The 230,686-nt window shown below is 71.4% G+C and carries 199 protein-coding genes, 2 tRNA genes, 3 rRNA genes, 6 pseudogenes and 1 riboswitch (2 of these 211 running past the window's edge); of the genes and pseudogenes, 95 read left to right on the forward strand and 115 right to left on the reverse strand.

The genetic code is table 11. The features are described from left to right. Window positions 1-743, forward strand: partial view of a cation:proton antiporter gene (locus tag ACN27G_RS21780; RefSeq protein ID WP_421494622.1) — the end only. The gene continues 745 nt to the left of window position 1, outside the view; 743 of the gene's 1,488 nt are visible here — the last part of the coding sequence; its start codon lies off the left edge, out of view; the stop codon is at window positions 741-743. 27 nt (window positions 744-770) lie between these two features. Here the strand turns inward: ACN27G_RS21780 and ACN27G_RS21785 are convergent, their stop codons facing one another. The 3 genes from ACN27G_RS21785 to ACN27G_RS21795 form a co-directional block, all read right to left on the reverse strand. Continuing rightward, complete coding sequence (locus ACN27G_RS21785) at window positions 771-2,378, reverse strand: MFS transporter (protein WP_421494623.1); 1,608 nt, start codon at window positions 2,376-2,378, stop codon at window positions 771-773. A 9-nt stretch (window positions 2,379-2,387) separates the two neighbouring features. Continuing rightward, window positions 2,388-3,083 (reverse strand): SDR family NAD(P)-dependent oxidoreductase, encoded by a 696-nt coding sequence (locus ACN27G_RS21790; RefSeq protein ID WP_421494624.1) that lies wholly within the window; start codon window positions 3,081-3,083, stop codon window positions 2,388-2,390. Between the two features lie 197 nt (window positions 3,084-3,280). Continuing rightward, complete coding sequence (locus tag ACN27G_RS21795) at window positions 3,281-4,063, reverse strand: transposase family protein (protein ID WP_421494625.1); 783 nt, start codon at window positions 4,061-4,063, stop codon at window positions 3,281-3,283. 82 nt (window positions 4,064-4,145) lie between these two features. Between ACN27G_RS21795 and ACN27G_RS21800 the strand changes: the two are divergent. Continuing rightward, window positions 4,146-4,556: pseudogene (locus ACN27G_RS21800) on the forward strand (transposase family protein); the annotation flags it as partial. Between the two features lie 8 nt (window positions 4,557-4,564). Here the strand turns inward: ACN27G_RS21800 and ACN27G_RS21805 are convergent. The 5 genes and pseudogenes from ACN27G_RS21805 to ACN27G_RS21825 form a co-directional block, all read right to left on the reverse strand. Then, window positions 4,565-4,984 (reverse strand): annotated as a pseudogene (locus ACN27G_RS21805) (transposase family protein); the annotation flags it as partial. 327 nt (window positions 4,985-5,311) lie between these two features. After that, window positions 5,312-5,554, reverse strand: a complete 243-nt coding sequence (locus ACN27G_RS21810; RefSeq protein ID WP_421494626.1) for a type II toxin-antitoxin system RelE family toxin — start codon at window positions 5,552-5,554, stop codon at window positions 5,312-5,314. Then, window positions 5,551-5,850, reverse strand: a complete 300-nt coding sequence (locus ACN27G_RS21815; protein WP_421494627.1) for a type II toxin-antitoxin system Phd/YefM family antitoxin — start codon at window positions 5,848-5,850, stop codon at window positions 5,551-5,553. The genes ACN27G_RS21810 and ACN27G_RS21815 overlap by 4 nt, the downstream gene beginning before the upstream one ends. A gap of 508 nt (window positions 5,851-6,358) precedes the next feature. After that, on the reverse strand, window positions 6,359-6,787 hold the full coding sequence (locus ACN27G_RS21820; RefSeq protein ID WP_421494628.1) for a hypothetical protein: 429 nt from the start codon (window positions 6,785-6,787) through the stop codon (window positions 6,359-6,361). Next, window positions 6,787-7,134, reverse strand: coding sequence for a hypothetical protein (locus ACN27G_RS21825; RefSeq protein ID WP_421494629.1), 348 nt, complete (start codon window positions 7,132-7,134; stop codon window positions 6,787-6,789). Before ACN27G_RS21825 ends, ACN27G_RS21820 begins: the two co-directional genes overlap by 1 nt. Window positions 7,135-7,802: 668 nt before the next feature. On the opposite strand from ACN27G_RS21825, the gene ACN27G_RS21830 reads away from it, so the two are divergent. Beyond that, window positions 7,803-8,318: a hypothetical protein gene (locus ACN27G_RS21830; protein WP_421494630.1), complete on the forward strand. Its 516-nt coding sequence runs from the start codon at window positions 7,803-7,805 to the stop codon at window positions 8,316-8,318. 31 nt (window positions 8,319-8,349) lie between these two features. After that, window positions 8,350-8,553: a hypothetical protein gene (locus ACN27G_RS21835; protein ID WP_421494631.1), complete on the forward strand. Its 204-nt coding sequence runs from the start codon at window positions 8,350-8,352 to the stop codon at window positions 8,551-8,553. Between the two features lie 610 nt (window positions 8,554-9,163). Here the strand turns inward: ACN27G_RS21835 and ACN27G_RS21840 are convergent. Continuing rightward, window positions 9,164-10,519: an IS4 family transposase gene (locus ACN27G_RS21840; RefSeq protein WP_421494632.1), complete on the reverse strand. Its 1,356-nt coding sequence runs from the start codon at window positions 10,517-10,519 to the stop codon at window positions 9,164-9,166. Between the two features lie 120 nt (window positions 10,520-10,639). Between ACN27G_RS21840 and ACN27G_RS21845 the strand changes: the two genes are divergently transcribed. Then, window positions 10,640-10,813, forward strand: coding sequence for a hypothetical protein (locus ACN27G_RS21845; protein ID WP_421494633.1), 174 nt, complete (start codon window positions 10,640-10,642; stop codon window positions 10,811-10,813). A 190-nt stretch (window positions 10,814-11,003) separates the two neighbouring features. Here the strand turns inward: ACN27G_RS21845 and ACN27G_RS21850 are convergent, their stop codons facing one another. From ACN27G_RS21850 to ACN27G_RS21865, 4 genes are all read right to left on the reverse strand, one after another. Further along, window positions 11,004-11,567: a hypothetical protein gene (locus ACN27G_RS21850; RefSeq protein ID WP_421494634.1), complete on the reverse strand. Its 564-nt coding sequence runs from the start codon at window positions 11,565-11,567 to the stop codon at window positions 11,004-11,006. Next, window positions 11,568-12,362 (reverse strand): hypothetical protein, encoded by a 795-nt coding sequence (locus ACN27G_RS21855; protein WP_421494635.1) that lies wholly within the window; start codon window positions 12,360-12,362, stop codon window positions 11,568-11,570. It abuts the gene before it with no gap. Window positions 12,363-13,074: 712 nt separating this feature from the next. After that, window positions 13,075-13,812 carry a barstar family protein gene (locus ACN27G_RS21860; protein ID WP_421494636.1) on the reverse strand — a complete coding sequence of 246 codons (738 nt, stop codon included), beginning with the start codon at window positions 13,810-13,812 and terminating at the stop codon, window positions 13,075-13,077. 32 nt (window positions 13,813-13,844) lie between these two features. Continuing rightward, a complete protein-coding gene (locus tag ACN27G_RS21865; protein ID WP_421497415.1) occupies window positions 13,845-20,087 on the reverse strand; it encodes an RHS repeat domain-containing protein in 6,243 nt (2,080 codons plus the stop codon). A gap of 376 nt (window positions 20,088-20,463) precedes the next feature. Here ACN27G_RS21865 and ACN27G_RS21870 point away from each other — a divergent pair, with 376 nt between their 5' ends. Then, window positions 20,464-21,990 carry an alkaline phosphatase D family protein gene (locus ACN27G_RS21870; RefSeq protein ID WP_421494637.1) on the forward strand — a complete coding sequence of 509 codons (1,527 nt, stop codon included), beginning with the start codon at window positions 20,464-20,466 and terminating at the stop codon, window positions 21,988-21,990. A gap of 14 nt (window positions 21,991-22,004) precedes the next feature. Then, window positions 22,005-23,273, forward strand: coding sequence for a hypothetical protein (locus ACN27G_RS21875; protein WP_421494638.1), 1,269 nt, complete (start codon window positions 22,005-22,007; stop codon window positions 23,271-23,273). Window positions 23,274-23,327: 54 nt separating this feature from the next. Here the strand turns inward: ACN27G_RS21875 and ACN27G_RS21880 are convergent, their stop codons facing one another. Together ACN27G_RS21880 and ACN27G_RS21885 are read right to left on the reverse strand one after the other, a co-directional pair. Continuing rightward, entirely contained in the window at window positions 23,328-24,560 is a 1,233-nt protein-coding gene (locus ACN27G_RS21880; RefSeq protein WP_421494639.1) for a deoxyguanosinetriphosphate triphosphohydrolase, read from the reverse strand. Between the two features lie 69 nt (window positions 24,561-24,629). After that, window positions 24,630-24,983: a VOC family protein gene (locus ACN27G_RS21885; protein ID WP_421494640.1), complete on the reverse strand. Its 354-nt coding sequence runs from the start codon at window positions 24,981-24,983 to the stop codon at window positions 24,630-24,632. Between the two features lie 248 nt (window positions 24,984-25,231). Here ACN27G_RS21885 and ACN27G_RS21890 point away from each other — a divergent pair, with 248 nt between their 5' ends. Continuing rightward, window positions 25,232-25,738, forward strand: coding sequence for a roadblock/LC7 domain-containing protein (locus ACN27G_RS21890; protein ID WP_421494641.1), 507 nt, complete (start codon window positions 25,232-25,234; stop codon window positions 25,736-25,738). 78 nt (window positions 25,739-25,816) lie between these two features. On the opposite strand, the gene ppdK is transcribed toward ACN27G_RS21890, so the two are convergent. After that, window positions 25,817-28,543 (reverse strand): pyruvate, phosphate dikinase, encoded by a 2,727-nt coding sequence (ppdK, locus tag ACN27G_RS21895; RefSeq protein WP_421494642.1) that lies wholly within the window; start codon window positions 28,541-28,543, stop codon window positions 25,817-25,819. Window positions 28,544-28,840: 297 nt separating this feature from the next. Between ppdK and ACN27G_RS21900 the strand changes: the two genes are divergently transcribed. Next, window positions 28,841-30,655: a beta-N-acetylhexosaminidase gene (locus ACN27G_RS21900; protein ID WP_421494643.1), complete on the forward strand. Its 1,815-nt coding sequence runs from the start codon at window positions 28,841-28,843 to the stop codon at window positions 30,653-30,655. Window positions 30,656-30,869: 214 nt separating this feature from the next. Here the strand turns inward: ACN27G_RS21900 and dusB are convergent, their stop codons facing one another. Then, entirely contained in the window at window positions 30,870-32,000 is a 1,131-nt protein-coding gene (gene dusB / locus ACN27G_RS21905) for a tRNA dihydrouridine synthase DusB (RefSeq protein ID WP_421494644.1), read from the reverse strand. 172 nt (window positions 32,001-32,172) lie between these two features. On the opposite strand from dusB, the gene ACN27G_RS21910 reads away from it, so the two are divergent. Continuing rightward, entirely contained in the window at window positions 32,173-33,222 is a 1,050-nt protein-coding gene (locus ACN27G_RS21910; RefSeq protein WP_421494645.1) for a type IV toxin-antitoxin system AbiEi family antitoxin domain-containing protein, read from the forward strand. Here ACN27G_RS21910 and ACN27G_RS21915 read toward each other — a convergent pair. The 3 genes from ACN27G_RS21915 to ACN27G_RS21925 form a co-directional block, all read right to left on the reverse strand. Continuing rightward, on the reverse strand, window positions 33,192-34,571 hold the full coding sequence (locus ACN27G_RS21915) for a glycine--tRNA ligase (protein ID WP_421494646.1): 1,380 nt from the start codon (window positions 34,569-34,571) through the stop codon (window positions 33,192-33,194). The genes ACN27G_RS21910 and ACN27G_RS21915 overlap by 31 nt on opposite strands. A gap of 319 nt (window positions 34,572-34,890) precedes the next feature. Next, window positions 34,891-35,475 carry a hypothetical protein gene (locus ACN27G_RS21920; RefSeq protein ID WP_421497416.1) on the reverse strand — a complete coding sequence of 195 codons (585 nt, stop codon included), beginning with the start codon at window positions 35,473-35,475 and terminating at the stop codon, window positions 34,891-34,893. A 348-nt stretch (window positions 35,476-35,823) separates the two neighbouring features. Then, window positions 35,824-36,165, reverse strand: coding sequence for an antibiotic biosynthesis monooxygenase (locus ACN27G_RS21925; RefSeq protein ID WP_421494647.1), 342 nt, complete (start codon window positions 36,163-36,165; stop codon window positions 35,824-35,826). On the opposite strand from ACN27G_RS21925, the gene ACN27G_RS21930 reads away from it, so the two are divergent. The 6 genes and pseudogenes from ACN27G_RS21930 (at window position 36,100) to ACN27G_RS21955 (ending at window position 40,181) form a co-directional block, all read left to right on the forward strand. Then, window positions 36,100-36,519: a DUF6703 family protein gene (locus ACN27G_RS21930; protein ID WP_421494648.1), complete on the forward strand. Its 420-nt coding sequence runs from the start codon at window positions 36,100-36,102 to the stop codon at window positions 36,517-36,519. The genes ACN27G_RS21925 and ACN27G_RS21930 overlap by 66 nt on opposite strands. Before the next feature lie 94 nt (window positions 36,520-36,613). Continuing rightward, window positions 36,614-37,654: a metal ABC transporter substrate-binding protein gene (locus tag ACN27G_RS21935; protein ID WP_421494649.1), complete on the forward strand. Its 1,041-nt coding sequence runs from the start codon at window positions 36,614-36,616 to the stop codon at window positions 37,652-37,654. Beyond that, on the forward strand, window positions 37,651-38,427 hold the full coding sequence (locus ACN27G_RS21940; RefSeq protein ID WP_421494650.1) for a metal ABC transporter ATP-binding protein: 777 nt from the start codon (window positions 37,651-37,653) through the stop codon (window positions 38,425-38,427). The genes ACN27G_RS21935 and ACN27G_RS21940 overlap by 4 nt, the downstream gene beginning before the upstream one ends. Next, window positions 38,424-39,290, forward strand: a pseudogene (locus ACN27G_RS21945) (metal ABC transporter permease); the annotation flags it as partial. The gene ACN27G_RS21940 and the pseudogene ACN27G_RS21945, both read left to right, overlap by 4 nt. Before the next feature lie 139 nt (window positions 39,291-39,429). Continuing rightward, window positions 39,430-39,729 (forward strand): ArsR/SmtB family transcription factor, encoded by a 300-nt coding sequence (locus ACN27G_RS21950; RefSeq protein WP_421494651.1) that lies wholly within the window; start codon window positions 39,430-39,432, stop codon window positions 39,727-39,729. Window positions 39,730-39,773: 44 nt separating this feature from the next. Then, window positions 39,774-40,181, forward strand: coding sequence for a Fur family transcriptional regulator (locus ACN27G_RS21955; protein ID WP_421494652.1), 408 nt, complete (start codon window positions 39,774-39,776; stop codon window positions 40,179-40,181). 107 nt (window positions 40,182-40,288) lie between these two features. Here the strand turns inward: ACN27G_RS21955 and ACN27G_RS21960 are convergent, their stop codons facing one another. Then, window positions 40,289-42,937 carry a CHAT domain-containing protein gene (locus ACN27G_RS21960; RefSeq protein ID WP_421494653.1) on the reverse strand — a complete coding sequence of 883 codons (2,649 nt, stop codon included), beginning with the start codon at window positions 42,935-42,937 and terminating at the stop codon, window positions 40,289-40,291. Window positions 42,938-43,193: 256 nt separating this feature from the next. Here ACN27G_RS21960 and ACN27G_RS21965 point away from each other — a divergent pair, with 256 nt between their 5' ends. From ACN27G_RS21965 to ACN27G_RS21990, 6 genes are all read left to right on the forward strand, one after another. Continuing rightward, complete coding sequence (locus tag ACN27G_RS21965) at window positions 43,194-44,483, forward strand: S8 family peptidase (protein WP_421494654.1); 1,290 nt, start codon at window positions 43,194-43,196, stop codon at window positions 44,481-44,483. After that, window positions 44,476-45,174, forward strand: coding sequence for an RNA polymerase sigma factor (locus ACN27G_RS21970; RefSeq protein ID WP_421494655.1), 699 nt, complete (start codon window positions 44,476-44,478; stop codon window positions 45,172-45,174). The genes ACN27G_RS21965 and ACN27G_RS21970 overlap by 8 nt, the downstream gene beginning before the upstream one ends. Next, window positions 45,149-45,658, forward strand: a complete 510-nt coding sequence (locus ACN27G_RS21975) for a hypothetical protein (RefSeq protein ID WP_421494656.1) — start codon at window positions 45,149-45,151, stop codon at window positions 45,656-45,658. Before ACN27G_RS21970 ends, ACN27G_RS21975 begins: the two co-directional genes overlap by 26 nt. Before the next feature lie 296 nt (window positions 45,659-45,954). Next, window positions 45,955-46,992: a hypothetical protein gene (locus ACN27G_RS21980; protein ID WP_421494657.1), complete on the forward strand. Its 1,038-nt coding sequence runs from the start codon at window positions 45,955-45,957 to the stop codon at window positions 46,990-46,992. 94 nt (window positions 46,993-47,086) lie between these two features. Further along, window positions 47,087-47,701: a hypothetical protein gene (locus ACN27G_RS21985; protein ID WP_421494658.1), complete on the forward strand. Its 615-nt coding sequence runs from the start codon at window positions 47,087-47,089 to the stop codon at window positions 47,699-47,701. 109 nt (window positions 47,702-47,810) lie between these two features. Next, window positions 47,811-48,779: an aldo/keto reductase gene (locus ACN27G_RS21990; RefSeq protein WP_421494659.1), complete on the forward strand. Its 969-nt coding sequence runs from the start codon at window positions 47,811-47,813 to the stop codon at window positions 48,777-48,779. Window positions 48,780-48,819: 40 nt separating this feature from the next. On the opposite strand, the gene ACN27G_RS21995 is transcribed toward ACN27G_RS21990, so the two are convergent. Continuing rightward, entirely contained in the window at window positions 48,820-50,805 is a 1,986-nt protein-coding gene (locus tag ACN27G_RS21995) for an acyl-CoA dehydrogenase family protein (RefSeq protein ID WP_421494660.1), read from the reverse strand. 756 nt (window positions 50,806-51,561) lie between these two features. On the opposite strand from ACN27G_RS21995, the gene ACN27G_RS22000 reads away from it, so the two are divergent. Then, window positions 51,562-52,101: a hypothetical protein gene (locus ACN27G_RS22000; protein ID WP_421494661.1), complete on the forward strand. Its 540-nt coding sequence runs from the start codon at window positions 51,562-51,564 to the stop codon at window positions 52,099-52,101. A gap of 4 nt (window positions 52,102-52,105) precedes the next feature. On the opposite strand, the gene ACN27G_RS22005 is transcribed toward ACN27G_RS22000, so the two are convergent. The 6 genes from ACN27G_RS22005 to ACN27G_RS22030 form a co-directional block, all read right to left on the reverse strand. Next, complete coding sequence (locus ACN27G_RS22005; protein WP_421494662.1) at window positions 52,106-53,029, reverse strand: serine hydrolase; 924 nt, start codon at window positions 53,027-53,029, stop codon at window positions 52,106-52,108. Further along, window positions 53,022-53,660 carry a hypothetical protein gene (locus tag ACN27G_RS22010; protein WP_421494663.1) on the reverse strand — a complete coding sequence of 213 codons (639 nt, stop codon included), beginning with the start codon at window positions 53,658-53,660 and terminating at the stop codon, window positions 53,022-53,024. The genes ACN27G_RS22005 and ACN27G_RS22010 overlap by 8 nt, the downstream gene beginning before the upstream one ends. A gap of 297 nt (window positions 53,661-53,957) precedes the next feature. After that, the gene (locus ACN27G_RS22015; protein ID WP_421494664.1) at window positions 53,958-55,961 is read right to left on the reverse strand and encodes a sensor domain-containing phosphodiesterase; all 2,004 of its coding nucleotides are present in this window, start codon (window positions 55,959-55,961) and stop codon (window positions 53,958-53,960) included. After that, the gene (locus ACN27G_RS22020; RefSeq protein WP_421494665.1) at window positions 55,958-56,539 is read right to left on the reverse strand and encodes an RNA polymerase sigma factor; all 582 of its coding nucleotides are present in this window, start codon (window positions 56,537-56,539) and stop codon (window positions 55,958-55,960) included. Before ACN27G_RS22020 ends, ACN27G_RS22015 begins: the two co-directional genes overlap by 4 nt. A 399-nt stretch (window positions 56,540-56,938) precedes the next feature. Then, window positions 56,939-57,469: a DUF6328 family protein gene (locus ACN27G_RS22025; RefSeq protein ID WP_421494666.1), complete on the reverse strand. Its 531-nt coding sequence runs from the start codon at window positions 57,467-57,469 to the stop codon at window positions 56,939-56,941. Between the two features lie 95 nt (window positions 57,470-57,564). After that, window positions 57,565-58,314 carry a sugar isomerase domain-containing protein gene (locus tag ACN27G_RS22030; protein ID WP_421494667.1) on the reverse strand — a complete coding sequence of 250 codons (750 nt, stop codon included), beginning with the start codon at window positions 58,312-58,314 and terminating at the stop codon, window positions 57,565-57,567. Between the two features lie 151 nt (window positions 58,315-58,465). After that, a riboswitch (TPP riboswitch) is annotated at window positions 58,466-58,573 on the forward strand. A 77-nt stretch (window positions 58,574-58,650) separates the two neighbouring features. Here ACN27G_RS22030 and ACN27G_RS22035 point away from each other — a divergent pair. The 5 genes from ACN27G_RS22035 to ACN27G_RS22055 all read left to right on the forward strand — a co-directional run bounded on the left by ACN27G_RS22035 (window position 58,651) and on the right by ACN27G_RS22055 (window position 64,058). After that, window positions 58,651-59,244, forward strand: a complete 594-nt coding sequence (locus ACN27G_RS22035; protein WP_421494668.1) for an ECF transporter S component — start codon at window positions 58,651-58,653, stop codon at window positions 59,242-59,244. Between the two features lie 14 nt (window positions 59,245-59,258). Next, the gene (locus tag ACN27G_RS22040) at window positions 59,259-60,707 is read left to right on the forward strand and encodes an ABC transporter ATP-binding protein (RefSeq protein WP_421494669.1); all 1,449 of its coding nucleotides are present in this window, start codon (window positions 59,259-59,261) and stop codon (window positions 60,705-60,707) included. Then, window positions 60,704-61,504 carry an energy-coupling factor transporter transmembrane component T family protein gene (locus ACN27G_RS22045; protein WP_421494670.1) on the forward strand — a complete coding sequence of 267 codons (801 nt, stop codon included), beginning with the start codon at window positions 60,704-60,706 and terminating at the stop codon, window positions 61,502-61,504. The genes ACN27G_RS22040 and ACN27G_RS22045 overlap by 4 nt, the downstream gene beginning before the upstream one ends. Window positions 61,505-61,737: 233 nt before the next feature. Next, complete coding sequence (locus tag ACN27G_RS22050; RefSeq protein WP_421494671.1) at window positions 61,738-63,486, forward strand: PHP domain-containing protein; 1,749 nt, start codon at window positions 61,738-61,740, stop codon at window positions 63,484-63,486. Next, window positions 63,483-64,058 carry a hypothetical protein gene (locus tag ACN27G_RS22055; protein ID WP_421494672.1) on the forward strand — a complete coding sequence of 192 codons (576 nt, stop codon included), beginning with the start codon at window positions 63,483-63,485 and terminating at the stop codon, window positions 64,056-64,058. Before ACN27G_RS22050 ends, ACN27G_RS22055 begins: the two co-directional genes overlap by 4 nt. 73 nt (window positions 64,059-64,131) lie before the next feature. On the opposite strand, the gene ACN27G_RS22060 is transcribed toward ACN27G_RS22055, so the two are convergent. Further along, on the reverse strand, window positions 64,132-64,944 hold the full coding sequence (locus ACN27G_RS22060; protein ID WP_421497417.1) for an isoprenyl transferase: 813 nt from the start codon (window positions 64,942-64,944) through the stop codon (window positions 64,132-64,134). A gap of 8 nt (window positions 64,945-64,952) precedes the next feature. Continuing rightward, window positions 64,953-65,822 carry a DNA repair protein RecO gene (recO, locus tag ACN27G_RS22065; protein ID WP_421494673.1) on the reverse strand — a complete coding sequence of 290 codons (870 nt, stop codon included), beginning with the start codon at window positions 65,820-65,822 and terminating at the stop codon, window positions 64,953-64,955. A 191-nt stretch (window positions 65,823-66,013) separates the two neighbouring features. Here recO and ACN27G_RS22070 point away from each other — a divergent pair, with 191 nt between their 5' ends. Further along, a complete protein-coding gene (locus ACN27G_RS22070) occupies window positions 66,014-66,811 on the forward strand; it encodes a DUF4097 family beta strand repeat-containing protein (RefSeq protein ID WP_421494674.1) in 798 nt (265 codons plus the stop codon). On the opposite strand, the gene ACN27G_RS22075 is transcribed toward ACN27G_RS22070, so the two are convergent. The 10 genes from ACN27G_RS22075 to ACN27G_RS22120 form a co-directional block, all read right to left on the reverse strand. Continuing rightward, entirely contained in the window at window positions 66,792-67,979 is a 1,188-nt protein-coding gene (locus ACN27G_RS22075) for an acyltransferase family protein (protein ID WP_421494675.1), read from the reverse strand. The genes ACN27G_RS22070 and ACN27G_RS22075 overlap by 20 nt on opposite strands. A 148-nt stretch (window positions 67,980-68,127) precedes the next feature. Then, complete coding sequence (locus ACN27G_RS22080; RefSeq protein ID WP_421494676.1) at window positions 68,128-68,784, reverse strand: MOSC domain-containing protein; 657 nt, start codon at window positions 68,782-68,784, stop codon at window positions 68,128-68,130. Between the two features lie 73 nt (window positions 68,785-68,857). Then, on the reverse strand, window positions 68,858-69,697 hold the full coding sequence (locus tag ACN27G_RS22085) for an NAD-dependent epimerase/dehydratase family protein (RefSeq protein WP_421494677.1): 840 nt from the start codon (window positions 69,695-69,697) through the stop codon (window positions 68,858-68,860). Between the two features lie 26 nt (window positions 69,698-69,723). Beyond that, a complete protein-coding gene (gene era / locus ACN27G_RS22090; RefSeq protein ID WP_421494678.1) occupies window positions 69,724-70,761 on the reverse strand; it encodes a GTPase Era in 1,038 nt (345 codons plus the stop codon). After that, on the reverse strand, window positions 70,758-71,156 hold the full coding sequence (locus tag ACN27G_RS22095; protein ID WP_421494679.1) for a cytidine deaminase: 399 nt from the start codon (window positions 71,154-71,156) through the stop codon (window positions 70,758-70,760). Before ACN27G_RS22095 ends, era begins: the two co-directional genes overlap by 4 nt. Beyond that, window positions 71,149-72,585, reverse strand: coding sequence for a hemolysin family protein (locus ACN27G_RS22100; protein WP_421494680.1), 1,437 nt, complete (start codon window positions 72,583-72,585; stop codon window positions 71,149-71,151). Before ACN27G_RS22100 ends, ACN27G_RS22095 begins: the two co-directional genes overlap by 8 nt. Further along, window positions 72,585-73,052, reverse strand: coding sequence for an rRNA maturation RNase YbeY (gene ybeY / locus ACN27G_RS22105; protein WP_421494681.1), 468 nt, complete (start codon window positions 73,050-73,052; stop codon window positions 72,585-72,587). Before ybeY ends, ACN27G_RS22100 begins: the two co-directional genes overlap by 1 nt. Window positions 73,053-73,097: 45 nt before the next feature. Next, window positions 73,098-74,159 carry a PhoH family protein gene (locus ACN27G_RS22110; RefSeq protein WP_421494682.1) on the reverse strand — a complete coding sequence of 354 codons (1,062 nt, stop codon included), beginning with the start codon at window positions 74,157-74,159 and terminating at the stop codon, window positions 73,098-73,100. A gap of 241 nt (window positions 74,160-74,400) precedes the next feature. Then, the gene (locus ACN27G_RS22115) at window positions 74,401-75,864 is read right to left on the reverse strand and encodes a serine hydrolase domain-containing protein (RefSeq protein ID WP_421494683.1); all 1,464 of its coding nucleotides are present in this window, start codon (window positions 75,862-75,864) and stop codon (window positions 74,401-74,403) included. Continuing rightward, window positions 75,861-76,217 (reverse strand): histidine triad nucleotide-binding protein, encoded by a 357-nt coding sequence (locus ACN27G_RS22120; protein ID WP_421494684.1) that lies wholly within the window; start codon window positions 76,215-76,217, stop codon window positions 75,861-75,863. Before ACN27G_RS22120 ends, ACN27G_RS22115 begins: the two co-directional genes overlap by 4 nt. A gap of 51 nt (window positions 76,218-76,268) precedes the next feature. On the opposite strand from ACN27G_RS22120, the gene ACN27G_RS22125 reads away from it, so the two are divergent. Together ACN27G_RS22125 and ACN27G_RS22130 are read left to right on the forward strand one after the other, a co-directional pair. Continuing rightward, window positions 76,269-77,030: an SDR family NAD(P)-dependent oxidoreductase gene (locus ACN27G_RS22125; protein WP_421494685.1), complete on the forward strand. Its 762-nt coding sequence runs from the start codon at window positions 76,269-76,271 to the stop codon at window positions 77,028-77,030. A 117-nt stretch (window positions 77,031-77,147) separates the two neighbouring features. Next, a complete protein-coding gene (locus tag ACN27G_RS22130; RefSeq protein WP_421494686.1) occupies window positions 77,148-79,841 on the forward strand; it encodes a glycoside hydrolase family 3 C-terminal domain-containing protein in 2,694 nt (897 codons plus the stop codon). A gap of 63 nt (window positions 79,842-79,904) precedes the next feature. On the opposite strand, the gene ACN27G_RS22135 is transcribed toward ACN27G_RS22130, so the two are convergent. The 3 genes from ACN27G_RS22135 to hrcA form a co-directional block, all read right to left on the reverse strand. Next, entirely contained in the window at window positions 79,905-80,648 is a 744-nt protein-coding gene (locus ACN27G_RS22135) for a 16S rRNA (uracil(1498)-N(3))-methyltransferase (RefSeq protein ID WP_421494687.1), read from the reverse strand. A gap of 58 nt (window positions 80,649-80,706) precedes the next feature. Continuing rightward, the gene (dnaJ, locus tag ACN27G_RS22140; protein WP_421497418.1) at window positions 80,707-81,843 is read right to left on the reverse strand and encodes a molecular chaperone DnaJ; all 1,137 of its coding nucleotides are present in this window, start codon (window positions 81,841-81,843) and stop codon (window positions 80,707-80,709) included. An 89-nt stretch (window positions 81,844-81,932) separates the two neighbouring features. Beyond that, on the reverse strand, window positions 81,933-82,952 hold the full coding sequence (gene hrcA, locus ACN27G_RS22145) for a heat-inducible transcriptional repressor HrcA (RefSeq protein ID WP_421494688.1): 1,020 nt from the start codon (window positions 82,950-82,952) through the stop codon (window positions 81,933-81,935). A gap of 280 nt (window positions 82,953-83,232) precedes the next feature. Here hrcA and ACN27G_RS22150 point away from each other — a divergent pair, with 280 nt between their 5' ends. Beyond that, complete coding sequence (locus ACN27G_RS22150; RefSeq protein WP_421494689.1) at window positions 83,233-83,964, forward strand: DUF4870 domain-containing protein; 732 nt, start codon at window positions 83,233-83,235, stop codon at window positions 83,962-83,964. 55 nt (window positions 83,965-84,019) lie between these two features. On the opposite strand, the gene hemW is transcribed toward ACN27G_RS22150, so the two are convergent. Further along, window positions 84,020-85,243, reverse strand: coding sequence for a radical SAM family heme chaperone HemW (hemW, locus tag ACN27G_RS22155; RefSeq protein WP_421494690.1), 1,224 nt, complete (start codon window positions 85,241-85,243; stop codon window positions 84,020-84,022). Window positions 85,244-85,260: 17 nt separating this feature from the next. Between hemW and ACN27G_RS22160 the strand changes: the two genes are divergently transcribed. From ACN27G_RS22160 to ACN27G_RS22170, 3 genes are all read left to right on the forward strand, one after another. Beyond that, window positions 85,261-86,070 carry an enoyl-CoA hydratase-related protein gene (locus ACN27G_RS22160; RefSeq protein ID WP_421494691.1) on the forward strand — a complete coding sequence of 270 codons (810 nt, stop codon included), beginning with the start codon at window positions 85,261-85,263 and terminating at the stop codon, window positions 86,068-86,070. 168 nt (window positions 86,071-86,238) lie between these two features. Further along, window positions 86,239-87,099, forward strand: coding sequence for a hypothetical protein (locus tag ACN27G_RS22165; protein WP_421494692.1), 861 nt, complete (start codon window positions 86,239-86,241; stop codon window positions 87,097-87,099). A gap of 357 nt (window positions 87,100-87,456) precedes the next feature. Further along, window positions 87,457-88,359 (forward strand): phytanoyl-CoA dioxygenase family protein, encoded by a 903-nt coding sequence (locus ACN27G_RS22170; protein WP_421494693.1) that lies wholly within the window; start codon window positions 87,457-87,459, stop codon window positions 88,357-88,359. Window positions 88,360-88,732: 373 nt separating this feature from the next. On the opposite strand, the gene ACN27G_RS22175 is transcribed toward ACN27G_RS22170, so the two are convergent. From ACN27G_RS22175 to lepA, 4 genes are all read right to left on the reverse strand, one after another. After that, a complete protein-coding gene (locus ACN27G_RS22175) occupies window positions 88,733-89,599 on the reverse strand; it encodes a hypothetical protein (protein WP_421494694.1) in 867 nt (288 codons plus the stop codon). Window positions 89,600-89,872: 273 nt separating this feature from the next. Further along, on the reverse strand, window positions 89,873-90,160 hold the full coding sequence (locus ACN27G_RS22180; protein ID WP_421494695.1) for a GlsB/YeaQ/YmgE family stress response membrane protein: 288 nt from the start codon (window positions 90,158-90,160) through the stop codon (window positions 89,873-89,875). A gap of 77 nt (window positions 90,161-90,237) precedes the next feature. Beyond that, the gene (locus tag ACN27G_RS22185; RefSeq protein WP_421494696.1) at window positions 90,238-90,861 is read right to left on the reverse strand and encodes an NUDIX domain-containing protein; all 624 of its coding nucleotides are present in this window, start codon (window positions 90,859-90,861) and stop codon (window positions 90,238-90,240) included. After that, the gene (gene lepA, locus ACN27G_RS22190; protein ID WP_421494697.1) at window positions 90,858-92,744 is read right to left on the reverse strand and encodes a translation elongation factor 4; all 1,887 of its coding nucleotides are present in this window, start codon (window positions 92,742-92,744) and stop codon (window positions 90,858-90,860) included. The genes ACN27G_RS22185 and lepA overlap by 4 nt, the downstream gene beginning before the upstream one ends. A gap of 302 nt (window positions 92,745-93,046) precedes the next feature. Here lepA and ACN27G_RS22195 point away from each other — a divergent pair, with 302 nt between their 5' ends. After that, window positions 93,047-94,030: a phosphotransferase family protein gene (locus ACN27G_RS22195; protein ID WP_421494698.1), complete on the forward strand. Its 984-nt coding sequence runs from the start codon at window positions 93,047-93,049 to the stop codon at window positions 94,028-94,030. 157 nt (window positions 94,031-94,187) lie between these two features. Then, a complete protein-coding gene (gene rpsT, locus ACN27G_RS22200; RefSeq protein WP_421494699.1) occupies window positions 94,188-94,454 on the forward strand; it encodes a 30S ribosomal protein S20 in 267 nt (88 codons plus the stop codon). Between the two features lie 132 nt (window positions 94,455-94,586). Here rpsT and ACN27G_RS22205 read toward each other — a convergent pair whose 3' ends face one another. The 10 genes from ACN27G_RS22205 to pepN all read right to left on the reverse strand — a co-directional run bounded on the left by ACN27G_RS22205 (window position 94,587) and on the right by pepN (window position 106,867). Further along, on the reverse strand, window positions 94,587-95,453 hold the full coding sequence (locus ACN27G_RS22205) for a hypothetical protein (RefSeq protein ID WP_421494700.1): 867 nt from the start codon (window positions 95,451-95,453) through the stop codon (window positions 94,587-94,589). Next, window positions 95,450-96,424 carry a DNA polymerase III subunit delta gene (holA, locus tag ACN27G_RS22210; RefSeq protein WP_421494701.1) on the reverse strand — a complete coding sequence of 325 codons (975 nt, stop codon included), beginning with the start codon at window positions 96,422-96,424 and terminating at the stop codon, window positions 95,450-95,452. Before holA ends, ACN27G_RS22205 begins: the two co-directional genes overlap by 4 nt. A 251-nt stretch (window positions 96,425-96,675) precedes the next feature. Then, window positions 96,676-99,120: a ComEC/Rec2 family competence protein gene (locus tag ACN27G_RS22215; protein ID WP_421494702.1), complete on the reverse strand. Its 2,445-nt coding sequence runs from the start codon at window positions 99,118-99,120 to the stop codon at window positions 96,676-96,678. Next, window positions 99,117-99,944 (reverse strand): helix-hairpin-helix domain-containing protein, encoded by an 828-nt coding sequence (locus ACN27G_RS22220; RefSeq protein WP_421494703.1) that lies wholly within the window; start codon window positions 99,942-99,944, stop codon window positions 99,117-99,119. The genes ACN27G_RS22215 and ACN27G_RS22220 overlap by 4 nt, the downstream gene beginning before the upstream one ends. Before the next feature lie 175 nt (window positions 99,945-100,119). Then, entirely contained in the window at window positions 100,120-101,358 is a 1,239-nt protein-coding gene (locus tag ACN27G_RS22225) for an alginate lyase family protein (RefSeq protein WP_421494704.1), read from the reverse strand. A gap of 287 nt (window positions 101,359-101,645) precedes the next feature. After that, window positions 101,646-102,491, reverse strand: a complete 846-nt coding sequence (locus ACN27G_RS22230; protein ID WP_421494705.1) for a DegV family protein — start codon at window positions 102,489-102,491, stop codon at window positions 101,646-101,648. A 30-nt stretch (window positions 102,492-102,521) separates the two neighbouring features. Further along, entirely contained in the window at window positions 102,522-103,151 is a 630-nt protein-coding gene (locus ACN27G_RS22235) for a histidine phosphatase family protein (RefSeq protein ID WP_421494706.1), read from the reverse strand. Next, the gene (gene rsfS / locus ACN27G_RS22240; RefSeq protein WP_421494707.1) at window positions 103,148-103,546 is read right to left on the reverse strand and encodes a ribosome silencing factor; all 399 of its coding nucleotides are present in this window, start codon (window positions 103,544-103,546) and stop codon (window positions 103,148-103,150) included. The genes ACN27G_RS22235 and rsfS overlap by 4 nt, the downstream gene beginning before the upstream one ends. A gap of 99 nt (window positions 103,547-103,645) precedes the next feature. Beyond that, window positions 103,646-104,242 (reverse strand): nicotinate-nucleotide adenylyltransferase, encoded by a 597-nt coding sequence (gene nadD / locus ACN27G_RS22245; protein ID WP_421494708.1) that lies wholly within the window; start codon window positions 104,240-104,242, stop codon window positions 103,646-103,648. A gap of 66 nt (window positions 104,243-104,308) precedes the next feature. Beyond that, window positions 104,309-106,867 (reverse strand): aminopeptidase N, encoded by a 2,559-nt coding sequence (pepN, locus tag ACN27G_RS22250; RefSeq protein WP_421494709.1) that lies wholly within the window; start codon window positions 106,865-106,867, stop codon window positions 104,309-104,311. A gap of 69 nt (window positions 106,868-106,936) precedes the next feature. On the opposite strand from pepN, the gene ACN27G_RS22255 reads away from it, so the two are divergent. From ACN27G_RS22255 to trpS, 3 genes are all read left to right on the forward strand, one after another. Then, a complete protein-coding gene (locus ACN27G_RS22255) occupies window positions 106,937-107,155 on the forward strand; it encodes a DUF397 domain-containing protein (RefSeq protein WP_101371446.1) in 219 nt (72 codons plus the stop codon). 327 nt (window positions 107,156-107,482) lie between these two features. Continuing rightward, window positions 107,483-110,206: a PQQ-dependent sugar dehydrogenase gene (locus ACN27G_RS22260; protein ID WP_421494710.1), complete on the forward strand. Its 2,724-nt coding sequence runs from the start codon at window positions 107,483-107,485 to the stop codon at window positions 110,204-110,206. 221 nt (window positions 110,207-110,427) lie between these two features. Further along, window positions 110,428-111,507: a tryptophan--tRNA ligase gene (gene trpS / locus ACN27G_RS22265; RefSeq protein ID WP_421494711.1), complete on the forward strand. Its 1,080-nt coding sequence runs from the start codon at window positions 110,428-110,430 to the stop codon at window positions 111,505-111,507. 132 nt (window positions 111,508-111,639) lie between these two features. Here trpS and ACN27G_RS22270 read toward each other — a convergent pair whose 3' ends face one another. From ACN27G_RS22270 to ACN27G_RS22305, 8 genes are all read right to left on the reverse strand, one after another. Continuing rightward, window positions 111,640-112,089 (reverse strand): GNAT family N-acetyltransferase, encoded by a 450-nt coding sequence (locus ACN27G_RS22270; protein WP_421494712.1) that lies wholly within the window; start codon window positions 112,087-112,089, stop codon window positions 111,640-111,642. A 169-nt stretch (window positions 112,090-112,258) separates the two neighbouring features. Next, window positions 112,259-113,731: a GTPase ObgE gene (obgE, locus tag ACN27G_RS22275; RefSeq protein WP_421494713.1), complete on the reverse strand. Its 1,473-nt coding sequence runs from the start codon at window positions 113,729-113,731 to the stop codon at window positions 112,259-112,261. A gap of 147 nt (window positions 113,732-113,878) precedes the next feature. Then, window positions 113,879-114,136 carry a 50S ribosomal protein L27 gene (rpmA, locus tag ACN27G_RS22280; RefSeq protein WP_421494714.1) on the reverse strand — a complete coding sequence of 86 codons (258 nt, stop codon included), beginning with the start codon at window positions 114,134-114,136 and terminating at the stop codon, window positions 113,879-113,881. A 29-nt stretch (window positions 114,137-114,165) separates the two neighbouring features. Then, window positions 114,166-114,480 (reverse strand): 50S ribosomal protein L21, encoded by a 315-nt coding sequence (gene rplU / locus ACN27G_RS22285; RefSeq protein WP_278063662.1) that lies wholly within the window; start codon window positions 114,478-114,480, stop codon window positions 114,166-114,168. 268 nt (window positions 114,481-114,748) lie between these two features. Beyond that, window positions 114,749-115,282 carry a hypothetical protein gene (locus tag ACN27G_RS22290; protein ID WP_421494715.1) on the reverse strand — a complete coding sequence of 178 codons (534 nt, stop codon included), beginning with the start codon at window positions 115,280-115,282 and terminating at the stop codon, window positions 114,749-114,751. Window positions 115,283-115,615: 333 nt separating this feature from the next. Then, on the reverse strand, window positions 115,616-118,963 hold the full coding sequence (locus tag ACN27G_RS22295) for an Rne/Rng family ribonuclease (protein ID WP_421494716.1): 3,348 nt from the start codon (window positions 118,961-118,963) through the stop codon (window positions 115,616-115,618). Between the two features lie 110 nt (window positions 118,964-119,073). Beyond that, window positions 119,074-119,919, reverse strand: a complete 846-nt coding sequence (locus tag ACN27G_RS22300) for a TIGR03936 family radical SAM-associated protein (RefSeq protein WP_421494717.1) — start codon at window positions 119,917-119,919, stop codon at window positions 119,074-119,076. A 74-nt stretch (window positions 119,920-119,993) separates the two neighbouring features. After that, the gene (locus ACN27G_RS22305; protein ID WP_421494718.1) at window positions 119,994-121,982 is read right to left on the reverse strand and encodes a TIGR03960 family B12-binding radical SAM protein; all 1,989 of its coding nucleotides are present in this window, start codon (window positions 121,980-121,982) and stop codon (window positions 119,994-119,996) included. Window positions 121,983-122,218: 236 nt separating this feature from the next. On the opposite strand from ACN27G_RS22305, the gene ACN27G_RS22310 reads away from it, so the two are divergent. Next, window positions 122,219-124,000, forward strand: a complete 1,782-nt coding sequence (locus tag ACN27G_RS22310; RefSeq protein ID WP_421494719.1) for a hypothetical protein — start codon at window positions 122,219-122,221, stop codon at window positions 123,998-124,000. An 80-nt stretch (window positions 124,001-124,080) separates the two neighbouring features. Here ACN27G_RS22310 and ACN27G_RS22315 read toward each other — a convergent pair whose 3' ends face one another. Both ACN27G_RS22315 and ileS read right to left on the reverse strand, forming a co-directional pair. Further along, window positions 124,081-124,764, reverse strand: a complete 684-nt coding sequence (locus tag ACN27G_RS22315) for a lysophospholipid acyltransferase family protein (protein ID WP_421494720.1) — start codon at window positions 124,762-124,764, stop codon at window positions 124,081-124,083. Between the two features lie 131 nt (window positions 124,765-124,895). Continuing rightward, window positions 124,896-128,072: an isoleucine--tRNA ligase gene (ileS, locus tag ACN27G_RS22320; protein WP_421494721.1), complete on the reverse strand. Its 3,177-nt coding sequence runs from the start codon at window positions 128,070-128,072 to the stop codon at window positions 124,896-124,898. A 382-nt stretch (window positions 128,073-128,454) separates the two neighbouring features. Between ileS and ACN27G_RS22325 the strand changes: the two genes are divergently transcribed. Both ACN27G_RS22325 and ACN27G_RS22330 read left to right on the forward strand, forming a co-directional pair. Next, on the forward strand, window positions 128,455-129,225 hold the full coding sequence (locus tag ACN27G_RS22325) for a hypothetical protein (RefSeq protein WP_421494722.1): 771 nt from the start codon (window positions 128,455-128,457) through the stop codon (window positions 129,223-129,225). Window positions 129,226-129,382: 157 nt separating this feature from the next. Further along, on the forward strand, window positions 129,383-130,987 hold the full coding sequence (locus tag ACN27G_RS22330) for a VOC family protein (protein ID WP_421494723.1): 1,605 nt from the start codon (window positions 129,383-129,385) through the stop codon (window positions 130,985-130,987). A 20-nt stretch (window positions 130,988-131,007) separates the two neighbouring features. On the opposite strand, the gene ACN27G_RS22335 is transcribed toward ACN27G_RS22330, so the two are convergent. The 3 genes from ACN27G_RS22335 to ACN27G_RS22345 all read right to left on the reverse strand — a co-directional run bounded on the left by ACN27G_RS22335 (window position 131,008) and on the right by ACN27G_RS22345 (window position 135,505). Beyond that, a complete protein-coding gene (locus ACN27G_RS22335; protein ID WP_421494724.1) occupies window positions 131,008-131,385 on the reverse strand; it encodes a DUF4233 domain-containing protein in 378 nt (125 codons plus the stop codon). A gap of 13 nt (window positions 131,386-131,398) precedes the next feature. Further along, window positions 131,399-132,670 (reverse strand): bifunctional folylpolyglutamate synthase/dihydrofolate synthase, encoded by a 1,272-nt coding sequence (locus ACN27G_RS22340; RefSeq protein ID WP_421497419.1) that lies wholly within the window; start codon window positions 132,668-132,670, stop codon window positions 131,399-131,401. A gap of 147 nt (window positions 132,671-132,817) precedes the next feature. Beyond that, the gene (locus ACN27G_RS22345; protein ID WP_421494725.1) at window positions 132,818-135,505 is read right to left on the reverse strand and encodes a valine--tRNA ligase; all 2,688 of its coding nucleotides are present in this window, start codon (window positions 135,503-135,505) and stop codon (window positions 132,818-132,820) included. Between the two features lie 67 nt (window positions 135,506-135,572). Between ACN27G_RS22345 and ACN27G_RS22350 the strand changes: the two genes are divergently transcribed. Beyond that, window positions 135,573-136,361, forward strand: coding sequence for a hypothetical protein (locus tag ACN27G_RS22350; RefSeq protein ID WP_421494726.1), 789 nt, complete (start codon window positions 135,573-135,575; stop codon window positions 136,359-136,361). A 91-nt stretch (window positions 136,362-136,452) separates the two neighbouring features. Here ACN27G_RS22350 and rrf read toward each other — a convergent pair. The 3 genes from rrf to ACN27G_RS22365 all read right to left on the reverse strand — a co-directional run bounded on the left by rrf (window position 136,453) and on the right by ACN27G_RS22365 (window position 141,661). Beyond that, window positions 136,453-136,569 (reverse strand): 5S ribosomal RNA (rrf, locus tag ACN27G_RS22355). Window positions 136,570-136,663: 94 nt separating this feature from the next. Then, window positions 136,664-139,784 (reverse strand): 23S ribosomal RNA (locus ACN27G_RS22360). Between the two features lie 357 nt (window positions 139,785-140,141). Then, a 16S ribosomal RNA gene (locus tag ACN27G_RS22365) occupies window positions 140,142-141,661 on the reverse strand. The 16S, 23S and 5S rRNA genes sit together here, the layout of an rRNA operon. Window positions 141,662-142,267: 606 nt before the next feature. On the opposite strand from ACN27G_RS22365, the gene ACN27G_RS22370 reads away from it, so the two are divergent. Further along, window positions 142,268-142,492 (forward strand): hypothetical protein, encoded by a 225-nt coding sequence (locus tag ACN27G_RS22370; RefSeq protein ID WP_421494727.1) that lies wholly within the window; start codon window positions 142,268-142,270, stop codon window positions 142,490-142,492. An 85-nt stretch (window positions 142,493-142,577) separates the two neighbouring features. On the opposite strand, the gene ACN27G_RS22375 is transcribed toward ACN27G_RS22370, so the two are convergent. From ACN27G_RS22375 to ACN27G_RS22400, 6 genes are all read right to left on the reverse strand, one after another. Beyond that, window positions 142,578-143,375 (reverse strand): carbon-nitrogen hydrolase family protein, encoded by a 798-nt coding sequence (locus ACN27G_RS22375; RefSeq protein ID WP_421494728.1) that lies wholly within the window; start codon window positions 143,373-143,375, stop codon window positions 142,578-142,580. Window positions 143,376-143,436: 61 nt separating this feature from the next. Further along, the gene (clpX, locus tag ACN27G_RS22380; RefSeq protein WP_421494729.1) at window positions 143,437-144,729 is read right to left on the reverse strand and encodes an ATP-dependent Clp protease ATP-binding subunit ClpX; all 1,293 of its coding nucleotides are present in this window, start codon (window positions 144,727-144,729) and stop codon (window positions 143,437-143,439) included. Between the two features lie 217 nt (window positions 144,730-144,946). Continuing rightward, on the reverse strand, window positions 144,947-145,639 hold the full coding sequence (locus ACN27G_RS22385) for an ATP-dependent Clp protease proteolytic subunit (protein ID WP_421494730.1): 693 nt from the start codon (window positions 145,637-145,639) through the stop codon (window positions 144,947-144,949). 16 nt (window positions 145,640-145,655) lie between these two features. Then, complete coding sequence (locus ACN27G_RS22390; protein ID WP_421494731.1) at window positions 145,656-146,300, reverse strand: ATP-dependent Clp protease proteolytic subunit; 645 nt, start codon at window positions 146,298-146,300, stop codon at window positions 145,656-145,658. Window positions 146,301-146,434: 134 nt separating this feature from the next. Then, window positions 146,435-147,793 carry a trigger factor gene (gene tig / locus ACN27G_RS22395; RefSeq protein WP_421494732.1) on the reverse strand — a complete coding sequence of 453 codons (1,359 nt, stop codon included), beginning with the start codon at window positions 147,791-147,793 and terminating at the stop codon, window positions 146,435-146,437. Window positions 147,794-147,937: 144 nt separating this feature from the next. Further along, window positions 147,938-148,011: transfer RNA gene (locus tag ACN27G_RS22400), tRNA-Pro, on the reverse strand. A gap of 251 nt (window positions 148,012-148,262) precedes the next feature. Here ACN27G_RS22400 and ACN27G_RS22405 point away from each other — a divergent pair. Next, a complete protein-coding gene (locus ACN27G_RS22405; RefSeq protein ID WP_421494733.1) occupies window positions 148,263-149,552 on the forward strand; it encodes a serpin family protein in 1,290 nt (429 codons plus the stop codon). Window positions 149,553-149,584: 32 nt separating this feature from the next. Here the strand turns inward: ACN27G_RS22405 and ACN27G_RS22410 are convergent, their stop codons facing one another. The 7 genes and pseudogenes from ACN27G_RS22410 to ACN27G_RS22440 all read right to left on the reverse strand — a co-directional run. Further along, window positions 149,585-150,970: a DUF4041 domain-containing protein gene (locus tag ACN27G_RS22410; RefSeq protein ID WP_421494734.1), complete on the reverse strand. Its 1,386-nt coding sequence runs from the start codon at window positions 150,968-150,970 to the stop codon at window positions 149,585-149,587. A gap of 437 nt (window positions 150,971-151,407) precedes the next feature. After that, a complete protein-coding gene (locus tag ACN27G_RS22415) occupies window positions 151,408-152,100 on the reverse strand; it encodes a SanA/YdcF family protein (RefSeq protein ID WP_421494735.1) in 693 nt (230 codons plus the stop codon). Window positions 152,101-152,191: 91 nt separating this feature from the next. Then, window positions 152,192-152,575: a PIN domain-containing protein gene (locus ACN27G_RS22420; RefSeq protein WP_421494736.1), complete on the reverse strand. Its 384-nt coding sequence runs from the start codon at window positions 152,573-152,575 to the stop codon at window positions 152,192-152,194. Continuing rightward, window positions 152,572-152,820 (reverse strand): type II toxin-antitoxin system Phd/YefM family antitoxin, encoded by a 249-nt coding sequence (locus tag ACN27G_RS22425; protein ID WP_421494737.1) that lies wholly within the window; start codon window positions 152,818-152,820, stop codon window positions 152,572-152,574. The genes ACN27G_RS22420 and ACN27G_RS22425 overlap by 4 nt, the downstream gene beginning before the upstream one ends. Window positions 152,821-153,169: 349 nt before the next feature. Next, window positions 153,170-153,781, reverse strand: a complete 612-nt coding sequence (locus ACN27G_RS22430) for a TetR/AcrR family transcriptional regulator (protein WP_421494738.1) — start codon at window positions 153,779-153,781, stop codon at window positions 153,170-153,172. A gap of 27 nt (window positions 153,782-153,808) precedes the next feature. Next, window positions 153,809-154,663, reverse strand: a complete 855-nt coding sequence (locus tag ACN27G_RS22435; RefSeq protein ID WP_421494739.1) for an SDR family NAD(P)-dependent oxidoreductase — start codon at window positions 154,661-154,663, stop codon at window positions 153,809-153,811. 651 nt (window positions 154,664-155,314) lie between these two features. Then, window positions 155,315-155,563 (reverse strand): annotated as a pseudogene (locus tag ACN27G_RS22440) (VOC family protein); the annotation flags it as partial. 42 nt (window positions 155,564-155,605) lie between these two features. Here ACN27G_RS22440 and ACN27G_RS22445 point away from each other — a divergent pair. Together ACN27G_RS22445 and ACN27G_RS22450 are read left to right on the forward strand one after the other, a co-directional pair. Next, window positions 155,606-155,860 carry a hypothetical protein gene (locus ACN27G_RS22445; RefSeq protein ID WP_421494740.1) on the forward strand — a complete coding sequence of 85 codons (255 nt, stop codon included), beginning with the start codon at window positions 155,606-155,608 and terminating at the stop codon, window positions 155,858-155,860. Further along, window positions 155,857-156,291, forward strand: coding sequence for a PIN domain-containing protein (locus tag ACN27G_RS22450; protein WP_421494741.1), 435 nt, complete (start codon window positions 155,857-155,859; stop codon window positions 156,289-156,291). The genes ACN27G_RS22445 and ACN27G_RS22450 overlap by 4 nt, the downstream gene beginning before the upstream one ends. Before the next feature lie 146 nt (window positions 156,292-156,437). Here the strand turns inward: ACN27G_RS22450 and ACN27G_RS22455 are convergent, their stop codons facing one another. Both ACN27G_RS22455 and ACN27G_RS22460 read right to left on the reverse strand, forming a co-directional pair. Further along, window positions 156,438-156,863 (reverse strand): type II toxin-antitoxin system VapC family toxin, encoded by a 426-nt coding sequence (locus ACN27G_RS22455; RefSeq protein ID WP_421497420.1) that lies wholly within the window; start codon window positions 156,861-156,863, stop codon window positions 156,438-156,440. Then, window positions 156,863-157,108: a FitA-like ribbon-helix-helix domain-containing protein gene (locus ACN27G_RS22460; RefSeq protein WP_421494742.1), complete on the reverse strand. Its 246-nt coding sequence runs from the start codon at window positions 157,106-157,108 to the stop codon at window positions 156,863-156,865. The genes ACN27G_RS22455 and ACN27G_RS22460 overlap by 1 nt, the downstream gene beginning before the upstream one ends. Window positions 157,109-157,350: 242 nt before the next feature. Between ACN27G_RS22460 and ACN27G_RS22465 the strand changes: the two genes are divergently transcribed. From ACN27G_RS22465 to ACN27G_RS22475, 3 genes are all read left to right on the forward strand, one after another. Next, complete coding sequence (locus ACN27G_RS22465; protein WP_421494743.1) at window positions 157,351-157,494, forward strand: tetratricopeptide repeat protein; 144 nt, start codon at window positions 157,351-157,353, stop codon at window positions 157,492-157,494. Window positions 157,495-157,727: 233 nt separating this feature from the next. Beyond that, entirely contained in the window at window positions 157,728-158,033 is a 306-nt protein-coding gene (locus tag ACN27G_RS22470) for an NUDIX domain-containing protein (protein WP_421494744.1), read from the forward strand. Between the two features lie 276 nt (window positions 158,034-158,309). Continuing rightward, the gene (locus ACN27G_RS22475) at window positions 158,310-158,786 is read left to right on the forward strand and encodes a hypothetical protein (RefSeq protein WP_421494745.1); all 477 of its coding nucleotides are present in this window, start codon (window positions 158,310-158,312) and stop codon (window positions 158,784-158,786) included. 785 nt (window positions 158,787-159,571) lie between these two features. Here ACN27G_RS22475 and ACN27G_RS22480 read toward each other — a convergent pair. Continuing rightward, a complete protein-coding gene (locus ACN27G_RS22480; RefSeq protein WP_421490773.1) occupies window positions 159,572-160,942 on the reverse strand; it encodes an IS110 family transposase in 1,371 nt (456 codons plus the stop codon). A 1,282-nt stretch (window positions 160,943-162,224) separates the two neighbouring features. Between ACN27G_RS22480 and ACN27G_RS22485 the strand changes: the two genes are divergently transcribed. Beyond that, on the forward strand, window positions 162,225-162,923 hold the full coding sequence (locus tag ACN27G_RS22485; RefSeq protein WP_421494746.1) for a hypothetical protein: 699 nt from the start codon (window positions 162,225-162,227) through the stop codon (window positions 162,921-162,923). A gap of 9 nt (window positions 162,924-162,932) precedes the next feature. Here the strand turns inward: ACN27G_RS22485 and ACN27G_RS22490 are convergent, their stop codons facing one another. Together ACN27G_RS22490 and ACN27G_RS22495 are read right to left on the reverse strand one after the other, a co-directional pair. Then, entirely contained in the window at window positions 162,933-163,409 is a 477-nt protein-coding gene (locus tag ACN27G_RS22490) for an NUDIX domain-containing protein (protein WP_421494747.1), read from the reverse strand. Window positions 163,410-163,433: 24 nt separating this feature from the next. Beyond that, entirely contained in the window at window positions 163,434-164,657 is a 1,224-nt protein-coding gene (locus ACN27G_RS22495; RefSeq protein ID WP_421494748.1) for a helix-turn-helix domain-containing protein, read from the reverse strand. Between the two features lie 1,254 nt (window positions 164,658-165,911). On the opposite strand from ACN27G_RS22495, the gene ACN27G_RS22500 reads away from it, so the two are divergent. Next, window positions 165,912-166,637 (forward strand): GntR family transcriptional regulator, encoded by a 726-nt coding sequence (locus tag ACN27G_RS22500; RefSeq protein ID WP_421497421.1) that lies wholly within the window; start codon window positions 165,912-165,914, stop codon window positions 166,635-166,637. Window position 166,638: 1 nt separating this feature from the next. On the opposite strand, the gene ACN27G_RS22505 is transcribed toward ACN27G_RS22500, so the two are convergent. Then, window positions 166,639-167,160, reverse strand: a complete 522-nt coding sequence (locus ACN27G_RS22505) for a YfbM family protein (RefSeq protein ID WP_421494749.1) — start codon at window positions 167,158-167,160, stop codon at window positions 166,639-166,641. A 153-nt stretch (window positions 167,161-167,313) separates the two neighbouring features. On the opposite strand from ACN27G_RS22505, the gene ACN27G_RS22510 reads away from it, so the two are divergent. From ACN27G_RS22510 to ACN27G_RS22525, 4 genes are all read left to right on the forward strand, one after another. Then, the gene (locus ACN27G_RS22510) at window positions 167,314-167,739 is read left to right on the forward strand and encodes a hypothetical protein (RefSeq protein WP_421494750.1); all 426 of its coding nucleotides are present in this window, start codon (window positions 167,314-167,316) and stop codon (window positions 167,737-167,739) included. Between the two features lie 164 nt (window positions 167,740-167,903). After that, on the forward strand, window positions 167,904-168,512 hold the full coding sequence (locus ACN27G_RS22515; protein ID WP_421494751.1) for a replication initiator: 609 nt from the start codon (window positions 167,904-167,906) through the stop codon (window positions 168,510-168,512). A gap of 19 nt (window positions 168,513-168,531) precedes the next feature. After that, the gene (locus ACN27G_RS22520) at window positions 168,532-168,750 is read left to right on the forward strand and encodes a helix-turn-helix domain-containing protein (protein WP_421494752.1); all 219 of its coding nucleotides are present in this window, start codon (window positions 168,532-168,534) and stop codon (window positions 168,748-168,750) included. Continuing rightward, window positions 168,750-169,949 carry a tyrosine-type recombinase/integrase gene (locus ACN27G_RS22525; RefSeq protein WP_421494753.1) on the forward strand — a complete coding sequence of 400 codons (1,200 nt, stop codon included), beginning with the start codon at window positions 168,750-168,752 and terminating at the stop codon, window positions 169,947-169,949. The genes ACN27G_RS22520 and ACN27G_RS22525 overlap by 1 nt, the downstream gene beginning before the upstream one ends. Before the next feature lie 90 nt (window positions 169,950-170,039). Here ACN27G_RS22525 and ACN27G_RS22530 read toward each other — a convergent pair. Beyond that, window positions 170,040-170,113, reverse strand: a tRNA-Gly gene (locus ACN27G_RS22530). Window positions 170,114-170,352: 239 nt separating this feature from the next. Between ACN27G_RS22530 and ACN27G_RS22535 the strand changes: the two genes are divergently transcribed. The 6 genes and pseudogenes from ACN27G_RS22535 to ACN27G_RS22560 form a co-directional block, all read left to right on the forward strand. Beyond that, window positions 170,353-170,760 carry a YciI family protein gene (locus ACN27G_RS22535; RefSeq protein WP_421494754.1) on the forward strand — a complete coding sequence of 136 codons (408 nt, stop codon included), beginning with the start codon at window positions 170,353-170,355 and terminating at the stop codon, window positions 170,758-170,760. A gap of 41 nt (window positions 170,761-170,801) precedes the next feature. Beyond that, a pseudogene (locus tag ACN27G_RS22540) lies at window positions 170,802-171,929 on the forward strand (RNA polymerase sigma factor); the annotation flags it as partial. A 113-nt stretch (window positions 171,930-172,042) separates the two neighbouring features. Then, entirely contained in the window at window positions 172,043-172,762 is a 720-nt protein-coding gene (locus tag ACN27G_RS22545; protein WP_421494755.1) for a YqjF family protein, read from the forward strand. 78 nt (window positions 172,763-172,840) lie between these two features. Then, window positions 172,841-173,389, forward strand: a complete 549-nt coding sequence (locus ACN27G_RS22550) for a hypothetical protein (protein WP_421494756.1) — start codon at window positions 172,841-172,843, stop codon at window positions 173,387-173,389. 256 nt (window positions 173,390-173,645) lie between these two features. Then, window positions 173,646-174,254, forward strand: a complete 609-nt coding sequence (locus ACN27G_RS22555) for a flavodoxin family protein (protein WP_421494757.1) — start codon at window positions 173,646-173,648, stop codon at window positions 174,252-174,254. Between the two features lie 41 nt (window positions 174,255-174,295). Further along, window positions 174,296-174,724 (forward strand): annotated as a pseudogene (locus ACN27G_RS22560) (DNA topoisomerase IB); the annotation flags it as partial. A gap of 104 nt (window positions 174,725-174,828) precedes the next feature. Here ACN27G_RS22560 and ACN27G_RS22565 read toward each other — a convergent pair. Next, the gene (locus tag ACN27G_RS22565) at window positions 174,829-176,946 is read right to left on the reverse strand and encodes a catalase (RefSeq protein ID WP_421494758.1); all 2,118 of its coding nucleotides are present in this window, start codon (window positions 176,944-176,946) and stop codon (window positions 174,829-174,831) included. Between the two features lie 227 nt (window positions 176,947-177,173). On the opposite strand from ACN27G_RS22565, the gene ACN27G_RS22570 reads away from it, so the two are divergent. From ACN27G_RS22570 to ACN27G_RS22610, 9 genes are all read left to right on the forward strand, one after another. After that, window positions 177,174-178,715 carry an MFS transporter gene (locus tag ACN27G_RS22570; RefSeq protein WP_421494759.1) on the forward strand — a complete coding sequence of 514 codons (1,542 nt, stop codon included), beginning with the start codon at window positions 177,174-177,176 and terminating at the stop codon, window positions 178,713-178,715. Window positions 178,716-178,824: 109 nt separating this feature from the next. Then, window positions 178,825-179,175 carry an NADH-quinone oxidoreductase subunit A gene (locus ACN27G_RS22575; protein WP_421494760.1) on the forward strand — a complete coding sequence of 117 codons (351 nt, stop codon included), beginning with the start codon at window positions 178,825-178,827 and terminating at the stop codon, window positions 179,173-179,175. Next, window positions 179,166-180,296, forward strand: coding sequence for a hypothetical protein (locus tag ACN27G_RS22580; RefSeq protein WP_421494761.1), 1,131 nt, complete (start codon window positions 179,166-179,168; stop codon window positions 180,294-180,296). Before ACN27G_RS22575 ends, ACN27G_RS22580 begins: the two co-directional genes overlap by 10 nt. Continuing rightward, the gene (locus ACN27G_RS22585) at window positions 180,289-181,230 is read left to right on the forward strand and encodes an NADH-quinone oxidoreductase subunit H (RefSeq protein WP_421494762.1); all 942 of its coding nucleotides are present in this window, start codon (window positions 180,289-180,291) and stop codon (window positions 181,228-181,230) included. The genes ACN27G_RS22580 and ACN27G_RS22585 overlap by 8 nt, the downstream gene beginning before the upstream one ends. Continuing rightward, window positions 181,227-181,805 (forward strand): NADH-quinone oxidoreductase subunit J, encoded by a 579-nt coding sequence (locus tag ACN27G_RS22590; RefSeq protein ID WP_421494763.1) that lies wholly within the window; start codon window positions 181,227-181,229, stop codon window positions 181,803-181,805. Before ACN27G_RS22585 ends, ACN27G_RS22590 begins: the two co-directional genes overlap by 4 nt. Then, entirely contained in the window at window positions 181,802-182,104 is a 303-nt protein-coding gene (gene nuoK / locus ACN27G_RS22595) for an NADH-quinone oxidoreductase subunit NuoK (protein ID WP_421497422.1), read from the forward strand. The genes ACN27G_RS22590 and nuoK overlap by 4 nt, the downstream gene beginning before the upstream one ends. Before the next feature lie 22 nt (window positions 182,105-182,126). Next, window positions 182,127-184,262, forward strand: coding sequence for an NADH-quinone oxidoreductase subunit L (locus ACN27G_RS22600; RefSeq protein ID WP_421494764.1), 2,136 nt, complete (start codon window positions 182,127-182,129; stop codon window positions 184,260-184,262). 3 nt (window positions 184,263-184,265) lie between these two features. Further along, complete coding sequence (locus ACN27G_RS22605; protein WP_421494765.1) at window positions 184,266-185,804, forward strand: complex I subunit 4 family protein; 1,539 nt, start codon at window positions 184,266-184,268, stop codon at window positions 185,802-185,804. Next, window positions 185,801-187,225 (forward strand): NADH-quinone oxidoreductase subunit N, encoded by a 1,425-nt coding sequence (locus ACN27G_RS22610; RefSeq protein ID WP_421494766.1) that lies wholly within the window; start codon window positions 185,801-185,803, stop codon window positions 187,223-187,225. Before ACN27G_RS22605 ends, ACN27G_RS22610 begins: the two co-directional genes overlap by 4 nt. 40 nt (window positions 187,226-187,265) lie before the next feature. Here the strand turns inward: ACN27G_RS22610 and ACN27G_RS22615 are convergent, their stop codons facing one another. Both ACN27G_RS22615 and ACN27G_RS22620 read right to left on the reverse strand, forming a co-directional pair. Beyond that, window positions 187,266-187,832, reverse strand: coding sequence for a nitroreductase family deazaflavin-dependent oxidoreductase (locus tag ACN27G_RS22615; RefSeq protein ID WP_421494767.1), 567 nt, complete (start codon window positions 187,830-187,832; stop codon window positions 187,266-187,268). 53 nt (window positions 187,833-187,885) lie between these two features. Beyond that, complete coding sequence (locus ACN27G_RS22620; RefSeq protein WP_421494768.1) at window positions 187,886-189,133, reverse strand: APC family permease; 1,248 nt, start codon at window positions 189,131-189,133, stop codon at window positions 187,886-187,888. Between the two features lie 112 nt (window positions 189,134-189,245). On the opposite strand from ACN27G_RS22620, the gene ACN27G_RS22625 reads away from it, so the two are divergent. Continuing rightward, a complete protein-coding gene (locus ACN27G_RS22625) occupies window positions 189,246-189,719 on the forward strand; it encodes an Lrp/AsnC family transcriptional regulator (protein ID WP_421494769.1) in 474 nt (157 codons plus the stop codon). Window positions 189,720-189,887: 168 nt separating this feature from the next. After that, window positions 189,888-192,803: an AfsR/SARP family transcriptional regulator gene (locus tag ACN27G_RS22630; RefSeq protein WP_421494770.1), complete on the forward strand. Its 2,916-nt coding sequence runs from the start codon at window positions 189,888-189,890 to the stop codon at window positions 192,801-192,803. Between the two features lie 44 nt (window positions 192,804-192,847). On the opposite strand, the gene ACN27G_RS22635 is transcribed toward ACN27G_RS22630, so the two are convergent. Both ACN27G_RS22635 and ACN27G_RS22640 read right to left on the reverse strand, forming a co-directional pair. Continuing rightward, window positions 192,848-193,750, reverse strand: coding sequence for a hypothetical protein (locus tag ACN27G_RS22635; RefSeq protein WP_421494771.1), 903 nt, complete (start codon window positions 193,748-193,750; stop codon window positions 192,848-192,850). Between the two features lie 169 nt (window positions 193,751-193,919). Then, a complete protein-coding gene (locus ACN27G_RS22640) occupies window positions 193,920-194,351 on the reverse strand; it encodes a hypothetical protein (RefSeq protein WP_421494772.1) in 432 nt (143 codons plus the stop codon). Between the two features lie 201 nt (window positions 194,352-194,552). On the opposite strand from ACN27G_RS22640, the gene ACN27G_RS22645 reads away from it, so the two are divergent. Both ACN27G_RS22645 and ACN27G_RS22650 read left to right on the forward strand, forming a co-directional pair. Further along, complete coding sequence (locus ACN27G_RS22645; protein ID WP_421494773.1) at window positions 194,553-195,482, forward strand: hypothetical protein; 930 nt, start codon at window positions 194,553-194,555, stop codon at window positions 195,480-195,482. Beyond that, window positions 195,476-196,540 carry a peptidylprolyl isomerase gene (locus ACN27G_RS22650; protein ID WP_421494774.1) on the forward strand — a complete coding sequence of 355 codons (1,065 nt, stop codon included), beginning with the start codon at window positions 195,476-195,478 and terminating at the stop codon, window positions 196,538-196,540. Before ACN27G_RS22645 ends, ACN27G_RS22650 begins: the two co-directional genes overlap by 7 nt. Window positions 196,541-196,570: 30 nt before the next feature. Here the strand turns inward: ACN27G_RS22650 and ACN27G_RS22655 are convergent, their stop codons facing one another. The 9 genes from ACN27G_RS22655 to ACN27G_RS22695 form a co-directional block, all read right to left on the reverse strand. Beyond that, window positions 196,571-197,329 carry a LuxR C-terminal-related transcriptional regulator gene (locus ACN27G_RS22655; RefSeq protein ID WP_421494775.1) on the reverse strand — a complete coding sequence of 253 codons (759 nt, stop codon included), beginning with the start codon at window positions 197,327-197,329 and terminating at the stop codon, window positions 196,571-196,573. A gap of 85 nt (window positions 197,330-197,414) precedes the next feature. Continuing rightward, on the reverse strand, window positions 197,415-198,254 hold the full coding sequence (locus ACN27G_RS22660) for an alpha/beta fold hydrolase (RefSeq protein ID WP_421494776.1): 840 nt from the start codon (window positions 198,252-198,254) through the stop codon (window positions 197,415-197,417). Window positions 198,255-198,353: 99 nt separating this feature from the next. Continuing rightward, window positions 198,354-200,057, reverse strand: a complete 1,704-nt coding sequence (locus ACN27G_RS22665; protein WP_421494777.1) for an acyl-CoA dehydrogenase family protein — start codon at window positions 200,055-200,057, stop codon at window positions 198,354-198,356. A 44-nt stretch (window positions 200,058-200,101) separates the two neighbouring features. Next, entirely contained in the window at window positions 200,102-200,815 is a 714-nt protein-coding gene (locus tag ACN27G_RS22670; protein WP_421494778.1) for an SRPBCC family protein, read from the reverse strand. 42 nt (window positions 200,816-200,857) lie between these two features. Beyond that, window positions 200,858-202,060 carry a sulfotransferase family protein gene (locus tag ACN27G_RS22675; protein ID WP_421494779.1) on the reverse strand — a complete coding sequence of 401 codons (1,203 nt, stop codon included), beginning with the start codon at window positions 202,058-202,060 and terminating at the stop codon, window positions 200,858-200,860. Further along, window positions 202,047-202,379, reverse strand: coding sequence for an acyl carrier protein (locus tag ACN27G_RS22680; RefSeq protein ID WP_421494780.1), 333 nt, complete (start codon window positions 202,377-202,379; stop codon window positions 202,047-202,049). The genes ACN27G_RS22675 and ACN27G_RS22680 overlap by 14 nt, the downstream gene beginning before the upstream one ends. Before the next feature lie 58 nt (window positions 202,380-202,437). Further along, window positions 202,438-204,078, reverse strand: coding sequence for an AMP-binding protein (locus tag ACN27G_RS22685; RefSeq protein WP_421494781.1), 1,641 nt, complete (start codon window positions 204,076-204,078; stop codon window positions 202,438-202,440). A 14-nt stretch (window positions 204,079-204,092) separates the two neighbouring features. Continuing rightward, a complete protein-coding gene (locus ACN27G_RS22690) occupies window positions 204,093-204,713 on the reverse strand; it encodes a GNAT family N-acetyltransferase (protein WP_421494782.1) in 621 nt (206 codons plus the stop codon). A 1-nt stretch (window position 204,714) separates the two neighbouring features. Further along, window positions 204,715-206,346, reverse strand: coding sequence for an FAD/NAD(P)-binding protein (locus tag ACN27G_RS22695; protein WP_421494783.1), 1,632 nt, complete (start codon window positions 206,344-206,346; stop codon window positions 204,715-204,717). 771 nt (window positions 206,347-207,117) lie between these two features. On the opposite strand from ACN27G_RS22695, the gene ACN27G_RS22700 reads away from it, so the two are divergent. The 8 genes from ACN27G_RS22700 (at window position 207,118) to ACN27G_RS22735 (ending at window position 216,116) form a co-directional block, all read left to right on the forward strand. Then, window positions 207,118-207,999 (forward strand): STAS domain-containing protein, encoded by an 882-nt coding sequence (locus ACN27G_RS22700; RefSeq protein ID WP_421494784.1) that lies wholly within the window; start codon window positions 207,118-207,120, stop codon window positions 207,997-207,999. Next, window positions 207,999-208,466 carry an STAS domain-containing protein gene (locus ACN27G_RS22705; RefSeq protein ID WP_421494785.1) on the forward strand — a complete coding sequence of 156 codons (468 nt, stop codon included), beginning with the start codon at window positions 207,999-208,001 and terminating at the stop codon, window positions 208,464-208,466. Before ACN27G_RS22700 ends, ACN27G_RS22705 begins: the two co-directional genes overlap by 1 nt. Further along, window positions 208,463-208,888: an ATP-binding protein gene (locus ACN27G_RS22710; RefSeq protein ID WP_421494786.1), complete on the forward strand. Its 426-nt coding sequence runs from the start codon at window positions 208,463-208,465 to the stop codon at window positions 208,886-208,888. Before ACN27G_RS22705 ends, ACN27G_RS22710 begins: the two co-directional genes overlap by 4 nt. After that, on the forward strand, window positions 208,870-209,898 hold the full coding sequence (locus ACN27G_RS22715) for a SpoIIE family protein phosphatase (RefSeq protein ID WP_421494787.1): 1,029 nt from the start codon (window positions 208,870-208,872) through the stop codon (window positions 209,896-209,898). Before ACN27G_RS22710 ends, ACN27G_RS22715 begins: the two co-directional genes overlap by 19 nt. A gap of 13 nt (window positions 209,899-209,911) precedes the next feature. Then, a complete protein-coding gene (locus ACN27G_RS22720; protein WP_421494788.1) occupies window positions 209,912-211,342 on the forward strand; it encodes an ATP-binding protein in 1,431 nt (476 codons plus the stop codon). After that, the gene (locus ACN27G_RS22725) at window positions 211,339-212,892 is read left to right on the forward strand and encodes a SpoIIE family protein phosphatase (protein WP_421494789.1); all 1,554 of its coding nucleotides are present in this window, start codon (window positions 211,339-211,341) and stop codon (window positions 212,890-212,892) included. Before ACN27G_RS22720 ends, ACN27G_RS22725 begins: the two co-directional genes overlap by 4 nt. 209 nt (window positions 212,893-213,101) lie before the next feature. Beyond that, on the forward strand, window positions 213,102-215,219 hold the full coding sequence (locus ACN27G_RS22730) for an Hsp70 family protein (RefSeq protein WP_421494790.1): 2,118 nt from the start codon (window positions 213,102-213,104) through the stop codon (window positions 215,217-215,219). A 108-nt stretch (window positions 215,220-215,327) separates the two neighbouring features. Then, window positions 215,328-216,116 (forward strand): hypothetical protein, encoded by a 789-nt coding sequence (locus tag ACN27G_RS22735; protein WP_421494791.1) that lies wholly within the window; start codon window positions 215,328-215,330, stop codon window positions 216,114-216,116. 37 nt (window positions 216,117-216,153) lie between these two features. Here ACN27G_RS22735 and ACN27G_RS22740 read toward each other — a convergent pair whose 3' ends face one another. Continuing rightward, the gene (locus ACN27G_RS22740; protein ID WP_421494792.1) at window positions 216,154-216,912 is read right to left on the reverse strand and encodes a CDP-alcohol phosphatidyltransferase family protein; all 759 of its coding nucleotides are present in this window, start codon (window positions 216,910-216,912) and stop codon (window positions 216,154-216,156) included. Window positions 216,913-217,103: 191 nt separating this feature from the next. Between ACN27G_RS22740 and ACN27G_RS22745 the strand changes: the two genes are divergently transcribed. From ACN27G_RS22745 to ACN27G_RS22765, 5 genes are all read left to right on the forward strand, one after another. Further along, complete coding sequence (locus tag ACN27G_RS22745) at window positions 217,104-218,090, forward strand: zinc-dependent alcohol dehydrogenase (RefSeq protein ID WP_421494793.1); 987 nt, start codon at window positions 217,104-217,106, stop codon at window positions 218,088-218,090. A 42-nt stretch (window positions 218,091-218,132) separates the two neighbouring features. Beyond that, entirely contained in the window at window positions 218,133-218,531 is a 399-nt protein-coding gene (locus ACN27G_RS22750; RefSeq protein ID WP_421494794.1) for a 6-pyruvoyl trahydropterin synthase family protein, read from the forward strand. Window positions 218,532-218,572: 41 nt separating this feature from the next. Continuing rightward, a complete protein-coding gene (locus tag ACN27G_RS22755; RefSeq protein WP_421494795.1) occupies window positions 218,573-219,781 on the forward strand; it encodes a glycosyltransferase family 4 protein in 1,209 nt (402 codons plus the stop codon). Continuing rightward, complete coding sequence (locus tag ACN27G_RS22760) at window positions 219,778-220,797, forward strand: methyltransferase domain-containing protein (protein ID WP_421494796.1); 1,020 nt, start codon at window positions 219,778-219,780, stop codon at window positions 220,795-220,797. Before ACN27G_RS22755 ends, ACN27G_RS22760 begins: the two co-directional genes overlap by 4 nt. A gap of 109 nt (window positions 220,798-220,906) precedes the next feature. Further along, window positions 220,907-221,938: a lysylphosphatidylglycerol synthase transmembrane domain-containing protein gene (locus ACN27G_RS22765; protein WP_421494797.1), complete on the forward strand. Its 1,032-nt coding sequence runs from the start codon at window positions 220,907-220,909 to the stop codon at window positions 221,936-221,938. A 68-nt stretch (window positions 221,939-222,006) separates the two neighbouring features. Here ACN27G_RS22765 and ACN27G_RS22770 read toward each other — a convergent pair whose 3' ends face one another. Further along, on the reverse strand, window positions 222,007-222,699 hold the full coding sequence (locus ACN27G_RS22770) for a RibD family protein (protein WP_421494798.1): 693 nt from the start codon (window positions 222,697-222,699) through the stop codon (window positions 222,007-222,009). Between the two features lie 225 nt (window positions 222,700-222,924). On the opposite strand from ACN27G_RS22770, the gene ACN27G_RS22775 reads away from it, so the two are divergent. Both ACN27G_RS22775 and ACN27G_RS22780 read left to right on the forward strand, forming a co-directional pair. Then, window positions 222,925-223,632 (forward strand): GTP cyclohydrolase II, encoded by a 708-nt coding sequence (locus tag ACN27G_RS22775; RefSeq protein WP_421494799.1) that lies wholly within the window; start codon window positions 222,925-222,927, stop codon window positions 223,630-223,632. Window positions 223,633-223,736: 104 nt separating this feature from the next. Continuing rightward, on the forward strand, window positions 223,737-224,198 hold the full coding sequence (locus ACN27G_RS22780; protein WP_421494800.1) for a GNAT family N-acetyltransferase: 462 nt from the start codon (window positions 223,737-223,739) through the stop codon (window positions 224,196-224,198). Window positions 224,199-224,241: 43 nt separating this feature from the next. On the opposite strand, the gene ACN27G_RS22785 is transcribed toward ACN27G_RS22780, so the two are convergent. The 5 genes from ACN27G_RS22785 to ACN27G_RS22805 are packed head-to-tail and all read right to left on the reverse strand — an operon-like array spanning window position 224,242 to window position 226,509. Then, window positions 224,242-224,823, reverse strand: a complete 582-nt coding sequence (locus ACN27G_RS22785; protein WP_421494801.1) for a suppressor of fused domain protein — start codon at window positions 224,821-224,823, stop codon at window positions 224,242-224,244. Between the two features lie 3 nt (window positions 224,824-224,826). Next, window positions 224,827-225,270, reverse strand: coding sequence for an HNH/ENDO VII family nuclease (locus ACN27G_RS22790; protein WP_421494802.1), 444 nt, complete (start codon window positions 225,268-225,270; stop codon window positions 224,827-224,829). Then, complete coding sequence (locus ACN27G_RS22795; protein WP_421494803.1) at window positions 225,263-225,745, reverse strand: hypothetical protein; 483 nt, start codon at window positions 225,743-225,745, stop codon at window positions 225,263-225,265. Before ACN27G_RS22795 ends, ACN27G_RS22790 begins: the two co-directional genes overlap by 8 nt. A gap of 9 nt (window positions 225,746-225,754) precedes the next feature. Next, window positions 225,755-226,093: a hypothetical protein gene (locus ACN27G_RS22800; protein ID WP_421494804.1), complete on the reverse strand. Its 339-nt coding sequence runs from the start codon at window positions 226,091-226,093 to the stop codon at window positions 225,755-225,757. Then, window positions 226,090-226,509, reverse strand: coding sequence for a hypothetical protein (locus tag ACN27G_RS22805; protein ID WP_421494805.1), 420 nt, complete (start codon window positions 226,507-226,509; stop codon window positions 226,090-226,092). The genes ACN27G_RS22800 and ACN27G_RS22805 overlap by 4 nt, the downstream gene beginning before the upstream one ends. A 261-nt stretch (window positions 226,510-226,770) precedes the next feature. Between ACN27G_RS22805 and ACN27G_RS22810 the strand changes: the two genes are divergently transcribed. From ACN27G_RS22810 to ACN27G_RS22825, 4 genes are all read left to right on the forward strand, one after another. Beyond that, complete coding sequence (locus tag ACN27G_RS22810; protein ID WP_421494806.1) at window positions 226,771-227,751, forward strand: acetylxylan esterase; 981 nt, start codon at window positions 226,771-226,773, stop codon at window positions 227,749-227,751. After that, window positions 227,744-228,475, forward strand: a complete 732-nt coding sequence (locus ACN27G_RS22815) for a hypothetical protein (RefSeq protein ID WP_421494807.1) — start codon at window positions 227,744-227,746, stop codon at window positions 228,473-228,475. Before ACN27G_RS22810 ends, ACN27G_RS22815 begins: the two co-directional genes overlap by 8 nt. A gap of 79 nt (window positions 228,476-228,554) precedes the next feature. After that, complete coding sequence (locus ACN27G_RS22820; protein ID WP_421494808.1) at window positions 228,555-230,219, forward strand: S8 family peptidase; 1,665 nt, start codon at window positions 228,555-228,557, stop codon at window positions 230,217-230,219. A 39-nt stretch (window positions 230,220-230,258) separates the two neighbouring features. Continuing rightward, window positions 230,259-230,686, forward strand: partial view of a hypothetical protein gene (locus ACN27G_RS22825; protein ID WP_421494809.1) — the 5' end (the start) only. The gene runs 892 nt beyond the window's last position; only the first 428 of its 1,320 coding nucleotides appear in the window; it begins with the start codon at window positions 230,259-230,261; the stop codon falls past the right edge of the window.

The following is a 230,686-nucleotide window of genomic DNA, read 5'->3' on the forward strand; positions in this document are numbered from 1 at the left end:
TCGTCGCCCGGACCGCCGTACGGGAACGGGTGGAGCGGCTGGTCCTGCCGCTGCGGGACGTCTTCGCCGCGGTCTTCTTCGTCGCCTTCGGGTTGAGCATCGACGTCGGGGCGTTCGGGGCGGTGGCCGTACCGGTGCTGGTGGCGGTCGCCATCACGATCATGGTGAACGTCAGCGCCGGCGTGATCACCGGGTCGCTCTTCGGCTTCAACCAGCGCGGCGCGGCCAACGTCGGACTGACCGTGCTGGGCCGGGGCGAGTTCTCACTGATCCTGGCGACGCTCGCGCTGGCGGCCGGGCTCGACGACCGGATCGGGCCGTTCGTCGCGCTCTACGTCCTGATCCTCGCGGTGCTCAGCCCGATGTTCGCGGCGCAGTCCCGCTACCTGGCGCGGGTGATCCCGGACCGGTTCCTCCGGTCCCGCTGGCGGTATGTCCGGGAGGAGACGATGAGCACCGCCTGCACCCATCTCGACCGGATCCAGATCACCGAGACCGACGACGACGCCTGCCCCGAGTGCCTGGAGACCGACGACGACTGGGTGCACCTGCGGATGTGCCTGACCTGCGGCGCCGTCCGCTGCTGCGACGACTCGGTCAACAAGCACGCGACCGCGCACTTCGAGGAGACCGGGCATCCGCTGATCCGCTCGATCGAGCCGCGCGAGAACTGGCAGTACTGCTACGTCGACGGCGCGCTGGTCCGCGAGCCGATCGGTCCCCGGGAGCCGGTGGAGTCCTGAAACCGTCCACGGATACGGGAAGGCGCCCTATGGGTTGGCCTCGGCCGGCAGCAGGTGGCTTACCTGTGGCGTCCCCTCGGCGTGCCGCCAGGCCCGCAGCTCGGCGGCCTGGTCCGCCTTGGTGAGCCGGCCGCCGTGCTGGCGCAGGTGCTCGTCCCAGGAGGGCAGCTCGTAGACCTCGACGAAGAGGTCCCCCGACTCGCCCTCCCGGAAGAGTCCCCAGCGCGACGCGCCGGTTCGCTGCCGCGCGGCCCGGACCTCCTCCATGGCAGTGACGAAATCCGCCCGCCGCTCCTCCCGGACGGTGTAGGTCAGAATCACTATCACCGGGCCGACGCTCGGGTCCGGCTCGTGCGCCAGTTCGAGGTCAGGCCAGTGCGTCGCCGGGTCCTGCTCGACGGCGCGCAGGTCCGGCAGCGGCCAGATCCGCACCGTCAGCGCGCCGAGGATCATCAGCAGGCCGGCGGCGACGTGCGCCACGATCAGGCCGGCGGTGTCGGCGACGACGCCCCAGGCGAGCGCACCGAGCGCCTGCCCACCGGCGAAGACCACCTGGTAGACGGCGAGACCCCGGGCGCGTACCCAGCCGGGGAGGAAGAGCTGCATCTCGGCGTTGAGGTTGGCCAGCACCGTCACCCAGGCCAGGCCGGCCGGCACCAGCGCGACCAGCACCACCGCCTCGATCGGGACCAGCGCCACGACCAGCATCGCCGGCCCGTAGGTCAGCCCGGCGATCAGCAGGAAGACGTTCGGCGGGAGCCGGGAGCGGACCCAGGGCAGCACCACCCCGCCGACCACCGCACCGGCGCCGAGCGCGGCCAGCAGGACGCCGTAGCCGCCGGCGCCGAGGCCGAGACGCTGGTTGGCGATCAACGGCAGCAGCGCCCAGAGGGCGCTACCGGGAATCAGGAAGAGCAGGGCCCGGAAGAGCAGCCGCTGCACGATCGGCGAGTGCCGGACGTACCGGCCGCCGGCCCGCAGCGCGGCGGTGAACCGCTCCGGCACCTCCACCGAGCGGGAGGTGCCGGCCCGCCACCGGATCAGGGTGACCGCGAAGAAGAGGAACGCCAGGGTGTTGAGGGCGAAGACCAGCGGTACGCCGGTCAACGCGATCAGCACGCCGGCGATCGCCGGGCCGACCGAGCGGGCCACGTTCACGCTTATCGAGCCGAGTCCGGAGGCGGGCTGCAGCAGGTTACGCGGCACCAGGTCGGGGATGATCGCGGCCCACGCCGGCAGGGTGAGCGCCTGCCCGACCCCGAAGGCGAAGGTGAGGGTGAGCAGCAGTGCCGGTGGCATCCGGCCGGTGAGGGTGAGCAGGGTCAGCGCCGTCCCCACCCCGACGATGAAGAACTGCACGGCGATCAGCAGCCGCCGCCGGTCGAGGGTGTCCGCCAGGGCACCGGCGGGAAGCGCCAGCAGCAGGATCGGCAGGGAACTGGCGGTCTGCACCAGGGCGACCAGGGTGGAGGCGTTCCGTTCGTCGATCAGCAGCCACTGGGCGCCGACGGTCTGCATCCAGGTGCCGATGTTGGCGACCAGCATCGCCACCCAGAGGTTGCGGTAGGCCGCCACCCGCAGCGGCGCCCACGCGGAGGGTGGTGGCTCGGCGGAGGCCGGACCCGCGCTGACCATCGGACCGGATTACCAACGCCCGTCGGCGCGGAGCACCCGCTGCCCCGAGACATAGAGGTCGTCGGCGCGCAGCAGCAGCAGCCGGACCACCTCGGCCGCCACCTGCCCCGGCTCGGCGAAGATCGTGTCGAGGAACTCGGCGCCGACCCGCTCCTGGAGCCGGGTCGGCATCGGCCCGGGGTGGATCTCCATCACCTTGATGCTGTTCGTCCCCTGCGCCTCCGCCAGCGACTCGACCAGGCTGGTGCCGAAGCTCTTCGTCGCCCGATACAGCGGGATGCCCGGCCGGGGCACGTCGGTGGCGAGCGCGCTGACGTAGACGATGTTGCCGTACCCCTGTTCCCGCAGCACAACCAGCGCCTCGTGCAGCAGGTACGCGGTGCCGAGCACGTTCACCTCGATCGCCCGGCGGATCGTCTCCGGGGAGATCTCCTCCAGCTTGCCGCCGGCCCACATCGCGGCGCAGTGCGCCAGGCCGTCGATCGACCCGTACCGGGCGGTGGTCTCGGCCAGGGCGTCCCGGACCTGCTCGCTGCGGGACATGTCGCAGACGATGCCGTCGCAGCCCAACTCGTCCCGGGCCCGGGAGACCTCCTCGGGTACGTTGCCGAGGATCATGACCCGGTGGTCGGCGGCGAGGAGCCGGGCGACCTCCAGACCGAGCCCGCTGGTGCCGCCGTCCACCACGAAAGTCCTCGGATCCATGGCCCGTCCCCCCGCTCCTCGTCCACGACGTGGTGCTCCTGGTTAGGAGGTTTCCACCTACCGCGAGGCCGCGCGGCCAGGATCGGGCAATCGGAGCGGGGGCCGCTCTTCCCCGGCGGAGCGGAGTGGCCGATTCGGGACGGCAGGTCGATTAACGCTGGAGTTGCCTCACCTGTCCCTCGATCATTGAGCCCTTTTCATCGTGAGTCTCGGCTGGTCTGGACGTGATGTAGGACGAGGATGGCCTGGACGATCGCGGTGGCGCGTCGAGGGCAGCAGCGGAGCTTGGTCAGGACTTTCCAGCTTTTGAGGGTGGCGACGGCACGTTCGCCGATGGCTCGGATCTTGGCGTGGTGGCGGTTGACGGTCTTCTGCCGGCGGGACAGTCGGGGCCGGTGCGGGCGGCGTTTGAATGGCGTGTGGACGCTGCCGCCTGCGCCCTGGTACGCCTTGTCGGCGAAGGTCATCACGTTGACGCTGCTCAGAGCGTCGATTAGGCGGTTGGTTCGGGCGGCGGTCAGGTCGTGCACGGCGCCGGGAAGGGCGGGCGATGCCCAGATCAGTCGTCCCTTGCAGTCCGCGATCACCTGCACGTTCACCCCGTGGCGCTTGTGCTTTCCGGAGTAGTACGGCCTCTGGTCCGCGACCCGGTCGATCGGGATCAGGGTGCCGTCGAGAATCGCGTACGCGAGCTGGCCGATGCGGCGTACGGCCGTGTTCAGGTCCTCGGCGTGCGCCGCGAGCAGGTCGATGGCTTCCCGGACGTACCGCCAGGCCGTGGTGACGCTGACCGCGAAGCCGGAAGCCAGACGGGTGATGGTGTCACCGTTGCGAAGATGGGCCAGGGCGAGCAAGGCCTGCCGTCCGGCGTCGAGGCGCCACCACCGGCCCCGGCGTCGAGTGCGTTCGGCGCGGATCAGGTCGGCCAGGTGGCTCAGGGTGCGGCTGGACAGCGCGATCGTAGACGGGTAAGACAGCACAGCGAGGCTCCCGGTTGGGGCATCGGATCTTGGTCGACTGCTGTCTTACCGGGAGCCTCGTCCTATGTCGACACCGACTCCCCGCCATACCCACCGTGACCAGGCCCATCACGATGAAAAGGGTTCACTGATCTGGGCATCGCCCGCCCTTCCCGGCGCCGTGCACGACCTGACCGCCGCCCGAACCAACCGCCTAATCGACGCTCTGAGCAGCGTCAACGTGATGACCTTCGCCGACAAGGCGTACCAGGGCGCAGGCGGCAGCGTCCACACGCCATTCAAACGCCGCCCGCACCGGCCCCGACTGTCCCGCCGGCAGAAGACCGTCAACCGCCACCACGCCAAGATCCGAGCCATCGGCGAACGTGCCGTCGCCACCCTCAAAAGCTGGAAAGTCCTGACCAAGCTCCGCTGCTGCCCTCGACGCGCCACCGCGATCGTCCAGGCCATCCTCGTCCTACATCACGTCCAGACCAGCCGAGACTCACGATGAAAAGGGCTCAGTCGTCCCTTGCAGTCCGCGATCACCTGCACGTTCACCCCGTGGCGCTTGTGCTTTCCGGAGTAGTACGGCCTCTGGTCCGCGACCCGGTCGATCGGGATCAGGGTGCCGTCGAGAATCGCGTACGCGAGCTGGCCGATGCGGCGTACGGCCGTGTTCAGGTCCTCGGCGTGCGCCGCGAGCAGGTCGATGGCTTCCCGGACGTACCGCCAGGCCGTGGTGACGCTGACCGCGAAGCCGGAAGCCAGACGGGTGATGGTGTCACCGTTGCGAAGATGGGCCAGGGCGAGCAAGGCCTGCCGTCCGGCGTCGAGGCGCCACCACCGGCCCCGGCGTCGAGTGCGTTCGGCGCGGATCAGGTCGGCCAGGTGGCTCAGGGTGCGGCTGGACAGCGCGATCGTAGACGGGTAAGACAGCACAGCGAGGCTCCCGGTTGGGGCATCGGATCTTGGTCGACTGCTGTCTTACCGGGAGCCTCGTCCTATGTCGACACCGACTCCCCGCCATACCCACCGTGACCAGGCCCATCACGATGAAAAGGGTTCAGTCATGACAGCAACACCGACGCACGCTCGGCTTCGGCTACAAGTACGAGCCGTTGACCCGGACCACCACCCCGTGAGCGCCAAGCAACGGGGCCACCTCCCGGCTCAATCGCACCGCCGCGGCGTCGCGCCCCGCCCGGTGTGTGGTGGTCCTTGACCGTGAGCCCATCGCGGCCGGATAAGGCCGCGGGGCCCGGGCGGTCATGAGTAGGCGTCTTTGCGGTGCCCGACGGCGTGGATGGTCAGCTCGTCGCCGTCGAGGCGGTAGAGGACGCGGTAGTCACCGACGCGCAATCGACGCCCGGATCCGTCTCGCATCTCGGTCGAGTTCCGTGGCGCAGGGTCGGAGACCAGGCCGAGGATCGCGCTCAGGACGGTCAGGAACACGTTGCGGGGCTGCTTGTGCAACCAGACCAGCACGTCCCGGTCGACCTGAACCTTCACGCCGCCGCACCGCCAGCCCGGTCGGCCAGCAGCGCCTCCACCTCACGAGGATCAACCCCGAGCGACTCCAGAGCCGCCGACAGCGGCACGAACTGACCCTCGGCACGGGAACGAGCGATCACCGCAGCATCCCGACGGTCCCGGAATGCCTCGATCTCCTCCCACTCGTCAATGCCGACCAGCACGGCCACCGGCCGCTCGTACTTCGTAATGACGACCGGCTCCCCGGTGCGCTCAACCCCGTCCAGCACCCGACCCGCCCCATCGCGGAACTCCCGCAGCGTAATCCTCGCCATGCACCGCACTGTACCATGCGGTACCGTCTACCTGAGGAGCAACGCCGCAGCTCCGGACGCTACGCCCCACCGGCGGAGCGAGCCACTGGGCTAAGAATTGCTTCACCTAGTCAAGAGCGCCCGGCTACGCCGGACGCACGCGCACGCGCACGCGCTACAGCCGTCCCGGCCCGCGGGCACGCGCCCACGCAACAGACCTCCCGAACCCGGCAGTCGTCGGCCGAGGGCGTCACGACGAGCACGACCATCGGGGGCACCAGGCCGTGACGATCGCATCGCAGGTCAAGCGCCGCGACGGTTCCGGCGATCGACGCCACGACGCTACGCGCCGCGCCACCGGACAATCTACCGCGCCGTCCGAACCGGACAGTATGCATCCATCAGTTTACCTACGTGCTCAATGGTTGACAGCAACGCTGACAGCAACCGAGCCGGACAGCCGCGACCACCAACGCACGACGGAGTGGCACCACTACGAATAGTAGCGATGCCACTCCAGTCAGGCTCGTTAGTTTCCGTCCTTTATTGGTGGCATCTCGCCGCGTTCTGTTAGCCGACGAATTGCCTTCTCTGACACCTGGTCCCACGGATATTTTGCGAGTCGCCGCAATGCCGAGCTTGGCGCATTCGGATGGCCCGCAACCAGGGACGCAACGCTGTCATAAGTGTCGTTCGATAGGAGTTCCAGAATGCCACTCGGGCAAGATCTCCTGCTTGCAACTCGGTGACGTACGCGCCACTCCGGATCAACCGCAAGAATCCGCAATATCTCTTCAGGAACAGTTCGGTTATGGGCGACCCAGAACCGCATTTCAGGATGATCATCTACCAGGGTTTTCCAGACCTGCGGCAACGCGTCTTCCCAGGTCGAGCGCCTCCTCTCGTCCGGATCGTCGCTCTCGACGAGGCGGATGAACTCCGCAACCGTCTCGATCATCAGCAGAAGCTCCCCGGCGCTACACTGACAGACTTAAGGTTCTCGAATGGGACCTTCAAGCCCGTGCCACCCTTGTGCTTCCCTTGGATATAGGTGCCGTTCTTATCCGCATCTGCATACCATTCCAAGCCCGTCTTGGTCTCAGTAAAGATCTTCCACTGCGCCTCACCCTTAGCGCCGTGGCCAGCCATATCTCGACTCCACCAATACACGTTACCCAAGCGGTCCGGTGGCATCTGGTAATAAGTCGCGCCGAACCGTCCGCCGCGCATCACCTTGGTGGCAGCACTTGGCGTCCACCCGCCGTTGTCATTATGGACGAGTACCGGGGTGTTGCCGGCGAGCACATAGTACGTGTGGGATTTTCACCCCGTCACGCAGTGTGACCTACGTTTTTATAGCGTTTCACCTGGCCTTTCGTGTGTGGCGCCGAATAGCCGTATCGAGATCTATCGCTGTTGACGGCGACGGTGGCGGCAACCTGGGGAGACGCCTGCGCCCACTGACGGCCAAGGCATCAAGGAATGGCGTTACCCGAGGTAGGGGGTGTCGCGGTGCTCGGCGTGGTGGTGGAGGCGGAGGCGGACGGTGTCGCGACGAGGCGCCACCACCCGCCAAGCGCTCCCGCAGCAGCCGCAACCGCGCACCAAAGCAGTAAGCCAGCCGGACCAAGGCCCTCGACCAAGATCCAACTGGCTCAAAACTGCTCTACAGGATCAAGTGCGGCCCGGCAAAGCCGGACCGCGCACGCGCTACGGCCTACGGCCCCGCGCGCACGCCCACCAACACCGAGCGCCCATCAGAGGCCAAGATCCTGGACGGTCGAGGCCGCGACGATCCCTTCGCACGTCACTCACGGCGACCGGTTCCGGGGATCGACGCCGCACCGCTACGCGGCACGCCACTGAACATCCGCCACGACGCTCCAGGCAGCAAAAGCTCCTATCGGAGATCGTGGATACGCCACGTCGCCTGACGGCAACCGTGACGGCAACCCAGGCCGACACCCACGAACGTGTACAAGCAGCCACCACTTTCAGTGATCGCGGATGGACCGCCGCTACGACTGCGCTACGGGCCCGGCGCTCCCCCTTATTTCGATAGACCACACTTCCTCGAAGCCGGGACGCGCATCTACCGCCTCTGCCTGGATTTGGCGAGCATGAACGAAGCAGTTCGTCCCATGGAGGCGATAACGAACGAATTCTCCTGTGGCGCTTTCTCGGATGAGATTGGGACCTCCTTTCGCGCCAACAGCTTCGGCAAGGAACTCAACACCAAGGGTGGTAGCGAACGCGCTGTATCGATCAGCCAGTGCGGAAGGGACAATTTCGGGATCTGTGTCAACCAGCCGATGAACCTGAATCGTAGAGGCAACGCAGATCCATGCCTGCTTTACGCGATCAAAGTAGAACTCCACCAGTCCGTAGTCGCGACGCATCCGTTGCTTCCGCGCGTCATCAACGTACTCCCTTCCCAGCGCGCTCTCGATCTCATCAGCGGTGGAACCTGGACCCACACCACAGACTAGCCCAGACAGGAGCGCATCCAAGTAGAAGTCGATGCCCGTCATCCCATCCCATCCCTTCCAGGGCTTTGATCAAGAAGTGCATTTCTGCGGCTCGATTACTGCTCATTTCCCATTCACCGCTGTTCATGCTACCCATTGCACTGCGAGATTTGTCGATCAGGTCGGCACGAAGTTGTGGATTGCTCTGGATTTCAATGAGCGCCCGTTGCACGTCTTCTGGCGTGGCGGTGCCTGAACGCAGTCGAATTGGTTCGGCACCAATGCCGCCGCGCCCATCTGGGAAAATGCGCACCTCGTGATTTCCAACGTGCATATGAGACTCCCTTGGTCCCCCAGTCCTGAGCCGAAGGAGAAACCCGGATAGGTCCACCGCAGTTGTGTACCAGCACCGGTGTTTTGCCGGCGAGCACATAGTACGTGTGGAACTGGCGGCGACGTCACGTTAGGTGATGGCGGGCCTCACCTGCACGTTCGCTCACGGTTCAAGCCGCCGAATATCGGCATCGTCGATGGTGACAGCAGCCATGACAGCAACACCGACGCACGCTCGGCTTCGGCTACAAGCACGAGCCGTTGACCCGGACCACCACCCCGTGAGCGCCAAGCAACGGGACCACCTCCCGGCTCAATCGCACCGCCGCGGCTCAGCCGGAGTGGAAGATCAAGTCCAAGCAGGAAAGGCGATGGGCCTGCGTAACCTGCCCTCGAAACGTGGACGGTCAACCGCGGGTGGGTCCTGGCGGCCAACCTCGCCACCGACCTGACCGCCTGGACCAGACTGCTCGGCCTGCACGACCAGCCGGATCTAGCCCCAACGCCGTTCAGTTAGGGCAGTGGTTGGTTGGTCAAGGGTCGTTGGTGATGACATCGATGCTGGTGGTGGCCTTGTAGGTGCGGCGATCGATGTTCGGTCCGCGGGCTTGGTACTTGGAGTTCGAGCGTTTGATCATGCGGCTCTTGGTGCGGATGCGGCGTTCGGGCAGCAGGTTGGCCAGGACACGTTCGCCGATGGCGCCGACCAGGTCGATGACGGTGTCGGCGATGACGCCGGCGGCGTGGACGACTTGGTCGCGGGCGGCGTTGAGGGCGGTGGTGAAACTGGCCCGGTCCGGGTCGAGGCCGGGCTGGCTGTCGGTGGCGTCGACCATGGCGGTGCGTAGCAGTTGGTAGACGATCAGCAGGGCGTGGATCTCCTGGTCGACGCCGTCGGGGGTGCGGGCGCGTAGGACCCGGCCGCCGAGGATGGTGGATTTGAGTTCCAGGTAGGCGGTCTCGATCTCCCATCGCTGGTGGTAGAGGGTGACGAGGTCGGCGGCGGGGTAGCGGGACGGGTCGAGCAGGGTGGTGATGAGCCGGTAGTCACCGATGTGGCTGCCGGTGGTGGTGGTGATGCTGATTCGGGCCTCGATCACGCGGACGTGTCGGCCGCCGATGACTGATAGCCAGGATCCGTCGCGGTAGCGGTGGATCAGCGGGAGTCTGCGGCCGGTCTTGCAGCGGATCAGCAGGTTCGCTCCGGTCGCGGTGAAGGCGGTGATCAGGTCGGCGGCGCAGTAGTTGCGGTCGGCCAGTAGCAGCATCCCGGCGCGTAGGCTGCGGGCGAGTCGCTCGGCTTGGGCTGTCTCGCCGGTGGTGCTCGGGTCGAACACGGCGTCGATGACCGTACGAGTGCCGCAGGTCAGCAGGGCGCTCAGCCGCAGTGTCGGGTAGCCGGAGCCGCCGTTGTTGCACCGGTGTTTGACGTAGCGGTGCAGGTTGGCCGGCGAGTCCGCGACAGCGATCATGGTGCCGTCGATGACGACCGGCAGCAGGCCCCGCCACCACACGGTGGCGACGGCGCCGGTGGCCGCAGGCCCTCGTAGCAGGTCGAACAAGGCCCGCAACGGGGCCGGGCCGAGTCGTTGCCGGGCTTGGCGTAACGCGCTGCCGCTGGGGTCCGGTACCGGTAGCCCGCGCAGGCCGGCGACGAGTTTCGCCCACACCTGCCGGTAGCCGCAATCGGCGAACAGACAACCGGCCAGCAGCAGATACACCACGACCCGGGCCGGCAACAGGCGGACCCGTCGCTGCGTACGCCGGGTCGTGGCCAGCACATCATCGACCATCTCGAACGGCACGAGGCGGGTCAACTCACCGAGATGACCCGCCGCGAACGGTCCGGCAGCTACCGTGACCGTCCGTGTTATGGCAATCTGATCCACCGAGCGGGGTTCCTGGTTCGGGTTGTCTTGGAGTGACAAACCTTGATACCGGAACCCCGCCTCTCATTCCCTGATCAACACACCCCTTGACCAGCCCCACCCACGCCTAACTGAACGACGTTGGATCTAGCCCGCGCCGAACCGGACACGTTGCGCTACCGGCTGCTGCATCTACCCGCGAAACTGGCCACCCACGCCCGCCGCCGCGTTCTGTCGATCCCCGAGACCTGGCCTTGGGCCGACGCGTTCGCCCTCTGCTGGCAACGCCTCACCCTGCTACCACTGGCCACCTGACCAGCAGAATCCTGCACTTACCAGCAGAAAGGTCCCCTGTCGAGGGCCCGGAGACCTCGCGCGTCCACAGCGACACGTGGCACTTCCGCACCCACCCCGAGTGGACAAAACGGTCGAGCCGAAATGCTCAGGCAGGGAGCAAAACCTTCTGACGGATCGAGGCTAAACACGTACATTTGAGCACCATGCTCTACAAGATTTCTGCGCGCAGGTACACGCCGTGAGGGCTCGTGGCGTAATCAATGGCAATCAACACATACACCAAGGAACTGTCGCCTGGTGAGCGGAGTTCAACGTCCACGACGTCGAACTCCATTCCCTCACCTTGGGGCCAACCAAATTTTTCACCGAAGGTAGGGATAAAGGGAAGGCCTTGCTCTTTCGAAATTGAGCCATCACTGACGTCATTCGCAGCCAAGAACTCAATAATACACTGGCCATCACCAGTGAAGTGAGCATAGAATGAGTCCGTAGTGAGCTGAACATACTGCGCGTACCTAACCCCGCTTTGCGCGCACTCCGGTAGCCGGAGGCGATAAACCTCCAGTAGCTTTTCTAGCGACTGACCCTCACTTCCTGGATAGGCGCGCGGATCCTGCGGTGAACCGATCGTTAGCCGCCAGATCAGCGCCAGAAGCAATGAGGCGACAACGACGACTGTGCCAACTATTGTCCACCCAATGAATCTCCCACTACGGCGGCCATAATCCTCTTGCAATGAATGCGCGCTAGTCGAACTGTCCTCGTTATTCATTCAGAATGGCCTTGATCCACTTGTGCCACGGAGAACAAAATCCTTAGCGTACCCGTGAGCTGGAAGGCCAGCGAAGTCGTGCTTGAGTTCGACGCCACGCGGTGTCGGATACTCGCCCGGATCGAAATTCCAAGCCTTGAAAATCGACATTTTATACGAGCCAGTAACACTGGGCTTGCCGTCCTTGCCCTTAGTTACTGTGACGCTACCAGTGACGTTGAGCTGCACCTGACCCATTCCGGCATAGTCCTCCCTAACCGGATTCTCGTCACTCGTCGCCAAAGTCGGCGCCCACCCACTGCTAAAGTTGTACACACAGGTGGCGGATGTGCACTTCTTTGTAGCCATATCCTTATACTTGTCAAGAATACGATTTACATCGTCCGAGAAATTGTCCTCATTCATCAATCGAGCAGGGTCTAGAGTCAGATCTCCCCCAGATGCGCCCAACCAATGCTTCCACTGCTCACAGGCTACTTGTCCCTTAGTGCAAAAATATTCAGCAAAACCCATAGCCAGGAGCTTTTGTGTACTCATGTATTCACCATATGCCATCTTATCCCAAAATCCTGCCGAATCAAACTCTGGATGCTCGCTCTGATCGTTCTTTGGCGCCGCCGTGCGTCGCGGCAGCGTTGGAAGTCGCTTCGGCACGGCTGGCTTCTTAACGACGCCCCACTTTTTGGTCGTGGGGTTCTTGGCGAGTTTGGTTCCCTTGCCGCCGCCGGTGCTCCAGTAGCGGTCTTCATCGTAGGTGCCGCCGTCCACCACGAAAGTCCTCGGCTCCATGGTCACTCCAGCTCCTCGTCGACGACGCGGTTATAGCAAGGAGGTTTCCACCTGTTGCGGGGACGCGCGGCCAGGATCGGGCAATCGGAGCAGGCAGCGGCTCTCCCCGAATGAGCGGCGGTGGCCGATTCGGGACGGCAGGTCGGTTAACGGAACCGCCCTGGCCGGTGGGTTCGGCGGCTTGGAAGATCCACTCCGATCTAATGGAGGTTCTCCGGCCGGGCGTAGAGGGCCGCGCCCAGGAGACGGTGGGGGCGCGGCGGCAGCGGGCGTCGTCCTGAGCGATCCTCGATATCAACGCCAGCCGTTGGCGGGCCTCAACCAGCCGGACGTGAAGGTCGCCGAGGGCCTTCTGGCAGGAGGCAAAACTCCTCCCTGAGCCGCTGATGTCGCTGCTCCACCATCCGCCTCCCCGTACTGCGCGCCGATTGTCCGGCAGCGGCGGGCGCTCGGGCAGGTCGAACGATCGACCGAGCACTAAACGCCCTGAGGGCTCGTGCCGTAGTCAACGGCAATCAACACATGCACCAAAGAACTGTCGCCTGGTGAGCGCTGCCGCGCTACACCTGACTCACTTCGGAATACAATCACCTCCGGAAATTCACCGATATCACTTCAGTACCTCAGGTCAAACTTTCAACCGACTACGCAACGGGCCTGCCTCACCAGCGCCGGCATGCCGAACGCGTACGAGCAACGCAGCGAAAGAATACTTTCGTCAGACAATGGATACCTCCACAGCAAATTCGTTTGACAGTAGATTGATGATCGCCTGCACAAAGCCGTCCCCTAAATGGTCCTGGGACGCCCTAAAGTTTCGCCAGACTACCCGCACCAGGCGCACATCGCCGAGATCTGAAGAGAGGCAGTCTGCAAGGGCGTCAAGGTTAGATCCGAAATATCCGCCGGGGCCATTTACAGCTTCACCCAACGCGCAATAGAACCCCGGCTTCGTAGGCATCTTCGCGCCATCCAGATATGCTACGTGGTCTGTTCCGTAGCTGCCAGCACGACGACTACTTGCGAACCAGGAATTTTGAACAACGTGCAACCAGTCATCGTGCTGGTCCATTGGCCATCGAAGCCATTCATCTTTCTCTAGTGCAGCGCAAGATGCCCAGCGACGCCAGATGTTCGCAGCTCCGGAATATTCACAGCGATTACCGAAGGTCGGATAGGATACCGTCGAAATTATGCCCTCTCCCAAATCTTCCCCAATATCCCCCCGCACAGCACGGCCCACAAAGTACTCTCCAATTTTTTCTCGACGTACGTTAATGACCCTTAGAATGCCATCTTCTACCCGTCTCATCCCTGTTCCGATTTCATGCACTCTCAGAAAGGTCACTTCCGGTGACAAGTCTCCTGAGTCTATGAAAAACCCCGATAAGTCCTCCGCCACCACAAGCGTATTTCGAGTTACCTCGTCAACTAGGGAATAGATCGGAGTGTCCACATTTCCAGCCTTCCCGACTCCGGATCAACCTCTCAATTCCAGCCCGAATCGGGAAAGTGAGGCGCTCCGAAGAGTTGTATCTTCTGATAGTGCGTAGATGTCCATCCGTATACTTTTACACCACCAGGAAGCGTCTTTTCAAGTATTCTGTCGCTGTCTGGCCGACCTGGCACGCGGTATTCCTTAGCACCTTTCCACCATGGATATTCACGTCCCTGATAAATGTCGTGAGACGTCAGTCTTCCCGCCGTTACGTCATCATACGCCGAAGCAATCTTGTTATTCATTCCCCTTGGCAGGGGGTCTGATAGTTTTCCTTTTCCGCCGCGACCTGTTGCCGCCCCGAGTACTGCGGCCAGTCCCAACGCTTGAGCGTCTGCACAATCATCGACGCATTGCCCTGCCGCGCCGGCGACTGCTCCGACTGCTATTAGGCAACCGGCGCCAGCTGTTTCCGGGCAGAGGATGGCGCCGACAGTGGCCACGACCATGGAGACGACCATGCCGTCCAGTGCTTCCCAGTAATCCTTCCAGCCAGGTGAGCCATACATAGCGTGGCGAAGGCGGACCATGATCGCGTTGTAGGCGTTCGAATCAGAGATATACCAGGTGTGCGGGCTCTGCTCGGCGACCATTTGGATGTACTCGCGGAGCTGCTGCGCCTTCTCCTTGGGAAGGGTCGGCACATTGGCTGGCGTCTGGCGCTTCGTCGGAGGCTTTGGAGCGGTGGGCTTTTTCTTGACTACGCCCCACTTTTTGGTCGTGGGGTTTTTGGCGAGTTTGGTTCCCTTGCCGCCGCCGGTGCTCCAGTAGCGGTCTTCATCGTAGGTGCCGCCGCTGGTGGCGAGCGGTCTGAGCCCGTCGGGATCGCTGAGGGTGCTGGGGTTGTTGTTGGCGTAGCTGTAGCCGTGCATCTGTTGGGGGTCGGCCGGGTCGATGAGCGGGTCGACGCTGATGAAGCGGCCGAGGGTGGGGTCGTATTCGCGGGCGCCGAGGTGGACCAGGCTGGTGTTGTCTCGGGTGCCGCCGACGAAGCCCTTGGTGCCGAGCCAGGGGGTTGGGGTGGTGCCGCGGTCTTCGCCGTAGGGCATGGTGCGGCGGCGCTGGCAGGCGAGGGTGCCGGCGTCGATCTGGATCTGGCCGGTGCCCTGGTGGTTGTTGACGGCCCACTTGAGCCCGGTGATGTCGCGGACGCCGTAGCCGTCGTAGTAGCGGGTGCCGTCCGGTTGGCTGCTGCCGGTGGCGAGGGCGAGCTCGGTGCCGCCGAGGTAGAGGGTGGTCTTGCCGGGTGCCCGGGAGATGAGCCGGTTGCCGTCGGCGTCGTACAGGTAGCTGGTGGTCTGCCCGTTCTCGGTCACCGTGCCGAGCCGGCCTTCGGGGTTCCAGGTGAGGGTTTGGTTGGCGCCGGTCCCGGTGGTGCGGGTAAGGGTGTTGCCCGCGGCGTCGTAGGTGAAGGCCCGGGTGGGGGTGCCGGCTTTGGGTCCGGTCGCGGTTACACCGGTGACCGCGTGCGGTCGGGGTTGTCCCGCCGCCGGGGTGGTGTAGGTCCAGGTGGTGTCGCCGGCAGCGGTGTCCTTGTCGGTCTGGGTGAGTCGGTTGCCGACGGTGTCGAAGGTCCACTGCCGCCGGTACGGGTCGGCGCCCGCGCGTTGTGGCGTGGCGCAGGTCCAGGCTGCTTCGGTCCACGCCTCGGTCAGCCGTTGCAGGTAGTCGTAAGTGAAGCATTCGACCTGGTCGCGGGTGCCGTCGGTCTTGCCTGCGATGGCGGCGACGAGCCCGTTGTCCCGATAGCCGTACTCGGTGGTGTACTTGTCGTTCCAGGTGCCGGGGGTGGTCTGGTTCTCCGTGTCGACCTGGGTGGTGGTCAGGCGGCGGTGCCCGGTGTCGTACTGGGTGGTCAGCCGGACGCGCTTGCCGGAGTTGCCGAGGTAGGTGCGGTAGGCCAGGCCGTCGTAGGCGTACTCGACGTCGGCGAGGTAGGTCTGCTGACCCGAGCTCATCGAGTCGAGCAGACCCTGGTTGAGGTAGTTGTAGGTCAGCGTTTCGGCAGGTAGGCCGCCGACGCCGGGGTGGCTGACGGTCGCGACCGCACCGTTGGCCTTGTAGGTCATCTGGGTCGTGTAGGTGCCGGCGAGGGCCCCGTTCGCGGTCGACGCCGGGATGGTGGCCGTGGCGGACAGCGGCCGGTAGCCGTCGTCGTACGAGCCGACGCTGGTGGTGTAGGCCAGCCCGTCGGTGTCGTACCGGGTGGAACTGGTCAACTGGCCGATCGCGACCGTGTCGTAGGTCCACCGGGCCGCCAGCCGCCCGGTGGAACTGTCCTCCCGAAGCTCGGTACGCCGGTCGAGGTTGTCGTAGATGTAGTGCTGCTTCTTGCCCCGCCCGTCCGTGGTCGCCGACACCGTACCGGTGCTGTGGTACGAGGTGAGCGTGGTCCCCGCGTCCGGGTCGACCGCCTGGGTCTTGCGGCCGAGCAGGTCGTAGGCGTAGCTCCAGGCGTTGCCGGCGGGATCGGTGACCGAGGTCAACTCACCGCGCAGGTTGTAGCCGTACCTGGTGCGGTCGTAGTCACCGGCGGTGTTCGAGGTGCGGTACTGGCGCTTCTCCACGACCTGACCACGGTCGTCGACCACCTCCCGGGTCGGGAACCCGCCCGCCGGTGGCACGACGACCGTCGAGTTCCAGGTGTAGGAGGTGGTGGTCTTCCAGAGGTATTGACCGAGCGAATACGTCTCGGCCGTCTCCTGCCGACCCCGGCCATCGTAGGTGAACCGGGTCTGCCGCTCGATCGCCGAGTCGGCCGCCGTCACCAGCGTCGACGTCGGTCCGGAGTCGGTGTTCCAGAACGCGGACTCCTTGACCGTCAGGCCCCGCTCGTCGAACACCCGCTCGGTGATGATCCGTTTGCCGTCGGCGGCGACCGTCTGGGTCTGCCGGTGCTGCAGCAGCCCGCCGTAGATGTCGTACGAGTCGATCTGGTTCCCGTTCGGACCCAACACCCTGGACCGGGTCCACGACGGTGCGGTCTGCGACGTGGTGTACGTGTACGCCTCGTCCGGGACACCCGTGGTGTTGCCCGGCCTAGTGACGGTCAACAACCGCCCGAGCGGATCATACGTGCCGGTGGTCACCTTGGTGTTGGCGTCGGTCACCGTCAACGGCAGACCACGGGAGACGTCCAGACTGGTCCTCGCCGTGTGCCCGGCCGCGTTGGTGATCGCCACCTGGGTGTTCAGCCGGTCCGCGTTCTCGGTGTAGGCGCTGGTGGTGGTCCGGTTCAGGGCATCGGTGGAGGAGGTGACCTGACCATGCGGGTTGTAGACCACGTTCTGCGAGGCGACCTGCCAACCACCGTCGACATAGCTCTCGGTTCTGGTCACGTTGCCCCGGCCCGGCGCCCCACCGTGGGCGGTGCCGTCGTAGTAGTAGCGGGTGTCAGCCAGCAGGGCACCGGGGGTTTCCGCGCAACCCTCCGCCCGGATCGTCCGCTGCTTGACGAACTCGTACTTGTAGGTGGCAGTGTTGTCGGCGTACGCGTACGTGGTGCACGTCTCGTCGCCATCGTCGAGACTGCCCTCGTCGGAGACCGTCAGGACCCGCCCGTACGTGGAGTCGAAGCCGGTGTCGACCCGCGACCGCCGCGACCAGGCCCCGTCGACCAGCTCCCAACGGTCCTCGAACTTCGTCCGGGTGATGTATGACCGGTGGACGTTCGGCACCGCCCAGTCCGTCGACAACGTGCGGGTGCCGGTCGTGACCGTCCACGGATCATTCTTGACAATCTGCACCACACTGCCGCCGGCACGGTCGTAGATCCGCTGGTTGAGCAGATGCCCACGCCGGTACTCGGTGTCCCAGGCCGCCCCGCCACCGGCCACCGAGTCGAACGGGGTGACCGACACCGAGCGGGTCCCGGTGTCGATGACGTCGCCGTGCAGGCCACGCAGATACAGGTAGTCGACCTGTGACCTGGTGCCGGCGCTGGGGTTACCCTTCCGCACGGTGACGTTGGTGTAGCCCGCCCAATCCGACCAGGACCGCTTCGGCAGCGACGCTCCCCACACCGAAGCGCCCTTCGACAGCCCCCACAGCACACTGCTGGAGGAGTTCTCCGTCGAATAGCTGTATTCGGTGGTGATCGGTGGGGAGCCGCCGACCAGGTCGGATTCGACGATCCTGGTCGTGATCCGCTTGTGCCACCACGACCAGCCGGTCTGGCCCGACGGGTTCGTGTAGTACTGCGCGAAGCAGCGCTTGGAGTTCTCGTCGGGATCGGGGAACGTACCACCGAACACGCAGCCGGTGTCGTTGCCCGCATAGGTGACCTCGATCTGGCCGCCCGTCTCCGTCTGGAGCCTCGTGATGCGGTACTTCTCGTGCGACTGCATCGTGCCGGCCGGGTCGTAGTCCGCCCGGTTCTGCGTCCTCGTGCCGAAGGTCAACAGCTTCGGCAGCGTCACCGTCCCGCCGCTCTTACCGCTGTGCTCGATATTGGACAGCCACATCACCGGCGACGGCGCCGTCGGGAAGGAGTGCCCGATCGCCCACTCGTCCACCGGCGAGTACGTTCCACTCTTCAACACCTGGGTGGCGATCTTCGACACCCGCTTGCTCGACCAGAACGTCGGCGCCAGATTGTTCGCGCAGGGCGCGCTCAGGCACTCCAGGTCCCACGGCGTGTCCGGCCAGTTCGTCTTGTTCCGCGTACCGCAGGAGCTGCTCACACAGCGGTCGGAGTTGGTGAACACGACCCGCGCCGGTGCCACCACCGACGAACCGTCAGAGGTATGGGTCCCGTACTCGACCCGGGTCAGGTGTACCGCACGGTGGTAGGCGGCTGTCGTCGACGCCGAGTTCATCACCCCGGTACGCACCGTCTCCCGGTCGTACCAGTACGAGATCTCGTTGCCGTTACGGTCCACGACATAGTCGAGCATCCACCGCCACGCCTGCTGACACCGCGACGCGGACGCCGACGACGAACTGAAACACGGCTCGCCCGAGTGGTTGGCGAAGACCGGCACCACCGGAGTGGAGTTCGTGTTCCCCTTACCGTTCGGCAGGGTCTGCCGGCCGAACCAGTACTGCGTCCCGTCCGTCGTGGTGATCTTCCAGTGCTCGCCGTTGTTGTCGCCGTTCGGAGCACCGGTCAGCAACTCGACCTTCGACCCGTCATCGTCGGCCAGCCGCCACTTCCCATCACTGGCCAGCACGATCTCACCGACCGTGCCGTTCAGCGAGACCTGCGCGTTCGGCTGCCGCCAACACAGATCCCCGGTGGACGCCAACACCGTCCAGTGCGGCGACAGCACCGGCTCCGAGTCGTCCACACACGGCCGGTAGGTCCGCTCGATGAAGCCGGGCGTGTAGCTCCACCCCTCACCGAACATCGACGGCTGGGTGTTCGACCCCGCCGTCTGCCCATCCACCGCCCCCGAGCTGTACGCCAGCCCCACCTCCGGCACCAGGCCACCCGGCACCGGCGGCGCCGCCATCGGATACGAGTAGGTGAAATCACCCGAGTTGCCGGCGACCGCCCACGTCGAGGACTCCTTCAGGTCCGACTTCGAGAAGTCCCCGGACTCCGTCGACGAACCACTGGCGGCCAACACCACCAGACGATCAACGTCCCCGGCGGGCAGCTCGACCTCGGCGGTGACCACACCAGCCTTCCCGTCATTGACCGAGTCAAGCCGCCCAACCTGCCCGCACTGCTCAAGCTCCGGACTGGTCAACACACACGACGGCATCGTCGCCAGACGCAACCGCCACGCCCAGTCACCCCCGTACGCGTGCGCGAAGGCCGAATAGTCCACCCGAAGCTCGACCCGGCCACCACGGCGGTCATCAGCGCGCTCGACCTTCAACGCCAACGGAACACCCGCACGCCCGGCCACCCCCCGGTCGAGAAGCTCGACCCGCACCCTGCCCGGCAGCTCCGACGCGTTTGCCGCATCCGTCAACCCTCGGTTCGACAGCACATCCATGTCGACGTCGTCGACCGCCGTCACCGTCACCGGCAGACCACCCGGCTCCACCGACCCCGGCAGCCGTCGCGACCGATCAGACGACAGCGGCAGGTCCACCACCGCAGAGCCCTGCGACGGCCACTCCACCGGGTCGCCCGGGTAGGTCGGCATCGCCGGCAACGGCTTCGGCTTCGTCGCCGCCGACGACACCCGCACCGGACGCTCCCGCCCGCCCGGCTCCGCCGCAGCCGCAGCCGGCAACGCCGGCACCGCACCCACCAACGAGGCCAGCAACACCCCCACCAACACCGACGGCAGACAACGAACCAGACGACGGGACAAGGCCGTGCGACGGTGAGCAGACACCCGAAACCCCCATGGGCCAAGTGATCATCAGCCACACGAGTATTCGCACAACCACGCTACGTGTCAATATCCGACAACGTGCTCAAGGTTTCAGCGAGACCACTGTGGACGCCAGCCGGAGATCGCGCTGACGTGCTGTCCACCTGCTGCGCTCGGGAGCCGGATCGTCCAACCGCCGGCACCGCCGGCGCGGCCGCCGTGCCCAACACCCGACACCGACCGGGCATCCGCTGACCTCGATGCGACAGGCCGATGTCATCCGGAGTTTCGCGGCGGTGCTCACCCCGTTCACGATCAACCGCGAGCGTACCCGTTCATGAAGAAGGTCAATCGACGCATCTTCGTCCTCGGTGGACTCGGTGCGGTCGGCGCGGCCGCGATGCCGCTGCGCGGCGCGCTCGCCGCGACCCCGTACCCGTTCAAGCTGGGGGTCGCCTCCGGCGAGCCGGCACCCGACAGCGTCGTGCTCTGGACCCGGCTCGCCCCGACGCCGCTGAACGCCGACGGGCAGGGCGGGATGGCCAACGCGGACGTCGCCGTCGACTGGCAGGTATCCACCACCGAGCGCTTCACCTCGCTGGTCGCCGCCGGCTCGGTCACCGCCCGGTACGCCGACGCGCACTCCGTACACGTGGTCGCCGGTGGCCTCGCCCCGGACTCCGACTACTACTACCGGTTCCGGGCCCAGGGGCACATCTCGGCCGTCGGGCGGACCAGGACGGCACCGGCGGCCGGCAGCTTCGGCCGGGACCTGGTGATGACCTTCGCCTCCTGCGCGCACTACGAGTCCGGCTACTACACCGCCTACCGCCGGATGGCCGAGGAGAACCCCGGACTGGTGCTGCACCTCGGCGACTACATCTACGAGGACGCCACCACCGCCGGCTCGGTACGCGAGCACGCGGGCGCCGAAATCGTCTCGCTCGCCGACTACCGCCGCCGGTACGCCCAGTACAAGTCCGATCCGGACCTCCAGGCGGCGCACGCCGCCGCGCCGTGGCTGCTGGTGCCGGACGACCACGAGGTGGAGAACAACTACGCCGGCACGGTGCGGGAGAACAACAGCCCGGCGCTGACCGCCGCGCAGTGGACCGCCCGGCGCACCGCCGCGTATCGGGCGTACTACGAGAGCCTGCCGCTGCGGCCCAGCTCGGCACCCTCCGGCAACAGCATCCCGCTCTACCGGCGGCTCCGCTGGGGACAGCTCGCCACCTTCCACATGCTTGACACCCGGCAGTACCGGGACGACCAGGTCTGCGGGGACGGGCGCAAGGTCTGCGCCGACGCCGACCTGCCCGGCCGTACGCTGACCGGCGCCGCCCAGGAGGCGTGGCTCCTCGACGGCCTCGGCCAGCACCTCGGCACCTGGGACATCATGGGTCAGCAGGTCTTCTTCGCCCGGCAGCTCGACGCGGCCGGCGCCGCCAACATGGACGCCTGGGACGGCTACCGCGCCTCCCGGTCCCGGATCCAGCAGGGCTGGCTCGACCGTGGCGTGCGCAACCCGCTGGTGCTCACCGGCGACGTGCACCGGGCCTGGGCCAACGACCTCAAGGCCGACTACGCCAACCCGGGTTCGGCGACGATCGGCACCGAACTGGTCTGCACCTCGATCTCGTCCGGCGGCAACGGCTCCGCCGACACGGCGATCCCGGACGCCGCCATCAACCCGCACATCCGGTTCTACTCCAACCGGCGCGGCTACGTGCGTACCACGATCAGCCGGAGCCAGGTCCGGGCCGACTTCCGGGCGGTCGCCACCGTGACCGAGCACGGCGCCCCGGCCGCCACTGTCGGATCGTTCGTCATCGCCGACGGCCGCCCCGGCCTGCAGGCCGGCTGAGCAGGAGCATCCAGATGAACCCCGTCACCTCGCTGCTGCTCACCACGCTGCTGGCGGCCCCGCCGGCATCGCCGGCACCGGCCGACGTGGTCCTCGCGTCCGCGCCGGCCACCTGGATCACGGCGAACAGCGTCGCCACCGGTGACCAGGACGTGCCGGCCATCGCCGCCAACCGCGCCGGCCGGGTCGCCGTCGTCTGGGAGGACGACCGCGACAGCAGCGCCCCGGAGGACGACGTCCACTCCGAGATCTTCCTGCGGGTCTTCGACAACGGCACCCCGCTCCACGAGCTGAAACTCTCCGGCGGCGGCACCTCCGGCGTCAACTGGAAGCACGTGACCCCCGACGTCGGGATCGACGACCGGGGCAACGTGGTGGTCGTCTGGGCGGACGACCCGGACGGCAACGGCTTCTACAACGTCCCGTACCGGGTGGTCTCGCCGACCGGGAGCGTGCTCGCCTCGGGCCGGGCCAACGCCTCCGCCGACGGCCAGCAGCTCCATCCGAAGGTGGCGGTCGACCCGGACGGCGCGCCGAACAGCAGCACGGCGGTCGCCTTCAGCGTCGCCTGGGAGGACATCCAGGGCTCCAGCCCGGCGACGATCCGGGTCGCCGGCTACACCGGCAACACCATTAAGGCGTACGAGGTGCAGGCCAGCCAGTCGGGCGGCGAGCACCACCGCCCGGACGTGGCCGTCTCCGCCTCCGGCGACGCGCTGGTGGTCTGGGACGAGGACGCGGACGCCAATGGGTCGTACAACATCGGCCTGGCCCGGTTCGCCCGGTCGAACGGTGCGGTGAACCTCTCCCGCCGGGTCGCCAACTCGGCCACCGGCGCCCAGCAGCGTCGTCCCGCGATCGCGGCCAACTTCACCGGCGACTTCGCGATCGCCTGGGAGTCCGACCACACCGGCACCGCCGGGGTGTGGGCACGGTCGTTCACCCGCGCGGCCACCGCCCGGCACGCCGACGTCGAGGTCTCCACCGGCACCGGCGCGGTGGCGCCCAGCGCCGGCATCGACGACCAGGCCAACGCCGTGGTCGGCTGGACGGTCCGCACCGCCGCCGAGGACGTCGCCGCCCGCGGCCTCAACCCGGACGGTACGACCACCGGCCGCCTACCCGCCCAACTGCTCGGCCGCACCACCACCGGCCGTCAGGAACAGCTCGCCGTGACCTCCTCCCCCTGGGGCGAGATCAGCGCCGCCTACACCGACGACAACGACGGCAACTCCTTCGACCAGATCCTCCTCGCCGTCGACGGCACCAACGCCGCCTGGTGAGGGTGCAAGGAAGGGGCCCTTCTACAACAGAAAACGATAAGCGGGGGCCCTTCCTTACACGAGGCGCCGATGCCAGGCGATCGCGGCCGGGTCGGTCAGCGAGGCGACCTGGTCGACCGCCACGCGGAGCCGCGCGGCGTCGTCGGGCGCCGCCTTCCACAGTGGCGCGAAGACCGGGTCGAGCACCTCCGGTGCCCGGGCCAGCAGCGCCGCCACCAGCTCGGCCAGGATCTGCCGCTGCTGCTCGTAGCGCTCCCGCGCGCCGGGGCGACGCATCACGTAGCGCAGCGCCATGCCCTTCAGCAGCGCGCACTCGGCCCGGATCCGCCGGGGTACGACGAGTTCGGCGGCGTACCGGCGCAGCGGGCCGCTGCCGTGACGTTCCTCGGTCGCCCGCACCGCCGCCGCGACGAAGCGCCCGGTCAGCAGGCTGGTGCTCGCCTTCAACGCGGCCAGGGCCCGGTGACTGCCGTCGTAGTCGTAGAGCGGGGCGAGCACCGGGTCGGCGAGGAGTCCGGCCAGGGTCCCGGCCAGGTCGTCGGCGGACTCGGTGGAGTACCGGTCGGCGACGTCGGCGCAGAGCGCCGCCCGCTCGTCGGCGTCGGCCCGCAACTGGGCGAGCCGCAGCCGCAGGTAGCCGCCGTGGATGCCGTCCTCGACGTCGTGCACCGAGTACGCCACGTCGTCGGCCCAGTCCATCACCTGCGCCTCCAGGCAGCGTACGTCGCCGTCCGGGGCGCCCCGGCGCAGCCAGGCGAAGGTGTCGGCGTCGTCGGCGTACACCCCGAACTTGCGCTGCCCGGGGCGACGCGGCCAGGGATATTTGCAGGTGGCGTCGAGCGCGGCCCGGGTCAGGTTGAGTCCGGCGGAGGCGCCCGCCGGGTCGTACACCTTGGCCTCCAGCCGGGTCAGTACCCGCAGCGTCTGGGCGTTGCCCTCGAAGCCGCCGCAGCCGTCGGCCAGCGTGTCGAGCGCCGCCTCGCCGTTGTGCCCGAAGGGCGGGTGCCCCAGGTCGTGCGCGAGCCCGGCCACGTCCACGATGTCCGGGTCGCAGCCGAGCCGGCCACCCATCTCCCGGGCGATCTGGGCGACCTCCAGCGAGTGGGTGAGCCGGGTCCGGAGGAAGTCGTCGGTGCCGGCGGTGTGCACCTGGGTCTTGGTGGCGAGCCGCCGGAACGCCGCCGAGTGCAGCACCCGGGCGCGGTCCCGCTGGTACGGGCTCCGCCCGTAACCGCTGTCCTTCACCGGCTCGGCGACCCGGCGCTCGGCATCCGGCCGACTGTTCACACCACCGATCTTCACCCGGCGGCCCCCGGCACGGTCAACCCCGGGCACGGGCGCGCCGGGCGGCGCATCTCAACCCCGCTGGGCGAGTACGCAGAACTCGTTGCCCTCGGGGTCGGCCAGCACCGTCCAGGTGACCTCCGGCGCCTGCCCGATGTCGACGTGCCGGGCACCCATGTTGACCAGCCGCTCGATCTCGGCCTCCCGGTCGGTGGGCCGGAGGTCGATGTGCAGCCGGTTCTTCGCCCCCTTCCCCTCCGCCACCGGCACGAACACCAGACCGGGCAGTACCTCGGGCGCCCGGCGGATCTCCACCTCGTCCGGCAGCTCGGTGACGATCTGGTAGCCGAGTGCCTCGGCCCACCAGCGCGCGAGTCGGGCCGGATCAGCGGCATCGACCACCAGGTTCTCCCAGACGGTGCCCATGCGCCACACCTCCGTTGCGAGGGAAACGAAGTTCGCGTGTCGACCACGTTACGCCCGGGTTGCCGGACGGGAAGGGTCAACGAATGCGCGACACACTACGCGATTGACCTGCGGCTGCGTACACAACAGCCGAACAGCTCAGAGTTGCCGGACGATTGCCGATGGTCATGGGACGGCACCTGGACGACGCGCGGTGTAGCGTGCCGGAGTCGGAAGGTTACCGGGCGGGGGGCTAAGGAGAGACACCAGTGAATACTGATGCCGCCCTGCTGGCCGAACTGCACCGGCTGCGTCGCGCGGTGCCGGAGATGTCGGGTGCGGTGCTGGCCGCCGCGGACGGGCTGTTGGTCGCCGGCGAGCTGCCGGGCGCCGACCCGCACCATGTCGCCGCCCTCGCCGCGGCGGGTCTCGGGATCGGTGATCGCTTCGCCCACCTGGTCGGGCACGGCCCGCTGCGGGAGTCCGTGGTCCGCGGCGCGGACGGCTGGATCGTGGTCTATCCGGCCGGCGAGGACGCGATCCTGACCACCGTGGTGCCCGAGGAGACCGACCTGAGTCACCTGCACGCCGAGGCCCGCCCGACCGCCGCGCGGCTCGGCGCGCTCTGGAACGCCGTACGGCAGCCGACGGTGGCGACCGCGATCCCGCCGAGCAGCGACCCGGACGCGCCGCTGGCCACCCGGACCCCGATGGCCGCACTTCCCGCCGGCCTCTGGTCCTCCTCCGGCGGCTGGCGCCCGCAGGGACGGCAGTGACGGCGACAGGGGCATGACGGTGGCCTGTCACCACTCCTCGACGGAGCGGCGACAGGCCACCAACCCTCGGTCGCCGGGTCAGCGACTGTCGGAGCCGGCGGACTCGACCGTCGCCCGGCCGGCCTCCAGGCGGGCCACCGGCACCCGGAACGGCGAGCAGGAGACGTAGTCCAGCCCCACCTGGTGGAAGAAGTGCACCGACTCCGGGTCGCCGCCGTGCTCGCCGCAGACCCCGAGCTTCAGCCCGGGACGGGCCGCCCGGCCCTCCTCGCTGGCGATCCTGACCAGCCGGCCGACGCCCTCGGCGTCGATCGACTCGAACGGCGAGATGCCGAAGATGCCCAGCTCCAGGTAGCGCCAGAAGAAGGCGCCCTCCACGTCGTCGCGGGAGAAGCCCCAGCCCATCTGGGTCAGGTCGTTGGTGCCGAACGAGAAGAACTCCGCCGCCTCGGCGATCTGCCCGGCGGTCAGCGCGGCCCGGGGCACCTCGATCATGGTGCCGATCAGCACCTCCACCGCCTGCTCCCGGGTCACCTCCGCGATGATCTTTTCGGCCTCGGCGCGTACCGTCTCGAGCTCCTGGACCGCGCCGACCAGCGGCACCATGATCTCCGGCTTCGGGGTGCCGCCGCCCCTGGCGCACTCCACCGCCGCCTCGACGATCGCCCGCACCTGCATGGCGAAGAGGCCCGGGATGACCAGGCCGAGCCGGACACCGCGCAGGCCCAGCATCGGGTTCTGCTCGTGCATCCGGCGTACCGCGCTGAGCAGGGCCTCGTCCCGGGCGGCGTCCTCGCCCCGCTCGTGCGCGACCGCCACGTGCACGGCCAACTCCTCCAGCGAGGGGAGGAACTCGTGCAGCGGCGGGTCGATCAGCCGGACGGTGACCGGCTGCCCGTCCATCGCCCGGAAGACCTCGACGAAGTCGGCCCGCTGCAACGGCAGCAGTTCGGCCAGTGCCGCCCGCCGCTCGTCGTCGGTCCGGGCCAGGATCAGCCGCTCGACCAGGGCGCGGCGGTCACCGAGGAACATGTGCTCGGTCCGGCAGAGGCCGATTCCCTCGGCGCCGAACCGCCGGGCCCGGGCCGCGTCCTCGCCGGTGTCGGCGTTCGTCCGCACGCCCAGCCGCCGCCGGGTGTCGGCGTGCGTCATGATCCGGTGTACGGCGGCCACCAGCGGATCGTCCGTGGTCTCGGCGTCGACGCTCCCCTCGAAGTAGCGCACCACCTCGGAGGGCCAGACCGGCACCTCGCCGAGGTAGACCTTGCCGGTGGTGCCGTCGATCGAGACGACGTCGCCCTCGGAGACGGTCCGGCCGTCGACTGTGAACCGCCGGGCCCGGACGTCGACATCGAGCGCGTCCGCGCCGCAGACGCAGGTCTTGCCCATCCCCCGGGCCACCACGGCGGCGTGGCTGGTCTTGCCACCCCGCGAGGTGAGGATGCCGCGCGAGGCGATCATGCCGGGCAGGTCGTCCGGGTTGGTCTCCCGGCGGACCAGGATGACGTCCTCGCCGGCCTCGGCCAGCTCGACCGCCCGCTTCCCCTCGAAGACCACCCTGCCGACGGCGGCCCCGGGTGAGGCGCCGATCCCCCTGGCCAGCGGGGCCGGATCGGTGTCGAGCTTGAAGCGCGGGAACATGAGCTGGGCGAGTTGGGCGCCGTTCACCCGGTGCAGCGCCTCGTCCAGGTCGATCAGACCCTCGTCGACGAGTTGGGCGGCGATCACGAACGCGGCGGCGGCGGTGCGCTTGCCGACCCGGGTCTGCAGCATCCACAGCTTGCCGCGCTCGATGGTGAACTCGATGTCACAGAGGTCGCGGTAGTGCTCCTCCAGCGTGGCCATGATGGCGAGAAGTTCGTCGTACGCCGGCTTGTTCAGCTCTTCGAGCCGTTGCAGCGGGACGGTGTTGCGGATGCCGGCCACCACGTCCTCGCCCTGGGCGTTGGCCAGGTAGTCGCCGTAGATGCCCTGGGCGCCGCTGGCCGGGTCGCGGGTGAAGGCGACCCCGGTGCCGGAGTCCGGCCCGAGGTTGCCGAAGACCATCGCGACGACGTTGACGGCGGTGCCGAGGTCGGCCGGGATCCGCTCCTGCCGGCGGTAGAGCACGGCCCGCTCGGCGTTCCAGGACTCGAAGACGGCGTTGATGGCGAGTTCGAGCTGCTCCCGGGGCTGTTGCGGGAAGTCCCGCCCGGTGTGCTTGCGGAAGATCGTCTTGTATGCCGACACCAGTGCCCGCAGGTCGTCCGCGTCGAGGTCGAGGTCGTTCTCGGTCCCCTTGGCCCGCTTGGCCTCGTCGAGCGCGTGCGCGAAGTCCTCGCCCGGCACGTCGCAGACCGTCTTGCCGAACATCTGGATGAGCCGGCGGTAGGAGTCCCAGGCGAAGCGGTGGCTGCCACCGGCCTGGGCGGCGAGGCCGGCCACGCTCTCGTCGTTGAGCCCGACGTTAAGCACCGTCTCCATCATCCCCGGCATGGAGAATCTGGCTCCGGAACGGACCGAGACCAGCAGCGGGTCGGCCGGGTCACCCAGCCGCTTGCCCATCCCCTTCTCCAGCGAGGCCAGGTGGGCGGCGATCTCCTCGGCCAGCCCGTCGGGCTGGGCTCCGGTGTTCAGGTACGCCTGGCAGGCCTCGGTGGTGATGGTGAATCCGGGCGGCACGGGCAGCCCGAGGTTGGTCATCTCGGCCAGGTTGGCGCCCTTGCCACCGAGCAGGTCCCGGAGGTCCTTGTTGCCCTCGGTGAAGTCGTAGACGTACTTCTGTCTCTTGTTCCCCTTGTGTCCCGCCGTCTGCTGCGCTGTCAACGGACCCTCCCACGTGCGCCGTTCGACACTGAACGAAGGTTTAGCCGCTCTCTACCTACCCAGGGGACGGTTGCCCGTACCAGCGGGAACGGCCGGCTGCTGGTGGGCGAAGGCTAAGCGACCGGCGGGTGCCCTGGGACCGTTCGGTGACAATCCGCACACTTGCGAAGGCTGTACGTGTTCGCGAGGTTGTGTGGGAACGATCCCACGAGCAAGATCAGTCACCAGGCCCCGACCCGCAGGCCGGAAGAGGCCGGGCCGCTTCGGCGTTGACCCAGGACGACAGGCCCGGCCGAAATGCCCGTACCAGAGGGTGATCAACCCTTGACAGGTAGCCATTTCGAACGTACGTTTCATGAAATTTGCCCGGAATCACCTGCGGCTCCCCCGGAGAGATCTGCCGTGCGACCTGCCACATTCCCATCCCGGTCCACCCTCACCACCGGCCCCGACACCCCGCCCCGGCTCACCGACGTGCTACCCGCGCCCGCGCGGGTGGAGCCGACCGCAGGGGTCGAGTTCGTGCTCACCCCCGGCACGACCATCCGGACCAGCCCGGGCCCCGATGCCGGCGCGGTCGGCCGCTACCTGGCCGACCTGCTGCGCCGACCCACCGGCTACCCGCTGCCGGTGGTCACCGCCGGCCAGAGCGACCTGCCGGGCGGCATCTCCCTGCTGCTGACCGGAGACGAACCGGCGGCGGCGAGCCGCCCCGACACCGCAGCGGCCCGCACCACGAGCCGCCACAGCACGGCAGCGGCCGGCGTCGACTCGGCGGAGGGCTACCACCTGGAGATAACCGCCACCAGTGTGGTGGTCCGGGCCCGCGCCGTGGCCGGGCTCTTCTACGGCGTGCAGACGCTGCGGCAGTTGCTGCCGGCGAAGATCGAGTCGGCCAGGCGCCAGCCCGGCCCGTGGGTGTTCCCCGGCGGCACGATCTCCGACCAACCCCGGTTCGGCTACCGGGGCGCCATGCTCGACGTGGCGCGGCACTTCTTCGCCGTGCCGCACGTGCTCCGCTTCATCGACCACCTGGCCCGCTACAAGCTCAACCACCTGCACCTGCACCTCACCGACGACCAGGGCTGGCGGATCGCCGTCGACTCCTGGCCCCGGCTGACCAGCGTCGGCGCCGCCACCGAGGTCGACGGCGGCCCCGGCGGCCACTACACCAAGGAGCAGTACGCCGAGATCGTCGCGTACGCCGCCGCCCGGCACGTCACCGTCGTCCCCGAGATCGACCTGCCCGGCCACACCAACGCCGCGCTGACCGCCTACGGGGAGCTCTCCCCGGACCGCGTCGCCCCGCCGGAATACATCGGCACCGACGTCGGGTTCAGCACTGTCGCCATCGACAGCGAGCGGACCTACCGGTTCGTCGACGACGTGCTCGGCGAGGTCGCTGCGCTCACCCCCGGCCGCTACCTGCACATCGGTGGCGACGAGGCGTTCGCCCTCGACACGGCCGACTACGCCCGCTTCATGAACCGGGTGCAGCAGATCGTCACCGGGCACGGCAAGCGGGTGCTCGGCTGGCACCAGATCGCGGTCGCCGAGCACAGCGCCGGGCGGGTGCTCCAATACTGGGGCACCACGGACGAGGACCCGACCGTGGCCGCCGCAGTCCGGGCCGGCGCCAAGCTGCTGCTCTCGCCCGGCAACCGCAGCTATCTGGACATGAAATACTCCGCGGCCACCCCGCTGGGCAAGGACTGGGCCGGGCTGGTCGAGGTGCGCGACGCGTACGACTGGGATCCCGGCAGCTATCTGGCCGGAGTGCCCGCCGAGGCGGTGCTGGGCGTGGAGGCACCACTCTGGACGGAGACGGTCCGGACGATCGGCGACATCGAGTTCATGACCTTCCCCCGGCTGCCGGCCATCGCCGAACTGGGCTGGTCACCGGGGCAGGCCCGGGACTGGGCCGACTTCCGGCTCCGGCTGGCCGGGCACGGCGTCCGGTGGAGCACCGCCGGGATCACGTTCCACCGCTCGCCCGAGGTGCCGTGGGCGGGCGTTCCCGTCGTACCCGAACCCCGCCCCGGCGGTCCCCCCTCCCCCGCCGCCGACCCCGCACCGACCCCTTCCGGACTCGGGAACCCCGGCGCGGCCTAGACCCAGACAGCTTTCCCCGACATCCGCCCTCGGGCGACTCCGGCCCGCCCTCAGGCGGGTCCGGCTGGCCGCCCTCAGGCGGATCCGGCTGGCCGCCCTCAGGCGGATCCGGCTGGCCGCCCTCAGGCGAATCCGGCTGGCCGCCCTCAGGCGGGGCCGGGGCGGGGTCCCGGCGGGGCCGGAAGACGACCAGCAGCGAATTACCCGAGATGACTCAGCCGCCGGAGTCGGCGAGCTCGGCGCCAGCCGGCACCTCGGCGCTGTCCCGGTCGGCCAGCCAGCCGTCCGGCAGGAAGACCTTGCCCGGCGAGTTGGTCCGGCCCCGGGGCTGGCCGAGCGTGTCGACCGGAAACGGCTCGGCCGGATCGAGCTTGCCGAGCAGGTCGTCGAGTTCGGCGAGGCCGCTCACCATCGCCAGCGCCCGGCGCAGCTCGCCGCCGACCGGGAAACCCTTCAGATACCAGGCGACGTGCTTGCGGAAGTCGACGCAGCCGTCCCGCTCGGCGGTGTCGGGCCGGTCTCCGCCCCCGAACCAGTCGACCAGCAGCTCGGCGTGCCGACGCATCGTCGCCGCCACCTCGCCGAGCGCCGGGAGCCTACGCACCGGCCGACCTTCGAAGGCGGCCGCCAGGTCCGCGAAGAGCCACGGCCGGCCGAGGCATCCCCGACCCACCACGACACCGTCCGCCCCGGTCTGCGCCACCATCCGGAGCGCGTCGTCGGCCTCCCAGATGTCGCCGTTGCCGAGTACCGGCACGTCCAGCGCCTGCTTCAGCGTGCCGATCGCGTCCCAGTCCGCCGTACCGGAATAGCGCTGCGCGGCCGTACGCCCGTGCAGGGCCACCGCCGCCACCCCGGCCTCCTGGGCGGCGAGCCCCGCCTCGACGTACGTCAGATGGTCGTCGTCGATGCCCTTGCGCATCTTGACCGTCACCGGCACCCCGGCCGGGGTGGCCGCCCCGACCGCCGCCCGGACGATCCGGGCGAAGAGCCGGCGCCGCCACGGCAGCGCCGCCCCGCCGCCCTTGCGGGTCACCTTCGGCACGGGACAGCCGAAGTTGAGGTCGACGTGGTCGGCCAGGTCCTCCTCGACCACCATCCGGACCGCCGCCGCCGTCACCTCCGGATCGATCCCGTAGAGCTGGAGGCTGCGCGGCCGCTCGTCCCCGCCGAACGCGATCATCCGGAGCGTCTTGGGATTCCGCTCCACCAGCGCCCGGGTCGTGACCATCTCGCAGACGTACAACCCACCGCCCTGTTCCCGGCACAGCCGCCGGAACGCGACATTCGTGATCCCGGCCATCGGGGCAAGGACGACCGGCGGCCACACCGAGTACGTGCCCACTGCAAGGAAGGGCCCCTTCTTATCGCTTTCTGTAGAAGAAGGGCCCCCTCCTAACGGCTCAGCCATAGCACACTCCCTGCCGCTTCCGATCGTCATACACAGCCCCCCACGTTATCCACAGGTTCGCGGCAGGGCCCTGACAATGTATGTGAGGCCGGAGCAGCCTGCGCCGATGAGCATCGCCACGCCGTCCTCCGGTGACCGCCGACCGAGCATCGACAGCCTCGCCGAGCGCCAGCAGCAGATCGTGACGCGGGCACAGTTGCTCGCCGCCGGCATCGATGACATGCACATGTACCGCCAGACGCGACGCGGTCGATGGCAGCGAGTGCTGCCGGCGACGTACGCCCTGGTCACCGGCACCCTCAGCGACGAACAGCGACGCATCGCCGCGTCGCTCTATGTCGGGCGGAGCGGACAGCTCACCGGACCGGCGGCCCTGATCTGGTACGGCTTCCGTTATGCCCCGCAAACGCCGAAAATGCAGTTGATCGTGCCGCACGGTACGCGTCGCGCCTCCAGCGGCCACGTCCTGGTCTGCCGGACCCTCTCCCTCGACGACCGCGCCCGCGACGGCGGCCTCTACCAGGTCTGCTCACCGGCCAGGGCGGTGGTCGACACCGCACGCGACCTGCGTGACCTCCGGGTGGTACGGGCGATCGTGGCGGAGGCCGTGCAGCGGAGCTACACCGACCTCGCCGCGCTGGACGAGGAGGTGATTCGGGCCGGCCGCAGCCGCACCGCGCTGGTACGCCGGGCATTCCAGGAGGTGGTCCGGGGTGTCCGGTCGGCGCCGGAGGCGGAACTGCGGGCCTGTCTCTCCGGGAGCCGGTTGCTGCCGGAGATCGTCTGGAATCCTCGGCTGCTGAGTCGGGACGGGTCGGGCCTGCCCGCCCCGGACGGCTACATCGCGGAGGCGGCGATCGCGCTGGAGGTCGACTCCCAGGAGTTCCACTTCGCACCGGCCGACTGGCACCGCACAATGGATCGTCATAACGAACTGAGCCGGCACGGTGTGCTGATCCTGCACTTTCCGCCGGCCCAGATCCGCCGGGAACCATGGCGGGTCCGACAGATCGTCGAGGACGCGTACCAGTCCCGCCGAGGGTTCGGTGACCGGTGCGGGGTGTTAAGCGGGGCCCCCTCTACCGCAGAAAGCGATAAGCGGGGGCCCTTCCTTTCACCGGGGCTTCAGCAGCCGGGGAGGCGGTCCAGGAGGTAGCGCTCGACCTGGTCGATGGAGATGCGCTCCTGGGTCATGGTGTCGCGGCTGCGTACCGTGACAGCGTTGTCCTCCAGGGTGTCGAAGTCGACGGTGACGCAGAACGGGGTGCCGATCTCGTCCTGCCGGCGGTAGCGGCGGCCGATCGCCTGCGAGTCGTCGAACTCCACCACCCAGCGCCGACGGAGCGCGGCGGCGAGGTCCTTCGCCTTCGGCGAGAGGGAGGGGTTGCGGGAGAGCGGCAGGACGGCCACCTTGACCGGGGCGAGCCGGGGGTCGAAGCGCAGCACGGTGCGCTTGTCGACCCCGCCCTTGGTGTTCGGCGCCTCGTCCTCGTCGTACGCCTCCAGCAGGAAGGCGAGCACGGCACGGGTGAGGCCGGCGGCCGGCTCGATCACGTACGGCACCCAGCGCTGCTGCTTCTCCTGGTCGAAGTAGGAGAGGTCGACGCCGGAGTGCTTGCTGTGCGTGGAGAGGTCGAAGTCGGTGCGGTTGGCGATGCCCTCCAGCTCGGAGAACTCGGTGCCGCCGAACCGGAAGCGGTATTCGATGTCGACGGTCCGCTTCGAGTAGTGCGAGAGCTTCTCCTGCGGGTGCTCCAGGAAGCGCAGGTTCTCCTCGGAGAGACCGAGGTCGACATACCAGTTCCAGCGCTCGCGCAGCCAGTACTCGTGCCACTCCTCGTCGGTGCCCGGCTCGACGAAGAACTCCATCTCCATCTGCTCGAACTCGCGGGTCCGGAAGATGAAGTTGCCCGGGGTGATCTCGTTGCGGAACGACTTGCCGACCTGGGCGATGCCGAACGGCGGCTTCTTGCGGGCCGAGGCGGCCACGTTGTTGTAGTTGACGAAGATGCCCTGCGCGGTCTCCGGCCGGAGGTAGTGCAGGCCCTCGTCGCTCTCCACCGGGCCGAGATAGGTCTTCATCAGGCCGTTGAACATCCTCGGCTCGGTGAAGGTGCCCTTGTTGCCGCAGTTCGGGCAGTTCAGCTCGGCCAGCGAGGCCGGCGGCTGGCCGTGCTTCTCCGCGTACGCCTCTTCGAGGTGGTCGGCGCGGAACCGCTTGTGGCAGGACTGGCACTCGGTCAGCGGGTCGACGAAGGCGTCCAGGTGGCCGGAGGCGGCCCAGACGTCCCGGGCCAGGATCACGGCCGAGTCGAGGCCGACGATGTCGTCCCGCTGCTGCACCATGGTCCGCCACCACTGACGCCGGACGTTCTCCTTCAGCTCCACGCCGAGCGGGCCGTAGTCCCACGCCGACCGGGTGCCCCCGTAGATCTCGCTGGACGGAAAGACGAAGCCTCGACGCTTCGCGAGACTGACGACGGCGTCGATACGGTCGGCTGGCATGGCTACCTCCTACACCGGCTGGCGGCCGGCGGGGACAATCGTCGGGACGGTCAACGGGATCGACGGGACCCGGGCGGGGTCAACGGGGTCAACGGGATCGACAGGATCGGCGGGGTACGGACGACGGACGGCGGAGACGACGGACGACGGGACGGGACGGGACGACGGGACGGGACGGGCACTCGGACCCGGCTCGGGCGGTGCTCTGCACAACGGTACGGTCACCTGCGGCCCGAGCCCAGCAGATTACTCCACGTCGACGGCGGCCCCGTCCTCGGCCGGCCGGCCGTCCAGCGACTGTCCACCCCCGTGCCCGAGGTCATCGGATGTCGCAGACCCGCAGGCTGCCGGTTGTCGGATCCTGATCGAGCAGGGCCTGGAGGTTGTCCTGCCCGCCACTGGCGTAGGTGACGTCCACCGGCACGCTCAGCTCGCTGGTCAGCGAGATGTCACCGACCTGGAAGGACGCGATCTCCGGCTCGGCGCTGACCCGGCGCTCGAACTCCGCCGGCGACTCCCGCTGCTGGGCGGACTCGCAGAGCAGGCCGTACGCCTTGTCGAACTCCTCGTCGTCGATCGCGTCGAGGTACTGGGTCACCACCGACCTGGCCTGCTCGTTCAACGCCTCGGCTCCGGAGACCAGGAGGCCGACCAGTGCCGCCCCGCCACCGCCGCAGAAAAGTACGACGGCGAGGGCGGCCACCCCGAGCCCGAGCCACATCCGCGCGCCCCGGCCCTCGCTGGGCGGCGCGGGGAAGAGCGGCTCGACACCGGGCCCGGCCGGCGGCGGGGGCGCCGTCACCACGGCCGTGACCACCGGCGACGAGCCGCCGTAGCCCGTGGGCGCCGTCTGGTAGCCGTAACCACCCGACGGCACCTGCTGACCGTGGCCGGGCGGCGCCATCTGGTAGCCGTAGCCACCCGGCGGCACCTGCTGACCGTGGCCGGGCGGCGCCATCTGGTAGCCGTAGCCACCCGGCGGCACCTGCTGACCGTGGCCGGGCGTGGGTGCCTGCGGGCCGTGGTTCGCGGGAGGTGTGTGGTGGCCGTAGGGGCCGGCCGGTGGCGGCGGATAGCCGCCGGGCGGACCGGGCGGTGGTACGGATCCGCTGCCGGGCGCGGCGGGACCGTCGGCCTGGCCGGGCTCGTAGGGGGACGGCGGCCCGCCGGGCGGTCCGGAAACGGTCATGGGGCTAGGGTAGTGCCCGGCTCCTCACCGGCCGGAGTCAGCAGCCGGAGCCCGCGACCGGAGTCAGCGACCGGGGTCGACGGCCCGGTCGCTCGGGGTGACGTCGACCTGGCCGTCCGGTTCGGCGCTGGCGAGCGTCTCGTACGCCGACGGCTCGTCGAGCGACTCGGCGAGCAGTGGAGTGGCGTGGATCTTGACGTCGAAGGCCCCGAGCGCGCGGCGGTAGGTGCCGACCGACTCCCACTCGGTGATCATGCACCAGTGCCGTGGGTCGTCGAGTGCCCGCAGCAGCCGGCCCCGGCGGTAGCCCGGCCGGGCGGCGAGGGCCGCCAGCGCGGCGTGCGCCCGTTCGGTGAAGGTCCCGGCGTTCTCCTCCGCCACCACGAACCGGTTGGTCACGAGCACGTACGCCTCCTGCCGTCGCGCTCCCGGCCGGCCGGGCGGGGTGTCGCGGGCAACAGCCGGCCGGCCGGGGTATCGGGATCTCGTAGAGTCTGTGGGATGCAGCGTACGCAGAGTGTCCTGCTGACCCGTCTGGCCCGGGTCAACCCGACGGCGGCGTTCCTCGGCGCGCTCGCGCTGGTGCTGGTCGCCCTCTTCGCACCCGGGATCGTCGGCGGGGCCCTCCTGCTGCTGCTCGCCGCCGGGCTGGCCGCGCTGCTGGTGACCACGTGGCCGGTGCAGCGGCCGGCGACCCGGATGCTCCGGCTGGTGATCCTGACCCTGCTGGTCGCCGCCGCGCTGATGAAGATCCTCTGATGAAGATCCTCTGATCACGACCACGGGCCTGAAGCACTTTCATGCAAGCATGCGTTTTTGACAATCATTCTCATTGTCGCGCAGAGTGGATGACATGGTGATCCGCCCTGTCCTACGTACCGTCGCCCTGACCGCCACCGGCCTGCTCGCGCTGGCCGGCGCCGCCGCCTGCGGGGACGGTGGCGGTGGTGGCGCCGACCCCGACCGGGTCGACGTCGTCGCCGCGTTCTACCCGCTCCAGTTCGTCAGCGAACGGGTCGGCGGCGACGCCGTCCGGGTGACGAATCTCGCCAAGCCCGGCGCCGAGCCGCACGACCTGGAGCTCAACCCGGGCCAGGTCGGCCAGATCAGCGACGCCGAGCTGGTGGTCCTGCTGGCCGGCTTCCAGCCGAGCGTGGACGAGGCGGTCGAACAGCAGGCGGCCGACCGGGCCTTCGACGTGGCCACCGTCACGCCACTGCTGGACGCGACCGCCGGCGGCCACGAGCACGAGGGCGAGGGCGAGGGCCACGAGGACGAGGGTGAGGAGGAACACGCGGGCGAGGGCGCGGAGTCGGCGACCGGAGAGCCGGGCGGAGAGCCGGGTGCCGGGGAGGAGCACGCCGGGGAGACCGCCGGGAAGGACCCGCACGTCTGGCTGGATCCGACCCGGCTGGCCGGGATCGCCGACAAGCTGGCCGAGCGGCTGGGCGCGGTCGACCCGGACCGGGCCGCCGACTACACCGCCCGGGCGGCCGCGCTCCGCACCGAGCTGGAGGCCCTGGATTCCGAGTACGCCGAGGGCCTGAAGACCTGCGAGCGGCGCGAGCTGGTGACCAGCCACACCGCGTTCGCGTACCTGGCGGAGCGCTACCAGTTGGAGCAGATCGGCATCTCCGGACTGAGCCCGGAGGACGAGCCGGCGCCGCAGCGGCTGGCCGAGGTGGCCGCCGAGGCCCGGGAGCACAGGACCACCACGATCTTCTTCGAGACCCTGGTCAGCCCGAAGGTCGCCGAGACGATCGCCCGGGAGGTCGGGGCGAAGACCGCCGTACTCGATCCGATCGAGGGCCTGCAGCCGGGCAGCACCGGGGACTATTTTTCGGTGATGCGCAGTAACCTCCAGACCCTGAAGACCGCACTCGGATGCTCATGACCGGACCCGTCGTCACCGTGGAGCACGGGGTGGTCGCCTACGACGACCGCCCCGTGCTCCGTGGCGTCTCCCTGCGGGTGAGCCCCGGCGAGGTGGTCGCCGTGCTCGGCGCCAACGGCTCCGGCAAGTCCACGCTGATCCGGTCGATCCTCGGCCTGGTGCCGCTGGCCGCCGGGGCGGTCACCCTCTTCGGCACCCCGCAGCGCCGCTTCCGGCAGTGGCAGCGGATCGGGTACGTGCCGCAGCGGGCGGGCGCCGGCAGCGGCGTACCGGCCACCGTGGCCGAGGTGGTCGCCTCCGGCCGGCTGGCCCGGCGCGGGGTGCTCCGGCCGCCGGGCCGCGCCGACCGGGCGGCGGTGGCCGAGGCGCTGCGCGCGGTCGGGCTCGCCGAGCGGGCCGGTGACCCGGTGGCGACCCTCTCCGGCGGTCAGCAGCAGCGCACCCTGATCGCGCGGGCCCTGGCCGGCCGGCCGGAGCTGCTGGTCCTCGACGAGCCGACCGCCGGGGTCGATTCGGCCAGCCAGGACGCCTTCGCCGAGGCGCTGCGCGGGTTCGTGGCCGGCGGCGGGACGGTGCTGCTGGTCGCGCACGAACTCGGGCCGCTGGCCGAGGTGGTCACCCGGGCGGTGGTCGTACACGAGGGGAAGATCGCGCACGACGGCCCGGTGCCGGAACCGGTCGGGCACCACGCGGCGCCCGGCCACGTCCACGTCCACCCGCACGCCTCGGAGGAATCCGCAGGATCGACCGGGATGTGGGGCGGCCGGGCATGAGTCTCTTCCAGTACGACTTCATGATCCGCGCCCTGGTCGGGGCGCTGGTGATCGGGCTGACCGCACCGGCGCTCGGCATCTATCTGGTGCAGCGCCGGATGTCGCTGATCGGCGACGGCGTCGGGCACGTCGCGCTCACCGGGGTCGGGGTCGGCCTGCTGCTCGACCGCTCCCCCGTGCTGACGGCGGTGATCGTCGCCGCCGTCGCCGCCGTCGCGATCGAGCTGATCCGGGAACGCGGCCGCACCTCCGGCGACGTCGCCCTGGCCATGCTCTTCTACGGCGGCATCGCCGGTGGCGTGATGCTGGTCGGGCTCTCCGGCAGCCGGAGCAACGCCAACCTGATGGCGTACCTCTTCGGCTCGCTGACCACGACCTCGCCGCAGGATCTGGTGGTGATCGTGGCGCTCGCGGCGCTGGTCCTGGTGACCATGGTCGCGCTGCGCCCGGCGCTCTTCGCGATCTGCCACGACGAGGAGTACGCCCGGGTTTCCGGCCTGCCGGTCCGGACGCTCAACCTGCTGCTCGCGGTGACCACGGCGGTGACCGTGACCATCGCGATGCGGGCGGTCGGGCTGCTGCTGATCAGCGCCCTGATGGTGGTGCCGGTGGCCACCGCGCAGCTCCTCACCCGGGGCTTCCTCGGCACCATGCTGGCGGCGATGGGGCTGGGGCTGTTCGCCTCCGGCTCCGGGGTCTGGCTGGCCGGCACCGCCAACACCGCGCTCGGGGCCACCATCGTGATCCTGGCGATCGGGCTCTTCCTGGTGGTCTCGGTGGGGGTGGCGGTACGCCGGGCGCTGGCCCGGCGGCGCGCCGTCCCCGGGCCGGAGCCGCAGGTCGAGCCCTGTGACGTGGCACTCGACGCCGCCCGGCAGGTGGCCCCGGACGCGCCTTCGGCGGCCGGGGCCACAGCCGCCCCGCCAGCCGGCCCCACACCCGTTGACCTTGGAACGGCGCACCGAACGGCGGTACGCCGTTAACAACGGTTACCGTTACAGGGTGACGAGCACGAACGCCTACGAGGCATACGCGGGCGCCGGTGAGCTGCTACGCGCGCTCGCCGCACCGATCCGGCTCGCCATCGTCAGCGAGCTCGCGCAGGGCGAACGGTGCGTACACGAGTTGGTGGAGCAGCTCGGCGCCCCGCAGCCGCTCGTCTCACAACACCTGCGGGTGCTCCGCGGCGCCGGGGTGGTACGCGGCTCGCGGCGCGGTCGGGAAATCGCCTATGCCTTGGTTGACGAGCACATCGCGCATATCGTGGCGGACGCGGTCAGCCACTCGGGCGAGACCACGTGACGGGGACGTCCGGCAGGCATCTGGTGCGACGTGAGGAGGGCGACATGGCGGCGGCGGACGGCGGCACCGCGACCCGCAACACCCGGCAGCGCAGCGCGGTCAGCGCACTGCTCGGCGAGGTGGAAGGCTTCCACAGCGCCCAGGACCTGCACGCGATGCTGCGCAGCCGGGGCGAGCGGGTCGGCCTGACCACGGTCTACCGCACCCTGCAGGGGCTGGCCGACGCGGGCGAGATCGACGTGATGCGGCCGCCGGGCGGGGAGCACCTCTACCGGCGGTGCAGCGAGGGGCACCACCACCACCTGGTCTGCCGGGCCTGCGGCCGTACGGTCGAGGTGGAGGGGCCGGCCGTGGAGAGCTGGGCCGGCCGGGTCGCCAGCAGGCACGGCTTCTCCGACGTCAGCCACACGCTCGAGATCTTCGGCACCTGCCCGGAGTGCACCACACGGTGACCCGGTCCACCGCCGTCCGGTGGCGGTGGACCGAGACCGACAGCCGCGGCGGTGGGGTGATGCTCAGTCAGCCGCCCGCCGGGGCCGGTGGCGCGTGATGCTCTCAGTCAGCCGCCCGCCGGGGCCGGTGGCGTGCAGCCGGGCCAGCCGGCGCCGAAGCAGACGAAGGCCGCCGCCGTGGCCCGCGCGGGACCGTCGCCGGTGGCGGTGAACTCCCGCTGGGCGGCGGCGAGCGCAGACGCCGGCCGGGCACCGGCCTCCATCCTGCGGTGCAGGTCCAGCATCAGCGCCGTGGTCAGGTCCGCCGGCACCGGCAGCACGGCGGCGATCAGACTGCTGGTGCCGAGGGCCAGCAGCACCGAGGTGAACCCCATGACCTCGTCGCCGGGGCGTACGCCGGACAGGCCCGAGTCGCAGGCGGAGAGCACGACACAGCCGGGCGGTCGGGGCAGCCGCTCCAGCTCGTACGCGGTAAGCGGACCGTCGGCGAGTTCCAGTGTGGAGAAGAGCGGGTTGTCCGCCCGGAACGTCCCGTGTGCGGCGATGTGTGCCAGCCGGGTTCCGTCCAGCCCCGTGGTCACCGCCTCGGCGGTCGCGCCATCGCCCGCCAGCAGACGCGCCCCGGGCAGCACCCGGCTCAGCAGCCGCACCTCGCTCTCGGCGGCGGGCAGGCGCGGACCGGCGGCCAGCAGCGGCGGGCCGTCCGGCGCGGTACGGCGGGCGGCCGCAAGCCACGCCGTCGCGGACGGAGCCACGGTCACCGGCCGTCCGGCGCAGGTCGGCAGACCGGCCCAGGCAACGGCGTGCAGCGCCCCGATCGGCACCATCACCAGCGGCCGGTCGGCCAGGATCGCCCGCAGGGGCCCGAAGAGCTGCCGGTCCAGGACCTCCGAGGCGTGCTCCACCCCGGCCCGCGCGTCCGGGGCGTCCCCGGTCACCACCAACCGGCGCAGGCCGAACCGGTGCAGCCGGGCCGCGTGCAGCGCCGCGTCGAGCGGGCCGAGATCGTGCAGGCTCGCCCGACCGTCCCGGAGCAGCACCGCCCGGAGCCGCTCCCGGTGTGCCACGAGTTCCACCAGCACGGCCCTGCCGAGCCATTCGCCGAGGGTGTGCACACCCGGCGGCGCCAGCAGCCCGCCACCGCCGTCGACCCCTCGGGCCAGCTCCCGGATGTGCCGTTCCAGCAGGATCTGGCGACGGCGCAGTGCGGTCACCGGTCGGCCGGCGAGCAGCGCCTCCTCCAGTGCGCCGCTGACCATCCGCAGCTCGGCGAGGGCAGCGGCGAGTCCGACGTCCTGCGGCGGGAGCACGGCCCGCATCCGCAGCGCGCTGGCCCGCCACCGCTCCGTCCAGGCGAGCACCTGGGCGGGCGTACCGGAGGTGATCGCGAGGTCGACGCCCTCGGCCGCCAACTCCTGGCCGTGTGCGCCGCTGTGCGCGCGCAGTTCGGTGGCGCCGAGCGCGGCCCGGTAGCCGTCGAGCACCGCCAGTCCGCGTTGCAGCGCGCGGGCGCCGCCCCGCTGGTCCCCGCCGAGCCGCCGGGAGAGCGCCAGCGCGTACCAGCCCTGTGCCCGCCGCGACGCCGTACCCCGGCGGCGCGCCCGCGCGGCGACCGCGAGCAGGTCGAGCGCCCGCCCGGTGCGGCCCAGCGCGGCGGCCAGCCCGGCGGCCTCGATCCGGGTGGTCAGCGCGGGACCAGGCCATCCGGTCGCGTCGAGCTGCCCGGCGGTGCGCACCATCGCGGCCAGCAGTGCGGCCGACCGGGTACCCCGGCGGAGTTCCGCGCGCAGTTCGACGTGCCGGGCGAAGGCGGCCCAGGTGCGGCGCCCCTGGCGGCGGAACCGGACACGTGCCGCCGCCGCGGCCTCGGTGGCGGTCGCCAGCTCACCGGCGAGCAGCGCGGCCCGGGCCCGGGCGAGCAGCGCCTCGGCGAGATCCGAGGCCATCCCGCGCCGTTGCAGCTCGCGTACGGCGACGCCGGCCACCTCGACCGCCTCGTCGACCAGTGGCACGGAGAGCAGCAGCTCGAACCGGTCGAGCAGCAGCGCCGGCCGGGGCACCTTGAGCCGGGCGTACTCCTCCTCGACGGCGGCGAAGCGGCGCAGCGCCCCCGGGATGTCGCCGCCGTGGCTCGCGGCGATGCCGAGGTTCCACTGGACGTCGGCGGCGGCCAGCTCCAGTCCGAGCTGTTGGAAGATGGCGGCGGCGCAGCCGAGGTCGTCGTCGGCGCCCAGGGTCGCACCCCGGTGCGCGTTGAGCAGTCCCCGGTTGTTCCGGGCGCGCGCCTCCAGCAGCAGGTCCCGTTCGTGTTGGGCGATCTCCACCGCGATCCCGTACTCCCGGACCGCCTCCTCGAACTGGCCCCGGAAGTGCAGCACCACGCCGCGCTGCATCCTGGCCCGGCCGGCGTCGGCGCCGGTCAACTGGGGCAGCGCCGAGGTGACCGCGGCGAGTGCGGCGGAGGTGCGGCCGGCGTTGGCGAGCACGTAGCCGAGGCTCATCCTGGCCAGCGCGGCCACCCGGGGTGACCCGGCGGCCCGGAGCGCGCGGCGCAGGTGCCGCAGCGCCCCCGGCAGGTCGTTGAGTTCCCGCAGGGCCAGCCCGATCGCCCGCTCCGCGGTGGACCGCTCGTCCGCGTCGGGTCGCCCGGTCGCCAGGACCCGCCGACCGATCGCGATGGCCTCGCGGGGATAACGCTGAACGGCGTCGAGCGCGGCGAGGGCAGTGGGAGCGACGGAACCGGCGCTGTCACCCATGCGGACAGAATCCCCGATAAATGGCCTTCGGTCAATCTGCACCCGTATCCGAAAAGAGGCGGTTCCAGGGCACCCATCGGGGCCGCGATTATTGACAATCGACTATCGCTGGAAAAGAATTGACGCCGCCGGAGAACGTTCAGGTAGGCCGCCGGAGAACGTTCAGGTAGGCCGCCGGGGAACGTTCCGGGAGTTGGCCCGTCAACCGCGCTTTTCTCGCACATCTGGAGGACCGGTGTCGCCTGACCGTCCCGTCGTGCCGCGCCCGACCGGTCGGCTGTCCCGTCGGCACCTCATGGTGTTGGCCGCGCTGGCCGCGACCACACCGTTGGGTGCCGGACTCCGACCGCGGCGCGCCGCCGCCGACCGGGACGACGACGCCGCATACCAGCGGGCGTTCCAACAACTGCTGGAGGCCGATCCGGACGTGCGCCACCACGCCGAGGCCGGCCGGGAGTTCCTCTACCGCCCCCGGCAGTTGCTGGTGGCCGACCCGGACACCCAACGGGTGGTGACCGCGCTGCGGAAGGCCGGCCATCAGGTCTCCCCGGGCGGCAGGTTCGCCGGCGTCACCCGACTGCATTTCGACCGGGAGACCGACGTGCCCTCCGTCGTGGCGACGCTGCGCGATCCCCGGCAGTGGCCCGGCCAGCCGGCCCCCCGGGTGCAACCGCACCACGTGCTCCTCGGCCACGGCAACATCATGGGCAACCCGGGCGGCCCGCCGCGGGTCGCGGCCGCGCTGCCCGCACCGGATCCGGCGCACGCCGGGGACGGTGCCGGGGTGACGGTCGGCATCTGCGACACCGGGCTCTGGCGACTGGCCGGCAGCCGGCACCCGCAGTGGCTCGGCGGCAGCTACCTGCCGCAGGCCGACGACGAGGACCCGCTCTACCTGCACAGCGACGTCCTCGGTCCGCAGGGCGGTCACGGCACGTTCGTCGCCGGGGTGGTCCGGCAGGCCGCGCCGGGCGTGCGGTTCGACCCCGAGCCGGCACTGGCCCCGACCGGCGTCGGTGACGAGGAGACGCTGACGGCGGCCCTGGCCGCGCTCAGCCCGCAGGTGTCGATCGTCAACCTGTCGCTGGGTTGTCTCACCCAGGACGACCTGCCACCGCTGCCGCTGGTGAACGTCCTCGCCGGCCGGCAGACCGGCACCGTCGTCGTCGCGGCCGTGGGCAACACCGGCACCGACCGACCGGCCTGGCCGGCGGCGCTCCCCGACGTGCTGGCGGTGGCCGCCGTCAGCCGGCAGGCGGACGAGCTGGTGCCGGCGGCGTACAGCGGCTTCGGGCCCTGGGTGGACGCCTGCGCGGTCGGCGAACGGAGCAGCACCTACGTCGACGGCCGGCTGCTGCTGCCCGGACGGCCCACCAGGCAGTTCCTCGGGTACGCGGCCTGGGCCGGCACGTCGTTCGCGGCGGCACACGTCTCGGGTCGGCTCGCCGCCGTGATGAGCGCCACCGGACTCGACGCCGAGCAGGCCCGGCAGCTCCTGCTCGACCAGCCCGCCTGGCACCCCGGCTACGGCGTGCTCGTTGACTGAACGTCCGGACCCGGACACGCGTTCCGATGCCGGCCCGGCACCGGACGTTCGAGGGACGCGCGGACCCCTCGCCGACCTGGTCTCCGCCGCCGTGGACGGTGACGAGCTCGCCTGGGCCGAACTCGTCCGCCGCTACACCCCGCTGGTGCTCTCGGTGATCCGGGCGCACCGGCTGAACCGGACCGACGCGGCGGACGTGAACCAGACCGTCTGGCTGCGCCTGGTGGAGCATCTGGGCCGGGTGCGCGAGCCGGCCGCCCTGGCGACCTGGCTGGCCACCACCACACGGCGGGAGTGCTACCGGCTGGTCCGCGTCGGCCGGCGTACCCAGCCGTTCGACCCGCTCGACGACGCCGTCGAAGCGACCATCGGCGCGCTGTTGCCGCAGGACGTCACGTCGCCGGACGAGAACCTGCTCCGGGCGGAACGCCGGCAGGCGCTGCGGGACGGCTTCGACCAGCTTCCGGCACGCTGCCGAGGGCTGCTGTCCCTGCTGGTCGCCGATCCTCCGACGAGCTATCGGGAGATCGCGGAGCGGTTGGGCATGCCGATCGGCAGCATCGGCCCGTCGCAGGCACGATGCCTGCGGAAGCTGCGCGACTCCCCCGCGCTCGCCGCGTTCGTCGGAGCGTCATCGGAGGCGGACGGAAACGGAGGTGACCGCGATGGGGCAGTGGCCGCCAGACGATGACGACGCCCTGCTGCGCGAGCTGGCCGAGGCCCTGCGCGACGCCGGACCGCCACCGGACGGGTTCCCGGCCGACACGGGTGAGTCCCGCACCACAGGCGCGGAGGAGTTCCTGGCCGCCGGCTACGCGGCGTTCAGCTGGCGGACCGTGGACGCCGAGCTGGCCATCGCCGAACTGACCTTCGACTCGGCGTGCGACCCCGAGCCCGCCGGGCTGACCCGGTCCGCCGGCTCCGCCCGCGCCCTGGCGTTCCACGCCGGCCCGGTCGTCGTGGCGATCGAGGTCACCGGGACCGGCATCGTCGGCCAGCTTTCGCCGGCTCGCGGCGGCCGGGTCGCCGCCCGCACCCCGCGCGGCACGTACGAGGAGGTGGCGGTGGATGCCGTCGGCTTCTTCTCGCTGGGTCCGCCGCCCTCCGGTCCCGTCCAGCTACAGGCGCACACGCCGGAGTACGCGGTCGCGACGAGCTGGGTGTCGCTGCGCTGAACCGCCCCCGAAACCGCCGGCACGCCGAGGCGTCGCCGGGCGATGACCGCTACCCGGATGTACGGCCGTACAGGAGAACGGTCGGGCATGGTTGATACAAATCGGCGGATAATTCTTCCACCCGCATTCCGCCTTATCCGAGAATTACTCCCTCCCCGGCAAATGCGGGCACGCGTCGCAATCGAATTATCTACATATTCCATTGCCTTCGATCACTGATTAGAGTCGTTTTGCCGGCCCCGTGGAAGCGCGCTTCTCACTACTCATCGCCCCAGTACCGAAGGAGAACCAACCCCATGACCACTGCGAGTCCACGCCTGCTCCGAACCTCGATAGCGTTGTTCGGCGCGGTACTGGCGACGCTGCTGACCCTCTCGACGAGCAGCGCCGCCCTGGGTGGCGGCGCCGGCAACGGGTCGACGACCGCCGCCCCGGCCGCCGAGCGTACCGACGTGTTCATGAAGGACATCGCGTCGGATGTCGGGAACGAGCCGCACGGGGCGATCTATTCGTCCTTCTTCAACAGCCCGGACGTCAAGATCTGCCCCAGCGCGGTCGAGTGTGCCTCCCACACGAACCCGGTCGTCGGGTCGACCAGCTACATCTTCGTCAAGCTGCGGAACCCGGGCCCGTACGGGTCGGGGATCAGCTCCGGCACGCTGCGCGCGTACTACACCACCTCGGGTGGCGCGGCGAACTGGCCGGTCCACTGGACCCCGATCGGCGCGAAGAGCCTGCCGGTCGCGCCCGGTGAGACGGTCACCTCCATCGCGTGGCCCAACGTGCCCTCCATCGGACACTTCTGCCTCCTGCTCCGCTGGGAGTCCGCGACCGATCCGATGAACTTCGAGGGCACGGCGACGTCCATCAACACGCAGTACAACAACAACATCGTCTGGAAGAACGCCAACACCGTCCCGGCCACCCCGGGCGGGCCGCCGGTGGACCGCCCGTACGCGCTGGCGAACGCGCTGCCGGTGCCGGCAAACTTCGACCTCGTGTTCCGTCCGGCGGACCAGGTCGTGCCGGGGGTCAAGGTCGTGGTCGACCTCGGCCCGGAGCTCTTCGAGCGCTGGGTGCGCAACGGCCGGGCGGGTGACGGCATCCGGGTGGTCGGGCGGAACCAACTGGAGGTCGACCCGGCCCGGGCACAGATCAGGGACCTGCTGATCAATCCGGAGGAGCGTCCCGTCGTCAAGCTGAGCTTCGCGGCCGGTGAGGCCGTGCAGAAGCCGTACGTGCTCCAGGTGCTCCAGGTCGGACCCGCCCGCGAGGTCGGCGAGAAGTTCGTGCTGGGCGGGGTGGACTACACCATCGTGTCGGACCGGCGCTGACCAACGACAGCACGGTGGGGGCTGGTGGGCCGGGGAGCGCATCCCCGGCCCACCGGCACGGCGGCGCACGGCGGCCCGTGGCACGCTGACCGGCATGAAGATCTATGCCGACCGGATCCCGACCGCCGCCCGCCAGGTTCTCACCGATCTGCTCGTCGTCGCCTGGGTCTACCTCTGGATCCGGGCCGCGATGTGGCTGCACGACCTGGTGCAGAAGCTCGCCGTACCCGGACGGAAGCTGGAGGGGGCCGGCGGCGGGCTGGCCGACAACCTGGCCGACGCCGGTGGCAAGGTCGGCCGGTTGCCGGTGGTCGGCGACGAGCTGACCTCGCCGTTCGAGAAGGCCGCCGGGGCGGCGCGGGCGATGGCGGACGCCGGGCGGGAGCAGCAGGAGCTCGTCGGTGAGCTGGCGCTGGCACTGTCGCTGGCCCTGCTGGTGTTTCCGCTTGGCGTGGTGCTGTTGGGGTGGCTGCCGTTGCGGGTCCGGTGGATGCGGCGGGCCGCCGCCGCCAAGGCGTTGCGGTCGGCGCCGGCCGGGCGGGACCTGCTGGCGTTGCGGGCGCTGGCCAACCAGCCGATCCGGCGGCTGACCCGGATCGACCCGGACGTGGCGCAGGCGTGGCGGCGGGGTGATGTCGGGGCGGTGGAGGCGCTGGCGGCCCTGGAGCTGCGCGCGCTCGGGCTACGTGGTGCACCGGGCCGCCGATGACGATGCCCGCAGTGGCTGGCCAGCGCCGCCGCTGCCAGCCACAATGTGCGGGCGGGCGGCATGATCGCCCGCCGGCAGCGCCTGCCGACGCCGCACGTCAAGGATGGCCGTGTACGGACAAGAGCAGTCCCCGGACGCCTTCCCCCGCCGCCCGCTCGGCCGCACCGGCCTGCGCGTCACCCCGGTCTGCGTCGGCGGCGGCCCGCTGGGCGGCATGCCGGGCGTCTTCGGGTACGACGTCGACGCCGTACGCGGCACCGAGACCGCGCTCGCCGCGCTGACCGGCCCGTTCAACTTCCTCGACACCGCCGCCGGCTACAGCGACGGGGAGAGCGAGCGGCGGATCGGTGCCGCGCTGCGCCGGATCGGTGGGGTGCCGGAGGGTTTCGTGCTCGCCACCAAGGTCGACCGCGACCTCGGCACCGGCGACTTCTCCGGCGCACAGACGCGCCGCTCCGCCGAGGGGAGCCTGGAACGGCTCGGCCTGGACCGGCTGCCGCTGGTCTATCTGCACGATCCGGAACACATAAGCTTCGAGGCGGGGATGGCGCCGGGCGGCCCGGTCGAGACGCTGCTGGAGTTGCAGCGCGAGGGCGTGATCGCGCACCTCGGGGTGGCCGGCGGCCCGGTGGAGCTGATGGCGCGCTACCTGCGTACGGGGCACTTCGCGGCGCTGATCACGCACAACCGGTGGACCCTGGTGGACCGCTCGGCCGGTGACCTGATCGACGAGGCGGTGGCCCTCGGCGTCGGCGTGGTGAACGCGGCACCCTTCGCCAGCGGCATCCTGGCCAAGGGCCCCGCCCGGTTCACCAGGTACGCCTACCGGGAGGCGGACGCCGGCACGCTGGAGCGGATCCGGGCGATGGAGGCGGCGTGCGCGGCGCACGGCGTACCGCTCGGGGCGGCGGCGCTGCAGTTCTCCCTGCGTGACCCCCGGATCACCGCCACCATCGTCGGGGTCTCCCGCCCGGAGCGGATCGCCGAGACGGCCCGCCTCGCCACCTGGGAGATCCCCGAGGAGCTCTGGGAGACCCTCGCCCCGCTCACCGCCCCGAAGGAGTCCTGGCTCTACTGAGCCGGGCCACCGGCTGTCCGGAGCACCGCGCCCCGTCCGGTCACCTCTCGTCGGGGCGCGGGATGCGGCGGCGTACGTCCTCGGCCGTCGACGGGCCGGGCTGCCAGGCGGCCACCCAGGGCAGGTCGGCGGCGGGGGTGACCACCCCGTCCTCCAGGAACGCGTACCGGCCGGCGAGGATCCGCTTCGCCGCCACGGTGTCGACCGAGTCGGTGTTCTCCCAGAGCGCCCGGAAGAGCGCGGCGACGCGCACCCGGGCCTGCCGGCAGAAGAGGTCGGCCAGCTCCACGCCCTCCGGCCGGGTCTCCCGTTCGGCGTTCGCCCGCACGCAGACCGCCGACATGGCGAAGAGCTCGGCGCCGATGTCCACGATCCGGCCGAGGAAGCCCTGCTTGTGCTCGAGTTTGCCCTGCCAGCGGGACATCCCCCAGAACGTCGACCGGGCCAGCTTGCGGGCGGTCCGCTCGACGTGCCGCAGGTGGCCGGCGAGGTTGCCGTACTCGGCGTACCCGCTCGGGGTCTGGCCACGGCCGACGGCGAGGCTCGGCAGCCAGCGCGCGTAGAACGCGCCCGCCTTCGCCCCGGCCCGCACCTTCTGGCCCAGCTCGGCCTCGGGGTCGATGATGTCGCCGGCCACCGAGAGGTGGGCGTCGACCGCCTCCCGGGCGATCAGCAGGTGCATGATCTCGGTCGAGCCCTCGAAGATCCGGTTGATCCGCAGGTCGCGGAGGATCTGCTCGACGGCGGCCGGGCGTTCGCCCCGGGCGGCCAGCGACTCGGCGGTCTCGTAGCCGCGCCCGCCCCGGATCTGCACCAGCTCGTCGGCGATCTTCCAGGCCATCTCGCTGGCGTAGAGCTTGACCAGCGCCGCCTCGATCCGGATGTCGTTGCGGTCGTCGTCGGCGAGCAGGCAGCTCAGGTCGAGCATGGTCTCCATGCCGTACGTGGTGGCGGCGATGAAGGCGAGCTTGCTCGCCACCGCCTCGTGCCCGCCGACCGGGCGGCCCCACTGGACCCGCTCGGCGGCCCACTCCCGGGCCACGTTCAGCGACCATTTTCCGGCGCCGACGCACATCGCCGGCAGCGAGAGCCGGCCGGTGTTCAGGGTGGTCAGTGCGATCTTCAGGCCGCGTCCCTCGCCGCCGACGACGTTCTCGGCGGGTACGACGACGTCGGTGAACCGGGTCAGGCTGTTCTCCAGCCCGCGCAGCCCGAGGAAGGCGTTGCGCCGCTCGACGGTGATGCCCGGCGAGTCGGCCTCGACCACGAAGGCGGTGATCCCGCCGCGCCGCCCCTCCGCGGCGGGCACCCGGGCCATCACCACCAGCAGGCTCGCCACGGTGCCGTTGGTGGCCCAGAGCTTGACGCCGTTGAGCCGGTAGCCGGTGCCGTCCTCGGTCGGCTCGGCGGTGGTGGCGAGCCGGGCCGGGTCGGAGCCGACGTCGGGCTCGGTGAGCAGGAACGCCGAGACCTCACCGGCGGCGAGCCGGGGCAGGAAGCGCTGCTTCTGCTCGTCGGTGCCGAAGATCTTGAGCGGCTGCGGCACCCCGATCGACTGGTGCGCCGAGAGCAGCGCGCCGATCACCGGGCTGACCGAGCCGGCCAGGGTGAGCGCGCGGCAGTAGTGCAGGTTGGAGAGGCCGAGACCGCCGTACTTCTGGTCGATCTTCATGCCGAAGGCGCCCAGCCGGCCGAGCCCGGCGAAGACCTCGTCCGGGATCCGGGCGTCCCGCTCGATCGCCTCGCCGTCCACGTCGGAGCGTACGTAGGCGCCGAGCCGGGAGAGGAACTCCTCGGCCCGCGCGGCGCGCTCCGGTTCGGGTTGGGGCCAGGGGTCGATCAGGTCCAGCCGGAGCCGGCCGAGGAAGAGTTCCTTGCCGAAGCTCGGCTTGCCCCACTCCGCTTCCCGGGCCGCCTCGGCGACCTGCCGGGCCTCCCGCTCGGTGACCTGACCGGCCTCCGTCGGCAGCGGCCCGACTCCGTCCGAGTCACCCGCCGCCGGCCTGTTCTGCTCTGTCGTGGTCACGGCAACCCCTTCCGAGCTGTGCGGAAGGACCCTCACCGATCTTCCTGACTCCCGGCAGGGGCCCCTATCTGTCGTCCGAGCGATCCACGCGAACAACCCTACCCCGACTTGTTACCCGACAGTAGCAACGTCATGCCACCCCCTCAATCCCCGACCCGGAATCGACAGATTCCACAGCGTCACGTCCCCGGCGGACGATCGACGCACCGCTGCTCGACTCCTCCGCACGCAACTGCGGCGGTTGCGGGTCACCGCCGCCCGCTACCCGGCCCCCCGGCCGACCGGGCGCCGACACCGGCGCCCTCTTCGTGAAACTCCTGCTCCGGGTGGCCGCCCCGTCACCACCACCGCTACCACCACCGCCACCTCGCCGCCCGCCGCCCGTCACCTGTACACCAGAGGCGTAATTCGGCCTTGATAACGCCTCTGATGTACAGGTGACCGAGCCGGCGGCAAGGTGCCGGCAGGCGGAGACCGGCGCGGGGATGGCGTCGCCGGCGGCCGGCGGCCGTCGGTGTCGGTGTCGGTGTCGGTGTCGGTGTCGGCGTCGGCGTCGGCGTCGGCGTCGGCGTCGGTGTCGGCGTCGGCGTCGGCGTCGGCGGCCTGGGGACGAGCGGCCTGGGGACGAGCGGCCCGGCGGTCACGACCTGACCGACCGTCACGACCTGACCGACCCGGGTGTGCATCTCCCGTTGCCCCTCGGTGATACCAATAGGCTGGTACCGATCTCGTCGGCCGATGGTGGTTGGGGGCAGGATGACGCACCGATCCAGGTTCCGGTTCCGGCTGGCAGGGCTGGCCGCCGTCGGCACACTCCTGCTGGCCGGCGGCTGCGCCGGAGGCGACGACGACACCTCCGCATCCCCCGCCGCGACGACGGCGGCAACGACGACGGCGACCACGCCGCCCACCACGACCGCGCCCCCCTCGCCGAGCGGAGATGCGGCGGCGCTCAAGTTCGGCCTCCCGAAATATCCGGACGCACTGGTCGACGCCGAGGGCCGGGCGGTCTACACGTTCAGCGGCGACGAGCACGGCAACGTCACCTGCCTGGGTGCCTGCGCGGCGGAGTGGCCACCGGTGCTCACCGTGGGCACTCCCACGCTCGCCGGTGAGTCGTCCAACCGACCCGGCCGGCAGGGGCTCGGCAACGGCACCTGGCAGGCGACATACGGCTCCTGGCCGCTCTACTACTACTCGGGCGACAGGGCGCCGGGCCAGGTGAACGGTCTGGGCCGGCAGGCCCACGGCGGCACATTCATGATCATCCTGCGGAACACCAACCGGGTCGGTTGAGTGCTCAGTGCACCGGGGCGGCGGCAGGTGGGATCGCGCGCAGCTCCTTCAGGGCGTACGTCGCGGCCCGCTCCACCGCCCTGATCCCGTCGCCTCGGCTGGCGTGGTGGTCGGAGAGTACGGCGATCAGCCAGTCCCGCCCCGGCTCGACGATCCGGCCGATGCTGTTCGCCAGCCACAGCCCGTCGTCATCGTCAACCGTCGTCCAACCGTTCTTGACGTAGCTCGCGGTGCTGGCCCGACCGGCGGCGGCGGTGATGCCCCAGTCCTGCTCGTCGTCGACCTGTCCGAGCAGCCCGAAGAGCAGCTTCCGGCTGTCGTCGGTCAGCGGACCGGCCGGATCGGTGACCGACGACAGCAGCCGGAGCTGGTCGGCGGCGGTCGTCGTGGTCAGCCCCCAGCTCGAGGCGACCGTCGTCTGACGCAACCCGAGGGTCCGGTTCGCGGCGGTCAGCCCGGCCCGGTAACCGATGGTCGCGTAGAGGCTGCTCGCGGCGGCGTTGTCGCTGACCACGATCATCGACCGGGCCAGTTGCCGTTCCTGTGCGCCGAGCCTGCGACCCTGGTCCTGCCGGCGCAGCAGCAGCGCCGCCAGGATGTCGACCTTGACGATGCTCGCCGTCTGGAACCGCCGGGTCCCGGCGGCGACCGCCAGCCCGCTGGTCCGATCCTGCACGGCCAGGGTGACCCGACCGCCGACCCCGCGCAGGTACTTCTCGATCCGGGTACGCGCCAGTGCCTCGTGGTCCGGCGTCGGGCTGGGTGTCGGTCGGGCCGTGCTGGCCCGCGGGGCGGGACGCTGCGAGGTGTCCTCGCCACTCATCGACCGGTACGCCAGCCCGGATCCGGCGGCACCCGCCCCGAGCAGCGCGGCGGCGGTGGCGACGAGCAGGTTCCGGCGGCTCGGCCCGGCTCGGCGACTAGTCAAGGAGGTCTCCCAACTTCTCCGCCACCGCGTACCCCGTACGCCTGTCCACCGGCCCGGGGATCTGGATCGTCGAGAGGCGTTCGCCGTGGCGTACCGCCACCAGCAGCGTGGACCGGGCGGAGGTGCCGGGCGACTCGATCCGCCCCTGCACGATCAGCCCGTCCTGCGGCGGCAGGTCGCTGTCGAGAAGCGTGAACGAGATGGTCCCGCCGTAGGCGTCGTAGCGCCGGCAGGTGTCCAGGACCCGCCGCACGTCGTCGAGGGCCCGCGCCGCCCACCCCGGCTCGTACGCCTCGACGACGTGCGTCGCGACCATCGCCGACCCGTCGTGCCGGTAGCGGCGCTGCACGGCGCCCGTCCGGTGCCGCTGGGCCGGATAGTCCGCGTCCCGGTACGCCGGGCAGTCCGCCTGGAGCCAGGGCCACGGCGGTGGCTCCGGCGGGTGTGAGCTCTGCCGCCATCCCTCGCCCAGACCGGTGGGCGCGAGCAGCGCCGCATCGAGCAGGGCGGAGGGCGCCGGTCGCCCGTCGTCGGGATCGGTCGCCACCACCGGGGGCGCCTGCCCTGCCGGCGACGGGCCCGGTGAGCCGCTACCGCAGGCCGCGACGACGCCGGTGGCCGCCAGCAGCACCAGCAGCGGGACGCCTCGCGACGGCCGTCTCCGGACGTCCGGATCACGTCGGGTGGGTTCCGTCGTCGGCCTGTCGACGGCCGGTCGCGGCCTTGTTCGGGCTGTCACGCCCTTCATGACGGCTACGGCGTGCCGCGGCGTTGCATCGGGTCGCACACCCGCGCCACGGGCCAGCCCTGGGAACCTGCTCCGCCAGCTGCCCCGCGCGCCGGCTCCACCGGCTCCACCGGCGCCCGCCGGCCGGCTCGGGCCCGGGTTGCCCCGGGTCGGGTCGAGCCGGCCGGCGTCCCCCCGCGGCTATCCCGTGGCGGCTCGCAGCTCCCGCTCCGGATCGGGGTCGGTGCCGGCCGCGGCCGGCACCACGCGCATCGGGCCGGCCACCGGCTTGGGCTTGCCCACCAGGTAGCCCTGGGCGAAGTCCACCCCGAAGTCGCGGAGCAGGTCCATCGTGGGCTCGTCCTCCACGTGCTCGGCGGCGGTGCGGATGCCCAGCGCACGGCACATCTCGACGATCGACCGCACGATGCTCTGGTTCGCCACCGAGTGCCGGATGCCGGCGACGAACTCGCCACCCACCTTCACCAGGTCGACCGGAAAGTAGGTGAGGAAGGCGAACGGGACGTGCCCGGACCCGAAGTCGTCGAGGGCGAGTTGACAACCGAGCTGGCGGATGCCATGCGCGAAGTTGTGCGCCTCGGTCAGGTTGCCGATCCGGGCCGTCTCGGTGATCTCGAAGGTGATCTGGCCCGGGTCCACGCCGTAGCGTTGCAGCCGCTCCTGCACCCGTTCCAGCAGGTGCGGGTCGCCGAGCGACCGACCGGAGAGGTTCACCTGGTAGTGCGAGGTCCCCGATCCCCGGGCGATCAGCTCGATGGTGCGGTCGATCACCCACCGGTCGATCGGCAGGATCTCGTCCACCCGTTCGGCGTCGCCGAGCAGGGTCGACGCCGAGTGTGCCTGCCCACCGTCGTTCACCAGGCGGAGCAGGATCTCCTGCCGGGTGATCTGGTTGAGCCGCAGGTCGAGGATCGGTTGGGTGTGGAGGGTGAGGCGGTTCTCGGCCACCGTCGCCCGGATCCGGCTCCGGCAGAGCGCCCGACGCTCCTCCTCGGCCGCGGGCTGGTCGAGCGCCACCCGCGAGACGCCGGTCGCCCGGGCGCGACGCCAGGCCGTCTCCGCGTCCACGATCAGGTCGGCACCCCGGCTGCCGTCCCGGCCCTGGTAGCGGACCAGGCCGCCCCAGGCGTCCACCAGCCGGGTGCGGCCCAGCACGAAGGACTGGGAGCGGATGCCATCGATGATCGACTCGGCGAGCGCGGTGGCGGAGCTGAGCGTCGTCCGCTGCATCAGCACCCCGAACTCGTAGGGCCCGGTCAGCCCACAGACGTCGGAGCGGCGGACGACCCGCCGGACGACCTGGGCGACGGCGACCGCCAGCCGCTCCTGCTCGTCCACACCGTCGGCACCGGCACCGTCGGAACCGTCAACACCGACGGCACCGCCGCCCGGCCCACCGACGGCACCGCCGCCCGGCCCACCGACGGGGCCGGCGATGTCGGGGCCGGCGGCGTCGGGGCCGGCGGCCGGACCGACCGGCTCCACCGCCACCACCAGCAGCACGCCCGGCCCGCCCCGCTGCGCGGTGTCGATCTCGTCGGCGAACCTGGACCGGGAGAAGAGCCCGGTGACCGGGTCCCGGCCGGCCAGCTCCGACTGCACCGTTTCGCGGCGGCGGGCCAGCCGGGCCCGCTCCTGCCGGGCGAGTTCGCGGTCGGTGACGTCCCGGGCGGTGGCGATGATGCCGTACGGGCGGTGCCTGTCGTCGACGACGTACTCCAGGTAGCAGTGCACGTACCGGGTGACCCGGTCCGGCCGGACCACCCGGCAGGTCGTCTCCCGGACGGTCCGGTCCCGCCAGACCGACTCGGCCGCCCGGCGGACCCGGTCGAGGTCGTCCGGGTGGATCAGCCGGGAGAGCGCCGCGACCGAGTGCCGGAGGGTCCCGGGCGGCTGGCCGAGGATCAGCGCCATCTCGTCCGACCAGGCCAGCTCGCCGGTGGCGTGTACCCAGGTCACGGTGCCCAGCTTCGCCAGCTCCGCCGCCCGGACGATCCGGGCCGCCTCGTCGGTGTCGGCGGTCAACGGATCCCGGACCTCGATGTCGCCGATCAGGTCCCGGCCCTCGGAGACGGCCCGCTGGTATTCCTGCTGCACCCGGCGGGTGGCCCGGCGGGCTCGGGCCCGTTCCAGCTCGCTCAGTGACCCGTCGGAGGCCAGCGAGAGGATGTCGTCCAGGTTCATCCCCGTCCCCTTCCGGCGGGCGTGTCGAAGCCCGCCTGCTGGGCGAGTTCCTTCAACCGGCTCCGCGCCTCCTGCCGGTACGTCCGCACCGTGTTGTACGCGATGCCGAGCAACGTGGCGATCTCCTGGTCGGTCCAGCCGTCCAGTGCCAGCATGAAGACCTCGGCCTGGCGTGGCGGCAGCTGGGGCAGCCAGCCCCGGAGCAGTTCGCGCGCCTCCGCCGGATCGGCCGGTTCGGCGAGCCGCTCCGGCGGCACCTCGTCGAGGCTGATCTCGGTCTCCTGCCGCCGGCGCCGGCGCAGCACCAGCAGCTTGTAGCGGGCGGTCTTGTACATCCAGGCCAGTGGTTTCTCGTACTCCCGGATCTGCTCCCACTTGTCGCGGGCGGTGATGAAGGCCTCCTGTACGGCATCCTCGACCAGCCCCCGGTCCGGGCACTGGGCGAGCAGAAAGCGTTCGACCCGCACGAAGTTCCGCTGGCAGAACGCCTCGAAGCTCACCTCGGACTCGGCCTGGCCCCGGTCCCCCAACCGGGCGGCCGTCTCGGCCCGTACCACCGCGTTGTCCCCACCCCTCATGCCGCCTCGCCCCCGCCTGTTCGACGGAGCCGGCGCGCCCGCCCGACCCGATGCCCCTGATGGGCCCGCTCGTCGTTCGGTTGACCCGGCCCCCCGACCGGGTCAACCAGTACCGCCACCGGGCTCCCGGCCGGCAGTCCCCCCAGAACCTCGCTCATCCTCGCCTCTCGCGGTCCGTAGTTGTCGGTTCCGCGTATAACTCTCCGTCAAAGGACCCGGCGTAGGGGGCGACCCGCCCGGCCGAAGATGGCGATGATCAAAAAAGTGGTAACTACCTGGGGCATCTCCCCCGATCGGCCACTGTAGACAAGCCGATCAGTGGAAGACGTCTACTGTCCCGTATGGATTGCGCAGAGTAACTGCGATGGTGAACCCGGCCGCTTCCGGGTCAGCCGGCGCTCAGTTGACCGCGTCGGGCCGGCCGGTGGCCGGCTCCTCGTCGTCGTCCTCGTCCGGCTCGCCCCAGTTCCGCCGCAGGTACGGCATCCCGGCCCAGAACGTCAGAAACCAGGCGGCGGTCAGCCCGCTGAGTACGAACGCCACCGGCCGGGGCAGGACGAAGTCGGTGACCAGCAACACCGAGCTGACCATGGCGACCAGCATGAAGGCCAGGCCACCGCTTGCCATGCTGTGCGCGAACCGGACCATCTCCGGCTTGCGTCCCCGCCGGAAGAGCGCCCGGTGGAAGGCGACCGGCGAGATGATCAACGCGGCGGCAGCGGCGGCGGCCAGCAACGCGATGATGTAGGTGTCCTTCTGGAAGGCGTTGGTCTTCGGGAAGCCGCTGCTGAACGGCAGGGTGAGCAGGAAGGCGAAGAGGATCTGCACCCCCGTCTGCGCCACCCGCAGCTCCTGCAACAGGTCCGCGAAGTTCCGCTGCCACCGCTGCTTCGCGGTCTCCTCCGCACCCGGTACGGGCTCCGTGGACACCCTGCCACCTCCAGATCGCCCCGTGATTCCGGCGTCAATGCCCGGAATGCGGTTCGCCGAAACGCGTACGCCTCTCGGCTTCGCGTCCGGAGGGGTCAGGCGCCGCGGCGAATCCGGCCGGCGTACCGGGCTTCCAGGGCGTTGTTGTGGTGGTCGCTGTCCGGAATGTTGGCCGAAAGGTAGACCGGTGGCGTCTCCCCCGCCTCGACCAGCCGGCGGACCACCTCCACCACGATCTGCTGGGCGAGCAGCGCGGCGGTGATCGACGAGACCGCGCCGACCGCGCCGCCACCGGGCAGCGGGAGCGCCGCGTCGCCGTACGGGGCACCGTTGTCCAGCACGACGTCGGCGAGGTCGCCGAGCTTGCGTCCGGAGGGGTGCCGGGAGGCGACCCCGGCCGAATGCTCCCGGGACGTGATCGCGATCAGCCCGTGCCCGCGCTCCTTGACCAGCGACGCGAACTCGACGATGGTGCCGTTCACCCCGGAGTTCGAGGCGATCACGAAGACGTCCCGGGAGTCGATCGGCGTCACCTCGTAGAGCCGGCGGGCCACTGTCGGATCCCGCTCCAGGGTGGGGCCGAGGATGTCGGCGGGCTCACCCCCGCGCAGTACCAGGTCCCGCAGCGCGATCCGGTTCGTCGGCACCAGCCCGCCGGCCCGGCCGGCTATCTCCATCGCCAACGCCTCGGAGTGGCCGGTGCCGAACGCCTGCACCACTCCCCCGGCCCGGAGCGCGCCGATGACCAAATCTGCCGCCCGGCGTACGCCGTCCCGCGCGCCCGCCGCCACCCGGGCGACGGTCTCGGTGACGACGTCGAGATAGCCCTCCGGGCTGAGTGCCACGATCGCGGTCCCTTCGAGAAGGTGATCTGGGCCATCCACCCTATCCCGGGAGCCATCCATCCTGTTCCGGAAGATGGTGGGCGCGGCCACATCGGGCGCTTCCCCAACTGTCGGCACCGCGGCATCCGGTGTAGCGTCTGCGGCACAACAGCACATCCGACAGGGGAGCGCACAGCGCTGAGAGTGCGGGCGATCCGCCCGCAGACCCTCGCACCTGATCTGGGTAATGCCAGCGCAGGGAGTTCGGTCGATTCTCCAGCCGCGCCGTGGTCCGGGTCCGTCCCGGCTCGCGGCGTGCGACTTGCCCGGTCCGCCGCGCGACTGGGAGGCAAGCTCGTGACAACGTCCACCATCACCACCAGATGGCGCACCGTCGACATCGTCGTCGCATCCGTCATCGCGGTCGCGTTCGGGGTCATCTTCTGGGCCTGGAACGTGGTCTGGAGCGCCACCGAGGGCGCGTTCGCCTTCTTTCCGCCGGCCCAGGCGGCCATCTACGGCATCTGGCTGGTGCCCGGGGTGCTCGGCGGGCTGGTGATCCGCAAGCCCGGCGCCGCGCTCTACTGCGAGTTCGTCGCGGCCGTCGTCTCGGTGCTGCTCGGCAGCCAGTGGGGCACGATAGCCATCATCCAGGGACTCGCCCAGGGCGTCGCCGCCGAGGCGGCGTTCGCGGCCGTCCGCTACCGCTCGTTCCGGCTGCCGGTGGCCGTCGGCTCCGGCCTGCTGGCCGGTCTCGCCGCCGCCGTCTTCGACCAGATCCGCTACTACTCCGAGTTCGACGTCGCCTCGTTCCGGGTGCCGGTCTTCCTGATCACCGTGCTCAGCTCGGCGGTCGTGGCCGGTGCCGGCGGCTGGGCGCTCACCCGCTCACTGGCCCAGACCGGCGTCCTGGACCGGTTCCCGGCCGGCCGCGAACGTACCGCCGTCTAGCCGGCACGGGCGCGGTGAGCGAGGTACGGCTGCGCGGCTTCGGCTGGCGGCACGCCGGCCGGCGGGCCTGGGCCCTCCGCGACGTCGACCTGCGGATCGGGCACGGCGAGCGGGTGCTGCTGCTCGGCGCCTCCGGGGCCGGCAAGAGCACCCTGCTCGCCGCGCTCGCCGGCCTGCTCGCCGAGGACTCCGGCGAACAGGAGGGCACCGTCGAGATCGACGGGCTCGACCCGCGCAAGGCCCGGGAGCGGGTCGGCATCGTCTTCCAGGACCCGGAGACCCAGCTGGTGATGGCCCGCTCCGGTGACGACGTGGCGTTCGGCCTGGAGAACCGGGGCGTACCGGCGGCGGAGATCTGGCCACGGGTCGCCGGGACGCTGGCCCGGGTCGGCTTCCCCTACGGCCTCGACCGCTCCACCGCCGCGCTCTCCGGCGGCGAGCAGCAGCGGCTCGCCCTGGCCGGGGTGCTGGCGCTCCGGCCAGGGCTGCTGCTGCTCGACGAGCCGACCGCCAACCTGGACCCGGCCGGCGCCGCCCTGGTCCGCGACGCGGTCGCGGCGGCGGTGGACGACGAGACCACCCTGATCCTGGTCGAGCACCGGGTCGCCGAGGCGCTGCCACTGGTCGACCGGGTGGTGGTGCTGGAACCCGGCGGCGGGGTGCGCGCCGACGGGCCGCCGGCGGAGGTCTTCGGCGCGCACGGCCCGGAGCTGGCCGCCGCCGGGGTCTGGGTGCCGGGCCCGCCGCCGGCTCCACACCGGGCCGCCAACGCCCCCGGCGACCTGCTGCTCACCGCCGACCGGCTCGGCCTGCCGCCCCGGCTGGCCGGCACGGACCTGCGGGTACGCGCCGGTGAGGCGGTCGCCGTGCTCGGGCCCAACGGCGCCGGCAAGTCCACCCTGGCGCTGCTGCTCGGCGGGCTGCTCCGTCCCCGCACGGGCCGGCTGGCGGCCTCTCCGGCCCTGGCCGGCCGGGACGCCGGCACCGCACCGCACCGGTGGCGGGCACCGGCGCTGGCCGGCCGGATCGGTTCCGTCTTCCAGGATCCGGAGCACCAGTTCGTCCGGAACACGGTCTTCGAGGAGCTGGCGCTCGGGCCGCGCCGGACCGGCCGGCCCGAGGCGGTGGTCCGGTCGGTGGTGGACGAACTGCTGGCGCGGCTCCGGCTCGACCGGCTGGCCGGAGCCAACCCGTACACCCTCTCCGGCGGCCAGGCGCGGCGACTGAGCGTGGCGACGGCGCTGGCCACGGCACCCCGGCTGCTGGTGCTGGACGAGCCGACCTTCGGGCAGGACCGGCGGACCTGGATCGAGCTGGTCGACCTGCTCGCCGGGCTGCGCGACGCCGGGCACGGCATCGTCACCGTCACCCACGACACCGACTTCGTCGCCGCCCTGGCCGACCGGACGATCCGGCTCGGCGACGGCGCGCCCGAGCCGGCCGGCGTACGGGGCGACGCGTGATCCCGTACCAGCCGATCGCCGCCCCCGGCGCGCCGCTGGCCCGGCGCAACCCGGTCGCCAAGGTCGCCGCCGCGCTGGTCGTCTCCGTCGCGCTGATCGCCACGGTGGACCCGGTCGCCCCGGCGGTGGCGATCGGCTTCGAGCTCGCCGTGGTGCCGCTCTTCGGGGTCGGCTACGCCGCGCTGGCCCGCCGGGCCTGGCCGCTGCTGGCCAGCGCCCTCGGCATCTTCTGCACCCTGGTGCTCTTCGCCGCCGAGCGGACCGGCACCCTGCTCTGGCAGGTCGGGCCGGTCGAGATCACCACCGGGGTACTGGTCACCGCGCTGGGCATGGCGCTCCGGGTGATCGCGGTGGCGCTGCCGGGTGTGCTCATCTTCGCGACCACCGACCCGACCGACCTGACCGACGCGCTGATCCAGAACGTCAAGGCCCCGCCCCGGTTCGCGATCGGGGCGCTGGCCGCGTTCCGCCTGGTGCCGCTGCTCGCGCTGGAGTGGCAGATGGTGAGCCTGGCCCGCCGGGCCCGGGGCATCGAGGCCGGCCGCAACCCGCTGACCCGGCTTCGGCTCTTCGGCTCGACCGCGTTCACCCTGCTGGTCGGGGCGATCCGCCGGGGCACCCGGCTGGCCACCGCGATGGACGCCCGCGGCTTCGACTCGGGGACGCCGCGTACGTCGGCCCGCCGGCAACAGTTCACAGTGGCCGATGCCGCCCTGGTGGCCGGGGCGGCGGTGCTCGCCTCCGGAGCGCTCGCGGTCAGCGTCGCGCTCGGCACCTTCCGCCCGCTCGTCGGCTGACCCGGCCGGCCCTTCCGCCCGCTCGTCGGCCGGCCCGGCCGACCCTTCCGCCCGCTGGCCGGCTGACCCGGCCGGTCCGGGCGTTACGCACCTGCCACGGACGGGGTCGCCCTGGCCGGGCCCATGTCCGCAGCAACATGTTTGCATGAGTGCCCTGATCAGGTCATCTGCTGTTCTCCGGGCGGGACGAGATTGGGCCACCTCTGCACCAGTCGACGAACTACGGAGCAAGCATGGGCCACGGCCATTCGCATCACCACGATCATGATCACTACGGCCACGACCACGGCACCACCGGGGACCTGCCGGCCGCCGTCGACCTGACCGTCCCGGACGAGGAGCTCTCCCCCTCCGACCTCTCCCGGCGCGGCTTCCTGCGCAACGCCGGCCTGCTCGGTGCCGGTGCCGCCGCCACCGTGCTCGCCACGCCCGAGCTGGCCCACGCGCACGGCTCCGGCGGCGGGCACGGCCCCGGCGGCGGGCACGGCCCCGGCGGCGGGCACGGCGGCGGCTCGGAGCCGAAGGGCGGCTTCCAGTGGCTCGCCGGTGACCACCACATCCACACGCAGTACAGCTCCGACGCGCAGTACCGGGTGATCGACCAGGCCCGGCACGCCCGCGCCCACGGGCTGGACTGGATGGTGATCACCGACCACGGCAGCGTGACGCACGCGAAGATCGGCGTGGAGAAGGTCAACCCGGACATCGTCGCCGCCCGGGGCCAGCTCAGGGACCTGCTCATCTACCAGGGTCTGGAGTGGAACATCCCGGCCGCCGAGCACGCCACCGTCTTCGTCGCACCGGGCCGCAACGAGGTGGCGGTGCTGAAGGAGTTCGAGAACGCGTACGACGGCAGCGTGCGCGGCGCCGGTGACCCGACCCCGGCGAACGAGGCGCTGGCCGTCGCCGGCATCAGGTTCCTCGGCGAGGCGGTCCGCCGGCGCCGGATCGACGGGGCGCTCTTCCTCGCCAACCACCCGGCCCGGCGCGGCATCGACTCGCCGCACGAGGTGCGGGCCTGGCGGGACGCCGACCCCACCGTCGCGGTCGGCATGGAGGGCGCCCCCGGGCACCAGGCCGCCGGCCTGCCGAGGGCGACCGCCGGCCGGGCCCGGGGCTACTACGACAACAACCCCTCCGCCAGCTCGTTCCCCGGCTACCCGCTGGAGAGCTACCGCACCTGGGGCGGCTTCGACTGGATGACCGCCACCGTCGGCGGGCTCTGGGACAGCCTGCTCGCCGAGGGCAAGCCGTGGTGGATCAGCGCCAACTCCGACTCGCACGTCAACTACCTGGACACCTCGCAGCGCGGGCCGGACAGCAACTTCGAGCTCAACGGCAGGTACCACGACCCGGTGTACGGGCCGCTGCTCACCGAGGCCGGCGACTACTGGCCGGGCCAGTACAGCCGGACGCACGTCGGCGCGAGCTCGTTCAGCTACCGGGCCGTGATGGACGGGCTGCGCTCCGGCCGGGTCTGGGTCGACCACGGCGGCCTGATCAGCGGTCTGGACGTCCGGGCCCGGATCGCCGGTGACCGGCGGCACGACTCCGGCACCCCGCTCGGCGGCGTGCTGCGGGTCAGGCGGGGTACCTCCGTCGAGCTGACCATCGACATCGACCTGGCCAACACGCCGAACTGGTCGCAGTTCGTGCCGGCGCTGGCAAGGGTCGACGTGATCACCGGCCGGGTCACCGGCCCGGTCGGCGACCGGGACACCTTCACCGCGCCGACCGCCCGGGTGGCGAAGTCGTTCGAGGTCGGCCGGGGCACCGGCCGGGTCTCCTTCACCTACTCGTTCGGCCGGGTCGACCAGCCGTTCTACGTACGGCTGCGGGGCACCGATGGCAAGCGGAGCGCGCCCGGCCTGATGGGCGCCGCGGTCGACCCGCACGGGCCGGCGCTCGACGTGGTCGGCGCCGCCGACCCGTGGGAGGACCTCTGGTTCTACGCCAACCCGATCTGGGTGCTGCCGAGTTGACCGGCGAGCACGATGTCGCCACGAGCGCCGGCCCCGCCTCCGGGGCCGGCCCCGTGGTCGGGGGCCTCGTGGTCGGGCTGAGCCTGGGCCACCGTACGGAGCGGGAGGCCGAGCACTGGCTGCGCGAGCAGGTGCTGCCGTTCGCCGGCCCGGAGCTGGTCGCCTGCACGCACCTGGTGGCCGTTCCCCATCCACACGTCGCGATCAGCCTGGCACCGGCGGGGGCGGTGCCAGGGTTGCCGCCGACGCCGCCGGAGCTGCGGGACGCGGCCGGGCGCGCCGCCGCCGAGCACCTCGCCCGCCGATCCGGCCGGGCGGTGCGCTATCCCGGCGTCGAGCGGCTGGTCGGGGTGCTCACGGTCGCCGACCTGCTGGCGGCGAGCGCCATCGCGCGGGTGACCGTGCTCGGCGGCGGGGAGCCCGACCCGGGCACGCCGGTCGAGACCCGCGACTTCGTTCGTCCACACTGGCGGGACGGTCGGCTGACGCTGGTCACCACACCGGTGGCGGGCAACCGGATCGGCCCCTTCGAGGTGCCGGACCCGACCCCCTGCTGCGCCGACCACCCGTAGCGGGCCGCCCCGGGCCACCCACCCGGCAACCTCCGGGCGATCCCGGTCAGCGCGCCGGTGCGGATGCCGGCGGTCAGCCGCGGATCGGTTCCGGTGCGACCGGGTTCGGCAGGGCGCCGCCGAACCGCCGGTCCCGCCGGGCGTAGAGCTCGCAGGCGTACCAGAGGTGCCGGCGGTCGAAGTCCGGCCAGAGCACGTCCAGGTAGACCAGCTCGGCGTAGGCGCTCTGCCAGAGCAGGAAGTTGGAGATGCGCTGCTCGCCGGAGGGGCGGAGGAACATGTCGACCGCCGGCACCTCCGGGTGGTAGAGGTACCGCGCGATCATCTTCTCGTTGACCTTCGCCGGGTCGACCCTGCCGGCGGCGACCTCCCGGGCGATCGCGGCGGCGGCGTCGGCGATCTCGGCCTGCCCGCCGTAGTTCACGCAGAACTGCAGCGTCAGCGTCGAGTTGTCCCGGGACATCTCCTCGGCCGTCTGCAACTCGGAGATGACGCTCTTCCAGAGCCGGCCGGCCCGGCCGGACCAGACCACCCGGACCCCGAGCTCCACCAACTGGTCCCGACGGCGCCGGATGACCTCCCGGTTGAAGCCCATCAGGAAACGCACCTCGTCGGGCGAGCGCCGCCAGTTCTCCGTCGAGAAGGCGTACGCCGACAGGTACGGGACGCCCAGCTCGATCGCGCCCTCGATCGTGTCGAAGAGCGAGTACTCGCCCTGCTCGTGCCCCTTGGTCCGGGGCAGCCCGCGCTCCTTGGCCCAGCGCCCGTTGCCGTCCATCACCACGGCCACGTGCTTCGGCAGCGCCTCGGCCGGCAGCGCCGGAGGCCGGGCACCCGACGGGTGCGGGGTCGGTGGCACCGGCGCCCGGCGGGCCCGGTCGGTCATCGCTCGGATCACTGTGCTTCCTTCGCTACGTCCGGCGCGGCGTCACTCGCCACGTCCACCGCGTCGGGTCGTCGCGGGGCGTGCCGCGCCCGCTCCGTACGCTCACCGCCGGTCGAGCCCCTGTCGACCAGCGGCAACGAGCGTAACCCCCGCTCCAGATGCCATTGCAGGTGCGCCGCCACCAGGCCGCTGCACTCCCGGCGGTGCGCCTGCTCGGCCGCGTCCGCCGTCCGCCAGTCCCCGGAGGCGAGCGCGGCCATCAGGCCGAGGGTGGCGGGGGCCGGATGGGCCGCGCCGGGCGGCCGGCAGTCGGGGCAGACACAACCCCCGGCCGGTACGGAGAAGGCGCCGTGCCTGCCCGGCGTACCGCAGACGGCACAGGCGACCAGTGCCGGCGCCCAGCCGGCCAGCCCCATCCCGCGCAGCAGGTACGCGTCCAGCACCAGGGTGCTGGCATGCTCGCCGTCGGCGAGGGCGCGCAGCCCGCCCAGGGTGAGCTGGAAGAGCCGCAGCGACGGCTCCCGCTCGACCGGGGTGAGCCGCTCCGCCGTCTCGGCGATCGCACTCGCCGCGGTGTAGCGGGGATAGTCGGCGACGAACGCCTTGCCGTAGAGCTGGACCGCCTCCACCTGGCTGATCGAGTGCAGCGAGCTGCCCTGCTCGCCCTTCGGGTCACCGGCGATCTGGAGGTCGACGTGGCCGAACGGCTCCAGCCGGGCGCCGAACCGGGAGGTGGTCCGGCGTACCCCCCGGGCGACCGCCCGCAGCCGGCCGTGCCGGCGGGTCAGCAGAGTGATGATCCGGTCGGACTCGCCGAGCTTCTGGACGCGCAGCACCACCGCGTCGTCGCGGTAGAGCTGACGGCGGTATCCGGCCACCCACCCATTCTTCCCGCCCACCCTCCGCGTGTAAGGAAGGGCCCCTTCTTATCGTTTTCTGTAGAAGAAGGGGCCCTTCCAATCACCGCTGCCCGATCGGCGACCCTGAGGCGGCTCTCAGGGTCGGATCGGGGTGGTCCGGTGGCAGAACCCGGATGCCGGCGGTCCGGTGCCGCCCATAGCCTTCGTCCATGCTGGTTTCCCGGGCCACCGCCACCGCCACCGCCGCCACCGGCGCCCTCGTCCTGGTCGCGCTGCTCGCCTCGGCCGGCTGTGACGGCGTCGCCGAGCAACGCCTCACCTACAACCGCACCGAGGATGTCAAGATCACCGAGATCGAGGTCTCGCCCGGCTCCGGGAACGTGGTGGTACGCACCGGAGCCGTGAAGAACGTCCGGATCGAGCGCGTGGTCCAGTACCGGGGCGGCCAGCCCGACGACGCCACCTACCGGATCGAGGGCACGAAGCTCTTCCTGGACACCGACTGCGGTCGGCACTGCGGGGTGTCGTACGACATTCTCGCCCCGGCCGGCGTCACGCTGCGCGGCGAGAACGGCTCCGGCAACGTCACCCTGACCGCGCTGGCGGAGGTCGACATCAGGGTCGGCTCCGGTCACATCTCGGTGACCGACGCCAGCGGCCCGGTCCGGGCCGAGACCGGCTCCGGGAGGATCACCCTCAACCGGCTGCCGGGCCCGGTTTCCGCGCGGGCCGGCTCGGGGTCGATCGAGGGTCGTTCGCTGGGTGCCGGGAAGGTGTCGGCGCACACGGGTTCCGGCAGCATCGAGCTGACCCTCGCCGCCGCCGGCTCGGTGCAGGCCAGCGCGTCGAGCGGCTCCATCGACCTGACCGTCCCGGCCGGCGACTACCAGGTGCGGGCGCACGCCGACTCGGGCAGCACCGACGTGAGGGTGCGCAACGATCCGGCCGCGAAGGACGTGCTCGACCTGGAGACCGGCAGCGGCAGCATCACTGTCCGCGCGAGCTGACGCTGCCGCGCTCGCCCGCCGTAGGCCGAGCCGTGGTGTCGGACGGAACGGCGGGACCGGCAGGTGGGCGGCCGGCAGGTGGGCGGCCGGCAGGTGGGCGGCCGAGAGGTGGGCGGCCGGCAGGTGGGCGGCCGAGAGGTGGGCGGCCGGCAGGTGGGCGGGCGGCGGCGAACGGGCCGCCGGGCAGCAGGCGGGGAGGGCGGCGGGCGGCCAGATCCTCCACCCAGCCGAAGAGCATGACCGCGACCGCCACCAGCACGGCGACGGCAGCCAGCCGCGCCGCCAGGCCGAGCGCGGACGAATGGGCCAGCCCCAGCCCGGAGAGCAGCGCGTCGACGGCGATCACGAAGGGCATGTGCCAGAGGTAGATGGTCAGGGCCCGACTGTTCACCACCGTCACCGCCCGACGCAGCGCCGCCCAGCGGTCGACCCAGGCGACCGACGGTGGCGCCAACCCGAGCACCAGCAGCACGAACGCGAACGACCAGAGCGCGTTGCCGGCCGGTACGTCGTTCAGGTCGTACCCGCGCGGCCCCTGGTGGGTGAAGATCCAGGCTGCGCCGAGCGCGGCGGTGGGCAGGGCGATCGCCACCATCAACCGACGGGACATCCGCCGCAGCATCCCGTCGTGCTGGGCGAAGCCGAGCAGCCAGGCGCCGAAGTAGAGCCCGAAGTCGCGCAGCAGCCCCGGCGCCTCCGGGTAGCCGAACTCGACGACCGCCAGCAGCAGGTACGGCGCCAGCACCGTCGGCACCGGCCAGCGGCGGAACAGCCAGTAGGCCGGCGGCGAGACCAGGACGAACCAGAGGTAGTCGCGCAGATACCAGACCACGCTGAGGACCAGTGCGCCCCAGGTGTTGGCCGGCGGATCGGCCAGCGGCAGCACCCAGAGCGCCAGCCGCCAGGACGGGGCCAGGCCGGTGAGCAGCATGGCCGGCACGAAGATCGCCGCCACCAGCCAGAGCGACGGCAGCAGCCGGCGCAGCCGGCGCCCGATCGCCGCGGCACCCCGGCGCTCCAGCGAACTGGCCATCAACGCCCCGCCGAGCGCGAACATCAGCGACATGGCGGGAAATGCCAGCGTGAGGAAGGCCCAGTGGGTGACGTGGTAGACGACGACGCGGACGATGGCGAGGGAGCGGAGCAGGTCGTAGTACCGGTTTCGCATCAGCCTGGTCTGTCGACGGAAGAAGGGGACGAAATGTCTTCCTACCCCGCGCCACTGGGCGGGTATAGCAACAACCGGAGGATTTTTAGCTGAACCCTCTCGGAACAGGCGGCAACGTCACGGACGAGGCCGCGGCATCCGGGCCGGATCAGGCGTTCAGCCGCCTCCGGAGCTGCTCCCGGAGATCCTCCGGGGCCTCCTCGACCGCCAGCAGCCGGGGCAGCAGCTCCGGCTCGGACATCCAGGCCCGGAATCCCTCGGCGACGGTCACCCCGTGCTCCGGCCGGTGCAGCACCGTCACCTCGTCACCGGCCCGCACCTCCCCCGGCCGCAGCACCCGGAGGTACGCGCCGGGCCGGGCCTCCCGGGTGAACCGCTTCAACCACCGTGGGATCCCCATCTTGAGCTGAAAGGTGGCGCACGGGATGCGGCCGAAGGTCGTCTGGAGCACCAGCTCTGATCCGATCCGCCACTGCTCGCCGATGACCGCGCCGTTCACGTCGAGCCCGACGGTGGTGAGGTTCTCCCCGAAGACGCCGCCGGCGAGCGGGCGACCCAACTCCGCCTCCCACCAGTCGTAGTCCTCCCTGGCGTACGCGTACACCGCCTGGTCGTCGCCGCCGTGGTGCCGTACGTCGAAGATCTGGTCACCGACCAGGCCGCTGCCCAGCCCGACGGTCTTCGGTCCGGGCGCCCGGACCGGCACCGGCCCCGCCACCGGACGCTTGTTGATGCCGGTGACCCCGACCTCCTTGGCACTGTTCGGCTCGGGAACGGCGAGGTTGACCGAGAGGATCTCTGCCATGGACCGCACCCTACCGAGCACGCTCTTTGGGACGCCTCGTCGATTTCGAGAAGGCGGCGGGCACCGCCGTCGATCAGCGCCGTTCCCCGACGGGGTAGCGGCAGAACTGCGCACCGATCAACCCGCTGGTGACGATCTCACCGTCGAGCGGGCGCACCCGGTCGGCGTAGCGTTCGGCGTCGTCGGTGGGCTCGTACCCGATCTCCCGCCCCTCGGCCAGCGACCACCAGCGCCGGCTGTTCCGGCTGATCCCCCAGAGCACCCGGAACCCGGACGCCTCCGTCCGCAGGCAGGCGTCGACCAGCCGGGCGCAGTCGCCCGGGGAGAGCCAGTTCTCCAGCCCGCTGAGCCCCGGCGGCTCCGGAAAGCAGGCACCGAGCCGCAGCGCGAAGACGGTGATGCCGAACCGGTCCGCGTAGAGGCTGCCGAGCGACTCGACGGCCGCCTTGGACCAGCCGTAGTAGGTGTCCGGACGGGGCGGCACCGCTGCCGGCACCCCGTCCGGGCCGGCCGGCGCCGGCCCGCCGGGCGGGTCCGGGCTGCTGCCCTCCCGGCGGTAGCAGCCCGCGGCGTGGATCGAGGAGGCGAGCAGCACCCGGGGCACCCCGACCGTCCGGGCCGCCTCCAGCAGGTGCTGCGTGCCGACCACGTTGACCCGGAGCAGCTCGTCCCAGGTGTCCTCGGTGGGGATCCCGGCGAGGTGCAGGACCGCGTCGACCCCGGCGCAGGCCACGGCGAGCGCCGCCGGATCGGCGAGGTCGGCGCGGACGATCTCCACCGGCTCACCGGGCGCGGCCGGGCGCTGGTCGGCGATGTCGAGCAGCCGCAGGACCCGCCCCGGGCCGGCGAGCCGGGGCCGGAGCAGGCTGCCCACCCGGCCGGCCGCGCCGGTGACCAGCACCCGTACCGGCATCGGCGGCCCTTGTCCCTTGTCCCTCGTCAGAAGCCGAGCTTGCGGAGCTGCTTCGGATCCCGCTGCCAGTCCTTGGCCACCCGCACGTGCAGGTCGAGATAGATCCGGGTGCCGAGCAGCTCCTCGATCTGCTGCCGGGCCCGGATGCCGACCTCCTTGAGCCGGCTGGCCCGGGCCCCGATCACGATCGCCTTCTGGCTGGGCCGCTCCACGTAGACGTCGGCGTAGATCTTCGTCAGCCGATCCTCGGGAATCATCTCCTCGACCACCACGGCGATCGAGTGCGGCAGCTCGTCCCTGACCCCCTCCAGGGCCGCCTCCCGGATCAGCTCGGCGACCAGGACCTGCTCCGGCTCGTCGGTGAGCATGTCGTCCGGATAGAGCTGCGGCGAGGCCGGCAGGTAGCCGGTCATCACGTCGACCAGCGTCTCCACCTGGTGGCCGGAGACCGCGCTGACCGGCACCACCTCGGCGAAGTCGCCCAGCTCCGCGACGGCGAGCAACTGCTCGGCCAGCCGCTTCCGGTCCACCAGGTCGGTCTTGGTCACCACCGCCAGCACGGTGGCCTTCAGCTCGGCCAGCTCGCCGGTGATGAACCGGTCGCCGCGTCCGATCGGCTCGTCCGCCGGGATGCAGAGGCCGATCACGTCGACCTCGCTCCAGGTCTGCCGGACCAGGTCGTTGAGGCGTTCGCCGAGCAGCGTACGCGGCCGGTGCAGCCCGGGGGTGTCCACCAGGACGAGCTGCGAGTCCGGCCGGTGCAGGACGGCCCGGATCACGTGCCGGGTGGTCTGCGGCTTGCTGGAGGTGATGGCGATCTTCTGCCCGACGATCGCGTTGGTCAGCGTCGACTTGCCGGCGTTCGGCCGCCCGACGAAGCAGGCGAAGCCGGCCCGGTAACCGCCCTCCGTCCGGCGACTCCCCCGGTCACCGCCCTCCGTCCGGCGGCCCGCCCGGTCACCGCCCTCGCGGCTCCCCCGGTGGCCCGCCCGGTCACCGCCCTCGCGGCTCCCCCGGTCGCCGGTCTCGGGGCTCGCCGGGTGGCCGGCCTGGGGCGCGGTCACTCCAGCACCGTGCCGAGCAGGGTGCCGTCCGGGGCGGCGACGTGGACAGGGGCGTCGGCGGCAAGGTCGCGGACGGCGGCGTGGCCGGCACCGTCCAGCGTCGACGCCTCGGTGACCACCGCACCGGCCTCCAGCCGGGTGGCGCCGGCCGCGACCGCCGAGGCGACCGCCAACTGCAACGCGGTGACGGTCAGCGACGGCAGCGAGACGCTGGCGGCGGCGTACGTCCGGCCGTCCTGGTCGCGTACTGCCGCACCCTCGACCGCGCCGATCCGGCCCCGGGCACCCCGGGCCAGGACCAGCAGCTTGGCGTCCTCGGCGGTCAACTCGCCCCCGGCCGTCGGGGTGTGCGCCCGGGGCGGGGCGGTGGCGGGTGAGCCGGCTGGCTCAGGCATCGGCGGGCTGCCTCTCCTCGGCCCGGGAGTGCTGCTCCCGGGCGCTCTCTGTGCCCCGCGGCTCGGCCTCGGCGGGGGTCTGCGGCTGCTCCTCGGGTGCGTCCGCCTCGCTGACCCGGCGGACCAGCACGGAGTCGATGTGATTGCGCCGGCCGGTGGTGCCCTCGGCGATCAGCCGCAGCCCGGCCACGTCGGCGGAGGCGCCGGGCAACGGCACCCGGCCGAGAGCCTGGGCGAGCAGCCCGCCGACCGTCTCCACCTCGTCGGCCGGCAACTCGACGTCGAAGATCTCGCCGAGATCCTCCACCGGCAGCCGGGCGGTGACCCGCACCTGGCCGTCGTCGAGGCGCTCGACCGGCGGGCGCTCGACGTCGTACTCGTCGGTGATTTCGCCGACGATCTCCTCCAGGATGTCCTCGATGGTGACCAACCCGCCGGTGCCGCCGTACTCGTCGACGACGATCACCATGTGGGTGCGGGCCGCCTGCATCTCCGAGAGCAGGTCGTCGACCGGCTTCGACTCCGGCACGAAAGTGGCGGAGCGCATCACCTCGGAGACCGGCCGCTCGGTGGCGCCGGGATCGTCGCCCTGGGTCTGCCGGATCACGTCCTTGAGGTAGAGCACCCCGAGCACGTCGTCCACGCTCTCACCGATCACCGGGATCCGGGAGAAGCCGGAACGGAGGAAGAGCACCAGCGCCTGCGGCAGCTTCTTGTGCGCCTCGATCCAGACCATCTCCGTACGCGGCACCATGACCTCGCGGACGATGGTGTCACCGAGCGCGAAGACCGAGTGGATCATCTGCCGTTCGCCGTGCTCGACGACGCCGCGCTGCTCGGCGAGGTCGACCAGCTCGCGCAGCTCGACCTGGGTGGCGAAGGGCCCCTCCCGGAAGCCCCGCCCCGGCGTCACCGCGTTGCCGATCAGGATCAGCAGCGAGGCGAGCGGGTTCAGCACCCGGCCCAGCCAGCGGACCAACGGCGCGGTGACCCGGCCCACGGTGTAGGCGTGCTGCCGGCCGATGGTGCGCGGCGCCACGCCGACCACCACGAAGCTGACCACGGTCATCGCCCCGGCGGTGACCAGGGCGGCGGTCCAGCCGGCGCCGAAGGTGTCGACCGCGACGAGCGCGACCAGGACGGTCGCGGTCAGCTCGCAGAGCAGCCGCAGCAACAGCAGCAGGTTGATGTGCCGGACCGCGTCGGCGGCGACGAGTTGCAGGGTACGGGCACCGCGTGCGCCGTCGCGGGCCAGCTCGCCGGCCTGGGCCGGGGAGACCGCGGCCAGCGCGGCGTCGGCCATCGCGAAGATCCCGGCGAGCACCACGAGCCCGGCGGCGAGGAAGAGCAACTGGAGATCGGGTAGGCCGCCCGGGGCACCGGCGGAGGACGCCAGGGACGCGGGCAGCGCGGCTAAATGGTCAGGCATCACTGGGTCCGCGTCGCACGCCAGCTGTCCAGGAGCCGCGCCTGTAGCGCGAACATCTCCCGTTCCTCCTCAGGTTCGGCATGGTCGTAGCCGAGTAGGTGTAACACACCGTGCACGGTCAACAGGTGCAGCTCGTCGGCCGCCGAGTGCCCGGCGGTGGCGGCCTGCTTGGCGGCGACCTCCGGGCAGAGCACGATGTCGCCGAGGAGCGCCGGCTCACCACCGTTGACCTCACCGGGCCCGTGGTCGACACTCCCCTCGTCCATCGGAAAGGCGAGCACGTCGGTCGGCCCGTCCCCGCCCATCCAGCGATGGTTCAGCTCGGCCATGTAGTCGACGTCGACGAGCAGCACCGACAGCTCGGCGAGGGAGTTCACCCCCATCTCGTCGAGGGCGTGCCGGGCTACCGCGAGCACCGCGTCGGTGTCGACGCTCGTCCCCGACTCGTTGGCGATCTCGATGGACAACTGGTTCCCCTGTTGAGCTGTGTGTCCCTGCACTTGTCGGCCGCTCTAGCGGCGCCGGCCGGCCCGGCCGCCGTGCGCGGTCCGGCCCGGTACGGCGTGCACGCCCTGGCCCTGCTGCTGCGACTCCCGCTCGGCGTCCCAGCGGGCGTACGCGTCCACGATGTCACTGACCAGCCGGTGCCGCACGACGTCGGAGCTGCCGAGCTGGGCGAAGTGCACGTCGTCGACATTTTCCAGGATGTCCCGGACCGCCCGCAGCCCGCTGATCGTGCTTCCGGGCAGGTCGACCTGGGTGACGTCACCGGTCACGACGATCTTGGAGCCGAAGCCGAGCCGGGTGAGGAACATCTTCATCTGCTCCGGCGTGGTGTTCTGCGCCTCGTCGAGGATGATGAACGCGTCGTTGAGGGTACGACCCCGCATGTACGCCAACGGCGCGACCTCGATCGTCCCGGCGGCCATCAGCTTGGGGATGGAGTCCGGGTCGAGCATGTCGTGCAGCGCGTCGTAGAGCGGCCGCAGGTAGGGGTCGATCTTCTCGTAGAGCGTGCCGGGCAGGAAGCCGAGCCGCTCGCCGGCCTCGACCGCCGGCCGGGTCAGGATGATCCGGTTCACCTGCTTGGCCTGGAGGGCCTGCACGGCCTTTGCCATCGCCAGGTAGGTCTTGCCGGTGCCGGCCGGGCCGATGCCGAAGACGATGGTGTGCCCGTCGATCGCGTCGACGTACCGCTTCTGGCCGAGGGTCTTGGGGCGGATCGTCCGGCCGCGCCGGGAGAGGATGTTGAGCGTCAGCACCTCGGCGGGGCGCTCGGTGCCGCCCTGCTCGATCATGCCGAGAGTACGCCGCACGGCGTCGGTGGTCAGCGTCTCGCCCTTTTCGATCAACTCGAGCAGCTCGGTGAAGAGCCGCTCGGCGAAGGCGTTGTCGCCCGGGGAACCGGTGATGGTGATCTCGTTCCCCCGGACGTGCACGTCGCTGGGGATCGACCGCTCGATCAGCCGCAGGATCTCGTCGCCCGCGCCGAGCAGGTTAACCATGATCTTGGGGTCAGGAACCGTGATCCTGGTCTGCACCCGGGTCTGCCCGGGGGGTGGAGTACCGGTCATGGGTCGGGCCCGAGGCCCTGTGCCACCTGCTTCCGATCTCGGTGCCGCGCTGTTGCGGGAGCTCTCCCGGCTGGTCGCACGGCGTGCGGACGTTGAGGTCATCGTATCCGTTCAACGCCGACGGCACGCTCTCCATTTCCGCCAGTCTCCACCCCGCTGGGCAACTCGTCCCCGGATGGGGCGTTGGGAAGGGCCCCCGCATATACAGAAAGCGATAAGCGGGGGCCCTTCCTTACACCCGTCACCGCGCGCGGAAGTCGAAACGGTCGAAGGTTTCCTGTGCGCGGGTGAAGCGGTAGGTCGCCCAGTGCATCGTCACCACCTCGCCCCGGTCGTCCCGGGTCAGCCGGAGCAGCTCCCCGACCTCCCGGCCGGAGACCGTACGCAGCACGTCCGGCCGGTCGGGCAGCGGCTCGAAGACCGCCGGCGGCCGGCCCGCCGGGTCGGCCGCACCCCGGGCCCGCAGGGCGCCGTCGCGCCAGGAGAAGACGTACTCGTAGCCCTCGCCCCACCAGCGCCCGAGCAGCCCCCGGTAGGGCTGTGGCGCCGGCCCGCCCGGGGTCCACGGCGCGATGTCGGCGGGATCGTCCCGGGCCGAGGCGGCGAGGAGCTGGTGCGCCAGCTCGTTCACGGCGGCACCCGTGCCGGAGGAGCCGAGCACGGCGCAGCCCATCGCGCCCGGGGTGCCCGGGCCGCCGCGCCGGCCGTAGACGCTGGCCAGGAAGCCGGGCATCGCACCGTCGTGCCCGACGTGCACCGTCCGGTCGGCCGCACCGGGCCGGTCGGCGGCACCGGAGCGGTCGGCGGCACCGGAGCGGTCGGCGGCACCGGAGCGGTCGGTGGCACCGGAGCGGTCGCGCTGGGGCAGCAGGATCAGGCCCAGCCCGAAACCGGCGGCCCAGAGCGACTCGTCGGTCACCGTCAGCGGCCAGCGCATCTCGTCGAGGGTGGCCGGCCGCAGTACCGCGCCGTCCGGATCGACCGCGGCCGGGTCGACCAGGAAGGCCGCCCAGCGGGCCATGTCGGCGGCGGTGCTCCAGAGCTGGGCGGCGGGCCCGACCGCGCCGAGGTCGGTCTCCGGCTCCGGCCGGGCGTGGTCGGAGTAGGCGTCGACCAGGAAGCCGGTCGCGGCGCCCGCCGGAGGTACCGGACGGGTGTCGGCGAGCCCGAGCGGACCGAGGATCCGGTCGGCGACCACCTCCGCCCAGGTGCCGCCGCGCAGCCGGGCGGCGGCCTGGCCGAGCAGCGCGACGCCGAGGTTGGAGTAGTGGAACCGGCGGGCCGGCGGCAGCACCCGCTCGGCCCTGGCCAGGCCGGCGAGGAGGTCGTCGAGTTCGGGGGTACGCAGGGTGTCCCAGATGTCGCCGTACGGCTCGCGCTGTATCCCGGAGGTGTGCGACAGCAGCCGGCGCACGGTCAGCTCCCCGTGTGCGGGCAGGTCGAGATGCGCCCCGACCGGGTCGTCCAGGTCGAGCAGGCCGTCGTCGCGGCACTGCAGGACGAGTACGGCGGTGAAGGTCTTGGTCACCGAGCCGATCCGGAACGCCGTGCCGGGGCCCAGCGGGGCATCGTTGCCGGTCGTGCCGACCGTGCAGGTCCAGAGCGGCCGGTCGGCCCGGTGCAGCGCGGCCGAGACCGCCGGGATCCGCGACTCGGCCTGCGCCTGCCGGACCAGCCGCTCGAACTGCCGGTGCGCCTCGGTCACGGTCGGGCCAGCATCGGCCCCAGCGGCGCACCGCCGACCACGTGGGCGTGCACGTGGAAGACCTCCTGGCCGCCGTACGGGCCGGTGTTGAAGATCAACCGAAAGCCGTCGGCGAGCAACCCCTCGCTCTCGGCCACCACGGACGCCGTCTCGAGCACGTCGCCGGCGAGTCGGGAATCGGCCTGGGTCAGGGTCGCCACATCGACGTAGTGCTCCTTCGGGATCACCAGCACGTGCACCGGCGCCTTCGGGTCGATGTCCCGGAAGGCGAGGGTGGTGTCGGTTTCCCGGACGACGGTGGCCGGGATCTCGCCCGCGACGATCCGGCAGAACAAGCAGTCGTTCTCCATCATCGGCATCGTAGGGGCTACCAATGCCGGACGCGTGCCCGGCATCATGACCGGGTGGCTGGACGAGCGGTGCTGGTGACGGGGGCGTCCCGGGGGATCGGGCGGGCGGTGGCGACGGTGTTCGCCGCCGGTGGCGACCGGGTGGCCGTGCACCACCGGGACTCGACCCCGCTGGCCGAGCAACTCGTCGCGGCCCTGCCCGGCGAGGGGCACGTGGTGGTCCGGGCCGACCTCGCCGACCCGGAGCAGGTACGCGCGATGGTCGACGACGCCGCCACCCGGCTCGGCGGACTCGACGTGCTTGTCAACAACGCCGGGGTCTTCGGGGCCGCCGACCCCGGGCACCCGATCTTCGACTCCTCCTACGAGCAGTGGCAGCAGCAGTGGCGCCGCACCCTCGACGTCAACCTGCTCGGCGCGGCGAACACCATCTGGTGCGCGGCTCCGCACCTGCGGGAACGGGGCGGCCGGATCGTCAACGTCTCGTCCCGGGGGGCGTTCCGGGGCGAGCCCACCCAGCCGGCGTACGGCGCCAGCAAGGCCGGGCTGAACGCGCTCGGCCAGTCGCTCGCGGTGGCCCTGGCCCCGTACGGCATCGCGGTCGCCACGGTCGCGCCCGGCTTCGTCGAGACCGACATGACCAACGAGCACCTCAAGGCGCCCCGTGGCGACGAGATCCGGGCGCAGAGCCCGTTCCGCCGGGTCGCCCGGCCGGAGGAGATCGCCGCCGCCGTGCACTGGCTCGCCTCGCCGGAGGCGGAGTGGGCCTCCGGCACCATCGTCGACCTCAACGGCGCCTCGTACCTGCGCACCTGACGGCCGCCCAGCACCGGCTGGACACCGCCCCGGCGCCGGCCACCGGGCTGTGACGGGCGGCGCACGGCGTCGGCCACCGGGCGCTGTCACGGGCGGCGCACGGCCCCGGCTGGCAGGATGATCGATATCTGGCCGGCGGCGGAAGGGGCGACGATGACGGCGGACCGGCGGGACGCGGCGACGACCGGCACGGGCGAGGCGACGACCGGCACGGGCGAGGCGGTGATCGAGCGGGCGCTCAGCGCCCTCGACCTGGAGACCAAGGTGCGGCTCCTCTCCGGCCAGGACTTCTGGACGCTCCCCGCCGTACCCGGGATCGGGCTCGACCCGCTGGTGATGTCGGACGGCCCGATCGGGGTACGCGGCGTCCGCTGGACCCCGGACGACCCGTCGATCGCCCTGCCCAGCCCCACCGCGCTCGCCGCCACCTGGGATCCGGGGCTGGCCCGGCAGGCCGGCCGGCTGCTCGGCGCCGAGTGCCGCCGCAAGGGCGTGCACCTGCTCCTCGCCCCCACCGTCAACCTGCACCGCAGCCCGCTCGGCGGCCGGCACTTCGAGTGCTATTCCGAGGACCCGCTGCTCACGGCCGAGATCGGGGTCGGCTACGTCACCGGCGTGCAGGAGACCGGCGTCGGCGCCACGGTGAAGCACTTCGTCGCCAACGACTCGGAGACCGAGCGGTTCACCGTCGACGTCCGGGTCTCCGAGCGGGCGCTCCGGGAGCTCTACCTCGCCCCGTTCGAGCGGATCGTCGGCGCCGGGGTGTGGGCGGTGATGGCGGCGTACAACGGGGTCAACGGCGCCACCATGACCGAGCACGCCGGGCTGCTCCGGGACCTGCTCAAGGAGGAGTGGGGCTTCGACGGGACCGTCGTCTCCGACTGGACGGCGGCGCGCCGCACCGAGGCGTCCGCGAACGCCGGGCTCGACGTGGTGATGCCGGCCGCCGGCGACCCGTGGGGCGACGCGCTGGTCGCCGCCGTCCGCGCCGGCACCGTCGCCGAGACGGAGGTGGACGACAAGGTACGCCGGGTGCTCCGGCTCGCCGGCCGGCTCGGGCTGCTCGACGGCGTACCCCCGGCGGTGGACCCGGCCCGGCGACCGGCGGCGCCCGACGGCACCGCCCTGGCGCACGCGGTGGCGGTCCGCTCCTTCGTGCTGGCCCGCAACGACGGCGGGCTGCTCCCGCTCGACCCCGGCCGGCTACGCCGGGTGGCGGTCCTCGGCGCGCTCGCCGACGACGCCCGGATCCAGGGCGGCGGCAGCGCCCTGGTCTCGCCGCCGCACGCGATCTCGCCGCTCGCCGGGCTGACCGCCGCGCTCCCCGAGGCCGACCTCCGGTACGCGGTCGGCGCCGACCCCCGGCTCCGCTTGCCGGCGGCCGGCGGCGTGGCGTGGACGCCGATCACCGCGACGCTGCGCGACGCGGAGGGCCGGGACCGCTACCGGGCCGCGCTGGACCGGGCGACGGTGCGCTGGATGGGCGACCTGCCGGAGGGGCTTTCCCTGGCCGAGCTGGCCAGCGTCGAACTCGCCGCCACGCACACCCCGCTGGCCGGCGGCACCGCCCGGCTCGCGGTCGAGGGTTTCGGGTTCTTCACCCTCACCGTGGACGGCACGGAACTCTTCGACGGCCCGCTCTACGACCCGGCGGAGGAGCCCGGCACCGTCTTCCGGGCCGGCATCGAGCGCCGGTTCGAGCTGCCGGTCCGGGCCGGCGAGCCGGTCGAGGTGCGGCTCACCCGCCGCATGGTCGGGGGCGAGCATCCCGGCTTCGTGTCGTTCACCCTCGGGCACGCCGAGCCCGTCCCGGCCCCGCCGGGCGGGACCGGCGACCCGGCCGACGCCCTGCTCGACGAGGCGGCTCGGGTGGCTGCCGACGCCGACGTGGCGGTGGTGGTGGTCGGCACCACCGAGGAGGTCGAGTCGGAGGGGTTCGACCGGAGCACGCTGGCGCTGCCCGGCCGGCAGGACGAGCTGGTCAGCCGGGTCGCGGCGGCCAATCCCCGGACGGTGGTGGTGGTCAACTCCGGCTCGCCGGTGCTGATGCCCTGGGCCGACGAGGTGGCCGCGATCCTGCTCACCTGGTTTCCCGGCCAGGAGGCCGGGGTGGCACTCGCCGACGTCCTGCTCGGGCGGGCGGAGCCCGGCGGGCGGCTGCCCACCACCTGGCCGCGCCGGGCCGAGGACTGCCCGGCGCTGGAGACGACCCCGGTGGCCGGGACACTGGAGTACGCCGACGACGTCTTCGTCGGCTATCGCGGCTGGCGCGCCGAGCCGCTCTTCCCGTTCGGGCACGGGCTCGGCTACACCGTCTGGACCTACGACTCGCTCACGGTAGAGGCAGGACCGACGGGATCCGCGGGACCGGCGCAACCGACAGGACCGACAGGATCCGCAGGACCGGCGCGACCGACGGAACCGCCGGGATCCGCAGGACCGGCACGACCGACGGAACCGCCGAGATCCACGGCACCGGCACGACCGACGGAACCGCCGGAACCGGATCGGCCGGACGGACCGGTCGCGGTGGTCACGCTCCGGAACGTCGGCTTCCGGCCGGGCCGCGAGGTGGTGCAGGTGTACGTCGGCCCGGAGACCGCCGATCCGGACCGCCCGGTCCGCTGGCTCGCCGGCTTCGCCGCTGCCGAGGCCGCTCCCGGCGAGACCGTCACCGTCCGGATGCCACTCCCGGCGCGGACATTCCAGGTCTGGGAGCCGGACGGCTGGCGGACCCGCCCCGGCCGCTACCGGATCGAGGCGGCACACGACATCGCCGACATCCGCCTGACCAGCACCACCGACATCTGACGGACGTTAGGAGGGGGCCCTTCTTCTACAGAAAACGATAAGAAGGGGCCCTTCCTTGCAGCTTCACCAGCGGCCGAGGCGGGTGGCGAGGAGGGCGAGCGCGGCGACCCCGGCGGTGGAGGTACGCAGCACCTCGGGCCCGAGCCGGACCGGTACGGCACCGGCCGAGGTGAGCGCGGCCAGCTCGGCCGGGGAGATCCCGCCCTCGGGCCCGACCACCAGCACGAGATCGCCGGAGCCGGGCAGCTCGGCGGTGCTGAGCCGGGCCTCCGCCTCCTCGTGCAGCAGGAAGCCGGCGGCGGCTCCGGTGATCCGGCGGGCGACGGTCCGGGTCGGCTCGGCGGGTGCCTGTGGCGTGCCGGCGACCGCCGGCAGCCAGGGCCGGCGCGCCTGCTTGGCCGCCTCGCGGGCGGTGGCGACCCAGCGCTCGCGGGCCCGGGTGCCCCGGTCACCGCGCCACTGCACCACCGAGCGCTCCGCCGCCCAGGGCACGATCTCGTCCACCCCGACCTCGGTCATCGCCTGCACCGCCAGCTCGGCCCGGTCGCCCTTGGCGATCCCCTGGACGACGACGAGACGCGGGTCGGGCGGCTCGGCGTACCGGCGGACGGTGACGGAGGCGGTCAGGGTGCCCCGGCCGACGGCGGTGACCACGGCGGCGACCGTGCCGCCGCGCCCGTCGGCGAGCAGCAGCTCCTCGCCGGTACGCAGCCGCTGCACCGTCGCGGCGTGGTGCCCCTCCGGACCGTCGAGGGTGACGACGTCGCCCGGCGGCAGCGACTCGACCAGGAACAGCGGCGCGCTCACGGCGAGGAGGTTAGCGGGTCGTCCGGCCGGCGCGGGCGACCGGCCGGACGGGGCCGGGTCAGCCGTGGCCGTTGAAGGCGTCGCGCATCCGGGAGAAGAAGCCGCCCTGCTTGGTCAGCTCGGCGACCTCCTCGCCCCGGGTCTTGGCGAACTCGCGCAGCATCCGCTCCTGCTCGGCGTCGAGCTTCGTCGGGGTACGCACGTCGAGGTGCACGTAGAGGTCGCCCCGGCCGGTGCCGCGCAGGTGCGGCACGCCCCGGGCCCGCAGCCGCAGCGTCGAGCCCGGCTGGGTGCCCGGCTTGACGTCGACCGGCTCCTCGCTGTCCAGCGTCTTGATGGTCAGCCGGGTGCCGAGCGCGGCGGCGGTCATCGGCACCGTGACCCGGCAGTGCAGGTCGTCGCCCTTGCGGGAGTAGACGTCGTGCGGACGCTCGTGGATCTCGACGTAGAGGTCGCCGGCCGTGCCTCCGCCGGGGCCGACCTCGCCCTGCTGGGCCAGCCGGATCCGCATGCCGTCCTCGACCCCGGCCGGGATCTTGACGGTCAGCGAGCGGCGGGTACGCACCCGGCCGTCCCCGGCGCAGGTCGGGCAGGGGTGCGGGATGACGGTGCCGTAGCCCTGGCAGACGGTGCACGGCCGGGACGAGACGACCTGGCCGAGGAAGGTGCGCTGCACCGACTGCACCTCGCCGCGCCCGCCGCACGCCTCGCAGGTGGCGAGGTGGGTGCCGGGGGCGGTGCCGGCGCCGGAGCAGGTGGTGCAGAGCACGGCGGTGTCCACCGCGATCGGCGCCTCCACCCCGAACGCCGTCTCCGGCAGGTCGAGTTCGAGCCGCAGGATCGCGTCCGCACCCGGCCTGGTCCGCGGGCGCGGCCCCCGGGAGCCGCCGGCGGCGCCGAAGAACGCGTCCATGATGTCCTGGAAGCCGACGAACGGGCCACCGGCACCGCCCGGGCCGGCGCCGGGCCCGGCGCCGGGGGCCAGCGGGTCGCCGCCGAGGTCGACGATCTGCCGCTTCTGGTCGTCCGAAAGGACTTCGTACGCGGCGTTGATGTCCTTGAACTTCTCGTGTGCCTCCGGATCCGGATTCACGTCCGGGTGGTACCGCCGCGCCAGCTTGCGGTAGGCGCGCTTGATGTCGTCGTCGGAGGCGTCCCGGCTGATGCCGAGAATCCCGTAGTAGTCCTTGGCCACTGCGTTCCGTGTCCTCATGTCTGTCTCGCGTTACCGTCCGCCGGTCGTCGTCAGGTGGGTGTGGTGGTCTCGTCCGGTGAGCTTGGTGGTCACTGCGCCAGCACGTCGCCGACGTAGCGTGCCACGGCCCGCACCGTGGCGATGGTGCCCGGATAGTCCATCCGGGTGGGCCCCAACACGCCGAGCCCGCCGACGATGGTCGTACCCGGACCGTATCCGGTGCTGACCACCGAGGTGGCCCGAAGGTTGTCGATCTCGTTCTCGTCGCCGATCCGGACCTGGAGCGTGTTCGGCTCCACCTCGCCGATCAGCTTGAGCAGGATGACCTCCTCCTCGAGCGCCTCGAGGATCGGCCGCAGCGAACCCTGGAAGTCGAGCAGGCCACCCCGGGTGAGGTTGGCGGTGCCGGCCAGCGCGATCCGCTCCTCGTGCCGCTCGACCAGGGTCTCCAGCAGGACGGTGGCGAGCGTGGTCATCGCCGGGCAGAGCCCGGGGACCGCCTCGTCGACCAGGGCCTGGACCAGGGGCGGGGTGTCGGCGAGCTTCCGGCCGCCGAGCCGCTCGTTGATCAGCCGGCGCAGCTCGGTGACGTCGTCGGCGCTGATCGGCGTGGGAAGCTCGACCAGCCGCTGCTCCACCCGGCCGGTGTCGGCGATCATGACGAGCATCAGCCGGGTGGTGGAGATCGGCACCAGTTCCAGGTGCCGGACGGAGGAGCGGGCCAGGCTCGGGTACTGCACGACGGCGACCTGCCGGGTGAGCTGGGCGAGCAGCCGGACCGTACGGTGCACCACGTCGTCGAGGTCCACCGCGCCGACCAGGAAACGCTCGATCGCCCGCCGCTCGGCCGGGGTCAGCGGCTTGACCCGGGAGAGCCGGTCCACGAAGAGCCGGTAACCCCGGTCGGTGGGGACCCGGCCGGCGCTGGTGTGCGGCTGCCGGATGTAGCCCTCCTCCTCCAGCACGGCCATGTCGTTGCGGACGGTGGCCGGCGAGACACCGAGCTGGTGCCGCTCGACCAGGGCCTTGCTGCCGACCGGTTCCTGGGTGGCGACGTAGTCCTCCACGATCGCGCGCAGCACGTCGAGCTTGCGGTCGTCGAGACCCATCCTCACCTCCCTGCGACGTCCCGGCCCCGGCTGGGCGAAACGACCGGGGCGACCACGACGGTCGGGCCACGGAACCCCCTGGCACTCGACTGTAGCGAGTGCCAGTCTACGACCAAGGCGTACCCGACGCGATGATCGTTTGGATGGGCTATCCGAACCCGGACAACAGGCTTGCCCGCACACCCTACCCCGGCGGGCCTAGCAGGTACGGTCGGCCGTTGTCCAGACTCAGTCCGGCGGGTGGGTGGCGTCACTTGTCCCCGCCCCCTACCGTGACCGCATGACTGAACCACCTCGCCCTCCTGGTGAGTACGGCGGCCAGCCCCACGATCCGACCGCCCCGATGTCTCCGGGCTCGTACTCGACGCCCGGCGAGGGATATCCTCCGCCGCCCCCGGCACCCGGGTACGGCGCCTCCGACACTCCCCCGCCGACCTCCGGCGGCGGCACATACCCGACCTCCGGCGGCGGCACATACCCGACCTCCGGCGGCGGGACGTACCCCACCTCCGGCGGCGGCTACCAGCAACCCGGCGGCTATCCACCGGGTGGCGGCTACCCCCCGCCCGGTGGCGGTTACCCGCCCCCCGGTGGCCAGCCCCCGGGCGCCGGCTACCCCGGTGCCGGCTACCCCCCGCCCGGCAACCCGTACGGCAACCAGTACGGCGGCCCGGCCCCGGCCGGCTACGCCAACAACGACGAGAAGACCTGGGCCCTGATCGCCCACTTCGGCGGCATCGTGGTCGGCTTCATCGCCCCCCTGGTGGCGCTGCTGGCCAAGGGCAACGAGTCGCCGACCGTCCGCGCCCACGCGGTCGAGGCGCTCAACTTCCAGATCACCTGGGGCATCATCTCGATCGTCTCGCTCATCGTCGGCACCTGCACGGTCGTGCTCATCTTCCTGCCGTTCATCGCCTGGGTGGTGGTGCTGGTCTTCTCGATCATCGCCGGCATGAAGGCGAACGAGGGCGTGCTGTACCGCTACCCGATGACGATCCGCATGGTCAAGTGAAAGGAAGGGGCCCTTCTTATCGTTTTTTGTATATGAAGGGCCCCCTCCTAACGGATCAGGGCAGCAGGTCCCGGGCCACGGCGTCGGCGAGCAGCCGGCCGCGCAGGGTGAGTACGGCCCGCCCCGCCTCGTACGCGGACCCGTCCAGCAGACCCGTGCCGCGGGCCCGGGCGGCGCCCGCCCGCCCCTGGTCGTCGAGGGTGGCCAGCGGCAGCCCGGTGGCGAGCCGGATCCGCAGCAGCACGTCCTCCGTCTGCCGCTCCTGCGCCGACAGCACCTCCCGGGCCTGTCCCGGCGAGGATCCCACGCCGAGCCGGGCGGCGTAGCTCGCCGGATGCTTCACGTTCCACCAGCGGACCCCGCCGACGTGGCTGTGCGCGCCCGGCCCGAGACCCCACCAGTCGCCGCCGGTCCAGTAGAGCAGGTTGTGCCGGCAGGCAGCGGCCGGCGTCCGGGCCCAGTTCGACACCTCGTACCAGGAGAAGCCGGCCGCGTGCAGCGCCGCCTCCGCGGCCAGGTAGCGGTCCGCCGCCACGTCGTCGTCCGGGTACGGCAGCTCGCCGCGCCGCATCCGGGCGGCCAACCGGGTGCCGTCCTCGACGATCAGGGCGTACGCGCTGACGTGGTCCACGCCCGCCGCCAGCACCGCCGCCAGCGACGCCGCGAAGTCCTCCGCGCGCTCTCCCGGCGTCCCGTAGATCAGGTCCAGGTTGACGTGCGCGAACCCGGCGTCCCGGGCCTCCCGGGCGGCCTCGGTCGCCCGGCCGGCCGTGTGCCGGCGGTCGAGGATCGCCAGCACCGCCGGGGTGGCCGACTGCATGCCCAGAGAGATCCGGGTGTAGCCGGCGGCCCGGAGTTCCTTGAGCGAGGCCGGGGTCACCGATTCCGGGTTCGCCTCGGTGGTGACCTCGGCGTCGGCGGCCAGCCCCCAGGTCCGGTCGATGCCGTCCAGGATCCGGGCCAGGTCGTCCGGGGGCAGCAGGGTCGGCGTGCCCCCGCCGACGAAGACCGTGTCGACCCGGGGCGGCGGCCGGCCCGCCAGCACCCGGGCGGCGAGGGCGAGCTCGGCGAGGACCTGGTCGGCGTAGCCGTCCCGGCCCGCCGCACCGCCGAGTTCGCTCCCGGTGTACGTGTTGAAGTCGCAGTAGCCGCAGCGGCTGGCGCAGAAGGGCACGTGGACGTAGACACCGAAGCCGCGGTCGCCGACCGTGGCCAGGGCGGCGTCGGGCAGCGTCCCGTCGACGGGTACGGGCTCACCCGCTGGGAGCAGACCAGGCATGGGACTAGTGTGCCGCCATGACCTCACCACCCGATCCGCTCGTCCGGGTCTCCACCACGCACGGCGTGACGACTCTCACCCTGGACAGCCCGGACAACCGCAACGCCCTCTCCAGTGCCCTGCTCGGTCAGCTGCTCGACGCGCTGGGTGCGGCGGCGGCCGACGACGACGTCCGGGTGGTGGTGCTCTCGCACACCGGGCCGGTCTTCAGCTCCGGTGCCGACCTGAAGGAGACGGCGGCGGCGTACCGCGAGGGCACGGTGCCGGTGGCGATGCTGGGTGACGTGCTGGCGGCGATCTGGGAGTGCCCGAAACCGGTGGTGGCCCGGGTCGGCGGGCCGGCCAGGGCCGGCGGCCTCGGCCTGGTCGCGGCGGCCGACATCGCGATCTGTGCCCAGGAGGCGACGTTCGCCTTCACCGAGGTACGGCTCGGGGTGATCCCGGCGGTGATCTCGGCGACCGTGCTGCCCCGGCTGCAACCCCGGGCCGCCGCCGAGCTCTACCTGACCGGGGACACCTTCGACGGGCGCCGGGCGGCCGAGATCGGGCTGGTCACCACGGTCACCACGGCGGAGGCGCTGGACGAGACGGTCGCCTCATACTGCCTGGCCCTGGTCCGGGGTGCGCCCGGTGCCCTGGCCGGCGCCAAGGAGCTGCTCAGGGCGGCGGCCGGGCGGCGGTACGACGCCTCGGCGGAGAGCTTCCGGACCGACCTGGCGCGGCTGCGCGACCTGTCTGTCCGGTACTTCCACTCCGAGGAGGGCCGCGAAGGCGTCACCGCGTTCGGCGAGAAACGGGCCGCTCGCTGGGTACCTCCGGGAAGCTGACCGCCGCACCGGCCGGACGGCGTTCGTAGCGGCCGAGACGGCGTTCGTAGCGGCCGAGACGGCGTTCGTAGCGGCCGAGACGGCGTTCGTAGCGGCCGAGACGGCGTCGGCAACCGCTCCGGAACTTTGGGGCGCCGACGTAGGCTGTGTCCGACTATCGAGCAGGGGGTGGCGGTGCAGAATCGGGGCATGGTTGCGGCGGGCCTGGCGCTCGCGGCGGTCGCCGGCTTCGGCCTCTACCTGGGCTCCCGCGAGGTCCGGCCCAGCCTGCCGATACCGGGCGCGGCGCCCGGCTGTGTGGTCGAGGCGGACGGGCGGGTCAAGCTGAACGCCGAACAGATGGCGAACGCGGCGACCATCGCCGCCGTCGGCGTCCGACGGAACATGCCGGAGCGGGCCGTGGTGGTGGCCCTGGCAACCGCCTTCCAGGAGTCCCGGCTGCGCAACCTGGCCGGCGGCGACCGGGACTCGATCGGTCTGTTCCAGCAGCGGCCGAGCCAGGGCTGGGGCAGGCCGGAGCAGATCCGGGATCCGCGCTACGCCGCGACCAGGTTCTACAACGCGCTGAAGAGGGTCCGCGGCTGGGAACAGATGGAGGTCACGGTCGCGGCGCAGAAGGTGCAGCGGTCGGCGTTCCCGCGCGCCTACCAGCAGTGGGCGGACGAGTCGGAGGTGCTGACCCGGGCCCTGCTGGGCAACGCCACCGGCGCGGTGGCCTGCACGGTGGGTCGGCAGCCGGCGATGCGTGGCGACGCGGCCGCCGCCGCGCTCACCGCCGGGCTGAAGCTGGACTGGGGCCGGCTGGAGACGTCGGCTCCGGTGGAGTCGGCCGGGCTGGCGGTGCCGACGACGGACCCGCGGGTGGGCTGGCGCTACGCCCACTGGCTGGTGTCGCACGCCGACGATCACGGGGTGAAGGCGGTGCGCTTCGGCGACCTGCAGTGGACGGCGGACGGCGGGGCCTGGTCACGGGTCGAGGGCGTGACGCCGACGCCGCACCAGGTGGTCGCCGAGGTCTTCGCGGACTGAGGCGAGGTCTTCGCGGACTGAGGCGAAGGCGGACCGGACCGAGCCGAGGGCGGACCGGACCGAGCCGGAGGCGCCCCGGACCGAGCCGGAGGCGCCCCGGACCGATCAGGCGTCGATCTCGTTGCACGCCTGCGGTTTCGATAACCCGCAGTGATTGCACAAACGGGCAAAGAAGGATCTAGTCCCCAGTTTCTCGACCCTACGTTCACCTTGGGTGATGCTCCGACTTCCCTGCGTACCTCTGGACGATCTACGTCGACGCGCCGGCCGAGCGTCCGGATGCGGGCCTTGCGGAGAGGGTTACGATCGGCAGCCTGTGTGTTCAGAAAGTGTTTCACCCTATGGGGAGGGGAAGCGGTGTTCGACTACGGCGGCCTGACCGGATACGAGCCGATCAGCGACACGGATCGCAAGGAGTTCCACGAGCAGGGCTTCCTGTTGCTCCGCAACGTCCTGACCGAGGATCACCGTGCGGCCCTGGAAGCGGCGGTCGACCGGGTCTACGCCGAGGAGAAGGCGGCCGGCAACACCACCAAGGACGGCACCCTGCACCTGCTGGGTTTCCTGGAGCGTGACGAGCTCTTCGGCGACCTGCTCACCCACCCGATCGCGTTCCCCTACATGTGGGGCCTCGCCGGGTGGAACATCTACACCCACCACAACCACCTGGACGTCACGCCACCGGCGCTGGAGCCGGAGAAGCCCTACTGGGGCTGGCACCAGGACGGCTACCGGCAGAACTCGGACCCGGAGACGATGGATCCGAACGTGCCCCGGCCGATGTTCTCGCTCAAGGTCGCGTACGTGCTCTCCGACCTGTCGGAGAAGGGGCGGGGAGCGACCAAGGTCATCCCGGGCAGCCACCTCTGGAACTCGCTGCCGCGCCCGGCCGACCTGACGGTGCACAACCCCGACCCGGAGGGCACCGTCGAGATCACCGCCAACCCCGGCGACGCCTTCATCTTCGACCGGCGCCAGTGGCACTCCCGGTCCACCAACCTCTCCGCCATCACCCGGAAGATGCTCTTCGTCGGCTACACCTACCGGTGGATCCGGCCGCTCGACGAGCTGCACCCGGACAAGGACGGCACCTGGTACCAGAACCGGACTCCGGTGCAGCGCCAGTTGCTCGGCGAGGGCACGCACACCGCCAACTACTGGGGCATCAACTGGAACGGGTACGTCGACGACGAGATCCCGCTGCGCAAGGAGCTGAAGGAACGCGGCCTGCTCGACCGCAGCATCCCCTGGCTCCGCTGACCCCCGGATCGACCGGTCCCGCCCCCCCGACGGGCGCGGGGCCGGTCGATCGCTACCCCGCCGGCCCGCGCCGGCAGCTCCGCTCCGACCGGAAAAGGCGGCACATCGGCAGCCGGCCAGGGCACGCCGGAAGGGTCGGCCCGATATCTCGTCCCTCCCACGTACGGGACCATCGACCAACCGGGTGAAGCAGATGACCCTCGGTAATTTCCTGGTTCGTATCGGCGATCGATCCGTCATGACGGAACGTGCCGGCGCGCGGGCCGGATGATTCGCCGGAGGGCATTACCGCCGGACAGCGGAGGCAGTGGCCTGTCTCCAGTTCTCTTGGCACCGCAAAGTGTTCGCTAACGCGACTGGACAACCGGATTATTCACGTTCGGTCGGTGTCTGGCCCATCGTTCTGGCGTGACGCCGTGCGGTCTTCCCAGGCCCCCTGGGCCAGTCGGCCGGACATCCGGTAGACGTCCACGAGAAGCGCCCAGAAGTCGTTGTTCAACGGCTGGCCCTCTTCGTTGGTCAGCCGGTGCGCCGGGCACTTCATGGTCGGACTCGACAGCTCGACGCCGTGCGGCGCGACGCTGCCGAACCGGATTCTCTGCTGCCCGGCCGGCCCGACGGCCCGGAACTTGTCAGAGCCGATCCGGAACGCTCCCCGGACGATGTCCGCGACCGTGAATCTGGGGTGCTGGATCTCCGTCGCGTCCCCCGTCAACTGCCGCATCCGGGCCATCTCCTGCTGGTCGTGCAGGACGGAGAGGCTGGCCAGCATCGACGTGCTGTCCCGCAGCGTCCGCTCGAGCGCCTCACCGGACAGCCCCAGGCTCTCCCGCCCGTACGCCAACGCGGACTCCAGGCAGATCAGCGCCTCCAGCAGGGCGAGGCTGATGTTGCGCTTGAACTTGTGCCGCAGTGAGGCCGCCAACTCGTCGGCGCCGGCACCGGGGCGCGGCACGAGCTGGTCCTCCCAGACGACGGCCGTCCGGTGCTCGGCGACCACCGCGAGGGCGTGCTCCAGGACCGGCGACGGATGGGCGAACAGGTCGTCGACCAGGTCCCGGAAAAGCTGGTCGAGCCGCTGGAGATTGTCGACGAGATCGCGCCCCGGTGCCGCGCGGCGCAATTCTGTCAACGCCCTGGAATCCCGCAGCACGGAGAACCACTCTTCGACCAGGGGGGTGTACGCCTCAAGGTACAACGCGACCTTGGGATGCCGGTCCGAAACCTGTTGAGGTGACACCCTGACGCTTCCTGAGAGAGAGTCCGTGGACACTTACAGAGCGTAACATCGAGAGATCATTTAAGCAAATGTGAGTAAACGTCTCAACTGTAGGTGACGAAAGCCGGTCGATCACCACAGTCGATCGTGTGGCCGTGGAGAATTTAGCGGTCTACGGCAGTCTGCGCCAGGCCCGTACCGAGCCGGCACCGATCCGTTTCGGCCGGCCCGGAACGCCAGCAGGGGCGCCGGCCGAGATCGGCCGGCGCCCCTTGCTACCGGGGAGCGGGGTGCTCAGTACCGGCTGACCCGGCGACGGCGACCGACCCCGGCCACCAGGGCCACCGCGATGGCCGCCAGCACCACCTGGACCAGGAGCTCCATCCAGTCGATGCCCGGCGTCACGGTGGCGATGCCGGCGGCCCGGGCGATGACCGTGCCGAGCAGCGCGGCACCGACACCGATGAGCATGGTCAGCCAGATCGGCATGTCCTGGCGGCCCGGTACGACCAGACGACCGAGAGCGCCGATGATGAGACCGACGATGAGCGCGGTGATGATACCCCAGACGGTGAATTCCACGGCCGTCCTCCTTCGAATGTGTCACACGTTGGCGTGGTGACTGCTAGATTCCCGGCCGTCGAAAAACTCAAACCGGCCTAGCGACCCAGACGCCGCGCCGCGGCCCGAACCGCCTCATCCATCGTGGGGAAGGCCAGCGGGGGCGGATCCACCAGGGAAAACCAGCCCAGCTCGGTCGACTCCGCCGGGTCGAGCACGATTCGTCGATCGTCCAGGCTCGCCAGGAAGAAGGTGTCGAGCACCGGCAGGACCTCGTCCTGGAATTCGTAGCTGCCGATGTACATGCCGAGCTGGTCGCCGAGGGTGACCGTCACCCCGAGCTCCTCCCGGGCCTCCCGCATCGCGGCCTCGGCCGGGTGCTCCCAACCGTCGCAGAAGCCGCCCGGCGTCTCCCACCGCCCGATCATCGGTTCCGCTGCCCGCCGCAGCACCAGGAAGCGCGGCCCGCCGGAACCCGATCCGTCACCGGCACCGGACTGGCCGCTGAGACCGGATCCACCACTGGCAGCGGACCCGCCGCCGGCAGCGGACCCGCCGCTGGCGACCGGGTCGCCGTCCAGGATGACCAGCCCGACGGTGGGGCGGGCGTTGACGAAGAGCTGGTAGCGGCACCCGGTGCAGGCGGTCGGCGGAGGACCCGGCAGCGGTGCCGCACACCGGGGGCAGAAGGCGGCCCCCGGGCCGTACCCCCGGGGCGTCACTTCCGGCCGCCGCCGCCCTTGCCGCCGTCGCCGGAGTCGCTGGTGGAGAGGGCGGCGATGAAGGCCTCCTGCGGCACCTCGACCCGGCCGACCATCTTCATCCGCTTCTTCCCCTCCTTCTGCTTCTCCAGCAGCTTGCGCTTCCGGCTGATGTCACCGCCGTAGCACTTGGCCAGCACGTCCTTGCGGATCGCCCGGATGGTCTCCCGGGCTATCACGCGGTTGCCGATCGCCGCCTGGATCGGCACCTCGAACTGTTGCCGGGGGATCAGCTTCTGCAGCTTCGCCGCGATCGAGACACCGTAGTTGTATGCCTTGTCCTTGTGCACGATCGCGCTGAACGCGTCCACCGGCTCGCCGTTGAGCAGGATGTCGACCTTGACCAGCTCGGACTGCTGCTCGTCGGAGGGCTCGTAGTCCAGCGAGGCGTAGCCCTTGGTACGGCTCTTGAGCTGGTCGAAGAAGTCGAAGATGATCTCGGCGAGCGGCAGGGTGTAGCGCAGCTCGACGCGGTCGGCGGAGAGGTAGTCCATTCCCTTCAGCGAGCCGCGCCGCCCCTGGCAGAGCTCCATCACGGCACCGACGTAGTCGTTCGGGGTCAGCACGGTGGCCCGGACCACCGGCTCGTACACCTCGGCCACCTTGCCGGTCGGGTACTCGCTCGGGTTCGTGACCGTGACCTCCTTGCCGTCCTCCAGCACCACCCGGTAGACCACGTTCGGTGCCGTGGAGATCAGGTCGAGATTGAACTCGCGTTCCAGCCGCTCGCCGATGATCTCCAGATGCAGCAGGCCGAGGAAGCCGCAGCGGAAGCCGAAGCCGAGCGCGGCAGAGGTCTCCGGCTCGTAGCTGAGGGCGGCGTCGTTGAGCTTCAGCTTGTCGAGCGCGTCCCGCAACGCCGGATAGTCCGACCCGTCGATCGGGTAGAGCCCGGAGTAGACCATCGGCTTCGGGTCCTTGTAGCCGCCGAGCGCCTCGGCCGCCGGCCGGGTGTTGATCGTGACGGTGTCGCCGACCCGGGACTGCCGGACGTCCTTCACGCCGGTGATCAGATAGCCGACCTCGCCGACCCCGAGCGCGCCGGCCTTCTGCATCTCCGGGGAGATCACGCCGATTTCGAGCAGTTCGTGCACGGCGCCGGTGGACATCATCTTGATCTTGTCGCGCGCCTCGATCCGGCCGTCGACGACCCGGACGTACGTCACCACGCCCCGGTAGACGTCGTAGACGGAGTCGAAGATCATGGCCCGTGCCGGCGCCTCCGCCTCCCCCACCGGCGGGGTGAACTGCCGGACGATCTCGTCGAGCAGGTACGGCACCCCCTCGCCGGTCTTGCCGGAGACCCGGATGCAGTCGCCCGGATCCCCGCCGATCAGGTGCGCCAACTCCTCGGCGTACTTGTCCGGCTGGGCGGCCGGCAAGTCGATCTTGTTGAGTACGGGGATGATGTGCAGGTCGTTCTCGAGCGCCAGATAGAGGTTGGCCAGAGTCTGGGCCTCGATCCCCTGGGCGGCGTCGACCAGCAGGATCGCCCCCTCGCAGGCGGCGAGCGACCGGGACACCTCGTAGGTGAAGTCCACGTGCCCAGGCGTGTCGATCATGTTCAACACGGCCTGCTGGCCCTGCTGCCCGCCCTCGCGCACGGTCCACGGCATGCGGACCGCCTGGCTCTTGATCGTGATGCCGCGCTCCCGCTCGATGTCCATCCGGTCGAGATACTGGGCGCGCATCTGCCGCTCGTCGACCACGCCGGTGAGCTGCAACATCCGGTCGGCCAGCGTCGACTTGCCGTGGTCGATGTGGGCGATGATGCAGAAGTTCCTGATGCGGCCGGGTTCGGTGGCACCAGGAGTGTTCGCGCCGGAGTCGGGCGTCGGTGGCACGGCGATCCGTTCTGCTTGGCTGACGACGATGGGCTTTCTATGTTCCCATGCCGCCCGGAAGCGCCCGGCCGAGGCCGCCGGATCACCGCCGCGAGCTCCGTCACCACCGCGAGCTCCGTCACCACCGCGAGCAACGCAGGGCCCGGCGCCACCGCCGCGGGGCGACGGCGCCACACCGCCGCAGGGCGCGGCGCCACGGCTGGCGGCGGGTGGCCACGGGCTGGCGCCCGGCGGCGGCGCCACGGCCGACAGGGGGCGACGAAATCCGCGCTACGCGACCGGACCAGGGCAGACTTGACGTCATGGCCGCCATCTCCGTACCGCCCCGCCCGTACGACGCGACCGCCGTACGGCCGGCCTGGGCAGATCTGCCGGCCGACCTGCGGGCCGCGATCGGGGCCCGGCTCGGCGCCAGGGTCAACTGGGCGAGCACCGCCGGCGGCGGCTTCACCCGCGGGTTCGCCGGGGTACTCCAGACGGTGGCCGGGGACCGGGTCTTCGTCAAGGCGGCGTCCCTGGTCGACCAGCGGCACCTCAGCGACTGGTACGCGCGGGAGGTCGCCATCACCGCCGCGCTGCCGGCCGGGCTTCCCGCCGCCCGCCCCCGCTGGACGCTCACCGCCGCCGGATACCACGTGATCTGCCTGGACGCCATCGACGGCCGGATGCCGGCGCTGCCCTGGGTCCCGGCCGAACTCGCGGCGACCCTCAGCAGCTACGCGACCGTGGCGGCGGCGCTCCGGGAGCCACCGGCCGAGCTGGTGGCCGTGGGCGTACCCCGGCTCGCCGACCTGGCCCGGGCGGACCTCGCCTGGTGGGCCGAGCTGGCCACCGGCCGCGAGACGCTGCCGGAGACGCCCGCGGTCGCCCAGCACCGACTCCCCGAGCTGGCCGCCCTGGAGGCCCGGCTCCCCGGGTACGCCGACCGCACGTCCCTGATCCACGGCGACCTGCGGGTGGACAACGTCCTGCTGGACGTGACCGGGCTCGCCTGGCTCTGCGACTGGACGTGGCTCTGCTACGGCCCGCCCTGGTTCGACCTGGCCGGACTGCTGGTCACCGCGTACGCCAGCGGGCTGGACGCCGACGGCCTCTTCCGCGCCCACCCGGCCGCGCAGGACGCTCCGGCCGACGGCCTCGACGCCGCGCTCGCCGCGCTCTCCGGATACTGGCTGATCCGCGCAGCGGCCGGGCCGAGCGCCGGCTCGCCGCACATGCGGGCGCACCAGCGGTGGAGCGGCGAGACCGCGCTCAACTGGCTGGCCGAGCGGCAGGGTTGGCGGTGACCGCCCGGGCGGGGACGACAATGAGCCGTTTTGGCCTCGGCGGGACGTAGCTGGTAACGTAGCTCTTCGCGCGTGCCGACACGGCCGCTTCGTGACGTGCGTCGTCGCCCGCGCACCAAGGCAAACGTAACCCTAGCTACCAGGACGAGGCTGTCGCGTGGCGAACATCAAGTCCCAGATCAAGCGCAACCGGCAGAACGAGAAGCGCCGGCTGCGTAACAAGTCGGTCAAGTCGTCGCTGAAGACTGCCATCCGCAAGTTCCACGAGGCGACCGAGAGCGGAGACAGCGCGAAGGCGACCGAGCTGATGCGGGACGCCTCGCGCAAGCTTGACAAGGCGGTCAGCAAGGGCGTGATCCACCGCAACCAGGCGGCGAACCGGAAGTCCGCGATCGCCAAGCGGCTGCAGTCGCTCTCCGTCTGACGACGGATCAGCACACAGACCTGTTGTGTGGCCCCGAGCCGGTCGGCTCGGGGCCACACATGTTTCTCGTCCGCCACCTCCGCGTGCCCACCTCGTGGTACGGATCGGCGAGTTGGCTACGGGCCGGCGTGCTCACTCGTAGCGGCGCCTGGCCGACTGGCGGGTGGTGTCGATCGGGGCCTGTCGGGAGAGCCAGCGCCGCACCGGTCGCTGGTCCAGCCGTTCGGCCAGTCCGCCGTTCCTGCCCCGAGCGGTGCCGCCGGTAGGTGACGGGGGTGATCCGGCCTGCCGGGTCCGCGGCAGACCGGGCTGCGGCAGGGCCGCCTGCCGCCCGGCCGCCTGATCCGGTCTCTCGCCACTGCCCGCTCTCTCGCCACTGCCCGCTCTCTCGCCACTGCCCGCTCTCTCGCCTGTCGCCGCCGCACCGGCCTGCGCCGCTCCGTGTGCCGGGGCGGACGGCGTCGACTCCGGGCCGGGGCGGCGCCGGTCCCCGGATTCCAGCCACGCCCGGACCATCGCCGTCATGTTGAGCGGACGCGCGAGCGGGAGGAACCGGGCCGGCGGCCGGTTGTCGGCCTTCGCCCGCCGGGTCGGCGCAGCGCCGGCATTCGGGCGGCCGGACCTGGCCGCGGTCGGCCGGAGAGGCTGTCCGGGCTCGGCCAGCGACCCCTTGGGCACGCTCGCCCGACCGACGGCCGGCTGGATCTCGCAACGGAACCGTTCACGTTCCTGGGCCGGCACCCGTGCGGCGGAACGGACCACGGCGGTGGCCACCGCATCGTTCACCTTCACCATGACCGCGACCGTCGCCGGCAGGACGAGCACTCCCCACCAGCTCACCAGTTCGGCGAGGGCGAGCAGCATGGCCAGGGCCACGGTGCCCTCGAAGTAGACGAAGCAGAGCATCCCGCCCGGATCGACGTGGCGCAGCCGCAGCACGCGGGCGTAGAGCGGTCGTAGCCGCTCCTCGTCCGCCGGCACCGCGGTCGCGGCGGTCATCGCGACGTACTCGCCCTGCGGGCGGCCGCGACCGCGACGACGGCGCGTTCCAGGGCGTAGCCCCGGTCGTCCGACCCGCCCTTCACGGCGGCGTTGCACTCCGCGGCGGCGTACATGGCGTCGGCCAACCCTTCCGGGGACCAGCCGCGGCCCACGCGCTGCGCCTTCTCGATCTTCCAGGGTGGCATCCCCAGGCTGCTCGCCAACTGGTAGGCGCTGCCCCGGCCCGCCGAACTGACCCGGGCGACCGTCCGCACTCCGTCGGCGATCGCGTCGGCGATCGGTACCGGGTCCACTCCGACGTGCAGCGCCCAGCGGAGTGCCTCCAGCGCGCCCGGCACGTCACCGGCCATCGCCGCGTCGGCGACGGTGAACCCGCTGACCTCGGCCCGACCACGGTAGTACCGGGCCACGGTCTCGACGCCGATCCGGCCGTCGGTGTCGGCCAGCAACTGGGAGCAGGCGGAGGCGATCTCGCGCAGGTCGTTGCCGACCGCCGCGATCAGCGCCTCGGCGGCCTCCTCGGTGCACCGGCCACCGCCGCGGCGCATCTCGTCCCGGACGAACGCGACCCGGTCTCGGTGCCCCTTCAGCTTCGCCGCCGGGATGACCTCCGCACCGGCCGCCCGCAGGCCGTCGGCAAAGGCCCTGCCCTTGGCCGCGCCCGCGTGCGCGACCACCAGTTGCACCTCCGGGTCCGGATTCCTGGCGTACGCCAGCAGCGCGGCCGCCAGGTCCTTCCGGGCGTCCTGTCCGGCCCGGACGACCAACACCCGCCGACCGCCGAAAAGGGAGGGTCCGAGCAGTTCGGCGATCTCCCCCGGCCCCAGCGCACCGGCCTCCTGATCGTGCACGTCGACGTCCGGGTCGGCGGCTCTGGCCGCGTCGACCACCCCGGCGACAGCCCGGGTGACGAGCAGCTCTTCGTCACCGAGCACGAGTACGACCGGGGCAAGGCTAGCGGGGGTCACGGGGTCATCGTCGCACGCGGCGTGCGCCCATCGGGCCTGGTCACCCGGCTCGCTGCGGCCGACCCTGCACTTAGTGCAAATCCAGACATTTATCTTAAGCCTGGCATTGTTCGCCAGTGGCCTGTCCGACCCGGACCCGAGCGTACCGCCGGAACCGGCGTCCGGGACGGTACGACGCGGCGGTGTCGCGCGCGAACATCCCTCGACCTCACCTCGGGCCGTCCCGGCTGCCATTCGGGTGGAAGACGTGCTCACCGGAGGGCGGGCTCGCCAGGGGCATGGGCCCGGACCGCCACCGACAGCTCTCCGTCATCGAGCCGGACGACCGCCAGATCGCCGTCCCGGTCGGTCCGAAGCACCCGGGCACCCGAGCGGGTCAGTCGGGCCAGCACTCCCGGGCTGGGATGCCCGTAGCCGTTGTCGACACCGACCGGCACCAGCACCACCGCCGGGCGTACCGCGCCGAAAAACGCCGGCTCCTGGTACGCCGAGCCGTGGTGAGCGAGTTTCAACACGTCCGCCCGGAGCAGGGCCTCCGGGACGTGGTCGAGCAGCGCCTGCTGCTCCTCGGTCTCGGCGTCCCCGGTGAGCAGGATGCCGATGCCGCGTACCTCGGCGCGCAGCACCAGCGAGTTGTTGTTCGGGTCCGAACGGGTGCCCCGGAGCGGGAACGGCGGGCCCAGCAGGGTCAGCACCAGCGGACCGGCCGTGTACACCCAACCGACGCCCGCCGTGCCGATCGGTACGCCGTTCGCCCTGCCGGCACTCTCCACCGCGGCCCGCCCGTCCACCGGCTCCGGCCACTGCGGAACGAGCACCGCCTCCACCCGGCGGCCCCGGAAGACACCGTCCACCCCGGCCACGTGGTCGGCGTGCAGATGGCTCAGCACCAGCAGGGACACCGTCCGGACGTCGAGCCGGCGCAGGCAGCGGTCGACGGCGCCGGGTTCCGGGCCGGCGTCCACCACCACCGCCCGACCGGCGCCGACCGGCAGGACCAGGCTGTCGCCCTGGCCGACCGCGCAGGCGGCGATCAGCCAGCCCGGCGGCGGCCACCCGGAGGCGATCAGCCGCACCGGCATCGCACCGATCACCACGGCGGCCGTGACCACCGCGACGACCCGGCGCACCAACGGCCGACGCGTGGCGACCAGCAGCGCGAAGGTGAGGGCGCCGAGCAGCACTCCACCGGCGACCCCGTCCAGCCAGGGCAGCGTGCCGGCGGGCAGCCGTGCACCGTACCGCGCCACGAGGACGAGCCACCATGCCGGCCAGCTCCCGAGCCACGCGACGCCCGCCGCGGCGGCCGGCCAGAGCGGCGACAACACCGCCGCCGTCACGCCGAGCACCGTCGCGGGGGCGACCGCCGGCACCGCGAGAAGGTTGGCCGGCACTGCCACCAGGCTTATCGTGCCCGACAGGCCGGCCACCACCGGTGCACAGGCCAGTTGCGCCGCCGCCGGGATGGCCAGCGCCTCGGCCGCACCGGCCGGTACGCCCCGACGGCGCAGCGCGTCCCGCCACCGGGGCGCGAGCAGCAGGAGACCGCCGGTGGCGAGTACGGAGAGGGCGAACCCGGCGTCGGCTGCCAACTCCGGATCGACGACCACCAGCAGGGTGACCGCACCCGCCAGCGCCGGCACGGCGGCCCGGGGGCGCCCGGTGGCGAGCGCCACGAGACCGATGGCGCCCATGGTGCCGGCCCGGACGACACTGGGCGACGGCCGGGCCAGGATCACGAAACCGACAAGCGCGACCCCGCAGAGCGCCGCGGTGAGCCAGGGTCCGGCCCGGGCCCAGCGGGCGAGCAGCAACACCAGGCCGACGACGACGGCCACATTGGAGCCGGAGACCGCGGTCAGGTGCGTCATACCGGTGGTCAGGAAGTCCTCTTCGACCGCTGGCTCCAGTCGGCTGGTGTCGCCCACCACCAGCCCTGGCAACAGTCCGCCCGGTTCGGCGGGAAGCGGGGCGCAGGCCCGCTGCAACCCGGTCCGGAGCGAGCCGGCCATCCGCTGCGGCCAGGACGGAACTCCGAGCAGCACGGGCGGGGCGCCGACCGACAGGACGGCGGCGGTGAGGTCTCCGCCGCGCGGCGCCGCCAGCCGTCCGATGGCGGTCACCCGGTGACCAGGCAGCAGGCGACGCCAGCCCGGATCGGTGGCGAGCACCAGGATCCGGGCCGGCACCCTGACCCGGCCGCGCTCCTCCCCGGTCACCCAGACCAGGCGGGCGGAGAGGAGATAGGTCGCGGCCCGACCGGCGGCACCGCGGATCGCACGTGGATCGTCCCGGACCACCAGCTCGACGCTGACCCTGGCCCGCGCCTCCACCAGATGGCTGATCGGCGCGGCGTCCCGCACCTCCAGCCGGGCCGCGGTGGCCGCCCCGCCACAGATCACGCCGAGCAGAACACCGACGACGACCCAGCCGCACCGGTCCACCGGCGCCAGCCCGCGAACGGCCAGCACCGGGGACCGACGGCTCACCGGGACTCTGCGGCCCGCCATTCGAGCCGTGAGGGCCAGCGCGGCAGCACCGGTCAGTGCCACGACCAGCAGCGTCGGTCCCATGCCCAGCAGGAGCCCGGCCAGGGCCGAGAGCCAGGCCCCGATCGCCAGGCCGGCCAGCCGCAGATCCACCGGCCGCCGATCGGGGCCGCTCGGGACGCCGTGCCGCTGGTGGTCGGCCGTCACACCGTCACCAGATCTTTGAGATCCTCGTAGCGGGCATCGCCGATGCCGGTGACCTGGCGCAGGTCCGCCACGGAACGGAAGCCGCCGTGCTCCTCCCGGTGTGCCACGATGCGCTGCGCGAGCACCGGGCCCACCCCCGGCAGGGCGTCGAGCTGCGCCACGCTGGCGGTGTTGAGGTTGACCTTCCCGCCGCCGGGCCGCACTCCGCCGGCACCGGCCGGATCGGCGCCGGCCGGGCCGGCTCCCGGGGGTGCGGTCACCCCGACCAGGATCAGCTCGCCGTCGGTCACCTTCCGGGCGAGGTTGAGCAGCGCCACGTCGACGCCGGGCAACGGGCCGCCCGCGGATTGCAGGGCATCGGCGACCCGCGCACCGGCGGGCAGCCGCACCAGGCCGGGTCGGCGTACCTTGCCGGCGACCGCGACCACCACCTCGGCGGCACCGATCTCCGCGCCGCCCGAGCCCGCCGGTGCCGGGGTGAGCGCGGGTGCCGAGGGTGGCGACGGGGACGCGACCGGTTCGGTCCGGGGCCGGGACAGCCACGCCCAGCTCGCCGCGGCGAGAACCACCAGCGCCGCCAGCACGGCGAGGGCCTTGACTCCACGCCGCCCGGGATCGAAGGCGCCCGGGCCGGCCAACCGGCCGGGCTCTTCCGGCACGACCGGCGCCGCCCCCGGACCGTTGTCACTGCCCGCGCTCCTCGGAATGCGCGCGGACCCCGCGGTGCTCGCGTTGTCGGCCGGAAGCCTCTCGACCGCCCCGGTGCGACCGTCGAGCAGCCGGAACAGCCGCTGCCGCACCAGTGTTTCCTCGTCGTCGGACATCCGGCGAACGTAGGCAACCGAGCGCCGGCCACGAGGACCGGACGCCGCACCTGTGGACAATCACCGCGCCTGTGGAGAACGCCCTGATCATGCTGGAGTGTGCTAAGGCGTACCCGCCCGAAGCGGGACCGGGGGTCGCCGGCCGGCGCGGTTGCCGGCCGGCGGACCGACCGGGTCAGTTGGGGTTGCCGGCGTGGGTCAGGGTCTCCCAGGCCACGAAGAGGTAGTTCGTCCCGGCCGGGCGCTGCCGCTCGGTGAGCTGCTGGGTCCGGGTCATCGCGACCCCCCGCCGGTGGTGCAGGGCGTTGAAGGCCACCTCGGTGACCGGGCCGAGCCCTCGGCTCAGGCTGCCGCCGCAGAGCGTGGACGGCACCGGGTCGCCGAGCTCGTATTTCGAGTGGAAGCCGAGCGCGTGCCGCAGCCGGTCCTGGATCTCCGGGTAGATGTCCTGGCCCTGGTGCCGGAGCGTCTCCGCGACGTGGGAGATCGCCGAGATGCCGTAGCCGGTGTGCGTGAAGTCGCGGCAGGTCTCCTGGGAGAGACCGTCGGAGAAGACCTGCTGGCCGTGCCAGTACGAGACGACCTCGGCCCGGGTGTCGATACTGCTGCCGACCGGGCCGCGCGGGTACGCGCCGTCGCCGGTCAGGTAGAGGAAGGCCGGCAGGCGGTCGCGGAACCTGCCGACCGCCCGGTCGTAGGCCGCCCGGTCCTCCAGGAAGACCGCGATCCCGAGGCTCGCCTCCATCATGCTCAGTTCCCAGTTGCCGTTGCTGGTCAGGTTGCCGTTGATGATCTCCGGCAGGTAGACGTCGCGCAGCATGGCACCGAACCGGCTCACCCCGGTCGACGACCAGCCGCCGTAGGTGTAGCGGATGATCTCGGCCGCCCGGGGCCAGCTCGATCCGGCCCAGGCGGTCTGCAACGGGGCGTTGCTGTTGGTGTGGTCCCGGATCGTCGCCGACCAGGCGTCCATGATCTGGATGGCCTTGTCGGCGTACCGGCTGTCCCGGGTGATGTACCAGGCCAGCGCCAGGGTGTACGCGGCGAGCGCGTCCTGCCGCTCGTCGGTGCAACCGTTGTTGGGGTTGGAGTAGGAACCGCACTCCACCACGGCCCGGGGCTTCGGGGTACGCGACAGGGAGGCGAAGGCACTCGCCATCATCTGGTCGTAGGCGCCCCTCCAGGGCTGCGCCCCGGCGTTGACGCGGTCCCGGACGAAGTCGAGTTGTGGCCTGCTGACCAGCACGCCGGGGTGGGTGAAGGTGGGGGGCGCCGCGATCCGCAGGTCGGTGCCGAGCGGTCCGCCGGAAGGCGAGGCGGGTCGACCGACGGTGGCGGTGGCGACGCCGCCCGTCGACGGGGAGGCGGCGACGGGACCGGAGTGCGGGACGACGACGGCCGTCGACAGCACCATCCCAACCGCGATCGTTCGGAATGTCCTGAGGCGGGAACGGGATCTGGACACGACTCCTCCTGCTCGGGGGGCCGCGACTCGTCACCGAGGCGCAATCCTTAGGAAGGTTTCCTGTCCAATAGGACCATCCAGATCAACCAACGTCAACGCCACGCCACCAGACCCGGATCCAACTTCGCCAGGGCCACCGGGGACTCATGCTCCGCACTCGGCATGCCGGGCACGTTACGAGACGGGTACGACACCCGACGTGACCACACCACACGATGCCGGACGCAGTCCGTCGGCTACCGGCGGTGTACCACCACACAGACCAGGCCCGGCCCGGCGTGCGCACCGATCACCGGTCCCGCCTCGGTGACGTAGCTGGCCCGCAGCCGGGGACCGAGCCGGGAGCCCAGCTCCGCGGCGAGGTCGGCCACCCGGCCGGGCACGGCGAGATGGTGCAGCCCGATCTCGACCTGCCCCGTCCCGGCCGCCTCCACCGCCAGGTCGACCAGCCGGGCCAGTCCCCGCCCGGCGGTACGCACCCGGTCCCGCAGCGCGATCACCCCGTCCGCCACGTGCAGGATCGGCTTGACCGACAGGGCGGTGCCGAGCAGCGCCTCGGCGGCGTTGATCCGGCCACCACGGCGGAGGAACTCCAGGGTGTCGACGTAGAAGAACGTGCTGGTCCGGTCGATCGCGTCCAGCGCCGCCCGGCGTACCTCGGTCAGTCCCGCGCCCCCGGCGGCGGTCGCCGCGGCGGCGAGCGCCGGAAAGCCGAGACCCATCCCGGTGGACCGGGAGTCGACCACGCTGACCCGGGGACCCGCCTCGGCAGCGGCCAGCCGGGCCGCCTCCACGGTGCCGGAGAGCTCGGCCGAGAGGTGCACCGAGACCACCGCGTCGGCCCCGTCGGCGAGCAACCGCCGGTACGTCTCGGCGAACTGCTCCGGCGCCGGCCGCGACGTGCTCATCGTGACCCGCCTGGCCCGCAGGGCCTGCGCCGCGTCGGCCGGCCCGACGTCGACGCCCTCCCGCCGCTGCGCCCCGTCCAGGACGACGATGAGGGGCACGACGGTGAGCCGGTACCGGTCGACCAGGTCGGCCGGCAGGTAGGCGGTGGAGTCGGTGACGACCGCGACAGGCATCCCGGCACGTTAGCCGATCACCGGCGGATCTCAGACGGGCGGCGGCGGTGGAGCCTGGGTGATCAGGCCGACGTTGTGCCCGCGCAACTGCCAGCCGCGTACCTCGTCGAAGCGCAACTCGGTCCAGTGGCAGTTGTTGAGCGGCCCGACCGAGCGCAACACGGTCGAGTCCCAGCCGATCAGGTAGCCGCACCCCTGCCGGGCGCCCCCGCCGTGCGTGGCCACCACGACGGTGCCGCCCGGCACCGCGTCGGCGGCCTCCTGCAACGCCGTGCCGACCCGCTTGCCGAGGTCGTCCAGGCTCTCCACCTCGCTGCCGGGGTCGGGCTCACCGGCCCGCCAGCGGCCGTGCTCGGCGGGGAAGCGCTGCGCCACCTCGGTCATGGTGAGCCCCTGCCACCGGCCGTAGTACCGTTCCCGCAGCCGGGCGTCGGTGCGGACCGGCAGGCCGGTCAGGGCCACCAGCGCGGCGGCGGTGTCGGCGGCCCGGCGCAGGTCGCTGGCGACGATCGCGTCCGGCCGCAGCGCGGTGAGCAGCGGTGCCGCGGCGGCGGCCTGCTCCCGGCCGAGGTCGTTCAGCGGTACGTCGAGCTGCCCCTGCACCCGGTTGGCGGCGTTCCAGTCGGTGTTGCCGTGCCGCCAGACGATCAGCCGGGTCATTCGGCGATGCCCGCCTCGGCCTCCACCAGGTCCCGGTCGACGAACGGGATCGTGGGGCAGTCCTTCCAGAGCCGGTCGAGCGCGTAGAACTCGCGTTCCTCGCGGTGCTGGACATGCACCACCAGGTCGACGTAGTCGAGCAGCACCCAGCGCCCCGCCCGCTCGCCCTCGCGGCGGACCGGCTTGGCCTTCTCCGGCAGGCCGACCAGGGCCTCCTCGATCGCGTCCACGATGGCGGTCACCTGCCGCTCGTTGGGAGCGGAGGCGAGCAGGAACGCGTCGGTGATCACCAGCTGGTCCGCCACGTCGATGATGACGATGTCCTGCGCCTTCTTGTCAGCGGCGGCCTGTGCGGCGGCCAGTGCCAGTTCACGGGCGCGGTCGGAAGCTGTCACCGTACTCCTTCGATCAACCGTCGGACCTTCCTAGCCTCTCACACGGCCCCAGGGTACGGCCCGGCGGTTAACGAACGATGAGGACGAAACCGGGTGAAATCACCCGCGATAGAGTCCCCGTTTGGCGATGTACTGCACCACACCGTCGGGTACGAGGTACCAGAGCGGCCCACCCGCGGCGACCCGGGCGCGGCAGTCGGTCGAGGAGATCGCCATCGCGGGCACCTCGACCAGGCTGACGGTGTCGGCCGGCAGGTGCGCGTCGGAGAGGACGAAGCCGGGCCGGGTGACGCCGATGAAGTGGGCCAACTCGAACATCTGGTCGAGATCCTTCCAGGAGAGGATCTTCTCCAGGGCGTCGGCTCCGGTGATGAAGAAGAGCTGCACCTTCGGGCCGTACACGGAGTGCAGGTCGCGCAGGGTGTCGACGGTGTAGGTCGGGCCGCCCCGGTCGATGTCGGCCCGGCTCACCTGGAAGCGCGGGTTCGACGCCGTCGCGATCACGGTCATCAGGTAGCGGTCCTCGGCCGGGCTGACCGGCTCGTCCGCCTTCTGCCACGGCTGGCCGGTCGGCACGAAGACCACCTCGTCCAGCTCGAACCGGTCGGCCACCTCGCTCGCGGCCACGAGGTGCCCGTGGTGGATCGGGTCGAAGGTGCCACCCATGATCCCTATCCGCCGGATGTCTGCCTCCACCAGATGATCGTAAGCCGGAGGCGCCGCTGGTTCTGCCGGACATGAGCCAGATCGCACACCCGCCGCTCACCGGCGTGCGGCGAGCGCCCGTCGCAGGTCGTCGTCCGCGTCGACCACGACCCGGCGCAGGCCGGACGGCAGGTCGTCGCGGGACAGCAGCGCGGCGGCCAGTTCCCGGGTCCGCGCGGCCACGGCGTAACGGGGATAGGCCAACCCGGCGACCCGGTCGGCGACCCAGGGTGTACGACGGGACGCCGCCACCGGCATCTCGGTGAAGTAACGCTCCACGTAGGAGTCTGTCAGCTCCGCCTGCTCGGGCTGCCAGAAGCCGGTGGCGGTGGCCTCCAGCAGCCGATTCGAAAGGCCGGTCTCCCCGACGAGCAGCCGCCAGGCCCGTTCCTTGGCCACCGGGTCCGGCAGCACGGCCCGGCAGGTCGCGGCCCACTCCGCCCCGCTGGCGGTGCCGTCGTCGGTCTCCTCGGCGGCGATCTCCGGCTCCCCCACCACGCCGAGCACGGCCAGCCGGCGAAGCACCGCCCAGCGCAGCTCGGCGTCGACCGCGAGCCCGTCGGGAACGTCCTTGCCGGCCAGCCAGCCGGTCAGCCGGGCGGCGTCGACGCTCGTCTCGACCAGCCCGCGCACCGCGGTGAGCTGGCCGGAGCCGCCGGGCGGGGCCGCCGCGAGCAGCCGGTCGCAGGTGTCCGCGACCTGCGCCAGAGCGGCCGGCCGCAGCTCCGGCTCCAGATAGCGATCGAGCAGCGAGCGGGTCCGGGGCAGCACGTCCTGCACCACCACCACCTCGCGCTCGGCCGGCAGGGCGGCAACGACCAGCGACAGCAGGTCGGCGACCGGTCGCTCGCCGTCGGTGACCGCGTCCAGCGCCTCCGCCCAGAGCAGCGCGCGGGTCAGCGGGTCGGCCAGCGCCGGCAGCGCCGCCGGCACGGCGGCGGCCGAGGCGGGGTCGAGGCGTACCTTCGCGAAGGTGAGGTCGCCGTCGTTGGGCAGCAGCAGCCGGGCCGCCGGCCGCCCGGTCAGCGTCTCCAGCACGGTACGCCCGCCGTCCACCGCCGGGTCGAGGTCCACCTCGATCCGCTCCCGGAGCGTCAACGCGCTCCCTGCACCGGGCGGATCGGCGTCGTAGAGCCCCACGCCGATCCGGTGCGGGCGCAGCACCGGATGGTCCGGCGGCGCCCCCTGCGGCAGTGGCGCGCCCGGCACCGGTGGCGCGCCCTGCACCACCGCGACCTCGGCGTAGTGGCCGTCGTCGCGCAACCGCACCGCGGTGCGGAGGGTGTTGGGCCGGGGCCGACGCAGCCAGACCTCGGCCCAGCCGGTCAGATCCCGGCCGCTGCTGTCGGCGAGCGCCGCCAGCAGGTCGGCCAGGGTGGCGTTGCCGAACCGGTGCGTGGCGAAGTATCCGCGCAGCCCGGCCAGGAAGGCGTCGTCGCCGAGCCAGGCGACGAGCTGGCGGAGCACCGAGGCGCCCTTGGCGTACGAGATGCCGTCGAGGTTGGAGACCGCCTCGGCGGCGTCGACCACCTCGGTCGGCGCGACCGGATGGGTGGAGGGCCGCTGGTCGGCCGCGTAGCCCAGGGCCTTGCGGCGCAGCGAGAACGTGGTCCACGCCCCGTCGAACCGGGTCGCCCCGGCGGTCAGCCGGGTGCCGAAGTACTCGGCGAACGACTCGTTCAGCCACAGATCGTCCCACCAGCGCAGGGTGACCAGGTTGCCGAACCACATGTGCGACATCTCGTGCGCGATGACGGTGGCCCGCAGCTCCCGCTCGCCCTCCGTCACCGCCGAGCGGTACAGGTAGTCGTCCCGGAAGGTGACCAGGCCCGGGTTCTCCATCGCGCCCATGTTGAACTCCGGGACGAACGCCTGGTCGTACCTGTCGAACGGGTAGCGCACCCCGAAGAGCCCGTGCAGCCGGTCCAGGCACTGCCGGGTGACCGTGAGGATCTCCTCGGCGTCCCGGTCGAGGATCCCGGCGAGCGAGCGCCGGCAGTAGAGGCCGAGCGGGATGCCGTCGTGTTCGGCCCGGAGTACGGCGTACGCCCCGGCGACCAGCGTCACGACGTAGGTGGCCAGCGGCGGTGTCGGGGCGAAGGTCCAGCGCCCGGAGACCGGCCCGGCGGCGAGCCGCCCGTTGCCGGCCACGATCCACTCCTCGGGCGCGGTGACGGTCAGGGCCACCGGCGCCTTCAGGTCGGGCTGGTCGAAGCAGGCGAAGATCCGCTGGGCGTTGTCCAACCCCGACATCGCGTAGAGGTAGGTCCCGCCGTCGGCCGGATCGACGAAACGGTGCAGCCCCTCCCCGGTGTTCGAGTACGCCATCTCCGCCTCGACCACCAGCGTGTTCTCGGCGGCCAGCCCGGTCAACGGGTACTGGTTGTCGGCCAGCGCGGCCGGGTCCAGGTCGGCGCCGTTGAGCCGTACGCCGCGCAGTCGGACGGGCCTGACCTCGATGAACGTCCCGGCTCCCGGAGTGGCGCAACGGAACCGCACGGTGCTGGTCGACCGGTAGTGCTCCGCCGGCCCGGTGAGATCGAGTTCGATCCCGTACGACTCGACGGTGAGCAGGACGGCGCGTTCCGCCGCCGCTACCCGGGTCAGGCTCGGCATCCGCTTATCCTGCACCATGGGTCCGCGGACGGCTCGGTCCCGGACGGACTACCGATGGAGGAACGGACGATGGCGCAGCACCCCAAGGGCGATTTCGACCTGTCGCGCGCCGTGTGGCAACGCGCCGAGGGCGACGACTCGGAGGGAGCGGTCGAGATCGCGTTCGTCGACGACCTGATCGGCATGCGTAACTCCGCCGAACCGGACGGCCCGGTGCTGGTCTTCACCCAGGCCGAGTGGGACGCCTTCGTCGCCGGCGCCCAGGACGGCGAGTTCGACCTCGACTGAGCACGAGTCTTCGGCCCCGAGCCTGACCCCGACCGACGACGGGTTCGACCCCGGCTCGACCGGTCGGTCGGAGTGGGTTCGCCCGACCGGCCGGGCACTCTCCGATGATCCGCCGAGGCGGTCCGTCGGGATCCGGGCGACATCATCCGGATAGAAGAGTGACGTACGGTTAGCCCGTACTCACGACATGCTCACTCCGGGCGGGCCGGGGCTGCCCCGCACCGTCCGTACCCCTAGCGTGACAGATCCTTTGTGCACCCGGCCCCGGGCCGGAGGGCGAAGGTCGCACCGTGCACTACTTGGAGCTGCGCCAAGTTGGGGGAAGGCATGCCATCTTCCGCACGACCGTCACCGATCACCCGTCTGCTGAGGACCGGGGTCGCCGTCACCCTGGTGGCCGCGCTCGCCGCGCCGATCACCGGTTCGGCGCCCGCCGCCGCGGTGGTGCTGCCGACCGGATTCCAGGAGCAGATCGTCTTCACCGGCCTGAACCAGCCGACCAACATCGAGTTCGCCCCGGACGGCCGGGTCTTCGTCGCCGAGAAGGGCGGCCGGATCAAGGTCTACGACGATCTCGCCGACACCAGCGCCACCATCTTCGCCGACCTGTCGGCGAACGTGCACAACCAGCACGACCGGGGGCTGCTCGGGATGACCCTGCACCCGGACTTCCCGACCCAGCCCTACGTCTACGTGCTCTACGCCTACGACGCGCCACCCGGGCAGACCGCGCCGTACTGGAACGACAACTGCGCCGCGGTCGGCGGCACCAACGGCGGCCGCTGCATCGTCACCGGCCGGCTCTCCCGGCTGACCGCCGCCGGCAACACGATGACCGGCACCGAGCAGGTCTTCGTGCAGGACTGGTGCCAGCAGTACGCCAGCCACGCCACCGGCGACCTGCGGTTCGGCGCCGACGGGATGCTCTACGCCAGCGCCGGTGACGGGGCCAGCTACGACCTGGTCGACTACGGCCAGCTCGGCAACCCCCCGAACCCGTGCGCCGACCCGCCCGGCGGCACGATGACCCCGCCGACCGCCGAGGGCGGCGCGCTGCGCTCCCAGGACTCCCGGACCACCGCCGACCCGACCAGCCTGGACGGTACGGTGCTCCGGCTCGACCCGCTGACCGGCGCCGCCGCCCCCGGCAACCCGTCGGCGGCCAGCCCCGACCCGAACATCCGGCGGATCGTCGCGCAGGGCCTGCGCAACCCGTACCGGTTCACGATCCGGCCCGGCACCAACGAGGTCTGGCTCGGTGACGTCGGCTGGACCCGGTGGGAGGAGGTCAACCGGGTGGTCGAGCCGACCGCCGGGGTGACCAACTTCGGCTGGCCCTGCTACGAGGGCGCCGGCCGGCAGAGCGGCTACGACAGCGCCAACCTCGACATGTGCGAGAGCCTCTACACCGGTGCCGGGCAGACCGCGCCGTTCTACACCTACGACCACGCCGCCCGGGTGGTGGCCGGAGAGGCCTGCCCGACCGGCAGCTCCTCGGTCTCCGGTGCCGCCTTCTATCCCGCCGCCGGCGGCAGCTACCCCGCCGAGTACGCGGGGGCGCTCTTCTTCTCCGACTACTCCCGGGACTGCATCTGGGCGATGCTTCCCGACGCGCCCGGCGGGCTGCCGGTGGCGGCCAACCGGCGAACCTTCGGCAGCGCCGCGGCGAACCCGGTCGACCTGGCCGTCGGGCCCGGCGGTGACCTCTACTACGTCGACCACGCCGGTTCGGTGCGCCGGATCCGCTACTTCCCCGGCAACCAGCCGCCGGTCGCGTCGATCGCCGCCTCGCCCACCTCCGGCAGCGCACCGCTGACGGTGAACTTCGACGGCACCGGCTCCTCCGACGCCGACCCGGCCGACGCCGGCCGGCTGCGCTACGAGTGGGACTTCACCGACGACGGCACCGTCGACGCGACCACCGCGACGGCGTCGCACACCTATCCGGCCGGCGGGCCGTACACGGCCCGGCTGACCGTCTACGACACGCTGGACGCCTCCGGCACCCAGACGGTGCCGATCCAGACCGGCAACAGCATGCCGACCGCCGTGATCGACACCCCGAACGGCGACTTCACCTGGGCGGTCGACGACCCGATCAGCTTCACCGGGCACGCCACCGACCCCGACCAGGGCACCCTGCCGCCCAGCGCGCTGCACTGGCGGATGTTCCTGCACCACTGCTACACCCTGGACAACTGCCACACCCACACGTTGCAGGACTTCACCGGCGGCAGCGGCAGCATGTTCGGGCCGGACCACGAGTATCCGTCGTACCTGGAGCTGGTGCTGACCGCCACCGACAGCGGCGGGCTGTCGCACAGCACCAGCGTGCGGCTCGACCCGAAGACCGTCGACCTGACCTTCGACACCAGCCCGCCCGGGCTGCAACTGGTCTTCGGCTCGACGGCGCAGGCGGCGCCCTTCACCCGTACGGTCATCCAGGGGTCGAGCAACACGGTCAGCGCGGTCACCCCGCAGACCGTCGGCGGCGTCCCGTACGTCTTCGGCTCCTGGTCCGACGGCGGGGCGCAGACCCACGTGATCACCGCCCCCAGCACCCCGGCCAGCTACACCGCCACCTACAACCCGCAGTCCGGCAGCGTCCGGCTGCCCCAGTCGCAATGGTCGGTGGCGGGCGCGGACAGCCAGGAAACCATCCTGGTCAACGGCCGGGCCACCAACGTCCGGGACGGCAACAGCTCGTCGATCTGGCACACCCGGCGGCTGCTCTCCAGCTCCTCGCACCCGCACTGGATCGACCTCGACCTGGGCAGCGCCCGGGCGGTGAACCGGCTCTACTACCTGCCCCGGCAGGGCTCCAACACCGCCGGCCGGATCACCGGCTACGAGGTCTACGTCTCCAACAGCCGGAGCAGTTGGGGCACCCCGGTGGCCACCGGCACCTTCCCGAACAGCGCCGCGGAACAGACGGTCACCATCCCACCCACCACCGGCCGGTACATCCGGCTCCGCGCCCTCGGCGAGGTCAACGGTGACCGCTGGACCTCGGTCGCCGAACTCAACGTCGGCGTCGTCCCCACCGGCTGACCCGCAAGGAAGGGCCCCTTCTTATCGCTTTTTGTATATGAAGGGGCCCTTCCTAACGCGCCTGGTAGCGTGCTGGGTGTGCGGATGACCACGAACGGCTGGTGGGCGCCCTAGACGGGCGGCCATCGCATCCGCGTCCCGACAACAGCCAACGGCCGCCCCTCCGGGCGGCCGTTTCGCATGCGCTCCCCGGGGTGGCGACCCCGTCGAAGGAGCAGCTCATGCGCACCGCCAGCCCGACCACCGCCGCCGGCCCGACCACTGCGAGCAGCCCGACCACCGCCGCCGGCCCGGCCACCGTGCCGGCCCGGGCCACCTCCCGGGTACGCCGGATCACCGGCCTGAAGCCCACCGGTCACCTGCACCTGGGCAACCTGATCGGCGCGATCCGGCCGGTCGTCGAGGGCCAGTACCGGGCGGAGACGATCGTCTTTCTGGCCGACCTGCACGCGCTGACCGTCACCCACCAGCCGGAGCGGATCCGCGGGCTCACCCTGGAACAGGCGACGGTGCTGCTCGCCGCCGGCCTCGATCCGGACCGGGCGCTGCTCTACGTGCAGTCGCAGGTGCCGGAACACACCGAGTTGCACTATCTGCTGGAGTGCGCCACCGGATTCGGCGAGGCGCAGCGGATGATCCAGTTCCGGGAGAAGTCCGCCGAGCGCCAGCAGGTCCGGCTGAGCCTGCTCAGCTATCCGGTGCTGATGGCGGCCGACATCCTGCTGCACGACGTGCACGAGGTGCCGGTCGGCGAGGACCAGAGCCAGCACCTCGAACTCACCCGCACCGTGGCGGCCCGGTTCAACGCCCGGTACGGCGACACCTTCACCGTGCCCCGCGCGGTGCACCCGGCGGTGTCGGCCCGGGTGATGGACCTGGCCGACCCGACCGCGAAGATGGGCAAGACCAGCGCCAGCGCGGCGGGGACGGTCTTCCTGCTCGATCCGCCCGAGGTGATCCGCCGCAAGGTGCTGCGCGCGGTGACCGACCCGGGCCGCACCGTCGGGTACGACCCGCAGCACCGTCCCGGCGTGACGAACCTGCTGGAGATCCTGGCCTCCTGCCTGGGCGGTTCACCCGCCGCACTGGCCGCCGACCACGGCTCGTACGCCCAGCTCAAGAGCGCGGTCGCCGAGGCGGTCGACGGGCTGCTCCGGCCGATCCGGGCCCGCTACACGGAACTCGCCCGCGATCCGGGGTACGTCCGGCGGGTGCTCGCCGACGGCGCCGAACGGGCCCGGGAGAACGCCGCCGACACGGTGCACCGGGCGAAGCGGGCGATCGGCCTGCTCAGCCATTGACGGGCGGCCTGCACGGGCGGCCCGCACGGGCGGCCCGCACGGGCGGCCCGCACGGGCGGCCCGCACGGGCGGCCCGCACGGGCGGCCCGCACGGGCGGGCGGTCCAACCGGACCGGGGACCGGCGGGTCCGCTCAGGCGAGGACCGGCAGTCGCTTCTCGAAGCAGATGCTGTACGGGTTGTCGACGTACGCGCCGTAGACGGGGATCTCGGCGTAACCGGACGACAGGTAGAGCTGGATCGCACCGGGAAGGTGGCTGCCGGTCTCCAGCCGCAGCACGGTGTGCCCCGACCGCAGCGCGAGCTCCTCCAGCGCGCCGAGGATCTGCCGGGCCAGGCCCTGACCCCGGTGCGCCGGCCGGACGTACATCCACTTGATCTCGGCGGTCTCCCGGTCCAGCGCCTGGAGCGCCCCGCAGGCGACCGCCCGGCCGCCGAGGACGCCGACCAGGTAGCGGGCGTCGTCGTACGGCAGGAAGACCCGCGCGTCCAGACCGCCACCGGCCTCCCGCAGCTCGCGCTGCTGCGCCGCCATCAGGGCGGCCAGCTCGGGATCCGACGACACGCGTGACTCGATCAGCACACCGTCGACGGTAGGCAGCGGGCATTTCGCCAAGGTTTCGGCCGGGTGGACCCGATACGGAGCGTAGAGAACCAATCCGCACCCGCCCGCCGCCGCTCCCGTCTCGCCGGCCCTACGGAGCTGCTGCTCCGACCGGCACCTACGACTCGTCCGCCTACGACTCGTCCGCCTACGACTCGTCTTCCGGATCGTCCAATCCCGGACCGTCTGGCAGTGTCCCGTCGGCGGCCTCCTCCGGCGGACGCTGCCGGCGGGCCTTGCGGGCGGCGAGCCGCTCGGCCGCGGTCGGCCGGGTCACCTTCTCCGCCAGTCGGCTGTCGGTGCCCCGCGCACTCGGCACGTACTCGGCACCGGCGTAGAGCGTCGGCTGCCAGTCGAACTCCCGCTCGCCGATCCGGACCAGGCTCCCCGGCTCGGCGCCGGCCTTGGCCAGCTGCTCCTCGACGCCCAGCCGGGCCAGCCGGTCGGCGAGGTAGCCGATCGCCTCGTCGTTGTCGAAGTTGGTCTGCCGGACCCAGCGCTCCGGCCGTTGCCCGCGCACCACGTACGCACCGTCCGGCGCCGCCTCGATGGTGAAGCCGGCGTCGTCGACGGCGACGGGCCGGATCACGATCCGGGTCGGCTCCAGTTCGGGTGCTGCCGCCCGAGCCTGCTCGACCAGCTCCGCCAGCGCGAAGGTCAGCTCGCGTAGCCCTTCCCGGGTCACCGCCGAGACCTCGAAGATCCGCAGCCCACGGGCCTCGATGTCGGGCCGGACGATCTCGGCCAGGTCCCGCCCGTCCGGTACGTCGATCTTGTTGAGGACGACCAGCCGGGGCCGGTCGGCCAGCCCGCCGTACTCGGCCAGCTCGGCCTCGATGGCGTCGATGTCGGCCAGCGGGTCGCGGCCCGGTTCGAGGGTGGCGGCGTCCACCACGTGCACCAGCACCGCGCAGCGCTCGATGTGCCGCAGGAACGCCAGCCCGAGCCCCTTGCCGGTGGCGGCCCCGGGGATCAGCCCTGGCACGTCGGCGACGGTGAAGGTGTGCTCGTCGACCCGGACCACGCCGAGGTTCGGCACCAGCGTGGTGAACGGATAGTCGGCGATCTTCGGCTTTGCCGCCGAGAGCACCGAGATCAGCGAGGACTTGCCGGCCGACGGGAAGCCGACCAGGCCGACGTCGGCGACGCTCTTGAGTTCGAGTACGACGTCGAGCTGGTCGCCCGGTTCGCCCAGCTCGGCGAAGCCGGGCGCCTTGCGCCGGGCATTGGCCAGCGCGGCGTTGCCCCGACCGCCCCGACCGCCGCGGGCCACCTCGAAGGTGGTGCCGGTGCCGACCAGATCGGCCAGCACCGTACCGTCCATGGCGTGCACGACGGTCCCGTCCGGGACCTTGAGCACCAGGTCGCGCCCGTTGGCGCCGTCCCGGTTGGAGCCGGCACCGCCCTTGCCGTTCTCGGCCTTGACGTGCGGCCGGAAGTGGAAGTCGAGCAGGGTGTGCACCTGCGGGTCGACCACCAGGGCGACGCTGCCGCCGTGCCCGCCGTTGCCGCCGTCCGGCCCGCCGAACGGCTTGAACTTCTCCCGATGGATCGAGACGCAACCGTGCCCACCGTCCCCGGCCTGCAGGTGCAGTACGACCCGGTCAACGAACGTGGTCACGCTGCCAATCCTTTCACCGGCGCCGCAGACCGGCACCGCAAACGTGGCGGGTCGCCCCGCCGTGCGCCGGGCGCCCTCGGCCCGGCGCGAAACGGCGGAGCGGGCCCGGACACCAGGTCCGCGGCCCGCTCCGCCGGAAAGCTGACGTTACCGCTCGGACGGCACGATGCTGACGACCTTGCGGCCGCGCCTGGTGCCGAACTTGACCGCACCCCCCGCCAGCGCGAACAGCGTGTCGTCGCCACCGCGTCCGACCAGGTCACCGGGGTGGAACTTCGTGCCCCGCTGCCGGATCAGGATCTCGCCGGCGTTGACCACCTGCCCACCGAACCGCTTGACGCCGAGTCGCTGCGCCGCGGAGTCGCGACCGTTCCGCGAGCTGGACGCACCTTTTTTGTGAGCCATCTGAGGACGACCTGTCTTTCCGCTGGGGCTTACTTGCCGTTGGAGATGCCGGTCACCTTGACCTTGGTCAACGGCTGGCGGTGACCCTGGCGCTTGTGGTAGCCGGTCTTGTTCTTGAACTTGTGGATCCGGATCTTCGGACCCTTGGTGTGCTCGGCGATCTCGCCGGACACCGCGACCTTGGCCAGCTGCCCGGCGTCGGTCACCAGGTTGTCCCCGTCGACGAGGAGGACGGCGGCGAGCTTGACCGCGTCGCCCGGCTGGCCGACCAGCTTCTCGACCTCGATCACGTCGCCCTCGGCGACCTTGTACTGCTTGCCGCCGGTCTTGACGATCGCGTACATCGGACGCGGACTCCCTGTCGTTGAGGCTGCGGGTGGTGTTGTTCGCGACGGCCAGCTCGACCGCACGGGTGCGGGGGCGGGCACGCGAGAACGTGGCACGTAATCTGCGCCGCAGGCTAGCGTACGCCATGACGGGCCGCCCGCCCAAACCGGCCCTGGTCCCGGCAGCGGGCGGCGGGCCGCCGATCGGCCCGGTCGCCCTCTCCGGTAAGCGAAACCGCCGCCGGAAACCCTCCGCAGGGCCCGCGCCGTCAGGGCCTGTGCGCCGTCAGGTCGCGCAGAGCTGGTCGAGCCGCTGCTGTAGCTCCTGGAGCTTGTTCTCGTCGACGGACTCGATACTGGCCTTCATCGTGCCGACCTCGGTCGCGATCTCGGCCAGTACGGTCTTGAGTCGCTCGTCGGTGGCTCGGGCGGATTGTTCCCGCATCGCGTTGCCCCAGGTCTGCAGCGCCGCCTCCGCCCTGCGCCGGGCGGCCTCCGCCCCGGCGGTGTCGCCCGTGCCGGCGGCCTGGAGCGACTTGCCCAGCTCCGAGACGAAGGTCTGCACCGAGGAGGTGCTGGCCTTGGTGGCCGCCTCGCAGACCTCCCTGCCGTTGCCGCCGGCGGGCCTGGTGTCCACCACCGCCGGTGAGCCGCCCGGAGCGCCCGGGCTGGCGCCGGGCGTCGTGGCACCCGTCGCCGGTGCCCCGGACGACGGGCCGGCCGAGGGGCCTGGTCCGGACGCGCCGTCCCGTTCACCCGAGCAGCCGGCCGCCGCGAACAGCGCGGCGGCGATAGCGGCGGTCACCAACAGGCGTCGCATGGTCTTCTCCTCCGGGGGTGCGGCTGGTCGTCCCAGGCGGGGCGGTCCCGGGGGGTGGCCGGCGACCGGTCGACTATCGCGAGGGAGTGACCAGCGTAGCCACCTTCTCCGCCATCGGCGCAGTCCGGCAACCGCCACCGCGCGGGTGCACCCGACCACCGCCACCGCGCGGTGCACCCGACCACCGCCACCCGGTGCGCGCGACCGCCACCGCGCGGTGCACCCGACCGCCACCGCACTTCGCTGGCGGATACGCGACCGCCGCCCCGCCCCAGCCCGAGAGGACCGGTGCGGTCCCCGCTGGGCGACCCGGGGCGGGACGGGTGGACGCGGTCAGGGCCGGGTACGGCGCCGGGTGCCTCCGCGCCGGGCCCGGCGACGACCGCCGCCGGCCTCCGCGCCGTCGGCCTCCCCGTCCGGGTCACCGGTCTCGTCGATACCGTCGGGGTCACCGGCACCCGCCAGCCGCATCGGCTCGGCCGAGGTGGACTCGACCGGTGCCGACTCGACCGGCGCCGACTCGGCCGCCTCCCCGGCCTCGGGTGTCTCCACCTCGTAGCGGGACAGGTCGTACCCCATGGTGTCCTCGTAGTCCGAGACCTCGACGACGACCCGCTCCGGCGAGGCCGACTTCCGGCCCCGGCGGCGACCGCCGGTCGTCGACGACTCGGAGGTCGGCGCGGACGGGGCGGCGGAGGCGACGGCCTTGACCCGCTCCCCCGCGCCCGGACGCGACTTCTCCGGCACCGGCTCGGTGTGAATGATCACGCCGCGGCCCTTGCAGCAGTCACAGGTCTCGCTGAACGCCTCCAGCAGCCCGGCACCGATCCGCTTCCGGGTCATCTGGACCAGGCCGAGCGAGGTGATCTCGGTCACCTGGTGTTTGGTCCGGTCCCGGCCCAGGCACTCGGTGAGCCGGCGCAGCACGAGTTCGCGGTTCGACTCCAGCACCATGTCGATGAAGTCGATCACGACGATGCCGCCCAGGTCGCGCAGGCGAAGCTGGCGGACGATCTCCTCGGCCGCCTCCAGGTTGTTCCGGGTGACGGTCTCCTCCAGGTTGCCGCCCGCGCCGGTGTACTTGCCGGTGTTGACGTCGATCACCGTCATCGCCTCGGTCCGGTCGATCACGAGGTGACCACCGGAGGGCAGGAAGACCTTCCGGTCCAGCCCCTTGAGAATCTGCTCGTCGATGCGCCGCTCGACAAAGACGTCCGCCGTGCCGGTCTGCCGGCGCAACCGGGGCACCAGGTCCGGCGAGACGTGCGAGAGGTAGGACTCGACCATGTCGTACGCCTCGTCGCCCTGCACGACGAGCTCCCGGAAGTCCTCGTTGAACAGGTCGCGGACCACCCGGATCACCAGGTCCGGCTCCTCGTAGAGGAGCACCGGCGCGCCACCCTCGGCGGCCTTGGCCTGGATGTCCTCCCACTGCGCCTGGAGCCGCTTGACGTCCCGGGCCAGTTCGTCCTCGCTGGCACCCTCGGCCGCGGTCCGGACGATCACGCCCGCACCGTCCGGGACCAGCTTCTTGAGGATGTCGCGCAGCCGCTTGCGCTCGGTGTCCGGCAGCTTGCGGCTGATCCCGGAGGCGTTGCCGTGCGGTACGTAGACCAGGTGCCGCCCGGAGAGCGCGACGTGACTGGTCAGCCGGGCCCCCTTGTGCCCGATCGGGTCCTTGGTGACCTGCACCAGCACCGAGTCGCCGGAGCGCAACGCCTGCTCGATCGAGCGGGCCCGCCCCTCCAGGCCGGTGGTGTCCCAGTTGACCTCGCCGGCATAGAGCACCGCGTTGCGGCCGCGCCCGACGTCGACGAAGGCCGCCTCCATGCTGGGCAGCACGTTCTGCACCTTGCCCAGGTAGACGTTGCCGGCCATGGTCCCGGCGGAGGCGCGGGTGACGTAGTGCTCGACAAGCACCCCGTCCTCCAGGACGGCGATCTGGGTACGGTCGCCGCGCTGGCGCACCGCCATCACCCGGTCGACCGCCTCCCGCCGGGCCAGAAACTCCGACTCGCTCAGGATCGGCGGCCGGGTACGCCGCTGTTCCCGGCCGTCCCGGCGGCGCTGGCGCTTGGCCTCCAGCCGGGTCGAGCCGGAAACGCCCTGCACCTCGTCCACCGACTTGCGGGGTTCACGGATCTTGACGACGGTGTGTACGCCGTCCTCCGCCGCACTGTCGGAGTCACCGGCGCCCTTGCGCCGCCGACGGCGACGGCGGCGGGTCACGCCGTCCCCGTCCCCGTCGCCCGCCTCGGGCTCGGTCTCGTCGTCCTCGTCCTCGCCGGTATCGACCTGGGCCGCCGGCTCCTCGTTCTCCTCGTCGTCCTCGATCTCGTCCGCGGTGCCCTTGCCCCGGCCCCGGCCCCGGCGACCACGACGCCGCCGCCGTCGGGCGGACGCGCTCTCCTCGTCCTCCGCCTCGTCCACCCCGGGCTCGGTGTCGTCGAAGGGCTCCTGCTCGGCGACGGTCGCGACCTCGACCTCGACCTCGACCTCCGCCTCCGGCGTGACCGACTCACCGCCGCGCCGGCCCCGGCGGCGCCGCCGCCCGGTCTCGGCCGGCTCGGCCGGCTCCTCCTCGACCTCGGCCGACCGAGAAACCGGAGCAGACTCGCCCGTGCCCGTCGCCGTGCCCCGGCTCGCCGGGGACTCCTCCTCCGGAGCCATGAACAGCACGGTCGGGGCGGAGAGCGCGGCGCGGCGCCGACGTCCCCGCCGGGTCTCCTCCGCCACCTCGGTGCCGGCTTCGTCACCGAGGGCTGGTGCGCCGGCGGTCGACTCCGGTACGGCCGGAGCACCGACCTCCGAACCGGTCGCCGGAGCATCGCCGGCCCCCGCCGGGGTGCTCGTCGGCGTCGACGGTGTCCCCTCGTCGGCCGGACGGCCGGCGGATCCGGCGTCGGTGGCCGGAAGGTCGGACTCGGCGGGGGTAACCCCGGTGGCCGCCGCTCCGGTCGGCTCGGCGGGAGGCGCCGCCGCCTTGCGCCGCCGGGTACGGGTCACCTTCACCGGCGGTACCGGCTCGGTCACCGCTCCGGCTGCCTCCGTGCCGGAGGCGCTCGGTCCCACCGCCGCCGTACCGGAGATGGCGGGACCGGAGGTGCGGGGAGAGGCGCCCGAATCATCCGCCGACGTCCCGGGGTCGCCGACCGGGACACCGGAGTCGCCGAGCGGAGGGGCTACGCCGGCCGGAAGTCCGGTCCCGTCCTGCTCGCCCGCGCCGGGCTTCTTCTCCGCCGTGGTGGCCTTGCGCCGGCGGCGAGTTGCCTTGGGAGCGGGGTCGGTGTCGCCGGCCACCGGCGCCAGCACCTCGGCATCGGCCGCCTCTGCGCTCGTGGCCCGGGCCGAGACCGGCGCCTCGACCGGTACGCCGGTCGGTGCGGGCTCGCTCGCCGTCGTCGACGTGCGCCGCCGGGTGGTACGCCGCCGGACGGGGGCCTCCCCGCTGCCGCTCTCGGCCGCGCCGCTCTCGGCCGCGCCGCTGCCGCCGGTGTCGCTGGCGTTCGCCGCTTCCGGGCTTCTGCCGCCGCTGTCGGTCTCGGCTCCGCCACCGCTTCCGACACCACCTCCGGTGCTGCCGCTGCTGGCGGTGCCACCGCTGTCGGTGCTGCCGCTGCTGGCGTCGACGGCCGGCTGGGCGCCGGTCCGTTCTCCGCCCTCTGGCTCGTTCTCGAGCATGGACGTTCTCCAGTTCTGGCTTCCCCGGGCGCGGGTGAGCGCTGCCACGCAGGGTTGCCGCAAAGTATTTCCGGTGACGCGTCAAGGTGACCGCGGTCGCCGAAGTCTGCCTACCTGACCGCCGGCCGGGCTTCCGGCTGGCGTTCACCGATGGCGGTCCTGTCGCGATCCGCCTCCAACGGATCGACGATCTCCCCCTGCGCGGCCAGCGTGCCCTGCGCCAGCCGGGTCGCCTGCGGCGGCACCGGCGGCTCCAGGTCGGCCACCACGCGGAGGCCGGAAAGGACGTCATCGGGTCGTACGGACGGGGTGACCTGCCGGACGACCATCTCGAGTATCGCACACGGTATGCCCGCGACCCCGGAAGGTGCCTCCGTCCTCTCGATCACATCGATGCCGACCACGGCGGCGCGCGTGTCGAAGACGCGTCGCCCCTGCTTGGTCATCCGCTCGACCAGCACCTCAGAGGCGTCCAGAAAGGCCGAAACCGCGGCATGGAGGACGTCCGGCCCGACACCCGGCAGTTCGACACGCCAACGTGACGTGTCGATCCGGTCGGCCAGACTGCCGCCGCTCGCCACCACCGCGTCGAGGATGTCGAGCCCCGGCGACAGGGCGGCGTCCAGGGCGCTGCGCAATGCGGCCGGCTCCACGGGCTGCTGGAGCCCGATCTCCAGGTATTCGGCCTCGCTGGCCACCCCGGTCGGCGCGGCGCTGGCATAGGAGATCTTGGGGTGCGGCGTGAAGCCCTGTGAGAACGCCACCGGTACGCCGGCCCGGCGCAGTGCCCGCTCGAAGGCCCGGGCGAAGTCCCGGTGCGAGGTGAACCGCAGCGGCCCCCGCTTGGCGTACCTGATCCGGATCCGCTGTACGACCGGCGCCTGGCCGCCCTCCGGCTGTGGTTTTCTGCTGATCGTGTTGCTCCTCGTACGGATTGTCGGGGTGCCGCCCGCCATCCGGATGTCCCGGCCCGAGCCGGCCTGATCCGGTCCGTGGCGCGGACGGCGGTGCTGCGGCGCGGACGGTGGTGCTAGTGTCCGGCACCGGCCGGCATGCGCAGGCCGGTGTTGACCGGCGTCAGCGGCAGCAACTTCTTGCCGGTCGGGCCGATCTGGATCTCGGTGTCCATGGCGGGGCAGACGCCGCAGTCGAAGCACGGCGTCCACCGGCAGTCGTCCTGCTCGAACTCGGTGAGCGAGTCCTGCCAGTCCTGCCAGAGCCACTCCTTGTCCAGGCCGGAGTCGAGATGATCCCAGGGCAGCACCTCGGCCTGCTCCCGCTCCCGCACGGTGAACCAGTCGAGGTCCACCCCGAAGGCCGGCAGCACCTCGGCGGCGACGTCGACCCAGCGCCGGTAGGAGAAGTGCTCGCTCCAGCCGTCGAACCGGCCGCCGTCCTCCCAGACCCGCCGGATCACCGCCCCGACCCGGCGGTCACCCCGGCTGAGCAGTCCCTCGATCAGCGAAGGCTCGCCGTCGTGGTAACGGTAGCCGATGGCCCGGCCGAGCGACCGGTCGGCGTTGATCGCCTGCTTGAGCAGCTTGAGCCGGTTGTCGATCACCTCCGGTCGCTCCATCGGGGCCCACTGGAACGGCGTGTGCGGCTTGGGCACGAAGCCGCCGATCGAGACCGTGCAGCGGATGTCCCGGGAGCCGGTGGCCTCCCGACCCGCCTTGATCACCTCGTGCGCGAGCCGGCCGATCTGGAGAACGTCCTCGTCGGTCTCGGTCGGCAGCCCGCACATGAAGTAGAGCTTCACCTGCCGCCACCCGTTGGTGTACGCGGTGACCACGGTGCGGATCAGGTCCTCCTCCGACACCATCTTGTTGATCACCTTGCGGATCCGCTCCGAGCCGCCCTCCGGGGCGAAGGTGAGCCCGGTCCGGCGCCCGTTGCGGGAGAGTTCCTGGGCCAGCTCGATGTTGAACGCGTCGACCCGGGTCGAGGGCAGCGAGAGCGAGACGTTGGTGCCGGCGTACTGCTCGGCGAGGCCGGAGCACATGTCGCCGATCTCGGAGTGGTCCGCCGACGACAACGACAGCAGACCCACCTCGGAGAAGCCGGAGTATTCCAGCCCCTCCTGCACCATCTGCCCCACGGTGGTGATGGAACGCTCCCGGACCGGCCGGGTGATCATGCCGGCCTGGCAGAACCGGCAGCCCCGGGTGCAGCCCCGGAAGATCTCCACCGCGTACCGCTCGTGCACGGTTTCGGCGAGCGGCACGATCGGCTTCTTCGGGTACGGCCAGGCGTCCAGGTCCATCGTCGTCCGCTTGTGCACCCGGAACGGCACGTCCGCCCGGTTCGGCACGACCCGCTGGATCCGGCCGTCGGGCAGGTAGTCCACGTCGTAGAAGCGCGGCACGTAGATGCTCTCGGTCCGGGCGAGCCGCAGCAGCAGCTCGTCCCGCCCGCCAGGGCTGCCCTCCTCCTTCCAGGCCCGGACGATCTCGGTGATCTCCAGGACCGCTTCCTCGCCGTCGCCGAGCACCGCCGCGTCGACGAAGTCGGCGATCGGCTCGGGGTTGAACGCGGCGTGCCCACCGGCCAGCACCACCGGGTGCTCGTCGGTGCGGTCGGCGGCCAGCAGCGGGATGCCGGCCAGATCGATCGCGGTGAGCAGGTTGGTGTAGCCGAGCTCGGTGGCGAACGAGATGCCGAAGACGTCGAAGGCACCGACCGGCCGGTGCGCCTCGACGGTGAACTGCGGCACGCCCTCGGCCCGCATCAGCCGCTCCAGGTCCGGCCAGACCGCGTACGTCCGCTCGGCCAACACGTCGGGCTGCTCGTTGAGGACCTCGTAGAGGATCTGCACGCCCTGGTTCGGCAGGCCCACCTCGTAGGCGTCCGGATACATCAGCGCCCAGCGGACGACCGCCGACTCCCAGTCCTTGACGACCGCGCCCAGCTCGCCGCCGACGTACTGGATCGGCTTGCTGACCTGGGAAAGCAGCCGTTCGAGCTGCGGCCAGACCGTCATCGCCGCTGACCTGTCCGCGGCGGACGACGCGGCGCTCATGGAACCTCCCGGAACACTCGGCTGGAACACCGACCAACCACCCAGGGTACGCGCCGCTCCCGCGCCCCGATCCGGCGTCCCCCGTGACCCGCCATGCCCGCTCCCCGTCGGAAAACGCTCCGGACCCGTCCGACCGGCGTTTCCCCGCCCTCCGCGGCAGTCGTACGATCCGGCGCGGAACGACCGATTGGTCGGGCGGTACTAACCTCGAACGGGCGCGAGAGGAGAGCCGCAGAATGTCCCAGCCGCAGCCGGAGGAGACCGCACCGGCGGACAGAGCCGTGCCCGCCGACCTGCCGAACCGGGAGCCGGCGACCGAGGCGGCCGGTGGTCGGGAGGGTCGGCCGGACGAGGCGGCCCGGCACCACCCGGCGGAGCCGGACGGCCCTGCCGACGACGCCGACGACATCGACGACATCGATGCCGTCGACCCCGACGACCGGCCGACGCGGCCCACCCCGCCGCCCGGAAGCAGCACCGCCGCGCCCGCTCCGGCTCAGCACGCGCCCCGCGAGCCGGCCCTGACCAAGCCGATCAAGGCCGAACCGATCAAGGCCGAACCGACCCAGGCCGCACCGACCCAGGCCGCACCGACCCAGGCCGCACCGACCCAGGCCGAGCCGACCAGCGCCGAGGCGTCCCCGGCCGAACCGATCAAGGCCGAGGCGTCCCAGGCCGAGCCGGCCCAGACAGATCCGGCCGTTCCGGCCGACCCGACCGACCCGGTCGAGGTCGGGACCGAAGCCGGGACCGAGTCGGCCCGGACGAACCCGCCCGCTCCGGGCGGGGCCGAGATCGAGACGGCGGCCGAGGCGGCGGAAACCCGGGTCACCGCACCCCGCTGGACCGGTTCGGCAGCCGTACCGCCACCACGGCAGCGCAAGCGTCGCTGGTTCCGGGGCGACGGCGAAGCCGCCGACCCACCCGCGCCCCAGGTGGTTCCGGCCCGGCAGGTCGACCCGACCCTTCAGATGCCCGCGGCGGAGGCCGACGACGAGGAGATTCCCACCCCGGTCGACCCGTGGGCCGGCGTCGCCGACGACCCCTGGCATGCGCATGCGCACCCGCCCGTCGGCTACGACGACATCCCCGCCGGTCCTCCCCCGGCCCGGCAGTTGCCGGTGACCCGGCAGTTTCCCCCGCCGCCGCACGCCAGCACGCCACCGCCACAGGCACCACCGCCACAGGCACCACCGCCACCGCGCACCACACCCCGGCCGGCGTCCCGTGCCGCTCCGCCGCCGAACCGGGCCGCCCGGCCGCCGGCCCCGGCACCGCCCGCCGTCCGGAAACCGCCACCGCCCCCCGCAGCCCCGCCACGGCCGCCGAAACAGCGGCGCCGCCCGGCGGACGAGCTGGCACCGGCACCGCCGGACTGGAAGGCGCCGCGTGGCTACGTCCCCGTTCCGGTACGCCGCCGGCGCCGCTGGCCCCGCGTCATGCTCACGCTGACGCTGCTCAGCATCGCCTGCTGCTGCGGCATCCCGGCGTACTACGCCAAGCCGGTCTGGGACCAGTATCCGGCCTCGCCGGCCGACCCGCTGCCGAGCGAGATCCTCGACCTGCGGCTGCTGGACAACGCGGCCGGCCGGCAGACGGCCGAGCAGCTGAAGCAGGAGGTCCGGGCGCGGAACTGGCTCACCGACGGTGAGGCGTTCGCGGGCGTCTACCGGACCTCGAACGGCAAGCGGGTGGTCATCTACGGCACCACCGGATTCCGGTTCAGCCCCGAATCCGCGGTCCAGGACGAGATCACCCGGCTCCAGGACGAGTACGGCGTCACCTCGGTCGATCCGGTTCCGACCGGCGTACGCGGCGAGTACCGCAGTTGCGGCACCGGCCGCGCCGACGGCGACGAGGTGGTGGTCTGCACCTGGGCCGACCACGGGAGCCTGGCCACCGCGCTCTTCACCCGGCTCTCGATAACAGACAGTTCCGACCTGCTCACCGCGCTGCGGGAGAGCATCATCCAGCGGGACCCGGTCGGCTCGGGCAGCGGCAACCCCAGCAGCGGCTGACGCTGCGCCGGGCCACGAACGCCGCTGCCCGGCGCCTCGCCCGCCGGCTACGAACCGCTGCCCGGCGCCTCGCCCGCCGGCTACGAACCGCTGCCCGGCGTCTGGCGGGCCGGCGCGTAGCGGGGCACGTACTCCTGCCCGGTCAGCCGCTGGATCTCCGTCATGATCTCGTCGGTCATCTGCCGCAGCGAGGTCCGGTCGGCGGACCGGCCGGCGAAGTCGAGGGGCTTGCCGAACCGCACGGTCACCTTGCCGGTGCCGAGCCGCGGCACCCGGACACCGATGGGCTGCACCCGCTCGGTGCCGATCATGCCGACCGGGATCACCGGCACCTCGGCGGCGAGCGCCAGCCGGGCCACCCCGGTACGCCCCCGGTAGAGCCGCCCGTCGGGTGACCGGGTGCCCTCCGGATAGATCGCGATCAGGTCACCGGCGCGCAGCACCGGGATCGCCCCGTCGAAGGCGGAGAGCGCGGCCCGGCCGCCGGACCGTTCCACCCGGATCGCACCGAGGCCGCTGATCACGAAGCGGGTGAACCAACCCCGCAGCCCGGTGCCGGTGAAGTACTCGGCCTTGGCCCAGAAGGCGATGTGCCGGGGCACCACCGAGCCGAGGAAGAGCTCGTCGGCGACGGAGAGGTGGTTGCCCGCGAAGATCGCACCGCCGGTCGCGGGGATGTTCTCCAGCCCCTCCACCGTGGGACGCCAGCCGACCCGCATCGCGGTGCCGACGGTGTGTTTGCCGATGGTGTAGAGCAGCGGCACGGGGCCTCCGGCGGTCGAGGTGATCGGGCGCTGTCACGTTAACCGACGGCCGGTCGGTCCGCGTAGGTGACCGTCTCGATCACCCACCCGGACCGACCGGTTCGCCGCCGGTACCCCACAGGGTGGGGGGGTCAGCGACGCCGTACCGCCACCGTCACCCGCTCGCCCTCGCCGACCTCGCCCGCGAACCCGTCCACCCGGTCGGCGACGTCGATCGAGTCGGCAAGCACCTCCCGGGCCACGAACTCCCGGTACGCGTCGACCGCCGCGACGACCTCCGCCGGCCCGGCCAGCAGCACGTCGATCCGGTCCGACACGTCCAGGTCCGCGTCGCGGCGGGCCTGCTGCACCACCCGTACGACGTCCCGGGCCAGGCCCTCGGCGGCGAGTTCCGGCGTGACGCCGGTGTCCAGCACCACCACCCCCTCGCCGCCGGGCAGCGGCGCGGAGTGCTCGGCGTCGGCGGGTACCAGCTTCAGCTCGTACTCGCCGGACTCCAGCCGGACCCCGGCCGCCTCCGGTACGCCGTCGACAAGCGTCCAGTCACCGGCCTTGACCGCCTTGATGACGCCCTGCACCTGCTTGCCGACCCGGGGCCCGAGCGCCCGGGGCACCACCGTGAGCACCTGCTCGCAGTAGTCGGTCAGCTCGTCGCTGAAGGTGACCTCCTTGACGTTGACCTCGTCGGCGATCAGGTCGGCGAAGGGGCGCAGCGTGCCGGCCGCCGGGGTGGCCACGGTCAGCGACGGCAGCGGCAGCCGGACCCGCAGACCCTTCGCCTTGCGCAGCGACAGCGCCGCCGAGGCGACCGCCCGGGTCGCGTCCATCGCCGCCACCAGTTCGTGGTCGGCGGGGAACTCGGTGCTGTCCGGCCAGTCGGTCAGGTGCACCGACCGTTCCCCGGTCAGCCCGCGCCACACCTCCTCCGCGGTGAGCGGCGCCAGCGGGGCCAGCACCCGGCTCACCGTCTCCAGCACCGTGTAGAGGGTGTCGAAGGCGTCCCGGTCGCCGGACCAGAACCGGTCCCGGGAACGCCGGACGTACCAGTTGGTCAGCGCGTCGAGGAAGGACCGGACCGTGCCGCAGGCGCCGGAGATGTCGTAGGCGTCGAGCTGTGCCTGCGCCGTCTCGACCAGCTCGCGGGTCTTGGCCAGCGCGTACCGGTCGAGCAGGTTCGCCGCGGTGGCCTCGCCGCCGCCGGTCGACTCGGCGTCGGTCCGCCGTTTCGCCTCGTAGCCCTCGGCGTTGGCGTAGAGCGAGAAGAAGTACCAGACGTTCCAGTACGGCAGCAGCACCTGGCGCACCGAGTCCCGGATCGCCGTCTCGCTCACCACGACGTCGCCGCCGCGCAGCACCGGCGAGGACATCAGCGTCCAGCGCATCGCGTCCGAGCCGTAGCTGTCGAACATCTCGTAGACGTCCGGATAGTTGCGCAGGCTCTTGGACATCTTGCGCCCGTCCGAGCCGAGCACGATGCCGTGCACCACCGAGCTGCGGAACGCCGGCCGGTCGAAGAGCGCGGTCGCCAGCACGTGCATGGTGTAGAACCAGCCCCGCACCTGGGGGACGTACTCGACGATGAAGTCCCCCGGGTAGTGGTGCTCGAACCACTCCCGGTTCTCGAACGGGTAGTGCACCTGGGCGAAGGGCATCGAGCCGGACTCGAACCAGCAGTCCAGCACCTCCGGCACCCGGCGCATGGTGGAGCGCCCGGTCGGGTCGTCCGGGTTGGGCCGGGTCAGCTCGTCGATGCCGGGCCGGTGCAGGTCGCCGACCTTCACCCCGAAGTCGGCCTCCAGCTCGGCGAGCGAGCCGTAGACGTCGACCCTCGGATACTGCGGGTCGTCCGACTTCCAGACCGGGATCGGCGAGCCCCAGAACCGGTTCCGGCTGATCGACCAGTCCCGGGCGTTCGCCAGCCACTTGCCGAACGAGCCGTCCCTGACGTGGGCCGGCGTCCAGTTGATCTGCTGGTTCAGCTCGACCATCCGGTCCTTGACCTTGGTCACCGCCACGAACCAGGAGGAGACCGCCTTGTAGACCAGCGGCGTGTCGCAGCGCCAGCAGTGCGGGTACGGGTGGGTGTAGGTGTCCTGCCGGAGCACCACCCCACGCTCCTTCAGCTCCCGGATCACCGACCTGTTCACGTCGAAGACCTGCTCGCCCTGGTACGGCGGGACGAGCGCGGTGAAGCGGGTGTGGTCGTCCACGGTCACGATCGTCGGGATGCCGGCCGCGTTGCATGCCTTCTGGTCGTCCTCGCCGAAGGCGGGGGCGAGGTGCACCACCCCGGTGCCGTCCTCGGTGGTGACGAACTCCGCGCCGAGCACCTGGTAGGCGTTGGGGCCGGCCTGGCCGACGAGGAAGTCGTAGAGCGGGGTGTAGCGGCGCCCGACCAGGTCACGGCCGTGCACCGTGCCGACCTGGATGAAACCCTCCAGCTCCTTCGCGTACGCCCCGAGCCGGGCGGCGCCGACGACGTGGCGCTGGCCGTCCCGCTCCAGCACCGCGTACTCGATCTCCGGGCCGACGGCGAGGGCGAGGTTGGACGGCAGCGTCCACGGCGTGGTGGTCCAGACCCCGACCCGGACCGGCCCGCGCAGCGGCTCCGGCGCGCCCTCGTCCGGGGTCAGCTCGAACCAGACGGTCAGCGTCGGGTCGTGCCGGTCCCGGTAGACGTCGTCCATCCGGGTCTCGGTGTTCGACAGCGGGGTCTCGCAGCGCCAGCAGTACGCCAGCACGCTGAACCCCTCGTAGACCAGCCCCTTGGTGTGGAGCTGCTTGAACGCCCACATGACGCTCTCCATGTAGTCGAGGTCGAGCGTCTTGTAGTCGTTGCCGAAGTCCACCCAGCGGGCCTGGCGGTTGACGTACCGCTCCCAGTCCCGGGTGTAGGCGAGCACCGAGCTGCGGCAGGCGTCGTTGAACCTCGCCACCCCGAGGTCGAGGATCTCCGCCTTGGTGGTGATCCCGAGCTGCTTCTCCGCCTCCACCTCGGCGGGCAGCCCGTGGCAGTCCCAGCCGAAGCGCCGCTCCACCCGCCGGCCACGCATCGTCTGGTAGCGCGGGACGAGGTCCTTGACGTAGCCGGTCAGCAGGTGTCCGTAGTGCGGCAGCCCGTTGGCGAAGGGCGGGCCGTCGTAGAAGACGTACTCGTTGCCGCCGTTCGGGCCGGGGTCGCGGGCCTCGACGCTGGCCTCGAAGGTCTTGTCGGCCACCCAGTGGTCGAGCACGCGCTGCTCGACCGCCGGCAGGTCGGGGCTGGCCGGCACGCCCGTGCCGGCGGGGGCGTTCTTCGGGTACGCCATCGCGGGTCGTTCTCCTCGTCGCAGCTCACTCTTCGTGGTCTGCGAGGACGAGCCCCCCGGGTACGCCGGAACCGGCGTGCCGCGGACCCGCGGTACCACCCCGCTTGGTGGCCGGAATCGACCACCCGCTCGTTGGCCGGCTGTGACGGGCCGGTCCCGTCCGGTTCTACTGGGGTGTCGCCACCTGTTCTTCCGGAGGCTCGCCGGTGATGGCCGGGTCGACGCCTGTGCCCGTCAACGATACTCGACCGCCCCGCCGGCACCCACCCGATATCCCCTCGGCCGGAAAGCGGCCGGCGGGCGCGGGGCGCCGCGAAATCGGCAGGCGTGGATCGGGTCGCCACGGTTAGTCTGCTGCGACGGCACACGGAACGGGGACCGGATGCGTAGCAGAAGACTACTGGCCAGCATGACCACGCTGCTCGTACTCACCGCCTGTACGCCGCGGCCGGCCCCGGTGCCGGGCCCGACGGCAGCGCCCAGCGTCACACCCGCGCCGCCCGACGGGCCCGAGGCGGTGCTCGCGGCCCTCGCGACGGCGGTCCGGTCCCGGGGCGACGTACCCCCGCCTGAGCTGCTCGCCGAGCAGGACCTCGGCTCGGTGCAGGTCCGGCCCTGCCGGATGCTCACCGCCGAGGCCCGCCCCGGGGAGTCGTTCACGCCGCCGGAGCCGACCTTCGCCGGACTGGTCGAGGTGAACCCGGTCGCCTCGTTCGCCGGCATCACGCTGCCGACCACGGTCATCGAGGTCACGGTGACCGGGTTCGCCAGCGCGGCCGTGGCGGAGCGGACCGCCGAGCGGGCCCGCTCGGCCCGCTGCCCGGCGGACTTCACCCTCAGCTACACCACCACGAAGGTCCGCCGGGCCAGCACCACCGTACGGGTCGGTGCCGTACGGGCCCGGCTGACCACCGGTACGGTGCGCGACCCCCGCCCCGCCCCGGAGGTGGGTCACCTGCCCGGCGAGGCGCACCTGCTCCTCGCGCACGGTCCGCTGCTGCTGACCGTCGGGGTGCTCAGGTTCGGGCCGGGCACCAACGGCCCGGAGGTGACCGCTCTGGCCCGGGAGACCGCGCTGGAGGTCGCCTCGGCCGCGCTCGCGGCACTCCCACCGAACGGCATGCCGACCGCACCGACCGCCAGCCCCTCCTGACCGCCGGCCCGCCCCGGCCTTCGGCCGCAGCACCGTTGATCGGCGTGTTCGGCCGGCTCCACAGAACTGATCCGGTGGTGGAGGCCGCGTACCGGCGCGGGGTCGTTCCATTCCCGCCGGATCCGGCCTAGCCTGGCCTTAACCAGGGAGGTCCACTGTGGCAGATGCTCGTCGCCGCCCGGTCGCGCCCGTGCGCAAGCTCGTCGCCGCCGTGCTGGCCACCTTCGCCACCTTCGTCGTGCTGTTCGGCTTCGGGATGGGTAGCTGGGCGATCGCCGTACTCGGGGTGGCGCTGCTCGCCCTGGCCATCGCGCTTGTCGCGTTCACCGCCGTACGCAGCGGTCCCCGGGCCTGGGTGACCGGCATCGGGCACGTGCACAGCGTCACGGAACCGCCCGCCTCGTCCGCCTTCGGCCGGTGTGAACTACAGATCGTGATCGACGCGCCCGGCGTTCCGGGCCGCTCGGTGCGGATCCGGGATCCCCGGGTGCCGGTGTCGAAGTGGCCGGATCCCGGCGCGACGTTGCCGATCATGGTGGCCATCGACGACCAGCGGCACGTCCGGATCCTCTGGGACGAGGTGCTGACCCACGCCGAGGCGGCGGCGGCCGGTGGCGACCTGCCGCCGGAGTTCCACGATTTCGACCCGCTGGACGACGACCTGATCGAGCAGGAGGCACCGCCGTGGGCCCGGAGCGGGGGCGACGACCCGTACCCCGCGCAACCGCCCGGCGGCGACCCGTACCCCGCCCGACCGCCCGGCGGCGGCCCGGTCACCGAGGACCTGACGGACGACCTCGCCCCGCTCCGCGACGACCTGGAACCGCTCCGGAACGAGCGGGTGGCGCCCCGCGAGGAGCCGGTGGTGATGCGCCAGACTCCCGGCGGGATAACCGTCCTGGAGGGGAAGGTGGTCGACTCCCCGGCCGCCGCGCCCCTGCCCCGCCGCTCCCGCCCCGGCCCCGGCCCGGGTGGACGGAGCCGCCGCCCCCGCCCCGGTCCGGCGCCAGCCACCGACACCCCGCCGGAAACGTCGACGCCCGGAGCTACCCCGCCCACAGCTACCCCGCCCGGAACGTCGACGGCGGAGACGGGGGCACCGGCGGGGCCGGGGGCCGACGTGGTGCCCGACGACGCGACAGCCGGCGCCGGCAACGGGTCCGGCACGCCACCGGCCCCGAAGGCCCGCGCCGACACCCGCCCCGAAGATCCCTCCGGCACCCGCCCGGACGACATCGACATTTCCCTGGACGACCCCGCCTTCGCCGACGAGCGGGGGAGCTCAGCCGGATCGTCCGGATCGGACGGAACGGACGACTCGGACGACGAGGCGATTCTTGCCGAGCTGATCGCCACCCAGCCGCCCGCCCGGCTCGGCGGTTCCGAGCCGATCGCCGGGGTCGGCATCACCCTGCTCGTCACCGATCTGGAGCGCTCGGTCGCCTTCTATCGGGACCTGCTCGGCTTCTTCGAGATCGACGGCGGCGAGAGCAACGCGATCCTCGCCTCCGGCGCGACCCGGCTCGTGTTGCGGGCGATCCGCGACGTGGCACCGATCAACCGGCGCCTGGTCCACCTGAATCTCGAGGTGAACGACGTCACCGCCGTCTACGAGGAGCTGGTCGCCAAGGGCGTGAAGTTCACCTACGCCCCCCGGGCGGTCAACCGGGGCGCCAGGCTCGAACTCTGGGCCGCCTCGTTCCGGGACCCGGACGGGCACGGCATCGCGCTGACCCAGTGGCGCGGCCGGCCGACCGGCTGACCGGCTTCCCGCGCCCCCGTTCAGCCGAGAATGACCCGCCGGACGTGCAGCACGTAGCCCCAGACGGCGGCGAAGATGAGGCCGAGCGCACCGAGCGACCAGTGCAGGAGGCCGGCGAGCAGCAGCAGGCCCTGCAGTCCGGTCGCGGCGTACCAGGCCCAGGGCCGGCGCAGGGATCCGGCGAGGACGACCGCCAGCACCGCGAGCCCGACGACCGCTCCGATGGCGGTGCCGCCCAGGTCGCCGCCGAGCAGCCGGATCGGCTGGATCGCGAGCAGCAGCACGAGGGTCTGCACGCTCAGCGTCAGGGCGCCGAGGCCGCGTACCGTCCGGTCCGGATCCCGCAGCCCGGAGGGCCGGCGGCCGGGCGTACCGGTGGAGGCGTCGGGCGTGCTCATCGCTTCGACAACCTCATCGCTTCAGCAGCCGTCGCGCGTCGGCCACGGTCGCCACCGAGCCCGTGATCAGCACACCCACCCCGCTCAGCTCGCCCTGCACGTCCGACTCGGCCAGGGCGACGGCGGCCTCGATCGCGTCGGGCAGTTCGGCGGCCACCTCGACCCGCTCCGGCCCGAAGACCTCGCCGGCGAGCTCGGCGAGCTCGGCGACCGGCATCGCCCGGGGCGAGCTGTTCCGGGTGACCACGACCGCGTCGACCACCGGTTCGAGCAGTTCGAGCAGGCTGCCGGCGTCCTTGTCCTCCAGCACACCCACCAGCGCGATCAGCCGGCTGAACGCGAACTCCTCCTGCAGGGCGGTGACGGTGGCCGCCATGCCGTGCGGGTTGTGCGCCCCGTCCAGCAGGATCGTCGGGGCCGTCCGGACCCGCTCCAGCCGGCCGGGCGAGTCGGCGGTCGCGAAGCCCTGCCGGACGGTCTCCACGTCGAGCTGGCGGGCGGCGCCGGCGCCGAGGAACGCCTCGACGGCGGCGAGCGCGATCGCGGCGTTCTGTGCCTGGTGCGCTCCGTGCAGCGGCACGAAGACGTTGTCGTAGACCCCGCCGAGCCCCTGCAGCGACAGCACCTGCCCACCGACCGCCATCGCCCGGCGCAGGACGCCGAACTCGCCGCCCTCGCGGGCGATGGTGGCACCGACCTCGGCACAGCGTTCCAGGATCGGCTCGGCCGCCTCCTCCGGTTGGACGGCCGAGATCACCGTCGCGCCCTTGTGGATGATCCCGGCCTTGGCCAGCGCGATGTCCTCGATCGTGTCGCCGAGCCACTCGGTGTGGTCAAGCCCGATCGGCGTGATCACGGCTATCCCGGCGTGCAGCACGTTTGTGGAGTCCTCGGCCCCGCCGAGCCCGACCTCCACGACCGCCACGTCGACCGGGGCGTCGGCGAAGGCCGCGAAGGCGAGCGCCGTGGTCATGTCGAAGTAGGTCAGCGGCTCGTCGGCCCGCTCGTCGACGAGCCGGGCCAGGGGTGCCACCTCCCGGTAGACCGAGACGAACCGCTGCTCGTCGATCGGCTCGCCGTCCAGGCTGATCCGCTCCCGGACGGTCTCCAGGTGCGGGCTGGTGTAGCGGCCGGTGTGCAGCCCGAACGCCCGGAGCAGCGAGTCGATCATCCGGGCGGTCGAGGTCTTGCCGTTGGTGCCGGTCAGGTGGATCGCCGGGTACGCCCGCTGCGGGCTGCCGAGCACGTCCAGCAGCTCCTCGATCCGGCCGAGGTCGAAGACCATCCGGGTGTAGCCCCGGGCGGCCAACTCCGCCTCGACCCGGGCGAACTCGGCCGCCCGCTCCGCACGTTCACTCACCGCGATCCCCGCCCCGCACCGTACGCCGCTTGTTCCGGAACCCGCACACCCTCGACCCGGGCCACCGGCTGCTCAGCCCAGCGCGGCGAGGGCGCTGGCGATCCGCTCCAGGTCCGCCTCGGCCGCCGCCAGCCGGGTCCTGATCTTGTCGACCACCGGGGCCGGCGCCTTGTCGAGGAAGGACTGGTTGTCGAGCTTCGCCCGGGCCTGGCTGATCTCCTTCTCGGCCGCGGCCCGGTCCTTGGCCAGCCGGGCCCGCTCGGCGGCGACGTCGATCGAGCCCCGGGTGTCCAGGGCCACGGTCACCGCGCCGGAGACGGCGAGGGTGGCGCTGGCCCGGAAGTCCGGTGTCGCCCCGTCGAGCCGGGCCAGCGATCGGATCAGCGGCTCGTGCGCGGCGATGCCCGCCCCGGCGAGTCCGTCGAGCCGGGCGGCGACCCGCTGCGCCGGCCGCAGCCCCTGGTCGGAGCGGAACCGACGGATCTCGGTGACCACCCGCTGCAGCTCGGCCACCTCGCGCTCGGCCGCCTCGTTCCGCAGCTCCGGCACGGCGACCGGCCAGGCGGCAGTCATCACCGAGACCCCGGCCGGATCAGCGGCGGCGATCCCGGCACTGCCGTTCCCGGCACTCACATCGCCGGCACTCGCGTTCCCGGCGCCGACCAGTGCGGTCCAGAGCTCGTCGGTGACGAAGGGCACCACCGGGTGCAGCAGCCGCAACAACTGGTCGAGCACGTGCCCGAGCACCCGGCGGGTGACCTCGGCCCGCTCGCCGCCGCCGGCCAGCACCGGCTTGGCGAGCTCGACGTACCAGTCGCAGACGTCGTCCCAGGCGAAGTGGTAGAGCGCGTCGCAGACCTTGGCGAACTCGTACGCCTCGAACTGCTCGTCGACCTCGGCGGTGACCTGCTGCAACCGGGACAGGATCCACCGGTCCACGGTCGAGAGCCGGGCCGGCTCGGGCAGCCCGCCGGTGACGTGCGCGCCGTTCATCAGGGCGAACCGGGTCGCGTTCCAGAGCTTGTTGCAGAAGTTGCGGGAGCCCTGGCACCACTCGTCGCTGACCGGCACGTCCTGGCCGGGGTTGGCGCCCCGGGCCAGGGTGAACCGGGTCGCGTCGGCGCCGTACCTGTCGATCCAGTCCAGCGGGTCGACCACGTTGCCGAACGACTTCGACATCTTCTTGCCGTACTGGTCGCGGACCATGCCGTGCAGGGCGATCACGTCGAACGGCTGCCGGCCGTCCATCGCGTACAGGCCGAACATCATCATCCGGGCGACCCAGAAGAAGAGGATGTCGTAGCCGGTGACCAGCACGCTTGTCGGATAGAACGTGGCCAGGTCGGGCGTCTGCTCGGGCCAGCCGAGCGTGGAGAACGGCCAGAGCGCGCTGGAGAACCAGGTGTCGAGCACGTCCGTGTCCTGCGTCCAGCCGTCGCCGGTCGGCGGCTCCTCGTCGGGGCCGACGCAGACGACCTCGCCGTCCGGGCCGTACCAGACCGGGATCCGGTGCCCCCACCAGAGCTGCCGGGAGATGCACCAGTCGTGCATGTTGTCGACCCAGCCGAAGTACCGCTTCGCCATGTCCGCGGGCACGATCCGGACCCGGCCGTCCCGCACCGCGTCGCCGGCGGCCCGGGCCAGCGGCCCGGTGTTGACGAACCACTGCAGCGAGAGTCGCGGCTCCACGGTGGTACGGCACCGCGAGCAGTGCCCGACCGCGTGCGCGTACGGCCGCTTCTCCGCGACGATCCGGCCCTGCTCGCGCAGGGCGGCGACGATCGCCGGCCGGGCCTCGAACCGGTCCAGCCCCTCGAAGGGACCGGGAGCGGTGATCACGCCCCGTTCGTCCATCACCGTCAGCGACGGCAGGCCGTGCCGCTGGCCGATCTCGAAGTCGTTGGGGTCGTGCGCCGGGGTCACCTTGACCATGCCGGTGCCGAAGCTCGGGTCGACGTGCTCGTCGCCGACGATCGGGATCCGCCGGCCGGTCAGCGGCAACTCGACCTCGCTGCCGATCAGGTGCCGGTAACGCTCGTCGTCCGGGTGCACCGCGACCGCGGTGTCGCCGAGCATGGTCTCGGCCCGGGTGGTGGCGACCACCACCTCGTCGCTGTAGCGGATCGAGACGAGTTCACCGTCGTCGTCGGTGTGCTCCACCTCGATGTCGGAGAGCGCGGTCAGGCAGCGGGGGCACCAGTTGATGATCCGCTCTGCCCGGTAGATCAGGCCGTCGTCGTAGAGCCCCTTGAAGATCGTCTGCACGGCCCGGGAGAGACCCTCGTCCATCGTGAAGCGCTCGCGGTCCCAGTCGACGGAGTCACCGAGCCGGCGCATCTGGCCGAGGATCTTGCCGCCGGAGTCGGCCTTCCACTGCCACACCCGCTCGACGAACTTCTCCCGGCCGAGATCGTGCCGGGAGAGTCCCTCGCCGGCGAGCTGGCGCTCGACGAGGTTCTGGGTGGCGATGCCGGCGTGGTCCATGCCGGGCAGCCAGAGCGTCTCGTAGCCCTGCATCCGGCGGCGCCGCGTCAACGAGTCCATCAGGGTGTGTTCGAAGGCGTGGCCCATGTGCAGCGAGCCGGTGACGTTGGGCGGCGGGATGACGATGGTGAACGGCGGCCTGTCGCTGTCGGCCGATGCCCGGAACCGCCCGGCCGCCACCCACTCCTCATACCGCCGACCTTCTACCTCACCCGGCTGGTACTGGGCGGAGAGGGTCGGGGCGGGGGTGCGCTCGGTATCCAGAGTCTCGGTCACCCTGGAAGTCTACGAGCCTCCCGCCCGGCGCGTCGTACGCCACCTCCCGTTCGCGTACGGTGGCGCTATGCCCGATGCACCTGGCTCCGACCGGCGTTCTGCGGCCGACCCCGGCGCCATCGAGATCGCCTCGGAGCCGATCGTGCTGACGCAGCGCCCCGGCCCGGACGTGGAGCCGGCCCCGGGCGTCGAACGTGTCTCCGGGGCCGAGTCGGCCCACCCGACCGGGGCGGTCGACATCACTCCGATCCCCGGACGCGACGCCGACGACGGTGGACCGGCCGAGAGGCCGTCGTCACGGCGCCGGAAGATCGTGCTCGGATCGGTGCTTGCTGTCGCGCTCGCCGGGGCCGCCGTCATGGGCAGCGCCGGCTGGCGCGTCCTGCAGCAGAAGGACGCCGCTCTTACCGCTCCGGCCGAGGTGGCCGGGCTCGCCCGGGACGAGAGTGAGGGTGCCCGGAGCACCATCGAATACCTCCGGACGGCCGTCAACGCCGAGGTCGACTTTGCGGAGAGCTACGGCGCCGTCTACACCGACCCGGCCGGGCCCGACCGCAGCGTCCTGCTCTTCGGCGGTACGACCCTCGTCTGGCAGCCCGAGCGCGACCTGGACCGCCTCTTCGGGCTGGCCTCCGAGGAGGACAGCCCGGTCGCCGGCATCCGGGAGGTGGACGCGGGCACCCTGGGCGGGGTCATGAAGTGCGGGACGGCGCCGGTGCAGGGCGGCGAGCAGCTCGTCTTCTGTGGCTGGGCCGACCACGGCAGCATCACGATGGGCATGTTTCCGGGCCGCTCCGTCGACGAGTCGGCCACACTGCTGCGAGACATCCGCAGCGCCATCCTGACCCGGAACTGACTGTCCGCAGAAACCGACTTCTCCCAGGTGAATCGGTCCCGGAAATGCGAGTGGCGCCACCCGTACCGGGTGGCGCCACTTCGCTGAGAATGTCCGGCGGTGTCCTACTCTCCCACACCCTCCCGAGTGCAGTACCATCAGCGCTGGAAGGCTTAGCTACCGGGTTCGGAATGTAACCGGGCGTTTCCCTTCCGCCATAACCGCCGTAACCCTATCAACACAACAAACAACACCCCGGCCACACCCGGGAACACATCGTTGTTCGTTTGCTGTGAATCACACAGTGGACGCGTAGCAGCTTTGTAGACAAGTCCTCGGCCTATTAGTACCGGTCAACTGAACCAGTTACCTGGCTTACATCTCCGGCCTATCAACCCAGTCGTCTCACTGGGAGCCTTACCCCCACACGGGGTGGGATACCTCATCTCGAAGCAGGCTTCCCGCTTAGATGCTTTCAGCGGTTATCCCTCCCGAACGTAGCCAACCAGCCGTGCCCCTGGCGGGACAACTGGCACACCAGAGGTTCGTCCGTCCCGGTCCTCTCGTACTAGGGACAGCCCTTCTCAAGTATCCTACGCGCACGGCGGATAGGGACCGAACTGTCTCACGACGTTCTAAACCCAGCTCGCGTACCGCTTTAATGGGCGAACAGCCCAACCCTTGGGACCTGCTACAGCCCCAGGATGCGACGAGCCGACATCGAGGTGCCAAACCATCCCGTCGATATGGACTCTTGGGGAAGATCAGCCTGTTATCCCCGGGGTACCTTTTATCCGTTGAGCGACACCGCTTCCACACGCAAGTGCCGGATCACTAGTCCCGACTTTCGTCCCTGCTCGACCCGTCAGTCTCACAGTCAAGCTCCCTTATACACTTACACTCAACACCTGATTGCCAACCAGGCTGAGGGAACCTTTGGGCGCCTCCGTTACCATTTAGGAGGCAACCGCCCCAGTTAAACTACCCACCAGACACTGTCCCTGAACCCGATAAGGGCCCCAAGTTAGATACCCGAACCAACCAGAGTGGTATTTCAAGACTGCCTCCACCCATACTGGCGTATAGGCTTCACCGGCTCCCACCTATCCTACACAAGCTAATTCAAGCACCAATGTCAAGCTATAGTAAAGGTCCCGGGGTCTTTCCGTCCTGCCGCGCGTAACGAGCATCTTTACTCGTACTGCAATTTCGCCGGGCCTGTGGTTGAGACAGTGGGGAAGTCGTTACGCCATTCGTGCAGGTCGGAACTTACCCGACAAGGAATTTCGCTACCTTAGGATGGTTATAGTTACCACCGCCGTTTACTGGCGCTTAAGTTCTCAGCCTCGCCCCGAAGAGCTAACCGGTCCCCTTAACGTTCCAGCACCGGGCAGGCGTCAGTCCATATACATCGAATTACTTCTTCGCATGGACCTGTGTTTTTAGTAAACAGTCGCTTCCCCCTGCTCTCTGCGGCCATACAACGCTCCACCAGCAAGTGGCTTCACGTCTCCGGCCCCCCTTCTCCCAAAGTTACGGGGGCAATTTGCCGAGTTCCTTAACCACAGTTCACCCGATCGCCTCGGTATTCTCTACCTGACCACCTGTGTCGGTTTAGGGTACGGGCCGCTCGGAACTCGCTAGAGGCTTTTCTCGACAGCATAGGATCACTGACTTCACCTGAATCGGCTCGGCATCACGTCTCAACCACATACACCACGGATTTGCCTATGGTGCGGTCTACACGCTTACCCCGGCACAACCACCGGCCGGGCTCAGCTACCTTCCTGCGTCACCCCATCGCTTGACTACTACCCGCCAGGACCCCACGCAACCCCATCTTGGTCCGAAGACCGCCACAGGATCGGATGGTTAGCACAACGAGGTTCATCACGGGCGCTCCTACACGGGTACGGGAATATCAACCCGTTATCCATCGACTACGCCTCTCGGCCTCGCCTTAGGCCCCGACTCACCCAGGGCGGATTAACCTGGCCCTGGAACCCTTGGTCATCCGGCGGAAGGGTTTCCCACCCTTCTTTCGCTACTCATGCCTGCATTCTCACTCGTGCCGCGTCCACAACTCGATCACTCGGCTGCTTCACCCCCGGCACGACGCTCCCCTACCCACCCACACACCTGCACAACCACCCAAAGATGATCGCGAAGTCAATGTGTGAATGCCACAGCTTCGGCGGTGTACTTGAGCCCCGCTACATTGTCGGCGCGGAACCACTTGACCAGTGAGCTATTACGCACTCTTTAAAGGATGGCTGCTTCTAAGCCAACCTCCTGGTTGTCTATGCGACCCCACATCCTTTTCCACTTAGCACACGCTTAGGGGCCTTAGCTGGCGATCTGGGCTGTTTCCCTCTCGACTACGAAGCTTATCCCCCGCAGTCTCACTGCCGCGCTCTCACTTACCGGCATTCGGAGTTTGGCTGATTTCAGTAACCTTGTAGGGCCCCTAGACCATCCAGTGCTCTACCTCCGGTAAGAAACACACGACGCTGCACCTAAATGCATTTCGGGGAGAACCAGCTATCACGGAGTTTGATTGGCCTTTCACCCCTAACCACAGGTCATCCCCCAACTTTTCAACGTTGGTGGGTTCGGCCCTCCACGCGGTCTTACCCACGCTTCAGCCTGCCCATGGCTAGATCACCCCGCTTCGGGTCTAGAACACGCGACTACACGCCCTATTAAGACTCGCTTTCGCTACGGCTACCCCACACAGGTTAACCTCGCCACATGCCACTAACTCGCAGGCTCATTCTTCAAAAGGCACGCCGTCACCCCACCAGAAAAATCCGGCAAAGCTCCGACGGATTGTAGGCGAACGGTTTCAGGTACTATTTCACTCCCCTCCCGGGGTACTTTTCACCATTCCCTCACGGTACTCGTCCGCTATCGGTCACCAGGAAGTATTTAGGCTTACCAGGTGGTCCTGGCAGATTCACGGCAGATTTCAGGAGTCCGCCGCTACTCGGGAACACCCACAAAGAAGACCAGGCGCTTTCACCTACCGGACTATCACCGCCTACGGTTGGCTTTTCCACACCATTCAGCTAACACCCGGCTTTGTAACTTCTCGGAGAAGTGTCAGCTTCCCCCACGGAGTCCCACAACCCCGACCACGCAACCCCTGACAGGTATCACACGCAACCGGTTTAGCCTCATCCGCTTTCGCTCGCCACTACTCACGGAATCACAATTGTTTTCTCTTCCTACGGGTACTGAGATGTTTCACTTCCCCGCGTTCCCTCCACACACCCTATGAATTCAGGTGCAGGTGACACCACATGACTGGTGCCAGGTTACCCCATTCGGACACCCTGGGATCACAGCTCGGTTGACAGCTCCCCCAGGCCTATCGCGGCCTCCCACGTCCTTCATCGGCTCCTGGTGCCAAGGCATCCACCGTCCGCCCTTGACAACTTGACCACAAAGATGCTCGCGTCCACTGTGCAATTCTCAACAAACGACCAACCCACAACCCACCACCCCACACCAGCCCCCAGGACACACACATCCCAGAACGGTATGCGAGGCCAGGCCGCACCTGGCAGAAGAACCAACCACACACACGCGGTTGTTCCCTCAGGACCCAACAGGATGCCCAACACCCACCACCAGCCGCACCAACCCGACCTTCCACACCACCCCGAAAGATGGCCGTACTCGCCGGACCAGCCGTTGCCAGCCGTGAACTAGCCAGTGTCTCCGCCAACAAGCACCCCAACCCCCACATCCGGAGGGCCCGAGGCTCCTACCCGACCTTCGCCGAGAGGCGCTCCTTAGAAAGGAGGTGATCCAGCCGCACCTTCCGGTACGGCTACCTTGTTACGACTTCGTCCCAATCGCCAGCCCCACCTTCGACCACTCCCTCCCCCGAAGAGGTTAGGCCATGGGCTTCGGGTGTTGCCGACTTTCGTGACGTGACGGGCGGTGTGTACAAGGCCCGGGAACGTATTCACCGCAGCGTTGCTGATCTGCGATTACTAGCGACTCCGACTTCACGGGGTCGAGTTGCAGACCCCGATCCGAACTGAGACCGGCTTTTTGGGATTCGCTCCACCTCACGGTATCGCAGCCCATTGTACCGGCCATTGTAGCATGCGTGAAGCCCTGGACATAAGGGGCATGATGACTTGACGTCATCCCCACCTTCCTCCGAGTTGACCCCGGCAGTCTTCGATGAGTCCCCGCCATAACACGCTGGCAACATCGAACAAGGGTTGCGCTCGTTGCGGGACTTAACCCAACATCTCACGACACGAGCTGACGACAGCCATGCACCACCTGTGACCGCCCCCGAAGGACCCCACATCTCTGCAGGTTTTGCGGCCATGTCAAACCCAGGTAAGGTTCTTCGCGTTGCATCGAATTAATCCGCATGCTCCGCCGCTTGTGCGGGCCCCCGTCAATTCCTTTGAGTTTTAGCCTTGCGGCCGTACTCCCCAGGCGGGGCGCTTAATGCGTTAGCTGCGGCACAGAGAACCGGAGAGGCCCCCCACACCTAGCGCCCAACGTTTACAGCGTGGACTACCAGGGTATCTAATCCTGTTCGCTCCCCACGCTTTCGCTCCTCAGCGTCAGTATCGGCCCAGAGACCCGCCTTCGCCACCGGTGTTCCTCCTGATATCTGCGCATTTCACCGCTACACCAGGAATTCCAGTCTCCCCTACCGAACTCTAGCCTGCCCGTATCGACTGCAAGCCCACAGTTGAGCCATGGGTTTTCACAGTCGACGCGACAAACCGCCTACGAGCTCTTTACGCCCAATAAATCCGGACAACGCTCGCGCCCTACGTCTTACCGCGGCTGCTGGCACGTAGTTGGCCGGCGCTTCTTCTGCAGGTACCGTCACTCCCGCTTCGTCCCTGCTGAAAGAGGTTTACAACCCGAAGGCCGTCATCCCTCACACGGCGTCGCTGCATCAGGCTTCCGCCCATTGTGCAATATTCCCCACTGCTGCCTCCCGTAGGAGTCTGGGCCGTGTCTCAGTCCCAGTGTGGCCGGTCGCCCTCTCAGGCCGGCTACCCGTCGTCGCCTTGGTAGGCCATCACCCCACCAACAAGCTGATAGGCCGCGAGCCCATCCCAAGCCGAAAAACTTTCCACACACCACCATGCGGCAGCATGTCATATCCGGTATTAGCCCCCGTTTCCGAGGGTTATCCCAAAGCCTGAGGCAGGTTACTCACGTGTTACTCACCCGTTCGCCGCTCGAGTACCCCCGAAGAGGCCTTTCCGCTCGACTTGCATGTGTTAAGCACGCCGCCAGCGTTCGTCCTGAGCCAGGATCAAACTCTCCAACAAAAACCAGAGAAATCAAACCCAGCAACAAAAAACACTTGCTGCCAAACAAACAAAACCATTTGGCACTGGCATATCAAGCACCCTGTTGAGTTCTCAAAGAACAAACACACACCGGTTACGGACCTCGCCAAGAGGACCGTCCTCGGGGCAACTGCTCCAGACTACCCACCCGGCCTCACAGTGTCAAGCCCCAACTTCTGGCCTGGTTGCTTCGCCCGAGAGGTTTCCCCGTACTCACGCACACCGAGAAGGGTGGTCGCTTCTGTCAGGGAGAGACCCACAGACCGGCCGATGGTGCCTTGCGGCCCATCTGCCCGGCTCCTGCCGGCCTCGAACAACTTTACCCGGTTGGTCTCGCGATCTCAACCTGAATGTCACCCGGTCGAGCGCACCACCCGACCCCGGCCTCCGGCGGACAGCTGCCCGACCGGCGATCCGAGGTGCTCGCGGCCCGGCCTGTCGTCCGGTGCGCCGCGCGCAGAGAGAAAGGTACGCCGCCGGCCGGCTGGGCGCAAATCGACGTACTCCTCCTGCCCGTGCCCTTGTGACCCGACCGTGCCGCGGTTGTCCGTGTCAGTCTCGGTCAGGCGTGTCAGAGTGGCAGGCATGGCCGCGCTACCGAGCGACACCGCGATGATCCTCGCGCAGGACAGCCTCTCGGCGCTTCTGCTGCCCTTCTGGCAGATCGTGATCGGTGGCCTCGTGCTGCTGGCGCTGCTCGCCTCGGTTCGCCGGTTGGCACGGCGCGGCCGGTCCCGGATGACCACCGGGCTGCTGGTGACCGCCTCCGCGATCATCGGCCTGGCCGTGGTCGGCATGCTGTTGCAGTGACCCGGCAGTCGGTCGCAGTGACCCGGCAACGCCCGGCTGTGACACGGCAATGTGTCCGACAGTGACCCGGCAGTGTGTCCGATGATCAGAGCCGACGGTTCGCCAGGCTGGGTAGCTCGGTCCGGATATCCTGGAGCCGGTCGATGTCGAGATCGGCGACCACGATGCCGACGGTGTCGGGGGCCTGGGCGAGTACGGTCCCCCACGGGTCGATCACCATGCTGCGCCCGAAGCAGGTACGCCCGGGATCGTGGTCCCCGATCTGCGCGGCAGCCGCCACGTAGCACTGGTTCTCGATCGCCCGGGCGCGGAGCAACACCTCCCAGTGGTCCCGACCGGTGTGCAGCATGAAGGCGGCGGGCACCACCAGCAGCTGGGCCTCCCCGGCGACGGCCAGCTGCCGGTACAGCTCCGGGAAGCGCAGGTCGTAGCAGATCGAGAGGCCGACGCGTACGCCCTCGACGTCGACGGTGACCGGCGCGGTGCCGGCGGCGACGTTCCTGGATTCGAGGTACGAGACCCGGCCGGGGATCTCGACGTCGTAGAGGTGGATCTTCCGGTACGTCGCGGCCAGCACTCCGCCCCGGTCGAAGACCAGCGAGGTGTTGTAGGTGTGCTCCTGGTCCGGACCGGCCTCGTGGAACGACCCGGCATGCACCCACATGGCGTGCTGCCGGGCGGCGTCGGCGAAGAACTCGGCGAGCTCGCCGTCGACAGGTTCCGGGGCGGGCAGGCCGCGCGACGGGCCGAGGTAGTCGACGTACTCCGGAAGGATCGCCAGGTCCGCCCCGGCGGCCGCGGCCCGGCCGAGCAGCTCGCCGGCGGTGGCCAGGTTGGCCTTCCGGTCGTCGCGGGCGTTGAGCTGGCAGACGGCGACGCGCATGCGGAGAGCCTACGGCGGCGCTCGTCGGGTGACCAGGCTTACCCGGACGGCCGACGGACGGTCAGGCCGAGCGCTCCTCGCGCTCGCGGCGGGCCCGGCGGCCGGTGAACTCCCGCGGCACGATCGTCGGGTTGACGTTCTCGAGTACGACGCCACGGGTGATCAGGACCCGGGCCGCGTTCGGGTTGCTGGGCACCTCGTACATCACCGAGAGCAGGACCTCTTCGAGGATGGCGCGCAGGCCGCGGGCGCCTGTGCCGCGGAGCATCGCCTGGTCGGCGATCGCCTCCAGGGCGGCCGGCTCGAACTCCAGCTCCACCCCGTCGAGCTCGAAGAGGCGCTGGTATTGCCGGACGAGCGCGTTGCGCGGCTCGGTGAGGATCCGGACCAGTGCCTCGCGGTTGAGGCTCCGCACGTTGGTGATCACCGGGAGCCGGCCGATGAACTCGGGGATCAGGCCGAACTTGAGCATGTCCTCCGGCATGACCCGGCCGAAGATGTCGTCGGTCGAGCGCTCGGAGATAGAGCGGAGGTGGGCGCCGAAGCCGAGCCCGCCCTGACCGGTGCGGGCCTCGATGATCTGGTCGAGGCCGGCGAAGGCACCACCGCAGATGAAGAGCACGTTTGTGGTGTCGATCTGGATGAACTCCTGGTGCGGGTGCTTACGGCCGCCCTGCGGCGGCACGTTCGCCACCGTGCCTTCCAGGATCTTGAGCAGGGCCTGCTGCACGCCCTCGCCGGAGACGTCCCGGGTGATCGACGGGTTCTCCGACTTACGGGCGATCTTGTCGACCTCGTCGATGTAGATGATGCCGGTCTCGGCGCGTTTGATGTCGTAGTCCGCGGCCTGGATCAGCTTGAGGAGGATGTTCTCGACGTCCTCGCCGACGTAGCCGGCCTCGGTCAGCGCGGTCGCGTCGGCGATGGCGAAGGGCACGTTCAGCATCCGGGCCAGGGTCTGGGCCAGGTGTGTCTTGCCACACCCGGTGGGACCGATCAGCAGGATGTTGGACTTGGCCAACTCCACCGCGTCGCCCGAGCCCGGACCGCCGGCCGCCTCGGCCTGGATCCGCTTGTAGTGGTTGTAGACCGCGACCGCGAGGGCCTTCTTGGCCTGGTCCTGCCCGACGACGTACTGGTCGAGGAACTGGCAGATCTCCATCGGCTTGGGAAGCTCTTCCCACTTCACCTCGCCGGACTCGGCCAGCTCCTCTTCGATTATCTCGTTGCAGAGGTCGATGCACTCGTCACAGATGTAGACCCCGGGGCCCGCGATGAGCTTCTTGACCTGCTTCTGCGACTTGCCGCAGAAGGAGCACTTCAGTAGGTCGCCGCCGTCGCCGATCCGTGCCACCTACGTTCTCCCTGCACTCATCGGCCAGGCTGTCTTCGCAGCGGCTCTGGCCTGCGGACGGTACGCCCCGTCGGTCTTCATCGCCGGCCGGTCCCGACCGGCGGTGGGCGGTGCAGAACCGACGTTACCCGCTGCGCGAGGTTTCTCCGACCCCCAAAACGGGTGTGTCAGGAGCCGGCCGCCGTCAAGCCGCCCGCCGGCCCCTGACCCGGGTTGGTCAGCTCGAGGCGTTCGCCGCGAGCAGGCCCTTCTTTCGGCTGGTCAGGATGGTGTCGACCAGGCCGTACTCGCGTGATTCCTCGGCCGTCATGAACTTGTCACGGTCGATATCACGACGGACTCGTTCAATCGACTGCCCGGAGTGTCGGGAGAGCATCTCCTCGAGCTGCGTACGCATCCGGAGAATCTCCCGGGCCTGGATCTCGATGTCGGAGCCCTGCCCGTAGCCGCCCTCGGTGGCCGGCTGGTGGATGATGATCCGGGAGTTCGGCAGCGCCATGCGCTTGCCCGGCGTACCGGCGGCGAGCAGCACGGCGGCGGCGCTGGCCGCCTGCCCGAGGCAGACGGTCTGAATGTCCGGCCGGACGTACTGCATCGTGTCGTAGATCGCCGTCATGGCCGTGAACGAGCCGCCGGGCGAGTTGATGTACATGATGATGTCGCGGTCCGGGTCGGTGCCCTCCAGCGTCAGCAGCTGGGCCATCACGTCGTTGGCCGACGCGTCGTCCACCTGCACGCCGAGGAAGATGATCCGGTCCTCGAAGAGCTTGTTGTAGGGGTTCGACTCCTTGACGCCGTACGAGGTGCGCTCGACGAAGGAGGGCAGCACGTACCGGTTGTGCACGGGCTCGAAGCCCCGGTTGTGCACCGGGTCGAAGCCGCCACCGGCAAGCAGGGTCGGGTCAGTCATGTATCCGCTCCTCAGCTCAGCTCAGGGTCCCGGCGCCTTCCGGAACCTGGGCGGCTCCGGTGATCACCTTGTCGATGAAGCCGTAGTCCTTGGCCTCGGTGGCGGTGAACCACCGGTCCCGGTCGGAGTCGGCCTCGATCTGCGCCTGGTCCTGGCCGGTGTGAAAGGCCACCCGCTCCTGGAACATCCGCTTGGTGTAGAGCATCTGCTCGGCCTGGATGGCGATGTCGGAGGCCGTGCCGCCCATCCCGCCGGAGGGCTGGTGCATCATGATCCGCGCGTGCGGCAGGGCGTAGCGCTTGCCCTTGGTGCCGGCGCAGAGCAGGAGCTGGCCCATTGACGCGGCCATGCCCATGGCGACGGTGGAGACGTCGTTGTCGATGAATTGCATGGTGTCGTAGATCGCCATGCCGGAGTAGACCGAGCCACCCGGCGAGTTGATCCACAGGTTGATGTCGCGGCCGGGGTCCTCGGCCGCGAGCAGCAGCAGCTGTGCGCAGATGCGGTTGGCGACCTGGTCGGTCACCTCGCTGCCCAGGAAGATGATCCGCTCCTTGAGCAGCCGGTTGTAGACCGAGTCGTCAAGGTTGCCACCAAGTGCGTCCCCGCCGCGGGCTTCGGTCACCCGCAGGGGCATAGCTGAGAAGTCTGAACCAGTCATGGCAGCCCTTCGCTCTCCGTGCGTCTTACGCCCGACACTAACCGCTGACCGGGGTCGTATCGTCCCGGTCCGGACACTGTTCGCTGACAGCGCAGTTGCCCCGTGCACCCCGGGTGGGGCGGTGTCCGGGCGGCTCAGTGCTCGTGGTCGTGCTGGTGGTCGTGCTCCTCGTCGCTGGCGGCGCGCAGCTCGTCCAGGCTGATCGGGTTGCCGGCCGAGTCGGTGATCGTGATCCGCTCCATCACCATGGCCAGCGCCTTGCCGCGCCGGACGTCGCCGTAGACCGCGCCGGCCGCACCGGAGCGGACGAGCTGGTCGTAGTACTGCTGGGGGGCCATCCCGGCGCGCTGCGCCCGGTGCACGATCTCGTGCCCGAACTCGTCGTCGCTGACCTGCACCTGCTCGGCGTCGGCCAGGGTGTCGAGGAGGAGCTGGACCTTGACCCCCTCGGTGGCGGCGTCCGCCAGCTCGGTGTCGATCTGCTCCTCGGTCTTCTCCTCCGAGCTGAGGTATTCCTCCAGGGAGGCGCCGATCCGCTCCAGCTGGTCGACCATGGCCTGCTTGCGGTGCTCGACCTCCTCGCGGACGACCCCCTCCGGGGCCGGGATGTCGGCGGCGGCCACGATCTGCTCCAGGGCCTTGTCCCGGGCGGTGTAGATCTGCTCGACCTTCTTCGACCGGCTGACCCGATCGCGGATGTCGCCGCGCAGCTCGTCGAGGGTGTCGAACTCGCTCGCGAGCTGGGCGAACTCGTCGTCGAGCGGGGGCAGCTCCTTCTCCTTGACGGTGCGGACCGTCACGGAGACGTCGGCGTCCCGGCCGGCGAAGTCGCCGCCGACGAGCTGGGTCTGGAAGGTGGTCGCGTCCCCTGCCGAGAGGCCCACCAGCACCTCGTCCAGCCCTGGAAGGAGCTGCTTGCTGCCGACCTCGTGCGAGATGTTGGTGGCCGAGCCGCCCGGCACCTCCGCGCCGTCGACGGTGGCCGCCAGGTCGAGCTGCACGTAGTCGCCCTCCCGGGCGGCCCGCTCGACCGTCTTGAGGGTGGCGAAGCGCTCCCGCAGGCTGCCCACCTGGGTGTCGATCTCGTCCTCGTCGATCTGGAGCTCGTCGACGCTCACCTCGATGGCGGAGAGGTCGGGGAGCGTGATCTCGGGGCGGACGTCGACCTCGGCGGTGAACTTGAGGGAGTCACCGTCGTTGAACTCGGTGATCTCGACCTCGGGCCGGCCCAGCGTCTTCACGTCGTGCTCGCGGACCGCGGCGAGAATGTTCTCCGGAATGGCGTCCTGCACGGCCTCGTTGAGCACCGCACCCCGGCCGACCCGCTGGTCGATGACGGCCGCCGGCACCTTGCCGCGCCGGAAGCCGGGGACGTTGACCTGCGAGGCGATCTCCCGGTACGCCTTCTTGAGGCTCGGCTCGAGCTCGACGAACGGCACCTCGATGGCGAGCCGCACGCGCGTCGGGCTCAGAGTCTCGACGGTGCTCTTCACAGGCGTACTCCTTGACGGATCTCGATCTTCATTCTGGGTCGGCACACAGCCCATCGAGTGTAGGCGAGCCGGCGGACACGTCGGACGGCGCGGGGTGGACGGCGCACGCGGTGGCCGAACCTCCCCCGCGGCCGCGGGCGACAGTCGGGGTGGCGGGATTTGAACCCACGGCCCCTCGCTCCCAAAGCGAGTGCGCTACCAAGCTGCGCCACACCCCGTGGCGGTGACGAGTGTATGCGGTCCGGTCAGGGTCGCGCCCGCCCGGTCTCCGCATCCGGCCGCCGTGTCGTCCCGATCAAGCACGATCCGGGCGTACGCCTTGATCCGGACGACCCCGAAAGCGATCTTGCCTGGCGGCGGGCGGCCCGGCGGACCCGAGACGGACAAGCACAGCAGAACATTGTCATTCTTCTATGAATTTGGGCTCTGTACCTGGCGCGTTCCCGTAGGACTGCTCTACCGTCGCGACATGGTCTCGCGTCGATCGGTGCTGCGGGCGGTGCCGCTCGCGGCCGCTGCCCTCACCGCCGCCCCAGGTCATCCGAGTCGGCTCGGCGGAGCCCCCACATCGACCGATCCGGTACGCGTACCCCCCGACCCGGCCACGGTGCAGGCCGCCGCGACCGCCGTGCGCGGCTTCACGGCCGACCTCTACCGCACCCTGGCGTCGACCCGGGCGGGCAACGTGGTGTGCGCGCCGTACTCGGTCGGGCTCGCGCTCGCGATGACCAGGGCGGGCGCCGGCTCGACCACGGCGGACGAGATGGACGCGGTGCTGCATTCGCCGCATCCGCGACCCGGTGCGCTCGACAACGGGCTCAACACCGTCGACCAGATGCTCGCCGATCGCTACCAGGACGGCGACGGGACCAAACGGCCCCGGCTGACCACGGCCAACGCGCTGTGGCCCCGGCTCGGCCTGGGCCTGCGAGCCGGGTTCCGGGACACCCTGGCCGGCTACTACGGTGCCGCGCCGCACCCGGTCGACTTCCGCGGCGCACCGGAGGCGGCCCGGCAGGAGATCAACACCTGGGTCTCCGACCGGACCAACGCGAAGATCCCGGAGCTGTTGGGGTCCGACGCCGTGAGTCCCGACACCAGCCTGATACTGACCAACACGATCTACCTCATGGCGGCCTGGAGATATCCGTTCACCGCGAGACTCACGGCGGCGGAGCCGTTCACCCGGGACGACGGCAGCGTCGTCGACGTGCCGATGATGCGCGGGCCGTTCGACCCGATGGGCTACCAGGAGGGGGACGGGTGGCGTGCGGTCGACGTCCCGTACGCGGGCAGCGACCTGGCCATGGCCATCGTTCTGCCGACCCGGGGCGATCTCGCCACGGTCGAGGCCGGTCTCGACGCGGCGTGGCTCGGTGCGTTGTTGACCGGCTTCCGGTTCACCGACGTCCAACTGCGGCTGCCCCGGTGGACGACCCGGCTGCCGGCGGAACTGAAAGCCGCGCTGAGCGGCCTCGGCATGCCCACGGCGTTCTCGTCGCGGGCCGACTTCACCGCCATGAGCACCGAACCGGCGCTCTGCATCGACGACGTGGTGCACGAGACGTTCATCGCGGTGGACGAGAAGGGCACCGAGGCCGCGGCCGCGTCGGCCGTCATCATCCGGCCGCCGTCGATCCCGCAGGGGCCGCAGTTCTTCGTCAACCGGCCGTTCGTGTACGTCATCCACGACCGGCTCACCGGCGTACCGCTGTTCCTCGGCCGGGTCCACGACCCGCTCGTCACCGGCCCGGCCTGACCGGACGCCCTGCGCCGCCGCACGTTTCATGATCAGCTGACCGCCGCAGGCTCAGCCTCGCTGAGGCTCTGCCGGTATTCCAACGCCTCGGGAACCTCCTCGAAGTGCAGCAGGTTGCCGGCCAGCTCCATCAGGTGGCCCCTGACCTCGGCGGGCGTGGCGTAGAAGAACTCACGGCGCTGGTTGACCCGGTTGACCCGGCGGGCGGCGAGCCGGTGGTGCATCTGGGACTCGATCCCCACGGCATCTTCGGAGAAGAACAGGGCGTGCACGTCGAAGCCGAACGGCACGGACGCATCGCCGAGTTCGCGGACCCGGTCAAGGGGGTCGAGCCGCCTCGTCATGCCGATCTTCACAACCCGGTCACCGAAGGCCCCGAGGTTGGAGATCACGTACACGTATCCGGCTCGCGCGTTCGCGGCCCGGTAGTCGACATCCTCGATCGACCTGTCGATCTGCTCCAGCCGCTCCTGAGCCTTCGCCGCCTCCTCCGCGTTGCCCTGCGCATGAAGGGTGGCCAGCACGTTGGCGTAGTGCTGACGCTCCTTGTCCAGACGGGCCCGCTCACGTTCCATCTCCTGCTGGACGCGACGCTCCTCCCGCAGTCGGGCCTTCTCCTCGCGCTCCCGTTCCTTCTCCTCGGCCACCTTCGCCACGTAGTCCGCGGTCAACTCCAGCTCGCTGATGCGCAGCCGGTGGTACTCCTCGGAGATCCGGATCTGCATCGTCCTGCCCAGTCGGGCGATCGTGTGCGCCACCTTGCTCAGCCGCTCGATCGCCGCGTCGAGCTTGTAGGGCTTCAACCCACGGACCAGGTTGTCCGCCTCGGCGTTGTACGCCCGCAACATCAGCGTGGAGAAGTCGCGCACCATCCTCCGCCCTTCGGCGGCGGAGTCGTTCACCGTCCAGTTGGTGGCTCCCAGCACCGCGCCACCGTCCTTGCGCGCCATCACCTTGATCCGGCCCTGAAGTGCCGCCAGCTGTGCCTGGTACGCGACCGCGTCATGCAGCGGATGCCGATACTGGTAGACGCCTGCCTCCTGCAGCAGGATGGTCTCCTCGGTCACGACCACCTGCTGTCGCAACTCCTGCAGGTGTTTCGACACCGCGGCTTCCTGGTGCCGCAGATCCGCCTTTCGAGCCTCGGCCCGGGCGTTCGCTTCGGCGATCTGCTGCCGCAGTTCGTCCCGGTAGCGCTCCAGCTCGACGGCGGAGAGCACCCCGAGCCGGTCCATCTCGGCTCGGCAGCGCTCCAACTCCGTCTGCAACTGGGCTGCCTGGCCGGCCAGCTCCCGCGCCTTGCCGCGGGCGCCGAACAGGGGGATGTCGACATCCTTGGACGGCCGTGGGGCAGGTACGGCAGTCGGTGGAACCGGCGGCGGTGGCGCGGCGGTGCCCGGCGCGGCCGCTCCGGCCACAACTGGAACCTGCGCCCGTCCGGGCGCACGGTCGTCCACGTACAACTGCCACCCCTCGGGAGGAGGGCCCCAGGCAGCGTCCGGCTGCCAGCCGGGCGGCGGCATCCAACCGGGCGGCGGGGGCGGCCAGTTGGGAGGAGGGTTGAATCGGAGTGCCACAGGTCTGCTCCGGCCAGTCGTGATCGGTAGCGGAAGGGAAACCGACAGTAGCCTGACGAGGGCCGGTCGAGGTTCGGTCTGCCGGCCATCCGTGCAGCTCAGGCGGCTCAACGGGACCAGCCGGATGTCGTGCCGAACCCCACCTGCCGGCCAGCAGACGACGACGAACTCCTCACCACCTGGATCGGCCACGTCCACTCGGCCAACCTCGCCGGAGCTGAGTCTTGAGTCGGCCATCCGCGCCGACCACGGTCATCGGCCATCCGCGCCGACCACGGTCATCCCCTTCGCAGCGCGTCCTGGACGCCGGGGTTGGCCGGAGAGCGGACCGCCGGCGGCCGGTGCCGTACCGCGTCCCAGGCCGCTTTCGCGCTGGCGAGGTAGTCCCGGGCGCCCTTACGGACGATCAGCCAGCTGGAACAGCCGGAACAGCGGGCGGTCACCCCGTCGACGTCGAGGCCGAGGCGCCGACACAGCGCCACCGCCCGCGACACGTGATACGACTGCGTCACCACCAGGGCCCGGTCGACCCCGTACACCGCACGGGCCCGCGAGCAGCTGTCGTAGGTGTCGAGTCCGAACGGATCACCCACCACCCGCCACGGATCCACACCGAGCCGCCCGGTCAGATGGGCGGCCATCGCCGCCGGCTCGTCACCGGAGACGCCGTTGCCGTCACCCGACACCAGGACGACCCGGGCCCGCCCATCGCGCAACAGTGCCGCCGCGGTCTCCAGACGACCGGCGAGCCGGTCACTCGGCTGACCGTCCGGCAGGACCTCTGTCCCCAGGACGATCACGACGTCGACGGCCGGCGCGTCGGCCTCGCCGTGGACGTGGCCGCGCGCGGCGAACGTCGTCCACAGCCACGGACCACTGACGAGCACCAACGCGATCACGGCCACGACGACCAGACACCGTACGAGCCGGCGACGCCGGGAGATCCAACCACGCACCGTCGCCCCCCGCACGCCCGTCACTGTACTTGTCAGGCAGCAGCGGCGACCGCCCTGGCGGCGGCACATCCGGATGACTGACCAGGTCAGCGGATGACTGATCAGGTCAGATTGGGTGGATCGTAACGAGGTCTTCGAGACCTGCGAGGTCGTCGACGTTGCGGGTGTAGACGGCGGCCTCATGGGCATGTGCGGTTGCCGCGATGAGCAGGTCCATCACCCTCGCGCGCGGTTGGCGGCCGATCTCGACGACGCGTGCGGCCAATCGTGCGTAGCTGTCGGCGACGGCTTCGTCGATGGGCAGCGGATCGAATCGACGTTGGATGGCGCTCAGCCGCGCCAAACGGAGCGCCCTCGCTTCGGTGGTTTTCGCGGCGAGGACGCCGAACTGGAGTTCGGCGAGGCTGGCGACGCTGATGGCCAGTTCGCCGGGAATCGGGGTTACGTCATTGGCGATGAGGACGCTGGTGTCGAGGACGCCGCGGCTCACCGCTCGACCCACGGATCGGTGACGGAGTCGTCGAGCAGGTCCCGATCGCCTGCCCAGTCCGGGTCTGTGGGGTGGTCGAACACGCCGGTGAGGTCATCCCACTCGCGCCAGGTTCGGGGACTGACCGGGCCGAGCACGGCCGCCGGTCGGCCGGCGACGGTGATCGTCACGCGTTCACCCGCCTGCGCCCGACGTACCAGGTCGCTGGCGTTCTGCCGCATCTCCCGCAGCCCAACTTCACTCACACCGCAAACGTAGCACATGTGCTACCCGGAGTCGACGTACGGGGCTGGCTCGGTGACGTGATCAGGATCGACGCCGCTGACCGGTTGCAGTCCACCGACGAGCCGATCATGCTGTGGGTGACCGGCGAACCTCTTGGTGACGAACCGGCCGGAACAGCACGAGTGGGTCTGGCTCGACGGCATGCGAATCGCACAGGACGGGCTCCACCGATCCGGCACAGATCCTGGTACGAGCATCACTACTGGCCACCCACCGCCAGCCACCAAGAGCCGAGCGGTGAGCAGCTACAACACCGCTCAGGATGAGTTGATCATGGTTTGGGTTGGTGTTGTGCGCGTTTCCCGAGTGCTAGTCCGAGCGGTTGTCGAGAGCGGCGAGGATGAGCTCCCGTGCAGCGTGGACCGTGGGTGAGTAGGTGGCCGGGTCCCGGCCGATGCGCTCCGCGCCCGCGCGCATGACGCCGGAGAGCAGATCCACCGCGAGGTGTACATCGCTGACATCGCGGAACTCGCCGCGTTCAATGCCGTCCCGTACGACGTTTTCGACCTCGACAACTATCGCGTGGAACGGGCTGTCCGGCCCCTTCGGAATCTCGACGAACGGCAGACCGATGCCGGGCCGGAACATCAGCTGTAGAACCTGGTCCTGGAACGCGGCCAGGACCGTCTCGATGATCTCTCGCATCCGCTCCGCAGCCGGGTCTGTGGAACGTGCGGCGATCGTGGCCACCCGCTCGACCGTGGGCTGGCCCACCCGCTGGGTCAGTGCCAGGACCAGCGCTGTCTGGTCGCGGGCGTAGTTGTACAGCGTGTTGCGTGCGAGCCCGGCCCGGGTCGCGATGTGGCCCATGTTGATCGAGTCGTAGTCGCGTTCGAGCAGTAGCTGCCGCATCGCCTCGGCAAGATCGGCCCAGACCATCTCGTGGTGTTCCTCGATGCTGGCTCCCCGGATCCGCGGCATTCGGTCATCCTTCCCTACGGCAGTGGGTCACCCGGTGACTGCCCTCCGGTGGTGGCGGCGTAGGTTGGCGGCGATGACGCGGTCGAGCATCCGGTCGGAGAGCAGCCGGGTCAGGCGGATGACCAGGGCAGCATCGCAGCCGATGGTGTAGCGGGTACGCGGCCTGCGGGCCATCACGACCTTCGCGATGACCTGGGCGGCGGCGTCGGCGGTCACGCCCGACGCCGTACCCGTCTCCATCAACGCGTTGATCGCCCGGATCAGGCTGCCGTACCGGGCGTCCTGCTCCGGCGTCATGTCGGCAGCCAGTTGGTTCGCCGTGGCGATCCCACGGGCGGCCATCTTCGTGCGGACGCCGCCGGGCTCGACCACGACCACCGGTACGCCCAGCGGCGCGACCTCCCGTCGCAGCGAGTCGCTCACCGCCTCCAGGGCGAACTTCGCACCGGCGTACGCCCCGTAGGTCGGCATGGCGGTCTTGCCGCCGATCGAGCTGATATTGATCACGCGGCCCTTGCCGTGCAGTAGCGCGGGCAGGAGCGCCTGGGTGACGGCGACGTGGCCGAACAGGTTGACCTCGAACACCCACCGCCACTGCGCCATCGGCAGTGCCTCAACCGGCGCGTTCACCTGGATTCCCGCGTTGTTGACGAGGGCGTGCAGCGTACGCGGATCGCGGCCGACCCGCGCGGCGAGTGCCGCCACCTGCTCGGATCTGGTGATGTCGAGGATGACCGGCTCGATGCCGGTCGCGCGGATGGCGTCGGCGTCGCGGTCGCGTCGCACGCCGGCCAGCACGTGAAACCCCTGGCGGGCCAGTTCGCGGGCGGTTGAGGCACCAATGCCGGTGGAAGCACCGGTGACCACGATCATCTTCTGCATATCCGCACTCTGCCTTATGCGACAACCTGTCGTCAAGATTGCGACAGGTTGTCGCCAACTCGTCTCGCATCGGCCGTGATCTGACGAAGCTGAAGCTTGGCGATGCGGGAACTCAGCGCAGCATCGGCAGCGTCATGATCTTTTCGATCCTGGCCTGGGGTTGGTTGGTGTGGCGCGGCTTCATCCCGGCCGTCATGACGCCTGCTCTGTCCGGTTATGGCATATCTCCAGGTGCCTCCATCGGTCCCCGACTGGAAGACTTCCAGAGGTGGTCCCTGCCAAAACCCCTATCAAATGATCGTCCCTATAGGGCAGACAGAAAGATCGTGAGGTATTTGAGCGGCGTAAATGTGAAGCGGGCGACGGGAATCGAACCGAACCGTCAGTTTGGAAGGTTTTCGTGGATCACCCCACGTGATGTCTCCCGGTCCCGGTGAGTGGCTCTGACCTGCTGATTCGTTCCACGGTCATCCCAGTCCATCCTGGGACCGGGGCAGGTGATCTCGCTGGATTCCCTAGCAAGATCCCTAGCATCCGGGACTAATCCTGATCGATTTCCTCTGGGGTTAAGACGCTCCGCCACCAACTCGCGCAGCTCGCAGCAGATAAGGTTGTGTGCTCTTGGCGGCTTGGCTGACAAGTGCGGTGCCGTCAGGTCGTACCGAGGAGGTCCCGCCGGTTGCCGGCGATGTCGAGGAAGACCGCGACCCGGCCGTAGGGCTCGGTGCGTGGTTCCCGGACGAAGGTGACACTGGCCTCGGTCATCCGCCGGTAGGCGGTGTCGAAGTCGTCGACACGGAGGAAGAACCGGACCCGGCCGGCTACCCGGTTACCGACAGCGGCATGAGCGTGAATGTGGCCGTGAGGAGTCGGGAGCATCGTGCCGGTTGGTGGCGCGGGGCCCGCGCCCAGTTGCTGGTGGAGGTGCCATAACCATAGGCGTTGAAGAAGACGACGGTGATGGTCGACGAAGGTGATCTGAGGGTCATCAAGGAGGCTGCCGTCCGGGAGGGGCGTCCGGAGTCGGAATACTTCCGGGAGGCGTTCCGTATCGCGGCGCTGCGGGCACGTCGTTGGTCGGGTGACTGGGATATCCCGGAGATCGGTTTCGGCGGGCCGGTCAGCGACGACGACGTGCGGGCGGCGGCCGCGGAGGCCGCGGATCGCAAGTACGGCTCGTCCGGCCGCACTGCATGATCGTTGTCGGGGACGCCTCCGGGCTGGTGGCCGCGTTCAACATCGACGATCCCGAGCACGCTGCTGCGCGCAGGGCTTTCGCCGAGGCGTCGGCGACGGTGATCTCGCCGTTGGTGTTCGGGGAGATCGAGCACATCATCACCCGCAACGTGGACCGCACAGCGGCCCACGCGGTGCAGGACTGGCTGCTGGCGCAGGAGCGGAACCTACGGGTCCTGGTTCCGGAGGTGACCGCGACCGTGCCGCGCAGAGCCCGTACGGTCCAGTCACGGTACGCGGCACTATGCCTGGATCTCGCGGACGCCGCGAACGTCGTGCTTGCCGAGCGATACGAGACGGATGCGGTTCTGACGCTGGACCGGCGGGACTTCCGGGCTATCCGTCCGTTGAGCAGTCATCCGTCGTTCCGAGTCCTGCCCAACGACGTGTGAAAGCCCAGCGCCGGACGACGACCGCTGTGCGCTGAGCTGAGCGCCGCACGGTCCATCCATTGCTTCGTATCGAACCGGATCGCGGCGGATGGAGGCATTGCGGTCCACGGCAGATGTGCGCACTACGCGGCGGGCAGGGGGCCGTCTCAGGTGGTCGCGTCCTGCCAAGGGTCGATGACCTTGATCCCTGTGTCGGTGAAGTCCTTGGTGTTTCGGGTGGCGAGGGTGGCAGTTTGGGCGCGACAGATGGCGGCAATCTGGGCGTCGAAGCCGTCGATCGGGTGGCCGAGCCTGTCTCGGCCTGCGACCACGTCGGCGTAGGCGCCTGCTGCGGCCAGGTCGAAGGGCAGTACTTGGCGGGGAAAGGCGGCGAAGATCTCGCTGGCGGCTTGGTGCAGTGATTCCCGGCGCTGGCCCTCCGGAAGCCGAGCGATGCCGTAACGGATCTCGGCGACGGTGACGGCCGTGGTGTACAGGCCGGCGCTCGAACTCTGCTCGAGCCACGCGAGCACCGCGGGTGCGGGCTCGGCCCGCATGAGTTCGGAGACGACGTTGGTGTCGAGAACGATCATCACTCGGGCAGGCTCGCGGCGCGGGGTGGCGTGGAACGGACCGGTAGATCCAGTTCAACACCGCCGAGTCTGGCGAATCGATCGGTGAGCGCGCTGAACAGATCGGTTGCCGGCACATCCTCGGCGACGGCCGCGGTGAGGATGTTGCGGATCTCGGCTTCCATGGATCGGCCGTGCTGCGCAGCGCGGCGGCGCAGCTTTTCCCGCACCGCGTCGTCGAGATCTCTGATGCTGAGGGCCGCCATCGCTTCTCCTGCCACCTGAGCCAATGAGAGCAATGCTAGCACCTGTAGTGGGTGGGTCGCCGCAGCTTGGCCAGGACATACATCCGGCGTACGGCTGACAGCGTCAAGACCGGCACCAGAGTTGCACAACTCGGGACGGGTTCTCAACCAGACACCTTCTGCTACCCGCACGCGGCGGGCCAACGGCAGGCATACCGGTGCTTGTACGATCGGTGCCACGCCGGGGGCGAGGAGGTGTGGGCGTGTTGCACGATCTGGGTCAGTTGGACGCAGCTCGTGCCCAGTTCGAGCACGCCCTACACGTCAGCGAGACGGCGCTCGGCCCCGACCACCCGCGCACAAGCGCACTCCGCGACAACCTTGCACGTCTGGGTCGTACCGAGTGATGCCGGACCGCCATCGCGGCCGTCCCCGCTAGCTGGTGTCCGCGGATTTGGTGGTGGATCGTTGTACCGGTCGTGGTGCGTTTCGATCTGACTGATGCCGAATGGGCGATCTTGGAACCGTTGCTGCCCGCGCAGCCTGTTCGCGGACCCGCACCAGCCGCAGCAGATCCGGACGTCTGGGCGTTCCTGTTGGCTGGGACGAGCTTGTCCTATCCCTGTGCTCTAATCCCGTCATGCATGTCGTCGTCACAGGCGCACTCGTTGAAAACGGCGCGGTCCTGTTAGCACACCGCAGGCCGACCAAACGGGCATACCCGGATGTCTGGGATCTACCCGGGGGGCAAGTCGAGGCGGGTGAGTCGGAATTACAAGCCCTCGCGCGTGAGATGCACGAGGAGTTCGGTGTTCACATTGCGGCGGAGTCCGCTTCGCGTTTGGGCGTCTTGCACGACGGCTGCGGTGAGGACGCCGTTCACGTGGGCGTCTGGCAAATGGGACGACAGCCGCGCGACTCGGCTCGGCATGAGAGCGCTTGGTAGCGCTTTGGTGGCGGCGACCGAGGGTGAAAGTCTGACGTCCGGGCTATGGGGTTCAGGTCCCCGCCGGGGCCTGGGCTGCCGCGTTCGCACCTCCACCGGCTGGATCCCAGAATCCGGCCCTACCGGGCACACCAACCAAATCACGCAAACACGCTTCAACCTGTAGGTCTGCGGCAACTGATCGTTTGGAGCCGCTCCCCTCCCTGGCCCGTTGCCTCCATGTGGCTCAATGGAAGGTCGGCAGTCAACCCGGAGGTGGCAATGGATGGCTCAGTTGTGGCTACGAACAATGCGCCCACCAACTCGGTGCAGGCTCCCGGGACGGATCCCGAGGATTTTGGTCAGGCAAGTAGTATCGACATCGAAGTGTTCAAGATGGTCACCGAGCATTTCCGGCAGGACCTGCGTGAGTTTTGGGTCCGGAGTAACATGTATCTCCTTGTTACGGGCGTCCTCGTATCGGTCTTCGCCTCACTGGGCGACAAGGGGGGATACCGGTTGGCACTACCTGCGTTCGGCCTACTCGTAAGCATATTTTGGTCTGCGGTCGCTTACGGAAGCTCCCGATGGATCCAGATTTGGCGTAACGAAATTTGCGCGATCGACCGCGAAGTTGATCGGTTTCAAGTTTTTGACCGAGTCGAGCGGCGCGGAAGAGAAAGGAAAGTGTGGTCGCCGTCTTGGGTAACTCAATTCCTTCCCGTCGTGGTTGGGATCGGCTGGCTCACTCTACTGATCTTCGCCGTGACGTAAGATCCGACGTTGAGGACAATTGCGGCGACAGCCTTCCGAATTTCAGGAGCGCACTACTCTCGGCATCAGCGGAAGCCGAGGGAACTGCTGACTCAGCAACCCCGCGCTCCATGAGCAGTCGTCATGGCGGTCGCCCTGTGCCCATTTTTCCGGAATGGACCGTAGGCGAGCGAGTGGAAGGCACACTCGAGTGGTTGGACGAGCCCGAGGGTTATCGTCATGCTCGAGCTCGGTCGTCCGCAACCCAGGCGGGCCCCAGGCGGGGGGAGCAGTGAGAGCCGGACCCCAAGCGGTTGCACGGTCTCACGTCAGCCGCCGAGCAAACCAACAGAGCGGGCCGCCGGTGGGCGGCAGGGACCAGGTCCGATCTGACGTCTTGTGAGGCGGATTGGGCTAAAGGCCCTGGTGGGGCGCACTCGGAGTGCGAACCGCGACCGTCAGTTTCGGCTCACCGCGCCAATTGCGCGCCCAGGGTCGCAGGCCCGTTTCATGGTAGAGAGTCGATCACTATCGGTGGTCAATGATCCGGGGCTTGGTTGTGGTTGTGGGCCTGAGACGAAACTCGAACCTTGAGCACGTGCGCGGCAGCGTCCCGGCGGAGCCGGGACATGATGGTTTCCGAGCATGGTGAGGTGCTTGCCGTGGGTGGCCGGGGTGCGGCAAGCTGGGTCGTTGGTGGGGAGAGCGACCACGTTGTCGGCCCTTGTGGTCTGACCTTTTGCCGGAGAACGGCCTTGTCGGCGCTCTTCCCACCGCTTGTGTGCGGGTGCTGCTGGTAGGCCGTTTCAGGCGGCGGCCTCGCCGTCGTGGTGGCTGCCGAGGCTGTCGTCGTCGTACGGGCCGTTGTCGTGGTCGACGAGGACGATCTTCTTGCCGGACAGGGCCTCGAGTTGGGCGATCAGTCGGCGGGTGTGGGTCTCGGGGTTGACGCGGCGGGTGTAGTAGTCGTGGCCGAGATCGGTGTAGGGCTTTCCAGTGGCCAGCACGGTCCAGATGACCTTGATGAGGGTGTGCGCGACGGCGAATCCGGCCTTCTTGGCGGCGGTCTTGTTCGCCTTGCCACCGAAGCGGCGGTGCAGCCGGTGAAACCGGGCCCCGAGCCGGGTCCGCGTGCGGGAGGCGGACAGGGCAGCCTCGATGAGGATCGACTGGACGTGCGTGTTGCCTTTGCGGTGCCGGGCCCGGTGGCGCCGGCCGGCGGACTCGTTGTTGCCCGGGGCGAGCCCGGCCCACGCGGCCAGATGCTTCGCGGACGGGAACCGGCTCATGTCCACGCCGATCTCGCTGACGATCACCGCCGCGACCCGGTCGCTGATCCCGGGGATGCTGGTCAGCAGCCGGATCTGCGCGGCGAACGGGGCGAGCAGCCCGGCGGGTTCGGTCGCCGCCCGGCGGCTGGTGCCCGGGGCCCCGGGGTGGCCGATCTTCTCTTTGACCTGGTCGATCATCTGGTCGAGGTGGTCGAGCCGGGCTAGGTGGAACCCGATCATCTGCCCGTGATGGGCGGTGAACCGGCCGGCCAACGCCAGCCGCAGGTCCTCGGTCTTGTTCCGCAACACCCCACGCGCCAACCCGGCGAGGACCTGCGGGTCACGCTCGCCGGCAACGAGGGCGTCCAGCATCGCCCGGCCGGACACGCCGAACGTATCGGAGGCGACCACGTCCAGCTTGATCCCGGCCGCCTCCAGGACCTTGAGCAGCCGCTGCTTCTCCCGGGAGCGTTCCTCGGTCAGCTTCGTCTGATACCGGGTCAGGTCCCGGATCTCGCGGATGTCGTCCGGCGGCAGGAAACTGCCCCGTAGCAGGCCGACCTCCAACAGCCGGGCCAGCCATTGCGCGTCCTTGACATCGGTCTTGCGGCCCGGGACCGCTTTGACGTGCGCCGCGTTGACCACGTCGATCGTCAGGTCCGGCCCGCCGGCTTCCCGTAACGCGGCGTACACCGGCCACCAGTACGCGCCAGTCGACTCCATCGCCGCCCGGGTCACCCCGCACTCGGCCAGCCACGCTCCCATCGCCAGCAAATCCGCGTAAAACGTGCGGAACGTGCGGGTCTTCTCCCGCCGCAGCGCCGGCCGCCGCGGATCCGGGGTCCGCACCGTCACTGTGACCTGCTTCTTATGCACATCGATCCCCGCGACATGCGTGTACAACACGTCCAAACGACACGCCTCCGTCCCGATCACCAGCCAGGGGCGATGTCGCTCGCAGAGCCCGTCATAGACTCATGACACTGAGACACGTGCACAGGGGGCAACAACCTGGGGTACCAGGGACGGACTCCCGCACCATTCTTGCTTTCAGGCACCGCGAGGGCACCAAGCCCAACCGGCGACGGCGAGCGACACCGCCGACCGAGTTTCACCCACCTGTGGGTGGCCCCGCCAGGGGCCATGGTTTTCTTGCTTGGGGCGATTCGACCCAAGATCCCTAGCATTTTCCTAGCTTCGAGTGAACTTCATCCATGGCGATCGTAGATCGACATAGCCTTGAGCTGCTAAAACATGGAGCGGGCGACGGGAATCGAACCCGCACCGTCAGTTTGGAAAATCGTTTCCGGCTGTCCGGGTCTGCCCGGAGTGCCTGGTCAGCGGCGGGGTAGTGGTGCCCGGTCCTGCCCGCTGGTGACCGTCTACGGCACCGGCTTATGGCACGTGGCTGGCACGCGGTCGGGCCTCATGCGCGGCCGGCCGGCGTCGTACGGCTTCCCGCCCCGGCCATCGGGCCGGGGCGGTTTGCCGTGGCGCCGGGTACCGCGCGTCTGGACCACGTACTCCGGTGGCAAGCCGCGAAGCGGCGCGGCAGCGATCGCCCCGCCCTCGACGGCGGTCGACCACCCTCGCGATCGTCGCGGCCCAGAAACTCTCTTGGTCTGATGACCAGCCGTCGCGACAATGCGCGAGTGGACATCTCAAAGGAGCTGCCCCTGGCGGACCTGCTCGCACTCCAGAAGTTGGCCTACCTCCGGCAGCGATCCCTACGGAACCCCCGTTACCGAGACGCCAGCTATGTTCGCCTGTACGTAACACCGCGCTACATGCGCTGGAGCCGTCCGTCGGCCTTTGATCCACAACTAGAGGCGGTACGACGCAGCCTCGCGGCCTACGAGCGGCTGGCCCAGCGAGGCAGCGTTGGAACCGGTGAGGCATGGCGAGACGTCCTAGCAGGCGTGGACCTGCTGCTCGCCGAGGGAAAACGCCGCGCAGGGCACCGGATACGCCCGAAGCACTGATCTGCCAGTCCTGCTGATACCGGCCCGCCGCGCTGGCCGATGCCGGCCGGAGGCCGCCAGCAGGCCGAGCACGGCGGGCCGGCGCCGCGCTTGCGCGGCGCCCTTGATCCTAAAGAGAACGTTTCGGCAGGCGGTCTCGAAGTCTCGATATCGTGACCTGCAGCGTAGGGATTCCATCCAGTCGAGAACCCCGCTAGCATAGAGTGATGGCCGAAATGCCGCCGGGGTCAGGACCCCCTCGAATATTCATGAGCTACACCCATGTTGATCGAGGGCTTGCGACTTTCCTCGGCAACGGCATAGGGCAGTATTTTGAGGTTCAGATAGGACTTGGAGCCGTAGAAGCAGGGAGACCTTGGGTCGAGCGTCTGCTTGATGATATCCGTCGCTCTGATGTAGAGGGTGTTCCGGTTGGTGGTTCGGCGTGGCGCGAATTCGAAGACGTATGTGTGGAGATTCTAAAATTTTTGTTCGTCCCACCGTTGTCAGAGCCGAAAATTCAGCCAAGAACCTATTCGGGTACAGAGCGCCGAGATGCGGTTTTTCCGAACCGAAACCACCGCAGGCATGATAATTGGGGAATCTTGCTGAGTGAGCTTGGTGCACGTCTTATTCTATTCGAATTCAAGAATTATGACCGGACCGAGATTGGGAAAGATGAGATAATTCAGACAAGTAGTTATCTCACGCAGCCGATGGGAAGATTGGCGGCGATTGTCGGGAGTAAGAAGCCCAATCCTGGCGCGCATACCGAGCGAAATCAAATATTTTCTTCGAGTAAAAATGTAATTCTTTTCTTGACCAAGGAGCATCTGGTGGAGATGCTTTACATGAAGGAGCGCGGGGAAGATCCATCCGATTTGATTATGGATGAGGTCGAACTCTTTTATTTGCAGCATGAGTAGGGAGAGTCCCTACTTGCCGGGCCGCGCCGTTCCATGCTCTGCGTACATCGCCTGTTTCCGCACCCTTGCGATGAGCGCAGTTCGAATTCGGCGGGTTAGGCGGGCCGGTCCGAAGGAGTCGAGGCCGTCACCAGCGATGAAGCGCCATTCGGTAAGTTCGTCGTCGGAAAGGATAATTTGCTGCTGATCTTCGCTGCTGAGCGTGCCCGCGTCGAAGATGAACAGGAGCTTGTCACCTTCGTTGGGGGCGGGTGCCCAGTCGATGACGAGCATGGGGCCGAGGTCGATGCTGAGGCCGAGTTCTTCGCGGACTTCGCGGATGCAAGCGGCGCGTGGTGACTCGCCGGGCTCGACGTAACCGCCGGGAATGTCCCAGTGGTCTTTGTAGTGCGGTTTGACGAGGAGCACGCGGCCTTCGTCATCGAAGAATAGGGCGCCTGCGGCGACGCGTGGGGTGGCCATCGGTGGCGTCTCGGATCCCGTCACAACGGGCAGCGTAGACGGGGTGGATCAGTCGAGCACGTTGAGGCGGCGGGCGAGTCCGACCAGCTCGGCGGTGGGCTTGCCGCGTTGGCGGCGGATCCAGGTGAGGGCGAGTTGTCGGCTGAGGAAGTGGTGCCGTACCTGTTCGGGCGCCATCTGCTCAGCGTTGAGTAGGGCGCCCTGGGCGTCGGTGACGCGGTTCCAAGAGTTGTAGGCGCGTGCGACCTCCAGGGCGTGTCGTACGCGGCGTTCCATTGGTAGGCCGGTGGTGTCGACGCGGGGGCCGAGGTCTACGGCGACTTGGACGTTGCCGAGTTCGGCGGCGGTGGCGACGCGGTGGATGGCGACGTTGGTAGGGCCGAACGCGGTCCATAGATGGTTGGCGTCGGCGCCGAGTCGTGTGGCGGTTTCATCGGCGGTGGCGAGGAAGGTTCGCGTGGTGCCGGGGTCGTTGGCGCGGGCGGCGGCCATGGCTCCGGACAGGAACAGGGTGCCGTAGACGGACAGCAACGCGGGTGCTGGTGTCGGCTGGTGTAGGTGACCTTCGAGGTAGGCGGCGGCATCTTCGGTGAGGCGCACGGCTTCGCGGTAGCGGCCAGTGGAGTGCAGCGCGTGGCCTACCGATCGGAACAGGGAGCCGGTGACCACCGGATCGCCGGTTGGGCGTACGGCGGCAAGGCCGCGGTCGGCGGCGATCCAGGCGAGGTCGGTCTCGCCAAGTTTGGTGAGCTGGGTCGCGGCGAGTTGGTAGGCGAGTCCGAGGAGTCGGCGGGCTTGGTCCTGGTCGTCGCCGTCGAGTGTGTCGGCGGCGGCCTGGGCGCGGTGCAGCAGGTCGGGTAGGCGGCTGGTGACGTACCCGAATCGTGACTCCTGGTAGGCGCTCCACAATCTGCCGACGTTCTGCCTGAGGTCCGCGATGCCGGGCGGCTCGTGGCCGTTGCTGGCGTGGCCGAATGGGGTGATGACGCGGTAGTTCATCAGGGCGGCTCGTAGCGCTGGCACGGTGTCGGTACCGCTGTCGGCCGTCCAGTCGAGCAGGGACGGTTCGGCGAGTAGATCACCGAGTGAGACGTCGAGGACGTCGGCGAGGCTCTTGATGACGGAGAGCCGGTCCAGCTCGATGCGGTTGTTTTCGATCTTGCCGAGCCAGTCGGCGGTGCGGCCGACCAGTCCGGCGAGGACTTCCTGTGACAGACCGCGCCGTCGGCGGTACCAGGCGACGCGTTCGCCGATCGTCAGTGTGTTGGGCATGCCGCGCACGATGCCTCCCCTGGCCTTGTCGACCCCGGAACGATTTTCCGGGTTGTCAGCCCGGTTGTGCCACAACCTGTGTCAATGATCGAGCACAACCTGTTGACCGCTTGTCGTTCCTGCGCTGGCGCAGGCTGGAAGTACGTCACTCGGCGAGTGGCGCTGCGGTCGGTGGCAGCGTCGGGCGGGTCGTCGCGGTCGTTGGCTCGGCGGTCGTGTCTGGACTGCTCGGGTTCTGGTCGGGTGTCCGTGTCGTGAGCTGGGCGTCGGGGTGGGTGCCGGCGCCTGGCTGCACGGTCGACGTGTAGCCGTCTGAATGCCCGCCTGCCTCGGCGCCTTCCCAACCCTTGCGGGAGGGGATGGCGTGGTGGTGCCGAAGGTGGGTGACGTGTTGTTGCTGGACGGGCGGGCGTCGGTCCAGTTCGCCGGAGGCCGGAGGGTGGTGTTGCGGGTGACTGCGGTGTCTTCGCGCACGACGTATCACGGGTGGTGCTGGCTGACCGGGTACGCGCTGGATCGGACCGGGCAGGCGGTCGACCGGCGGGAGGTCTTCGTGCAGCTTGCCGGGCTGTGCCTCGTCCCGGCGCCGTCGCCCCGGTCCGGCTGGCCCCGGAGCCCGTTGGCGCCGGCTCGGAGGCGTCGTGTTTGACGTTCGGGTACGGCTCGGTGAGACGGTTCGGATTGAGGCTGCGGACAGGTTCCGTCCGACGGATGGGCCGGTGGTGTTGTGGGTGACCGGGGTGCGGTTGGTGGCGAACCGGCCGGAGCAGTACGAGTGGGTGTGGCTGGAGGGCGTGAAGATCATGCACGACGGTCGGTCTGGCGATCAGGCGCAGATCCTTGTCCGTGCCTGCCTCCTCGCGCCCGTGGCGCCGGAGTCGCCTGGGTGGCGTCCGTGAGGCGCCCTTATCTGACTCCGGCTGAGGAAGCGGGGTTGCGGCTCGCTCAGAAGCAGTTCGAGGAGCACACCCCGCTGAGTAGCGACGGCCGCTGTCCCATCTGCGGGGACCTGAACTCGTGCTCGCGTCGTCGAGCGGCGCTGTGGACGTTCAGCATGGCCCGCCGGCTGCCCCAGCGCCGGCCCGGTGCGACTCGCCCGGACCTGATCGGTGTGCCGGCCTCGTCGTGGTCGGGCTGGTTCACGCCGGTGCGGGATGCCGGCTCTGACGACTGACCTTGCTTGTGCCGTCAAGCTGCCAGGCTTTACGCTCCTGTCCTAACATGCTGTGATCATTTGATGGTGGGGTGCCCACGATGGCGTACGAGATTCCTACGCCGAAGTACCTGCGGGTGTTGAACACGCTGCGGGAGCGTATCGAGAACGACACGTACGCGCCGGGGGCGGCGCTGCCGTCGGAGAGCCAACTGTGTGCCGAGTTCAAGGTGTCTCGGCCGACGGTGCTCAAGGCGCTCGGGATTTTGAAGCAAGACGGGTGGATCGAGTCCCAGCAGGGCAAGGGCAGCTTCGTGCGGGGCCGGCCGCCGTCGGGCCGCACCTCTCCCGAGTACGCGCGGGACGCGGTCGAGCTGGATGAGACCGGCGAGGTCGAGATTCTGCATGTCGGGCCGGTGCTCGCCTCGGCCCGGATCGCGGCCGAACTCGGCATCCCCGAGGGAACCCCGGTCTACGAGCGGCGGCGCCGGACGGTCACGCCGTCCGGGCCGGTGGACCTGGTCGCCACCTTCGTTCCGGTCGACATCGCGGTCGGTACCGCCGTTATTAAGCCAGATCCGATCGGCGGCGGTCTGTTGGAGCACATCAGCGGGGCCAAGGGGCTGCGCGGGGACTACGCCACCGAACGCATGACAGCTCGTCGGGTCAGCACGGACGAAGCGAAGGCACTCGACGTGCCGGAGGACGAGCCGGTCCTGAGCGTTGTCCTGACCGTGCACCAGGCGTCCGGGGACCCGATCCTGACCTCGGTTCTCGTCATGCCGGGCAGTCGGCACGAGATCGAGGACACCTACCCCCTGTCGTGAGTTAGTCCAACCAGCAGATGACGGCGTGTCCGTCCTTTGCTGCGCTGGTGAAGAACTCCCGGACGTAGGGCAGGTAATGGCTGGGCCACTGCAGGTCTTCGAGCCGGTTCCAGGGACTCGGGTAGATCTGGGCTCGGGTGAGTTCCGCTGGGTCGACCCCTTGGGTGAGGTCGTCCTCGGTGAGTTCCGCGAGTTCGGCGGCTGCCGTGGCGACCTGTTCTGGCGTGAGGTAGCGCGGTGGCCCATAGCCCCAGTCGCTGCCCGGATCATCGAGGTCGTCCTCGGAGTCGGGGTCATCGACGGACGTGTCGACGAACGGCTCGGCGCCCTCCACGATGGGAACAGTGAAGCCGCGCCGCTTGAGTAGGAAGTCGAGGCCGTTCCATGCCTTGTCGGTGCGGGACAGGCGCCACTCCTCGTTCTCCTGCGCTGACTCTGCGAGCCCAAGCGCCCAGTCGAGGTTGTCCTTCGCCTGAGCCAGCTCGGCGGGCGTCACCCGTAGCCAGTTCCCCTTGATGCTCATGGGCCGGCAGCGTAGGTCCGGTCACCGACACTTCCGGCTGTCCACATTCCATGAACCGGCGTCAGATTCTCTTACTTGTATTTACAGGCTGACGTAACTTAGTAGCTCAACCGGATGTCGTGGTGATGACCGGTGGAGCTAGGAGGCTACGTAGTGGTTCCGCTGACGTTGAAGGTCCCGGTCCCGTTCGACTACGTCTTTCCGGCCGGCGCGTTGTGCCTCGGCGTCGCGCCCCAGGTCGACTTCGATCGGCGCGGCCAGGGCGACGACCAGGCGCGGGACAAGGAGACCGGGGAGCGGGCGTGGCTGGTCCGGGTCCTCGACCTGGACCCGGAGGCAGGCAAGTTCGGCCGGTCCACTGAGGTCAAAGTGAAGGTCGTCGCGCTCCAGCAGCCGGTCCCGCCGGCCTCGACAGTGCCGGGCTATCCACCGGCGATCCAGTTCGAAGGGCTGACCCTCACCCCGTACGTCGATTCGCAGCGGTGCAGGGGGTCCGGGCAGTGCAAGGCCCGGATGGCGTACTCGCTGCGCGCTACCGCGATGGTCCCGGCCGCTGGTCTTGCTGCCGCTGCTGCCTGACCTCGGAGTACCGCACGTGGGGCGGGCCGTTCGTCCGCCAAGATTCCCGGCCCGCCCCGCGCCCCAACCCATCCCTCATGCCGAAGGAGGGCCTTGTGCCCACCGTAGTTCCCCCTGCCCGAAACCCCTTCACCTCCATCGACCAAGACCCAGCGGACGAGCGGGTGACCTCGTTCTGCGCCGAGCTGTCCGCCCTGCTGCGGACCATGCCCGGCCTGTCCACCACGCCACGGGAGCGGGCGGACTGGTTCGACCGTAAGGCCGACCTACTGGAGCGGGTCGCCGCCGAAGACCAGGGCTGCGACCCGAACGAGGTCGGCGAACTGGCCCGGACCGCTCGCGTCAAGGCTGACGAACTGCATGGCTTGACCCCTGGCCGGTGTACCGGGAAGGTCCACCAACGCTCGACGCTCGGCTTCACCGGCCGGCGTGTCCTCGTTTCCCGGCAGTGGTCCGGCAAGACCCTGGCCGACCACCGCGCCGACAACCGGGCCTGGATCCGCGCCATCCTCGCTGGAGGCATGGCCGACACCGACCCGGCCGATCCGGAGCACGGCCAGGGCGACGAGCACGGCCAGGCGGCGGCCGACAACCCGGAGCGATACCGGTTCGAGCTGGCCCGGCCCGAAGACCCCGACGTGCTGCCCCTGGAACACCGGATCCTGCGCGCCGTCTCGGCCCGGATCCGCTGGCGAACAGACCTCGACGCGGCCCGCCAACGCGCGGCCCACGGTCTTTCGGCAACCGCACAGACGCTCGCCCCTGCTGCTTAACCCACGAGGAGGGAACCGGATGGATGACGAGCTGTTGACCGCCGATGAGGTCGCCGCTCGCCTCCGAGCAACACCGCGATTTGTGCGCCGGCTGGTCGCCGAGCGGCGGATCGCGTTCGTCAAGGTCGGCCGCCTGGTCCGCTTCGAGGCGTCGGCCGTCACCGCGTACATCGACAGCAACCGGGTCGTGCCGATGATCCAGGCGCAACTGCGTCGCTACCTGGGGGAGGTCGCCTGATGGCAAACAAGGCTGGCAAGCGTCGTTTCGGCAACATCCGGAAGCGGGCTTCGGGACGGTTCCAGGCGCGGTACATCGGTCCCGACGGGATCGAGCGGACGGCGCCGCACACGTTCGCCACCGAGCGGGAGGCGAGCCGCTGGCTGACGGTGGTCGAGTCGGAGATCATCAAGGGCGATTGGACGGCCCCCGAGGCGGGTGAAGTCCAACTCGGCCCGTACGGACAGAAGTGGATCGCCGAACGCAAGCTCCAGCCGCGTACCCGGGAGAACTACGAGGACCTGTTCCGGCTGCACATCCGGCCGCATCTCGGCACCCTCGCTCTGGGCGCGGTCAAGCCGCAGACGATCCGGAGCTGGCGCAAGCGCCTACTCGACGGCGGCACCTCCGAGCCGCAGGCAGTCAAGGCGTACTCGCTGCTGCGGGCGATCCTCAACACCGCCGTCAAGGAGGACGAGATCATTCGGCAGAACCCGTGCCGGATCGCGGGCTATGACCGCTATCACACGCCGGAGCGTCCGGTCGCGACCGTCGTCCAGGTGCTCGCGCTCGCCGAGCAGATGCCGGCCCGGTTCTCTGCGCTGATCGTCGTCGCCGCGTTCTCCGGACTCCGCTGGGGCGAGCTGGCGGCGCTGCGGCGGTCCGATGTCGACCTCACCGCTGGCACGGTCCGGGTCCCGCGCAAGCTGGCGGCGCTGCGCAACCGGATGGAGTTCGGCGCCCCCAAGTCGGAGGCCAGCAACCGAACAGTCACGCTTCCGGCGGCGGCTCGCTCCGCGCTTGCCGCGCATCTGCGCGACTACGTGGGGGAGGGACCGGACGCGACCGTCTTCACCGGGGAGAAGGGTGCCGTCCTCCGTACCGGGAATTTCCGTCGGGCGGTCGACTGGACGGCGGCCCTGCGGGCGGCCGGCATGCCTGCGGGCTTCCACTTCCACGACCTCCGGCACACCGGCAACAACCTGGCGGCGGCGACCGGGGCCAGCACCCGTGACCTGATGCACCGGATGGGCCACGCCAGCATGCGAGCCGCGCTCATCTACCAGCACGCGAACAGCGAGCGGGACCGCGAGATAGCGGCGGGCATGGACCGCCGGATCGCCAAGGCCCAACCCAAGCCCAAGAAGACGCCCCGCAAGCGCCGCAAGGGCACCGACCCGGAGGACGGGCCAGCCGGCGTACCGGCCCGAACCGGCTAATGGCCCGCGAATGGCCCGCAAGATCGATCAGAGCCGGAAACAGAACGCCCCAGGCGGGCGGAAAACGCCTCTGACCTGGGCCGGAACGGTTGGAGCGGGCGACGGGAATCGAACCCGCACCGTCAGTTTGGAAGACTGAAGCTCTGCCATTGAGCTACGCCCGCGCTCGTCCCGACCGTCCGGGACACGACGGCTAGCCTAGCGGGTCGTCCCGCCGGCCGGATACCGGTATCCCCCGGGACGCCGCGTGTCCGACACCCTCAGGCCCCAGGCGCAGCACCCCGGTACGCCATCACGACGCTTCCAAAAAATCTCCGGCGGCGATGTCGAGAACCCGGGGCCGGCTCCGTCCCCGCCCCGAACGCGACAAGAATGGTCGCACCAGCACCGAGGAGAAACACCCATGGCCAAGTACCTGCTGCTCAAGCACTACCGTGGCGCTCCGGCCGCCGTCAACGACGTGCCGATGGACCGGTGGACGCCGGAGGAGATCTCGGCGCACATGCAGTACATGAACGACTTCGCGGCCCGGCTCGAGAAGACCGGCGAGTTCGTCGACGGTCAGGCGCTCGCCCCGGAGGGGACCTTCGTCCGGTACGACGGTGAGGGGCGCCCGCCGGTCACCGACGGCCCGTTCGCCGAGACGAAGGATCTCATCGCCGGCTGGATGGTGATCGACGTCGACAGCTACGAGCGTGCCGTCGAGTTGGCCGGGGAGCTGTCGGCGGCTCCCGGGGCGGGCGGGAAGCCGATCCACGAGTGGCTCGAGCTGCGCCCGTTCCTGACCGAGCCGCCCACGATCACGGAGTGACCTCTGAAGGGAGGTACCCCTGAAGGGAGGGACCTCTGACGATGGATGAGGCCCTGCTCCGGAGCCTCACCCCGGGTGTGCTCGGGATCCTCGTCCGCCGCGGAGCCGACTTCGCGGCGGCCGAGGACGCCGTGCAGGACGCCCTGGTCGAGGCGGTCCGGGTCTGGCCGGCGGACCCGCCGCACGACCCGAAGGGCTGGCTGATCACGGTGGCGTGGCGCCGGTTCCTCGACGCGACCCGCGCCGACGCCGCCCGGCGTCGGCGTGAGGAGCTCGTCGACGAGGAGCCGGCGCCCGACCCCGCCCCCGGGGTGGACGACACGCTGCAGCTCTACTTCCTCTGCGCCCATCCGTCGTTGACGCCGTCGTCGGCGGTCGCGCTCACGCTGCGCGCCGTCGGCGGGCTGACCACCCGACAGATCGCCCAGGCCTACCTGGTGCCGGAGGCGACGATGGCGCAGCGGATCAGCCGCGCCAAGCGTGCCGTCTCCGGCGTACGGTTCGACCAGCCCGGCGATGTCGCCACCGTGCTGCGCGTCCTCTACCTGGTCTTCAACGAGGGCTACTCCGGCGATGTCGACCTCGCCGCCGAGGCGATCCGGCTGACCCGGCAGCTCGCGGCCGCGATCGACCATCCCGAGGTGGCCGGGCTGCTCGCCCTCATGCTGCTGCACCATGCCCGGCGCGCCACCCGGACCGGGCCGGACGGCAGCCTGGTGCCGCTGGCCGAACAGGAGCGCGGCCGGTGGGACACCCGGTTGATCGCCGAGGGCATCGAGATCCTGCAGGCGGCTCTCGCCCGCGACCGGCTCGGCGAGTTCCAGGCCCAGGCCGCCATCGCGGCGTTGCACGCCGACGCGCCCAGAGCCGAGGAGACCGACTGGGTGCAGATCGTCGAGTGGTACGACGAACTCGCCCGCCTGACCGACAACCCGGTCGTCCGGCTCAACCGGGCCGTCGCCGTCGGCGAGGCCGACGGGGCGCGCGCCGGGCTGGCGGCACTCGCGACGCTGGACGGGTCGCTGCCCCGGCACGCGGCGGTGGCGGCCTACCTGCACGAGCGCGACGGCGACCTGGCGACGGCGGCACGCCTCTACGCCGAGGCGGCCCGGAAGGCACCCAACCTCGCCGAACGCGACCACCTGACCCGCCAGGCCGCCCGGCTCAACACCCGCCCTTCCCAAGGGAGTGATAATGGGCGACGAGCAACGGCGTCGATCGATGAGGGGCGACGCCGTCGACGGACGTGATCGGGCCCGGGTTGGGCGGCGGGGAGATGCAGATGACCGAGGCGCCAGCGCCGCCGCGGGTGAAGCAGCCGGTGATGTACCAGGAGTGGAACCGGCTCAGCTTCATCCACTGGCGCTATCCGGCCGAGACCGTCCAGGCGCTGCTGCCGGACGGGCTGGAGGTGGAGACGTGCGACGGATCCGCCTGGATCGGGCTGGTTCCCTTCCTCATGCAGGGCGTACGGCCGCCGGTGCTGCCCGTCACGCCCTGGCTCTCCGAGTTCCCGGAGACCAACCTCCGGACGTACGTCCGCGACCGGCGCGGTCGCAGCGGGGTCTGGTTCTTCTCGCTGGACGCCGCGCGCATGCCGGCCGTGCTGACCGGCCGGGCCGGCTACGCGCTGCCGTACTTCTGGTCCCGGATGCGGGTGGAGGTCGACGGCGACCGGATCAGCTACCGCAGCCGGCGCCGCTGGCCGGGGCCGCAGGGTGCGCACGCCGATGTCGAGGTCCGGCTCGGTCCACCGCTGACCGAAAGCGAGGCGGACCCGCTGGCGCACTTCCTGACCGCCCGGTACCGGCTCTTCTCGGTGATCGCCGGACGGCTCGTCGTCGCCGAGGCCGAACACCCGCCCTGGCCCCTGCACCGGGTCGAACTGCTCCGGCTGGAGGTGGACCTGCTCACGGCCGCCGGCCTGCCGGCGCCCCGGGGCGAGCCGCTCGGCCACGCCTCGCCCGGTGTACAGGTACGGATCGGGATGTGGCATCCGTGACAGTGGGATACGGGGTGTGGCGCGCTACGCCCGCCCGGGTCCCGTTTGGACCGGACCGGCGCCCGGGTAGCAGTGGGCATGGCTCGCAACCTTCTGAGAGCGCTGCTGTATGCCTGGGACCAGCCGGCATTCAGGGCCGGACTGCAGCACCTGATCGACCTCGACGAGGTCACCACCCTGCTGGCCGCGCTGGCCGTCGACGACCATGACAAACAGGTCGAGTTGCGGGCGATGCAGCTCGTACGCTCCGCCCTCGACACGGCCGAGATCCGGCACGCCGTGCTGCTGCTGATCGAGGACGACGACATCCGGCGCAGCGTGGCGGCCAGCATCACCGAGAGCATGCCGGATCGTCCCGGGCTGGCCGGCGCCATCCGCTCCGCGCTGGAGGACCCGGCGGTCCGGGCCGAGTTCGGTGCCGCACTCGAGTCCGGCGCACTCCGCGCGGTGGTCTGGAAAGCCGCCGAGAACCAGCTCCGCGACCATCGGTGGGCGCTTGCCCGGCAGGTGACGATCCTGTTCGTACGGCACCGGCACGCCCGCCGCCTGGCGTGGGCGCTCCGGCGCCACGGCCTGGTACGGGAGCTCCGGCACAAGCCGGCGGCCGGTAGCGTGGATCGGGGCTGAGCCTCCTCGGTCGTCCCGACACCCGCCGGGACTGCTCCCCAGCCGGCTCCGGCCAGTCGATGGGCTGGATCCGTTGACGACGATGAGCATGGGCAGGAGTGGGTGCCGCACCCGGGGGTATGGGATCGACATCCTCTCCGATCCTCAGCTGCCGGGCCAGCACGTCGGCCGGCCGCGACTGCGGCGCACGACGAAGGTGGCGGGATAGGAGCAGCCCTCGACACCACGTGAAAGATCGAGTCTCAGGAGCCGACCTGTGCCTACCCTCCGCGCCCTCGTCCTCTGCTGCACCCTCAAGCCCTCCCCCGCGCCGTCCAGCGCGGAACTGCTCGGCCGGGAGGTCCTCGCCGCCCTCGCCGACCACGACGTGGAAGGCGAGGTGGTCCGGGTGGCGGACCACAACGTGAAGTTCGGCGTCTCCACCGACGAGGGCGACGGCGACGAGTGGCCGGCGATCCGGGCCAAGCTGGTGGAGGCGCAGATCCTGGTCGTGGCGACGCCGATCTGGCTCGGCCAGCCGTCGAGCATCTGCAAGATGGTGCTGGAACGCCTCGACGCCGAACTCTCCGAGACCGACGAGCAGGGGCGGCTGCGCACGTACGGCAAGGTGGGGACGGTCGCCGTCGTCGGCAACGAGGACGGTGCGCACCACGTCACCGCCGAGGTGTTGCAGGCCCTGAACGACGTCGGGTTCTCGATCTCCGCCTCCGCCTCCACCTACTGGGTAGGCGAGGCCATGGGGGGTGTCGACTACCGGGATGCCGGGCCCAGGCCGGAGACCACCGGCACGGCGACCAAGAACCTGGCCACCAACGCCGCACACCTGGCGCACCTGCTGGCGGGCCAGCCCTATCCCGCGAGCTGAGTCGGTGGGTCTGCGGGCGGTGCGCGGTACGGCTTCGGCGCGGCCACATCCAGGCGACCGGCATCGACGAGGCCGGGCGCAAGCAGTACCTCTATCACCCCGTGTGGCGGGTCCGGCGGGACCGGGAGAAGTTCGCGCACGTGCTGGACGTCGCCGAGCACCGTGGTGGCCTGCGCAAGCGCGTCGCAGGCGACCTGGGTGAGCCGGGGGCTGACCCGGCCACGGGTGCTGGCCGCCGTCGTCCGACTGCTCGACCTCGGCATGTTCCGGGTCGGTGGCGACCAGTACGCGGCCGGCGGCGCCGCGGTCGGGAGCGCCTCTTCGGCTACTGGCAGGGCAGGCGCTGGCACGACGTACGGGCGGAGAACGTCAACGACTACCTGCGGGAGGCCAGCGGCACGGAGATGACGGCGAAGGACTTCCGCACCTGGCACGCGACCGTCTTCGCCGCCGCCAGGCTGGCCGCCGCCGAGCGTGCCGTGCTCGACCTGCTCGGCGGCTGACGGGCCGGTGCGGCCGGATGCGCCGGTCACCGGCCGGGCCGGGCGCGCCGATGACCGCCGGGCGGGGCCGGTTACCGGCCGGCGCGCAGCATCGCGGCCCGGTCCCAGGCGCGGTGCAGTCCGAGGGCGGCGATCAGGTCGGTCGTGAAGGCGTCGGTGACGCCCTCGGCGAGCAGCATGCCGGGTAGCGCGGCGTCGATGCCGGCGTCCGCGAGCACCCGCGCACCGTCGCCCCATGCGCCGATCGGCTTGCAGTGCCGCAGCGCCTCCTGGAGCAGGACGGTCAGCCGTGGGTCGGTCAGGCCGGCCGTGCCGGCGGCGACCAGGACGGCGTCGTACTCGATCGACCGGGTGGTCAGCAGGGTCCGGTCGACCGGCAGGTCGCCTCGGGTGCCGCGCAGTTTGCCGCCGACCGGCGCGACGACCCGGAGCACCGCCTTCTCGGCGGCCAGAGCCGTGCGCAGCGCGTCGATCCCGGCATGGTCGGCCTGGTCGGTGGCGACGACGCCGACCACCCGCCCGTCGATCGGACCGGGCGTGGTGACCACCTGGCTCAGTGCCGGTGACGGGGTGACCTCGGCGGTCGGTGCCGCGTCGGGCGCCGGCAGGCCGAGGCCGGCGGCGACCCTCGCGCAGAGGTCGCCGTCGATCCGGGCCAGCACCGCGAGCTGCCGCTCCCGGATCGCCGGCTCGTGGCACTTGCCGAGCTCGAAGGTGTACGCCTCGACGATGTGATCCTGCTCGACCGGGGTCACGCTGCGCCAGAACATGGTGGCGTGCGAGTAGTGGTCGCCGAACGAGGCCGGGTTCCGGCGTACCTTCGGGCCGTTGACCTCGGTCGGCACCGTGACGTAGCCGGTGCCGTCGGGGTCGGTCCGCGGGCCGCCGCCGTCGAGGCTGTTCGGCTGGTACGGCGCGATGCCGGTGTGCACGAACATCTGGTGCATGCCGTCGCGGAGGTTGTCGTTCACCGGCACGTGCGGGCTGTTGACCGGCAGTTGCGGAAAGTTCGGGCCGCCGAGCCGGGTCAGCTGGGTGTCGAGGTAGGAGAAGAGCCGTCCGGCGATCAGCGGGTCGTTGGTGACCTGGATGCCGGGCACCAGGTTGCCGACGTGGAACGCGACCTGCTCGGTTTCGGCGAAGAAGTTGGTGGGGTTGCGGTCGAGGGTCAGCCGGCCGACCCGCTGCACCGGGGCGAGTTCCTCGGGCACGAGCTTGGTCGGGTCGAGCAGGTCGATGCCCTCGAAGGTCTCGTCGGGCCGGTCCGGCAGCAGTTGCAGGCCGAGTTCGTATTCGAAGAAGGCCCCCGCCTCGATGCTCTCCGCCATGTCGCGGCGGTGGAAGTCCGGGTCGACGCCCTGGGCGAGCTGCGCCTCCTCCCAGACCATCGAGTGCACGCCGGCGAGCGGCTTCCAGTGGAACTTCGCCAGGGTGGTCTTTCCGTCGGCGTCGACCAGCCGGAAGGTGTGGATGCCGAAGCCCTCCATGGTGCGGAAGGAGCGCGGGATGCCCCGGCCCGACATCACCCAGATGACCTGCATCGTCGCCTCGGTGTGCAGCGAGACGAAGTCCCAGAACGTGTCGTGCGCGGTCTGGGCCTGCGGGATCTCCCGGTCGGGGTGGGGCTTGCCGGCGTGGATCAGGTCGGGAAACTTGACGCCGTCCTGGATGAAGAAGATCGGCGCGTTGTTGCCGACCAGGTCGAAGTTGCCTTCCGGTGTGTAGAACTTGACCGCGAACCCGCGTACGTCCCGGACGGTGTCGGCCGAGCCGCGGGAGCCGAGGACGGTGGAGAAGCGTACGAAGACCGGGGTCTCCAGGTCCTTCTCGGCGAGGAACCGGGCCTTCGTCACCGGGGCGGCGTTGCCGTAGGCCCGGAAGACGCCGTGTGCCGCCGCACCGCGCGCGTGCACCACCCGCTCGGGGATCCGCTCGTGGTCGAAGTGGGTGATCTTCTCGCGGAGGTGGAAGTCCTCCAGCAGCGCCGGGCCCCGGTCGCCGGCCTTGAGCGAGTGGTCGGTGTCCGACAGCCGCAGCCCCTGGGCGGTGGTGAGGAACTCGCCACCCTGGGCCCGGGGGTCGGGCGCGGTCCGGTCCGGGGAGGGCGGCCGGCTGCGGACCGGGTCGGGTGCGCTCTGGTCACGCCGGCGTTCCGGTGACATCGTGGATAGCTCCTGTTCCCGTGACATCGTGGTAGCTCCCCTCACGATAAGTACATTGTCACCCCTTTTCCGGTATTAACGGCCTTCACGCCTCCCCGACCCGGCCATGTCCCGCCGCTACCAGCCGTGCCCCTGCTCGCCGGGCCAATATCCGTCACCTGCTCCGGCAACGACTGCGGAACCGGCAGAGTCGGCGGTGGAAGAGGCGGTGCCCGGAGTGAACGGACCGGGGACGACCACGGGGGCGGACGGCGATGGCGGGTGTGCGGCGGCGTGGTGCCGACGGTGCCGGTCCGCGCCGGGCGGCCCCCGGACGGCTCGACCGGTATGCCAGCCGGACCCTGGGCGGGCCGGGCCGGCCGCGGGTCGTGCTGCTGCTCGGCGCCGTCCTCGCGCTCAACACCGCCGACACCGGGACCGTGGGTGCCGCGGCCGCCCAACTCGAAGCCGACCTGCACATCAGTCACGCCCAGTTGGGCCTGCTGGCCACGGCGTCCGCCGGGGTCGGTGCGATCGCGGCCATCCCGATGGGCCTACTGGCCGACCGGGTGCACCGGGTACGCCTGCTCGCGGCCACCGTCGCCGCCTGGGGCGTCGCGATGATCGCCAGCGGCATCTCCCCCGACTACCGGTGGCTGCTCGCCTCCCGCCTGCTGCTCGGCGCCGCCGTCGCCGCCTCGGGTCCGGTGGTCGTCTCGCTGACCGGCGACTTCATCCCGCCCGCCGACCGGGCCGCCGTGCTGGGTTGGATCCTCACCGGTGAGATCGCGGGGGCCGGCCTCGGACTGCTGGCCGGCGGGGAACTCGCCGCCACGTACTCCTGGCGGTACGCCTTCTTCCTGCTGGCCGCCGCCAGCCTGGCGCTGGCCGTGGCCCTGGCGCGACACCTGCCCGAGCCGGCCCGGGGCGGCGCGGGCTGGCTCCCGAGCGACCGCGACCGACCGGACGACCCCGACGGCGGTCGCGGCGACCACGACACTCACAGCGACCACGACGGTCGCGGAGACGACGAGGGAAGCGGCACGGGTGGGTCCAATTCCGACGAGGCACGGGAGATCATCGCCGCCCGTGGTGTCGAGCCGGCACCGGAACGGATCCTGTGTGCGGGTGTGCACGAGCTGTCGCTGCCGCGCGCCATGCTCTACCTGCTGCGGATCCCCACCAACCTGCGGCTGATCGTCGCCTCCGCGATCGGCTACTTCTTCTTCGCCGGGCTGCGCACCTTCGCGGTCGTCTTCGCCACCCAGCACTTCGGCGTCGGTGGCGGCATGCTGGGACTCCTGGTGGTGGTCATCGGCGCCGCCGCGCTGGCCGGGGCGGTCCTCGGCGGCCGGTTCACCGACCGCCTCCTGCACCGGGGCCGCACGGACGCCCGCGTTCTGGTCCCCGCCGCCGGCTACAGCCTCGCGGCGCTCCTGCTGCTGCCGGGCTTCCTCGTCAGCTCGGTGGGCCTGGCGCTGCCGGCCATCGCGCTCGGCACGGCGGCGCTCGCCGCCGCCAACCCGCCGCTGGACGCGGCCCGGCTCGACATCGTGCCGGCCAGGACGTGGGGACGCGCCGAAAGCCTGCGCAGCGTGCTGCGCCTGGCCGCCGAGGCCGTCGCCCCGGCGACCTTCGGGCTGGTCGCCGACGCCCTGGGCGGCGGGGCGGGCGGGCGCGCCAGCGGGCTCCGCGACGCCTTCCTCATCATGCTCCTCCCGCTCCTGGCGAACGGGCTGATCCTGCTGCTGGCCCGGAGCACCTATCCGGTGGACGTCGCGACGGCCAGCGCCTCGGACCGCGCACTGCGGCGCTGACCCGACCGGCCCCGGCCCACCCGGAGTCGGCACAAACCGCCGAGGGGTGTTTTGCCGGCGGAAACCTGGGCACCCGCAACCGTATCGGTGGGCGCGGGTGAGGAGGATCGTGGACGGATTCCAGCCGATCGGGGCGCTGCTGGTCGTCATGGCCGCGACGCTCGCCGCCGGATGGGCGCTGGCCCGGGCCGTGGCCCTCACCACCGAGCCGCTCCCGGCCGCACCGGTCACCGGCGGGACGCCGTCCCGCGAGCATGCGATGAGCCGGTTCCACGCGCGCTGGTACACGGTGACGATGCTCTTCCTCGCCTTCGACATGGAGATGGTCTTCATGTATCCGTGGACGCGGGTCATCTCCGCCGTCGGGGCCAGCTCGGTCATCGAGATGTTCGTCTTCCTCGGCGTCCTGCTGGCCGGCGTGACGTACGCCTGGCGGGAGGGTGCGCTGCGGTGGAGCTGAGCGCCGTGCTGCTGCGGCTCGCCGCGGCACGCCCCCGGGTCTTCCTGGCCCCGCTGCCCGGGGCGACCCCGATCCGGCTGGCGGCCGAGCGGGAGCTGCGGGAGCGCGGCTGGCCGTCGGTCGACGGCCCGGCACAGGCGGACATCCTGCTGGTCGCCGGGGACGCCGCCGAACTCGAGGCCACGGTGCGGGACACCTGGGCGACGCTGCCGGTCCCCCGGGCCCTGGCCCGGGCGACGACCCCGCAGCTGGCCGAGATCCTCGACGCGGCCCGCCGGAGCCTGGGCGACCCTGCGGCGCAGCGCCGGCAGCTCGCGGAGCAGGCCGAGCAACGGGAGACGGCGCACGGCGGGGCGTCGATGGCCGAGCGAGGGCCGGACCGGGACGGACTGGAGCTGGACCGGCTGCACCTGGCGCTGGGTCCGCTGCTCGCGGACTGGCCGGCCGGGCTGACCCTGCACGTCGTGCTCCAGGGCGACGTGATCCAGCAGGTCGAGGTCGGAATCGCCACCGGCGACGGCCCGCGCCACGGTTCCTGGTGGACCGAACCGTGGCGGCGGGCCACGGCCGGCGAGCCGGTGACCGTCGCCGAGGCCGCCCGCCGGGGGGCCGCCGCCCACCTGGACAGCCTCGCCCGGCTGCTCGGAGTGGCCGGCTGGCCGGACGCCGCCACCACCGCCCGGCTGCTCCGGGACCGGACCCTCGCCGAGGGCTCCGCCGACGGGCTGCGGGGGCCGGTGCACCGGTTCGTCCGCCGGGTCGGTGGGTCCCGGACCCTGCGCTGGTCCACCCGGGGCCTCGGCCGGCTACCGGCGGCGGGTGCCGGCGGGTCTCCACCCGGCGTCGCCGGGGACGTCGTGGACCGGTACCGCCGACGGCTCTCCCGCCTCGTCGACGACCTCGACCGGCTCGACGCGACCGGTCCGCTCGACCCCGGAGAGGTCGAGCCGGCGCGCGGCCCCTGGGACCCCGACGCCCCGCCGCCCTCGGCCGCGTTCGTCGGGCTGCTGCCCGAGCTGCTGACCGGCGCCGAGATCGCCGCCGCCCGGCTGATCGTGGCGAGTCTCGACCCGGATCTCGACGAGGTCGTGCCGGCCGGCGATCGGCGCGGGCATGGTTAGCGCCGCGCCGCTCTGGTCGGTGCTGCTGGTGCCGGTTGTCCTGGCCGGACTCGCCCTGGTGGCGGTCGCCGGGGACGGGCTGCTGGCCGCCCGCGTCGCCGGACGCCGGCCCGGTCTCCGGGAGGCGCTGCTGCCGCTGGCCGGGATACCCCGGGCCCTGGTCGGCCAGCGCCGGACGCCGCCACACGCCGACCGTCTGCTGTACCGGGCCGGTGTGCCGGTGCTGCCGGTGGCCGCCGTGCTCGCGCTGGCGGTCGTGCCGCTCGGTGACCACGTCGTGGCCGACCTCGACGTCGGAGTGCTCTGGTTCAACGCGATGGAGGTGCTGGCCTGGGCGGCGCTCTGGCTGCTCGGCTGGGCGCCGAACGCGCCGTTCACCCTGGTCGGCGGCTACCGTTTCGTCGCGCAGGGGCTGGCGTACGAGCTGCCGCTGATGTTCGCGCTGGTCTCCGTGGCAAGCGGCGCGGAGTCGCTGCGGATCGGTGACGTGGTCGCCGCCCAGCAGGGCCTGTGGTTCGTGGTCTGGATGCCGGTCGCCTTCGTGGTCTACCTCGCCAGTGTGCTGGCCTTCAGTTTCCTCGGCCCGTTCGACCATCCGGCCGGCCGGGACATCGGCGGCGGCGTGCTGGCCGAGACCGCCGGGCTGGCCGGCCTGCTGCTGCGGGCCGGGCGGTGGCTGCTGCTCTGCGCCGGGGCGGCCATGGCGGTCCCGCTCTTCCTCGGCGGCGGAGCCGGCCCGCTGCTGCCGGGCTGGACCTGGTCGCTGGTGAAGGCGGTCGCGGTCCTGGCGGTCCTGGTCCAGCTGCGGCGGAGGCTGCCGACCATCCGGGCCGACCGGTACGTCGAGCTGGCCTGGGTGGTGCTGATCCCGGCGACGATCGCGCAGGCGCTGGTTGCCGCGCTCGTCGCGCTCGACGCGGGGAGGTTGCCGTGACTCCGCTGCTGACCTGGACAGTGGCCGCCGTCCTCGCGGTGCTCGCGGTCGTCGCGGGGGTGCTGGTGTTCCGGCTCGGTTCGATGGCCCGGGTGACGTACGCGCTGCTGGCCGTCTTCCTCCTGGTCGGTGCCGAACTCGTGCTGCTCGGCCTGCACTACCTGGGTGTGCTGGTCGTGCTGATGATGACCATCGAGATGGTGATCATGGCGGTATTCATGATCGCGTACATGATGGATCCCGCCGGGCTGATGCCGATGGGCATGTCGATGGCGCACAACCGGCGTACCGCACTGGTGGTCAGCATCGGCGCCTTCGTCCTGCTCACCACCGGAGTGGTCGTGGTCGACTGGCCGGCGCCCCGGGCCGCGCCGCCGGCCGACCCGACGTTCCAGGTGGGCGAGTCCCTGATGCGCGGGCAGATGTTGACCATGGTCACGCTCGGCTTCGTGCTCTTCGCCACCATGGTCGCCGCGACCGTACTGGCCGCCCGGCGCGGCCGCTACGACCGGTTCGGTGACGACCTGGACCGCCGGGAGCCGGAGGACCCGGTCCGGGGCGGGGTGGGACGCTGATGCTCGAACTCTTCCTGATCCTGGCCGCCGCGCTCTTCTGCACCGGCCTCTACGGCGTGCTCTCCCAGCGCCCGATCGTCATGATCATGATGGGGCTGGAGCTGATGCTGGCCGGCGTCATCGTGGCCGCCGCCGCCTTCTGGCGCTACCTCTCCCCCGCCGGCTCCGGCCAGGTGATCGTCGTCGTGGTGCTGGTCGCGATGGCGGTGGAGATGGCGATGGGCTTCGCCATCGTCACCGCCGGCTTCCGCAGCGCACAGGTCGGCACCACCGAGGAGGCCGGGGAGCTGCGCGGATGACCGGGCCGGCCGGAGTACCCAGATGAGCTGGCTGGCGTGGAGCCTGATCGCCGTGCCGCTGGCCGCCGGGGCCACCCTGGCGGTGGCCGGCCGGCGCGCCGACCGGATCGCCGCCCCGGCCGCCGTGACGGTCTCGATCGTCACCCTCGGGCTGGTCGGCGCCGCGGCCGTGCGGCGACCGGCCGCGTCCGCACCGCTGTTCGCCGGCATCGAGGCCGCCGTACGGGTCGACGGCCTCTCCGCGGTCATGGTGCTGGCGGTCGCGGCGGTGACGGTCGCGGTGCTGCTCTTCGCCGCCGCCGACCCGGAACTGAGCGGCGGCCACCGGGCCGAGCCGGCGGAGACCCACGACCGCACGGGCGGGCGGCGGTCGGGCGCACGGCAGCAACGCCGACCGCGCGGTGACGGCCACCCCGCCGACCCCCGGCCGGAGGCGGGCCGCGGCAGGTTCTTCGGGCTGATGCTGCTCTTCGCCGGGGCGATGCTGACCACGGTCACCGCCACGACCCTGCCGCTGCTGCTGATGGCCTGGGAGGTGATGGGGGCGGCGAGCTGGGCGCTGATCGGGTTCTGGTGGCGCGAGCGGCCGAGGGTCCGCGCGGCCCGTACGGCGTTCCTCACCACCCGGGCCGCCGACCTCGGCCTCTACCTCGCGGCCGGCGCGGCCATGGCCGGCGGGGTGCTGTCGCTGCGGCTGGACGCGCTGCCGGCGGCCACCGGCGGCTGGCTGTCGGTGCTGACCGCCGGGGTGCTGCTGGCCGCGCTCGGCAAGTCGGCGCAACTGCCCTTCTCGTTCTGGCTCTCCCGGGCGATGGCGGGGCCGGGCCCGGTCTCCGCGCTGCTGCACTCGGCCACCATGGTCGCGGCCGGCGCCTACCTGTTGCTGCGGCTGCACCCGTTGCTCGCCGCATCCGGCTGGGGCGCGCCGACGGCGGCCTGGATCGGCGCGGTGACGGCGCTGCTGATGGGCCTGGTGGCGGTCGCACAGACCGACGTCAAGCAGCTCCTTGCCGCCTCCACCAGCGCGCAGGTCGGGTTCATGGTGCTCGCCGCCGGCACCGGTGGCCTCGTCGGCGGCGTCGCGCACTGGGTGGCGCACGCGGCCACCAAGAGCCTGCTCTTCCTCACCGCCGGGGTGTGGCTCGCGGTCCTCGGCACCGGGCGCCTCGCCGAGCTGCGCGGCGCGGCCCGCCGGCTGCCGCTGGTCGGTGCGGCGTTCGCGGCCGGCGCGGCGACCCTGGCCGGGCTGCCCCCGCTGGCCCTCTGGGCGACCAAGGACCGGATACTGGCCGCCGCCTTCGCCGAACAACCGGCGCTGTACGCCGTCGGGCTCGCCGCCGGCCTCGTCGCCACCGGCTACGGCGTCAAACTGGCCTGGTATCTGTTCCGTCCCGACCCGGCCGGGGGCGTCCCGGACGGGGGCGGGGCGGACAGGGGCGTCCCGGCCGGGGCCGGGGCGGACAGGGGCGTCCCGGCCGGGGCCGGGGCGGATAGGGGCGTCCCGGCCGGGGGCGGGGCGGACAGCGGCATGCTCGTGCCGCTGGGCGTGCTCGGCGTCGCGGCGGTGGGGCTCGGCGCGCTTGCGCTGCCCGGTCCCTGGCGGGCGCTGCGGGAGACGCTCGGCATCGCCGCCGCACCCTCCGCCCCCGGCTGGCAGGTCGCCGCCTCGATCACCGTGGCCCTGGTCGGTGCCGCCCTGGCCTGGTGGTGCATGCCCGCCGCCCGGCTCCGGTCACCCGGGGCGGCCCGCTGGCCGCACCGGTGGCTCGGGCTGGAGGCGGTCGCGTACCGGTGGCTGGCGGACCGGGCGCTGCTGCTCGGCCGTGCCCTGGCCCGCTTCGACGACCGGGTGCTCGATCCCGCGGTCTCCGGCCTGGCCCGCACCGGGCCGTGGCTGGCCCGGACCGCCGCCCGGCACGCCGAGGCCCGGCTCGACGGGGCGGTCCGGGGCGTGGCGCGGGCCGGGCTGTGGGTGGCCCGGACCGCCGGCCGCACCGACGACGGACTGCTGGACCGGCTCGTACGCGGTCTCGGTGCGGGCGGCCGCCGGCTCGGTGCGCTCGCCCGCCGCCCGCAGACCGGTCTGGCGCACCAGCACTACGCCGAGTTCACCGTGGCGCTCGCCGTCCTGATCCTGTTCCTGCTCTTCGTGGGGTGACCCGTGCTCACCGCAGTCGTGTTCCTGCCGCTGGCCGTCGCGGTCCTCCTGGCGCTGCTGCCGGCGAGGCTGCCCGCGCGGCTCCTCGTCTGGACCTGGATCGTCACCGCCGCCGCCGACCTGGCGCTCGTCGTGGCGACCTGGCTGCGCTTCGACCCGGACGGGGGCCGGCAGCTCACCGAGCGGGCGTCCTGGATACCGCAGGCGGGGGTGAGCTACCACGTCGCCGTGGACGGGTTGTCGCTGCCGCTGCTGGCCATGACCGCCGTGCTCTTCCTCGCCGTCGCGATCCGCTCGCTGCACGAGACCCGGCGGGTACGGGCACACGTCGGGATCTTCCTCTTCCTGCAATCCGTCTGCCTGGGCCTCTTCGTCGCCCAGGACCTGATCCTCTTCTTCCTCTTCTTCGACCTCTCCATCGTCGGGATGTACTTCCTCATCGCCGGCTGGGGTCACGGGCCGGGGGCCCGGGCGGCGGCGCTGAAGTTCTTCCTCTACACCTTCACCGGCTCGCTCGCGCTGCTGCTCGGCTTCATCGGCCTCTACCTGGCCGCCCGCCCGCACACCTTCGACATGGTCGCGCTCGCCGCCGCCGACCCGCTCGCCGGCCGGGGCGGCCACGCCGGGCTGGTGCTGCTGGCGATCGGGCTCGGGCTGGCCATCAAGACCCCGACCGTGCCGCTGCACACCTGGCTGCCGCCGGCGCACACCGACGCCCCGGCGACCGGCTCGGCGATCCTGGCCGGCGTGCTGCTGAAGATGGGGACCTACGGTTTCGTCCGGATCGCCATGCCGCTGCTGCCCGAGGCGTGGCGCCGCTACGCGCTGGTCTTCGTCGTGGTCGGTGTCGTCTCGGTGCTGTACGGGGCACTCGTCGCCCTGGCACAGACCAACGTCAAACGCATGATCGCCTACACCTCCGTCAACCACATGGGGTACGTCCTGCTGGCGCTCGGCGCGGCCGGGACCGTGGCCGGCGACGACCTGGCCGCCCGTGAGCTGGCGGTCACCGGGGCCGTCACCCAGATGGTCAGCCACGGCCTGCTCACCGGCGCGCTCTTCCTGCTCACCGGCGTCTTCTACGACCGGCGGCGCGACTACACCATCGCCGCGTACTCAGGGCTGGCCGGTCCGGCGCCGGTCTTCGCCGGGGTGACCGCGGTGGCCGTCTTCGGCAGCCTCGGCCTGCCGGGGCTGAGCGGGTTCATCGCCGAGTTCCAGATCTTCACCGGCAGCCTCTCCGTGCGGCCGGTCGCCACCGCCCTGGCGATCCTCGGCATCCTGATCACCGCCGCCCTGCTGCTGCGCGCCCTGCAACAGATCTTCCTCGGCCCGCTGCGGCTGCCCGGGGCGGGACCGGGCGGCGGCGGGGACGCCGCCGGAAGCGCTCCGGGGAGCGGGTTCCGGGACCTGCGGCCACACGAACTGATCTCCGTGGCGCCGCTGCTGGTGCTGGCGATCGTCATCGGTGTCGCGCCCCGGTTCCTGCTCGACGTCGTCGAGCCTGCCAGCCGTACCCTGGTCGGCCTGGTGTCGAGGTGAACGAGAACGTCGCCGCGCTCCTTCCCGAGACCGCGCTGGCCGCCGCCGCCGTGCTCGGCCTGCTGGCCGGGTCGTGGCTGCCCCGCCGCCGGCAGTGGCCGGTCGCGGCCCTGGTCGCCGTCGCCTGCCTGGTCGGGCTCGGCGCCGCCGCGGCCCCGCTGGCGTCGGGCCGCACCGAGCTGGTCTTCTCGCGGGTCTTCGCGGTGGACGCGGCGACCGGGGTCGGCCGGCTCGTCGTGCTGGCCGCGCTGCTGCTGGTGCTCTGCCTCTCCGTCGAGACCGTCGCCGGGCAGCAGCGGGAGAGCGAGTACGTCGTGCTGCTGGCGCTCTCCGCCACCGGGAGCCTGGCCATGGTCGGCGCCGCCGACCTGCTGATGCTCTTCGCCGGCTTCCTGCTCACCAGCATCCCGGCGTATGGGCTGACCGGCTGGGCCCGCGACCGGCTGCCCCTGGAGGCGGCGCTCAAGTACTACCTGCTCGGGGCCCTCTGCGGGGTCGTCATGCTGGCCGGCACGACCCTGCTCTACGCGGCGGCCGGCGCCACCGGCTACGCCGAGTTGCGCGCCGCGCTGCCGGCCGCACCGCACTGGCTCACCGCGCTCGGCACCGTGGGCGTCCTGGTCGGCCTGCTCTTCAAGGCCGGCGCGGTGCCGGCACACTTCTGGGTGCCCGACGTCACCGACGGCACGCCCGCGCCGGTCGCCGCCTACCTGACCACGCTGCCCAAGGTCGGCGCGCTGGTCGCCGCGTACCGGCTGGTGCACCATGCGCTGCCGACCAGCGGCGTCGACTGGGCCCTGCTGCTCGCCGTCGTCGCGGCGGCCTCCATGACGCTGGGCAACCTCGCCGCGTTCTTCCAGGACTCGGTGCGGCGGCTGCTCGGCTACTCCACGATCAGCCAGGTCGGCTACCTGCTCGTCGCGGTCGCGGTGGCCGAGCGCAGCGACCGCGCCCAGCAGGCCCTGCTCTTCTACCTCGCCGGCTACGCGGTCACCAACCTCGGCGCCTTCGCGGTGGTGACCCACCTGCCCCGGGCGCGCACGCTCGGGGACTACCGTGGCCTGGCCGCCGGCAACCCCGCGCTCGCCGGAGTCCTGCTGGTCTGCCTGCTGGGGCTGGTCGGCACCCCGCCCACCGCCGTCTTCCTGGGCAAGCTGGAGATCTTCACGGCGGCCGTCGACGGCCGCTACACCTGGCTCGCCGCGCTCGCCGTGCTGAACACGGTGGCGTCGCTCTTCTACTACCTGCGCTGGCTGGTGCCGGTCTTCCGGCCGGCGCCGGAGCAGGGCGTCGGGGAGGCGCTGACGCCGGCCGGGCGGTGGTCGAGGCTGGCCGCGTACGGGGCCGGGGCCGCCTCGCTGGCGCTCGGCATCGCCGCCGCCGTCACCCTGCCGGCGACGACCGGGGCGCTCCTGCCGTAGTCGTCCATGTCGGAGAGCGCCACGCCGACGCCGAACGGCACTACCGCGGGACCAGCGCGACGATCGGTATGCCGCCGTCCGGATCCGCGCCGATCCGCTCGTACGCCGCGTCGGCGTCCGCGACACCGCCGGAACCCCCGGCACCACCGCCGCCGGAGCCCCGGGCGCCACCGCCGCCGGAGTCGTCGGAGTCATGGCCGGTGCCGTCGACCTGCTGGCCGATCGTGCGCATCAGCCAGGCGGCGGCGCGGGGGTGGCGGCGGGCGTAGTCGCGCAGCCGCCGGCCGGACTCGTCCGGCGGGAGCGGGCGGGCGGTGCCGCTGTGCCGGCGCCAGCCGACCTGGAAGGAGACCCGTGGCTCGGCCACGACGTTGCGGTACCACTGCGCCCGCGAGCCGTAGCCCGAGGCGACCAGGTAGCCCTGGTCGTCGTACCGGCCGATGACCTCCAGGACCACCTGTCGCTCCCGCCCGGTGCTGCGGCCGGTGTGGGTGAGCAGGACGAGGCGCCGCCCGAGCAGGCCGCCGAGGCCCAGCCGGTAGATCCAGATGGGTGCCCGCGCCAGGAGACGGTGCAGGCGTTTCCGTGGCGGACCCGTGAGTTTCACCCGCCATCACTCCTCCGCGCCGCTCGACCGCCCGTCCGCTGTCGCCAAGCACCCTACGCCGGCACCAGGGGCGGGGCGCTGCGGAGCCGGCGGGGCCGGGCCAGCAGGGCAAGGCCGGTGACGCAGGCGGCGGGGATCAGGGCGTACCCGCTGAAGGCCAGCACGGCGACGACCGCGACGACGGCGACGGCGGCGACGCCCCGCAGCAGCGGCCCGGGTAGCAGCCGGCAGGCCGCGACGGTGCAGCCGAGGTAGACCACCAGGAAGAAGGTGGTCGGCACGCTGACCAGGGCGGCCAGGCTGAGCACCCCGGTGCCGAGCAGTCCGATCAGCACGGCGCCCGAGCCGAGCAGGGCGACGAGCAGCCACGGCGGCAGGGTGTCCCGGGCGGCGGGAGCCGGCGCCAGCGAGCGGGCCAGGGCGCCGGCGCCGGAGAGGTACGCGATCACGGCGCCGACGGTCAGCACCACCGCGCCGACCGCCGCGACCCCCGGCCCGACCTGGCCGACCGCGAGGCTGAGCAGGGCGGTCAGCGGCACCGAGGTGCTGGCCGCCGGACCGAGCGCGGCGACGGTCACCGCGCCCAGCGCCAGGTAGATCACGGTGGTGGTGCCGAACGCGATGCCGATGACGACCGGAAGCTGCCGGCGGGGTCGGGCGAACCGGTTCGTCAGCGGCGCGATCGCCTCCCAGCCGACGAAGGCCAGCATCAGGGTCGAGGCCGCCGGGCCGATCGCGGTCCAGCCGTGCGGCGCGAACGGCGTCCAGTTGCCGGCGCGGCTGGCCGGCGCGGCTCCGGCGACGGCGGTGACCACGATCCCGACGAGCAGCGCGACCAGCCCGAACTGCACCGAGGCGGAGGTGCGGACCCCGCGGACGGTCACCGCGATGGTGCCGAGCAGCAGCACGGCGGCGGTGCCGCAGGCGAGCCCGACGCCTCCGCCGAGCAGCTCGGCGACGTAGTTTCCGCAGGTGACGGCGACGATCGGGGCACCGGTGATCACCCCGGCCAGGAAGCACCAGGCGACCGCGCGCCCGGCCCGCGGCCCGAGCCCCGCCTCGGCGTAGCCCCGGACCCCGCCGGCCGACGGGTGGCGCACGCCGAGGGCGGCGAAGACGACCGCGAAGAGGCCGGACGCGACCAGCAGGGCGGCCCAGGCCACGATCGACGCCGGCCCGGCCTGGGTCACGGCCAGGCCGGGCAGGAGCAACAGCCCCGGCCCGAGCAGGGCTCCGATGTAGAGCGCGGCGCCCCGGAGGACGCCGATGTCCGGTACGGCGGCGTGACGCGGTCTGGCCATGCGATGAATCTTCGCAGCGTCAGCGCCGCACGCGATGGCAAATATGAGCGCCTGTTTGGCATCCCATGCAATTCCATTGCGCTGACCAGCGGTTCTGCGGCAGCATATGCCGATGGCGACGTACGACTCCACCGACCGGGCGATCCTGGCCCGCCTCCAGGCCGACGGGCGGATCGCCAACGTCGACCTGGCCGAGGCGGTCGCGCTGTCGCCGTCGGCCTGCCTGCGCCGGGTCCGCGCCCTCGAACAGGACGGCCTGATCGCCGGTTACCGGGCCGAGTTGGACCGCGCCCGGCTCGGGCTGGACCTGACGGTCTTCATCGAGCTGAAGGTCGGCGAGCACTCCCGGGAGACCGCCGCCCGGATCGAGTCGGTGCTGACCGCCATCCCCGAGATCGTCGCCTGTCACGTCATCTCCGGCTCCGCCGACTTCCTGGTCGAGGCGGCGGTGGCCAACCTCGCCGCGTACGAGCGGCTGCTGATCGACCAGATTTTGACCATCCCGGCGATCGTCGACGCCCGCAGCACCTTCGCGATCCGCACCGTCAAGACCCGTGGACCACTGCCCCTCGCCCAGTTGCGCTGATCCCGAGGGCGGACCGTCCCGTACCCGCCCGTCTGCTCCCGGCCGCCCTGGTTGCGGCAGGTCAGGCGTGCGGCAGTCGTGAAATTGGCTGCTCGGGAGCGCCGGGCTGGGGCATCCTGCTTGCACGGTGTCACGATCGGTGACCCGGGTCAGGAGGTGCGGCCGGCGATGGCGGTGGAGCTGCTGCTCTTCGGCGACGTACGGGCCCGGGTCGACGGCCGGCCGGTCGAGCTCGGCCACGCGCGGCAGCGCTCTGTGCTGGCGGCGCTGCTGGTCGACGCCAACCGGGTCGTCCCGGCCGACCGCCTGCTGGACCGGGTCTGGGGCGAGGAGCGGCCGCGGCACGCCCGCAACGCCCTCTCCGGGTACGTCTCGCGGCTGCGCGCACTGCTCGGCACGACCGGCGAGGTGGGTATCGTCCGCCGTTCCGCCGGATACCTGCTGACGGTCGACCCGGACGCGGTCGACCTGCACCGGTTCCACCGACTGCTCGCCCGGGCCCGCGCCGCTGCCCGGTCGGCGGGGGCGCACACCGGCGGCGAGAGCCCGGCGGCCCTGCTGAGGGAGGCGCTCTCGCTCTGCTCGGGCGAACCCTTCGGCACTCTCGACACGCCCTGGCTGACCGGGGTCCGCACCGCGCTCGCCGCCGAGCGGCTGGCCGCCGAACTCGACCTGGCCGATCTCGCCCTGGCCGCCGGACGGCACGCCGAGCTCCTCGGCGAGCTGGGCGGGCGCGCCGCCGCGTACCCGTTCGACGAGCGGGTCGCCGGGCAGCTGATGACGGCGCTGTACCGCTGCGGCCGGCAGGCCGACGCCCTCCGGCACTACCAGGAGATACGCTCCCGGCTCGCCGACGAGTTGGGCATGGACCCGGCGCCGGGGCTGCAACGGCTGCACCAGCAGATCCTGACCACCGATCCGGCGTTGGAGAGTCCGCCGGCACCGCCCCGGCCACCGATGGGGACCGCCGGGCCCGCGCCGTCGCGGGAGACCGCCGCGCCCGCGCCGCCACCGTCGGTGCCGCGTCAACTGCCTCCGCCGCCGGTCGCGTTCACCGGTCGGCGCCCCGAACTGGCCGAGCTGGACGCGCTGGTCGCCGCGCATCCGCAACCCGTCAACACCGCGGTGCTCTCCGGATCCGCCGGAGTCGGCAAGAGCGCGCTCGCGCTGCACTGGGCGCACCGCAGCACCGACCGGTTCCCCGACGGGCAGCTCTACGTCAACCTGCGCGGCTTCGATCCCGACGGTGCGGTGGTCGACCCGGCGGAGGCCGTACGCGGATTCCTCGACGCGTTCGGGGTCGCCGCCCGGCGGATACCGGTCGGGCTCGCCGCGCAGACGGCTCTCTACCGCAGCCTGGTCGCCGGCCGGCGGATGCTGGTCGTCCTCGACAACGCCCGGGACGCCGCGCAGGTCCGCCCGCTGCTGCCCGGCGCGTCCGGCTGCGCCACCGTGGTGACCAGCCGGAACCAGCTTGCCGGCCTGGTGGCGATCGACGGTGCCCGGCCGGTCACCCTGGACCTGTTCACCACCTCCGAGGCCCGGCACTTCCTGGCCCGGCGGCTCGGCACCGACCGGACGGCCGGCGAGCCCGCCGCCGTCGACGAGATCGCGGCCCGCTGCGCGCGGCTGCCCCTGGCGCTGGCCGTGGTGGCGGCCCGTGCCGCCGCGCACCGGCACTTCCGCCTCGCCGACGTGGTCGCCGAGCTGCGGGTCGCCGGCGGCAGCCTCGACCCGTTCGACGGTGGCGAGCCGGCCGCCGACGTCCGGGCGGTCTTCTCCTGGTCGTACCGGGCACTCGGCCCCGCCGCCGCGCGACTCTTCCGGCTCGTCGGGCTGCACCCGGGCCCCGAACTGAGCGCACCGGCCGTGGCCGCGCTGGCCGGACTGCCCGGTGCGGCGGCCCGGCGGCTGTTGACCGAGCTCGTCCGGGCGCACCTGCTCGACGAGCGGTCGCCGGGGCGGTACGTCCTGCACGACCTGCTGCGGGCGTACGCCACGGAGCGGGCCGAGGAGGAGGAGACCGCCACCGAGCGGTGTACGGCCGCACAGCGGCTGCTCGACCACTACCTGCACACCGCGTACGCGGCCGACCGGCTGCTCTATCCGCACCGGGACCCGATCGTGCTGGCCGAGCCGGTCGCCGGGGCCGAGCCGGAGCCGCTCGCCGACCGGGCCGGGGCGGGCAGGTGGTTCCGCGCCGAGCACCGGACCCTGCACGCGCTGGTCGACCGGGCCGGGCGGACCGGGGTCGACCGGCACACCTTCGAGCTGGCGTGGAGCCTCACCAGCTACTTCAACCTGAGCGGGTCCTGGCACGACCAGGTCGCGGTGCAGGGTGTCGCGCTGGAGGCGGCGTGCCGGCTCGACGACGAGGGGGCACAGGCGCACGTACACCGGAATCTCGGCCGGGCCCAGACGCAGCTCGGCCTGCTCGACCAGGCCCACACCCACCTCACCGAGGCGTCGCGGTTGTTCGTCGCCGTCGGCGACCGCGCCAACCAGGCGCAGGTGCGGGTCAACCTGGCCCGGCTGCTGGAGCAGCAGGGTCGCGACCTGGAGGCGCTGCACCACGACGAACGCTCGCTGGACCTCTATCGCGAGGTCGGACACCTGACCGGTCAGGCCCGTGCGCTGAACAACATCGCCTGCATGCTGACCCGGCTCGGTGACTACGACCGGGGCCGGGAGCTGTGCCGGCAGGCGCTGCGGCTCAACGAGGAGATCGGCAACCGGCACGGCGCGGCGACGAACTGGCAGACCCTCGGCTATCTCGAGTGTGCCGCCGGGGCGTACCGGGCGGCGGTCGCCGGCTGCCGGCGGGCGCTCGACCTCTTCGACGAGGTCGGTGACCGGGCCGGCGCGGCGGAGACGCTGACCTGCCTCGGCGAGGCCCTGGCCGGCGGCGGTGAGCTCGGCGCCGCCGTCGAGGCGTGGCAACGCGCCCTCGTGCTGCACGACGAGATGGGGCATCCGGACGCCGAGCGGGTCCGCCGGCACCTGCGCGCGGTGCGGGAGGCGGACCCGCCCGCCGCGAGCCTGCTCACCCCGGCGGCCGCACCCGGCCGGCCGGAGCGAAGCTGACGACGGCCGGTCGGCGCCGTGGCTGCCGACCGGCCGTCCGGGTGTCAGGAGGCGCAGATCGCCTGGCTGACGATGAAGTCCCAGTCCTGGCTGACCGGGGTGTTCTCCACCGCGAAGGCCTGGACGTAGTCGAGCGCGTTGGACGGGTACACCACCTGGAGCGAGACGCCGCCGGGCGCGGTGTTGGAGATCGCCGCGCCCGCACCGTGCACCCGGGTGCCGGAGGGGCACTCCGCGAACGCGATCTTCTCGGACTCGGAGCCGCTCTCCGCCGACGGGGTGGTGACCACCTGGTAGCCGGCGGGACGGTTCACGCAGATCGCGTACGCGTCCACGGTCCAGTTGCCGGCGTAGCCGTTGGCGTCCTCGTGCGCGCTCGCCCGGAAGATGTCACCGCTGCCCGAGGCCCGGGACATGTGCAGCGCCACGTCGCGCCCCGGGTTGACGATCCGGGCACCGCCGCCGAGGGCCCGCCTGCTGCCGCAGACGGCGACCGCCTCCAGCTCGGGCGGGGACGAGGTCGCCGAGTTCTGGCTACGCGCCACCTGGTAGCCGGAGAGCCCGGACGGGCTGGCGCAGATGGCGTACGCCTGCACCCACCAGTCTCCGGTCATCGCGGCCGTGGTCTCGGTGCCGGTGGCCACGAAGCTGTCCGGGGTGCCGTCGGTGCGGTGCTCGGGGACGAGCTGCACCAGCGCCACCTTGGCGCTGTCCGCGGCGGCCACGGCGAAGGCCCATCCGCCACCGCCGATCACCCACTTGCCGGCGGGGCACTCGGCCCGGGCGGTGTGGCTCTGCTGCGAGTCGATCGACGACACCGGCGAGGTCACCTTCTCGATCCCGGTCACCGCGGCCGCCGGGCCCGCCCCGGCGAGCTGGACTCCGACCTGGGCGACCGCCACCACGGCGGCTCCGGCCAGGGCGAACCAGCGGTTCCTGCTTGTCATTGCCGTGTTCCTCTCTCGTGCCGGGCGTCGGTCGGCCCGGAACTGAGCACCACGGTGGCGGGCGAGGTTTCGGCAATTCTTCGGCGAGGATGAAATCGCAGGTGGCGGGCTGTCTGCGGGCGGTTGCCGCGGCGAGGGCGGGGCGGCCGTGCTGTCCTACGCCAGGCCGCTACACCGGTTGCCCGGCGTTGCGGGTGAGGCCGGCGGCCCGGGCGCTCCCGGTGAGCGCCGCGGCGAGCAGCAGCAGCGCGGCAGGCGCGTAGAACAGCCCCAGGCCGAGCGAGAAGACCAGCACGTAGGCGCCCATCAGGATGGTGGCCAGCCACGTGACGACCAGGCCGGCGGTCTGCCACCGCCAGGCCACCAGGGCGGCGAGACCGGTGACGACCACGGGCGGGACGATCGCCACGGCGGCGCCCGACGCACCTCCGTCGTCGATCAGGAGCGGCAGCGTCGCGATGCTGACCGCCACCACGATGGTCAGCGCCGCCAGGACCAGGGTCAGGCTGCCGTTGCGCGGCGGCCGGCGCCACAGGGCGAGGCCGACCACGACGGCGACGACCACGGCCACGGTCAGTGCGACAAGCACGGCAATACGCATGGCGAATCTCCCTAATCTCGGATTCCATCGTGACAGAACGGTCCAGACGTAACCAGTCAACCATCGATGTGCATACGACGTGGGGACCGGCGGTCATCTCCACAAATGTTGCGTCCAGTCTTCCGGAGACGTGGAAGACAGCAATGGTGTTCCGGGCCTAGTTTCTGCCAACGATCACAACCAGGCCTCTGGGAGGTGAAAGTGTCGATCACCAAAGTGCTCCGCCGCATGCCACAGTCGATGATGGGCATCGGGCTCGGCCTGATCATCGCGGCGAGTCTGCCGACCGCCGTCTTCGCGGAGCCACAGCAGAGCCCCGGCCCCAACGGAGACCTGACCTTCGAGGTACGGGACACCACGGCGGTGCAGGGCAAGTACGGACTGGCCGGATCGCTTGTCGAGTACGACGCCAGGCGTACCGCCGCCGACCGGGCGACCGTCACGGTGAAGGTCAACGGCGTCGTGCTCGAAGCGACCGTCGACTTCGCGGCCCGGACCGGTTCGTGGCAGGGCCACGGCAAGATCCTCGGCGGCGAGGGCAAGACCGCGCTCGCCGGCATGGAGAAGGCGCTGGCCGGCCAACTCCGGCCGGGCAAGGCGGTGCTCGGCCCGCACGAGGCGCTGCTGCACCGGGCCGTCAACTACTGGTCCGAGGCTCCGGCGGGATACGTGCTCACCGGCGACTCGTTCAGCAAGCCGGCGGAGTCCGACGTGCCCAAGCCACTCACCGACGAGAAGGGTGAGCCGCTGGCGGCGGCGGGCGAGGAGGAATGCCTCAACGCGATGACGGGCGAGCAGAGCGCGGCCGCCTGTCAGCAATCCAACGAGGACGGCATCCTCTACACCAGTTGCAGCGGGAGCCATGCGGAATGCCACGACGCCAACAGCCACTGTTTCCGGTGCGCCTCGGCGAACGTCGGCAAGTCGGTGAACTGCAAGGGTCGGTGCGGTGGTGGTTGCTGCGTCCCGGACGGGCTCGGCATCTACACCTACGACTGCCTCGACCACGACCAGTGCTGCGGGGACCACGGCGGTTGCCTCAACCCGTGGGACGGCGAGTGCGGCGACGAGTACGGGGAAGCCGACGACGACTTCCTCCTGGGCCGGCAAAACTGTGGTTGGCAATGTTGACCCAGCGCCACGACGACGGTGACTCCTCGCCTGCCGAGCACGGCACGGCGGGCGAGGAGCGCCCCGTCGCCCGGGAGGAGACGAGCGCGGCGGGTGCGTCGACGGGCACGGCGGGCCGGGTGCTCCGCTGGGTCCTGTCGATGGTCGCGGTGGCGGTGCTGGTCGCGGGCGCGGCCGTCACCTTCGCCAACGCCCGGGTGCCGGAGGCGCGGGTCGATCCGGGCGAGGAGGTTGTCGCGACGGTCGACGGCGAGCCCGTCTACGGCCTGGACGTCGGCCCGCACATCCGCACGGAGGCACCCTGGGTGGGCGTCCAACCGCCGGCCGACCCGGTCGACTCGGCGTTGCGCGACGCCGTCATCGTCCGGCTGCTCGCCGCCGAGGCGCGGCGGCAGGGGCTGTCGGCCGACAGCAACGGGGCGCGGAGCGTCGTGGACGGCCAGTTGAACCTCGCCCTGCTCGACAAGGAGATGGACGCGCGCGGGCACCACCCGGAGAAGCTCACCGAGCCGGAGGTCCACGCGTTCTACCAGGACAACCTGGATCGGCTCTCGCGGTTCCGCTCCGGCACCGTCTCGGCGGTCATCCTCACCGACCTCGATCGGGCCCGGGAGGTGCTCGCCAGGGCGGCGGTCGCCGACGACACGGCCTTCGCCGCGCTGGTGGCCCAACACTCCACCGACCCGGCGTCCAGGGCGAAGGGCGGGCTCGTCGCGGAGGTCGACGCGGCGGCCGACGAGGTGCCACTGCCGGTCGCCCGGGTGGTGGTCTGGACCCGGAGAAACGGTGACGTGGGTCTGGCCGAGACCGGCGACGGGCGGTTCTGGGTGATCCGGATGACGAAGATCGAACTCCTGCCCCCGCCGTGGAACGCGGCCACCGAACAGCGGGTGCGGGAACTGATGGCGAACGAATGGCGCGGAGAGGTGATGCGGGACCTGGAGGCGCGGCTCCGCCCGGCGGCCGACGTCAAGATCAACAAGGGCGCCCTCGACCGCTACCGGGCCGAGGTCGGGAACGACCTGGTCCCGACCGCCCGGGTCACGGCACCGCGCTGACGCCCGGCCCCGGCCCGCTTCCCGCACCGGTCACGAGGCGGGCAGCGGGCCGGCCGCCGTCTCCGGGCCGGGGACCAGCCCTGCGCGATCCGGGCCGGAGACCAGCCCCGCGCGATCCGGGCCGGCGACCAGCCCCGCCTGGTAGGCGTACACCACCGCCTGGGCGCGGTCCTGCACGTTGAGCTTGTGCAGCACGTGATGCATGTGGGTCCGTACGGTCGCCTCCGAGACGCCGAGTCCGGCGGCGATGCGCCGGGTGTCGAGGCCGCGGGCCACCATCATCAGCACCTCGCGCTCGCGCGGCGTCAGGCGCGCCAGCAGCTCCGGCTCCCCGGCCGGGGCCACGCTCGGCCGGCCGGTCAACAGCCGCATCCGGGTGACGAACGTCGCGGGCATCAGCACCGCGTCCACCCCCTCGACCACCTGGATCAGGTGCGCCAGGTAGCCCATGATGTCGTCCTTGCCGACCACCGCCCGCGCCCCGGCGGAGAGCGCGGGCATCGGATCGATGGTGGCCGGGGTGTACGTCACGATCACCTTGGTGGCGTGGGCGCTGCCGTTCTGCGCGATGCGCCGCAGCACGTCGGCGCAGCCCAACGGCGGCAGGTCACAGTCGACGACTGTCACGTCGGGACGGAGCCGGGCCGCCAGCGACGCCGCCTGGCTCGCGTTCGACGCCTCACCCACCACCCGGATCGCGGTGACCTGGTCGAGCACCGCCCGGATTCCCGCATTCACCACCGCCAGGCGGTCGCAGAGCAGGACGGTAATAGCGTCACCCGAAGCCATCGCGAACAACCCCCGTGTCCGTCTGTTGCGCCGGCGCAGTCACCGTATCGTGAACGGTCGATCGGGGCGCGCCGACCTCTCCGGCTCAGAGCCGGCCGGCGAATCCCGCGACCCGGCGGGCCAGCGGCTCACCGGAGCGGACCCACCTGAAATGGTTCAACCGGGCACCGGCCTCGGCCGCCGTGTAGTGGACCCGCTCCACCGGCGCCGAGACGAGCGTGCCGCAGAGATGGTCGAGGCCGAACGCCGGCACGTAGTCGTCGCCCTCGACGCTGACCGCGAGCACCGGGGTCCGCAGCTCGGCCAGCCCGGGGTTCGGGTCGATCCCGCCCAGCGGCGGATAGCGACCGTTGCGGGCGGTGTACGCCCAGCCGGAGATGACGCCCCGCGCCTGCCGGCCACCGAACCCCCAACCCGGCCAGACCCCGAGCAGCGCCGCGGCCGCCGCCACACCCTGCGTCTGAGCCAGCGTGACCAGCCCTCGGACGGGCGGGTAACTCCGCCAGTAGGCCAGCCCCGCGGCGACCACGACCACCCCGGCGATGCCCGGACCACCCGTCGTCGCCAGGTGCAGGAGGCAGAGGTGCGCACCGAGCGAGTGGCCGAGCAGCAGGACGGGCCGGCCCGCCAGCCTGGTCCGCAGCGCCTCCCCGACCGCGGGCACATCGGTGACGAGCTGGTGGTAGCCGTACCGGGAGGCGCGGCCCGGCCGGGGCGAGCTGGCACCGGTGCCGCGCAGGTCGACCACGTGCACGGCCAGACCGGCGGCGGTCAGCGCCAGCGCAAAGGGCCGGTAGAACCGCGCTGGTACGCCCATCGCCGGCCAGAGCACAACGGCGGGCGCCTGCGCGGACTCGGGTGCCGGATAAATCTGTATCCCGATCCGGTCGTCGCCCCGGTCGATGTATTCCTGCTGGTGGTCCATTGCCGACAGCATAGGCCAGCTCCTATCTCGGATGAGCCGCCGCAATCGTTTGGCGGGGACGGTCGGAATGGAGTCGCCGCATTGTCGGCCCGCCCCGCCTCACACCGGCAGGTCCCGCCGGCCCTCGGGCAGCGGGATCGGCGTCAGGGAGAACATCTCGGCGGCGTCCACCTGGGCGGCGAGCCGGCGTTCGACGGTGGCGACCGGGCCGGACGACAACTGCCGGCTCGGGTCGAGATGCTGGGTGAGCCGCTCCAGGCAGGCGACCAGCCACTCCTCGTCGGCGAACGCACCACCGGAGTTGTGCCGCCAGGTCTGCACCAGGCAGGCGGCGGCGTGCAGCACGCAGTGCACCCGCGCGGCGGCGTGTGCCGACAGGCTGCCGTAGGCCCGCCGGTCCACCGTGGCGAGCCGGGCGAACATCTCGGCGCGGGCCGCGTCGAGCCGGCGTACCGGCTCCCAGGAGGAGAGCCCGGCGATCGCCTCCGGCCACGACGCACCGATCTCGTCGAACCCGCCGTTGGTCAGGTGCAGCCGGCGGCCGTCCGGCGCCCACGGGGTGCTGCTCCGGTGCCGGGCGAAGAGCGCCGGCAGCAGCGCCGCGTCACCGGACGGGCCCGTCGGCGCCACGAGCAGGTCGGCGGCGATCGAGCTGAGGTTGACGTGGGTGGTGCCCTCGAAGATGCTGGCGATCGCCTGGTCGCGGTGCAGCTTCTGGAAGGTGCGGGCCGGCAGGCTGTCCCGCAGGTAGCCCCGGGCGCTGAGCACCGTGTTCAGCTCCGCGATGGCCCGTTCCACCGTCACCGGCACGAAGTACTTCACGATCGCCGACCAGAGGCCGAGCCGCTCCGGTGCCTCGGTGATGGCCCGCGCGGCCGGGATGGAGACGCACTCTCCGATGATCAGGTCGAGATACGCGCGGACCAGGATGTCCCGGATCACCGGCAGTTCGAGGATGCTCGCGCCGTAGAGCCGGCGCCCGCGCGCGTGGGCGTATGCCAGCCGCAGCGCCGTGTCCAGGCTGCCGAGGGAGAGCGCGGCGATCAGCGTACGGGTGATCTGGAGGGTCTTGAGCGTCTGCTGGATCCCGGCTCCCTCCGTGCCGAGCAGCGCGTCGGCCGGTACCGGACAACCAGCGAACGAGATGCCGCTCAGGTCGTGCCCGCGCAGCCCCACCGTCGGCACCCCGGCGCTGTTGCGGAAGCGGTCCGGCGGCAGCCGCCGCTTCTCCACCAGCAGGAGCGAGAACCGTCGTGGCCCGGTCTTCGCGTAGAGGGTGCAGAAGGCGCCCCGTGTCGCGTTGCCGACCGGCCACTTCTCGCCGTCGAGCAGGTAATCGTCACCCGCGCGCTCGGCGGTGACCTGGCACCCGCCGAGGTCGCTGCCGTGGTCGCGCTCCGACATCGCGAACGAGCCGAGATCACCGGCGAGCAGCCGGTCGGCCAGCCACCGCCGCTGCCGGTCGTCGCCCCACAACCAGACGGGATTGGCGCCGAGCAGCGTGGTGCCGAAGGAGACCGCCGGGCGGAGGTCCCGGCGGGCGATCGACCGGCAGAGCGAGAACACCTCCTGGAACGAGTAGAGCCGGCCACCGTACGCCGCCGGCACGAGGAAACGGGGAAAGCCCCAGGCGCGCAGCTCCTCCATCACCTGCCAGGGCATCTCCTCGCGGTCGTCGGACTCCACCGCGTGGGCGAAGGCCGACGGCCGCGAGGTGTCACCGGGATCGCCCAGGTGCTCCTCCAGCTCCACCGCGGCCCGGTCGGCCGCACAGATTCCGGTCAGATCCTCGTAGGTCCGCATGGTCGATACGCCCCCGTGTGTTGTCGTCGTCGGTGTGCGGCGGGTCAGCCGCGTACCCCGGAGGGCGACACGAAATGGCGCAGGAACGCCGCCCGGCTGGCACGCATCCACGATCTGGTGGCGAACATCCGGGCCGGCGGGGCGTACAGCGCGACGCTGTGTTCGACCGCCGTGGTGACCTCGGCCGGCGTCGCTCCGGCGGCCGCGAGCGCCGCCCCCCAGGCACGGCTGCTCTCCGCCGCCAACCCCGTGAACTCCGGCGAATGCTGGCTCGTCGCCGGATCGTCGATCGGGATCGCCTCGCCGGAGAGGTGCAGGTGCAGGCTGAGCAGGGCCAGATCCCAGCCGACGCCGGTGGCGCCCGGCCCGAACTCGGCCCAGAAGCGCTCGTCGACGAGTGCGGCGTGTTCGAGCTCGAGGAGGGTGCCGCCGGCCTCCGGCGCCAGCCGGACCTCGACCTCGGACGCCGGACTGCCGCCCAGCACCCAGGTGAGGGTGAACAGCCGCGGTGGCTGGCAGCGCTGCACCGTGCCGCTGATGTTTCCCTCGAGCTGGAACCGGCCGTCCCGGCGCAGGTCGCCGGTGACGGGCAGGAACCAGCGCCCGATCCGGTCGGGATCCGTGATCGCCGTCCACACCTCGTCCACCGGCGCCGCGTAGCTCCGCCGCAGCAGGACCGTACGCGCGTCGCCAGCGGGGATGGCCCGCTCGCCGATCGCGCGGTGGACGCTGCCGAGCTGGCTGATGATCTCCGTCATGGTGTCCCAAACCCTTCCGGGCGGCGCACCGCCGCCCTCGTCTCAGACGCCGAACTCGGCGCGGTAGTCGGCGAACCGCTCCTCGATCTCGGCCCGGTCCAGCCCGAAGTCGGCGAGCGCGTATCCCGGGGCGGCGGCCGGGCTCGACGACTGCGCACGAAGGTGCCGCCGGATCCGGTCGCCGGCCTCCGCCGGCATCGGCACACCGGCGAACCGGCAGACCTCGCCGACCACCCGCAACGGATCCTCGAGCAGATCCCGCTGGCGGATGTCCAGGGTCTCGACGCCCGGCGCCGGCCGGTCACCACGACGCAGGCCGGCGAGCCCCTGCCAGGCGTGGTCGAGCCACTGCCGACCGATGGCGGCCCGGTCCACCCCGGATCCGCTCGCGGAGCGGACCACCACGGTCAGGTTGCTCGCCGACGCCAGCGCGGCGGCGGGATCGCGGTGCAGCCGGACCACCTTCGCCCGCGGGTAGGTCTCGGCCAAAGCGTCGAGATGCCACAGGTGGGTCGGGCACTTCAGCACCACGTGCCCGCCCGGCGCCACGGTGCCGCCGTCCGGCACCACGGTGCCGCCCGGAGGCCGCCACAGCAGGCACCGCAACAGGGTGCGGTGATAGGCGTAGGCGTCGCGCATGTCCTGCCCGGCCAGCCAGTCGAGGTAGTCGGGCAGGTGATACCGCTGCGCGTAGATCTCGCTGGAGAAGGTCGCCGCGACGAGCCGGTGGCACTCGTCCGGCCGCAGGGCGTCCAGCGGATGGAGCTCCCGGAACGCGGGTGCGGCGGCGTAGTACTGCTCGACGTAGCGGTCTGCCTGCTGGATCAGCGTCCCCTGCCGGGTCGGATCGGCCGCGGCGGCCGGCGCGAGCAGCTCCCACAGCAGTGGTGCCCGGAGATCGGGGTGTTCGGCGAGCATGTTGTGCAGGGCCGTCGTCCCCGTACGCGGCATGCCGGTGACGACGATCGGTGCCGGCACCGGCACCTCCTCGACCTCCGGATGCTCCTCGACCAGCCGGCCGGCCTCGATCTGGGTGACGAGGTGGGCGACGACCGTGTCGCGGAGGACCCGCCGGCCCGGCGGGCTGAGCCGGGCACCGGGCACCGCCGCCAGCAGTCGTTCGAGCGCCGGCAGGAATCGGGGGGTCTGCGCGTCCCGGCTGCCCGCGACCCGCGCCGCGAGGAGGACGAGATCGTCCGGCCGGAGGCTCACCTCCGTGGCGTCCACCGTGTCAGGCGCGCTCATGGTCGGCACCCTCCGGGTCGGGGCGCCCCGCCGGGCCGGACGCTCCGGGCTCACCGGACGGTGCCGCCACCTCGGCGAGGTTGAGCTCCACGATCTTGACCAGGTCGGCGAGGGAGCTGGCCCCGTAGAGCTCGGACTCGTCGAGCGAGATCTCGAACCTCTTCTCCAAGGCGTCGAGGATCTGGAAGAGGGTGAGCGAATCCAGCCCCGACAGGTCGGAGAGGCCGGCGTCCGCGTCGACCGTCTCGACCGGATGGTGCAGGAGGTTCGCGATGACGGTGCGCACCTGGTGCTCCACCGTCGCGTGCGGGTCGAACATGGGCAGTCCCTTCCGGTGGGGTGCTGGTTGGGCAACGGGCGGGCCGGGCGGGCGACCCTCAGATCACCGGCGGCAGGCTCGCGCGGACCTTGGCGCGCTGCACCTTGCCGCTGCTCGTCCGGGGCATCGTCTGGGGCGGGACCAGGTGGACGGCGATGTCGAAGAGCCCGAGTCCGGCCGAGAGTTCCGACCTGATCAGACTGGTGAGCCGGTGCCGCTGGTCACTCGACTCGACCCCGGTCTCCACCACCATGACGAGACGCTCGCTCCGCTCGTCCTCGCCACCGACGGCCGCGCACCGCCGGCGATAGACGCCGGGCAGGTCCCGCACGATCGCCTCGGCGTCCTCGGCGTAGTAGTTGTTGCCCCGGATCACCACCATGTTCCTGATCCGGCCGGCGATGTAGAGCTCGCCCCGGTGCAGGAAGCCCTGGTCGCCGGTGCGGAGCCAGCCGTCGGCGGTGAACAGCTCGCCGGTCGGCCGCCGGAAGTAGCCGGCGGTGACCGGCTCGCCGGTTATCTCGACCTCGCCGAACACGTCCTCCGGCGCTCCGTCGCCACCGACGCGGACCCGTACTCCCCGCACCGGGCGTCCGACCCCGACCAGCGGCCGCGCCCCGGGCGTGCCGGGTGCGGCCGGCACCACGCGCCCGGTGGCCAACGCGTCCGCGCGGTCCAGCCAGAAGACGTCGGGCGCGGCTCCCGCGCGCGAGAACGTCACCCCGAGCGTCGCCTCCGCCATCCCGTAGACCGGGAGGATCACGTGTGGCCGGAGCCCCCGCCCGGCGTAGGTGCCCTGGAACAGCTCGACCGTGCGCGCGTTGACCGGCTCCGCACCGTTGAGGGCCAGGCGCCAGCCCGAGAGGTCGAGATCGCCGCGCACCGAGTCGGCCACGTCGACGAGGTAGTCGTAGCAGAAGTTGGGGGCGGTGGTGACCGTGCAGCCGTAGCCGGCGAACTGCTCGAGCCACTCCGCCGGCCGCCGGACGAAGGTCGCCGGCCGCCAGAGCACGACCCGCAGGCCGTGGGTGAGTGCCGCGAGCGTCGAGAAGAGCCCCATGTCGTGGAAGAGCGGCACCCAGAGCCCGGCGATGTCGTCGGCCGTCAGCGCACACCCCTCGCCGATCGCGCCGAGGCCGGCGACCACGTTGTGGTGCGTCAGCATCACCCCTCTCGGTGCGAGGGTGCTGCCCGAGGTGTACTGGATGACGGCCAGCGACTCCGCGCCGCCGGGCTCGACCAGTCGCTCCTCCCCGGCCGGCAGCTCCTCGGCGGGGACGAGGTGGACCCCCGCCGGCAGCTCGGGCGTCCTGCCGACCAGGATCCGCCGGCAGCGCCGGCTCGCGACGACGTGCCGCATGCCGGAGTCCGCCAGCACGCGGCGCAGGTGTTCCGAGTACGCCTCGACGCCGCCCATCGCCGAGGGGATCGCGAGTGGCACCGCCACGGCACCCGCGTAGAGGATTCCGAGGAACGCGGGGAAGAAGACCATCTCGTTGTCGGTGATCAGGCCGACCGGGGCGCCGGGGCGTACCCCGGCACGGCGCAGTTCCGCCGCCGCCATCCTGCCGGCCGCCAGCAGCTCCGGGAGGGTGGCACGCTCGCCGGTCTCCGCGATGACGACCTCGCCCCGATCGGCGGCGGCGGCTCGTTCGAGCAGTTCGGTCACTGTCACGGGCGAGGGGCCCGGGTCGGTCATCTTCGCCTCCGGCGTCATCGACGAATCACCGCGGCGAGCTGCTCCCGCCGCGCGGACCAGTCGGCACGGCTGATCGCGACCAGGCTGGCCGTCTTGTGCGGCAGTTCGACCACGGCGACCTGCCGCATGCCGAGCATGCTGTGCAGGTGCAGCATGGATCGGTTGCGTACGTCCGGGTCCCCGATGTAGTGGTCGGCCTCCGGCCACGTCTCGAAGGACCAGTCGACACCGTCCACGACGATCTCGAAGACGATCCTCCGGTCGACCCTGGCGACCGGGTCGACCAGCAGGTGCGACCCCCGGGCAGAATCCTCGATCACCGGTACGGAGGCGAGCGGGCTGTCGCCCTTCGCGTACGTCTCGGCGTAGGCGACCGGCGTCCCGTCCAGGGCTCCGACGAGCGGGGTGACGCCGAGCCGTTCCGGCGGTAGCTCGAGGTATTGCCGGACGGTGCCGGCGTCGTACGGCGGCGGGCCGATCCGGCCGAGCCGCGGCGCCGTGCCCCAGTAGGTCAGGTCCGGCCTGGTCCACCACGTCCAGATCATCGCGGCGTCGACCGGGGCCGCGGGGCGCCAGGCGAAGGTCTGGCCGTGCCGCAGTCGCAGGCTCCGCCGCAGGTCGGGATGGCGTCGCATGTCAGCTCCCGCCGGCCGCGTGGTGCGACCGGTCACCGGGTGTCGTGGTGACGAACTCGCGTCGTGCTCCGCCCAGTCGCGCGCGGATGTCCCGGGCCACCCGGCTTGCGTTGTCGCGGTTCGTCTCGAACGAGTTGGTGTAGAAGTGGGTCCCGAAGGTCATCGGCCCGACCAGGTGGAGGTCCGGGCAGGGTCCGTCCGACGCGGTGACGACCCGGCAGGTGTCGAAGGTGACCCGGATCCCGCCGCGCGGGTCGACGACCAGGAGTCCGCGCCGGATCGCGGCGGCCAGCAGCCTGTCCCGTTGACAGGCGATCAGCGGCTGACCGCCGGTGGCGTCGACCAGGACGTCGGAGACCTGGTCCGCCGCGTCCCGGCGGGTGGCGATCCGCCACCGCCGTCGACCGATCGGGCCGGTGGGCGAGACGGCGCGGAATCCGGTCCGTACGGTCAACTGCCCGCTCACCACGGCGGGCAGCAGCACCCGGGCGTTGACCAGCGGCATGCTGTGCCGGTATTCGTTCCATCCGGCCCGGCACCTGGCCAGGAAGAGCAGTTGGTCCGGCTCGGCGATGGCGTTCCAGATGGCCGGCGTGCCGGGCGAGAGCGAGTCGAGGGCGTAGTACCAGGCCGTACGGGAGTTCTCGGCGGCCGCCACCGCGTTCCGGAAGATCTGGTTCTCGTCCTGCTCCCGCCGACGGGCCCGGCCCTCCCGCGAGAACCATTCGCGCGGGTCGGGCATACCCGGCTGGTACGGGCCGGACGCCCGGGCGTTGAGCCCGTGCTCCACGGCTCTCGCCACCGCGCGGAGCGGGATGCGCCGCGACCCGGAGCGGGTCACCCGGCGTAGCCACTCCGGCCCGAGCAGTGCCGGTTGGTGCAGGTGTGTCGCCCCCTGCACCTTCGGCAGCCCGCGGGTGCGCGAGAAGCAGGAGATCGCGCCACGATGCCCGTGCCCCAGCAGCCGTACGCAGACGTCGACGGCCGTGAGACTGCTGCCGACGATGCCGACGTGGGCGTCCGGCGGGACGTCGTCGATGCGCCGGGTCTCGCGCAGCGACCCGATGAAGTTGGGTCGGCCGGCGTGGTGACTCAGCGCGCCGTACCGCGACTCGCCGGTGGCCAGCACCACCGTGGAGAAGGTGCGCGTGCCACCACGGACGTCGGTCACCCGGAACGCCCCGTCGAGCCTCTCGAGGTCGACCGCCGTCGTCCGCCAGTGCTCGACCGTCACCCGGGCGGGGTCGGCCGATGCGACGGCCGCGTCGAAGCGGTCCCTCAGGTACTGCCCGAAGAGCAGGCGCGGCGGATACTCGAGGTCGGCGTAGTGTCGCTGGTGGCGCCCGCCGCGCAGCCAGTCCACGAATTCGGTGGGAGCACGGGGATCGATCGAGAGCCGATCCGCCCGCATATTGAGTCGGTCCATGGAGTCGAAGGCGAAGCCGGCACCCGCTTCCTTCGACGGGTCGATGATCGTCAGGCGGATCGGACGGTCGGGACGCTCTTCGTGTAGTTGGTCTATGAGGTGCCAGACGAATGACACCCCGGTCGGGCCCATTCCGACAACCGCCAGCGTCATGCCCCCGCAGCTGGTCAAGAGTCGCCTCCCCACGCCACTTGAAATTGCGAACATCGCATTCACCGTGCGGTAAGTGCGTCAGTGTTCGTCCGTCGACGGCATCGCCGCGCATCCTGGTGGAGTCAGCGGCCCGTCGCGCGGTCTCGACACGAGGATCAAGGTCGGCGGCGGTGAGCGACCGCCTCCCCGCCGTGTTGGCGGCTGTTGATCCTCGTCAGTCCGTCCTTGCGGCCCGCCGTGGGTGCGGGCGGGCGCCACGCCGCCCACCCCGGCAGGACGACGTCATCGACGAGAGGAGGGCCAGCCCTGCGATCGGCGCTGTTCCGGGACGTTGCCCGGTGTGCCGTCATTGCACGCGGCAGGAAAGATAAGCGAAGCAATCAACCTCAACACCCCCGTGTTGTGTTGCGCATTCATTGAGGACTTGCCGGGTCCGCTATTGCGACCGCTGTCGGCTCACGTGATAGATCAGCGACCCACGCGATAGATCAGCCGATGAGATCGACATAGGTCAGCCTATAGAGCGACAAGGTAACGGTCAACCCCCGCGCAGAGTCGATCACGAAATCGATTCACGGTCCCTCCCACCCTCCCGCCCTCCCGCCGGTTGAATTCGTAGCCGGTGACGCCGCTACTTCTGGCCGGTGACGCCGCCACTTCGCTGGCGCCGGGTCGCACCGCGCGCCGGTGCGCCGCACGCATCCGGCGGTGCCAATACCGGCTGGCCAGGGCGGTCGTCAGGTGGCCGTGACGGGGGCCGGTGATACAGTCCAGCGGCCGGTCCGGCCGTCGTCATGGCCGCGACCTGCACCGGGGAGGGGAAGGATGGCTATCACGGCCGAGGAGAGCAGCCGCTTCGCGGCGCTGCTCGACAGCCAGTCGGAGCGGCTGACAGATCGCTGGACCGAGGTCGTCGCCGCCTCGTTGCGGGGGCGGATGACCGAGGCGGAGCTGCGCCAGCAGGTGCGGGAGCTCCGCCGCGGGCTGCACGCCGCCCTCGGCCACGGGGCGTTCGACCTGGCCGCCGAGGGGTCCGCCGCGCTGCGCGGCGCGCTCGCGGAGATGTCCCGCAGCCGGGCCCAGCAGGGTTTCACCGCCACCGAGACGGCGGTGAGCGTCTTCGCCCTGAAGGACGCCCTGGTCGACGTGCTCGACCTGCGCTCCGGAGACAAGGAGACGCTGGCGGACTTCGTAATTGCCTCCGGCGTCGTCGACCAACTGGGGTTGTTCACCTTCGAGCGGTACGCCCGGTCACGCGAGGAACTCCTCGCCGAGCAGGCCGAGCAGTTGCTGGAACTCTCCACCCCGGTGGTGAAGCTCTGGGAGGGCGTGGTCGCCATCCCGCTGGTCGGCACGCTGGACTCGGCACGGGCCCAGGTCGTGATGGAGCGGCTGTTGCAGACGCTGGTCGAGACCGGCTCGCCGTACGCGATCATCGACATCACCGGGGTGCCGGCGGTGGACACCCAGGTCGCGCAGCACATCCTCAAGACGGTGGTGGCGGCCCGGCTGATGGGCGCCGAGTGCATCGTCTCGGGCATCCGGCCCCAGATCGCCCAGACGATCGTGGCGCTCGGCATCGAGTTCGGTGACATCGCGACCAAGGCGACCCTGGCCGACGCGCTCCGGCACGCCCTCCGGATGATCGACAAGTCCCGCCGGGCGAGCGGCACCGTCTCCGGTGCCCCCAACGGACGGGGTGCCTGATGGACCGGGTGCCGGTCCTCAAGATCGGCGATCTGCTGCTGGTCTCGATCCAGGTGGACATGGAGGACCAGACCGCCCTGGCGCTGCAGCAGGACCTCTCCGACCGGATCGTGGAGAGCGGCTGCCACGGCGTGATCATCGATATCACGGCGATGGACATCGTCGACTCGTTCGTCGGCCGGATGCTCTCCACGATCGCCTCGATCGCCCGGGTGCTGGACGCCGAGACGGTGGTGGTCGGGATGCGGCCGGCCGTGGCGATCACCCTCGTCGAGCTGGGCCTGTCGCTGCACGGCATCCGGACCGCGCTCAACGTCGAACGCGGCATGGAGCTGCTGGCCCGGGCCCGCCGGGACGATGCGGTCGACGCCCAGGACTCGGCCGAGGACCTGGCCTGGATGCTCGCCCTCGACCCCGGTTCCGGCCCGGGATCAGGCTCCGGCCAGCCGGCAACGGCCGCGCCTTGACCAGCGGCCCCGAGCTGACCACCAGCCAGCTCGTGACGATCAGTTCGGACGCCGACGTGGTCCGGGTCCGACAACTCGTCCGCACCACCGCGGTCGCGGTCGCGCTCTCCCTGGTCGACCAGACCAAGCTGGTCACCGCCGCGAGCGAGCTGGCCCGGAACACCCTGGTCTACGGCGGAGGCGGCGGTGTCGAGGTCGGCGTCGTCGACAGCGGCCGGCGCAGGGGCATCCGGATCGTCTTCTCCGACGACGGCCCCGGCATCGCCAACCTGGACCTGGCACTCACCGACGGCTACACCTCCGGCGGCGGCCTGGGGCTGGGGCTCGGCGGGGCCCGGCGGCTGGTCGACGAGTTCGAGGTGGAGACCGGTGCCGGGCAGGGCACCCGGGTCACCATCACGAAGTGGGCGCGGTCGATGTGAGCGGCGACGACCGCCTCGTCGACGACGGTGTGTGGTTCCAGGTCGAGGAGGCCGGCGCGGTCGGCACCGTACGGCGGGCCGCCGAGCTGCTGGCCGGCCGGATGGGGCTGGACGAGGCCCGCAGCGGTGCCCTGGCGATCGTGGCGGCCGAACTCGCCAGCAACCTCGTCAAGCACGCCGACGACGGGCTGCTGCTGCTCCGGCCGGCCCGCAGCGGCCCGGTCGGCGGGGTGGAGCTGCTCGCCGTCGACTCCGGCCCCGGGATGGGCGACGTCGTCTCGTCGACCCGGGACGGCCACTCGACAGCCGGCTCGCTCGGCATCGGGCTCGGGGCGATCAGCCGGCAGTCGAGCTGGGCCGACCTCTACTCCCTGCCGGGACGGGGGACGGTCAGCGCCGTCCAGGTCTGGCCGGCGGAGCCACCCGAGCCCGCCTGGGCCGCCGGGGTCAGCCGGCCGATGAGCGGCGAGCAGTCCTGCGGAGACGGGTTCGCGGTGCGCACCGTCGAGGGCCGCCGGCAGGTGCTGGTCTGTGACGGGCTCGGGCACGGGCCACTCGCCGCCGTGGCGGCCCGGGCCACCGTACACGCGTTCCAGCTCGCCCCGGCGGCGCCGCCGGCAGCGGTGCTGGAGCACCTGCACCGGGCGACCGCGCACACCCGGGGCGCGGCCGCCGCCGTCGCGGAACTCGACCCGGCCGCCGGCCTGGTCCGGTACGCCGGGCTCGGCAACATCTCCGGCTGCGTGCTGCACCACGACGAGCGGCGCGGCCTGGTCTCCATGCCGGGCATCGTCGGTCACCAGCGGCGGACCGTGCGCGAATTCGACTACCCGTTCCCGGACGGCGCCTGCCTCGTCATGCACACCGACGGGGTGACCGACCGCTGGCGCCTCGCCGACTACCCCGGGCTGCGGCGGCGTTCACCTCAGGTGATCGCCGGCACGATCCTGCGGGACGCCGCCGTACGCCGTGACGACGCCTGCGTCCTCGTCGCCCTGGCCACGGCGTGACCGGGGACCGACCATGACCGACCGGACGGCCACCGGGCCCGCGCTGCTGCGGATGCCGCTACGCGCCGAGTCGGACGTGTTCCTGGTCCGCCAGCGCGGTCGGGAGGTCGCCGCCGCCGTCGGCCTGGAGCACCAGGACCAGATCCGGCTCGCCACCGCGCTCAGCGAGATCGGCCGCTACCTGGTCGTCACCCTGTCCACCCCGGCACGCGCCGACGTCGCCTTCTCGGTGACGGTGGATGCGCCGGCGGCGGGGAGTGACGCTGCCCTCCCGGCGATGGTCGAAGCGGCACCGGCGACGCTGGTCATCGAGGTCACGACCAGCCTGCCGGCCGGAAGCCCGGAACGGGCGCTCGCCGAGGCCGTGGTGGTGGGCCGACTGGTCGACACTTTCACCGTGACCGGAGAGGGCGGGCGGACGGTCATCCGGATGACCCGCCGGATACCCGCCCCGACCGGTCCGCTCACCCGGGACCGGCTCGACATGATCCGCGACAACCTGAACACGACGGCGCCGCGTACCCCGCTGGAGGAGATGGCCGAGCAGAACGAGCAGCTGCTGGCGGCCCTGGAACAGACCCGGGCGCAGCGCGACGAGCTGGCCCGGCTCAACGACGAACTCGCCGAGACCAACCGGGGCGTGCTGGCGCTCTACACCCAGCTCTCCGAGGAACTCGACCAGACCAACCGGGGCGTCGTCGCGCTGCACGCCGAGCTGGAGGAGCGGTCGGTGCAGCTCCGTGCGGCCAGCGAGGCCAAGAGCCGCTTCCTGGCCAACGTCAGCCACGAGCTCCGGGCGCCGGTGACCGCGGTGATCGGGCTGACCCGGCTGCTGCTGGACCCGGCCTCCGACCCGCTCACCGCCGAGCAGCGGGAGCAGGCGGAACTGATCCGCGGCTCCGCATCCGACCTGCTGTCGCTGGTCAACGACCTGCTCGACCTCGGCAAGGCGGAGTCCGGCGCGATCGAGCCGAACTGGAGCGACGTCGAGCTGCGCACCGTCTTCGGCCAGCTCCGGGGCACGGTACGCGCGATGGCCACCCGCCCGGAGGTGGCGCTGGTCGTGGTCGACCCCGCACCGCCGGGGCTGATCCACACCGACGAGGTGCTGCTCACCCAGGTGCTGCGCAACCTGCTGCACAACGGGCTCAAGTTCACCGAGCGCGGCGAGGTGCGGATGACCGCGCAGGCCGGCGGGGACGGCTGGACGATCCGGGTCAGCGACACCGGGATCGGCGTACCGGCCGAACTCCAGGAGCGGATCTTCGAGGAGTTCTACCAGGTACCGGGGCGGGGATCCCCGACCGGTGCCCGGGGCACGGGGCTCGGCCTCCCGTACGCCCGCCGGCTGGCCCGGCTGCTCGGCGGCGACCTGCGGGTGGCCAGCGAGCCGGGCGCCGGCAGCACCTTCACCGTCCACCTACCGCCGCGGCCGTCGCCGTGAGCGGCGCGGAGCAGGTCGGCACCGGCGCCACCATCCTGGTGGTCGACGACAGCGCCGCAAAGCGCTACCTGCTGGTGAGCTGGCTCACCCGGGCCGGCTTCAGGGTGGTGCAGGCCGACAGCGGCCACGCGGCGCTGGACCGGATGGCGCGGGAGGAGATCGACCTGGTCGTGCTCGACGTGCGGCTGGGCGACATGAGCGGCTTCGAGGTCAGCGAACGGATCAAGGCCGATCCCCGCAACGCCTCCCGGCCGGTCATCCACGTCTCGGCGCACGCGGTAAGCGTCGCCGACCGGGCGCAGGGCCTGACCCGGGGCGCCGACGCCTACCTCGTCGAGCCGATCGAGCCGGACGAGCTGATCGCCACCACCCAGGCGGCGTTGCGCTACTACCGCGCCCGGAGCCGGGCCGAGTTGCTCGCCGCCCGGCTCGCCGCCCTCGTCGAGACCACCCTGGCGGTGAACACCGCGACCTCCTTCGCGCCGCTGCTGGACGCGGCGGCGAGCGGAGCGGCCCGGATCTTCGGCACCGGCGCGACGGTGGCCGGGCAGGACGCCGACGGCCGCCGCTGGGCGGCGGTGGTCGGCGGGCCCGGCGGGCGGATGACGATCCGGGAGTGGGCGGCCGACCTGCACGCGGTACCGGTCGGCGTGGGCATGCACCTCGTGCCGGCGGCGGAGTGGCCGCTGCCGGTCGGCCCCGCGGGACGGGTCTGCGTCGCCACCGCCCGGCTCCGGGCGGACCGCCCGGCGGTGCAGGTGGCCGTGCCGGAATCAGCGCTGGCCACCGAGTCCGACACGCTCAGCCAACTCGTCCAGGCGGTGGCGACGGCGGTCGAGGCGCAGCGCTCCTACGACGAGGAGCACCGGATCGCGGTGATGCTCCAGCGCAGCCTGCTGCCGCAGCGGCTGCCCGACGTGGCCGGGCTCGACCTCGCCGTCTGCTACGAGCCGGCGAGCGCGCAGACCGAGGTCGGCGGCGACTTCTACGAGCTCGCCGTGATCGACGGCCGGCTGGTCGCGGCGATCGGCGACGTCGCGGGCCACTCGCTGCACGCCGCGACGGTGATGGCCGAGCTCCGGCACGCGATCCGGGCGTACGCGGTGGAGCGGCATCCGCCCGGCGCGATCCTGGAACGGGTCAACGAACTTCTCCGGAGCCTGCTGCCGGGCGAGTTCGCCACGCTCTGCCTGCTGACCCTCGAACCCGGGACCGGCCGGGTCCGGATGGCCAGCGCCGGTCACCTGCCGCCGCTGCTCGTCACCGACTCGACCGACTTCGTCGAGCAACGCGCACCGCTGCTCGGCGTCCGCGCGCAGCGCCCGGCCGACCTGGAGTTCGTCCTCCCGCCCGGCGCGACCCTGGTCCTCTACACCGACGGCCTGGTCGAACGCCGCGAGGTCGACCTCGACCAGCGGCTCGCCGAGTTGGCGGTCGCGGCGGCCACGGTCGAGCCGGACCTCGACGCGTTCTGTCAACGGCTGCTGGCCGAACTCACCCCGGCGGAGATCACCGACGACATCGCCGTGCTGGCGTTGCGCCGACGCTGAGCCCCGTCCGGGCTCTTCGCCGTCATGGTCGGCCGGGCCGACCCGGGCCTCCTGCCGGTGGGCCGGAACCGGTGGGCCGGAACCGGTGGGCCGGAACCGGTGGGCCGGAACCGGTGGGCCGGAACCGGTGGGCCGGAACCGGTGGGCCCGGCAGCCCGGAGGCGGGCCACGGGGCGTCACGGACAACCGGCCGCCGCTACGCTGCCGGGGTGGCGGGCGGCGGATTCCGGCTGGGTGTCGACTACGGCACGTCGCACACGGTTGCCGTGCTGGGCTGGCCGGACGGGCGTACCCGTCCGCTGCTCTTCGACGGTTCGCCGCTCCTCGCCTCGGCCACCTGTGTCGATGACGACGGCACCATCCTCTCCGGTCAGGATGCGACCGGTGCCGCCCGGCGGCGCCCGCAGGGCTTCGAGCCGCACCCGAAACGGCGGATCGACGAAGGCGCCGTCTGGCTCGGCGACCGCGAGGTCGCCGTCACCTCGCTGGTCACCGCCACACTCACCCGGGTCGCCGGGGAGGCCGGGCGGGTGGCCGGGCCGGACGCGCTCGGATCCGTGCTGCTCACCGCTCCCGCGACCTGGGGCCCGACCCGACGGGCGCTGCTGGTGGCCGCTGCCGTGCGCGCCGGCCTGCCCGAGCCCCGGCTCGCCGCCGAGCCGGTCGCCGCCGCGAGCTACCTGGTTCGGTCCGGCGGGCGGGCCGTGCCGACCGGTGGTCACGTCGTCGTCTACGACCTCGGTGCCGGCACCTTCGACGCCACCGTGGTCCGGCGCACCGCCACGGGCGGCTTCACCGTGCTCGCCACAGACGGGCTCGCCCAGACCGGCGGGCTGGACATCGACGCGGCGCTCGTCGGGTACGCCGGCCGGATGCTGGCGGCCCGCGATCCGGTCCGCTGGCGGCGGCTGACCTCGCCGGGTGACGACACCGACCGGCGGGCCGCCCTGACCCTGTGGGACGAGGCGCGCCGGGCGAAGGAGACCCTCAGCCGCGCCTCGGTCGGCTACGTACACGTGCCGCTCTTCGAGGAGGCGGTGCCGATCGGCCGGGAGGAGTTCGAACGGTTGGCCGGAGTGGTGCTGGAGCGCACGGTCGAACTGACGGTCGCCGCCGTCCGCTCGGCCGGCCCCCAGGCGGCACCGGCGACGATCGTCCTCGTCGGGGGCGCCAGCCGGATCCCACTGGCCGCCACCCTGCTGCACCGGGCCTTCGGGGTGGCGCCGGTCGTCACGGAGCAGCCGGAGCTCGTGGTGGCCGAGGGTGCTCTCGCGGTGGTGCCGGACGACATGCTCCCGGCCGGCACCGCTCCGCCGGCACCGGGGCCGCCGCCTGCCGCTGCACCGGGGCCGCCGCCTGCCGCTGCACCGGGGCCGCCGTCGACGGACCGGCCGGTCCCGTCGGCCCCGTCGGTCCGTGCGGCGTCCCGGAAGCGCGGTCGCGCCCTCCTCGCCACGGCGCTCGTGGTGGCCGTGTGCGTGCTGCTCGCCGTGGTGGCGCTGCGGTGGGACCGGCGCGGGGCCGGCGGGGCCGCCGACCCCACCCCGAGCGCATCGGCACCGCCGGCCTTCGCCGACGGCACCACCATGCGACGGCTACAGGCGGCGCGGCGGATCGTCATCGGCAGCCGGTTCGACCTGCCCGGCACCGGCTATCGGGAACCCGACGGTACGATGACAGGCTTCGATGTGGAGATCGGCCGGCTGATCGCCACCGAACTCGGCATCGATCCGGCCGGCGTGCAGTGGACGGAAACGTCGCTGTCTGCCCGGGAGCAGATCATCGAGGAGGGCAGGGCCGACATCGTCGTCGCCACCTACACCATCACCGAGGCCCGTGCCCGACGGGTCGCGTTCGCCGGTCCGTACCACCTGCCGGGGCAGCAGTTGGTGGTGCGCGACAACGAGACCGTGATAAACGGCCCGGAGTCGCTGACCGCGGGGATGCGGGTCTGCACGGTGACCGGCACCCCACACGGTGACCGGCTCGAAGAGCACCTCGGTGAGCGGTCGTTTGCCCTGGTGTCGACGGACACCTACCAGAAGTGCGCGGAGCGGCTCTCCGTCGGCGCGGTCGACGCGATCACCTCGGACGGGCCGACCCTGGTGGGGCTGGTCGCCGCCGGCTCCGGCCGGCTCCGGCTGGTCGGCAGGCCCTTCGCGGCGCAGCCGTACGGCATCGGCCTGCGCCGGGAGGACGAGGCGTTCCGGGTCTGGCTCGACGAGGTGTTGCGGCGGGTCGTCACGGACGGCCGCTGGCGGGCCGCCTGGCAGCGCACCGTCGGCCGGTACGACAAGCACGAACCCACCGTGCCCGAGGTCGGCTGACCCGCGGCTCCGATTCGGTGTACAGGTCCGCCAGGTTCCAGGCGGGCAGGTCGGCACGCCGGGCGAGCCGCACCGGTAGGGCGGGACGTCTGGTCGAGAATAGATGCTGTGTCGACATCATCCGCGCGATCGGGCCGGTCGGCGCGGCAACCGTCCCGCGCCGGACCCTGGCCGGGGCCGGCGCCGGCGCCGCTGCCCGCCGGGTCGACCCTGGACTACTACCTGATCCGGCCCGACAACGCGGCCGTCGCCGGACCGGCGGGGATTCTCGTCGAGGAGTTCGCGCTCGGCGAGGGATATTCGGCGGTCCGGCTCGACAGCACCGGGTGGACGGCCGGCAGTCGCCGCTGGCAGGACGCCTCGGCCTTCAGCCGGGGCATGCGTACCGACGCGGGTCTCCGGGAGCGGGTGGTCGGAGTCTCCCGGCAGGAGGTCGAATTCGTCTACCGCCATCTCGGCGGCGGCGAACTGCCGGGCGAGGAGACGCTGCGCGGATACTTCGAGGAAGGCACCCGGCTGCCCGGATCCGCACCGCTGCGGCTGAGCCCCGCCCGGGTCACCGCCGGCTTCTTCGAGACCCGGGGCTATCGGATCCTCTTCACCGCCGGGCTCGACCCGGACGGCCTGACCACACTGCTCGGCACCTGGCGGATGGCGCCCCGGCAGCACGACACCGCCGCACCGACCGGGATCGTCGGCACCGCTCGTCGCGGTATCGGCCGCGACGCCTTCACCTGGGAGCTGCGCCGCATCGGCGCCGGCGCGGCCTGGTCCGTCGACCTCACCGCCGACCTGGCCGGAAACCGGGACGACGCCATCGGCCCGCTGCTGCGCGAGTTGACCACGGCGGCCCGGCTGGCGGGGCTGATCCCGGTGACCATCGAACGCTTCCGCTGACCGGGGCCGGCGCTGGTCGGGGTCGGCGCTGGCCGGGTCAGCGGGACGGTGCGGGCGCCGCCGTGTGCCGGTGCCGGGCGCCCCACAGCCAGCCGACGTCCCGGCCGAACGACCAGCAGAGCAGCACCAGCGCCAGCGCCACCGTCGCCCGGGCCAGCGGCCCCGGCAGCAGCCCGGAACCCGCCGCCGCCAGCACGATGCCCTGGAGCGCGGCGACGGTCTTCCGGGAGAAGCGGTGCGGCAACGCCGCGTTGAGCCACGGCAGCACCCGGGCGGCCGCGACGAAGGCGTACCGGAGTGCGCCGATCGCCAGCACCCAGGCGCCGAGGGACTGCGCGAGATAAACGCTCAACGCCAGGATGAGGAAGGCGTCCACCTCCATGTCGAAGCGCGCGCCCAGCGCGGTGCTGGTGCCGGTACGCCGGGCCACCTGACCGTCGACCCAGTCCAGCGCCAGCGCCACTGCCGCCACGCCGACCAGCAGGGCGACCGGAGCCGGGGCCCAGAAGGAGGCGGCCACCAGTGCGGTCACCGCCCCGACCAGGATCGACCGGGCCAGCGTGACCCGGTTGGCGGCGCCGAGCCTCGACGCGCCGGACCGGCGCAGTCCACGGCTGAGGAGCAGCCAGGTGACCACCGCGTACGCCGAGCCGGCCAGCCAGCCGGCGGGACCGAGCCCGATCGTCGCGCCCAGCGCCGCCAGCAGCACGAACTGGGCGGCGAGCCCTACCGCCGGCCCGTCCACCTCCGCCGGCGTGTGCCCGACCCCCGAGGGGTCGCCGTCGTCGACGGGCACCGGACGCACCCGATGCGGCGCGGGCCGCAGGCGGACCAGGGATGCCGGGACGAGATGATCACTGACAGTCAACGTTCCTCCGTAACGGTTTGGCGCGATCGACGCGCCGCGTATCGTTGCCGCTGCCCACCCCCGAGGAAACGGAAAACACCCGCGTTCGGTTCAGTGCCCAGGGAAAGGAGTTGGCAACCGTGCGTGCTCGCGCCTTCTGGCTCGCCGCACCCGGCAGGGGCGAGATCCGGCCGGTTCCACTCCCGGCGCCCGGTGCCGACGAGGTGCTGGTCCGCACCCTCCACTCCGGGCTGAGCCGGGGCACCGAGACCCTGGTCTTCGCCGGCCACGTCCCCCCGACCCAGTACGCGACGATGCGCGCCCCCTATCAGGAGGGCGACTTCCCCGCCCCGGTGAAGTACGGCTACCTCAACGTCGGGGTCGTCGAGGCGGGGCCGGCGCATCTGGTCGGCCGTACCGTCTTCTGCCTCTACCCGCACCAGACCCGCTATGTCGTGCCGGCGTCGGCGGTCACCGTCGTACCGGACGGGGTGCCGGCGGCCCGGGCGGTCCTCGCCGGCACGGTGGAGACCGCGGTGAACGCGCTCTGGGACGCCGCGCCGCTGGTCGGCGACCGGATCGCGGTCGTCGGGGCCGGGATGGTCGGCTGCTCCGTGGCCGGCCTGCTCGCCCGCTTTCCCGGCGTCCGGGTGCAGCTCGTCGACGCGGATCCGGGCCGGGCGGGCATCGCCGCCGCGCTCGGCGTCGACTTCGCGCTCCCGGGCGACGCCACCGGCGGCCGCGACCTGGTGGTGCACGCCAGCGCCACCTCGGCCGGGCTCACGAGGTCGCTCGAACTCCTCGCCCCGGAGGGCACCGTCGTCGAACTGAGCTGGTACGGCGACCGCCAGGTCAGCGTGCCGCTCGGCGAGAACTTCCACTCCCGCCGGCTGGTGGTACGCAGCAGCCAGGTCGGCACGGTGTCACCGAACGTGCGCGGGCGGCGTACCTTCGCCGACCGGCTGGAGCTGGCCCTGGAGCTGCTCGCCGACCCCGCGTTCGACGCCCTGCTCACCGGTGCGTGCCGCTTCGAGGAGCTGCCCGAAGTGCTGCCCCGGCTGGTCAGCGGGGAGCTTCCCGCGCTGTGCCAGGTGGTCGACTACGCCGAGGCGGCCACCGACCAGTAGCCTCGGCGGACCACCCCACCGGGACGGACCAGAGGAGAATCCTTGTTCAGCATCACCGTCCGTGATCACATCATGATCGCGCACAGCTTCCGGGGCGAGGTCTTCGGCCCCGCCCAGAAGCTGCACGGGGCGACCTTCGTCGTGGACGCCACCTTCCGCCGGCCGGAGCTCGACGCCGACAACATCGTGGTCGACATCGGGCTGGCCAGCGGGCAGCTTGCCGAGGTGCTGGGCGAGTTGAACTACCGCAACCTCGACGACGAGCCGACGCTCGCCGGGATCAACACCTCGACCGAGGCGCTGGCCCAGATCATCGCGGACCGGCTGGCCGACCGGGTGCGGGCGGGAGCGCTCGGCGAGGGGGCGCACGGGCTGACCGGGATCACCGTCACCCTGCACGAGTCACACATCGCCTGGGCCAGCTACGAGCGGACGCTTTGACCTCCCCTCCGCCAACAGGTGACGCGGGCAGCCCGGGTCAGGTGTACGTGGTGCTGCCCGGCGACATCGACGACCCGGACGCGCCGAGCGGAGGAAACGCCTACGACCGCCAGGTCTGCACCGGGCTCACCGCGCTCGGCTGGCAGGTGCGCGAGCTCGCCGTTCCGGGGCGTTGGCCCCGGCCGGAGGAGGCCGGGCGGGTGGCGCTGGCCGACGCACTCGCGGGCGTACCGGACGGTGCGGTGGTGCTGCTCGACGGGCTGGTGGGCTGCGGCGTACCCGAGATCGTGGTCCCGGCGGCCGGGCGGCTCCGGGTGACGGTGCTGGTGCACCTGCCGCTGCGGGACGAGACCGGGCTGCCGGCGGAGCTGGCCGACCGGCTCGACAACCTCGAACGGCGCACCCTGCGGGCCGCCGGGGCGGTCGTGGCGACCAGCGCCGGGACCGGACGCCGGCTGGCGCAGCGGCACGGTCTGCCGCCCGGACGGGTGCACGTCGTGCCGCCCGGTGTCGCGCCCGCACCGCCGGCACCGGGCACGGACGGCGCCACCGGCCTGCTCTGCGTCGCCTCGGTCACCCCGCGAAAGGGGCACGACGTGCTGGTCCAGGCGCTGACGACGCTGGCGGACCGGCCGTGGAGCTGCCGCTGCGTCGGCCCGGCCCCCCGGGACTCGGCGTGGGTCGACGGGCTGCGCCGCTCGGTCGAGGCGGCCGGGCTGACCGGGCGGGTCCGGTTCCTCGGCCCGCGTGGCGGCGCCGACCTGGCGGCCGAGTACGCCGCCGCGGACCTGCTGGTGCTCGCCTCCCGGTCCGAGCCCTACGGCATGGTCGTCACCGAGGCGCTGGCCCGGGGCATCCCGGTGCTGGCCAGCGCGGTGGACGGGATACCGGAGGCGGTCGGGCGGGCGCCGGACGGGAGCCTGCCGGGGCTGCTGGTGCCGGCCGGCGACCCGGCGTTGCTGGCCGGCGCGCTGCGTCGCTGGTTCGACGAGCCCGACCTGCGACAGCGGCTGCGCACCGCCGCCGCGCGGCGGCGGACCGGCCTGCCCGGCTGGGACGTCACCGCCGCCGGCCTGGCCGAGGTGCTGACCAGGCTCGCCGGGCATCCCGCCAAGCTCGCCGGGCATCCCGCCAAGCTCGTCGGGCATCCGGCGCCCGCCGACGCAACCGGTGACACGGCCGGTGACGGCGACGCCCAGGGCGGCACAGGGTACGACCGGGACAGTGAGCACGACGAGGAGACGGCATGACTGAGGGCAGCGGGCGAACCGGCCGACTCGGCGGCATCGGCAGGACCGAGACGACCGGCAGGACCGAGACGACCGGCGGGGACGGGGCGACCGGCGGGGGCGGAACGGTCGGCGGGGGCGACGACTCGCCGTACAGTCTGGCCTGGTTGGGGCTGCGGGAGCCGGCCGACGCCCGCGCCCGCGCCACCGAGCTGCTCGGACCGGTACGCGACCGGCTGCCCGGCACCGGCCCGCTGCTGATCCGGGACCTCGGCTGCGGCAGCGGCTCCATGGGGCGATGGCTCGCCGGCCAGCTACCCGGCCCGCAGCACTGGGTCCTCTACGACCGCGAAGCCGGTCTGCTCGACCACGCCCGGGAGCACCTGCCGGCCACCGCCGCCGACGGCTCACCGATCACCGTGGAGACCTGGGAGGGCGACCTCACCCGGCTGACCGCCGGCGACCTCGCCGGGGCGTCGCTGGTCACCGCCTCCGCCCTGCTCGACCTGCTCAGCCCGGCCGAGGTGGAACGGCTCGCCACAGCCTGCGTCGAGGCCGGCTGCCCGGCCCTGCTGACCCTCTCCGTGCGGGGTGAGGTGGAACTCTCCCCGGCCGACCCGCTCGACGCCGAGATCGCCGCCGCGTTCGACGCACACCAGCGGCGCGAGACCGGCGGCCAGCGGCTCCTCGGCCCGGACGCGGTGGATGCGGCGGCGGAGGCGTTCCGCCGGCTCGGTGCGACCGTGCTGGTCAGGCCCAGCCCGTGGCACCTCGGCCCGGAGCAGGCGGAGCTGACCGCGCAGTGGCTGCGCGGCTGGGTGGGCGCCGCCGTCGAACAGAGACCGGAACTGGCCGCCCCGGCCGCCGCCTACCTGGACCGCCGGCTCGCCGCCACGGCGGCCGGCGGAGTGCGGGCGATCGTCGGGCACGCCGACCTACTGGCCACGGACGGGCACGCCGACCTACTGGCCACGGACGGGCCCGCCGACCTACCCGCTGCGGACGGCCCCGCCGGCCCGGTCGCCGCGGACGGATGAACCGCAGCCCCGGTTGCCCCGTATACCTGCCAGAACCGATCGAAGGAGGGTCGCGGATGTGCGGGGCGAGGGCGTCAGGGCCGGTGGTGGCGGCGGACCGGACAGCGTCATGAGGCGTACGTTCTGGGCCTGGGCCCGGCTGCTCGGCGGAGCCGCCATCCTGGGATTGCTGGTGTGGCGACTCGGCACCGGGGCGTTCCTGGACGGGCTACGGGTGATCGACGCCGGCACCCTGCTCGCCGCGCTCGGGATCGGGCTGCTGACCACGGTCTTCAGCGCCTGGCGCTGGTGTCTGGTGGCCCGCGGTCTCGGCATCCGGCTGCCGCTGGGCAGGGCGGTCGCGGACTACTACCGGGGGCTCTTCCTCAACGCGGCGCTGCCCGGCGGCGTACTCGGCGACGTGCACCGGGCGGTGCGGCACGGTCAGGACGTGGACGACGTGGGTCGGGGTGTCCGCGCGGTGGTCCTGGAGCGGTCCGCCGGGCAGATCGTGCTGATCGGCGTCGGGGCGGTGGTGTTGCTGCTCGCCGGTCCCGTACCGCTGCCGGCCGGGGCGGGATCCGGCCCGGCCGGGTGGTCGGTCGCGCTCGTCCTCGCCGCCGCGGTACTCCTCGGCCTCGCCGGCTGGTTCCTCCTCCGGTCCCGACCGAGGTCCTCGCGGTGGCGTCGCGCGTGCCGGACGGCCGTCTCCGACGTACGCCTCGGGCTGCTCGCCCGGCACACCTGGCCGGGGATCGCGCTCTGCTCCGCCGTGGTGCTGGTCGGACATCTCGCCACCTTCGTGGTGGCGGCCCGGGCCGCCGGGTCGTCGGCGCCGCTCACCCGGCTCGTGCCGCTGATGCTGCTGGCCCTGATCGCGATGGCGTTGCCGTTGAACGTCGGCGGTTGGGGGCCCCGGGAGGGCGTCACCGCCTGGGCGTTCGGCGCCGCCGGGCTGGGTGCCTCGCTCGGTCTCACCGTCGCGGTGGTGTACGGGGTGCTCGCCTTCGTCGCCAGCCTGCCCGGCGTCGCCGTGCTGGTCGCCCGCTGGCTCAGCGGGCTCCGGGCCGACCAGCTCCGGGCCGACCAGCTCCGGACCGACCAGCTCCGGACCGAGCGGCTACGCACCGCCCGGGTCCCACTACCCAGAGCGGTCACGTGACCGGCGCTCCGCCCTGCGGCGCCCGGTCACGTCCCGGCGAGTCCCGGTCACGTCCCGGTCAAGCCCGATCACGTCGGGGCGAAGCGCTCCGAGAGGGCGTAGCGCAGCAGCACCACGTCGCCGATCTGGCAGACCTGGGCCAGCTCCGCCCGCCGGTCAGGGCCCCACGGGAACCGGCCGTCGCCGACGAAGCGCGGCGCCCGGGAGTCGCCGACGAAGAAGGGCGCGATCACCAACTGCAACTCGTCGGCGAGACCGGCGGTGAGGAACTGGGTGTGTATCGTCCCGCCGCCCTCGACCATCAGCCGGGTCACACCCCGGGCCCGCAGGTCGGCGAGGATCAGTTCGAGGTCGACGGGGTCGCCGCTGTCCACCACGGTCGCCACTTCGCCGAGGCGCTTGCGCGCCTCGTCCAGGCTCGGCGTCGCGCAGTAGACGAGCTTGTCGATGTCGCCCGTGACGAAGAACCGCGCCGCCGGGTCCAGGTCGGCGCGTCCGGTCACCGTCACCTTCAGCGGCGTCGGCAGCAGCCCTCGGGCCACCCGCTCGGCGCGGCGGGCCGGCGACCGGACCAGCAGTCGCGGGTTGTCCTGGCGGACCGTACCCGCGCCGACCAGGATCGCGTCGCATTCCGCTCGGACCGCATCGACCCGGTCGAAATCGGCGTCGTTGGAGAGCAGGAGCCGGGTGCCGGTCGCGTTGTCGAGGTAACCGTCGATTGACATGCCGCAGCTGAGCAGAACGTACGGTCGGTCGCTCACAGATTGCACCTCTCCGTCGATGAACAGCCCGCGCGGGAGGCCAGTCTTCCGCATCGTCGGCGCCCGCTCACGCCGACCTCGCCCGGGTGCCGGTCCGGTGGTTCCGGCCGGATGACCCAGCCGTCCGGTCCGCGCCTGCCTGCTCACCCGGGCCTGCGGGCAGATCCGGATCCAGGCACCCTAGATCTTCAGGGCGTACGCACCCCAGCCCAAGAGGGAGAACCGATGCCGCACACACCGCGCCAGGTACCCACCGCCGAGGCGCCCGACACGCTCGCCGGGTTCGGGCCGCTTCCGCCCGCCACCGTCCGCCAGCAGGTGACCGTACCGCTCCGCTTCCCCGACGGCTACGCCGCGACCGCGAGCGTCTTCACCTTCGACGGCCTGGTGGACGGCCGGGAGCACCTCGCCCTCGGACTCGGTGACTGGCGGACGGCGGTGCGCCGGTCCCCCGACGGCCCGGCCGCGCCACTGGTACGGCCGCACAGCGAGTGCCTGACGGGAGACGTCTTCGGCAGCCAGCGGTGCGACTGCGGACCGCAGCTGCGGGAGGCGGCCGAGCGGATCAGCGACCGGGGCGGGTTCCTGCTCTACCTGCGTCAGGAGGGCCGGGGCATCGGCCTGTACGCCAAGCTCGACGCGTACGCGCTGCAGGACGTGGGGCTGGACACCTACGAGGCCAACGTCGCGCTCGGCCACGACGAGGACGAGCGCGACTACACGGTGGCGGCACAGATGCTGCGTACGCTCGGCGTGGACCGGATCGCGTTGCTGAGCAACAACCCGGACAAGGCCGAACAGCTCGACCGGCTCGGCGTGACGGTCGCCGAACGGATTCCCACCGGGGTGCACCTCTCCGCCGCCAACGCCCGCTACCTGAAGGCGAAGGCGAACCACACCGCGCACACCATCGAGCTGCCGCTCGCCGACTGAGCCCCACCCGCCCGCCTTGGAGGAACGGTCCGCCCCGCTGCTCCGGCCGCACCGCCGACGCCGGCAGGACGGGGACGCCGGCACGACTGGACTAGGCTGCCGGCATGTCGCCGTCACCCCGGCTCGAAAGGATCACTCCGGAGAACGTCGTCGCCGCGTGCCAGCTCCGGGTCCGCCCCGACCAGGAGGGAATTGTCGCCCCGGTGGCCCAGTCCCTGGCCGAGGCGTACGCCCAGCCGGATGTCGCCTGGCCCCGGCTGATCTACGACGGCGACCGGCTCGTCGGCTTCGTGATGGCCTTCCTGCTGGTGCGGCTCGACCCGGCCGACCAGCCCCGCTCCGGACTCTGGCGGCTCACCGTCGCGGCCGGCGAACAGGGCCGGGGATACGGCCGGTTCGCCGTCGAGGCGGTCTGCGCGGAGTTGCGCCGTCGCGGGGAGAAGCGGGCCTTCGTGGCCTGGATACCCGGCGAGCACGGGCCCGAACGGTTCTACCGGCGGCTCGGCTTCCGCCTGACGGGCGAACAGCTCGACGGCGAGGTCGTCGGCGCACTGGACCTGACCTGACCTGACCGGGCGGGTACGGCGGCCGGCCCTGGACGGCGAGCCACTAGACGACCGATGCCCGCTCGGGGTCGGTGATGTCGATCTCGTGGCGCTCGAAGAGCTCCTCCAGGGCGTCCGGGCCGTGCTGCTCGGCGTAGTCCGCCTCGGTCTCGCTGACCGGCACGGCGAGCAGCCAGGCCACGGTCTTGTCGCCGACCGCCGTCGAGCGGAACTCCCCCTCCCAGAGGTAGGGATCGGTGAGGAAGAAGTGCGGGAACCGGGTGTCGGGCAGGTGCATGCGCAGCACCTCGCGGAAGCAGGCACCCGGTTCCGGCTCCCAGCCGTCGTTGATCCAGAAGAATGCGGCGGTGCTCAGTGCCTCGGCGAACCGCGGATGCAGGGCCGAGTCGCAGGCGGCGAGCAGCTCCACGCCGAGCGGCGGGCTGACCTCCCTGGGAAGCGCCAGGTCGGAGAGGCCGATGGTGCAGTAGGCGGTGACGCCCGGCCAGGGATGGTCGGTCGAGTGCAGGACGGCGACCCGGCTGGCCCCGTCGGCGTCGAGATATTCGACCACCCGCGGGCTTCCGCCGAAGACGGCTGCGACGGTCCTGGCGATCGCCTTGTTCGCGTTGCTGACGTCCGGCATGTTCTAGGGTCCCAGGTAGTCGTCGGTGAGGTCCTCGCCCGCGCGGCCGCGGTTCGATGATGGTAGCTCCGGCCGGTAGTGCGCCGGGTTGTTGTACTCGTCGAGGAACTGCTTGCGGCTGATCCGCCGGAGGCGGGCGCTGGCCTGGTGCTTGCGGAACTCGTAGCCGGGTTTGTGCCCCATGTCCCACCGGGACCTGTTCAGCACCCTGCCGGTGAGCGGGTCCCTGACCCTGCCGTCCGCGCCCTTCGCCGCCGCCCACACCTTGTCGCGTACGCCCCGCCGGTAGTTCTTGGGGCGCCGGTAGGGATCCCGCTTCATCCGGTCGACCAGGCGTTTCGGGACGGCCGGCAGCTTCTCGCCGTCCCTGACGACCGTCCGCAGCGCCCGCATGACGCCCTTTGCCGCGGCGCCGGCGAGGCGTCCCCGCACCCGGCGTCTAGCCATTGACCACCTTCATGATCGCGTCGTGCAGGAGCCAGTCCAGGATGCGCCGGAGGCCCTCGCGCAGCACGGCGACACCGGCTGCCGCCAGGCCGCCGGTGGCGATCGCCACGCCTATCGCGATCGCCGTCAGGGTGGCCTGGGCGATGATGGCGAGCTTGAGCGCCAGGACGATGCCGGCGCACGTCAGCAGGCCGGCACCGATGATCTCCGCGCCGGTGGCGCCGCCGGCCAGCCGCTGGGTCGGGGCGGCGTCCCTGGTCCAGCTGGTCCGGAACACGTCCGCCATCTCGGCCTGGTTCGCCGTCCAGACGCCGGCCGCGACGGTGTCGGCGGCGACGACCTGGGCGTCGAGCTGACCGGAGAACTCGCTCCACGCCTGCGCCAGCTCCTGCAGCCTCGTCTCGTCACTCTCCGGCCACTGGAAGCCGATGGTGGAGAGGAGCTCCACCAGGGCGGACGGCAACTCGATCCCCACCACGGCCTCCTACGGCTGGCTGAACCACTGGCTGTCGAGCAGGGCCCGGGCCTGCGCCCTGCTGTCCTGGTCCGCCTCGGCGAAGAGGAACGCCACGACGCCCAGCCGTTCGGCGTAGCCGTCCATGGTCTCGAGATTGGAGTTGTAGCAGTTCATCGCCATGGCGTGCGCGGCGCTGTAGACGCCGCCGATGGCCGCACCGAGCTCGTCGGTGCCCCACGGCTCGCCGAACGAGTCCAGCCGCTGCTGGAACGTGTCGAGCAGCGCGTCGGTCCGCGCGCCGACCTCGGCAAGCTCGTCGGAGGAGCGCCAGAGCCCTTCCGGAGAGACCTCCGTCGACGCGCTCACCGGGCCCGCCGCTCGATCCGGGCCATGGCGTCCGTCAGCGACTCGGTGATCGCCCGCATGCTCCGCATGCCCTGCTCCCGTACCTCGCGGATCTGTTCCGCCAGGGCCGCCGGATCCACCGCGGTCGCGGCGGCGGCCGCCGGGTCGTCGGAGCGCGCGGCGAGCCACGCCTCGTTGAACGCCCTGGTGATCCCCTCGGCAAGCTCGCCGGCGCGCATGCCCATCACCTCGTCGGCGAGCCGGAACTCGGCGACCCGCCCGTCGGCGGCGAGCCGCACGCTCACCCGGCCGTCCAGAGCGCTGCCGGAGGCCGAGCCCTGCGTCGTCTGCTGCCGGTCGCGGGCCGCGTCCGCCTCGCGCTGGACGGACTCCATCAACCGGTCGAGGTCACCCAGGACGTGCCACAGATCAGACAACCGACGCCTCCCCACCGTCCCGGCGGCGGAGGCGGACCGCGCGCCGTCTCCGCCGGAATCTCGAACCTAACGGCCCATCGATACCGGGGCAATCGTCAATCCCGGTGCTTCCACGTGCCGGCGGTAGCCCTTGCTCGCGGCAGCCCGGGACGTGGGCACCGCCTGCCCGGCCGATACCCTCCGGCTTCGGGACGACCCGGCTCGCGGCCGGGGCCGCTCGCGGAGCCGCACCCCGGCCCGCGACGACGAAAGGAGACGGTGATGCTTGTCGACTGGCCACTGGACCAACTGCGCGACTATCTGCCGAAACGCGACGAGCCGGCCGATTTCGACGAATTCTGGGCGGAGACCCTGCGCCAGGCGCGGGACGCCGGCACGCCGGCACGGTTCGAGCCGTACGACGCCGGTCTGGCCACCGTCGACGTCTTCGACGTCACCTTCTCCGGCTTCGCCGGCCAGCCGGTACGGGGCTGGTTCCTGCTCCCCCGGCACCACGGCGGCCGGCTCCCCTGCGTGGTCGAATACATCGGGTACGGCGGCGGGCGCGGCCTGCCGCACGAGTGGCTGGCGTGGAGCGCCGCCGGCTACGCGCACCTGGTGATGGACACCCGGGGCCAGGGCAGCAACGGCTATCTCGTCGGCGACACCCCGGATCCGGACCCGGTCGGCCTGCCCCAGACCCCCGGCTTCATGACCCGTGGTCTCCTCGACCCCGCCGCCTACTACTACCGCCGGGTCTTCACCGACGCGGTCCGGGCCGTGGACGCCGCCCGGGCACATGCCCGGGTCGACCCGGACCGGGTGGTGGTGGCCGGCGCCAGCCAGGGCGGCGGGATCAGCATCGCGGTCTCCGGACTGGTGGAAGGGCTCGCGGCGGTGCTGCCGAACGTCCCCTTCCTCTGCCACTACCGGCGGGCGACCGAGATCACCGACGCCATGCCGTACCAGGAGTTGGTGACGTATCTCCGGACGCACCGGGCCGACGTCGAGCAGGCGTTCCGCACCCTCAGCTACTTCGACGGGCTCAACTTCGCCAGCCGGGCCGGCGCACCGGCGCTCTTCTCGGTCGCGCTGATGGACGCGGTCTGCCCGCCCTCGACCGTCTACGCCGCCTACAACCACTACGCCGGGGCGGAGAAGGAGATCACCGTGTGGCCGTACAACGGGCACGAGGGGGGTGCCGGTTTCCAGTTCCCCCGGCAGGCCGGACTGCTCCGCCGGCTCTTCGACGACGGTGAGTAGCCCGGGGCGGGAGGTCGCCGGTGCGGGCACCGGCCACGGCGCCGCGTTCGACCGACTCTTCGCGCGGGGACGCGACGCGATCCTGGCCGGCACGCACCACCGCGACTCACCGCCGGTGGACGGCGGTCGATGGGGGCTGTCGGTGGTCCTGCCGCCGGACCGGGCCTGCACCGCCCGGCTGGCGGCGCTGACCGCCGAGGCGCTCGCCATCGCCGGCCCGGACCACTGGCCGACGGGTGCGCCGGAGGCGGTGCACGTCACGGTACGGGCGATCGAGGCGCACCGGAGCAGCGTGCCGGACGGCGATCCGCTGGTCCGCCGGTGCGCCTCGGCGGTGCGGCGGGCCGCCGCGGCCTGCCGGCCGGTCCGGCTGGAGCTGCGGGGGGTGACCCTGACCCCGTCCGGCGTGATGGCCTGCGCGCACCCGGTCGACTCGGCGGCGGACCGCTTCGCGGCGCGGCTCGGCACCGAACTCGGCGCCGACGCCCGGTTCGAGGCTGACTTCTCCCGGGACATCTGGTACGCCACCCTGCTGCACTTCACCGGGCCACTGCGCGATCCCGCGACGCTTGTGGAGTGGGCGGCGGACCGCCGCGCCACCGACCTCGGCGTGTCGGTCGCCGCAACGGCCGACCTGCTGCGGTTCCGGTTCAACGGCCGCCAGCCGGTACGGGTGCCGCTGGCCAGCGCGGCCTTCGGCACCGGCGCCGCACGGCGGCGGTGACTGTCGGATCCACGTCCGCCACTTTTCTCCGGCCTTTCACCGGGAAACGATGGATGGTCGGAAGTGACGGGAGGAATCGATGGATGAGGACAGCGCCGATCCGGGCCGTCCGGCAGAGCCGCGGCCCACGGGGTTGGGTTCGGCGGAGCATGGCGCCGGCAGCGGTTCGGCGGAGCATGGCGCCGGCAGCGGCGAGCGGACCAGCCGGCTCTCTCCGGTGCCCACCTCACCCAGCCTGGTCACCGACTCCGTCATCGCCCGGCCGCTCCAGGAGCAGATGCGCTCCTCCGGCGACGCGCCGATCGGTGTGGTGATCGAGCTGCGTACCCGCTATCTCGGCGGCGTACGTGGGGCGCAGATCCGGGTCCAGGAACTGGTCGAGCAGGTCGCCGACGCGGAGACACCGGTCCGGCCGATCGGTTCCTACGTCAGCACCGCCCTGACCGCCACGCAGATCCGTGCCCTGGTGGCCGCCGACGCCGAGGAGGCCGAGGAGGTCGCCCAGGAGCGGGCGGAGGTGGAGGCCGAGCTGGCGGAGCAGGCGGCACGGCAGGGCGTGGCCACCGAGGAGCCGCCGCCGTCGACGGTCGGCGCCGGCCCGGCCCCGCGCTCGGCGATCCACCGGATCTGGCCGAACTTCGAGGTCCAGCCGCTCATCCACCGCTCCGTGGTGACCACCAAGTGCCAGGCGGCGCACCGCGCCTTCAACGCGTACGGGCAGGAGATCGTCTGGGCGGTGCTGGATTCCGGCATCGACGAGGGGCACGCGCACTTCCAGCGGCACGGCAACCTGGCGTTGACCCCACCGCTGGCGCACCGCTCCTTCGTGGACGCCAGCGACGCCGAGGCGACGAGGGACCGGGCCGGGCACGGCACGCACGTGGCCGGGATCCTGGCCGGTGAACAGATCGTCGCGGAGAGCGATGCCCCGTTGAGCGCGGCCACCTTCTATCAGCCGGACGGCAGCGGCATGCGAGCCGAGCGGCTGCACCTGCGGTCGATCAGCGGGATGGCGCCGCGCTGCCGGCTGCTCTCCTGCAAGATCCTCCGGGACGACGGCTCCGGCGACATGGCGGCGGTGCTCGCCGCGCTGGAGTACATCCAGGAGCTCAACGACTACGGCCGGGAGTTGCTCGTGCACGGCGTCAACCTCTCGGTCGGCTATCCCTTCGACCCGACCTGGTTCGCCACCGGGCTCAGCCCGGTCTGCCGGGAGGTCAACCGGCTGGTGCAGTCCGGCGTGGTCGTGGTGGCGGCGGCCGGCAACACCGGGTACGGCTACGTCATCGACGCCGGCGGCCGGCGGATGCGGACGGCCTTCGACCTGACCATCAACGACCCGGGCAACGCCGAACTGGCCATCACGGTCGGCGCCACCTCGTGCCAGCCGCACGCCTCCGGCGTCTCCTACTTCTCGTCGAAGGGGCCCACCGGGGACGGCCGGGCCAAGCCGGACCTGGTGGCGCCCGGCGAGCGCGTGATCAGCGCGGGTACCGGCCGGCTGCTGGAGCAGGCGCTCGCCAGTGTTCCCGGCGCGACCTACGTGGAGAACTCCGGCACCTCGATGGCGGCGCCGCACGTCTCCGGCGTGGCGGCGGCGTTCATGTCCGTGCACCAGGAGTTCATCGGCCGCCCGCACCGGGTCAAGCGCGCGCTGCTCAACTCCGCCACCGACCTCGGCCGGGACCGCTCGTTCCAGGGCCACGGGCTCGTCGACGCGATGCGGGCCCTCCAGTCGGTCTGATCGTTCCCGTTGCCGTTTCCCTTCGGATGAGGTGCGAAGATGCAGTTTCCGTACGCCGAGGTGGAGATCGAGTCCACCGGTGCGGTTCACGACGAGAGCCAGCGACGGGCCGCGGTGGAGCTGGTCGCCGCGTCCGGCGCGACGGACGTGCTCGTGCTCTGCCACGGCTGGAACAACGACATCCCGCAGGCCCGCCGCCTCTACCAGCGGCTGACCGACAGCCTGGCGGCGGTCCGCCCGGCCGTCCCCGGGGCCGCGTCCCGGACCCTGGCCGTGGTGGGCGCGCTCTGGCCGTCGATCCGCTGGTCGGACGAGGACGAGGTGGCCGGCGGTGGTGCCGGTGTCGCCGACGGGGTCACATCGCTGGCCGAGGCGATCGCGACCCGGATCGAGGATCCGGCCCGGGCCACCCTGCTGACCGCGCTGGTGCCGAGGCTGGCAGCGTCCACCGAGGCCCGGCGGGAGTT

Origin of the sequence: Plantactinospora sp. WMMB334 (assembly GCF_049179095.1) — a bacterium.
Lineage (GTDB): Bacteria > Actinomycetota > Actinomycetes > Mycobacteriales > Micromonosporaceae > Plantactinospora.

Excerpts from the sequence above, each read along its gene's own strand:
- ACN27G_RS22535 (WP_421494754.1), top strand. The coding sequence starts at position 170,353 with ATGGCCAAGTACCTGCTGCTCAAGCACTACCGTGGCGCTCCGGCCGCC.
- ACN27G_RS22665 (WP_421494777.1), bottom strand. The coding sequence starts at position 200,057 with ATGCGGACCTACGAGGATCTGACCGGAATCTGTGCGGCCGACCGGGCC.
- ACN27G_RS22015 (WP_421494664.1), bottom strand. The coding sequence starts at position 55,961 with ATGAACCTGGACGACATCCTCTCGCTGGCCTCCGACGGGTCACTGAGC.
- ACN27G_RS21790 (WP_421494624.1), bottom strand. The coding sequence starts at position 3,083 with ATGGATCCGAGGACTTTCGTGGTGGACGGCGGCACCAGCGGGCTCGGT.
- ACN27G_RS21935 (WP_421494649.1), top strand. The coding sequence starts at position 36,614 with ATGGTGATCCGCCCTGTCCTACGTACCGTCGCCCTGACCGCCACCGGC.
- ACN27G_RS22720 (WP_421494788.1), top strand. The coding sequence starts at position 209,912 with ATGACCGACCGGACGGCCACCGGGCCCGCGCTGCTGCGGATGCCGCTA.
- ACN27G_RS22790 (WP_421494802.1), bottom strand. The coding sequence starts at position 225,270 with ATGGCTAGACGCCGGGTGCGGGGACGCCTCGCCGGCGCCGCGGCAAAG.
- ACN27G_RS22625 (WP_421494769.1), top strand. The coding sequence starts at position 189,246 with ATGGCGACGTACGACTCCACCGACCGGGCGATCCTGGCCCGCCTCCAG.
- ACN27G_RS21955 (WP_421494652.1), top strand. The coding sequence starts at position 39,774 with ATGGCGGCGGCGGACGGCGGCACCGCGACCCGCAACACCCGGCAGCGC.
- ACN27G_RS22820 (WP_421494808.1), top strand. The coding sequence starts at position 228,555 with ATGGATGAGGACAGCGCCGATCCGGGCCGTCCGGCAGAGCCGCGGCCC.
- ACN27G_RS22430 (WP_421494738.1), bottom strand. The coding sequence starts at position 153,781 with ATGCCGCGGATCCGGGGAGCCAGCATCGAGGAACACCACGAGATGGTC.
- ACN27G_RS22670 (WP_421494778.1), bottom strand. The coding sequence starts at position 200,815 with ATGACGGAGATCATCAGCCAGCTCGGCAGCGTCCACCGCGCGATCGGC.
- ACN27G_RS21900 (WP_421494643.1), top strand. The coding sequence starts at position 28,841 with ATGCCCGTACCAGAGGGTGATCAACCCTTGACAGGTAGCCATTTCGAA.
- ACN27G_RS21835 (WP_421494631.1), top strand. The coding sequence starts at position 8,350 with ATGCCCGTCATCCCATCCCATCCCTTCCAGGGCTTTGATCAAGAAGTG.
- hemW (WP_421494690.1), bottom strand. The coding sequence starts at position 85,243 with ATGCCTGGTCTGCTCCCAGCGGGTGAGCCCGTACCCGTCGACGGGACG.
- ACN27G_RS22460 (WP_421494742.1), bottom strand. The coding sequence starts at position 157,108 with ATGGCGGCCCTCAGCATCAGAGATCTCGACGACGCGGTGCGGGAAAAG.
- ACN27G_RS22150 (WP_421494689.1), top strand. The coding sequence starts at position 83,233 with ATGACTGAACCACCTCGCCCTCCTGGTGAGTACGGCGGCCAGCCCCAC.
- ACN27G_RS22520 (WP_421494752.1), top strand. The coding sequence starts at position 168,532 with ATGGATGACGAGCTGTTGACCGCCGATGAGGTCGCCGCTCGCCTCCGA.
- ACN27G_RS21815 (WP_421494627.1), bottom strand. The coding sequence starts at position 5,850 with ATGGCGAGGATTACGCTGCGGGAGTTCCGCGATGGGGCGGGTCGGGTG.
- ACN27G_RS22370 (WP_421494727.1), top strand. The coding sequence starts at position 142,268 with ATGGCCGCGCTACCGAGCGACACCGCGATGATCCTCGCGCAGGACAGC.
- ACN27G_RS22110 (WP_421494682.1), bottom strand. The coding sequence starts at position 74,159 with ATGACCGGTACTCCACCCCCCGGGCAGACCCGGGTGCAGACCAGGATC.
- rplU (WP_278063662.1), bottom strand. The coding sequence starts at position 114,480 with ATGTACGCGATCGTCAAGACCGGCGGCAAGCAGTACAAGGTCGCCGAG.
- ACN27G_RS22810 (WP_421494806.1), top strand. The coding sequence starts at position 226,771 with ATGCTTGTCGACTGGCCACTGGACCAACTGCGCGACTATCTGCCGAAA.
- ACN27G_RS22310 (WP_421494719.1), top strand. The coding sequence starts at position 122,219 with ATGTCCCAGCCGCAGCCGGAGGAGACCGCACCGGCGGACAGAGCCGTG.
- ACN27G_RS22700 (WP_421494784.1), top strand. The coding sequence starts at position 207,118 with ATGGCTATCACGGCCGAGGAGAGCAGCCGCTTCGCGGCGCTGCTCGAC.
- ACN27G_RS22470 (WP_421494744.1), top strand. The coding sequence starts at position 157,728 with ATGCATGTCGTCGTCACAGGCGCACTCGTTGAAAACGGCGCGGTCCTG.
- ACN27G_RS22325 (WP_421494722.1), top strand. The coding sequence starts at position 128,455 with ATGCGTAGCAGAAGACTACTGGCCAGCATGACCACGCTGCTCGTACTC.
- ACN27G_RS22255 (WP_101371446.1), top strand. The coding sequence starts at position 106,937 with ATGGCGCAGCACCCCAAGGGCGATTTCGACCTGTCGCGCGCCGTGTGG.
- pepN (WP_421494709.1), bottom strand. The coding sequence starts at position 106,867 with ATGCCGAGCCTGACCCGGGTAGCGGCGGCGGAACGCGCCGTCCTGCTC.
- ACN27G_RS22290 (WP_421494715.1), bottom strand. The coding sequence starts at position 115,282 with ATGCGACGCCTGTTGGTGACCGCCGCTATCGCCGCCGCGCTGTTCGCG.
- ACN27G_RS21875 (WP_421494638.1), top strand. The coding sequence starts at position 22,005 with ATGAACCCCGTCACCTCGCTGCTGCTCACCACGCTGCTGGCGGCCCCG.
- ACN27G_RS22785 (WP_421494801.1), bottom strand. The coding sequence starts at position 224,823 with ATGCCGGACGTCAGCAACGCGAACAAGGCGATCGCCAGGACCGTCGCA.
- ACN27G_RS22760 (WP_421494796.1), top strand. The coding sequence starts at position 219,778 with ATGACTGAGGGCAGCGGGCGAACCGGCCGACTCGGCGGCATCGGCAGG.
- ACN27G_RS22195 (WP_421494698.1), top strand. The coding sequence starts at position 93,047 with ATGGCCGCCATCTCCGTACCGCCCCGCCCGTACGACGCGACCGCCGTA.
- ACN27G_RS22545 (WP_421494755.1), top strand. The coding sequence starts at position 172,043 with ATGACCGAGGCGCCAGCGCCGCCGCGGGTGAAGCAGCCGGTGATGTAC.
- ACN27G_RS22100 (WP_421494680.1), bottom strand. The coding sequence starts at position 72,585 with ATGCCTGACCATTTAGCCGCGCTGCCCGCGTCCCTGGCGTCCTCCGCC.
- ACN27G_RS21910 (WP_421494645.1), top strand. The coding sequence starts at position 32,173 with ATGAGCATCGCCACGCCGTCCTCCGGTGACCGCCGACCGAGCATCGAC.
- ACN27G_RS22095 (WP_421494679.1), bottom strand. The coding sequence starts at position 71,156 with ATGCCTGAGCCAGCCGGCTCACCCGCCACCGCCCCGCCCCGGGCGCAC.
- ACN27G_RS22550 (WP_421494756.1), top strand. The coding sequence starts at position 172,841 with ATGGCTCGCAACCTTCTGAGAGCGCTGCTGTATGCCTGGGACCAGCCG.
- ACN27G_RS22780 (WP_421494800.1), top strand. The coding sequence starts at position 223,737 with ATGTCGCCGTCACCCCGGCTCGAAAGGATCACTCCGGAGAACGTCGTC.
- ACN27G_RS22000 (WP_421494661.1), top strand. The coding sequence starts at position 51,562 with ATGACGCACCGATCCAGGTTCCGGTTCCGGCTGGCAGGGCTGGCCGCC.
- ACN27G_RS22080 (WP_421494676.1), bottom strand. The coding sequence starts at position 68,784 with ATGGCAGAGATCCTCTCGGTCAACCTCGCCGTTCCCGAGCCGAACAGT.
- ACN27G_RS22495 (WP_421494748.1), bottom strand. The coding sequence starts at position 164,657 with ATGCCCAACACACTGACGATCGGCGAACGCGTCGCCTGGTACCGCCGA.
- ACN27G_RS22675 (WP_421494779.1), bottom strand. The coding sequence starts at position 202,060 with ATGAGCGCGCCTGACACGGTGGACGCCACGGAGGTGAGCCTCCGGCCG.
- ACN27G_RS22130 (WP_421494686.1), top strand. The coding sequence starts at position 77,148 with ATGATCGATATCTGGCCGGCGGCGGAAGGGGCGACGATGACGGCGGAC.
- ACN27G_RS21915 (WP_421494646.1), bottom strand. The coding sequence starts at position 34,571 with ATGCCAGCCGACCGTATCGACGCCGTCGTCAGTCTCGCGAAGCGTCGA.
- ACN27G_RS22635 (WP_421494771.1), bottom strand. The coding sequence starts at position 193,750 with ATGACAAGCAGGAACCGCTGGTTCGCCCTGGCCGGAGCCGCCGTGGTG.
- ACN27G_RS22300 (WP_421494717.1), bottom strand. The coding sequence starts at position 119,919 with ATGGCGGGCGGCACCCCGACAATCCGTACGAGGAGCAACACGATCAGC.
- ACN27G_RS21975 (WP_421494656.1), top strand. The coding sequence starts at position 45,149 with ATGGGGCAGTGGCCGCCAGACGATGACGACGCCCTGCTGCGCGAGCTG.
- ACN27G_RS22435 (WP_421494739.1), bottom strand. The coding sequence starts at position 154,663 with ATGCAGAAGATGATCGTGGTCACCGGTGCTTCCACCGGCATTGGTGCC.
- ACN27G_RS22450 (WP_421494741.1), top strand. The coding sequence starts at position 155,857 with ATGATCGTTGTCGGGGACGCCTCCGGGCTGGTGGCCGCGTTCAACATC.
- ACN27G_RS22020 (WP_421494665.1), bottom strand. The coding sequence starts at position 56,539 with ATGAGGGGTGGGGACAACGCGGTGGTACGGGCCGAGACGGCCGCCCGG.
- ACN27G_RS22375 (WP_421494728.1), bottom strand. The coding sequence starts at position 143,375 with ATGCGCGTCGCCGTCTGCCAGCTCAACGCCCGCGACGACCGGAAGGCC.
- ACN27G_RS22160 (WP_421494691.1), top strand. The coding sequence starts at position 85,261 with ATGACCTCACCACCCGATCCGCTCGTCCGGGTCTCCACCACGCACGGC.
- ileS (WP_421494721.1), bottom strand. The coding sequence starts at position 128,072 with ATGGCGTACCCGAAGAACGCCCCCGCCGGCACGGGCGTGCCGGCCAGC.
- ACN27G_RS22655 (WP_421494775.1), bottom strand. The coding sequence starts at position 197,329 with ATGGCTTCGGGTGACGCTATTACCGTCCTGCTCTGCGACCGCCTGGCG.
- ACN27G_RS22350 (WP_421494726.1), top strand. The coding sequence starts at position 135,573 with ATGCCCGATGCACCTGGCTCCGACCGGCGTTCTGCGGCCGACCCCGGC.
- hrcA (WP_421494688.1), bottom strand. The coding sequence starts at position 82,952 with ATGGGTCTCGACGACCGCAAGCTCGACGTGCTGCGCGCGATCGTGGAG.
- ACN27G_RS22600 (WP_421494764.1), top strand. The coding sequence starts at position 182,127 with ATGAGCTGGCTGGCGTGGAGCCTGATCGCCGTGCCGCTGGCCGCCGGG.
- ACN27G_RS22765 (WP_421494797.1), top strand. The coding sequence starts at position 220,907 with ATGAGGCGTACGTTCTGGGCCTGGGCCCGGCTGCTCGGCGGAGCCGCC.
- ACN27G_RS21820 (WP_421494628.1), bottom strand. The coding sequence starts at position 6,787 with ATGATCGAGACGGTTGCGGAGTTCATCCGCCTCGTCGAGAGCGACGAT.
- ACN27G_RS22340 (WP_421497419.1), bottom strand. The coding sequence starts at position 132,670 with ATGGTCTTCGACCTCGGCCGGATCGAGGAGCTGCTGGACGTGCTCGGC.
- ACN27G_RS21870 (WP_421494637.1), top strand. The coding sequence starts at position 20,464 with ATGAAGAAGGTCAATCGACGCATCTTCGTCCTCGGTGGACTCGGTGCG.
- ACN27G_RS22455 (WP_421497420.1), bottom strand. The coding sequence starts at position 156,863 with ATGATCGTTCTCGACACCAACGTCGTCTCCGAACTCATGCGGGCCGAG.
- ACN27G_RS21885 (WP_421494640.1), bottom strand. The coding sequence starts at position 24,983 with ATGGGCACCGTCTGGGAGAACCTGGTGGTCGATGCCGCTGATCCGGCC.
- ACN27G_RS22525 (WP_421494753.1), top strand. The coding sequence starts at position 168,750 with ATGGCAAACAAGGCTGGCAAGCGTCGTTTCGGCAACATCCGGAAGCGG.
- ACN27G_RS22505 (WP_421494749.1), bottom strand. The coding sequence starts at position 167,160 with ATGAGCATCAAGGGGAACTGGCTACGGGTGACGCCCGCCGAGCTGGCT.
- ACN27G_RS22220 (WP_421494703.1), bottom strand. The coding sequence starts at position 99,944 with ATGTCCGACGACGAGGAAACACTGGTGCGGCAGCGGCTGTTCCGGCTG.
- ACN27G_RS22705 (WP_421494785.1), top strand. The coding sequence starts at position 207,999 with ATGGACCGGGTGCCGGTCCTCAAGATCGGCGATCTGCTGCTGGTCTCG.
- ACN27G_RS22205 (WP_421494700.1), bottom strand. The coding sequence starts at position 95,453 with ATGACCGCCGCGACCGCGGTGCCGGCGGACGAGGAGCGGCTACGACCG.
- ACN27G_RS22500 (WP_421497421.1), top strand. The coding sequence starts at position 165,912 with ATGGCGTACGAGATTCCTACGCCGAAGTACCTGCGGGTGTTGAACACG.
- ACN27G_RS22660 (WP_421494776.1), bottom strand. The coding sequence starts at position 198,254 with ATGGACCACCAGCAGGAATACATCGACCGGGGCGACGACCGGATCGGG.
- ACN27G_RS22695 (WP_421494783.1), bottom strand. The coding sequence starts at position 206,346 with ATGTTCGCAATTTCAAGTGGCGTGGGGAGGCGACTCTTGACCAGCTGC.
- ACN27G_RS22585 (WP_421494762.1), top strand. The coding sequence starts at position 180,289 with ATGGTTAGCGCCGCGCCGCTCTGGTCGGTGCTGCTGGTGCCGGTTGTC.
- ACN27G_RS22405 (WP_421494733.1), top strand. The coding sequence starts at position 148,263 with ATGGTCTCGCGTCGATCGGTGCTGCGGGCGGTGCCGCTCGCGGCCGCT.
- ACN27G_RS22630 (WP_421494770.1), top strand. The coding sequence starts at position 189,888 with ATGGCGGTGGAGCTGCTGCTCTTCGGCGACGTACGGGCCCGGGTCGAC.
- trpS (WP_421494711.1), top strand. The coding sequence starts at position 110,428 with ATGCGCACCGCCAGCCCGACCACCGCCGCCGGCCCGACCACTGCGAGC.
- ACN27G_RS22385 (WP_421494730.1), bottom strand. The coding sequence starts at position 145,639 with ATGACTGACCCGACCCTGCTTGCCGGTGGCGGCTTCGACCCGGTGCAC.
- ACN27G_RS22640 (WP_421494772.1), bottom strand. The coding sequence starts at position 194,351 with ATGCGTATTGCCGTGCTTGTCGCACTGACCGTGGCCGTGGTCGTCGCC.
- ACN27G_RS22690 (WP_421494782.1), bottom strand. The coding sequence starts at position 204,713 with ATGCGACGCCATCCCGACCTGCGGCGGAGCCTGCGACTGCGGCACGGC.
- ACN27G_RS22235 (WP_421494706.1), bottom strand. The coding sequence starts at position 103,151 with ATGACCCGGCTGATCGTCTGGCGGCACGGCAACACCGACTGGAACGCC.
- ACN27G_RS22120 (WP_421494684.1), bottom strand. The coding sequence starts at position 76,217 with ATGATGGAGAACGACTGCTTGTTCTGCCGGATCGTCGCGGGCGAGATC.
- ACN27G_RS21785 (WP_421494623.1), bottom strand. The coding sequence starts at position 2,378 with ATGGTCAGCGCGGGTCCGGCCTCCGCCGAGCCACCACCCTCCGCGTGG.
- ACN27G_RS22775 (WP_421494799.1), top strand. The coding sequence starts at position 222,925 with ATGCCGCACACACCGCGCCAGGTACCCACCGCCGAGGCGCCCGACACG.
- ACN27G_RS21920 (WP_421497416.1), bottom strand. The coding sequence starts at position 35,475 with ATGGCGCCGCCCGGCCACGGTCAGCAGGTGCCGTCGGGTGGTTACGGC.
- ACN27G_RS22570 (WP_421494759.1), top strand. The coding sequence starts at position 177,174 with ATGGCGGGTGTGCGGCGGCGTGGTGCCGACGGTGCCGGTCCGCGCCGG.
- ACN27G_RS22050 (WP_421494671.1), top strand. The coding sequence starts at position 61,738 with ATGGGCCACGGCCATTCGCATCACCACGATCATGATCACTACGGCCAC.
- ACN27G_RS22085 (WP_421494677.1), bottom strand. The coding sequence starts at position 69,697 with ATGCCGGTACGGGTGCTGGTCACCGGCGCGGCCGGCCGGGTGGGCAGC.
- ACN27G_RS22230 (WP_421494705.1), bottom strand. The coding sequence starts at position 102,491 with ATGCCTGTCGCGGTCGTCACCGACTCCACCGCCTACCTGCCGGCCGAC.
- ACN27G_RS21940 (WP_421494650.1), top strand. The coding sequence starts at position 37,651 with ATGACCGGACCCGTCGTCACCGTGGAGCACGGGGTGGTCGCCTACGAC.
- ACN27G_RS22260 (WP_421494710.1), top strand. The coding sequence starts at position 107,483 with ATGCCATCTTCCGCACGACCGTCACCGATCACCCGTCTGCTGAGGACC.
- ACN27G_RS22485 (WP_421494746.1), top strand. The coding sequence starts at position 162,225 with ATGGCCGAAATGCCGCCGGGGTCAGGACCCCCTCGAATATTCATGAGC.
- ACN27G_RS21850 (WP_421494634.1), bottom strand. The coding sequence starts at position 11,567 with ATGAATAACGAGGACAGTTCGACTAGCGCGCATTCATTGCAAGAGGAT.
- ACN27G_RS22565 (WP_421494758.1), bottom strand. The coding sequence starts at position 176,946 with ATGTCACGGGAACAGGAGCTATCCACGATGTCACCGGAACGCCGGCGT.
- ACN27G_RS21985 (WP_421494658.1), top strand. The coding sequence starts at position 47,087 with ATGAAGATCTATGCCGACCGGATCCCGACCGCCGCCCGCCAGGTTCTC.
- ACN27G_RS21980 (WP_421494657.1), top strand. The coding sequence starts at position 45,955 with ATGACCACTGCGAGTCCACGCCTGCTCCGAACCTCGATAGCGTTGTTC.
- ACN27G_RS22075 (WP_421494675.1), bottom strand. The coding sequence starts at position 67,979 with ATGCGAAACCGGTACTACGACCTGCTCCGCTCCCTCGCCATCGTCCGC.
- rpmA (WP_421494714.1), bottom strand. The coding sequence starts at position 114,136 with ATGGCTCACAAAAAAGGTGCGTCCAGCTCGCGGAACGGTCGCGACTCC.
- ACN27G_RS22335 (WP_421494724.1), bottom strand. The coding sequence starts at position 131,385 with ATGAGCACGCCCGACGCCTCCACCGGTACGCCCGGCCGCCGGCCCTCC.
- ACN27G_RS22620 (WP_421494768.1), bottom strand. The coding sequence starts at position 189,133 with ATGGCCAGACCGCGTCACGCCGCCGTACCGGACATCGGCGTCCTCCGG.
- ACN27G_RS22070 (WP_421494674.1), top strand. The coding sequence starts at position 66,014 with ATGCTGGTTTCCCGGGCCACCGCCACCGCCACCGCCGCCACCGGCGCC.
- ACN27G_RS22305 (WP_421494718.1), bottom strand. The coding sequence starts at position 121,982 with ATGAGCGCCGCGTCGTCCGCCGCGGACAGGTCAGCGGCGATGACGGTC.
- ACN27G_RS22650 (WP_421494774.1), top strand. The coding sequence starts at position 195,476 with ATGTTGACCCAGCGCCACGACGACGGTGACTCCTCGCCTGCCGAGCAC.
- ACN27G_RS22685 (WP_421494781.1), bottom strand. The coding sequence starts at position 204,078 with ATGACCGACCCGGGCCCCTCGCCCGTGACAGTGACCGAACTGCTCGAA.
- ACN27G_RS21960 (WP_421494653.1), bottom strand. The coding sequence starts at position 42,937 with ATGGGTGACAGCGCCGGTTCCGTCGCTCCCACTGCCCTCGCCGCGCTC.
- ACN27G_RS22225 (WP_421494704.1), bottom strand. The coding sequence starts at position 101,358 with ATGGTGCTGTCGACGGCCGTCGTCGTCCCGCACTCCGGTCCCGTCGCC.
- ACN27G_RS22680 (WP_421494780.1), bottom strand. The coding sequence starts at position 202,379 with ATGTTCGACCCGCACGCGACGGTGGAGCACCAGGTGCGCACCGTCATC.
- ACN27G_RS22390 (WP_421494731.1), bottom strand. The coding sequence starts at position 146,300 with ATGACTGGTTCAGACTTCTCAGCTATGCCCCTGCGGGTGACCGAAGCC.
- ACN27G_RS22060 (WP_421497417.1), bottom strand. The coding sequence starts at position 64,944 with ATGACCGACCGGGCCCGCCGGGCGCCGGTGCCACCGACCCCGCACCCG.
- ACN27G_RS22295 (WP_421494716.1), bottom strand. The coding sequence starts at position 118,963 with ATGCTCGAGAACGAGCCAGAGGGCGGAGAACGGACCGGCGCCCAGCCG.